Genomic DNA, 230686 nt, shown 5'->3' with positions numbered 1-230686 from the left:
AATTGAACTCCAGCATTTTGTGCCATCTTTGCCAATTTTTTGGTAAATTGCTGGCAATCCCCTGTTTCATCATTGGGTAATCGCAGCCCACCGGTGAGCTTGTGTTTGACAAATTCTAACGCAGGTTCCGCTTTAACTAATTCATTTGATGCTAATAGTTCGTACGGAACACCTTCTTGCTGTAAGACTGCAATGTCATTCGCTGCATTATCGAACTGCTCAGTAGTACGAAAAAGCTGTAAGGTACCACCCTGACGAGCTTCATATTCGATACCTGTATCTGCTCTTAATTGGCGAATACAATCGCGACTGTATTCGGCGATACGTACCATACGACTTTTATTCATTGCATAATGTTGAATATCGCAATTTTTTAACATCTGCCACATCCAGCGCAACTGAAATAACGTTCCATCTGGGCGTATCGCCAGAGGTGCATGTTTTTCAAACATCCATTTCACGGCTTTAAGGGGGATCCCGGGAGCTCCCCATGGGGTTGCATATCCAGGGGATACTTGCCCTGCATTTGCTGCACTTGTTTCTTCTGCAACATCATATTGTCTATCCACCACCAGCACTTCGTGCCCTTCTTGTGCTAAATACCATGCTGTTGTTACACCGATCACTCCTGCACCTAACACTAGAATTTTCATAGCTTCCCCACAAAATAAAAGTATGCATCATTTATTTTAGGATAATATTCTAGAAATTATTTGCCAATATGGTGAATTAACACTTTTAACAATACAGATAATAAATCCATTTTGATTCACATCTCATTTACATTACAGATGAATATTCTCATCGAAGATTTCAAGGTTATTTAATACCTCATTGATTTTCAATAAATTAATCCAATAAGATCAATTATTGATGATTTCTTTAACTAATAAATTCAGTATTTAATACTTTAATATTGAAACATTATGTCGCTAACCATTTTTAGCAACATTTAACAAAACTAATGATACTATTTTTTTATCTCTTTAAATTATGATTGTATAGATAATTTGACTGCTCCATCAAATTAGTCATCTTAATAATGAAATAAACTAACCAAATCATCTTATTAATCAATTAGAATTTAGGGTATCCCCATGATTAGAAAAAGAAAATTATTTACCTTATTTATTATTTTATTTTTATCTGCAGGGATGAGTCTTGCCGATGAACTTTGTAAATCATCTCTCGCTTTAAGAACACAAGTTTATGATAAAGGAGATATTATCTGTTTAAGCACTAAACCTATTTCTGTATGCCTCAGCCCTGCCATCGTCATAGACAGTTATCCAGTAAGGGTTGATTACCATTGTTTATTTAAAACTGACCACCCGCTTCCCGATGGTCTGGATTGGACTGATAGAGTGGATTTGGACCTATCACACAAGAAAGTGGATTATTCAGAGACGACACTTGCTGCTAAGTCCTGTGCGTGCCCCAATAATTGACAACTAGCCTCAAGCCGTTTTAAAGCTTAAAAAACAAAAAAACCAGCCGCAAAAATTATCAGCTGGTTTAATTGGTGATAGAGTCATTCGAGTTTAGCGGATGTGTGCTAAGTCGCTAGGCATATTACCTTGCATACTATGCCAAATAGTGCCACTTTCCTTACCATAATTTCTGACACATTCCATAATACGGTCATAAGCTTGTTCACGACACAAATTAGCCAGTTGCTGATAAAAGTTCAGCGCTAAACGCCTCGCATCTGGGTTAGAAAAATAATAACGGCCTACCCTTGTGTAGAGCCCCTTGAGGCCATTAATGATCAATCCATAGATGGGATTACCTGATGCAAAAGCCAGCCCACGGAACACGTTATAATCCAAATCACTAAAGGCATCTGAATTATCTTCAACTTTTTCCCTACCCGCTAAAACCTCCAATGACTGCTCAGGGTTGTTACGAAATGCAGTACGAATAAAAATTGCAGCGATATTGGTACGTACAGCCAAGAGATTATCAATTAGCTGTGGCACTCTATCGTGATCTAACCGAGCTAATGTCTCCAAAATATTTAGGCCAGACGTTTCCCAATAGTTATTCACTTTAGTTGGCTTACCATGCTGAATGGTTAGCCAGCCGTCACGAGCCAAACGTTGTAACACTTCACGTAAGGTTGTTCGTGTCACACCGATTAATTCCGAGAGCTCGCGCTCCGCGGGTAAAATTGAACCTGGTGGAAAGCGGTTGTTCCATATGCTCTCAATAATATACTCTTCCGCGAAACCAGCCGGACTTTGAGCTTTAATAACCATATTTTTATTATTCCAAACATTTAGACGGATATTGGGCAAATCATACCAGATTGTCATCACCTGATATAGTTAGACTAAAAATAAAGAGTGAAGCAAATCATATAATTTCCATATAATTCATACATTATCAATTAGCAAATAAGCTTAAAATCCGTAAAAGATAAGAGTAGTATGTATAGCACAATACACGACATCCGCATAAAAGAGGATAACGAACCATAATGGATTTTAGTTTAAAAACAGCTTTTTTGAAAAATTTTCTGGGAAACTCGCCTGATTGGTACAAATTAGCAATTATTATATTTTTAATAATTAACCCTATTATTTTCTATTTTATCAGTCCCTTCGTCGCAGGCTGGTTATTAGTTGTTGAATTTATATTCACATTAGCAATGGCTCTCAAATGTTACCCATTGCAACCCGGTGGCCTTCTCGCTATAGAAGCCGTAATTATCGGCATGACCACCCCTGCACAAATTTCACATGAAATTAGCAATAACCTTGAAGTTATCTTGTTACTGATTTTTATGGTAGCTGGTATCTATTTCATGAAACAATTGCTGCTGTTTGTATTCACTAAACTGTTGATAAACGTGCGTTCTAAACGCATTCTTTCCCTTGCTTTTTGTATGGCGAGTGCATTTTTATCTGCATTTTTAGATGCACTGACCGTTATTGCTGTCGTCATTAGTGTTTCAATTGGTTTTTATTCTATCTATCACCAATATGCCTCTAATCAACCTAGCAACACAGACTTGCAAAATGATGGTTTCATTAAAAGTGCAGAACAAAAACAAACCCTCGAACAATTTAGGGCTTTTTTGCGTAGTTTAATGATGCATGCCGGTATTGGTACCGCGCTAGGCGGTGTCATGACTATGGTTGGTGAGCCGCAAAATCTCATCATTGCTAAACATGTTGACTGGGATTTCATTACCTTTTATATCCGCATGGCTCCTGTCACTATACCTGTTTTTATTTGTGGCTTAGTCGTCTGTTTTGTTGTGGAAAAATTCAAGTTATTTGGCTACGGTGCTGAACTTCCAGACTCTGTGCGTCAGATTTTAACTGAGCACGATAAAAAACTGACGGCGAAACGCACCAAAAAAGATCTTGCGCAGTTGGTCGTTCAGGGCTTAATTGGTATTTGGCTCATTGTCGCCCTTGCTTTCCATTTAGCGGAAGTTGGCCTGATTGGCCTATCCGTCATCGTATTGACGACCGCATTTTGTGGTATCACAGAAGAGCATGCGCTGGGAAAAGCCTTTGAGGAAGCATTACCATTTACCGCATTACTTACCGTATTCTTTAGCATTGTTGCTGTTATCATTGACCAACAATTATTCACTCCATTTATTCAGTTTGTGTTGCAATCTTCTGAATCGTCACAATTATCATTGTTCTATCTGTTTAATGGCCTACTTTCTGCCGTGTCAGATAACGTATTCGTAGGGACGGTTTATATTACTGAAGCCTTAAAAGCGGCAAATGAAGGTTTAGTCTCAACGGAACAATATCAATTATTAGCAGTAGCAATTAATACAGGAACTAACCTACCTTCTGTTGCAACACCTAATGGGCAAGCCGCCTTCTTGTTTTTATTAACGTCTGCGTTATCACCTCTGATCCGCTTATCTTACGGCCGTATGGTGTGGATGGCTCTGCCATATACCTTCGTAATGACCATTGTTGGGCTATTAGGGGTTGAATTCTGGCTAGTTCCCATCACACATTGGATGGAAAGCATCGGGTTGATTACGTTCGCACAATAACTATACTTTAAACAATTAGCCGTGCAGCAATACGGCTAATTGTAATGTTAGGTAAAACCCTCTCTAAAATTGCATTATTTCACTTTAATTGCTTTTTTTATCGGGCCGATAGGGGCAAAATGTGCGCATTACTCAATTAGGATACTAAGTATGTTCAGATTTTTTAACTACTGTTCGCAAGGAAGAGGCGCTTGGCTACTCATGGCATTTATTGCCTTTATGCTCGAGTGTGCGGCTTTATATTTTCAGCATGTTATGAAACTACAACCCTGTGTTATGTGTATCTATGAACGTGTTGCATTACTTGGCATTATGGTTGCTGGCTTAATTGGAGCGATAGCACCACGGAACATAGTCATACGCTGGGTTGCTATTCTTATTTGGGTTTATTCTGCTTGGCGCGGTTTAGACCTTGCATGGGAGCATACCATGCTACAACTTTACCCTTCACCATTTGCATCATGTGATTTTTTCGTTAATTTCCCTGATTGGTTACCATTACAAGAGTGGGTACCAGCAGTATTCGACGCTACGGGTGACTGTGCCGTTAGGCAGTGGGCATTCTTAGGGCTTGATATGCCACAATGGTTAATTGGTATCTTCGCGGCGTATCTCTTAGTTGCAATCATTGTTATCATCAGCCAGTTCTTCCCAGCCAAAAAATAGCCTTTAAACCCCAAATGTTATATTCAACATTTGGGGTTCCTAAGTGATAAAATTAACCTATTGAATGACTCGCTCTAATTTCACAGGGATATTTTTATACGCAGGAATACCACATTGCGGGTCGAAATTATCCAACGAAATTAAATTATTAGCTTCAGGGAAATAAGTGGCAACACTACGGTCTGCCATATCATAAATCACCACAGTGAGGTTATCTAAACGCCGTTTTGTTGGTTTCTGCTCGCGGTCTAATGCGATGAGATTCACTTTATCTCCCGCTTGTAACTTCTGTTTTTGGGCTTCTGCACCACTGATGAAAACAACATCTCGTTGCCCAAACACACCGCGATATCGGTCATTTAATCCATAAATTGTTGTATTATATTGGTCATGGCTACGCAATGTTGCCAAAATGAGTTCACTGTTAACTGCTGAATTCGGGTCTTCAATAACGCCTTCTGTCGGTATAAAATTAGCTTTGCCTGACTGCGTTAACCAACGACGCTCAGAAGCCGCATTAGTCAGATGGAATCCCCCAGGGATTTTAATGCGTGCATTATAATCATCAAAACCAGGTAATACCGCTTCCATCGCGTCACGAATCAAATCGTAATTGCCGATAAAATCATCCCATTCAACTTTACTCTGCGGTATTGTCGCTTTAGCTATTCCTGCAATAATCGCACACTCAGATTTAAGATAAGGGCTACACGGTTTAAGTAAACCTTTTGAAGCGTGAACCATCGACATTGAGTCTTCTACGGTCACACATTGCACACCACTGCTTTGCCTGTCTATTTCACTGCGACCTAATACAGGTAATAAAAATGTCTGCTTAGCGGTTAATAAATGGGAGCGATTTAGTTTAGTTGCTGTGTGCACCGCTAAATCAAGCTTTTTCATACCTGCAAAACAAGCGTCTTTATCTGGCATGGCAACTGCTAAGTTTCCGCCCATGCAGATTAAAGCCTTCGCTTTTCCTTCAGAAATGGCTTGCATGCTCGCGACGGCTGCATGACCAAATTCGCTTGGTGGTTTAAAACCAAATCGTTGTTCAATTTTGTCTAAAAAGCTTTTTGACGGTTTTTCCGTAATACCAACGGTTCTATCACCTTGAACATTCGAATGACCACGCAAAGGGCAAATCCCCGCACCTTCCCGACCAATATTACCTTTCAGTAGTAATAAATTAACGAGTTGCTGAACATTTTGCGTACCATGCTCGTGCTGAGTGATCCCCATACCATAACAAATAATGGTACTTTTTGCCTCAATATAAAGATCCGCAATCTCTTCGATAGACTCACGCGGTAAGCCAGAAACCCTTAAAATATCTTTCCAACTCGTTGTCAGTAAGTCATTTTTTAAAGCTTCATAACCCTGTGTATGAGTTGATATAAATTCAGTATCAAGAATAGGCTCTTTTCCTGCATCTACTGCAGCTTGGTGTTTTTCAATCAATAACTTCATCACACCTTTAAGTAACGCAGTGTCTCCACCAACACGAACTTTATAATAGTGTCCTGCTAAAGGGGTAGACTCTAACGTTAGCATTTCTACCACGTCTTGCGGGTAGGTAAAACGTTCAAGACCTCGCTCTCTTAAAGGGTTTATGGCAATGATTTTAGCGCCACGTTTAGAAACTTCACGCAATGAGCTCAACATCCTCGGGTGGTTAGTCCCAGGGTTATGACCTATACAAATAACTAAATCCGCTTTATCAAAATCGTCTAGCAATACTGTCGCCTTGCCGACACCAATAGAGTCAGCAAGACCAACACTCGTTGGTTCATGGCACATATTTGAACAATCAGGGAAATTGTTTGTGCCATACTCACGAGCAAGTAGCTGATATAAGAATGCGGCTTCATTTGAAGTTCGACCTGATGTATAAAACTCAACAGTATTTGGGTCTGAATAACTTTGTAAACGCGTACCTATTTGTTGAAATGCATCTTCCCATTCGATAGGTTCATATTTATCTGTTTGTGAATTATATTTCATGGGGTGAGTTAAACGCCCTTCATCCTCTAAATGAAAGTCATCCCACTCAAGTAACTCTGTTACGGTATATTTAGAAAAAAATTCCGGCGTTGTTTTTTTAGATGTGGCTTCCCAAGCAATTGCTTTTGCACCATTTTCACAAATATCAAATGACGCCGTATGTACTGGGTCAGGCCATGCACAGCCAGGGCAATCAAAGCCGTCTACCTTATTCATTTCAAACATCGCAATTATGTCATGACCTACTTTCATTTGGCCACGTAATGCTTCTGCAACTGCTTTTACAGCCCCCCAACCGGCAGCGGGGCCATCATACTCTTCAATTTTCTTTTTCATTTGGCATTACTCTTTAATAAATGTAAATGTCTTTATATGTGCTTTTATAATTATCTAAAATATTCTTTGTTATTTAATATTAGTAATATCATCGTTAAATATCAATAATTAAAATAAGCACTTAAATAGATGCTCGTAATTAGACGACTTAAGAATAAGAAATGAAAATACAACTCAATAAATGAAAAGATAAATATTAAAACAAAACTAATTTAAATGAATACATATAGTTAATTAACCTCATATTAATGATTAATAAAAGGTTAATTAACTTCATAAAAAGAAGAGTTATATACAAGCACCCGATTGTATAATGTCAACAGCACAACGTTTACCATTCGCAAATTGGCATACAGCTGTTTGTGACCCATTTAATTCTAATGTGAGCGCTGGTAACCCACCCGCTGAAACACAGGCCTCTTGTGCCCCAGGGCCTAAATTGACCACTTGTTGAGCATATTGACTCGCAGAATGTTCCACAGAGTTATCTATGTTTGAGCTACCACACGCAGATAGCATGACAGATATAGCCCCAGTGAGTAACATTGTTAGTACTGGTTTAAAAAATTGATTAACCCTATGCCTCATTTCCTGCTTCTCCAAAGATGCCACCTGAACATTCTGCAATAACCGCTTAGTGCCCGCCGCTTTTTGAATATAGATTGATGACTAAGACACCAATAATAATTAATAGCATACCAATAATTGCAGGTAAATCGAGTTTTTGGTTGTAAATAAAAATTGCAGCAACGGAAACCAATACAATCCCTAAACCTGACCAAATTGCATAAGCAATACCTAATGGCATAACTTTTACCACCTGCGAAAGCCCCCAAAAAGAGACTGCATAACCGATAATAACAATCAACGATGGCCAAAAACGACTAAAACCATCAGACGCCTTCAGTGTTGTCGTTGCAATGACTTCGGCAATAATCGACATCAATAAAAAACCCAGCCCCTTCATTATATTTCCTTATTATTAGAATTAGTAATGATAAAATTTATTATTTTTTAGATTATTTACTCAGATAACGATAAAAAAGCTCTGTTTATCATTAAAATAACACAGAGCTTTCATCTCGACTTCATGATGAGAATGCGAGTTAGTGATTTGCGGCAACGTCTACTCTATCGTTAAGAGACTCACTATAGCGCTTGAATAAAAAGACACACAAAATGAATGCTATGACACCAATCGCACCGCCAATATAACCAATCTGGGTCATTCCCATATGAACAATAACTTGATTGCCTAACAGTGCGCCAGCACCAATGCCAATGTTAAAAATTCCAGAGAAAATTGACATAGCCAAGTCGGTGGCATCTGGAGATAAATCAATGACCTTAACTTGCATTCCTAAACCAATACACATCATGGCCATTCCCCAGAACACTGATAACATAATCAACGACCAAACATCTCTACCTAATGGCATCAATAATAATAAGCAAATCGTCATAAATGCGATTGCTGCAGGTAAGAATGATAATGAAAATTTGCTGCTGTAACGGCTAAATATTACGCTTCCAACAATACCCGCACCACCAAAAATCAGTAGTAATAACGTGGCAAAGTTTTGACTTTGTAAGGCAACTTCCCGAACAAAAGGCTCAATATAACTGTAAGCCGTAAAATGTGCGGTGACAGCCAAAACAGTTAATGCGAACATTCCAACGAGTGCTGGCCGTTGGAATAGCATCGGCACACTTTTTAACGAGCCTGAATGTTCACTTGGTAAGCGTGGTAAAAAGCGAATCAACACAACCATAGTGAACAATGCTATAACACCAATACCTAAAAATGTCGCTCGCCAACCTAAGAATTGCCCAACTACACGGCCAAGAGGAAGACCTAATACTGTTGCCAATGCCGTTCCCGTCGCTAATAACCCAAGCGCTTGAGCTTTTTTACCTGCAGGAGCAACCCGAATTGCTAAAGATGCCGTAATTGACCAAAATACCGCATGGGACAAAGCGACACCAATACGCCCTGCTATTAGAATATCAAAACTCCACGCAAACCCTGAAATGATGTGACTAACAATAAAGATAACAAATAAGAAAGCTAATAATTTGCGACGCTCTATTTTACTGGTTAATAGCATTAAAGGTAACGACATCAAAGCCACAACCCACGCGTAGATTGTTATCATTAATCCGGTATGTGCGACCGTCATGTCAAAGCTTTTTGCAATATCACTGAGTAATGCAACAGGCACAAACTCTGTTGTGTTAAAAACAAATGCAGCAACCGCTAATGCTATTACACGGATCCAAGCTGTTTTTCTAGAAACTTGCGTCATATTTCTCTTAGCCTTTACTTTCCCACAAATAATAGATGCCAACGGCTTAACCGTGTGTAAAAAATGCTGCGAAAGGATATTGGTATTTAGTACAGGATTGAGTCGTTACTAAGCAATCTATATTGCTAACGACACTTTTTTGTGAATTATATCACAATTTTTTATCACTCATAAAGGCTCCTATTTGCCTATTAGCAAGAAAAATATCATGCCAACTTATTTTTATTTCCCCAACTCTTACATTTAATTATGCGTTCAAATTTAATCCATTTATCTGAATATTTATTACATTCAGTTATCTGAAAACACATCCTATTACTTTCTATGCTACAATCTCACTATTATTTTTTATGCTCAAAGGATCGCTTTAATGAAAAACCATTTTCCAACTGAACCTAACGTTAATACTTTAGCGGATGAAGTGACTTGTCTTAAAAATTTACTGACACATATGCTAAAAGCTATCGGCCAAGCGGATGCAGGTAAAATATTAATTAAGATGCAGCGTGAAATTGCACAAATGGAAGACGAAAAGCAGGCAGAAACCTACAAAAATACGTTAGAACAGATAAAAACAGGGTATCGCCAATAGATTATTTAGCGATAAATGCTATTTTAAGGATATATCTACTATTAAGTGGTTTAAACTGCACAAATAACTAAGTTTTAATCGTGAAAATCATCTATCTTTATTCATGAATTAAACCATTCTTTATTCATTTAGCTCCCCCTTCAGAACCCTATGAAGGGGGCTTTTTTTCTACAGCTTATGTATTATTGCGTTTATAAATATCTTGGCAATGCTGAATGTATTCATCAACTGTTGTATCGTCGGTTTGCTTATCCCAACTTTTCTGCTCTTCAAAAGCCCACACTTGAAACGTTTGCCCAAAGTTAGCTCCAGACATGCCAACTTGCTTATATACCCGATGGTAAAAGCCTTGCTCAGAACGATAGATCTCAAATTTAAACGGAACTAACCTAGCGGGGTTTGTCGTTGTCAAAAAATCATTACCAAATAATAACGTTTTCTCAAGAATATCCATTCTATCCCCTTGTTTAATTTATAAAATACGTATGGTTTACACTATCCCTTCTAAGCATAGCGTGTTTAACGCAATTCCGTAATTTTACCTATAAAAATATATGATTTATATACTATTCATAGAGAAGATTGATTAATAACGGGAGATATTGACGAAATAATAAGCTTCACTATTAAAATGAAGCTTATTATCGCTGGTTTATGATTTGCTGTCGTACAACTGTTTTGCCATATCAATGCTGTCTGCATTCACATCTTTTATATGGTCACGTGTTAACCGATAAACAACGGGGCTTAACAGCAACAAGGCAATCAAATTAGGGATCGCCATCATGGCATTTAATGTATCTGCCAATAACCAAACAAAATCAAGTGATTGTGTTGCACCGATAGGTAAAGCAATCAACCATAACACTCTATATGGCTTTATCGCGCGCAACCCAAATAAATATTGCACACACTTTTCGCCATAAAAACTCCACCCCAGAATAGTGGTAAATGCAAATATGGCTAATGCGATAGCAACAATATAATTTCCACCTGGTATTGCCGTTTGGAATGATGATGCGGTTAATGTCGCTCCTGTTTCACTAGTCAACCACCCACCAGTTATAATGATAGTTAACCCCGTGACAGAACACACAATGATAGTGTCAATAAATGTCCCTAACATCGCAATAAGTCCTTGGCGAATAGGGTTTTGTGTTTTTGCAGCGGCATGGGCGATAGGTGCACTACCCAAACCAGCTTCATTGGAAAATACGCCTCGCGCAACTCCAAAGCGGATTGCGGCCCATACTGCCGCCCCCGCAAACCCACCTTGGGCAGCAACTGGGTTAAAGGCCGAAGTAACAACCAGAGAAAGTGCAGTAGGGATCTCAGTAAAATAAATGCCAAGTACAATGACACCCGCGCCAAAATAGGCAACGGTCATAAATGGGACAAGTTTTCCTGCAACATCAGAGATACGTCGCAGCCCACCAATCAACACCGCACCAACTAATAAAACTAAAACCCCGGCAGTCAACCATTTATGCACACCAAAGTTACTTTCTAGTACATCTGCCACTGAGTTCGCTTGTACTGTATTTCCAATGCCAAAACTGGCACATGCACCAAAAAAGGCAAACAATGTTCCCAACCAAATCCATTTAGGGCCTAATCCATTTTTAATGTAGTACATTGGGCCGCCAATATACTGGCCATATTTATCCACTTCACGAAAGCGAACGGCTAACACAGCCTCAGAATATTTTGTTGCCATTCCTACTAATGCCGTCATCCACATCCAGAATAATGCGCCTGGCCCGCCCATAACAACTGCCGTCGCTACCCCGGCAATATTCCCCGTACCGATAGTTGCCGATAACGCTGTCATTAATGCATTAAAAGGTGATATTTGTCCCTCACCCCGTGATTCGTTCTTTTGAAATAATAGCTTAAAACCCGTTCCAATTTTTCTGATCGGTAAAAATGCAAGCCGGATTTGCATATATATACCAACGCCTAAGATCCCAACAAGCATTGGTACTCCCCACACCACTCCATTTAGTTCACTTAACCACGTAGTTATCAAATCCATCCTACCCCCAATTAATTCATGTTAATTAACAAAACAACCAAACCCATAACAATTTCTTATCAATCTAATAAAGATTAAAAGTAAAATAAAAGCGAACAAAATTTCAGTAATTCATCATTTAAAATAGAAGATTGTGAGTAAGCTCACTTGTGATTTATCGATTGCAGTTATTAATACAATTAATTGCGAGTCGAAATTAAGATTGAGTCTGTTAGATATGAATAGGTATTTTGAGGGAATATATTTCACATATTATATAAATAAAAATGCCCAGTAATTAAACTATTACTGGGCAGATACTGAGATTGTTGTCTATATAAAGCTAACTTAGACTCATTATCTCGGCTACTACTTTAAGTATTCACCTGAGCGCAATGCTTCAATACGTTTGTCTAATGGTGGGTGTGATAAAAATAACTCACTAAATGCTTTCCCACGGCCATTAATACAAAATGCCATCAAACGGCCTTCTTCTTGTGGCTCATAGCTCGTTTTTAACCGTTGCAAAGCAGCTATCATCTTTTCACGACCAACTAATTTTGCCGAACCAGCATCCGCATGGAACTCACGATAACGAGAGAACCACATAGTGATGATGCTCGCCAAAATACCGAAGACGATTTCAAGCACCATAGAAACCGCGAAATAAACCATTGGGTTACCATTGCTACTTTCACTTTCGTTATCACTGTTGGACATAAAACCTGCCGCAACCTGTGCAATTATACGTGAGATAAAGATAACGAACGTATTCACGACACCTTGTAATAAAGTCATCGTCACCATGTCGCCATTGGCAATATGGCTAATTTCATGAGCAATAACCGCTTCCGCTTCATCACGGCTCATATTTTCTAATAACCCAGTACTCACCGCGACAAGTGAAGCATCACGACGGGCACCTGTTGCGAACGCGTTGATATCTGGTGCATGATAGATAGCCACTTGTGGCATTTGAATGCCAACTTGTTGTGCTTGGCGCTCAACGGTTGAGACTAACCATTGTTCCGTTTGGTTACGTGGAGTTTCGATAACTTCGCCACCGACTGATTTCAGCGCCATCCATTTAGACATTAATAGTGATATGAAAGCACCACCAAAGCCAAATAGACCGGCCATGATCATCAGGCCTTGAACACTACTACCACGGATCCCAGTTAAGCTTAGGATTATCCCAAACACAAACATAACCGCTAAGTTCGTGAGTAAGAATAAAGCAATTCTCATCATTTTTTATGTATTCCTTGGTAAAAACAAATATACGTAGAATTTACTTTATAAATAAGGTTTTTTCACACTTTTTCAAGTGCATTAACGCGAAAACCCTAAAAAACAACATAACTTTACATAGCTATGCTCAAAACTCATTATCATAATCTAAATAAATTATAACTTCTTACGATAAAAATTTAACCATTTATTTTTAAAGGTTCATTTAATAACCATTTAAATTTAAAGTTAATTTTAATTGAAACGATAAAGCTGTTTGGTCAATCACCAAAAGCAATTTAGTGTATTTATCTATCTTACCACTCATTTTATTCACCAAATGAATGAATATTCATTTTTACTTTCATTCTATTAAAAAATAATGCCACATTAAGTGGCACTATTTTGTTCTATCTCGATCTGTTGTTTTGTTCTAAGGCTAATTAGTTTTTTCTTTAGTCGATTTTGTTACTTTATCTTTTGCTGCTTTAGCCGATTCTTTATCTTTGGCTTTAGACGCCTTTTCTTTTACTGCTTTAGCTGGCTCTTTATCTGCGGCTTTAGACGCTTTTTCTTTTACTGCTTTTACTGACTCTTTATCTTTGGCTTTAGCCGCTTTTTCTTTTACTTCTTTAGCTGACTCTTTATCTACGGCTTTAGGCGCTTTTTCTTTTACTGCTTTAGCAGACTCTTTATCTTTGGCTTTAGATGCTTTTTCTTTCACGTTTTTAACTTCTTTATCCGCAGTTTTAGAGGCCTTTTCTTTTACTGTTTTAGCAGTGCCAGATGCTTTGTCACTGGCCTTGTCAGCTTTATCAGAAGCTATTTTGCTGGCTTTATCACTCGTGCTTTTTATTGAATCAGATACAGATGGTTTACTTGATTGCTTGGCAACACCAGTACCAATCACAGCACCAGCGGCTTTTGCTTTGTTGTTGATATCATTTTTTAGCTCGATAGTACATACTTGCTCTGAACGACTCGTTGAACCATCATTACAAATAAACTTACCATCTTCACAGCGATCAATTCCCCCTTTACTTCCAGAACAAGGGTAGTTTCTTGCATTCGCTGTGTTAATAGATGCAACTATCATTACACTCACTGCCATTAATCCTACAAATAATTTACGCATGGTATTGCCTCGTGACTAAGGGATCTATACCAAAAGTTTAGGATAAATTAAGTAAAGGTAAAGAAACCTATAGTTAATTTTTAATTTCAGTCAGTCATTTTAAAAATAAAGTAAATAAAGCATAAAGCTGTATCAATTTCGATACTATTTACTAAAAAGACTAAAATTAACAATAAACTAACATTTGGCTTTTATTGTGGGATATGTATTAAGATTGTATTGAAAAGACACAAAAATTAAGCCAGCTTGCGCTGGCTTAACCCGACAAATAATAAGAGGGATATTATTTATTATTTGATAATAGCTTAGTGTGCTGATTCGCTAAGTCGATCGCCATTTTCACCGTTTCATCAAGGTATGGGTCTGGTCCTTCATAATCTTTTGGCAGATCATCAATTGATTTCAATAGCGGCTTGCCTTCCCGTGTATTACGTTCGTTTATACGTTTCAGTTTTGTCGCTTCAATTTCAGAATCTTCTTTTTGACGTTCAGCATAGTTGAGTGAAATAAGATTCTTACTCTCTTTGTTTACTTTATAGCGTGCAATGTCTTCATCAATGTAATTGAATTCAGGGTCTTTGCTAATACGCGCCAAATGCTGCGTTTTTATTAACGATAAATCAGAAGAAACATCACCAACAGGCGTGTATTTTGCCGGTGGAATGCTATCCCATGGCAATGCGTTGTCCTCGAAACTTTCACCCGTTTCTGCGGGATCTTGGCCTGTTGGCATGACGACATCAGGGGTTACCCCTTCACGCTGTGTACTACCACCATTAACCCGATAAAACTTCTGAATAGTATACTGAACTGAACCTAATGAAGGCCATTCTGGCTTCAGCATTTGGTCGTAAACACGACTCAAACTACGGTGCTGCTGAACAGTTCCCTTACCAAATGTCGGCTCACCAACAATCATCGCCCTACCATAATCTTGCATTGCCGCAGCAAAAATCTCAGATGCAGATGCACTAAAACGGTCAACTAAAACAACGAGAGGACCTTTATAGTAAATAACGTCGTCGTCATCGATATCTTGACGAACTTGGCCATTGTTATCACGAACTTGGACAATCGGCCCTTGTGGAATGAACAAGCCAGATAAAGAAACCGCTTCAGTTAATGCTCCGCCACCATTACCGCGTAAATCAATAACCAATGCAGAAATATTATCTTTTGCCATGTTTTGCAGTTGAGCTTTAACATCATTCGTTAAACCAACGTAAAAACCTGGAATGTCTAAAACGGCAACTTTATCTCTACCTTGCTGTTTTATTGTCAGCTTGACTGCTCGGTCTTCTAGCCGGATCTGCTCCCGAACTATGGTGACTATATGAGGTTTCGCCCCTTTAGTATCAGAAACGACTTCCAACCGAACTTTACTTCCTTTCGGGCCTTTAATTAAAGCAACCACATCATCAAGTCGCCAGCCAACCACATCAACAATAGGTTTACCCGTTTGGCCTACACCGATAATTTTATCGCCGACTTTTAGTTCTTTGCTTTTAGCTGCTGGGCCCCCAGCAACCAACGAGTTGATAACTGTATTTTCATCATCTTGCTGTAAGACCGCACCAATTCCTTCTAATGATAAACTCATTTCTGAATTGAATTGTTCAGTATTACGAGGCGATAGATAACTTGTGTGTGGATCGATTTCACGAGCAAAAGAGTTAACTATCAATTGAAAAACATCTTCACTTTGCGCTTGTGTTAAACGTCGCAACGCAAAATTATAACGTTTCGTTAATTTCTCTTTGATTTCTTTATCATCTTTGCCTGATAGTTTTAAATTCAACCAGTCATAACGAACTTTTTGGTCCCATAGACGATCAAGTTCTTGCTTATCTTTAGGCCACGGTGATTTAGAACGGTCAACTTCAATAGAATCAGTCGCATTTAAATCGATAGGTTGCTCTAAACGAGCCAATGCATATTTAAATCGCTCGAAACGTCTTTCCTGAGACAGGTTATACAGGTCATAGAACGTATCTAACTTGCCATCCTCAAGCCATTGACCTACCTTGCCTTTATCTTTAGCGTACTGGTCAATATCGGATTGAAGTAAAACATTATGACCGAAATCTAACATATTGAGATAACGATCAAATATCTTCCCAGAAAATGCATTGTCTAAATCAAATTGGCGGTAATGTGAGCGAGTAAACCGAGATGTTACTCTTTCACTCACCGTACCGTGCTGTGCACTCTGTTTTAAGACAGGCAACTGAGCCGCAGTGACCGGAGTCACTGCTTGAGTATTAGCTATTGCACTGCCAAAAGTCGCTAGACTGACCACCAATGCAATTTTAAGAAGTTTGTTCATGACCTGATTGACCTCCGTATCAGAACTTTAAATGTTCCGCGCGTACAATCATTGCCAGCCCTGTTGGCAATTGAACCCTAACACCATCTTTCGCAATTTCTAAAACAGAGGCGTCCATCACACTGGTACCAACTTTTACTTTCAAAGTTTGGCCAATTTGGAGTGTGTTGATGTCTGTCACTGATTTCAGATTTTGCTCTGGTGCAGGTGTATTACGGCGAGGGGCTTTAGCTGATGTATTTTGCGAGCGTTCTTTATTGTCTGTTGGACGGCGGCGAGGCGCTTTTTGCTTAGTTGCGTCTTGTGTACGTGGTGTTTTATCACCCGTTTTTTGTGCAACTGGACGTTTTTGCGCTTTTTGTTCAGCACGCTGTGCTTGAACGCGAGCTTTCGCCTCGGCTAATTGTTGGCGCGCATGAGCAATATGTTCTGCATCTAATTCACCACAATCTTCACCGTTTAGGTCAACGCGTTTAGCGCCCTCTTTAACACCGTAGAGATAACGCCAGCTAGAAGTGTACATACGTAATGCAGAACGCAATTGCGTTTTGCTAATACCATCTTCTTCTTTTAAGCACCCTACGATATCTTGAAAAATTCCGACTTTTAACGGACGTGCTTCGCCTTCAGCGATAAAACAGCGAGGAAAACGCTCTGCTAGAAATGCGATAACTTCTTTACTACTATTCAACTTAGGTTGATTTTCCATGAAATTTCCTGATAACAACGATTTTGCCAACCTCACGGGCATGAACAAGCCGACATTATAATCGTGTTGCTGACAATTGCCACGTTACTATTAATTTAACTGACCATTATTTAGTGATATTTAGGCATAGAACACATTGCCAGGTGTTGACACAACTGGTTTACAAGGTATTGTAGCCCTTTTTCGTCTTCTTGGTCGAATTGGCTAATATTTGGGCTGTCGATATCTAAAACCCCGATAATTTGCCCATTAACTTCCAAAGGAAAGACAATTTCAGCGTTACTTGCTGCATCACAGGCAATATGACCTGGGAATGCATGAACATCTTCGATACGCTGAACTTGGTTATTGCTAAACGCTGTTCCACACACGCCTTTACCAAAAGGGATCCGAACACACGCAACTTTACCTTGGAAAGGACCCAGTACTAATTCTTGCCCATTACTGAGATAAAAACCAGCCCAGTTAACCCCTTCTAAACAGTCATATAATAATGCACTGGTATTTGCTAAGGTTGCAATTAAATCATATTCCCCTGCAAGTAGCGCAGAGAGATTGTCTGAAAGTTCGTGATAATACTTCTTTTTATCCATAATTATTTCTTGTAATAATCAAGCAATTAATCAAATATTTGTAAGCGCAGCCCTAAGGTTACCAATTTGTCACTTTGAGGTAAATTTTTTTACACTAGATTACATCGAGGTAACCACCTAAAATGAGTCAATATGAACTACATTAATCACACTGATTTGCTTTTTCAACGATGTAATCATTGCAATCAGAAGCTACTAACCCCTAAATTTAGCATACGGCAAGTCGTTGTTTGCCCTCGCTGCTTTAGTCAACTTAATGACGGGCGTTCTTGGTCACTCAATCGTTTATCAATACTGGCTATCACTTTATTGATGCTTGCCCCTATTGCATTTTGGCAACCACTTATTTCTATTCACTTATTAGGAAGCCAAATCAATGCAAATGTCATTGAAGGCATTCGCTTAATTAATCAACAAGGAGATCCATTTACGGCCAGTATAGTGGCATTTTGTGCAATTGCAGCCCCATTATTATTACCCATTTTAATTTTATTGTTATCTATTGGTCAGCATATTAATTTGAATCTCCGGCCTATTCTTTTAGTATTAAGTCACATCAAAGAATGGGTTATGTTAGATGTTTACCTTATCGCGCTAGGCATTGCTGCGATTAAAATGCAAGATTATGCGAGTGTTTTCATTGGACATGGTTTAATCGCTTTTATTACCATGTCTATTCTCAGTATATTAATCCTCATCCATATGAACTTAGATGAGTTATGGAACAAATTTTATCCGATTAATAATAAAAATGTACAAGACAACTCACTGACCTGTACAGCTTGCCATCATTGCGGCCCTGCAACTAGCAATGGAAAATGCCAACGCTGTCATCGTCCACTTCACTATCGCGAACCACATAGTTTGCAAAAAACCTGGGCCGCATTAATTGCTGCTATGGTGTTATTATTTCCTGCTAATTTAATGCCAATCTCTATTTTTTACCTCAATGGGCAACGTTTAGAGGACACCATTTATTCTGGTGTAGTGACTTTAATTGATTCAGGTAATTGGCCAATTGCAATTATTGTATTCATTGCAAGCATATTGGTTCCCTTTATTAAGATTATTATCATGATATTGCTACTGTTTTCTATCCATTTCAAAAGCAATACTGACCCTATTTTACGTATGAAATTACTTAGGTTTGTTTCATGGATTGGTCGTTGGTCCATGCTAGATTTATTCGTCATTGCCTTAATGATGACATTAGTTAATCGAGACCAATTGATGTCGTTTACGATGGGCCCTGCCGCACTGTATTTTGGTACAGCCGTTATTTTAACTATCTTGGCTGTTGAGTGGTTAGATAGCCGTTTAATTTGGGATTCTTATGGAAAATCAAAACCCGCAAAGTGAACCCTCTGAAGAAATATCAGAAGCTATATTACGTAAACGTAAGCAGATTTCACCGTTTTGGCTATTGCCCTTAGTCGCTATTTTCATTGCAGGCTGGCTTTTGTTTCAGCATTGGTCTGAACGGGGAACGAATATCACCATTGAATTTACATCTGCACCTGGAGTGGTAGCCAACCGTACGCCAATCCGATATCAAGGTGTCGAGGTGGGTATGGTGGAATCTGTCGCTATCAGTAAAAATATGAAAACCATTATTGTTACCGCTAGTGTGAGTAAAGACATGCGGCCAGCCTTGAATTCAGGGACTAAATTTTGGTTAGTGACCCCCAAGGCATCATTAGCAGGTGTTTCTGGTCTTGATGCGTTAGTTGGTGGGAACTACATTGGGATGTTACCAAGCACGGGAACAGAGCAATTCTCTTTTGTTGCACAGGATACACCACCGCAGCTAAACATAGATAAAGGTGAATTACTTATTCACCTTACTGCTCCGGATTTAGGCTCATTAAATGAAAACTCTCCGATTTATTACCGGAAAGTGCCTGTTGGATATATTTCTGACTATACCATTTTGCCAGATAACCAAGGTGTTTCTATCTCTGCTGTTGTCAAAAAACCGTATGCTAACTTAGTACGCAAAGAGAGTCAGTTTTGGAATGTATCTGGGTTACAAGGTAGCTTCGACCTTAAATCTGGAGCAAGTGTAAAAATGGAAAGCCTTTCTGCTGTGATAAATGGCGCCATTGCTTTTGACTCACCACAAAGCAGTCCTCAAGCAGAAGAAGGACAACAATTTGTTCTGCAAGATAATAAAAAAATAGCCAAAACCGCAGAGCAAGACGGCAAAGAACCCCTAATGCTAACGCTTTGGGCGCATGACACCTATGGTGTCGATAAAGGCCAACCCATTGTTTACAAAGGAATTCAAGTTGGCGAAGTGTTACAGCGTCACCTAGCAACTGAAAAAGTGAATTTTAGTATCCTAATCTATGATGAGTTCCAGCACCTTGTTCGTGAAGACAGTAAATTTGTTGCAAATAGCCGAGTGGATATCCAATTAGGCCTTAATGGATTACAATTCCAAGGCGCAACCCCCCAAGAATGGTTAGATGGCGGGATTCACCTGATAGCTGGACAAAGCCAAGATAAACTTCCCGAAACCTTTCCTTTATACCGTAGTGATGATAATGCAAAAGCCGGTATTTTAGGCGCTTTACCACCTACAACTATCACTCTCAATACTACGACACTACCAGACATTCAGGCGGGTTCTGTCGTTCTTTATCGCCAATTTGCAGTTGGCAAAATCATTGCCATTAAACCAACCAAATCCGGGTTTGCGATCAATGTAAATATTTCAAATGAATATCTTCATTTACTCACAGAAAATAGTGTATTTTGGGCTGAAGGCGGCGCAAAAGTTCAGCTTAATAGCAATGGTTTAACCGTTCAAGCTGCGCCTCTGAGCCGAGCGATTAGCGGTGCAATTAGCTTTGATAACCTAGATGGTGGCGTCGCCAATACTGCTCGACAACACACGCTTTACCCAAATGAAACCTCTGCGAAGGCAATAGGAAGCATTATTACGCTAACCACGTTTGATGCATCAAAACTTTCCGAAGGCATGCCAATCCGTTATTTAGGTATTAATATTGGTCAAATTGAATCATTAAAATTGTCATCTGACAAACGTGAAGTACAAGCAAAAGCAATTCTATACCCCGAATATGTCAGTACCTTTACCCGGTTAGGAAGTCGCTTCGCTGTGGTAACACCTGAATTATCCCCTGCGGGTTTAAATAATTTAGATAGCATATTGCAGCCTTATATCAGTGCTGAACCGGGACGTAGCAGTAAAAGCCGTTATCAATTTGAATTACAAACTGCCAATATTACAGACTCGCGTTATCTAGACGGTTTAACTATTTACCTTGATGCTATTGATGTAGGCGCAATCCAAATTGGTACACCTATTTTGTTTAGGGGCCTAGAAGTCGGTGTTGTTACAGGTCTCTATTTGGGAGAGCTTTCCGATCGCGTATATGTTGCGACACGTATTGGCAAGGAATACCAATATCTTATTCGCAATAATACCGAGTTTTGGCAGTCTTCCGGTTTTAACTTTTCATTTGGTTTAACCGGTGGCGTTGCCAAAAGCGGGACTTTCAAGCAATTTGTACGTGGCGGTATTTCCCTTGCTACACCGCCGTCAGTGCCTCTAGCCCCACAAGCTAGGCCTGAACAGCATTTCATCCTAAAATTAGAGCCCCCTAAAGATTACGTGGACTGGGGAACATCTATCCCGAAAAAATAATCACTATTAGGGTGCATATTAACCATATATAGCACCCTTTCCTCACAAGCACCTTAAAAATTATTTTGGAAATTAATTCCATTTATACTATGCTTAAATTCGTTGAGCTGATTATATATGGTTAAAATCGATGAATGAGGTGCTGTTATGTGTATTGTAAAATTGAAAATATCTTCCTATGAAATTAATGATGCGGTTATGGCTTCCCATAAAAGTGATACAGTAAGTATTCCATGTGATTCTGATACAGACTTTTGCATGCAACTTGATGGCTGGGACGAGCATACAAGTATTCCTGCCACTTTAGATGAAAAACCGGTTCTACTCTACCGTGATCGTTATGACAAAGAAAATCACCATTGGGTGATGAAACTTGCTTAATAGTTTTGTTAGTACTCTTAGGTTATTTACTAAGCATATAAATAGGTAGGAACCAATAAGCTGATATGAAATGAGAACTGACAAAATAATAGGCAAAAAAAGAGGCCTGGTAGATTCCGATTACCGGGCCTTGGGAAATGGCTCTGGCAGAGCCGTGCGCTAAAATTGCCATTGAGACGTTACAAAGTACACTCTAATACTAGCTTTCAATGCACGTTCTTACCATATTTATTATCAATATTTTTACATATTATTAACACAATTTATTTCTTAATTTTCTAAAATTGAACTATTTGTTTAATAGGTTATACCTATACATACAATCACTCAAACCTTTCAATTAATCAATGCATTGAATAATAACAATAATTTATTGTTTTCCACATCCCTTCTAGATTGAACATTTTAACTGAACGATAAATTTAATTACTCGCACACAATTTTGCAGCAGCTTCTTTTATAGGTAATATTCTTTCCTCAACTGTTTTGATGCTATCGGTAGGCTTAAGCAGCACATCAATAGGCTGTGCTTTAATTTCTTTTTTGATCATCAATTCAGTCGCTATGTCGTTTAATGGGTATTGCATTAGCGTGGCAGGGTTAATGACGACCAAAGCCCCATTATGACGGCACTCTAACATGACTTCCTCTCGAGTAAATGGCCAATCATCACCAAATTGTTTTTTACTCACGGATGTTAACGGTGCAGAAAAAGCAGTACTCACGGTTCCACCCAATAACAGTGAGCAAATAATGAGTTTAAATTTCATGGTAGTGACCTTATTAAACATTGAAGATATCTTACATATTATCAATTAAATATAAAAGTTTAGCTAGATTGGTTGGTAGCTTGCAAAAATTGCCACAGAAAGAATCGCCATCGTACCTAACAGTAACTCAACCCAACTGTTAATGATTAGGTAATTGATTCGCCCTTTTTGCTTAATAATAGGTACGATGTAATAACGATTGATAATCGCTAATAAAAGCATTCCTCCCACTAAAATGATCTTAAACCAAAGTAGTGATTGGTATTCTGACCCTGAATAATTTAATGGCCAGCCAGGTAAAAGTGTTATTGCACTAATGATCCCAGTAATGATCACCAGTACAACAGCGATATGGCCGAAGCGCGAAAAACGCATCATGGTATTCACAATTTGTTTGTCCATCCCTTCTGCCATTTCTTTTTTATTGCGCAAAAATTGGATGCAAATTAAAAATGGCCACAAACCGCCAAACCAATATGCAGAGCTAATGAGATGAATAAATTGATTAATACGATGGAATGTTCCGAGTAGGCCATCATGCATAGCCGCGTGCCCAATAAAGGCATGCAAACCAAGCAGGATCACTGAAAAAACTAATATTAGTTTCAATCGTAATTGAATTGATTTTATAAATAAGACCAATAGCAATAATACAGATGACAAAAGTTCCCAACGCCATACTTGGCCGAATGACGTCCCTAAAACCCCTTGCCATATCTGCCAATCAATACTATCTTCCCAACCATCACCCATCAGACCCGCTTGCGCAATCATCCAGCTGAAGGCTGTTAAGACAGTAACAATGGCACAAAAGAAAATGCCTTTATTCAAATAGCGGCTTAATAAATAATTAAATGAGCCGTGACTAAGTACCACTGCAAATATTGACATTCCACACATCAATATTGCAGCGATAAAATGAATAAAGCGAATAAGGGTATAAAAAGCTTCTAGTGACATATTATTTCACTGTAAAGCTATACGTTCCTTTTGTTTTGTGTCCGTCGACAGAAACGACGCTCCAATTAACATCATATTTCCCAGCAATGAGCTTGTCTTCCACAGGAACGACCACTTTTGTGTCGTTACTCGGGTCTAACGTTGCTTTACCGGTTTTCACTATTTTATTTTCAGGCCCGATAATACTGACCTTAGTGAAATTAACTTCGATACCTTCAGAAAAGCTTAATGAGATTGACTCTGGCGCTTGCTCCACTGCCGTACCTTCAGCAGGAAGCTGGTCTTTTAAATGTGCATGGGCAAATGCTTGTTGGAAAGACATGCCTAAAAATAGAACGGCGACAGCGCTAAGTTTGCGCCATGAAGATTTAATAGGGTTAATTGGCATAGTAACCTCTTAATTTGCAGGTGAATTTAGAATAATTGCCAATCATTATACGGAAAACAAACCATTTTACCGCTTAAAAATGGGTTTTATCGGCCTATCCTGTGAGTTTTCACACAAAATGAAAAGAAAAAGACTTATGAACATTGAATTACAGAATTCATGCCCATAAGCCTAGAGAGGTCTTTATGCATCAAGTAGGGAGAAAAACTAGATTTCTATCTACTTACTGGTGTGTAGATTAGACATGCGTTGCCGCAGACAGGTTTTTCAAATCTTTATCTAACAAGAATAGTGCTTTACCAGACTCACCCACCATATCCAGTTTATCCAGTACTGATTTAAATAATTTCTCTTCTTCATGTTGCTCTGCAACATACCATTGTAAGAAATTAAATGTAGAATAATCTTGTGTTGTCATTGCTAAATGAGCCAATTTATTAATTTCACGAGTAATTAATTGCTCATGTTCATAAGTTTGGGTGAATACATCACTAATTGATTTGAAATCAACGGGCGGCGCAGCAATTTGCCCTAACAGTGGCAACGCCCCAGTGTCACTAAGATAATCAAATAAACGCTGCATATGTTCCATTTCCTCTTGTGAGTGTGCTTTTAAGAACGCTGCAGCGCCTTCATAGCCTTTATCACTACACCAAGCACTCATTTGCAAATAGAGATTTGCAGAATAAAACTCAAGATTTAATTGCTCGTTTAATTTTTTGACCATATCTGTAGTTAACATATTTAAGCCTTATCGGTTAATCATTCATGCGTATATTATGCACAGTATTACAATAATTAAAACCCTAAAACAATCTTAAAACAAAAAAATCCAATTCACTGATAATTAATAACTTTTGTTAAAAACAATAATAATCAATCTCATTATCTTTCCCTGTTTTTCTATTAATAGCTAAATATATAAATAGATAAATTTAACTCTTATTTTTATTATTACAATTAATGTAATGAGATTTTTTCTCATTATCCAGTTACAATAATAAGGTATGAATTTAACCGTAGAGATCAAATATGAGTCACAACCTTGCTTTATTGCCTAAAGATGAAATGGATAAGGTCAATGTCGACCTTTTGGCTTCTGGTGTTGCATTTAAAGAACGCTATAACATTGCCATCATTGCTGAAGCTGTTGAGCGAGAACAACCTGAACACTTAAGGGACTATTTCAGAGAGCGATTAGTATACTACCGCCAACTGTCACAAAATTTTGCTCGTATGCCTTATGAACCACGTAATCGCTAGGCTCACGGATACACAGAAAAAATGACACAAAAAAGGGATAACCTTAATGGTTATCCCTTGATATTCAATAAAAAATTTATTTAGTTGTATTATATGTCACGGTATTATTTTGGCAGTCTACCGCAACTGAATAATGCAAATCGGATTTTGCACCTCGAACAACCAGCGGTACGGTGTAACCTGTTTCAGTTTTAGTGACTTCACCATCATTGACCCAAGCAACCGCTTTTTTGCCTAAAGCCGCTTTTTCATCTGTCCAATGAGGCAAACGATTATGCATAAAGTCACTTTTCACCTGTGCTGCAATTTGTGGTTCAGTTAACGTACCACAGCTGACGAAAGGCGCAGCTTTGCCTTCTTCATTATTTGCGCTTAACGCAAAAGAACTAAAAACCAGAGCACAAGCACCTAAAATTACAGCAATTTTTCGATTCGCTTCCATACCATCCTCCGATACCTATTACTAGGTAAAGATTTTTGATTAGTTTAGCGGCTTATTTCAGCCTACCAGATACCAGTTATCTTCTGGTTATTATCTAGTCTTCATTGATAAATAGAATGACTTAACTAATATTAATCTATCAGATTTATGCATGAATGTTAATAGTATGTTTATAAATTATTAATTTTCATCATCGAAACGAACGTGGATCTGTTCTTTACCTTGGTGCTTTTCTCTAATTTCATGAGCGACTATTGCAATCGCCTCACCACTACTCATACCTTCCGCCATCAATTGATGAATTTTTTCAACAGCTTCTTGCTGTTCTTCGTGATTAAGTGCTGGCATACCAGAAAACATGGTTTAAACCTCATGAATAAAAGACTAAAATCAATGATTAAGATTTTAACATTTCTTCGACTATTAAGATAAGAATATATGTTAATCTGTATTGATTCACTTGCGGAAATTTAAACTCATCATTATGGTTATCAAAAAAATCCAACTACCTTATAGCCCAAATGCAGCCATTGATTATTTTACCCCATTGGCACACCTGCCATGGGCGATGTTATTACATTCAGGTAATGCAAAACACTCACATAATCGCTTTGATATTATCGTTGCTGACCCGATTGCCACACTGACTACTTATCAGCTTAAAACAACTATTACAGAACAAAATCACGCCTCTCTCGTTTCTGAGTCAGACCCTTTTGAACTCCTTCAAGGATTGCTGGATAAATACCAACCGAAACGCCAGGAAGATAATGAGAGCCCCTTCAACGGGGGGGCTCTCGGCCTTTGGAGTTACGATTTAGGGCGCCGCATTGAAAAATTACCTGAAATTTCGACCACAGAGCTACAGTTTCCAGACATGGCAGTTGGCATCTACTTGTGGGCTCTCATTGTTGATCATCATGATAAAACCACTACATTAATTAGTTATGATGATGTTGATGCTCGGTTAGCTTGGCTAAACAACCAAAAAAGGCCACGTAAAAACAAATTTCAATTAACCTCTGCATGGCAATCCAATATGTCAGAAGAGGCATATCATCATAATATTGCGCGCATCCATGAATATTTACGTAATGGTGATTGCTACCAAATCAATTTAGCGCAAAGATTTAAAGCCAAGTATAAAGGGGATGAATGGAATGCATTTTTAGCACTACTTGATCGCAATGGTGCTCCCTTCTCTTCTTTTATACGTCTTCCCGAAAATGCGGTTATCAGTATTTCACCTGAACGCTTTATCTTTTTGCAAGATGGAGATATTCAAACCCGCCCAATCAAAGGAACGCTTCCGCGCTTAGACAATGAACAAGATGACCTTGCTCAAGTAGCAAAATTGTCTAATTCAGTAAAAGATCGCGCAGAGAACTTAATGATTGTCGACTTGCTGCGTAATGATATTGGCCGCGTCGCCAAACCGGGTACGGTCAGTGTTCCTGAGTTATTTGCTGTTGAAGCTTTCCCGGCAGTACATCATCTGGTTAGTACCGTTACGGCAAAGTTAGATAGCCAATACCGTGCAACTGATTTATTACGAGCGTGTTTTCCTGGCGGGTCAATAACCGGCGCACCGAAAGTCCGTGCAATGGAGATAATTGAAGAATTAGAACCCCATCGCCGACATGGCTATTGTGGAGCAATAGGCTATATTAGTTTCAATGGCAATATGGATAGCAATATTACTATTCGTACTTTACTGACATATAAAAAACAGGTTTATTGTTGGGCTGGCGGTGGTATTGTTGCCGATAGCCAAGCAGACAAAGAGTATCAAGAAACCTTTGATAAATTAAGCCTGATCTTACCTTTATTAGGAGCACTCAATAACGATGACTGAACTGAATAACTTTATCAATCGTTTTCAGTTTACTTTACCGGCTACCCGCCAATTTGAAGCTAAGGCGGGTAAATCGGCGGCTGTTCTTTTACCCATTATCAATAAACCAAACCCAACATTACTTCTCACCCAAAGGTCTCCTTTTTTACGCTCCCATGCAGGCCAAGTCGCCTTTCCTGGGGGGGCTAGTGACCCAGAGGATGGAACGCTTGTGAATACCGCTTTACGTGAAGCTTATGAAGAAGTCGCCATCCCACCGGAAAAAGTCACCGTACTGGGTCAGTTAAGCCCTTTACAAAGTTATGGTGGTTATGAAGTTACGCCAATTGTTGGGCTAGTACCAAATAATATTCAATATCAGGCTAACCCCAGTGAAGTCGCTGATATCTTTGAAGTTCCATTGTTTGATGCGCTTTCATTGCAACATCATAAATATGTCGATATTAAGCGTTCAGGACAGCATAACCGCATCTTTTTTTATTGGTATAAAGGCCATTTAGTTTGGGGATTAACCGCTTCGATTATTCACCAACTTGCCTTGCAGTTAGATTAATGGCTAACACAACTTTTCACCATACAATGCCACTATTGCAGTAAAATCTATTTAAGGTGACAAGATATCGCGTCATATATGACAAAATATACCTCTACCACATGTTGTTTTTTTAGCCATATCACAGACATTTTGTGCTATTTACAATCAATTACCCTTCAGCAACTACCTTATTTCAAAAAATACTTTAAACTTACTGGTTAACACTACTAAATAACAGTAAAGTAGCGCCTTTTAAAATAATGCACTACATTTTCATCTTTTTTTTAAGGAGTCCTGCGTGATAAGCGTTTTCGACATGTTTAAAGTGGGCATAGGCCCTTCAAGCTCTCATACCGTTGGTCCAATGAAAGCTGGGAAAGAATTTGTCGATGATTTAGTAAGCAAAAATTTATTACCTAACGTCACTCGTATTTCAGTGGATGTTTATGGATCATTATCGCTTACTGGAAAAGGGCACCATACTGATATCGCCATTATTATGGGGCTAGCAGGTAATTTGCCTGCCACTGTCGACATTGAATCCATCCCAACTTTTATCAAGAATGTAGAAGAAACAGAAAAGTTATCATTAGCAAATGGCCTTCAAGTCGTTGACTTCCCTAATGAGGGTGGCATGAATTTTCGTCAAGATAACCTGCCATTACACGAAAATGGCATGACCATTCATGCTTTTGCCGATAATGATGAAATTTACACCAAAACCTATTATTCCATTGGTGGTGGTTTCATTGTCGATGCAGAGCATTTTGGCGAATCAACGCTTGATAGCAAACCCGTCTCTTATCCATTTAATTCCGCGGAAGAGCTACTATTAAATTGCAAAAAATCCGGCCTTTCTATTTCTAGCTTAATGATGAAAAACGAGTTAGACCTTCATACCAAAGAAGAAATTGAAGCCTATTTTGCTGATGTATGGCATACCATGCAAGCCTGTATCGAGCGTGGTTTAAATACCGAAGGTGTTTTACCGGGCCCATTACGAGTACCTCGTCGCGCACCGGCACTTAACCGAATGGTGACTTCATCAAGTAAGCTATCTAATGACCCAATGAATGTGGTTGACCTGATCAATATGTATGCCTTAGCCGTAAATGAGGAAAATGCTGCAGGTGGTCGCGTTGTCACAGCCCCGACTAACGGTGCATGTGGTATCGTACCTGCCGTATTAGCTTACTATAATCATTGTATAGAACCTGTAACGCCTGAGTTATATATGCGCTATTTCTTAGCTTCCGGTGCTATTGGTATTTTATACAAAATGAATGCGTCCATATCAGGTGCTGAAGTTGGCTGCCAAGGTGAAGTCGGTGTGGCATGTTCGATGGCCGCGGCTGGCTTGGCCGAATTATTCGGTGGTAGCCCTGAGCAAGTGTGTATTGCTGCTGAAATCGGCATGGAGCACAATTTAGGTTTAACTTGTGACCCTGTCGCTGGCCAAGTACAAGTTCCTTGCATTGAACGAAATGCAATCGCATCTGTTAAAGCGGTAAATGCCACACGTATGGCTCTACGCAGAACAAGCGAACCACGAGTTTCACTTGATAAAGTCATTGAAACTATGTATGAAACAGGGAAAGACATGAATGCAAAATATCGTGAGACATCCCGAGGTGGGTTAGCCATCAAAGTACAATGTGACTAATTTTATTATCATTTAATCCTTAAGCACCCTTTTCTATTCTGTTATCACTTTAAACAGTATTTTGAGGGTGCTTTTTTAGCATGCATTAAAAAGTTTTTTCTAGTTTTGCTATGCTTCTTTTCCCATATAGTCCAATTCAACTAATCAATTACCCACAGTTTTTTCATTGAATTAACTTAATTTTCTTATACTCAACAAACCACATCAAAACAAAATTCATACTATTTTGTGCTAAAGACTGTTTTGACATGACGGAGAGACAACCGTTCCCCATTGAAATTTGGTTGTTTTTTACTCTAAAAATCAATATTACACTATTTTTTTGGCTATTTTTGTTACCGATAACAAAACAATATACCAATAAAATATAAATATTTGGTTTATTAATTTTTTCAAATAAAAATAAACCGCAACTAACTGCGATTTAATATCATTTTTTAGATGTATTCTTATTTTTCTGACGCGAAACAAGTTTTTAGGATAATACGAGATGATATGCTAATAATGTAATTGATACTAACAACACCATGAGTTAGCTCATGAATATTATGAGACGTTTGTAATTATTCAGCTAAAATTATCTTACAGGGGAAACTGATAAAAAGGAGTCTAACTTAAGTGTCCATTTTATCAACAGATGATATTTTGTTTTATCTATCTATGAGGGAAAAATAGTGAGTATAGCTATTATGATTGGTACACACGGAGTCGCTGCAGAGCAGCTTCTTCGAACAACCGAGATGTTAATAGGCGAACAAGAAAATGTGTCGTTTATTGATTTTATCCCTGGGGAAAACGCAGACACCCTATTTGATAAGTACACCCAAAAGCTAACTGATTTAGATACATCAAAGGGTGTCTTATTCCTTGTTGATACGTGGGGAGGCAGTCCATTTAACGCCGCTAGTCGCATTGTTAATGAAAATAGTAATTATGACATTATCACAGGCGTGAATGTTCCAATGTTAGTTGAAACCTTCATGTGCCGTGATGATGATCCATCTATGAATGAGCTAATCACTGTCGCACTTGAAACAGGACGCGGGGGAGTTCGTTCATTTAAATTCAAAGAAGCTGAAGTAGAAGTAGAACCCGCTCCTGTAGCAGCCAGTACCCCTGCCCCAGCACCAGTGAAAGCTGGCCCCGGCGAACATATGGTGATCGCACTTGCTCGTGTTGATGACAGATTAATTCACGGACAAGTCGCAACACGCTGGACGAAAGAAACTCAAGTTAAACGCATTATTGTGGTCAGTGATGACGTGGCTAAAGACCAAGTTCGCTCAACATTACTGAAACAAGTCGCACCACCAGGTGTCACCGCGCATGTTGTCGATGTGGCTAAATGTATTCGCGTTTATAACAACCCGAAATATGCCGGTGAGCGTGTTATGTTGCTTTTCACTAACCCAACTGATGTTAAACGTATCGTCGAAGAAGGCGTTGACGTGAAATCCGTGAATATTGGTGGCATGGCATACCATGATGGGAAAACCATGGTTACAAATGCCGTTTCTATCAACCAAGAAGACATTGATGCATTTAACTATTTGAACGACAAAAATATTGAACTTGAAGTCAGGAAAGTTTCATCAGATAGCAAAGTTTACATGATGGACTTGATTAATAAGCTCAAAAAATAATTTCTATCGCAATTTTTATATTGATTTTAATCCATTACTCAAAACAGATTTTAAAACTTTTGGTTACAGGAGATTAAACAATGGAACTTACCGTTGTTCAAATAGTAATGGTCTTTATCGTCGCGTGTATCGCGGGGATGGGATCAATCCTTGATGAATTCCAATTTCACCGTCCCCTCATTGCTTGTACGCTTATAGGTATCGTTCTGGGAGATATGAAAACGGGTATCATCATCGGTGGTACATTAGAAATGATCGCACTTGGGTGGATGAATATCGGTGCTGCTGTTGCACCTGATGCCGCTTTAGCCTCGATTATTTCAACTATCCTCGTCATTGCCGGTGGTCAAAGTATTGGTGCAGGTATTGCCATTGCCATCCCACTTGCAGCAGCTGGTCAAGTATTAACCATTATCGTTCGTACTGTGACAGTTGCATTCCAACATGCTGCCGATAAAGCCGCCCTCAATGGCAATTTAACGGCTATTGGCTTTATTCATATATCAGCATTACTACTGCAAGCGATGCGTATCGCAATACCCGCGTTGATTGTTGCCATTTCGGTTGGTACATCAGAAGTACAACAAATGTTGGATTCTATCCCACAAGTTGTTACTGATGGTCTTAATATTGCGGGTGGTATGATTGTCGTTGTCGGTTATGCGATGGTCATCAATATGATGCGCGCAGGCTACTTAATGCCATTCTTCTACTTAGGTTTTGTTACCGCGGCATTTACTGACTTCAACCTAGTTGCACTTGGGGTAATCGGTACTGTGATGGCTATTTTATATATCCAACTCAGTCCAAAATACAATAAATCACAAACTGTTGTTACCCAAGGAAATAGTAGCAATAACAACCTTGATAATGAGCTAGACTAGGAGGAACGTATAATGGTAGATATAACAAAACCGACAGCTAAAAAGCTTACACAAAGCGATATTCGCGGCGTATTTTTACGGTCTAACCTATTGCAAGGTTCTTGGAACTTTGAACGTATGCAAGCCCTAGGCTTCTGCTATTCAATGGTCCCGGTTATTCGTCGTCTTTATCCTGAAAATAATGATGATAGAAAACAAGCAATTAAACGTCATCTTGAGTTTTTCAATACCCATCCATATGTTGCAGCGCCTGTTCTGGGTGTCACAATGGCAATGGAAGAGCAACGTGCCAATGGTGCAGACATTGATGACGGTGCAATAAATGGTATCAAAGTCGGTCTAATGGGGCCATTAGCCGGTGTTGGTGACCCAATTTTCTGGGGAACTGTTCGCCCTGTATTTGCGGCTCTCGGTGCCGGTATCGCAATGACAGGTAGCTTACTTGGCCCTCTACTGTTCTTTGTTTTGTTTAACCTTGTACGTTTATTAACCCTTTACTATGGTGTTTCATATGGCTACAAAAAAGGGATTGATATTGTTCAAGATATTGGTGGCGGTTTCCTACAAAAGCTCACCGAAGGAGCATCCATTCTCGGTTTGTTTGTCATGGGGGCATTGGTAAACAAATGGACACATGTCAATATCCCACTTGAAGTTTCACGGATCAAAAACCCAACAACGGGCACTGAAGATATTACCACAGTCCAAATGATCCTTGATCAACTCATGCCTGGCTTAGTCCCGCTATTGCTAACCTTCGCCTGCATGTGGCTGTTGCGTCGTAAAGTCAACGCGTTGTGGATTATTATCGGCTTCTTTGGCTTGGGTATCCTTGGTGCTTGGCTGAACTTCTTAGCGCCATAATTTTCCATCATTATTTGAATTGGGAGGTTGCAGCCTCCCTTTTTTAATTTTAAGCTCTGCATTATGTTTACTTATCCAAGGGCTCACAAATGACCTTCAATGATGCCATTCTTGCTATAATCATTTTGATCATGCTTGTTTATGCGATTTATGATGAATTCATTCAGCATTTGTTAAAGGGTAAAACCTTATTAAAAATTAATCTAAAAAGAAAACATCGAGCAGATGCTATTATTTTTATTGTTCTAATTTGTATCGTTATTTATACAAATATTGTACGCCATGGTAATTTATTAACCACTTACTTATTATTGATTACTATTTTCATGTCAATTTATTTGGCATTTATAAGAACACCAAAGCTATTCTTTAAACAAACTGGTTTTTATTTTGCCAATGCCTTTATATTATATGACAGAATAAAAACAATGAATTTATCCGAAGACGGTATATTAATAATAGGTTTAGAAAAAAAGAAAATTAACATCCAAGTTTCACATCTTGATGATTTACAACGAATTTATGAATTCCTTATTAATCATAAGTAAATAGATTTTATATTGTCACTAAAAACAAGGTTAATTATTAATTTAATTAACCTTGTTTTTGCCAATAACCTTGTTGATAATAATTCTCACTACCGTTTAATATCCACAATTAATTAAGTGTTGCCTTTAATATAAATTATGGTATCTTTCTTTCCACGTCATTGGGGAGTAGCCTGTTCTGGTTTCATATATAATACCAGAAAGTCCGTATCAACATACTCGTTTGGTTTCAAACGTGGTGCGGACACCAAAATTCGGTTGGCAAGACCATAGACACATAAATAAGCCTTTTGGTTGGGGGTAATTTATGTGTATATGGAATCACCCAACCGAGGTTCTGTTATGAGTTTCTATGCTACCCTTATCTTAGCCCTTGCCCTGTCAATGGACGCCTTCGCCGTTGCTATTTGTAAAGGTGCAGTGCTTCATAAACCCCGCTTTAGAGAAATTCTCCGTACTGGTTTTATCTTTGGTTTTATTGAAGCCATTACACCCATTATTGGTTGGGGCATCGGTATTTTAGCCAGCCAATATGTTATCCGCTGGGATCATTGGATTGCATTTGGTTTATTATTTGTTTTAGGTGCTAGGATGATCTGGCAGAGCATTAAAACAAAAGATGAAGAATGCTGTTCTAAACCTTCTAGTCATAGCTCAACAAGCCTGATTTTTTCTGCAATAGCCACCAGCCTTGATGCGATGGCCATCGGCTTAGGCTTAGCATTCTTACAAGTAGATATCGTTCATACTGCAATGACTATTGGCTTAATGACAATGATCATGGCCACTATCGGTATGATGATTGGCCGTTATGTAGGCCCATTACTCGGAAAAAAAGCAGAAATTATCGGTGGATTGGTACTAATAGGTATTGGTTTTAATATCTTATTTGAGCACCTTGAATTATTTATGTATGCCCATTAATTTTTGTGCCCCCTATATGGGGGCAATAGCTCTACTCTGCATTAGATTGATAAACACGAATTAAAAAATCAGCCGTATATTCTTTCACCTCTGCTTTCTGTAAATCCTCTTTAACCTGTTCTGATGCACGCCAAGCAAATGGTGTCATCATCAATAATTCATAAGCTTCTTGCCCAGTCAGCGCCATCTTATAATTTAGTTGGCAACTATCTATTAACGAAAAATTTGGCAGATCTTCATCTTTCGCTGGGTGTAACTTAACCTCATCGTAGATTAACGCTTTTAATTCTTGCAGATGTTCCGCCGCAGGCGTAACGGTTATTAACATACCTTTAGAAACTAATACACGACTTAATTCTTGTGCCTTGCAGGGTGCGTAAATTCGTACAATTCCCCCCAAGCTGTTATCAGAAAATGGCAAGCGATGACTTGTACCAACGCAAAAACGAACGGATTTATAGCGTTTCGCCGCATAACGAATCGCAGCCTTCGAAACATCTAGGCCTAAAACTGTATATTTTTCAAAATGTTTTGCAAGTTCTCGTGAAAAATAGTCTGTGTAATACCCTTCTCCGCACCCAATATCCAGCAGGCTAGCACAAGATGATGGAATAAACTGAATAAGTTTTTCTGCCACCTTTCCACGCATAGGGTGGTAATGCCCTGCATCAAGAAATTGCCTACGCGCTTGCATCATTTCAGCATTATCACCGGGGTCTTTAGAACGTTTATGCTGTACAGGTAACAAGTTAACATAGCCTTCTTTTGCACAATCGAACTGATGATTTTCTGCACAACGATAACTGTTATTAGCAAGATTTAGTGGTGTAAAACAGAGAGGACATTGATAATTCATAGCAGTCACTGATTTAAAAATAAAGGGGAGTATACCATATTCAAATTAGTTTTCTTTCTGTTATATATCTTGCTTTTTAACTGTATTTTTTGTTCTATAAAAGTAATAAAAAAACATTAGCGGGTGTCTCATGATAAAAATTAGGTTAGCAACCCCCGATGAAGCCGAACTTCTTTGGTCTATACGTAACCAAGCCATTCGCCATGGTTGCACAACGAGTTTTGATGCAAAAACGATCCGTGCCTGGACCCCTGATGAAATGCCGGTAAGTTATATACACATTGTGAGGAATAACCCATTCTTTGTCGCGGTAAATAAAAATGATGAGCCCGTTGCAACTGGTTATCTTAATTTAGAGGCTAACAGTGTTGATGCCATATTTACCTTACCACAATACACTGGCTGTGGAGCTGCTAGCTTAATATTAGATGCCATTAAAGCTGAAGCCAAAAAGCGAAATATTAAAAAATTGGTATTAGATTCATCACCAAATGCTGAACGCTTTTATCAGAAACATGGTTTTACTTCGATTAAACATGCTAGCTACTACTCTTGTCTCGCACAAGTCGAGTTAGATTGTGTTCAAATGGAAATTGAAATATAACTTTCAATTTAATTGGAGTTAAAAGCCACTAAGCTATTCTGTGGCTTTATTCTATTTAATATTGACTGTATTTTAGGCTAACTGTATTTGTGAATGCAGTTTTGAATAACAACTAAAAATCAGCAAATTCGGCAATAGGCTTACGCCCATGGGACTCTAAAAAGTCCAATACACGACGTGGAGAAACATTTAAAATTTGTGATTGTGGAAAACTAATTGATTCCAACATTTCAACTACGCGATCAAAACGGCCGAGATACCCGGCAAAATGTGAGTCTGAACCTAATGCAACCCACCCGCCAGTTTCTTTAACTGCCTTAGCTATTTCTAAGCAATTCTGTTGACTACCCGCTCTTGAATGTAGGAATGAAGAGTTATTCATTTCCAAAGCAACATTACACTCTTTCGCGGCTTGCGCTACTGCTTTGATATCAATAGGATATTTAGGGTTGCCTGGATGGGTAATTATTTGCACTTTACCACTACGGATCGTGGCAATCATAGCTTCTGTATTATCAGCTAAACTTTGGGGCTCAAGAACCGGTTCATGAAAACCAGCTAAAATAATATCTAAATGACGAGCGATCTTTTCATTGCAGTCTGTCTCACCCAACTTGTTCTTTATATTTGCTTCAATACCGTACAATAAACCAACACCATCAACAATTCTCGGCAAGATAGGCATATTACCAAAATGCCACTCATGTGGAGCATCTTGCATTTCAGGCCCGTGGTCGGTAATCGCAAATAGTTTGACACCACGGCTTGCGGCCTCAGCGAAATATTCATTAACTGTACTATAAGCATGGGTGCTGGCAATAGTATGCGCATGTAAATCAACTTGATACATAAAATGATATCCTTCTATTTTTTCTACTTGGCTTCCGAGCCTACCTGCTCAGGAAAGATTCAACCAAGCTAACATATCAATTTAAAAGTTTCGATAGTCATTCACCTAAACAGCATTTTATCAACATATTGCAATATATTAGATAATATCCTAAAAAACTTTCAGGATAAAAAAACCCGCGATTATTGCGGGTTAAAATACACAGAATTAAAAATTAACTTAATCAACTAAGATACGTTTATTGGTCGCTCCCCACAAAATTGACATTTCGGTAAATAATGCACCACTGATATCCTCAACCTCTTCGGCAGTAATTTCAGCATTACCTTGTTTACCAAAAAATACAACTTCATCTCCTGGGCTAACGTTTTTTAAATCAGTAACATCAACCATGACTGTATTCATTGATGTTTTTCCTAAAACAGGAACTGTTTGGCCATTAATTAATGCATGTCCCGCATTGCTAAATACACGGCGATATCCATCCGCATAACCTACAGGGATATTTGCTAATACAGAATCACGTTTCAAGGTATACGTTCTATCATAACCCACCGTATTTCCTTTTGGATAATGATTCACAGAGGCAATGCTCGATTTCAGTGTCATCACGCGTTTATAGTCATTTGTCGCAACGGTATCGCCGTAGAAAATGCCACCGACACGTACCATATCCAACCATGATTCAGGTACCGTAATAGTTGCATAAGTATTCGCGACATGTAATGTAATGTCTTCACGCTTTAGCCCTGTCGTATTCAATACTTGTTGAGATTCTTTCTTGAATTTTTTGAGGTCCTTACGGATCTGAGTTTCATCCTCTTCTGGGTAATGAGACATAATACCGACGATTTTTAACTGAGGTAATTGTGAAATCAGCTTAGCTTCATTAAGGCCAGCAAGTGTACTCACCTCTAAACCGTTGCGCGACATCCCGGCTGAGTTCAGTGCCAGATGAATAGGAATCACTTTATTCTGCTTTTTCGCAATCGCATTCAAGCGCTGCGCCATTTCTAAATTACCGATTAACTCTTCCGTTTCATATTGTGTAGCCTGAGCCATTTCTTGCTCTGTCGCACTTCTCACTCTCATTAATCGGCCTTTAAAACCTAAATCTCTCACGGTCTTAAGCTCTTGATTATTTGTTACCCCAATGCATTGCACATTATTTTCAATCATTATTGGTGTAACTAAAGAAAGGTCATGCCCATATGCATCTCCTTTCAAAACGGCACACAGCGAAGATTTATCTCCTAGTAGGTTTTGTACTTTCTTAATATTAAAATCTAATGCGCTGCGAGATATTTCAATCCATGCGTTATTAACCACCACCGGTTGGTTTTGTGTCGCATATGTTTCTACCGGTGTTGTGATATTGTTTGGCTGTTGACAAGCTGTTGCAGCAACCAGTAAAGGGAGTAATGCCAGATACTTCAAACGAAAAGCCACGTGTTGTTCCTTATCTCTAGTGATTTTTACCAAGACATTATTTTTATAATTCTGGGTGGAAATAGATAAAATATGTATCGGTTTTAAATAATACCAACCTTCATACCCCTAACAAGTAATAATTCACTTTTTTTGCATAAAAAGACAAAATATCTTTTTCGAGTTAATTTTTCTTTTTTAGAAATAAAACATTTGGTTGAAATCATCGTAAATCAAATTATTTTTATTATTTAATAGGTTATGGCAATAATTTCACTAACATTTACTTTTGTTACACTTTTTATTTGGCGAATTAACATGCTTAAATGATAATAACTATCAATTAGGAATTTTTACTAAATATCACTCAATCCATAAGGCTATGTTATGAAGTACAAATTACTCACACTCATTATTCCAACACTACTTACTGCCAATGTTGCTAACTCCGCTGAAATGTACAATAAAGATGGTAATAAACTTGATGTATACGGACAAATTGATGTCCGCCATCATATTGCCAAAAGCCGTAGTGGCGAAGATGGTGACGACTCACGTGTCAGACTAGGGCTAAAAGGTGATTCGCAAATCACCGACCAGCTCATTGGCTTTGGGCGTTTTGAATGGGAAACAAAAACTAACCAATCGGAATCAACCGAAGAAAATAGCAATCGTTTAGCTTATGCAGGCTTAAAATTTGCAGATTACGGCTCCCTTGATTATGGCCGCAATTATGGTGTTATTTATGATACCAATGCTTGGACAGACGTATTACCACTCTGGGGAGCGGATACGATGGATCAAGAAGATAATTACATGCTAAGCCGTAACCGCAATTTACTCACTTATCGCAATAATAATGCTTTTGGTTACATTGACGGTTTAAGCTTCGCACTACAATATCAGGGTAAAAATGGTGAAAAAAACCTATCATCCGGAGATGAATTAACCGATAACGGCGATGGTTTTGGCTTATCGACTGCTTATGAGTTAGGTTATGGTATTTCCCTTGGCGGTGGTTACTCCTCATCTTCCCGCACACCAAAACAAAAAGATGCCACAACCAGTAGTGCAACGGGTAAACGCGCCGAAGCATGGAACGTAGGAGGGAAATTTGAATACGAAGACCTCTATCTCGCCGTCATGTATGGCCAAACACTTAATATGAGCCGTTTTGGTAATGATGATATGGAGTCAATAGCAAATAAAACTCAGAATCTTGAAGTGGTTGCCTTATATTCTTTTGACTTCGGTCTAACCCCCTCAATTGGCTATAACTATTCCAAAGGTAAAAACTTAGGCAACTTTGGGGATAAAGAATTAGTGAATTATATCGCTGTCGGCTCAGCTTATGACTTTAATAAAAATTTGAGTGCTGTTATCGATTATAAAATCAACTTGTTAAACGATAATGATTTTACTGACCATTACAAAGTGAATACCGATAATGTGCTTGGCTTAGGGTTAGTGTATCAATTCTAAAATTATTATCCCTAGCGTAAAGTAAAAGCATCCGTTATAGACGGATTGCTTTTACTTTATAATCCTGTTGCTCAATCATGCATTAAATATCTAACTGAATTTAATATATCAGTAAGCCCTACTTTCCCCTCATTAAAATTATCTCTCATCATTTTATAAAAGTTTTAAAATTCGTAATCAGGTAAAAATTTATTATTGCTACAGCATGGCTTCAAAAATACCACTTTAGGTGATATTTATTATCCCTCATCGATAAGTATATATTGACCTAATATCCATTTTATTACCGTTACGATAGACGTCATTGAAGCACAGATATAGTATTTACGAGTACTCTATTGAAGTGCTTTTTAGGTTACCTAAAAATCTAAGAGCATCTATTATAACCATTGTTACTTTTTTCATTCCAGTTCCACCTATAAGCATATAATCAATAAAGTGATCATCACTTAACCAAAGTAAAATGACCTACTCGTCACCAAAAAACAAAAAGGCACCAGTAACTAACTGATGCCTTTGGATTTATCGATAACTAAAAACTGTTATCAACAATAGCTATATTATTCCCACTCAATTGTTGCAGGCGGTTTACCGCTGATATCATAAACAACACGGGAAATGCCATCGACCTCATTAATAATACGGTTTGAAACTCGGCCTAGGAAATCATATGGTAAGTGCGCCCAATGCGCGGTCATAAAGTCGATAGTTTCTACTGCACGTAATGAAACCACCCAGTCGTATTTACGGCCATCACCCATGACGCCAACAGAGCGGACAGGTAAGAATACGGTAAACGCTTGGCTAACTTTATGATATAAATCCGCGTTGTGCAGTTCTTCAATAAAGATAGCATCTGCGCGACGTAATAAGTCACAGTACTCTTTCTTCACTTCACCTAATACGCGAACCCCTAAACCTGGGCCAGGGAATGGGTGGCGATACAGCATGTCGTACGGGAGGCCTAACTCGAGACCAATTTTACGGACTTCATCTTTAAACAATTCTTTTAATGGCTCAACCAAACCAAGTTTCATGTCATCCGGCAGACCACCGACGTTATGGTGAGACTTAATAACATGCGCTTTGCCAGTTGCTGATGCCGCTGACTCAATAACGTCTGGATAAATAGTTCCTTGAGCCAACCATTTGATATTAGGCAGCTTAGATGACTCTTCATCAAATACTTCGATAAATACATGACCAATTTTCTTACGTTTAGCTTCTGGATCGCTGATCCCAGCTAACGCATTTAAGAAGCGATCTTCTGCTTTAGCATGGATAATGTTCAGGTCAAATTTACCTGCAAACATTTCCATCACTTGGTCTGCTTCGTTTAAACGTAATAAACCGTTATCAACAAATACACAGGTTAAACGTTTACCAATTGCGCGGTTTAATAGCAACGCAGTAACCGATGAGTCAACACCACCCGATAGCGCGAGCAGTACATGGTCATCACCAATTTGCTCTTTTAAACGGGCTACCGTGTCTTCAATAATTGCAGCTGGCGTCCACAGTGCCTCACATTGGCAAATATCTTTCACAAAGCGCGTTAAAATATTTAGGCCTTGGTGAGTGTGAGTCACTTCTGGGTGGAATTGAACACCATAGAATTTTTTCTCTTCATTTGCCATGATGGCATATGGGCAGCTTGGCGTGCTGGCAATAGTTTTAAAATCCGCAGGAATAGCGGTAACTTTATCACCATGGCTCATCCAGACATCAAGTACTGGCTTGCCAGCTTCGTTCAGAGAGTCATGAATATCACGGAATAATTCACATTGCTCAGTGATTTCAACATTGGCATAACCGAACTCACGTTCACCAGAGACCTCAACTGCGCCACCCAGTTGCATTGACATGGTTTGCATGCCATAACAAATACCTAATACAGGAACACCTGCATTAAATACGTAATCAGGAGCACGTGGACTATCTGATTCAGTCGTACTTTCTGGCCCACCAGAAAGAATGATACCGTTTGGATTAAATTCTCGAATTTGTTCTTCTGTAACGTCCCACGCCCAGAGTTCACAGTAAACGCCAATTTCACGGATACGACGGGCGATCAGCTGTGTATATTGCGAGCCGAAATCAAGAATAAGAATGCGATGTTTATGGATATTTGTTGTCATTTGAGGAGAATTCCAAAAATTCAAGTCAAAAATAAGAATCGGTGACGCAATCGAACGAATGCGCCACCCTGAGAAATTTTATCGATTATTGCCCCAAACGATAGTTTGGAGATTCTTTCGTGATAGTAACATCATGGACGTGGCTTTCTTGGATACCGGCTCCACTGATACGAACAAATTCTGCTTTTGTTCTCAATGCATCAATAGTACCACAACCTGTCAGCCCCATACAGGAGCGTAAGCCACCCATTTGTTGATGAATGATTTCTTTTAATCGGCCTTTATACGCTACGCGGCCTTCAATACCTTCTGGCACTAATTTGTCTGCCGCATTATCTGATTGGAAGTAACGGTCTGACGAGCCTTTAGACATTGCACCAAGTGAGCCCATACCACGGTATGCTTTGTAAGTACGGCCTTGGAATAAAATAGTTTCTCCTGGAGACTCTTCAGTTCCTGCGAACATTGAGCCTACCATCACACACGCAGCACCTGCCGCGATAGCTTTAGAGATATCGCCAGAGAAACGAATACCACCGTCAGCGATAACTGGAATACCGGTCCCTTCAAGGGCTTCTGCCGCTTCAGCGATAGCAGTAATTTGCGGTACGCCCACGCCTGTTACGATACGAGTCGTACAAATTGAACCTGGGCCAATACCGACTTTAACGGCACTAACACCTGCATCAGCCAGTGCTTTCGCCCCTTCAGCTGTTGCGACGTTACCACCAATAATTTGTAAGTCAGGATATTTTTGACGAGTTTCACGAATACGTTGTAAAACGCCTTCAGAGTGCCCGTGTGATGAGTCGATAAGTAAAACGTCAACACCTGCTGCGACCAGTGCATCAACGCGCTCTTCATTACCGCCACCAGCACCTACTGCGGCACCAACACGTAAACGGCCTTGTTCATCTTTACACGCGTTTGGTTTACGTTCAGCTTTTTGGAAGTCTTTAACGGTGATCATGCCTAACAGGTGGAAATTATCGTCAATGACTAAGGCTTTTTCTACGCGTTTTTCGTGCATTTTTTGTAATACGATTTCGCGTGCTTCGCCTTCTTTCACGGTGACTAAACGTTCTTTTGGCGTCATCACCGCAGTAACAGGTTGGTCTAAGTCTGTGACGAAACGAACATCACGGCCTGTAATAATACCAACTAATGAGTTATCGTTTGCCACGACAGGATAACCTGCAAAGCCATTGCGCTCAGCCATCTCTTGGACTTCACGAATGGTGGTATCAGGTGTTACGGTGACAGGATCAGTAACCACACCACTTTCATGTTTTTTCACGCGACGAACTTCTTCAGCTTGGCGCTCAATAGACATATTTTTATGAATGAAGCCAATACCACCTTCTTGAGCAAGTGCGATAGCCAGATCAGATTCGGTGACGGTATCCATCGCTGCAGAGAGCATAGGAATGTTCAGGCGGATTTTTGCAGTCAGTTGAGTAGAGAGGTCTGCCGTATTTGGCAATACAGTTGAGTGTGCAGGGACGAGTAAAACATCGTCGAAAGTTAGAGCTTCTTTTTTAATGCGTAACATAGGCAATATCCCACCAGGCAGCGTTATGAAAGGGTTAAATATTGCCGCGGCATTATACACACCGTAATCGGTTGCTTCCAGCCTTTTTTTGAAAAAAAACTTGATAACTCCTATAGCTGCGTTAGTATCTATCGATTAAGTCATTGTTTTAAAATTTGATCTGGCTCACATGTCGACTTCACAAAATAACGCGATTTACTCTGTTAGCAAGCTTAACCAATCGGTTCGGGAACTTCTCGATAGCCAAATGGGGCGTATTTGGTTAACAGCTGAAATTTCTAATTTTTCGCAACCCAGTTCAGGTCATTGGTACTTAACCTTAAAAGATGACCGAGCGCAGGTGCGAGCGGCCATGTTCCGTGGACAAAATACACGGGTCACTTTCCGTCCTCAAAATGGCCAGCAAGTTCTAGTTCGAGCGACTGTCACCTTGTACGAACCGCGTGGTGACTATCAATTAATCCTTGAGAGCATGCAACCAGCCGGTGAAGGCTTACTGCAACAACGTTTTGAGCTATTAAAACAAACACTAAGTGCCCAAGGTTTGTTTGATATTATTCATAAAAAACCACTACCTAGCCCAGCTAAATCCGTCGGTATCATTACCTCGGCAACGGGTGCAGCCCTACATGATATTTTAAATATTTTACGTCGTCGCGACCCTTCCCTGCCTATCATTATCTACCCAACGGCCGTTCAAGGTGAGATGGCACCAGCACAAATTGCTCGGATGATTGAGCTAGCAAATTTGCGTCAAGAATGTGATGTGTTGATCGTCGGTCGCGGGGGCGGTTCACTTGAAGATTTATGGGCATTTAATGAAGAAATCGTTGCTAGAGCCATTTTTGCTAGTCAACTGCCTATAATTAGCGCTGTTGGTCATGAGACCGATGTGACGATTGCCGACTATGTGGCGGACGTAAGAGCACCCACCCCATCTGCAGCGGCCGAGCTTGTTAGCCGTAACCAGTTAGAAATGCTCCGTCAGCTAAAATCTGCGCAGCAACACCTTGAAATGGCAATGGATTATTACGTAGCAGGTCAACAACAAAGGTTTGCTCGTTTGCATCACCGTTTACAGCAACAACACCCACAATTACGTTTGGCACGGCAACATAATCAACTTAATTTATTGCAACAAAAATTGGCGCAGTCGATGACTCGACAACTACAAAATTCAACGGTTAAATTCGAAAAAGTTAATCGCCGTTTACTGCAAAATGATTTGCGCCCTCAATTGCAAAAACAGCAGCGACAGTTGCAGCAGACACAGTATCATTTGCAGAATATGGTCACGAGTTTGGTTAATAGTTACCGCCAACGTTTCGCAGTAGCTTGTTCAAAAATGGAAGCGGTTAGCCCATTAGCGACCCTGGCTCGTGGGTTTAGTATCAGTGAAACCGCTAAAGGCACCGTGTTGAAAAAAACCAGCCAAGTGAAAGTCGGCCAACCACTAAAAACTCGCCTTAATGATGGCTGGGTTGAAAGCCAAATCACCCATATTGAGAAGGTTAAAGCCAAAAGAGTATCGAAATAATTATTTTATCCACTTATCTCGATAAAAATAACGAGATAAGTGGTATTAAACTGATACGTTGATTAGAAACGCACCTGTCCGCCAATCATATAAGTGCGCCCTCTAGCTGTTGCATTATTTTTACCGCGTTCTTCCATAATAGCGGTAGAATTTGCACGATTTAGTGCATCCGAATAATTTTTATTCGTGATATTATTGACCGTCATCATCAATTTAAAGTTTTTATTAACTTCATAGTCTGTATATAAATCAATGATTGTAGGTTGTTTTTCATACTTATCTTTTAGTGCATTTCCATCGTTATCAACGATAGACTCTACACCAATTCGTTTTGAAGGGCCGGTCCATGTAATAGTTGTACCTACGGTTAATTTTTCATCCAATAAACGCACACCTGAATCCAAGGTCACATAATAATCAGGAAGCTCAGTGAAATCTCCCGCACTAAAATCAGCAACCTTAGCTATGGAGTTAGGTTGATCCCCAGTTTCTTTGGTATAGGATAATGTTGAATAAACTATACCTGCATCATAATTAGCCTGTAATTCATAGCCACGAAGATTAACATCATGAGGCTCATTGACATACATATAGCTTTTACGCATAAATTCTGGGAATTCTTTGTCCCATACATCATCATTCATTAAACACCAAGCCAGTTCAGCATTTGATCTTGGGCGACAAAGTAAATAAGGCTTACTCGTAATATAGTCTTTAATTTTTGTATGGAACCATAATGCCTTCATATTAAATTGGTCACCTTCAAAAATTAAATCCGGTTTAAAGCTATTAAAACCAACTTGCCATGTCTGTGATTTCTCTTCTTTTAAGAATGGGTTCATTGAATTACCACCTTCTTGAGAATAAAAAACTTCTTGCGTATTCGGCGCTCTCATTGAATGCGCATAACTGACAAATGGCTGGAATTCAGGAATAATTTCTGCTGATAATAAAACTCCGGGGTTAAAACCATTACCCCGTAAATTTAAAGTTGCAGCTTCCTGTGGAAAACAAAAATCTTGATCACCACATGCAGGTTTAAAACCTTTTAAGTGATAATTCATATAATTCAAATCAAAAATTGCTGTATAGATCCCATACTTGGCTTCCAATTGTGTATATGCGCTCGCAAGATCTAACGACCCACTTGGCGAGAATGGATTATAGTTCAACGTATCTTGGTCAATAACAGAACTAACCTCTCGCTCATACTTCGTTTTAGATAACTTAGAACCTATTTTCCATTCAAAATCAATATCACCATAGGAAAACCTGCTTGTATTAGAAAGATTAAGACCATCGCCAATATTTTTGGATTTACCTTGCCTTAATGCCCAACCTAATGAGTCACCTTCAAATTGTTGGTCATTTTTTCCATGACTCGCTAAAACCTCAACATCAATTAATTCATTTAGCGGCGTATATTTATATTTAATATAATAATCTTCACTATTAATCTTTCTTCGTGTGAGCTTATTTTGTAAGAAACGACCACTGAATTCTAATTCATGGCTGTCATTAGGTTTATATTTCAATTTAGCTAATTGCGATTGTGGCTTTTGTTTGAAAGTGGAGTCGGTGGCAAATTCATCACTATCAAACCCATCACCATTTTTATAACTGCCAGGAATATTATGGCCACTAACCGCAATTAAACCGCCAAAATAGCCATCATCTTGCAATAATGTCTTTCCTGCGACCGCTACCATGCCATTATAACCGAGACCATTATCTCCCCAGCTAGCTTTACTACGCAGCCCATATACATTATCTTTAAAAATCACATCATCAATACCGATAGTACGAAAATTTGCACTCCCTGCTAAAGCGTTAACACTATTGCCTCCATTTAATTGCCCTTTCTCTACTTCAACTTCAACAATAAAATTTGGGTCAATTAAAGCGCCAAAATCATTATTTGGCTGTTGTCCATGTGTATATTGACTTGGGGAAATTCCATAATAACTTTGCGTGACACCATCCACCATCATATTCACGCGACCAAAACCACTCAACCCGCGAATATTGATATTAACGGTACCTTGGCTGGCATCCATTTGAGTATAGGTTCCGGGCATAGTACGAATAATTTTATCCATCGATTGCAATTTATTTTCCGTACCCACCGCGCTATAAGCACCCGGTTTTTCCAATGCTTTGACTAATGGCGTTTGTTTCTGCGCACCTGAGACTTTTAATTGGCTAAAATTAACCACACCTTCTTTCTGCTTATTCTGCTGCTGCGTATTTTCAGCCAAAGCAATCCCTTGGGAGCTAGTGGCAATAATGCTAGCAACCATAATTATTGTTTTATTATTCATTAAACCATTCCTGTAAACGTACTGTGTGTCATACGCTCACACTGCTAGCACAGGCCAAATAAAGCCTGTGAAGAGACTCAGCAACAATGTCATTCATATTGTTGCTGGCCTGAAATCACCTAAATTTTATAGGTTAATTATTATTTTAAATGTGGAAAATATTTATCTTTATTTTCAAGCATGAGAATAAAACTATATTCTTGGGCGATATCATCTAGTGCATTAAAACGCCCTGATTTACCACCATGCCCCGCATTCATATTAGTTTCTAATAATAATAATGAATTGCCTTGTTTAATATCTCGTAATTTAGCTACCCATTTTGCAGGTTCCCAATATTGAACTTGAGAGTCATGTAACCCTGTCGTCACTAAAATATGTGGGTAATGTTGTGCTTTGATATTGTCATAAGGGCTATACGCTTTAATTCGCCAGTAATCTTCTTCATTTTCAGGGTTACCCCACTCATCGTATTCCCCGGTGGTCAGAGGGATTGATGGGTCTAACATTGTGGTTACCACATCAACAAATGGAACAGCGGAAACAACCCCCTCGTATAAATCAGGCGCCATATTCACAACCGCTCCCATTAATAAGCCACCCGCACTGCCCCCCATGGCATACACATGTCCTGCTTTACCATAACCTTCTGATAATAACCCTTTGGTTGCATCAATAAAGTCAGTAAAGGTATTCATCTTGTGGATTGTTTTGCCTTGTATGTACCAATTTTTACCTAAATCACCACCACCACGAATATGTGCAATCGCGTAAACAAAGCCACGATCCAATAAAGACAAACGAGATGAACTAAATGAAGGATCAATGCCATACCCATAAGCGCCATAACCATAGACTAACAATGGATTTTGGCCATGTTTGAATAGATCTTTACGGTAAACTAAAGAAACCGGGACTTTTACCCCATCTTGTGCAGTAACCCAAATACGCTCACTTTGGTAGTTTTGCTTATTAAAATCTTTAACTTCTTCTTGTTTTAACAGCTGCTTTTCTTGAGTCAGCATATTAATTTCATATACTGAAGACGGTGTGGTCATTGATGAGTAACCGTAGCGTAGTTTATCCGTATCTGGCTCAGGGTTATTTCCGATCCACGCCATGTATGTTGGGTCATCAAAGCTCACTTGGTTTTCTTTATTAGTTAACCAACTGATTTGGCGAATATTCACTAAACCATTTTGGCGTTCTTCCACAACTAACCAATTATTAAATAAAGCAAAACCTTCAAGATCAACCCCATCACGCGGTGCAATAAAGCTTACCCATGGTGCTGAAATATTGTCTGCAATATATAAACCAAATAATGGATGCTGGTGATTAGAACGAATATAGAATTTACCATTGAAATGGTCAGGATAGTACTCAACCCCCGTTTGACGTGGTTTTAAAATTTTAACGTCATTTTGTGGCTGATTGGCATCAATTAAACGGTACTCAGAGGTTTCAGTACTCGTGATCCCCATTAAAATAAAATCTTTTGAAGTCGATTTCGTTAAACTAACGTAAAAAGTATCATCCTTTTCTTCATACACCAGTTTATCTTGAGTTTGCTGTGTACCATATAGATGTTTAACCACTTGATAAGGTAGCAATGTTTGCTTGTCCTTATTCACATAGAATAGCGTTTGGTTGTCATTAGCCCAGACAATATTACCTGAAGTATTAGTTAATACATTTTCCTGCCACTTGCTCTCATCAATTTTGCGAAATGATACTGCAAATTCATTACGTCCTTGGCGATCTTCAGCAATCGCTAGCGTGGTATTATCCGGCGAAATCGCTAACGCTCCCATACGATAATATTCAGTGCCTTCGGCTCGTTCATTACCATCAACTAATACAACCCATTCATCTTGGCTATTTACAGGGCGTCTTTCAAAGATAGAATAATTTTTCCCCGCGACAACTCGTGAACGGTAGGTATAACCATTATAATCATAGGGAACTGACTCATCGTCCTGCTTCATACGTGAAAACAATTCATCGTAAATTTCTTTTTTTAACGATTCACCTTTTGCAAGTTGCTGCTGCGTATAATTATTCTCTTGCGTTAAATATTCGATGATTTCTGGAGACTCGCGTTGATCATCTCTTAACCAATAATAGTTATCTACACGGGCATCTCCGTGAGTGGTGATAGTATAAGGTTGTTTTTTGGCTATTGGTGCTGACATTCTATCCTCCGCAGCACTGGTTGCTGCATATAAACCAAGTAATGTAATAAAACAAAACTCAGTGAGTTTATTACGCATAATTTATCCAATCTATTTTTCATTAAGAGTAAAATCAATAGGTATCCTGACAGTTACCCGCCCATTGATTAAAATTTCAGCTGGGGGTTCAGGTAAAGGTGCTGCTCTCGATAGCACCTGCAATGCTTCTCTATCCAAAGATCGTGTTGCTGATGAACTTACTAGGTCGCTACCAAGCAAAAAACCTTGTGGGTCAACCGTAAATGTTACTGTTGATTGACCGACTCGCCCCCGCCTTACGGCGTCTTCAGGAAACCGCTTGTATTTATTTAGTTTCCCCAATACTTGTGCTTCCCATAGCCTTTTCGCGTTATCTACCGATTGTGACTGGCTATTAAATTCTGCGGCAATTTTTTGAGTTTGTAATGGCGCTGCAGCATCACTGGTGACAGGGGCATCATTGGCTTTTGAATCAGTCGCTTGTTTTTGTTCAACCGCCTGCTTTTCATGCTTTTGTTTTTTGACTTCAGCAGTTCGTTTTGTACTCACCGCTTTAGCGACTTGCACTTCAGCCTGCTCATTGATGGCTAATGGTGGGATAATTTTCTCTTCCGATGGGGCTTCATGAGCCTGGCTCGCCACCGATAACTCTTGTAGTTGGCCAATGTTAGCTTCTGTCAATTGTTCGGCTTGCGATTCAATCGAAATCTCCATCACCACTGATGGCGGAGGCAATAACTCATCCCATTGTTGATTGTGAGTTACCCATATATACAACCCAACAACCCCAATATGAAGAGCAATTGCCAATGCGAAGCCCCCACTTATCTTCGTTGTTCGCCTTAAATACTCATTTTCAAATGTTGTTATACTCATTTTTATCTTATGCACTGACGTATTTATGTATAAATGCAAATGATAATTAATAACAAATGAAAATGGAAATCATTTCTTACTGGAAATAAAGATTACTTCACAAAATTAACTTTTTTGAAATCATTAGCTTGCTATTACTTAGTCATCCTTTAGGCGTGTACCACACAAAATCAGCATGTAAATGGTCTATTTCTTCACCTCTTTCTGAAATAATTAATACTTTTACGGGTTCTTCGGGCGCTAGGTCTTGCACATGTAAAGGCACACCAATTGCTCTTGTTGCATGATAGCCACCTGCGAATAGAAGCGCGGGTGTAGGTGCATTTAATAACGACTCTGCCATACGGCGGTCACGCAACTGCTGTATAAAGGTCATTTTAGCCACTTGTTCCGCTGTCAGTTCCCCACCATGAGAACTTTCAATCGTTTTACTGATAAGTTCTTGAACAATGGGTTGAGCTGAATATTGCCCCGTTACTGATGACGGGTTAGCGTAGGCGGCAAGTACCTCTTTTTTATCTAGGTTTGCCGACAGTAGCGGATAAGGCGAGCTCAGCAAATGGCGGATTAAAGCCCCATATTGCTCCCAAGGCCAACCACTATTCCAATTTAAGGCGGACTGTAGCTTTTCGTCACGAATATAAGGGTTATTTTGCATCTGCGCCTGTACACGGTTCACACTATTTTGCTGCGACGGTGTCAACATTTCGAGTAGAACCGCACCTTGAGGCCGTATTTTGGGCATTTCTTGTGCAAGCCATTGCTCAATTTGGTGGTGATAATGGTTATCATGCTTTTCTCCGACAATGACGCGTGGAGATTGAGCAAGCTGCTCGATTAATTGCTGAGGTGTTAAAGACTTACCTGTTGCTAAGTCAATAATTTGGTTGCTTACTGTTAGTTGGCTATCTAATTGTACGATTGTCGGTTCAATTTTTTGTGTACAACCGATAAGGAAAAATAACCCAACCATTAAAGTGGCTATTTGAGAGGTCAATCTTATTGAAATCATTATGCTTTCCATCTTATGTCGTCAAGCTAATAAGATACAGATAATGATAATCATTTTCAATAAAAAGGCTCCTATAAAATCATAGAAGCCTTTAATACGTATTAATTAATATTAACCGTTAGAGTGGATTGGTTTGCGCTTCAACCACTGCTAATGCCACCATATTCACGATACGGCGTACCGACGCAATTGGTGTCAAGATATGTACCGGCTTCGCAACCCCCATCAATACCGGGCCGACCGTCACGCCATCAGAGCTTGTCACGCGCAGTAAGTTATAACTAATACGTGCAGCTTCCATATTTGGCATAATTAATAAATTTGCTGAACCTTTTAATGGGCTATCAGGCATCACATCTTTACGGATCGATTCAACTAATGCGGCATCCGCATGCATTTCACCATCAATTTCAAGATGAGGGTCACGTGCTTTGATCATCGAGAGCGTATCACGCATTTTTTGTGCTGATGCGCAGTCTGAAGAACCAAAGCTAGAACGCGATAACAGAGCCACTTTTGGCTCAATACCGAAGCGTCTTACCGTATCCGCTGCCATTAACGTGATTTCTGTTAACTCTTCCGGAGAAGGGTCTTCATTAACATAAGTGTCTGCGATAAACGTATTACCCGTTGGTAATAACAATGCATTCATTGCACCGGCAGCATGAACACCTTCGCGGAAACCAAATAAATCTTTAACAACTTCATAATGTTCACCATAGCTGCCCACGGTACCACAAATCATCCCGTCAGCTTCACCACGTAACACCATGATCCCACCAATTAAGGTTGGGTTATTAATCACTGCACGACGTGCCATTTCTTGTGAAACACCACGACGTTTCATGATTTGGTAGTATTCTTGCCAGTATTCTTTATAACGCGGGTCGTTTTCGTTATTGACCACTTCAAAATCTTTACCTAACTCAATGTGTAGGCCAAGTTTTTGAATACGCATTTCAATCACACTTGGACGCCCAACTAAGATTGGGAAAGCCAAACCTAAAGAAACCAGCTCTTGTGTGGCATGTAATACACGCTCTTCTTCCCCTTCAGCTAAAACAATACGTTTTTTGGCAGTCTTAGCTTGAGAGAAGATAGGTTTCATGAATAAATTTGTCTTATAAACAAACTGATTTAATTTTTCGATATAGACATCGAAGTCTTCAATTGGACGCGTTGCTACCCCTGAGTCCATTGCTGCTTTTGCCACAGCAGGTGCAATTTTAACAATCAAACGTGGGTCAAATGGCTTCGGAATAATGTATTCAGGGCCAAAGAATAAATCTTGGTTACCATAGGCTGAAGCCACTTCTTCACTTTGCTCTGCCAATGCAAGGTCTGCAATGGCATACACACAAGCCAGTTTCATTTCTTCATTAATCGTTGTTGCACCGACATCTAACGCACCACGGAAAATGAATGGGAAACACAACACGTTATTAACCTGATTTGGGTAATCAGAGCGGCCAGTACAGATGATGGCATCAGGACGAACTTCTTTCGCCAATGGTGGCAAAATTTCAGGCTCAGGATTTGCTAGCGCTAGGATCAGTGGATCTTGCGCCATGGTTTTCACCATTTCCGGCGTTAAAAGACGTGGACCTGAACAACCTAAGAAAATATCCGCATTAGGAATAGCATCCGCCAAAGTACGTTGGCCGTTATCTTCAATGGCATACGCAGCTTTGGTGACATCCATGCGTTCATCACGGCCTTTATAAATCACCCCTTTTGAATCACAGACGGTGATATGTTCACGTTTCAGCCCCAACGCGACTAATAAATTCATACAAGCGATTGATGCTGCGCCAGCGCCAGAAACCACAAGGCGGACATCACCAATTTCTTTTTTTACAATTCGTAATCCATTGATAACAGCAGCTGTACAAATGATAGCGGTTCCGTGTTGGTCATCATGGAACACAGGGATTTTCATCCGCTCACGGAGCTTTTGTTCAATATAAAAGCATTCTGGTGCTTTGATATCTTCTAAGTTAATACCACCAAAAGTCGGCTCAAGAGACGCAATGATATCAACTAATTTGTCTGGATCTGTTTCATCAACTTCAATATCAAAGACATCAACACCAGAAAACTTTTTAAATAGTACACCTTTTCCTTCCATGACTGGTTTACCAGCCAAGGCACCAATATTACCTAACCCAAGGACGGCAGTACCATTAGAGACAACCCCGACAAGGTTACCTTTAGCAGTGTAACGATAAGCTTTAAGTGGGTCATCTGCAATTTCAAGACATGGCACTGCAACACCTGGTGAGTATGCTAATGCGAGATCTCTCTGGGTTGTTAGTGGTTTAGTTGGGGTAACCGTAATTTTCCCAGGATGTGGAAACTCATGAAAATCAAGAGCACTTTGTTTTAATTTGTCATCCATCGTCAAGTCCTTTCAAAATAAGTAAGGTAAGAGCGATAACAGTATAAACACATCTCACTAGCAAATCATGATCATACCGGCAATTTCCAGAAAAATCTTTCAATTACAATAGAGTTAGGTCACTGTCCGAGTAAAACATAGTCACCTTGGTTATATTGTTCATAGCGCAACCCTGCTTTAATTTTAAAAAGCACGACTAAAAATAATTTATTATTAATTTTATTAGGTTAATATATATAAATAATTAATTGCATAATAACACAATGAAATCCCACCTTAAATATGTTCATCTGTTTAACTTTAATTTTACTAGTCGATATTATTTTTTCTATTTTAATGTATTATCAACAAGCACAATATTATTAGTATGGAACTATAAAATATTAAGCAAACGATTAATATCAATCTCACTTCTCCATACTGCTGATTATATAATTATTAAAACTCCAATTAAATATAATAAACGTACCGAAATTAAATTGTCTATTTTATAGGAAATACCTGAGTAGACGTTGGCATTTGAGACATAAAAAAGGAACCCTCTATGTCTAAATATACAGTAATGATTATTGACGATCACCCTATTATACGCTTGGGATTGCGGCAGCTCATAAATACCGACACACACTTTATTATCACAGCAGAGTGCGCTTGTTGTTATGAAGCTTTAAGCATGGCAAAGCAGTTAAAACCTAATTTAATTATTATAGATACCAATATTCAAGGTATTAAAACATTTGAAACTATACGATTACTTCGTAAACACTGCAATGATAGCTACTTATTAGTGTTATCTGCATCGACAATTAAAACAGATATATATGGTGCTATTGACGCAGGAGCACAAGGTTATTTATTAAAAAACAGTGAACTTGATATGCTATTCTACAGTATGAAGAAAGCCTCTAAAGGGCAATTGGTTTTTAGTGAAAAAATTTATCAACATCTTATTTCACGTCATCATTATAGTGACCCACTATCCGCATTGACAAAACGAGAGTCTGAAATTTTGCATGAAATGGCTGTGGGTTTAAAAAATCGTGAAATATCTAACTTACTTTTTATTTCAGAGGAAACCGTTAAAGTTCACATTCGAAATATTCTTAAAAAATTACGCGTTCGATCTCGCCTTGAGGCTAGCTTAATTTATATGCGTTCAAGATAATCTATTTTTAATATATTAATTATCGGGGCTAAATTACATTTAATGTAATTATAAGGTTATTATAGATTTCTCACATTTGGGCTAGATCCCAAGTGAGTTTTGCCGCATTATGTAAGGATTATCGCTAGTTTTTTGAGGAAAATCATATGCCCAATACACCTAACTCTCCTTATATTATGTACGGAATTAAAAACTGTGACACCATTAAAAAAGCACGCCGTTACTTAGAAGACAATGGAGTTAACTATCAATTTCATGATTATCGTGTTGATGGTATTAGCGATGAACTGCTTTCTATCTTTATGGAACATATTGATTGGGAATTGTTAGTCAATAAACGAGGAACAACTTGGCGAAAATTGACTGATGATGAAAAAAATGCAGTTATTGACGCAGATAGTGCTAAAAAAGTGCTAATTGCAGAGCCTGCCATGATCAAAAGACCCGTACTTGTTTCTCCAGATAACCGATACTTAGTTGGGTTTAACGCTAATGACTACCAAAACTTCATTCGATAATCAGGTGGATTTAATGGATTGTCCCGTTATTCAGCTTGCCAAAGAACTAATTGCACGCCCTTCTATCAGCCCCGATGACCAAGGCTGCCAAGCGATCCTTACCGAGCGCTTAAACCAACTTGGTTTTACCATTGAACCAATGCATTTTGGTAGCACATTAAATTTTTGGGCTCATCGAGGCACTCAAGGACCAACCCTCGCATTTGCAGGTCATACCGATGTTGTACCAGCAGGCAATAGCGAAAATTGGCAGACTCCTCCGTTTAACCCAACAATTATTAATCAACATCTGTATGGCCGTGGTGCAGCTGATATGAAAGGTTCTGTCGCAGCAATGGTTGTCGCAGCAGAGCGCTTTGTCGAAAAACACCCTCACCATCAAGGGCGCTTGGCCTTTTTAATCACATCAGATGAAGAAGCTGATGCATTAGATGGCACGGTTAAAGTTGTTGAAACATTAATGGCTCGTAATGAGCGTGTTGATTATTGTTTAGTCGGTGAACCATCAAGCCAATCTCATTTAGGTGACATCATAAAAAATGGACGTAGAGGCTCTATTACAGCAAATTTGACTATTTTAGGAACACAGGGGCATGTAGCTTATCCACATCTAGCAGACAACCCGGTGCACCGAGCAACCGCTTTTTTGCAAGAGCTCACTTCAACTATCTGGGATAACGGCAACGAATTCTTCCCTGCTACCACCATGCAAATTGCCAATATTCATGCGGGCACTGGGGCAAGTAATGTAATCCCCGGTGAGTTATTTGTTCAATTTAATTTTCGCTTCAGCACAGAATTAACCGACACACAAATACGTGACAGGGTCACAAGCATGTTAGACCGCCATGGCCTCGTATATAAAATAGAATGGTCATTATCTGGTCAGCCATTTTTGACTGAAAAACAAGAATTTGTCACTGCAACCTTGCAGGCAATCCATGAACTAACGGGTCTTAACGCAGAGCTATCTACCAGTGGTGGTACATCTGATGGTCGTTTTATCGCTCAAATGGGCACTCAAGTAATTGAGCTTGGCCCATTGAATGCCACTATACATAAAGTTGATGAATGCGTTAGTGTCAAAGACTTGCAACAACTGGCCTTAATTTATGAGCGAGTCATGGAGCTATTGTTATTATGATCACCATCGCAATGTTAACAGGCCGTTCCACGGACCATTTAGTGACACTTGGCGGCACTCATCGTCTACAATTTAATGCCACTAAGGCATTTTTAGCCATGCAACAAGCTGCAGTAAAAGCGGGCTTCAAGTTACAATCAGCAAGTGCATTTCGTGATTTTTCACGTCAACAGTTAATTTGGAATGAAAAATTCACCGGTCTCCGCCCTGTTCTTGATGCACAAAGCCAACCTTTAGATATTACAACGCTTTCAGAAGGTGAGCTGTGTGAAGCTATTTTACATTGGTCTGCATTACCCGGAGCAAGCCGTCATCATTGGGGAACCGAAATAGATGTTTATGACCCATTACGGATCCCAGCAGGGCAAACTTTACAATTAGAGCCTTGGGAATATGAAACTGGCGGCTATTTTGCTGAATTAAACCACTGGCTCACGGATAACATGGCGACATTTGATTTTTACCGTCCCTTCACGGCAAAAAATGCAGGGGTTGCCTATGAACCTTGGCATATTAGTTACTGGCCGTTATCCCATGAAGCTGAACAGCTGTTAACGCCAGAAGTCATTACGCAAGTTCTTGACCAAGAAGATATTCGTGGGAAAAATTGGTTAAGCACTAACTTAGATTATGTATTCGAACGCTATATTAGAGCTCCTGAATAATTTCTAAGCTAACAAAGCAATTTCTATAGCGCCAATGCCCCATAGATGATGCGACATCATTTATGGGGCTTCTTTATTTTGTTTGGAAATTTGTTCATCAACAACTGGAAGCCGATACATAAAAATAAGCAGCCAACACAACAGAGCCAATAAACCAATTTTTAACCATAAATAACTAACAACCCAGATTGATAGTGAAAAAGTGAGAACTATCAATATAATTGCTTTTGGTTTTGCCCCTTTCGGTAACCCTTTATGCTTTTGCCAGTGACGAATATACCCCCCAAACCAAGAGCGATATAATAACCAATGATGAAAACGTGGAGATGAACGAGAAAAGCACCATGCCGCCAATAATAAGAAAGGTGTGGTAGGCAAAACAGGAAGAACGACGCCAGCAAAAGCCAACGCAACGGCTAACCATCCAATAACAATGAGGAACAATTTTTTCAAAATTACCCCTCCTCCCGAATAAATAAATTAAATGGTAAAAACCGCATAAAATCTGTGGTAACTCATAATAATATCAATGGTATACTCTAATGGTAAACAAGCTTAATGAAAAGTCGCTTTTGCCTGTTGATGCGATTATTATTCTCTTGTTCTACGACGAAAAGAGCGCTAATAGCCCCAGTCATTGACTTGCAAAGCCTTAGAAAATGACAGGAGCCTAAACTTAAGACTATTAGGAAGCCCCATGAATCATTACTCTTTTTTTATGAAGGCCGGAAAGGTAATTGCTATCGTTACACCAAATGAGCAAGAGACCCAAAAGCTAATTGCTGCCGGATATGAAAAGCAATTTGAAGAGATTGAAGCCGTTTCAACAGAAAAAGCGCTTGAACGCTTTGCTAATATTCGCGGTGAAGAGGTTAAAAATATCTACGCACTTACAGGCTCTGATATTTTGCTTGGCATTGTTGGTGCATTTGCCATGGTATTTAAATAAACAATAAGCTCTGTAGGTATATTTTCTGTAGCTATCTCTGAAAAAACACACAGTTTCATATAAAGTGTAAATGGTACTCTAATGGTATAAATTTTAAATAATTTAAAATCAACATTTAGCTTTTACCCAATTTCATAGAGGTAATGTATGCAATGGTTAGCCGACTACTGGTGGATAATTTTACTCTTATTGGTAGGTATTATCTGGAATTCAGTCAAAGAAATGATGAAATTGGACCCCAAAAAGTTTTTAGATGACAAGCCAGAAATTCCCCCACATCAAGATAATAACCACCTTTGGGATGATGAAGACGATTGGCCTAAAGACAAGAAGAAATAACCTTTTGCTTTATTTCAGCTAAAAGCGCTGGTTGGTATTGTTTTACCTGCATACCAACCTCTTCTCTTACTCGTTGTAACCATTGCTTTTTCCCTGTCATACCAATATCCGTACAAATCTGTGCGATAGGCTCGCCTGACAGCAAGTGCCGTCTGAGCAGCGCAAGCCCGGCTGTTTCTTCCCTTAATAAACGCATAATCGCACTTTGGCTCGCAGAAATAGGCCGTTTAAACTCACTAAAACCGATCAGTTCTATCCAATCATCAGGGGTTAATTGCTGCTGCTCACTGGTTTCTAAAGCAAACTCAGACAGATCATTTCGCCAATAAATATCGCGTTTTAATTGTATTTCCCCTTGCTGGCAAAGTCGCCTTGCTCGATCTGATAGCGGTAATATCGCCATTGCCGTGAAACAGCCACTACTCGCTTCTTTGTGCGAACCTATTCGTATTAACCGAAAGCCCGCTTTTTGCCAAAATGCGACTAAGTCTGGTGTTAATCCAAAACTAACAGACAAAAAATCTAACCCTTGCTCTGTAGCAATTGCTTTCTGTTTTTCTAAAAGCGTTAAACCAATTTGGCGCCTACGGTGGTTCGCATCAACGGCAATACGCATCACTCGGCGAGATAGCCATTGTGCCGCAATAGGGAAATAACTATGAGCTGCTAAAGATTGGACAACTAAATTTCCTCTTGGTCGACGAAGCCCAGCCCATATTTGCCAGCTCAATGATTCGGTCAACTGTCCTTCATCTACCATCCATAATGCACCTAAATAAGCACAATTATGAGACTCAGTTTTTGCCACCATAAAATGTTGCTGTTGGGCATCCAATAGTCGTCGTAAATCTAATGGTGACGTTCGATAATGTGCACTCATCAATAAGCCATAAAACGCTTTTAATTGCTCATTATTTTCCGCTAAAGATGCCTGGGTTAACGCTTTATATTCAATATTTCCAGCAAAAACCGTTTGAGTGGCGGGTTCTTGCAGCAATAAAGCCTCATTGACCCATAATTCTAAGGGGTCATTAGCCGCATAGCGCATTGGGTTATCAAGTTGCAGTAAAGTGAAATGGGCTAAACTTGCACAGAATTTTAGCGTAAATCCACGCCCTGTTCCTTCATAGCCATCGACTGTCGTGGTTAATAAAACTCGAGGGAAATACCCCACTAGTTCTCGTAAAATATAATTAGGGATTGCAGAAGCTTCATCGATGATCAGCCAATCTGCGGTTATATTTTCATTGCTACGGCAGTATGCGAGTAAGCTATCTGGGGACCAAAAATTAATCTTTTTACCTGCATGCCGGCTTAAGACTTCCGTCGCCACTTTTGCAGGAGCACAACACCAACACTCTCCTGCAAAATGCTGTATTAACATCCCTGCTATTGCCGATTTACCGCGCCCCCTCGGCGCTATCAAACCCCAAATTCCATGTTCCGCTCTTAATAATCGGCTAATTATTTGCTGCTGCTGTTCTGTTGGCTGGCCTGTCGGTGCTTGCCATAATGGTTTGTTTTTTAGTAATGAAAAATCAGGCTCATTCCCTTGTTTATAAAATAAAATATCGGGAGATGTGTGGAAAGTTCGCTGCAAGTGATGTACAAAATTCGGTGTCGAAATAAGCCCCAATTGTTCATTCCAGCGCAAGCTGTCTAGATCGGTATTTGTCGCCCACTCTTTTTGAGGCGCCGTACATAAAACTAACAAGCTCCCTGCTTTTAATGTGCCAGCAAGCATGGCTAGTGCTTCACTATGAAACCCTTTACGTACATCAAAAATGCCATGTAAAAATTCACGACCCAATAATAGATGTGCATTTTCAGGGGAAACCCCTTGCGGTAAGTTTGATGAAATCGTTAACCAATCGCCATCAATAGCAACTTGAAGTTGTTTGAGTTGTTGTTCTACCCATGCATAGTCGCCAGAAAGAACCATAAGACGACGCATACCAACTATATGCAGTTGTTCTATAATGACAGGAAGTAATTTCACCATCGTAATACTATGATTTACCAATTAATAGTGACAAAATCCCAGCAGCAATTAAGGGCCCCACTGGTACACCACGGAATAAAGCAACACCAATGACGGTTCCAACCAGTAAGCCTGCTACCGTAGACGGTTGATGGGACATTAATGTGACGCCTCGGCTACCTAACCAAGAAACCGCGATCCCAATAACAATTGCCAGAATCGACTTCCAATTCAAAAATGAGCTTAATACCTCATTAGCCGTTATTTTACCACTCGCAATTGGCGCCATAACACCGATTGTTAAGATAAGTATCCCAATGGTTAAGCCATATTTTTCAATCCATGGAAAATAATTATTTAATGGTGTTATTCTGACCACCAATAAAAATAGCATCGCAAGGGTGACTGTCATATTATGACTAATGATACCTAACCCGGCTAAGACCAGTAAAATGATTAATGTTGGATCAACATGACTCATAGATTTGTCCCTGTAAAACGCACAATTATAATTTATTAGCAGCAACTAGGCTGATTTAAAAACATGTTATTGGCTCATCATCAAAGAAGCAAATATTAACGCCAACTCTTTTTATTTTTACGGCGACGATATTTTTAATTAATAAAAAATCTCACTATCTCCACACAATTAATTAACTAAAATGCGACATTTTAGCTGTTCTTTATTATCTATTTAATACTTTTTAAAAGATGTATTCTCAGCATATTTCACGGTAACAAGCTTAATTGTACAAAAATTAGCATGGCAATACAGATAATCCCCACCACCAGCAAAACTTAAGCTAAATATTCGGAATATTCATCACTGTTTATTTTTTTATTTCTGCGTTTTTCTTATATTTATCATGATAAAAACCAACTTATAGTGCCTTTTGCTGAAGATAGGTCTAAATATCTTTACAACCAGACAATCCATTTCAATTGCGTATAATAATCACAGATAATTAATACAGAAAAATCATAACTTAGCATTATTTATAATTTTAATGATTTAAATGGTTGTGCGACGCTCTGCATAAGCACAATTATTAGGATTAAGAATATGAACCAATCTTTATCGCCCTATTCAAACGCGCGTTTTATTGCTATTCGTTTAATCCCTGGCGAAGACGCACTTTTAACATTAAGACATAAAATTGAGCAACATGGCCTACAAGCTGCGTTCATTGCTAGCAGTGTCGGCAGCTTAACTGACGTTGCACTACGTTTTGCAGGCCAAGAAGAGACCTTTCACACAACAGGTAAATTTGAAATTATTTCATTAATTGGCACTTTAGATGCTAAAGGCGAACACCTGCATTTAGCTGTCTCTGATGAGCAAGGGCAAGTCCTCGGTGGTCATATGATGCCAGGTTGTACGGTCAGAACAACACTAGAGCTGATTATTGGGGAACTGGAAAAGGTAAATTTCATTCGTGAGCCTTGCCCGTTATCAGGTTATGAAGAACTTATCATCACTTCTCGCTAATTTTATTATTCCATTACTGTAAGGAATGACTTTGCCATGGGTAAAACGTCGATTATTTCTAGTCGTACACTGACTTTAATTGTTTTTTCTATTGCCATTAATATGGTTATTGGCCAATTAAGTTCAATGCTAAAACTGCCTATTTTTCTGGATTCTATAGGAACGTTAATTTGTGCGTTATTAGCAGGCCCTTGGGTTGCGTTATTAAGTGGTTTATTAACTAATTTATTATGGGGTTTACTCAGTGGGCCAATTGCCGCTGCATTTGCACCTGTTGCGATGATGATTGGACTCAGCGCTGGGTTATTAGCTCGCGCAGGTGGTTTTCGCACCTTACCAAGAGTGGTTTTATCCGGTGTAGTGATTACTTTTGCATTAATGATAGTTGCTGTTCCTATTCGTACATACTTATTTGCAGGAACAACCGGTAGCGGAGCAGACTTTTTTGTCGCGTATTTCCATGCTGTTGGCGATAACTTATTAGAATCAGTGGCAATTACGGTATTAGGCGCGAATATTGCGGACAAAGTTGCATCTGCCATTATTGCTTGGCTACTCGTTCGACAATTACCAGAACGTGTCCAACGTAATTATCCAAATATGGCGAAGGTCAGTTAAATGCATCCATTCACCTCGCTGACAATTTGGTTTTGGCTCAGTGTAAGTTCGCTTTTCTTACCTCTGAACTGGCTATTAATTGTGCTAGGTTGCAGTATTTTCGCTGCTTTATTGTTTTGGCGACCTGCACGTCATCGTTGGCGCATTGTTGCATGGATTATGCTCCCCATGGCGGCAGGGCTTTGGTTAATTCACGGGGGTTGGCTAGCTCAACAATTAACCGGGGATGCCTTAAAAAATAGCCGTCCTGAATTTGCACTAGCATTGTGGTTTAAGTTATTAACAATTATTAGCGCTTCTCAGCTTTGGTTGCAATATGTACCGACTGAACGCTTTATTCGTGCGTTGTTTGCTAGCCGTTTACCTGCTAGTTTTGCATATCTACTCGCGGGTCCGTTATTGCTTGCAGAACAATTTCGTCAGCAATTAAACACCATCCGTGAGGCACAATTGGCAAGAGGCGTCCCTCTTGACGGGCGCTTTTGGCAACGTGTTACATCATTACCGGCCCTATTATTTCCACTTGCCAGTAATACTCTTAGTGATCTGAGTATTCGTGGAGCCGCATTAGATATGCGTGGTTTTCGCTATTGCGCTAAACGCACGACATTGAACCCACCTACGGATAGTTCATTCCAAGCCCTACTTAGGTATGGGCTAGTTTTGTTAATTTTTATTGAAGGTGGTCTCTCTCTATGGTGGTGAATCTACAACAAATGCGCTTCATTCCACAAAGCGCGGAGCTGTCCTTATTAGGACCGATAGATCTTCAGCTTAATGCAGGCCAATGGCTATGTGTATTTGGCGGTAATGGCAGCGGGAAAAGCACACTAGCGCAAATACTTGCAGGTTGGCATAGTGACCTTATTCAAGGGAAAATAGAAGGAACCGCTGAGGTATTACAAGCCCCCTTGGCTGACAGCTCTGTGGTTCAGGTATCTATATCGCGCCAGCTTGTTCAGCAATCCCCTCAATTACAACTCTCAGGTTGCGCGTTTACCGTTGAACAGGAAATTGCGTTTGGACCTGAAAACCTTGGCTTATCACCCAGTGAAATTAGTCAACGAGTTGAACACGCGATTGCGCTCACGTTTTGTGAAGCTCTACGTACGCGCCATCCTGCGACATTATCGGGTGGCGAAGCACAACGCGTCGTGTTAGCAAGTGCATTAGCGATGCAACCTAAACTTCTCTTGCTCGATGAAGCCTTTAGTCGGCTAACACCCAGTGCAACACAACGTATTTTAGTGCAATTGCAACACTATACAGAACACACAAACTGCAGCATTATTTTTTTTGAACGCAATTTATTACCTGCCATCAGTTTCTGTGATTCATTCCTTTTGTTGAGTACTGGCAAAGCCTTTTTAGAATCTGGGAAAGTGGTTGCTATAGGCTGTTTGGATGATGTTTTTCTTGATGCTATTGAAACAATCAATATGCCAGAGGCTTGGCGTGCTATAGGTGAACTGGTCAAATTAGGGCATTGGCGAGACACAATTCCCCACAATGAAGCGCAATTGCTACAGATGTTTAAGGAGCGGCATGTTACAGCTTAAAAACCTGAGCTATCGTTGGCCAAGCTCTACTATTGATAATATACAATCTTTATCGCTATCTATTCACCCTGGTGAATGGGTCGCTTTAGTTGGGGATAATGGCGCAGGTAAATCAACATTATTACGCCTGCTCGCAGGGTTATTGCGCCCTACACAAGGTGATATTCAGCTTGATAGCCAGCCGCTTAACCTTCTTTCCTCACCACAAAGAGCCAACCATATCGGTATTTTATTCCAAGAAGCTGAGAAACAAATTTTTCATAGTTGTGTGCGTGATGAGATTGCTTTTGGTTTAAAACGCCAAAGATATCATAAACGTGATATTCACGCGCGAGTACAGCAAGCACTTGAAATTTGTCACTTAGTCGATGTAGCAGATAAACACCCTTTAGATTTACATGCAGGCCAACGCAGGATGGTTGCTGTTGCCTGTTTAGAGGCCGTTTCACCTAAGTTATTGCTGCTTGATGAACCAAGCCGTGACTTCGACGCTTTTTGGCTGCGTAAATTTGAACATTGGCTAACCTTGCAACGCGAAAAAGGGGTAACCGTCGTTTCTATTAGCCACGACCTTGATTTTGTTGCCCGCCATTTTCAACGCGTATTGCATTTATCAAATGGCCAACTCATCGCTGACGGTCAGCCAACGGAAATATTAAGCCATCCAGAGTTACAAGTCGAAAGCCCATTGCCCGCGCCTACGTTGACGTCACTTAGTCAACAACTACAAATAAAGACTACTGATACCGCTCTCTCATCATGGATTACACATTTTATTAGCCAACAATCACCCTCGATTAGCGACTAAAAAATAGCCTGCAATGCAGGCTAAAATCTCATTCAAATTATAGGAAATTGATTAATCTAGCTGTACGCCAATACGGCGTGCGACTTCTTCGTAAGCTTCGATTAAGCCACCAAGGCTCTGACGAAAACGGTCTTTATCCATTTTATTGAGCGTTTCTTTATCCCATAAACGGCTACCGTCTGGCGAAAACTCATCGCCTAATACCACTTGGCCTTTATACAAGCCAAACTCCAGTTTAAAATCGACTAAGATTAACCCTGCATCCGCAAAAATTTTACTGAGTACTTCATTGGCTTTGTAGCTTAGCTCACGCATTTTTGCCAAGTTTTCTTTGCTCACCCAACCAAAGGTTTCACAGTACGATTCATTCACCATTGGGTCGTGTTTGGCATCGTCCTTTAAAAATAAGTCAAATAGTGGCGGATTTAACACCATGCCTTCTTCAACACCTAAGCGTTTTACTAGTGAACCTGCGGCACGGTTACGGATCACACACTCAACAGGCACCATATCTAACTTTTTCACCAGGGCTTCTGTGTCAGACAATAATGCTTCCATTTGTGTTGGAATACCGGCTGCTTCTAATTTGCTCATAATGAAATGGTTAAATTTGTTATTTACCATACCTTTACGGTCAAACTGCTCGATACGCTCACCATCGAGTGCTGATGTATCATTACGGAACTCCAGAACCAGTAGATCAGGATCCTCTGTGGTATAGACTGTTTTTGCCTTACCACGATACAACTCAGCTTTCTTTTGCATCTTACACACTCCAGGGATGTGATTAAACTAAACAAAAATCAACCTGCACAGCAGATTCAGATAAGTAACAGAAGAACAAAAACCAATTAAATGGCCTATTCATTGTTAATTTTCTGCTCTGTTTCAGTCAGTTACTGAAATTCACCATGTGAAACGCTAACTAGCTGATATTCAATATTTTATAATTCACTGTTAATCATGATAATAAAATTCCCGAGCAGACGCAAACGATTACTTAACCATAAACACTGATTTTTTGTCCATTTGTTTTAGGTGAAAACATGAAAGATAAAATTAGCCTACCAGAGAAGGAAAATTCAAATTGATGAAATGCTATTTAATAACTAACTAAGTATATAGATTACGAGTAGCATGAAATAAACAAAATACAGAGCTGATAACCACCAGCCTATGCGTATGAAGCTTAATATCTTTACCCCAATACAAACCCATCCAATTTAAATAAAAAAACCGCAGCTTGTATTTAAGCTACGGTTTAATTAGTCATCTCAAAATGTTGAATTATTACTTTTTGGCAGGTGCTTTACTAAATGCTGCTTTCAGCGCTGCAACCATTTCATCATTTTGTTTTTGTGTTAAAGGTACACCTTTGGTGGTGATAAATTGCAGTGTACTACGGTTATTTAAGTCACCAACCTGCACTTTATAATCTGCTTCTGGCACAGTTGGGTCATCAATACCCAAAGCCTGCCATTCTGAGCTGCTTAAACCTTTGTAAGTTACCATCACAGAACCACTTGAGCGCGTACGGTCACCCACTTTCATACCAACACTTTCTAAGGTGTGAGGTAAACGTTCCCATACTGCATCAAATGGCGCACGAACCACAACTAAAGGTAAGCCAGTATCATCACTACCGGTTTGAACATCAATGATACCGTAGGCATTTTGGATACTATTTTTGTTTGAAGTATCACGTAACGTATATAAGTTATCGGTTAATTCATTCAATAACAGCTTGTTATAACGTTGAGTTTCGACAACATCGGTAATTGTCTCTCCCCCTTGACGTAAACCTAAGCTAGTTACCGTTAATGCCATCATACCGTTTTCTGGCTGCACTGTAACTTTATGGCGACTCTCAATCGGTACGTTTTCATCTGCGCGATCCCATTTCACCCAATCGGTTTCAATTGAGCGAGAGCCATCGTCTTTAGATGAAACTGGAATCCCTCTTTGCTCTAAGATCATCGTAACTTGTGACCAAAGTGCACTATTTTCAGGTGTATTTTCTAGCAACAAACGACTTGCTTGAGCGCTATCCTCTGTACGAGAACCCGCTAATTGCGAAATTGTCAGTACTGGTGGACGAATGTCTAACGCTTTTCCTATTGCCCCTGTTGATGTGGCTTTAGGGATATCATACTCACCATTTTGTTCTGGTAATGTAAGCCCCTGTGGCACATTCAACACTTTCAATGGCGCAGCATTGAGATATTCCTCATCACCACTGACCTGACGTTTATAGCGCTGATCGCTGGAGCAGGCTGCCAGTAACACAACAAGTGACAGGCCAGCAACCTTCATAACCTTCGATTTTTGCAATAATGTTGCCATTAAAATTCCCTAAATTTTACAGTAATCCAGCGAGTTTCAAGGCTTCCTCAACTTTTTGCTGGCCCGAGGTGGTTAACGGTGTCATTGGCAACCGTAATGTCCCATCTGCAATCAGACCTAAGCGATGACAGCCCCACTTCGCTGGAATTGGATTTGGTTCAACAAATAACTGAAGATGAAGCCCCATCAGTTTTTTATTTAATTCACGCGCCTCAGTATATTTGCCTGCAAGCGCTAAGTCACACATTTTTACCATCTGTGCGGCCGCAACGTTAGATGTGACCGAAATAACGCCTTTACCACCTAGTTGCATGAAATCAAGCGCCGTTGCGTCATCACCTGTTAACAGTACAAAATCATCATCAACCAGTTCTTTGATTTGATGAACCCTAGCTAAGTTCCCTGTTGCCTCTTTAATTGCAACAATATTCGCCAGTTTTGCTAAACGCCCCACAGTTTCAGGCAACATATCACAGCCAGTCCGTGATGGTACATTATAAAGAATCTGTGGCAAGCTCGTGTTTTCTGAAATTGCTTTAAAGTGTTGATATAACCCTTCCTGAGAAGGTCTATTATAATAAGGTGTTACCGTCAGGCAAGCAACTACACCACTGTTTTCAAACTCATTTGTCAGCGAAATAGCTTCAGCGGTAGCATTTGCACCGGCTCCTGCAATAATAGGAATACGGCCATCCGCTAATTCAAGTGTCGCTTTCACGACATCCACATGTTCTTTGTGCGTTAAGGTTGCTGATTCGCCAGTTGTACCAACAGAAACAATCGCAGTTGTTCCACTTTCAACATGATAATCCACCAACTTCTTCAAGCTCGCTTTATCTAAACGCCCTGCCGAATCCATTGGTGTAATAACTGCAACAATGCTTCCCGTTAAAAAATCTTTATAATTTGCGTTTCCATTAGCCATAGCGATACCCCCTTAATAATTGAACTACCATGTTACTTTTTCATTTCAAAGAAGAAAACCACCCAATAGCAAGAATTTAATGAATTTTGTTAATGCCGAGGACATTAACTTAAATAGAAGTAATAATTCACTGATATTTCTCGCAAGAGTCTATTTACCCCCTTGGCAGATTACCTTTTTTATGGTTTCCTTACCCTCATAGTCAGTCAGTTGTTAGCGCTAGAATTTTACTGCTATATTCTAATTAAATGTTTAACTGACATAATTAAAATACTAAGGAATAGACTTTGCCTAAGACTGAACAGCAATTTCTTGTCATTACTGCGCTGGGAACAGATCGTCCGGGCATTGTGAATACCATTACACGTCTCGTCAGCGAGTGTGATTGTAATATTGAAGATAGTCGCTTAGCGATGTTTGGCAAGGAATTCACCTTCATTATGATGCTCTCCGGCAGTTGGAATGCTATCACCCTTTTAGAAGCGACATTACCACCTAAAGGCGCCGAGCTCGACTTGCTTATCGTAATGAAAAGAACTCAGAGTGTGCAAACAACCTATTACCCATCGACAGTAACAGTGAATGTTGTTGTCGACGATGCACCTCGTATTGTCGAGCAATTCACAAATTTATTCACAACTTCGCAGTGTAATATCGCAGAGCTTGTTTCTAAAACACAACCAGCCAATAATGATATGCCCGCTCAACTGGAAATTCAGATTACTGCACACGATCCGTTGGACGATAATGGCATAATTATAAAAAATAAATTTCAACAACTATGTACAATGCTAAATGCTAAAGGCAACATAAGTATTGTTAACAACCCCAACATGCAAAGTTAACGGAGATATATGTAATGAACCCATTGAAAGCCGGTGATAAGGCGCCTCACTTTAGCCTTCCTGACCAAGATGGTGAGCTCATCAATCTTTCTGATTATCAGGGTCAGCGCGTATTAGTTTACTTTTATCCTAAAGCGATGACTCCTGGCTGTACTGTTCAAGCGTGTGGTCTACGTGATGAAATGGATACACTTAAAGCGAAAGGTGTCGAAGTATTAGGTATTAGCACAGACAAACCAGAGAAACTATCTCGTTTCGCTGAAAAAGAGATGTTGAACTTCACTTTGTTATCAGATGAAGACCACCAAGTATGTGAGCAATTTGGGGTTTGGGGTGAAAAACAATTCATGGGGAAAACCTATGATGGGATTCATCGCATTAGCTTCCTTATTGACCCTACTGGGAAAATAGAGTACGTCTTTGATAATTTTAAAACCAGTAACCACCACGAAATCGTGCTTGATTACATCAATACACACGCTTAATCGTTACTTCTTAGTGCTGTATGCCCTCATACAGCACTATTACTAACCTAGTTCGTTGACTCCGTTGGCTCTTCCGGCCAGACATGAATAACCGCTTTAATCAGTGTTGCTAAAGGTATTGCAAAAAACACGCCCCAAAAGCCCCATAACCCACCAAACACCACAACAGATAAAATAATCACTAGTGGATGTAAATTCACGGCTTCAGAAAACAATAAAGGCACCACAACGTTGCTATCCAAACCTTGAATAACTAAATAAAACAACATTAAGTACCAAAATTCACTACCAATACCGTACTGAAAGAGCGCAACAATAACCACGGGGATCGTGGCTGCGACCGCACCAATGTAAGGGATTAATACCGCTACCCCGACAAGAACCGACAGCAATACGGAATAGCGCAAGTCAAAGTAAGCAAAACATAAATATGTTGCCACCCCAACAATCACCATTTCAGTAACTTTTCCTCGCAAATAATTGGTGATTTGTTCATTCATTTCGACCCAAACTTTACCCACTAACAAACGATTTTTCGGTAACAGCTTGAGGAAGCTTTTGCTAATACGCTCTTTATCTTTTAAAAGAAAGAATGTCATCAACGGCACTAGAACTAAGTAAACTGCTAAAGTAAAAATACCTATTAATGAAGCAACTGACGCTTTAACCACAGAGTCTGCAATACCCGACATACGGCTACGCAGGTTATCTGCCATCATATCGATAATGCCTACATCCACTAGTGCTGGATATTGCTCTGGCAGTTTTTGTGCAAATTCATTGAAACGGTTAACCATATTTGGCAGATCGGCCATCAAATTAATCCCTTGCTGCCATGCGGTTGGTGCAATAATTAAAATAACCATTGCACTTATTCCGGCGAATAAGGTCAAAATAATACCGACAGCAACTGAACGGGATAACCCTATGCGTTGCAATAAATTGGTTGGCCATTCAAGCAAATAAGCTAAAGCAATTGCCGCCAGCAATGGAGCCAGTATACTGCTGAAAAAGAAGATGATCACAAACCCTGATACGAGTAATGTAAAAAGGGCTATGGCTTGTGGGTCAGCAAAACGCCGACGATACCACTGTAAAAACAATTCCAGCATTTATTGCTCCTAGGGAATAACACAAAGGACAGTTCCTAAAGTAACGAAAATTATACCGAAGAACAGATTTTACGATAGCTTTTGCTATCATGTGTTTTAAACTTTTCGTATTTTTAAGTGCCTTACTTAAAGCACACCCGAAATAAAGTCGGTACTTACCCTAAATTAAAATGTTGTATGGGATACTCACGTTTCATGAAGAAAAATTTAAAATATCCATTATTGGCTTTCATGATCGCTGCGCTAATGAACGGTGCAGTTTTACCTGCTTATAGTGCAATTGAAGATACCTTACCCGATATAGGAACCACAGCAGGAGGCACACTTAGCATCAACCAAGAAATTATTATGGGAGATGCTATTACACGCCAAATACGTGCCAGCACCCCTCTTATTTATGACCCATTGTTAACCCAATATGTTAACAAACTTGGCATGCGGTTAGTGAAAAATGCCGACTCAGTTAAAACACCGTTTAAGTTCTATTTAGTCAACAACCCCAATATTAACGCATACGCCTATTTTGGGGGTAATGTAGTGCTACACTCCGCATTGTTCCGATACAGCCAGAATGAAAGTCAACTAGCATCCGTCATGGCGCACGAAATATCCCACGTTACGCAAAGGCACCTTGCGCGAATGATGGAAGACCAAAAAAGCACCACTCCTCTCGCGATTGCAGGGACGATTGGTTCTTTGCTGTTAGTGATGGCGAATCCTCAAGCCGGTTTTGCCGCTTTAACAGGCACAATGGCAGGGGTTCAGCAAGGTATGATCAGCTTTACCCAAGCCAATGAACAAGAGGCTGACCGTATTGGTTTACAGACATTAAGGCGCTCTGGCTTTGACCCGCATGCGATGGCTGATTTTATGCAAACAATGTCAGACCAAACTCGCTATATGTCAAAGCCCCCTGAAATTCTATTAACGCACCCCTTGCCGGATAGCCGTTTAGCTGATGCCAGAAACCGATCGAACCAATACCCTAAAGTGAGTGTGCCATCATCACTGGACTTTATGTTAGCCCGAGTTCGTATTTTAGCTATGTATAGTACCGAGCAAAAACATGCTTTAGACCAAATCATTGAAAACTATGGTAAAGGTTCTGCACAAGAACAAATTGCAGCGCAATACGGTAAAGCGCTACTGCTTTCTCAAGACAAAAAGTACGCAGAAGCAGGAAAAATCCTGACAGAGCTATTAGCGAAACAACCCGATAACCCTTGGTTTATCGATAGCATGACTGATGTCGACATTGAACAACATCAAGTCTCTAGAGCAGTCTCTCGTTTACAGAATGCTTTGAAAAAATCACCGAAAAATACCGTATTTATTGTCAACCTAGCTAACGCATTAATTAATAATCATCAATATAAAGAAGCAACAACCTTGCTGAATAAATATACGTTTGATTACCCTGATGACCCGATTGGTTGGGATTTACTGGCAGAAGCGTCCGCAAAACAAGGTAAGCGTACCGAAGAACTTGCTGCCTACGCAGAAGGGATGGCGTTACGGGGTAACTATGACACTGCAATTAATTATCTCAGCGATGCTAGCCGTCAAAGCCGTTTAGGCAGTTACGAACAGCAGCGTTATGACGCTCGCATTGATGCGCTTAGAAAACTACAATTACGTGACAAAAATGCAAAACCGTAAGGAGTTATAATAATGACGGATTCGATGAAGATTTACCACAACCCACGCTGTTCTAAAAGCCGTGAAACCTTAGCCCTTTTAACTGATAAGGGTATCTCCCCCACGGTGGTCGAGTATTTAAAAACGCCCCCAACGGTCGCTGAAATCAAAAAACTCCTTAAAATGTTAGGCTTTAAAGATGCTCGTCAATTAATGCGCACCAAAGAAGAGTTGTATAAGGAATTGAATTTAAACGATGACAGCTTAACTCAGGATCAACTCATTAAAGCAATGCATGAAAATCCTAAATTGATTGAACGCCCTATCGTTGTTAATGGTGATAAAGCACGTTTAGGTCGTCCGCCTGAGCAGGTTTGTGAAATCTTATAAACTCTATTTTGGCAGCTATATGGCTGCCAACTCATTTAATCAACTAGAGTTTTAAAATATCTTTTACGAAAGGAATCGTTAATTTTCGCTGAGCGACAATTGATGCGTGGTCAAGTTTGTTTAAGATATCAAACAACGTTCCCATTTTTCTATCTAGACGTTTTAATACGAAACGACAAACATCTTCCGGTAATTCAAAACCACGAATACGAGCGCGTAATTGCAGTGCCCAAATCTTATCTTCGTCACTCAGTGGGTGCAGTTTATAAATTTGCCCCCAATCAAGGCGAGAGGCTAAATCGGGTAATTTCAGTTCGATTTGCCGAGGAGGCCTGTCCCCAGTAATTAATAGACAAGTGCGACCAATTTCCAAAATACGGTTATACAAATTGAAAATCGCCATTTCCCACTCTTCATCACCCGCGATGCACTGAATATTATCAATACAAACGAGTGATAAATGTTCCATACCGTCTAGTACTTCAGGAACAAAATACGCACGTTTATCCAAAGGAACATAACCGACTGCAATGCCTTGTTCAGACAGCTCTGCACAAGCTGCGTGCAGTAAATGGCTTTTCCCGCCGCCTTCACGCGACCAATAATAGATATAACTGCCATGGGGTTGATTAATAGCAGACTGAATAGCAGACAGCAACGCCCCATTTTCCCCTGCATAAAAGCTCGCAAAGGTTTCATCATCTGGCAGATATAGTGGTAATGAAAGCTGTGATGGTGTGTTCAGAAGCGCCTCTGGCTGTACAAATCAATTTTCATCTAGCAGTTTACCATAAAAAACACGGATAGATGAATAAGAACGGTGACCAAATGCCGTTCAAACAATTGAACGGCAATATGGAAAATTGTGTGGCTTATTTTTTATTGCTATCAAGCTCTTGGACTTCAGATGTCACAAACTGCTTTTCAGGCCTAACAAACGTTATAAAACGGAATAATAATGCCATAAAGATCCCAACTATTGTTGCTAGCGCCATACCTTTGAGTTCAGCTTGACCAATATGGATAACGGCTCCGCTCACACCAATAATTAAAATCACTGAGGTTAAAATCAAATTTTGTGGCTTGTTATAATCGACTTTTGAATCAATCAACACTCGAATACCTGATGCACCAATTACCCCGTACAATAAGAGTGAAACCCCGCCCATCACAGGAACTGGTACTAATTGGATAGCAGCCGCTAATTTACCAACACAAGATAATAAAATAGCAATAATTGCGGCTCCGCCAATTACCCAAGTGCTGTATACCTTGGTAATAGCCATGACCCCAATGTTTTCACCATAAGTCGTATTTGGTGTCGAGCCAAAGAAACCGGAAATCACCGTAGAAAACCCATTAGCAAACATTGAACGATGTAAACCTGGTGATTTCATTAAGTCACGTTCAACAATATTCGCAGTGACGACCAAGTGCCCTACGTGCTCAGCGATAACCACTAATGCAGCGGGCAAAATAGTTAAAATAGCAAACCATTCGAAGCGTGGAGTATAAAATGTAGGAATAGCAAACCACGGCGCTTCAATAACCGGGGTAAAGTCCACAATACCCATAAAATAGGACAATGCATAACCCGCTAAAAAGCCAATCAAAATTGGAATAATAGATAAAAACCCACGGAAAACGACCGCGCAGAGAATAGTGACTGACAACGTGGTCAGGGAAATAATTAACGTGTTCGAATCAACCACTGCGCCATCTTTAGGTAATAGCCCAGCCATACCTGCAGCCGTTTGAGCTAATTCTAAACCAATTACGGCTACGATTGCCCCCATTGCTGCTGGGGGGAACATGACGTTTATCCACCCTCTTCCTGCAACTTTAACAATCAGTGCAACAATACAGAACAGCACGCCACAGATAATGAAGCCGCCAAGTGCCAGCTCATAACCTAATGGTAATAAAATCAGCACTGGGGAAATAAATGCAAAACTTGAGCCTAAATAAGCAGGAATTTGCCCTTTACAAATAAACAGATACAGCAGCGTTCCGATCCCATTAAACAGCAAAATTGTAGCGGGGTTTACACCAAACAGAATCGGTACGATAACGGTTGCGCCAAACATAGCAAATAGGTGTTGAAGGCTCAGTGGTATAGTTTGTAATAATGGTGGTCTTTCTTCAACACTGATGGTGCGACGTGTCATGTGGCTTTATCCTCTTTTAGCGAAATGGCTAATCACTGAATAAGCAGTGAGTCTCTACAATTAATCAAAAAAAAGCCGACTTCTCAGTCGGCTTATCATTATTTAGTACCAAATATCTTGTCGCCCGCATCACCGAGACCCGGAACGATATATCCCTCTTCATTTAAATACTCATCAATTGAAGCGGTATATAATTCAACATCTGGATGCGCAGCTTCCAACGCTTTTAAACCTTCAGGCGCTGCAACAAGAACTAAGATTTTAATCGAGGTACAACCCGCATTTTTTAATAAATCAATGGTAGCAATCATTGAGCCACCCGTCGCTAACATTGGGTCGACCACTAATGCCATACGTTCTTCAATGTTAGAGGCGAGTTTTTGGAAATAAGGGACAGGCTGCAGTGTTTCTTCATCACGATAAACACCTACCACACTGATACGTGCACTTGGAATGCTATCTAATACACCGTTCATCATACCAATACCCGCACGAAGAATTGGTACTACAGTGATTTTCTTACCTTTAATTTGTTCTATTTCTACAGGACCACACCAACCATCGATAGTCACTTTTTCAGTTTCAAGGTCAGCAGTTGCTTCATAAGTCAGTAGGCTACCAACCTCTGAGGCCAGTTCACGAAAGCGCTTTGTGCTTATATCATGATCTCGCATCAGGCCGAGTTTATGTTTAACGAGAGGGTGTTTTACCTCAACGATCTTCATGGGTTTCTCCTACTATTTAAGACGGCGGCGGACAAAAAAATCGCCGGATTATACCTCTTTTAGCTTTGGTTGCCACTAGATAACGCTTGATTTTGGTCAAAACAACAACGATTAACGCCATTTTTTAAAAATTATACCTCATCTCAGTTAAGTTGAAATTGGCAAAACCGCAAATTTGATTTAAATAAATACATTTCTTATTTTGCTATACAACTTCTATAACGTTCTACCATTCTTCGATTATACGTACCCAAAAATTTCCAACACAAAGCTATCGCAAACGTTTGCCTAGCCTGTTAGAATAATGTCAATGATGTTATTTTTCTCAAAAATGTAATTGCCTTGGGGGCCGTAGTGACTGATAAAACCTCTCTCAGCTATAAAGATGCCGGTGTTGATATTGATGCGGGTAACGCCTTGGTTGAACGTATTAAAGGTGTCGTAAAAGAAACCCGCCGCCCAGAAGTCATGGGAGGTCTTGGGGGATTCGGTGCATTATGTTCCCTACCGCAGAAATACCGTGAGCCTGTTTTAGTTTCAGGCACTGACGGTGTCGGTACCAAATTACGCTTAGCAATGGATTTAAAACGTCATGACTCCATTGGGATTGACCTTGTGGCTATGTGTGTCAATGACTTGATTGTTCAAGGCGCAGAGCCTCTGTTCTTCCTTGATTATTACGCGACCGGTAAACTAGATGTCGATACCGCGGCGAGTGTGATTACGGGTATTGCAGAAGGTTGTAAACAGTCAGGTTGTGCGTTAGTAGGTGGTGAAACCGCGGAAATGCCGGGAATGTACCATGGTGAAGACTACGATGTGGCTGGTTTCTGTGTGGGTGTTGTTGAACGCTCAGAAATCATCGATGGTAGCAAAGTGAGTGCTGGAGACGCCTTAATTGCTTTAGCCTCTAGCGGCCCGCATTCAAATGGTTACTCGCTGGTTCGCAAGATCCTCGAAGTGAGCCAAACCAACCCAGAAGAAACTCAATTAGATGGGAAGCCTTTAGCTGACCACTTATTAGAACCAACACGCATTTACGTTAAAAATGTATTAGAGCTGATCGCAAACAGCGATATCCATGCAATTGCCCACATTACTGGTGGTGGTTTCTGGGAAAATATTCCTCGCGTACTGCCTGACAACACACAAGCAATTATTGACGGTAGCAGCTGGCAATGGCCTGCTGTCTTTAACTGGCTGCAGCAAGCTGGTGATGTGAGCACTCATGAAATGTACCGTACCTTCAACTGTGGTGTGGGGATTATTATTGCTCTACCACAACAGGAAGTTGAAAATGCACTTGTTCTGTTGAACAAGCTTGGCGAAAACGCATGGCAAATCGGTACAATTGGCGCATTACCAGCGGGTGAAGAGCAGGTTGTGATCCGCTAATGAAAAAAATTGTTGTCCTCATTTCTGGCAGCGGTAGTAATTTGCAATCATTAATTGATAGCTGCCGCACTGGGGCAATTGGCGCTCACATTGTTGCTGTCATTAGCAACCAAGCCAATGCTTATGGGCTTGTTCGGGCACAACAGGCTGGAATACCAGCCTGTTTTTTAGATGCCAAACAGTATACTGACCGCCAAGCATATGATGCTGCATTACTCGCACAAGTCGACCAATATCAGCCTGATTTAGTCGTATTAGCGGGTTTTATGCGTATCTTATCAGCCCAATTCGTCAACCACTTTGCGGGTAAATTACTCAATATCCATCCTTCTTTGTTACCGAAATACCCCGGTTTACACACGCATCGTAAAGCGCTAGAAAATGGGGATAAAGAACATGGCACATCCGTTCATTTCGTTACCGAAGAACTGGATGGCGGGCCAGTTATTTTGCAAGCTAAAGTGCCTATCTTTGAACAGGATAACGAAGACGATATTATCGAGCGGGTAAAAGCCCAAGAACATACGATTTACCCATTAGTTGTTGAGTGGTTCATTAGTGGCCGATTAACAATGCAAAAAGGTAACGCTGTGTTAGATAACCGAATTTTACCGCAACAAGGTTACGCTAACGAATAATATTCGTGATGAGCAACACGTCATTTCAAGGGTGGGTATCCACCCTTTTTCTTCGCATTCACATAAAAACACGATCGCAAGCTATTACATAAAAACATTAGCGTTGGGTAAAATGAATTATTTTTCAACAAGGTGATAATCTCTCTGTGCTGTGTCATTATTTTATCGCAAATAAATGTTATCCTTATACTCGAAGAACAAAACCATTTTCCTAACTAAATAGAGGTATTTTTATGACAACCGGGCAAGTTCATCCGTTTAGGTTGCGCCCACTTGAACGTGAAGATTTAGCATTTATTCACCAGCTTGATAACAATGCCAGTGTTATGCGTTATTGGTTTGAAGAACCTTATGAAGCTTTCGTTGAATTAAGCGATCTTTACGATAAACATATTCATGACCAGTCTGAACGCCGCTTTATCGTTGAAAATGACAGTGAGAAAGTTGGCTTAGTCGAATTGGTAGAAATTGATTATGTTCACCGACGCTCTGAGTTTCAAATTATCATTGCACCGAGCCATCAAGGCCATGGCTATGCGAGTCGCGCTGCGAAATTAGCAATGGACTACGCGTTTTCCGTACTAAACTTATATAAACTTTATCTTATTGTTGATAAAGAAAATGTTAAAGCTATCCATATTTATAATAAACTAGGCTTCCATACTGAAGGCGAACTGATCGACGAATTCTTTGTCAATGGTCGCTATCACACCGCTATCCGTATGTGTATTTTTCAGCAACAATATTTTACGATGAAGCAACAATCTGCTAATCCAGAAAGTGTTATTACCCAAGATAAAGCAATTAAACAACACATTTAGCTAACTGACTGGTATCATAGCCATAAAGTAACAAGAGTCTAATACGGAGTTAGAATGTCCCAAGAACGTCTCTATCATGAAAAAGAGTTAAGCTGGCTGTCTTTTAACGAGCGTGTTTTACAAGAAGCAGCCGACAAGCGTAACCCTCTTATTGAGCGAATGCGTTTTTTGGGAATTTATTCCAATAATCTAGACGAGTTTTATAAAGTCCGCTTCGCCGACGTTAAACGCCGTATTTTAATTAATGAAGAACGCGGCTCGGCAAGCGGTGCTCGCCACTTGTTAAAGAGAATTCAGTCAAGAGTTGCCAAACAAGAACAAGAATTCGACATTCTCTATAATGACTTATTATTGGAAATGGCGCGCAATCAAATATTCTTGATTAACGAACGTCAAATTTCGCCTCGCCAACAGATATGGTTACGTCAGTATTTCCGCCAGAATCTGCGCCAGCATATTACGCCAATATTAATTAATCCTGATACCAATCTCGTTGAATTTCTAAAAGATGACTACACTTATCTTGCAGTTGAAATCATCAATGGCAATCAGACTCAATATGCACTATTGGAAATTCCATCCGATAAAGTCCCGCGATTTGTTAACCTGCCTCCAGAAATGCCAAAGCGTCGCAAGTCAATGATCCTAATTGATAATATCCTTCGCTATACGCTCGATGAAATTTTCAAAGGTTTTTTTGATTACGATAAGCTCAATGCCTATTCGATGAAAATGACGCGTGATGCAGAGTACGACATCGCAACAGAGATGGAATCGAGCTTGCTCGAAATAATGTCATCTACATTAAAACAACGTTTAACCGCAGAACCCGTCCGTTTTGTCTATCAGCGTGATATGCCTGACGAAATGGTTGCTCTTTTACGTGAAAAACTGGGGCTATCCAGCGATGACTCCGTGATTGCCGGTGGCCGCTACCACAATTTTAAAGACTTTATTAATTTCCCTAATGAAGGAAATAAAAACCTATTAAACAAGCCATTACCAAGGCTGCGTCACCGCTGGTTTGATAACTTCCGTAACGGTTTCGATGCCATTCGCGAGCGCGATGTACTGTTATATTATCCCTACTATACCTTTGAACATACTTTAGAATTATTGCGCCAAGCGTCTTTTGACCCGAATGTATTATCGATTAAAATTAATATTTACCGTGTCGCGAAAGACTCACGCATTATCGATTCTGTCATTCATGCCGCTCATAATGGAAAAAAAGTCACAGTGGTCGTTGAGTTACAAGCACGATTTGATGAGGCCGCTAATATTCATTGGGCAAAACGATTAACTGAAGCGGGCGTGCATGTTATTTTCTCCGCGCCCGGGCTTAAAATCCATGCAAAATTATTTATTATCTCACGCATGGAAGAAGGCCAAATCGTGCGTTATGCCCATATCGGTACGGGAAATTTTAACGAAAAAACCGCTCGGCTTTATACTGATTACTCCCTACTCACTGCAAATGAACTGATCACCAACGAAGTTCGTCGGGTATTTAGTTTTATTGAAAATCCTTATCGCCCAGTGACTTTCGATAATCTAATGGTGTCACCACAAAATACACGTATTCGTTTGATGGCCTTAATTGACCAAGAAATCGAAAATGCGCTCGCTGAACGGCCCAGTGGCATTACATTAAAAATTAACAACTTAGTCGACAAAGAATTGACTGACAAACTGTACGATGCCTCCAATGCAGGTGTCAAAATTCGTTTATTAGTCAGAGGGATGTGCTCTTTAGTCGCCGGCCAAGTCGGCTACAGTGAAAATATTCAGGTAACCAGTATTGTTGACCGCTTTCTTGAACATGACCGTGTTTATGTTTTCACCAATGCGGGGGACGAAAAAGTCTTTATTTCTTCTGCTGACTGGATGACCCGCAACATTGATTACCGCATTGAAGTCGCCGTTAGCTTAGTCGACCCGCATTTAAAACAACGGGTATTGGATATTTTAGAGTTGCAATTTAGCGATACTGTTAAAGCACGTTATGTTGACAAAGATTTAAGTAATCATTATGTTCCCCGCGGAAATAAACGTAAAATTCAGGCCCAGCTTGCTGTGTATGATTATTTAAAATCAATCGAAACACCGGATACAAGAGCTTAAAAATATGCCAATAACCAACGCCTCAACACCGAGACCACAAGAAATTGCGGCTATAGATTTAGGCTCAAACAGTTTTCACATGGTCATTGCTCGCATTGTTAATGGTGCATTGCAAGTTCTCACACGGTTAAAAAAACGTGTTCACCTAGCTGATGGTCTAAGTGATACCAATGAATTAAGTGAAGAAGCCATGGAACGTGGGCTTGCCTGCCTCGCGTTGTTTGCCGAACGGTTACAAGGCTTTCCCCCTGAAAACGTATGCATTGTTGGCACTCATTCATTACGTGTAGCAACGAATGTAAAACTGTTTTTGCAGCGCGCTAAAGAAATCATGCCTTACCCTATTGAAATCATTTCAGGTCAAGAAGAGGCACGGTTAATTTTTATGGGCGTTGAGCACACTCAACCCGAAAAAGGCCGTAAATTAGTACTCGATATCGGTGGTGGTTCGACAGAGTTAGTTATTGGTGAAAAATTTGAGCCGCTTTTGATTGAAAGCCGCCGTATGGGCTGTGTTAGCTTTGCCCGTACTTACTTTCCAAATGAAGAAATTACCCCTGAATATTTCAATCGAGCCTACCTAGGGGCTTGCTTAAAATTAGAAAGCACCGCGATTTTATTTAAGAAACAAACTTGGGACGTTGCGATGGGCGCCTCGGGCACCATCAAAGCTGCCCATAGTGTGATACAAGAATTAGGCTATAAAGACGGTATTATTACACGGGAACGTCTTATCGAAATCAAGCAAATGGCGTTGAAATATAAGTCATTTAGCACCCTGAATATATTAGGCCTATCGAATGAACGTAAACACGTATTTGTTCCTGGCTTAGCGATTTTACTTGCCGTATTTGATTCATTAGAAATTAAAGAGTTACGTTTATCTGACGGTGCATTGCGTGAAGGTGTTTTATATGAAATGGAAGGCCGTTTCCGCCACCAAGATATCCGCCAGCGTACTGCTTTAAGCCTTGCTGAGCATTATAATATCGATAGAGAGCAAGCTAAACGCGTATTAAAAACCATGGAAGAACTCTATTTCCAGTGGGGACAACAAAACCCCAAGCAACTTAACCCACAACTGGAATCCATTTTAATATGGGCAGTTATGCTCCATGAGGTTGGGTTAAGTATTAATCATAGTGGTATGCACCGCCATTCTGCTTATATTTTGCAAAATACCAACTTACCGGGCTTCAACCAAGAACAGCAACTATTACTGGCAACATTAGTACGTAATCATCGTAGGGCTATTAAGTATGACGATATCCCTAAATTTAATTTATTTAAAAGAAAACAATTTATGCCGCTTATTCAAATTTTGCGGCTAGCCATTTTGTTAAATAATCAACGCCAATCTACCACAATCCCCTCTTCGTTACGGATAGAAACGGATGATGGGCACTGGACTCTCTATTTACCATCTGAATATCTCGTGCAAAATACATTGATGATATTGGATTTAGAAAAAGAAAGTGGCTATTGGGAAGATGTCCCCGGTTGGTCGTTAACTATTTGTGCAGAAAATGAGTGATTTGCGGCCATTATTGTAGTGATTTATGCTTATTCTTCATCACTGATGACTTTGAAATCACCGCTTATTTGACTCAACTATTTGATATATTATTTAAATAGGCGACAATAATGATAATAAATTTCGTCCGCTCGCAGACGAATTCATAAAAAGCGCTTTTGCGCTGCTATTGCTTTAAGGATTAAAATGTCACAACCTGCTTTTTCAATCGATGCGGTGCCAACAGTCAACCCGCACTCTCAAAAACTGGCACATATTCGCCAGCAAATCCTGACGCTATTTTTAGATGACGAAGAGTTCGTCCATGCGCTTGTTGAAAATGATCAACACGTCAGTATTGATGACAAAGCAATTAGTGAAAAAATTAGTCTTGTAAAAGAATTGCTACTTGATTTACACACTGCGGATATCGCCGATATCTTAGAAATGCTCCCTTATGATGAGCGTCTCGCGTTATGGCGTCTTGTTGATAATAACGAACGTGGTGAAGTCTTAGTTGAGGCCTCCGTATCTGTTTGGGATAGCCTAATTAAGGATATGTCTGACAGAGAACTGCTTCGCGCCGTTGCTAATTTGCATGTTGACGAACAAGCTTATATTGCTGAGCATTTACCTCGTGACACCATGCGCCGGCTCCTCACCTATTTAGAACCTAGCCTACGTAGCCGCATTCGCGAAGTTTTACAATATGCGAAAGATAGCGTCGGGCAAATGATGGATTTTGAATTCGTCACCGTACGCCCAAATGTGACGCTAAAAACGGTTCAACGTTATTTACGCCAACGAGGCAAGATCCCAGAAGCCACCGATAAAATTTTTGTTGTCGATAACAATAATTATCTGCAAGGTGAATTACCACTAACCACTATTTTGACGCAATCCCCTGAAAAAATAGTGGCCGATGTCATGAAAACTGACACTGTGACCTTCTTGCCCGATGAAAAAGGCGAAGACGCCGCTAGTGCGTTCGAACGTTATGACTTAATCTCTGCTGCGGTTGTTGATAACAGCGGCCTTCTGATGGGCCGCCTGACGGTTGAAGATATCGTTGATAACATCAGTGAAGAAAACGATAACAGTATTCGTCGTATGGGGGGGTTAAGCCCTGAAGAAGACGTTTTCGCCCCTGTTGGCCAAGCCGTTAAAACCCGTTGGACATGGTTAGCCATTAACCTATGTACCGCTTTTGTCGCTTCTCGTGTTATTGGCGTCTTTGAAGATACCATTTCCCAATTAGTCGCGTTAGCCACATTAATGCCAATTGTAGCAGGAATTGGGGGAAATACGGGAAACCAAACCATCACCATGATTGTTCGTGCCATTGCCCTGCACCAGATACAAAATAATAGTTTCTCTTTCTTAATGTTAAGGGAGCTTGGCGTCGCCTTTATTAATGGCGTTGTTTGGGGCGGAATTATGGGTGTCGTTACCTATTTCCTGTATGGCGATATCGCTATGGGCGCAGTAATGACATTAGCGATGATTTTGAACCTACTGATGGCAGCGATTATGGGGGTGCTTATTCCACTCATTATGCTGAAAATGGGCAAAGACCCTGCTATCGGCTCTAGCGTGATGATTACCGCTATCACCGATACAGGTGGGTTCTTTATTTTCCTTGGCTTAGCCACGCTATTCCTCGTTTAAATTTACTTTGCACGCGTCCTGTTTCTTGGTGGGCGTGTGCATTTTACAAAACACTCCCTGCGCTAACAAAATCCCATCAAAATCCCAAGATTTCGCAAGTAAGCTTATTATTTATCTATTAGTTAAATGCTTTTATAGTTATTTAGTTTATCGAGATTAATAAAGTTAATTATAGCGAAAAATAATTAGGTAATATTTGTTTACTATATTTCAGGAAGAATTTATTAAATTAAATATAATTAACACTGTAACTGACTAATTTAAATATACGATATTCTGCAAAATTCATATTATTAACATCATATAAGGTTATTTATCATCACACCAAATCAATAATCCAGATAAACAAAACTAATTGGAATGTTATTCTTGTTTTTAGGGTTGAGGTTTACAGAATATAGAATTTCCTGCTATAAATATACGCATGCAAAAAAGATACTGTGTATTAAACTAAGTTATACCCATCCAACGTTTTATACCTCTTATCTGCACCAATAAAAATGATTAGCTCATTATTATGAGCCAATGCTTATTATTTTGAATTTATGCAATTTAGTATTTCAGGTAGTTAGAAGGAAACTATAATGACACCGCAAACAGCCAGCCAGCCCTCTGCGAGGCCTTTGGGCAAAGAAGACTATAAAACATTAGGCTTATCCTCTTTAGGGGGTACCCTTGAGTTTTACGACTTCGTTATCTTTGTTTTTTACGCAAAAATTATTTCCCAACTATTTTTTCCAGGGGATAACGAATTTCTCGCGCTAATGGCAACACTGGGCCTATTTGCAGCAGGTTATCTTGCTCGTCCTCTTGGTGGCATTATTATGGCTCACTTTGGAGATAAAATTGGCCGCAAGAAAATGTTTACCTTAAGTATTTTCTTAATGGCATTCCCAACATTTGTGATTGGTTTTTTACCGACTTTTGAAACCATTGGTGCTGCAGCCCCATTACTGCTGCTGTTAATGCGTATTATGCAAGGTGCCGCGATTGGTGGTGAAATGCCAGGAGCATGGGTATTTATTGCAGAGCATACACCAAAGCAACGCTATGGCTTAGGTGTTGGTACACTGACTTCTGGGATCACTGGCGGTATTTTATTAGGCTCTATCGTCGCTATTATTATTGAACGCTCTTATACCACAACTGAAATTCATGATTTCGCATGGCGTATTCCATTTATTCTTGGTGGTATTTTTGGGTTTATTTCTGTGTATTTACGCCGTTTTTTACAAGAAACCCCAATATTCAAAGAACTGGCCGCTAAAAAAGCTTTGTCACAAGAATTACCCGTCAAAACTGTGATTAAATCTCATAAGCAAGCCTGTATGATCACGGCAGCACTGACGTGGTCATTATCAACCGCTATCGTTGTCACTATTTTGATGACGCCAGATGTGGTGTTAAAAGGGATCTATAACATTGACCGAAATATTGCATTGCAAGCTAACTGTGCCGCAACATTAACCTTAACATTAGGCTGTATCTTCTGGGGTTGGTTAGGTGATAAAACAGGAACACGTACCTCAATGACTTTATCCTGGGGTGGATTGGCCGTAACGGCAATTTACTTCTATTCGTCATTATCCAGTGATATTGCGGCGAGTACATTGATTTTTAACTATGGCTTGATGGGCTTCTTTGTTGGCGCGATTGCAACGACACCAATTATCAGTACACGCGCATTTCCACCTGAAATTCGCTATTCTGGCCTGTCATTCGCTTACAATGTGGCTTATGCAATTTTTGGTGGTTTAACACCAATATTAACTGGTGCTTGGTTGCAGCAGTCTCACATGGCACCTGCCTATTATGTTGCTGGCGTCTCATTATTAGCGGTTGCTGTAGCCTTTATTCCTCTATCTTGGAAGGGTTGGACAGTCAATTCTGAATCCTCAAACGAAAAATCTGCGGTTCTAAACGCTTCTAGCTTATAACATTTCTTGCACCCTATTTATTAGGGTGCAATTCTTATTGAGAAAAATTAATTTCCCCCACGCCCTCCTTTACACACACCGCAGCATACAAGTACAGAAATTGACACTTATTCATATTTCCTCCATTTTTCTTTGTACCTATCACGTTAAACTACTAATATGTCTAACTGACTCTTTTTTGTTAGTTTTTTAGTATACAGCCTGACGGATCTCATCCACTTTTTTGAGTTAAGCGAATTACCCAAAATGAATAAACAAAAACAACGTAAACCTTTTATTCGCTCTGCCATTCTTATTGCCATTATTGCGGCAGCTGGCGCTTCTTGGTATTTTTATCATCAAGAAAAACAATCAGATACACAATCTACTGACGCCGTAGCAAAACCAAACTCACAGCGAAGTGCAATGGGCCGCCCACCACGTGTTTTAGCCCCTGTACAATTTGCCGTCGCAGAACAAAAAGTCGTTCCGCGCTTTTTATCGGGATTAGGCACAGTCCAAGCCGCGAATGTTGTCACTGTAACCAGCCGTGTTGAAGGCCAGTTAATGCAGCTGTATTTTACCGAAGGGCAATACGTCAATAAGGGAGATTTATTGGCACAGATTGACCCTCGCCCATTTGAAGTTCAGCTATCACAAGCAGAGGGGCAATTGGCAAAAGACAAAGCAACATTAGCAAATGCACAATTAGATTTAGCTCGTTATCAAAAGCTTGCTGGTACTAAAGTGATTTCGCAACAAGAGTTAGATAACCAAAAAGCGGCGGTATTACAGGCGCAAGGCAGTATTAAAGTCGACCAAGCGGCTGTTGATAATGCCAAACTGCAATTAACCTACAGTAAAATTACTGCGCCTATCTCAGGACGCGTGGGTTTAAAACAAGTGGATGTTGGAAACTTTATCTCTTCCGGAACCTCAACTCCTCTTGTCGTCATCACGCAAACTCAACCTGCAGATGTCCTTTTTGCGTTACCTGAGGGCGATATTCCCGCGATCCAGCAGGCACAATCCTCTGGTGAGAAAGTATTGATTGAAGCTTGGGATAGAAACAATATCGCGCTAATCGCAAGTGGTGAGCTACTCAGTACTGATAACCAAATTGATGCTGCGACCGGCACGCTGAAAATAAAAGCGCGCTTTACCAATGAAGAAGAAAAACTTTTTCCTAATCAATTTGTTAACGTAAAAATGCAAGTTGAAACGCTGCAAAATGCCGTGGTGATCCCAACCGCTGCACTGCAAATGGGCAATGAAGGCCATTATGTTTGGATACTGAGTGATGATAATAAAGTCAGTAAACACAATGTAACCGTGGGTATGCAAGATAGCCAACAAGTGGTTATTGAAAGTGGGCTCGCGGCAAATACCAAAGTCATCACGGATGGTGTTGATAAACTCACCGATGGCACAACAGTCGAAGTTGTTACCCCTGAAGGCATCGCTAAAAAAGAGCCCCGCAAAGGTAAACCTAATAGCGCGGAGAAAGCGTAATGCGGCCTGAAATGTTAAAAGGCGGTGGGCCTTCTCGTTTATTTATTTTGCGCCCTGTAGCAACCACATTATTCATGGTGGCTATATTACTCGCAGGGATCATCGGTTATCGCTTCTTACCTGTTTCTGCCCTGCCTGAAGTCGATTACCCAACGATTCAAGTTGTTACCCTTTACCCAGGCGCCAGCCCTGATGTGATGACCTCGGCAGTGACAGCACCACTGGAAACCCAGTTCGGTCAAATGTCAGGGCTTAAACAGATGTCATCGCAAAGTTCAGGAGGGGCATCCGTTATCACGCTGATGTTCCAATTAACCTTGCCTCTAGAGGTTGCCGAACAAGAAGTTCAAGCAGCGATTAATTCTGCCAGTAGCTTACTACCTTCGGATTTACCCTATCCTCCAATTTATAATAAGGTAAACCCTGCTGATCCACCTGTACTCACCTTAGCGGTCACCTCTGATGCAATGCCGTTAACGCAAGTACAGGATATTATTGAAACGCGAATTGCCCAGAAGATATCCCAAGTAAATGGAGTGGGCTTAGTGACGTTAGCCGGCGGCCAACGTCCTGCTGTTCGTGTGAATATCAACCCACAAGCCATGGCTGCTAAAGGGCTAGATAGCGAAACAATTCGCCTTGCCATTAATAATGCGAACGTTAACTCCGCAAAAGGGAGTTTCGATGGCCCTACGCGCGCGGTAACGCTGTCTGCTAACGACCAAATGAAGTCACTTGACGACTATCGTCAACTTATTGTGGCCTTCCAAAATGGTGCGCCGGTACGTTTAGGTGATATTGCAACCATTGCACAAGGTGCTGAAAATGCCTATTTAGGTGCATGGGCGAATAATGAGCAAGCGATTGTGATCAATGTTCAGCGACAGCCCGGCGCTAACGTGATTGAAACCACTGATACCATTCGTACGCTATTGCCCGAATTGATTGAAAGCTTACCTAAATCGGTTAATGTCGAAATTTTAACCGATAGAACCAGTACCATTCGTGCATCCGTTAATGATGTCCAATTTGAATTAATGCTAGCCATCGCCCTCGTAGTGATGGTGATTTACTTATTTTTACGCAATGGAATTGCCACCTTAATACCGGGTATTGCCGTACCGTTGTCACTTGTTGGCACCTTTGCAGTGATGTATTTCTGTGGTTTTTCTGTCAATAACCTCACCCTAATGGCTTTAACCATCGCCACCGGTTTTGTGGTCGATGATGCGATAGTGGTGATTGAAAATATTTCTCGCTACTTGGAGCAAGGCGATAAGCCGCTGGTCGCCGCACTCAAAGGGGCTGGTGAAATCGGATTTACCATTATTTCCCTCACCTTTTCCTTGGTTGCAGTATTAATCCCACTGTTATTTATGGGGGATATTGTCGGCCGGTTATTCCGCGAGTTTGCCATTACCCTAGCCGTGGCTATTTTGATCTCTGCTGTCGTCTCATTGACGCTAACGCCAATGATGTGTGCGCGTTTATTAAAACCGGAGTCGCAGCATAAACATAACCGTTTTGAACTAGCGTGTGAGCGCTTCTTTGACCGTATGGTTGCTGGATACGCAATTTGGTTAAAACGTATTCTTAACCACCAATGGTTAACCCTTTCTGTGGCGCTAGGTACCATGGTGCTGACTGTTTTACTGTATCTGTGGATCCCAAAAGGGTTTTTCCCTTTGCAAGACAGTGGAATTATTCAGGGCTCAATTGAAAGCCGCCAATCTATTTCATTTGCAGCCATGGCGCAAAAGCAGCAAGAAGTCGCGTCAAAATTATTAGCAGATCCTGCAGTCGACAATGTCACCACCTATGTGGGTGTTGATGGCAGCAACCCGACATTAAACAATGCGCGTCTCCAAATTACATTAAAGCCTCTTGATGAGCGTGAAGACAGAGTGATGGCGATTATTGATCGTCTCCAGCAATCCGTTGATAACATTGCTGGAGTGAATCTCTATCTGCAACCCATGCAAGATCTCACCATCGATACGCAAGTAGCGCGCACACAGTATCAATTTACTTTACAGGCTGGTTCATTAGAAGAATTAACCACTTGGGTTCCACGCTTGTTAGATGCCCTAGAACAACAACCTGAACTCACCGATGTCAGTAGTGATTGGCAAAATAAAGGGTTAGTTGCCTATGTGAATGTTAATCGTGATACGGCAAGCCGTTTTGGTATCACGATGTCGGCTATTGATAACGCCTTATATAATGCGTTTGGGCAGCGAATGATTTCGACTATCTATACGCAGTCAAATCAATATCGTGTGATATTAGAACATGACACACAAACCCGTGATGGTATGGATGCGCTGAATGATATCCGTCTAAAAGGGACTGATGGTGCCATTGTACCACTGAGTACTTTAGTGAACATTCAAGAAGGTAATGGGCCATTAGCCATTAATCACCTAGACCAATTTCCCGCGGTGACTTTTTCGTTTAATGTAGCGGATGGCGCTTCTCTAGAGTCAGCTGTCAATGCAGTGAAATTGGCCGAATCTCAAATTGCGATGCCAAAATCTATTACAACGCAATTCCAAGGAGCGACTTTAGCCTTTGAAGCGGCACTGAGCAGTACTATTTGGTTAATTGCAGCTGCCATTGTGGCGATGTATATCGTATTGGGCATTTTATATGAGAGTTTTATCCACCCGATTACGATTTTATCTACCCTACCGACAGCCGGGGTTGGTGCATTACTTGCTTTAATGATGGCAGGGAAAGACCTTGATGTCATCGCGGTCATCGGCATCATCTTACTAATTGGCATTGTGAAAAAGAATGCCATTATGATGATTGACTTTGCCCTTGCCGCGGAGCGTGAACAGGGAATGTCCCCTTATGATGCCATCTATCAAGCTTGCTTGCTGCGTTTTCGCCCAATTCTAATGACCACCATGGCAGCCTTGCTGGGTGCTTTACCATTGATGCTGAGTACTGGTGTAGGTGCAGAATTACGTCAACCATTAGGGATTTGTATGGTTGGTGGCTTAATTATGAGCCAAATCCTCACTTTATTTACCACACCGGTTATTTACTTATTGTTCGACCGTCTTTCTCATTACTTTAAAGACCGTCGCCAAGCGAAGAAGGCACAGGTGTCATAATGAAGCGCTTTTTTGCTCTGTTTATTAGCCGACCGGTAGCAACGACGCTTATCAGCGTTGCGATTACTTTGTGTGGTGCCCTGAGCTTTCTGTTTTTACCCGTTTCTCCGTTGCCTCAAGTGGACTACCCTGTGATTAACGTGACAGCGTCACTTCCAGGGGCATCACCCGAAACTATGGCGTCCTCCGTTGCGACGCCACTTGAACGCTCTTTAGGCAGTATTGCTGGGATCAGTGAAATGACCTCAAGCAGTGCGCTTGGGCGAACCACCATTACACTAGAGTTCAATCTCGACAAAGACATTAATAACGCTGCACGCGAAGTTCAAGCCGCAATTAATGCCGCACAGAACCTGCTACCCAGCGGTATGCCAAGCCGTCCACGTTATTACAAGTCAAACCCGTCTGATGCGCCAATTATGATTTTGACCATGACCTCAGACACCCTAAATACTGGCGAAATTTATGATATTGCTTCGACGCGTTTAGCCCAACGAATTGCCCAAATTGAAGGGGTTAGCGAAGTTTCTGTGGGGGGAGGCTCGCTCCCTGCCGTACGCGTTGAACTCAACCCAACCGCCCTATTTAACCAAGGGGTTTCCCTTGATGCCGTGCGCTCAGCCATCAGCAATGCTAACGTTCGCCAACCGCAAGGCTATATCAATGATGACGAAAAACGTTATCAGGTACAGACCAATGATGAACTAAAAAAAGCCGCAGATTATCGACCCATTATTGTTCATTATAGCCAAGGTAATGCCGTTAAACTCAGCGATGTCGCCAATGTTAAAGATTCCATTGAAAACGTGCGTGCGGCAGGTATGGCAGACGGTAAACCGGCTATTTTGATTGTCATTCGTCGTGAAGCGGGTGCCAATATCATTGAAACGGTTAACCGTATTCGTGATGAATTACCCGAATTCAATGATATGATCCCCGCCGCCATTGAGTTAAAAGTAGCACAAGATAGGACACCGACCATCCGCGCGTCTTTAGCGGAAGTCGAGCGCGCCCTACTGATTGCCGTTGCCTTGGTGATCCTCGTGGTGTTGCTATTCTTACGTTCAGGTCGCGCTACTTTGATCCCTGCTGTTGCCGTCCCCGTCTCATTGATTGGAACTTTTACGGCCATGTATTTATGTGGCTTTAGTTTAAATAACTTGTCATTGATGGCATTAACGGTTGCGACTGGCTTTGTGGTCGATGATGCGATTGTGGTATTAGAAAATATCTCACGTCATATCGAAAATGGCACAAAACCGTTTATTGCCGCGGTTAAAGGCGTGCATGAAGTCGGCTTTACTGTCGTTTCCATGAGCATTTCCTTAGTGGCTGTTTTTATTCCCCTATTGCTAATGGATGGGCTAGTCGGGCGCTTATTTCGCGAATTTGCTATTACCCTTGCAACCGCTATCGGTATTTCATTGGTGATTTCGCTAACGCTCACCCCCATGATGTGTGCTTATTTACTGAAGAAACGTCCTCGCAACGTCAAAGCCAAACATCGTGTGTTTGGACGTGTGTTACTGCGTTTGCAAGAAAGCTATGGTGTCGCTTTAAATTGGGTGCTCGGACATCGCCGGAGTGTTCTCGCGGTGCTATTTGCCACAATCGGCTTAAATGTTTACCTGTATATCACTGTTCCGAAAACTTTCTTTCCTGAACAAGATACTGGCCGAGTGCTGGGCTTTGTGCGCGCAGACCAAAGCATTTCATTTCAGTCAATGAAAGAAAAAATGACCCGTTTTATGCAGCAAGTTAAAGCCGACCCAGCGACGGATAATGTCACCGGTTTTACTGGCGGTAGCCGAGTAAACAGCGGTTTTATGTATATCTCATTAAAACCACTGGGTGAACGTACTGAAAGTTCAGCTGAAGTCATTAATCGGTTACGCATGAAATTAGCCAATGAGCCTGGGGCTAACCTGTTTATGATGCCAGTACAAGATATTCGTGTGGGAGGTCGACAGGCCAATGCCAGTTACCAGTTTACCCTGCTTGCAGATGAACTTTCAGCATTGCGTGACTGGGAACCCGCTATTCGTAAAGCACTCGGTGAATTGCCACAGCTAACAGATGTGAACTCGGATAAGGAAGACAAAGGCGCGGAAATGGCGATCACCTACGATAGGGACTTAATGGCCCAGCTAGGTATCGATGTCCGTGAAGCTAACAGTCTGCTTAACAACGCATTTGGCCAACGCCAAGTTTCCACTATTTATGAGGCGATGAACCAATATAAAGTCGTGATGGAAGTTGCTCCTGAATATACGCAAGATGTCAGTGCTCTCGACAAAATGTTTGTCATCAACAAAGATGGAGACGCTATCCCACTGTCTTATTTTGCACGTTGGCAACCCGCAAATGCACCGCTAAGTGTGAATCACCAAGGGCTATCTGCTTCATCCACTATCGCGTTTAATGTTGCGGACGGCTATACCTTAAATGATGCCATTGTCGAAATTGAAAAAACCATGACTGCACTTGGCGTACCATCGACGGTGAGAGGCACTTTTGCAGGAACGGCACAAATATTCCAAGAAACCTTACAGTCACAATTGTTTTTAATTTTAGCCGCCATTGTGACCGTTTATTTGGTTCTGGGTATATTATATGAAAGTTATATTCACCCACTGACTATTTTATCAACCCTACCCTCTGCAGGTGTCGGGGCATTATTAGCTCTTGAATTATTTGATACGCCATTTAGTTTAATCGCCTTAATTGGCATCATGCTATTAATTGGGATCGTCAAGAAGAACGCGATTATTATGGTGGATTTTGCCATTCAAGCCCAGAGAACGGCGGGTTTAACCGCCCGAGAAGCCATCTTTCGTGCCAGTTTATTACGTTTTCGCCCTATTTTGATGACAACACTCGCGGCTATTTTTGGTGCATTACCGTTAATGTTGGGTAGTGGTGATGGCGCAGAACTCCGTCAACCTCTCGGGATCACCATTGTCGGTGGCTTAATAATGAGCCAATTGCTAACCTTATTTACCACCCCTGTTGTGTATTTAAGTTTTGATAGCTTGAGACAACGTTGGCAGCGCAAGAAATCAGTAACGCAGCAAATTGCGGAGGATACCCATGAAGCTTAGGTTGAATAGCGTGAGTACTCGGCTTTTTCTGGCTATTTTTGCGACATGCTTGTTGTTAGTGCTGATTATGCACCAAGGCGTACGCATGAGTTTCCAGCACGGCTTTATTGATTATATTAAAGAAAATGATCAACAACGCGTTGAGCTGGTTTCTTCTGCCCTTGCGGAACAATATGAAGAAATGGGCAATTGGCGGTTTTTGATTGGCAATGATCGCATTTTCTTTCGCATTTTGCGTTCTGTAGAACATCAACAACATCGTGGCCCGATGCGCCAACGCTGGCGAACCATTTTTTGGGTTTATGATACGCAAGACCGACTCATTTTCGGGCAAGACTCGCCCTTGCCGAGTAAAGTTCTTCGTGAACCTATTGTTACTAGCAATGGCGATACCGTCGGCTGGCTCGTTGCCAGTTATGAAACAGGAATTAGCAGCGCCCTTGACCGCCGTTTTGATACCAAGCAAATGTATACCAGTTGGATCATCGCTGGGCTGTCTTTGTTTGTGGCTCTGATTGCCACATTGTTCCTTGCTCGTAGCTTTTTAAAACCGATTAAGCGGTTACTCGAGGGCACTAACCGGCTCGCCAATGGTGACTTTGCCACACGAGTTCCTGAATCTGGCCGCGATGAACTAGGGCAACTGGCTAAAGATTTTAACCATCTGGCCTCGACTCTCGAAAAAAACGAACAAATGCGTCGTGACTATATGGCGGATATTTCCCATGAACTCCGCACACCATTATCAGTTCTGCGAGGCGAATTAGAAGCAGTGCAAGATGGCGTCCGGCAAGCCACTCCCGAAACAATCAATTCTCTACTCAATGAAACCCAAACTTTAATTAAGCTAGTTAATGACCTCCACCAGCTCTCATTATCGGATAGAGGTTCATTGGTCTACCGTATGCAACTTACCGATATTATCCCTTTAATTGAAATGGCAATAGGCCAAGCCCGCTGGCGGTTAGAAGACCAACAACTTTCAGTTGAACGGAAATTTATTGCAGAAGGCTACGTGTTTGCAGACCCAGATCGCATCACCCAGTTGTTCTATAATTTAATGGAAAACAGCTTACGCTATACGGATCCACAAGGTAAAATTGCCATCCAAATCACACAAGACCAAGACCAGCTCTGTATAATTTGGCAAGATAGCGCCCCGGGGCTTACAGCTGAGCAATGCCAACATTTATTTGAGCGTTTTTATCGCGCTGAAGGCTCACGTAATCGCGCCAGTGGTGGTTCCGGTTTAGGACTGGCCATTTGCTATAATATTGTTGAGGCTCATCATGGTACAATTTCTGCAGCACCGTCATCATTAGGAGGTGTCAAAATTACCATCAATTTGCCGATTCAATTAAAAGATAAAGGGTTATGATCATGGCTGAACAGAGCAATACCCCTATTTTGGTTGTGGAGGATGAACCCAAACTAGGCCAACTGCTGTTTGATTACTTACAAGCTGCAAACTACCAACCTGCGTTAATTGCACGTGGCGACGAAGTCATTGAGTATGTGAAACAACACCAACCTGCGCTCATTTTATTAGATTTAATGTTACCGGGTCTGGACGGTATTTCAGTGTGTCGTGAACTGCGAAAATTCAGTGATGTTCCCATTATTATGGTGACGGCAAAAACTGAAGAGATTGATCGTTTGTTAGGGTTAGAAATCGGCGCTGATGACTATATTTGTAAACCATTTAGCCCACGAGAAGTTGTGGCTCGAGTCAAAACGATTTTACGTCGTTGCCAACCAAACATAACGACTAGCAATAATCAAACCAAACTTATTATCGATGAAAATGCCTTCCAAGTACGCTATGGCTCTCAGCTACTTGAACTCACACCTGCTGAGTTTCGGTTGCTTAAATTTATGTCTGATAATGCAGGTATGGTATTTTCTCGCGACCAGTTACTGGATATCTTGTATGACGACCACCGCGTGGTAACAGACCGCACAATTGATAGCCACGTCAAAAATTTACGCCGTAAATTAGAGTCCCTCGATAACGAAAAAACTTTTATTCGTTCAATCTATGGCCTTGGCTACCGTTGGGATGAATGCTAAGTAATCAATAGACATACTATTCTTGTGGGATATTTGGTTTTTTAAGCAAATAGGAGTAAAATCCCCATCCCTTAAAAACACTCTCTCATATGAATGAGTGCTGACTTGACATCAGATAGAGAATAACCATGTTTACACCAGAGCTTTTATCCCCTGCCGGTTCGTTGAAAAATATGCGCTACGCTTTTGCGTATGGCGCAGACGCCGTTTATGCAGGCCAGCCTCGTTACAGCTTACGCGTACGAAATAACGAATTTAATCACGAAAACTTAGCCAAAGGCATTCAAGAAGCCCATGAGCTGGGTAAAAAGTTTTATGTGGTCGTGAATATTGCCCCTCATAATGCGAAATTAAAAACCTTTATTCGTGATTTAACCCCCGTCATTGAAATGGGACCAGATGCACTGATTATGTCTGATCCTGGCCTTATTATGATGGTTCGTGAAGCGTTTCCTGAGATGGATATTCATTTATCTGTGCAGGCCAATGCGGTTAACTGGGCATCGGTGAAGTTCTGGAAACAAATGGGCTTAACACGCGTGATCTTATCGCGCGAATTATCCCTCGACGAAATTGCTGAAATTCGCCAACAAGTACCGGAAATTGAGCTTGAAGTTTTTGTCCATGGTGCCCTTTGCATGGCCTATTCCGGCCGTTGTTTACTTTCCGGTTATATTAATAAACGCGACCCTAATCAAGGGACTTGCACTAATGCTTGCCGCTGGGAATATAACGTACAAGAAGGTAAAGAAGACGATGTGGGTAACATTGTCCATATTCATGAGCCCATCCCAGTACAAAATGTGACGCCAACCTTAGGTGCGGGTGCGCCAACAGATAAAGTCTTTATGATAGAAGAAGCCAAACGACCTGGCGAGTATATGACCGCCTTTGAAGATGAACATGGCACTTATATCATGAACTCAAAGGATTTACGCGCAATCGAGCACGTAGAAAATTTAACAAAAATGGGTGTTCACTCATTAAAAATTGAAGGCCGTACAAAATCGTTTTATTACTGTGCTCGTACTGCGCAAGTCTATAGACGTGCAATTGACGATGCTGTCGCTGGAAAACCCTTTGACCCAACGTTACTCTCCACTTTAGAAGGATTAGCGCACCGTGGTTATACTGAAGGCTTCTTACGTCGCCACACCCACGATGCCTATCAAACCTATGAATATGGCTACTCTGTTTCTGAAACTCAGCAATTTGTGGGTGAATTTACCGGCAAACGTGTCAATGGTATGGCAGAGGTTGATGTAAAAAATAAATTTAGCGTTGGAGATAGCTTAGAGATGATGACACCTGCGGGTAATATTGTCTTTACCTTAGACGCCTTAACAAACCGCAAAGGTGAAACGATTGATGTTGCACCAGGCAACGGCCATGTGGTTTATCTGCCAATCCCTGAAGATGTTGATGTCAATTTTGGTTTGTTGATCCGTAACCTAGCAGGAACAACCACCCGAGCACCTCATCAAGCTCAGCCAGCAGAGCAAATTGCAGGCTAATCACCACTTAGTTATTTTTAAATAGCTTGTTCACTATAAGCCAAAACATCATCGTTTAATACTTTGATATTTTGGCTTTTTTTAATATATAAAACGATATTATTTCACTTTATATGCTTTTTTCTTATATGATAATCATTCGCGTTATTGACATTTCCATTAAAAAATGCGCTGAATATCCAATTTTATGCAACAGATCACATCAATTGGTTATTCAATATCGTATAGTCACTCTCGAAAACGAAGAACTAGAAAGTCATAAAATAAGACTAGGAACCACCTCCTTGGCTGGCTCAATCTCCCTTGAGCTAGCCATTTCTTTTATCTGCTACTTTATTTCATTTCTCTTGTTAACTCTATTTCTGTAAAAAAACTAAAAAAAGCTCATCAATATTTTATTAATCCATTTATACTCATTTTAACGAATATTTGACATACGTTAAGCCAAATGGATGGGTATTTATGAATCAATATCAGTCAGCCATGGTTATTCTTAATGGTAAACAAGCAAATCACATTGAGCTGCGAAAAGCCATTACTCACCTGCGTAAAGAAGGCCATAAAATTCAAGTCCGTATTCCTTGGGAGCTGGATGATACGCATTATTTTATTTCTCAGGCGATAAAACACGGTGTTGATACCATTATTGCCGCCGGAGGTGATGGCACAGTGAATGCGGTTGCCAGCACCCTGATGAAGTTCCCTAGCGAGTCTCGTCCTGCTTTAGGGGTCCTTCCGATGGGTACAGCAAATGATTTTGCCACTAGCGCGAATATCCCAATGGATATTGAATCTGCCCTAGCACTCTCATTAAAAGGCAAGGCTGTGCCTATTGATATTGCGCAAGTCAATGAGCAATATTATTTCCTCAATATGGCCACTGGCGGCTTTGGGACACGTATTACCACCGAAACACCAGAAGCACTAAAGTCAGCATTAGGGGGAGCGGCTTACGTGATAAATGGCTTACTGCGTCCTGACACACTAAAAACGGACATTTGCCATATTGAAGGGGAAAATTTTAGTTGGGAGGGAGAAACGTTAGTCATTGCTGTCGGAAACGGCCGACAAGCAGGTGGAGGTCAGCAATTGACACCACAAGCACTCATTAATGACGGTGCATTAAATTTACTGATTATTCCTGCAAGGGATGTGATACCCGCATTTTTATCGAATTTATTTTCAGCTGATAAAAACGAACACTTAGTTGAAAAGCAATTATCGTGGGTAAAAATTTCATCTCCTCACGATATGATCTTAAACCTTGATGGTGAGCCACTCTCGGGAGATACCTTTACGTTCTCAGTGCAGCCAAACGCCATTCAGTGCCGGTTACCTCCTCAATGCAACTTATTAACCTAAAACATAATATGAAAGCCCAAGTATTTGGGCTTTCAATCTTTTAAGGTTACCACCATGCATGGAAGTGATGCACAGGACCAATTCCCTTTCCAACCTCTAAGCTATCTGCTTGTTCTAACGCAGCTTGTAAATACGCTTTAGCCTGCGTAACCGCTTCTTGCCAATCAGCGCAACGAGGCCGCAATGCAGCTAAAGCTGCTGACAAAGTACACCCTGTACCATGGGTATTTTTAGTATTTATACGAACTGACGTAAAACGCCATTCACCTTCTGGTGTGATTAACCAATCTGGGCTTTCAGCATCACTTAGATGACCACCTTTCATCAATACCGCTTGGCAACCTTTCTCAAGCAATTTATACCCTTGAGTCAGCATTTGGCTTTCTGTTTGTGCGACTTTTTCGTCTAACAATACCGCGGCTTCGGGTAGATTTGGTGTAATAATAGAAACGAGGGGTAATAACTGTTGACGTAGCGCATCAACCGCATCTGGTAATAGCAACGGGTCGCCACTTTTAGCCACCATTACAGTGTCCAATACCACATACGGAATAGGATATTGTTTCAGCGCATTCGCCACAACTGCGACATTACTTTGGTTAAACAGCATACCGATTTTTGCGCTATCAATTCGCACATCACTGAGAACCGAGTCTAATTGTGCCGCTACAAATTCAGGGGGTAAGTCTTGAACAGATTGCACTCCTCGGGTATTTTGAGCCACCAATGCTGTCATCACACTCGTACCATAAGCCTCTAATGCAGAGAACGTTTTTAAATCTGCCTGAATACCCGCCCCACCCGATGGGTCTGTTCCGGCTATGGTTAACGCATTGATCCTCATGTGTGATTCCCCTTTTCGTCGGCTAAAGCAATTGAATAGATTGATAAGCAAGGTTTACTGACATCATTTTAAACCAAACAATAAAACCGCCTTAATTGTCTCATAACATTTAACAAATACCAGCGGTTAGTGAATGAATTTTAATGAGTTAGATAAAAAGAGAGGATATCTCACACAGGAAAAATTGACATGATTTATAAGTACACATTAGGCAAATGAATATAACCAACGCCTCGTTGTCGTAATAGTTGAGCGAATGCCTCCACTTCTGTTTGGGTTGCCGCAGGCCAGCTAGCTGCTTCATTTTTTACGCCATGTTGTTGAAAGGCGTTAATCTTTATCCGTGTGTTTGTAGGCAATTGATTTAGGAAATCAGCAAGTTTATCAATATGCTCTAAGTAATCTGTTTGCTGAGGAATATACAATAAACGCAATTCATACAATTTCCCCACTTGCGCCAAATATTGAATTGATTGAAAAACACGCTGGTTATCTTTTCCTGTTAGCCTTAAAGCACACTCATCACTCCATGATTTCAGGTCAATCATCACGCCATCCGTATACTCAATCACTTTATTCCAACCCGCAGAAGCCAGATGCCCATTACTGTCAATAAAGCAGGTTAAATGCTTGAGCTCCGGTGTAGCCTTAATTGCTTTAAATAATTCAATAATAAAAGGTAATTGTGTTGTTGCTTCCCCACCACTGATCGTTACTCCATTCAGGAAAACAACATTTTTTTTCAAGTCATTGATGGCGTCATTAACACTTAATGGCACCGTCATCGGGCTTGAATTTTTAGTGCAAGTTTGTAAACAGGTATCACAAAGCTGGCAGGCATCGCTATCCCAGATAACCTGACCATCTACAAACGATAACCCATTGTGAGGACAGGTAAAAACACAGTCCCCACAATGGTCACAAAGCGCCATGGTATATGGATTATGGCAATTCAAACACCGTAAATTGCAACCTTGCAAAAAGATAACATGCCGATTACCCGGCCCATCTACACAGGAAAAAGGAATAACCTTATTCAGCGTAGCGCATCGATTGCTCATGACTAATTACTCGTTGCTGACGGGCTGTAATTTTACAGTTCTTAGTCGCTTCCTCCCCTAACCAGGTAGTGTTACTTCTAGAACCTTGTTCTTTGTATTTTTCGATATCCGACAGACGTACCATGTAGCCAGTAACACGGACTAAATCATTACTCGCCACGTTTGCAGTAAACTCACGCATTCCACAGTTAAATGCCCCTTTGCATAATTGCATTAGTGCTTGCGGGTTTTGTTTAATCGTTTCATCGATGGTTAAAATGTCACTGATCCCAGATAAATAGTGTTTGTGATGAGGAGCTACGGCTTGGATATGCGAAACAGGATCCGGCTCTTCACCGTATGGAATGCGAGCCCCCGGTGTAGTTCCTATATCCGAACTGATCCCAGATTGAGCATGGAGCATGGCTCGGTTTTTATAACCATATTTAACAGGTGTGGTTTCGACAAAGTCTGCCAACTGTTCACTGATTTGATAAGACAGTGGTAAGGCGGGTGAATTTGCTTGATATGCGCCTTTCGCTCCGTCTTTTTCCATGAGGATATTCACGGCTTCGGCTAAACCATAAATACCAAACATCGGGGCAAAGCGTTCTGGTTCTATTAACCCTTCTTGAACAAGAAAACTGGTTTGGAAGAAGTTTGATTCCTCAAATAAAAATGCGCTACGTGTTTCAATGAGTTCCATTTGTAACTCACAATACTTTTTCAATTGCACATTTAAAAAATCAGCTGAATTTTGACTGCGTAACGCAACCTCACGCAAATTAATACGGACTAAAGTGCTTCCTCCGCCTGCAACAGGCAATGCATTATAACAGCTAACAATGCCGTAACCTTGTTCATCAAATTCAGCACGATGAATGATATCATTCGCAATATGCGGTTTGCTGCATTCACAAATATTTTCAATCGCTTGTAAGAAAAGTGATTCAGGTGTGCGCTGTGGGTGATAAACAAATGTCAGGTTAGGTGCTACTTGTTTCAGTTCTGCATCAATACGTAAAATCAAACGGCAAATCACGTTGTCATCCGGCCCAATATTGGCATGCATAAAGGCATCAGGTAGAGTTCGGTCTAATTGTATCCAAAATCTTTTTAATTTTGTATACAATTGTTCTTCTGTCAATTCACCTACATATGGCATGAGTACTTTATCTAAGTACCCTAAAAATACAGGGAAATTGGTTACCGACGGAACGTGATGATACAAAATCATCAGATGATTAAGCGCATCATCAAAGTCCTCTGCAGGGGCTAATTCTAAGTATGTTGAACCTTGATTGAGGTATTTTACATAGTCAGGCAACACATAGCGCGGCTTATATGGTGCATTTCCTTCATACATATCACAAATAACACGTTCACTTAACGCCTCTGCGAGGGGTTCGCTCACCGCAAGATAGGGAATGTGGCTATCCGCTTCTACCGCTAAAAAATTGGCTTTTTGTTTTGGTGATAATATTTTATCTGTGGCGATAGCCAAGCATTTAGCTTGGTATTCAGTCAGTGGTTCTTGGCGTTTCATCATGGTGATGTTCCTTTTTTAGTTAGAAGCTAATGTTGCTTACAGCAATGTATCTGCCATAAACTTTCAAAAATTAGCTCCTAGCCGTGTTGACATGCAGCAACTTATAACCGCCGCCTATGTCCTCCATTTCATCCCATTGAGACAAGTCATTATTTGACGTGCGTCATACTTTTTGGATTTGTTTGCACGCTATTTTTCATAAATGTCTGCTCTATCAACATTATTAGTCCTTATCACCTAAATAATACGAAATATCTCTTTATTACAGAAAGTTAGCCACAGCTATAATGAGTGATACATTAGTTTTTCTTATCTTTTTTTAACTCAATTCAGCTCATTTATTTTCATCAAGTAATCACATTATCTAATTTAAAAATGGAGTATTTTGTCAATTATTGGTTTTTAGGAGAATTAACCTATTCAATAACCAATTTGATGAGCTAATATCCCTTTCTACTGTCGGTTATCCCCCTTAAAAATAGGCAAAATTAAACAGTTCTAATATGACCAGCGAGTTATTATCCTTAACTATGTAATTAATACTGTTATATTCTGTACATCTTAATTAAAATAATTGAGCTCAAAATTATAATAATAATGCTAATCTGATAATCATTAGCGAGCTAATCATCATTTTTATATCTGCGATACAGAACTGGATTTACAATGAGAGTTTATAAAAACATACAGTTGGCTGTAGGTGCTTCGCTACTCATGAGCGCCTCAATCTGCATATCATCGCCTGCCGTTGCGCAAGAACAATCGGCAAATTTATGGGATAAATTTAAAAATAATGTCAGTACCACATGGGACTCTGACAAATATGAGTTATATGTTCCAGCGGTGACTTGGCACAACCGTGCAATGTACGACAAGAAAAAAACGGATGAGTATAACGAGCGACCTTGGGGTTTTGGCCTTGGTAAATATCGTTATGATGAAGACAATGACTGGCATGCTATCTATGCAATGGCATTTAAAGATTCACATAATGATTGGGAGCCAATTGGTGGTTATGCATTCCAAAAAATGTGGATCCCAGGGGACATTGATGGTTTTCGCATGGGAGCAGGTTTCACTCTGAGTGTCACTGCCCGTAGGGATATGTACTATATTCCAATCCCAGCACCGCTCCCGCTAGTATCAGTGGAATATGACAAGCTTTCGCTGCAAGCCACTTATATTCCAGGGACTTATAATAACGGTAACGTATTATTTGCTTGGCTACGTTGGCAATGGTGACCTAACGACTTCATCGCAGTATAAAAAGACCGGTCGGGTATTCCCACCGGTCTTTTTATTATAAGAAAAAACCAAATCTAACTTAATTGTTGGCTTTTGGCTAGGTCTTGTTTTTTAGCCCCTGAGAATTGGTATCCAACCCATAGAACTGCTATCCATAATGGCATAATTAATACTGAAATGCGCAAACCGTCCATTGTTAGGATGATCCCTAAAATCAGCAGTAAAAATGCTAAGCACAGATAGTTCCCAAATGGATACCAAATGCTTTTAAATTTCGTTTCAACACCTTGTTTGTTCATTGCTGCTCTGAACTTCAAATTTGAAACACAAATCATAATCCAGTTTAGAACTAACGTTGTCACGACCAATGACATTAACAATTCGAAAGCTTTACCTTCCATCACAAAGTTAATTAAAATCCCGCCAGAAGTCGCAATACCTGAAACCAATAAAGCCATGACGGGAACGCCACCTTTATTCACTTTCGCAAGAAATTTAGGTGCGTTACTTTGTTGTGCCAAGCCATATAACATACGGCTTGTCGCGTAAGCCCCACTGTTATACACCGACAACGCAGCGATTAGAATGACAACGTTCAATGAATTAGCAACCAGTAAGTCCCCTAATTCATGGAAAATTAATACAAATGGGCTTGTTTTGCCATCAAGGTCAACCCAAGGATATAATGCGAGTAATACCGCTAACGAGCCAATATAAAAAATTAAGATACGGTATACAACTTGGTTAATCGCTTTTGGAATGCTTTTATCTGGGTCTTCTGCCTCTGCGGCGGTAATACCGACAAGCTCTAATCCCCCAAATGAAAACATAATAATTGCCAAAGCCATTATTAGCCCATTAAAGCCATTAGCAAAGAAACCACCATATTCCCATAAGTTACTGACTTTCGCTTGTGGGCCGCCATGACCGCTGAGCAGTAAGTAGCAACCAAAAATAATCATAGCAACCACTGCAATGACTTTGATTAATGCAAACCAGAATTCCGTTTCCCCATAAGAGCGCACATTGACCAAGTTAACCGCATTCACAGCAATAAAAAATACCGCAGCAGAAACCCATATCGGGAGCTCAGGCCACCAATGTTGCATATATTTACCTGCGGCGGTGAGTTCTGTCATCCCAACAAGGATAAACATGACCCAGTAGTTCCACCCTGAGAGAAAACCCGCAAAGCCACCCCAATACTTAAATGCAAAATGACTAAACGAACCCGCGACAGGTTCCTGAACAATCATTTCTCCCAACTGGCGCATAATAAGAAAAGCAATAACCCCACACAGTGCGTAGCCAAGTAAAACCGATGGCCCTGCCATTTGTATGGTTGTTGCTATTCCAAGGAATAACCCTGTACCAACAGCGCCTCCCAAAGCAATCAATTGGATATGCCTGTTTTTTAATCCCCGCTTTAGCGTCTGTTGCTGTTGCGCCATAACTTTACCCTTTCGTCCTCTTACTTGCTTTTTATCGTCCAAAATAATGATAATGACACAAGTTTATTTGAATTTTCTTATTAACACTACATTCTTCTGGCGCTGTTTTTACCATATCTTACGGCCCAAAAGCAGGTGCTATTAGTTATTTTTTTTCATCACATAACAAAATGATACAGCGGGATAGCTACCCCAACTCAATATCATGGATTGTGCATTAAAAAGCAAATTCAAAATGGTAACAAGTCAGTTACACGACAAATACCAAAAATAAAGTTTTCTCCTCCCTGATCACACAGGTTGTCCATCGCTAAGAGATAGAAAAAAAGACACGCTAAAACAGCACTTACAGCAATAATTAATTTACGACCAAACACCGACAATTCCTTCATATTTCTATGATGATTTTATTTTTCAAATGATTACAATATTAAGGTACTGCCATTTTATGATAGATATCATTTATGGCATTGCACGTAATGCGTTTATAGAATAAATGGTACTCTAATTTAGAGCGTCAAATTTGAGGAAAATATGCAATTAACCTCTTTTTACAAAAATTCCGCTCATTTTAGGTGCTATTGGCCAGTAACTTATTCTGATTGTGCTTTTTTTACCCTAAAAATGGGAAATACCGCACAAGCAGCCTTTGTCATCATGAAATGAAGTTGTGTATACTTCTGCTACCGTAAAACTAGAAAACATTTGAGATGCCACAAGATAACCACTTAGCACTTGTTTATGCTTTGAGTAAATGGATAGAAGAACACTTAGGGCGCGTGATCCACTTAGAAGAGCTCGCGGCTTATTCAGGCTATTCACTTTGGCATATGCAAAAAATCTTTAAAGAAGTCACAGGGATTTCACTGGGTAAATATATCCGTCAACGCCGTCTTGCTGGTGCGGTTAACTTACTGCGCAATAGCAGTAAATCTATTTTCGATATCGCTCTGGATTTTGGTTTTGGGTCACAATCCCACTTTACCTATATGTTCCGTAAAGAATATGGCATTACGCCATTTGATTTTAGACAGAATGACCAAATTCAATTAGATGTGAAGCAACCGCTTCATTTGATTCATAATTATGTGTGAGAATATTTTAGCCGCATTAATCTATTGATTCACATGCTAATGCTATAAAACATTGTCATTTCAAGCTTCGACTATTGAACAGAGTTCCTGCCTTGTATTCTGTTCAATTTCAAATCAAATACCCATTATTCTATTGTGAATAAAATTATAACTATTTGTATAATTTACATTCTGAATAATTGGAGTAAGGTATTGGCAGAAAGCACGCATTTTAGGAGGCATTGGATGTCAATCAAACTGGTCGCCATTGATTTAGATGGCACATTACTTAACTCCCAACACCAAATATCTCCCGCAGTAAAAGAGGCTGTCACTCAAGCCAAACAAAAAGGTGTACATATTATTTTAGCCTCAGGTAGGCCATTTTCGGGGATCTCCCCTTACCTACGGGAATTAGGTTTAAATACCGCAGATAACTATTGTATCAGTAATAATGGTAGTGTCATTCACCAAGCCAATGATGGCAGTCATCTGGCAGAGAATTTGTTAGATTTCGCTGACTTCCAATATTTTGAGGAACTGGCTAGAAATGTCGGGGTTCACATGCATGCTCTTGCGGATAACAGCATGTTCACGGCAAACCGCCATATTAGTCACTATACAGTTGCAGATGCTTATTTAACTCACACTCCGCTTATCTATTGCCCCGTTAATGAAATGGACTCTTCTTTGGAATTTACTAAATTTATGATGATTGACCATCCAGAGAAATTAGATATTGGTATCAGTTATCTTCCAGAGAATGTCTTCGATAATTACGCTTTAACCCGAACAAGCCCGTATTTCCTAGAGGTATCAAATAAAACCTCAAGTAAAGGCGCGGCATTGCAATGTATCTGTGAAAAACTGGGTATTACACCTGACAAAGTCATGAGTATTGGTGACCAAAATAATGATATCCAAATGCTACAATACGCCAGTGTTTCTGTCGCAATGGGCAATGCTTTAGAGCCAATTCGCCAAATGGTTAAATTTGTGACCACAACTAATGATGAAGATGGCGTTGCCGTCGCCATTAATAAATTTATTAATGTATAAGCCCGCAAAAATTCACTTCAGTATATTTTCTGTTGCAGCGCTTATCTGGGACGCGCTGCACCTTTTAACCGCGTATTGGTTTTTGCCTCGTCGCTAAAAAGCAAATCACCGACCCCATTGTCACCATTAACACACCTTGCCAAAAACTTAACGTTAATGCCGTGCTTAATAACATAGACGCGAATGCAGTTGATATAACTGGGGTAAAATAAGAGAGTGTCCCTAAAAAAGCCACATTGCCCTTGATAACCGCAAATGTCCATAATGCATTCGCACCGCCAGTCGCAATTGAGGCCACCACTAATAATAACAGGCTTTCTTTATTGATAATAAACGGTGTTGGAGTACTGAAAAAATACAATATCCATAACCCAATAGAGGTCATGATAAAGAATAGTACCATACCATTGTAACCTCCAGAAATACGCTTAGTGACATTGCTGTAAAACGACCAAACAATAGCCCCAATAAAGGCTAAAAAATAACACAGTGGATTACTTTGAATATTTGCCCAAATACTTTGCACCGACAATGGTTGATTTCCTGAAATTACCCAGATCAACCCCATAAATGCTAAAACTAAACCTAATCCTAATAATAAAGTGAAACGTTGACGGTTAAAAAATACAGCCAGTGCGATAGTAAAACTTGGCCACAAATAATTCACCATACCAAGTTCAATAGCTTGCTGCCGGCTATTGGCTAAGCCTAACGCTAATACAAAACAGATTTCATAGCTAACAAACAGTACCGTTCCCCAAAGCAAGTAGCGTTTGGGATACTTCGTTATTTTAGGCACCCCCATGGCAAGTACTAACACAAGGGAACCGACTGTATAAACTAATGCTGCACCACCAACAGGCCCAAAATTTTCACTTACACTGCGGATCAGTCCTACCATTGTGCTCCACAACAAGATTGAAATAACTCCATACAGCGTTGCGGCGTACTGATTCAATTTCATAACTCTCTCGGCTATTTAAATTAGAAAATGATATATATTGTGATAATACATTTATTTCACCATCTTAAAAAACCTTATAGCTCAAAGAATTATAAAACAAGCGTTTATTCTTATTAAACCTTGATAATATTTCATAAAAAAATTCTCAGGCTTTCACCTAAGAATTTTATGCTTTACGTTTTTTATATTAGCGAGATGTTTCTTTCTCAACCCACTTATCGACTTCTTCTTTTTCCCATATCCCCTCCTCAAACTGTTTCTTTAATTCAGGGTGCTGATTAATATCAAAAGTCGGTATTTTACCTGCAACCAATTGCTGGTTATAATCTTTAGCGAGTTTGAAAGCGATACCCGATAATAAAAGGATCGCGATTAGATTTGTTATTGCCATTAACCCCATGGATAAATCAGCAAGTTTCCAAATAAATGGCATTTCAGCAAGTGCACCAAACATCACCATCCCTAATGCAGCTAAACGGAAAATAAATAAACCCGCTGTATGGTTATTCTCTAGAAAAATCATATTGCTTTCAGCGTATGCATAATTAGCGATGATTGACGTAAACGCAAAAAAGAAGATAGCAATCGCAATAAAAGTACTTCCCCAGCTACCAACGGCAGAAGATAGCGCAAGTTGTGTCAACTCAATGCCATTAATGTTATTCATCCCACTTTCTAGAACACCAGATGACAAAATAATAATTGCGGTCGCACTACAAATAACAATGGTATCCATAAAAACACCAAGCATCTGCACATATCCTTGAGATGCAGGATGAGGTGGATAAGGCGCTGCGGATGCCGCTGCATTTGGTGCTGACCCCATCCCTGCCTCGTTAGAGAATAGCCCTCGCTGAATACCTTGTGTCATAGCCTGAGCAACACCATAACCAACAGCACCACCCGCTGCCTCTTGCAAACCAAATGCATTTCGGATTATCAGCATAAAAACTTCAGGTAATCGTTCAATATGGTGCCCAACAACCCAAAATGCCAATAACAAATAGGCTAACGCCATAACAGGAACAACTAATTCAGCAACCCTCGCAATGGATTTCAATCCACCAAAAATAATAATCCCACTTAATAAAACTAAGCCAATGCCAACATAAATTGGATTGAAATCAAAGGCGACTGCGGTTGCTTGAGCAATAGAATTAGCTTGTACTGCATTAAATACTAAACCAAAGGCAATAATCAGAAATATTGAAAACAACACCCCCATCCAGCGTTGGTTTAAGCCTTTTTGCATATAATATGAAGGCCCACCGCGATAATTTCCTTTATCATCTTTGGTTTTGTATAACTGTGCTAAAGTACATTCAATAAAAGATGTTGCCATTCCGAGTATAGCAACGACCCACATCCAAAAAATAGCACCGGGTCCGCCAGCTGTTAGCGCAATTGCGACCCCGGTTAAGTTTCCTGTACCGACCCTAGCGGCTAAACTTGTACATAGTGCCTGAAAAGATGAAATACCTGCGCTATCAGATTGTTTACTGTTTTTTAAGACACTAAACATATGGCCAAAATGCCTAATTTGAATAAACCCTGATCGAAGCGTAAAATACAGGCCTGCCCCCAGTAATAAATAAATAAGTAACGAACCCCAAATAATATTAGTTAGTGAGTTTATAAATTCTATCAAATTACACTCCTTTTTTATTAGAACGATTAATATTGAATTAATCGAAAATCAACCCTCACATTTAAAACATAACTCCAAAAAAAGGAGTTTAGCTTACCAAAGCCAAATCATCTTAATATGATTATCAGAAATTATATTTTTTTCTCTTTAATGTAAATTAATTTCCGATTCGTCTACCGTTAACTACATTACGTTTTAATTAAAACGAGTTAGATGTTCACAAACAAATACATATAACACCTTGAAAAACCTAACCAAGAAAAAATCCTTTATAATTAAGCAAGAAACAAATCAAATGATTGATTTGCAGTATTTATTTTAACCAGTAAGTTACTTGAATAAATAAAAAATCGTTATTCATTTCATCGCTTCAATCTTAATTAACTTATTTCTCAACAAAAATATTTATAATATTTTTTTTGTTTAATTCAATTATTACTTGGAATATCTAGTCAATGAATGAGGTTAATTTATAATCAAAAAGCCTATCACGTTACAATCGTCACAATTAGATAGTTGCTTATACTTTCACTTAACAATAAACTGAGCCTAATTAAATTTTATAGACAAGAGGTTAACGTATGGAAATTAATATCAAGTTATCTGATGACCCACTTTCTCAGCTCCCTGAAAAATCATATGAATCCTTCATTGCTGAGCTAAAAGCACGTGTTTTAGAAGTCTACCCTGGCAGCTATCTTTTGATTACTCATGATAATGGCCCAACAACCTTTCAAACTAAAGGCTTTCATGATGATAACGAAGCACATATTGTCTTACATGAACTTGTCGAAGATGTCTTAAAACATGGCCATTGGTTAAAACAGTAATCTCCTTGTTAGGTTACATGAACAAAACCAGCTATGAGTCTACCTGACCTCTAGCTGGTTATTTTTTATTTCTCCCATATTTCGATAACACGCCTCTAATATGGGTTCAAACTCTGATCAAGATCATACTTAATCTTAACTTTCACCAAAACAAGTTAAAATCGCTTTACCTCACACCGTTATATGATACTGTATATAACGTAATTTTCATTTACATTGCTTTTGCTAATTATAGCGGCCAGTATTTATACTGGCTCTTTTTTATGAAATCATGCTAAAACCCTCTTTGTCATCCCCCATTTTAGGCCTAATCTGCTATAGTATTTTTCTAGTACCAGATAGAGTTATTATTCATTGTGTGCAAAATAGAGGTATGACTATGAAGCGTTTGTTACTGGCTTTTTGCCTGGCTCCAGCCCTTGTTATGGCTGATAATGCCCCATTAAATATTAGTGAAATAGCCAAAGATTATTGTGAGATCACTGGTCAAGCACTAAGTGAAGCATACAGCACTGACAAAACTAGCAGTGAATTAACCCAATCAACCATTGCTAAATTGAAAAGTGAAAATGTCGACCTCAAGCAATTAGCTACTGTAGAGTCAGACCTCCGCGAAAATCTAACATCAGCGATTGACGCCGTACGTAGCAATAAATCTAAGTTTGCTAATGAAGCTGACTTCAATAAATCATTAAATGACTCCATTTCAGCTTGTAAGATTCAAACTGAACTGCTTTTGAATAAATCTTAATCATTTGATTTTAAAAAAAAGAAAAAGCGCTCAAACTAAAATTTGAGCGCTTTGTTATTAATTGGTTTGTTTTTTAATACACAACTGTTCAATCGAAAATTGTAATTCAGGAGTTTCACTAATAATCAATTGCCCATGCTCAGAAAAACGCCCTTCTTTAATGCTGACATTTGCAACAAATGGTAGCGAGCTATCTTGGGTCGATAAGCGGTATAAGCCGCAAACCCGATAACTTTCTCCTTCCTTAAACTCACTTTTTTGTACTATATCCACATCACTGAACTCAATCGCTGATGCGTTTCCTAGCTTTTTTTCCACCATGCTTTGCGCTTCATTTTTAACATCTGAGTCACCAATACTGGTATAAGAATGGTATGCAAATACGCCTAAAGCCAATAGCAATACAATTAATAATTTTGTTTTTATACGTTTCAACGCATCACCCTTTCTATTTTATGATAACTCAACCTAGTATAAATGTATTATATCAATTTGAGTAAACAATTTGAGCTTTTGCCTTACGCATTTACGTTTGTCCTAACCAGTTGACACTACTTTATAAAAATTAGTTTTTTAAATTGAAAACATTACCAATGTCCTTCCTGTTATTATTGATTCAATCTATATCTATTAAATTAACATTAATAAAAAAAACATTTTTTATTTATTTATTTAGTTTTATACTGGCCTATATACTACCTGACTGATTTAATATATTTTTATGAAAGAAAAAATCGTTAAAAACCTTGTTAGCCTAACTCATGGTACCAACAATGATGTTAAAATAGCGGCGATAAATGCATTAGGCGATTATATTTGTTCTATTGAACAAGAAGATGCTATCGATAGACTATTAGCTTTATGTGAGGATTATAATAAAGATATTGCTGTAGCATCAATTGTATCAATTAGCAAACTAGCTAAATTCTTCCATGAAACCCAACAAAACAAAACCAATTAAAAAAATAACGATTTAACGTAAAATTCATTTATTTAACAAATGATTTGCATTATGAGAAAATAAAGGAAGAAACATGACTGAATTATGGTTTATTCATTTAGATAAGTAAATTCAATTGAATTAATTAATTCCAATGGCAGAATAATAATCAATAAATATCTAAAGGAGATATAACATGAATATATTAAAACCATTAATTCTCAGTGCAAGTTTAATCGCGATTAGTTTTTCAACATTCGCTTACCCAGGAGATGGTAATGGTTCATGGCACCGCGGAGGGTACCAAAACCAACAGCAATATAATGATAGGCCTTGCGATAATTACCGCCACTCTAATCATGCAAATCGTCACCGTGGTATGATGCAGTATTCAACATCAATTCAAACTACTCAACCAGATGAAACACTGAAAAAAATTGCTGCAGATGCTCCTAAAGGAGAAAATGGTAAACAATATATGGTTAAAGTTGCGGTTGTAGAAATTACACCTAACTTTCCAGTACAAGGCCAATAATTTTTACCAAGGGTAGAATAAACTACCCTTTTTTGTTTATATGACTTCAATGGTTATACCCCCCAATAATTGATCCCCCTTACTTTGCTATCTTGGCATGACATGTTTCTTTTCTTATTTACCGTAGATAAATTTGCAATAGTTCAGAAACCAACCAGATGAATAAGTAATCATAAAAAGTAAATAATTATTTACTTTGGAACTATTTTGAGTAATCTAATACTTTCAAAGATAATAATTTCAGGGAATAACTATGGATCGCCGTTCGTTTCTTAAATCCACATCACTAGTTGCAGGTGGAATTGCACTTAACTCACTTTTTAATCAAGCCATTGCGCAAACAAACAACATAAATATACCAAGTGAAAAACAACCTCTCTTGCTGAATTTTAATGAAAATTCATTAGGGATGTCACCGAGTGCAAAAGAGGCCATTATCAAAGCGTTACCTAATGCATTTCGTTATCCGGATGACGCCCGTGCTGAATTACAGCATAACATTGGTGAGCTCTACAGTTTATCTAATAAGCACATTAGTATGGGTAATGGATCATCTGAAACGATTCAAGCTGTTGTCGCTATGTTGGCAAATAAAGCAAACAAACTCGGTAAAAAAATTCAACTAGTCACCCCTGACCCGACATTCAATTATGCAGAACTTTATTCTCTGCCATTGGGTATTACGATAACGAAAATTCCTTTAAAAACTGATTTATCATTTGATCTAGAAGGAATGGAAAAAGCTGCTAATGATTTTGACGGTTTATCAATGGTCTATATTTGTAACCCAAATAATCCGACAGCAATGATCACGCCTTATAGCCAGTTGGTAAAATGGATGAGTAAAGAGTCTGACAACTCATTTTTTATCGTTGATGAAGCTTACGCCGAATTTGCTGAAGACCCAAACTTTACGAGTGCTATTGAATTAGTCAAAAAAGGCCAAAATAACCTGATTGTCACACGTACTTTCTCAAAAATTTTCGCCTTAGCAGGTTTAAGAGTTGGCTATGGCGTTGCGACTCCCGAAATTATTGCTGCTGTAGACGAATTTTTATCTATTGATAATACCAATACAGCGGGAGCAGTCGCTGCAATAGCGTCTCTAAAGGATAAATCATTTATTGAATACAGCCTAAAATCTAACAATATTTCGAGAAAAATCGTAGAAAAAGCATTAAATGAGATTGGGTTAGAATATGCCCCATCACAGGCTAATTTTATTTTCCATAAAGTTAAAGGTGATGTAAAAACCTATCAACAACGTATGGCTGAAGCTCATGTTATGGTTGGCCGTGAATTCCCACCAGCCATTGGCTGGAGTAGACTCACACTAGGAACCCCCGAAGAAATGCAGCAATTTGTTGTGATATTAAAGCAGTTTCATGAAAAAGGATGGGTATAAATTAAGTTCCCCCCCAAAAGAGCAGTTCAAGCTGCTCTTTTTACATTAAAATGGCCCCTTAAAGATAAAAAAGGCGCCTGCAAAAATAAGAATAAAACCAATCAAATGGTTAATGGTAAAACTTTCACCTAAATATAATACCGAAAAAAGAACAAAAACACAGAGTGTTATCACCTCTTGCATTGTTTTTAATTCAGCCGCACTGTAATACTGATGCCCTAACCGATTAGCTGGCACTGCAAAACAGTATTCAACCAATGCAATTAACCAGCTAAAGAAAATAACAACATACAACGGCTTTGTTGTGAACTTTAAATGGCCGTACCAAGCAAACATCATAAATACATTTGAAATAATAAGTAAGAATACTGGATAAAATTTAGTTAACATACTGATTCAATAGACAAACAATAAATAACCGATATTATGAGGTTAGAATTAACACACGACAATGTGCTCCCATAAATACCCCTGCGCTTCATATCATAAATTTAAACGTATTTAGCAATCATTACGAGGTAATAATGAATATTAAATATGAATTAATGACACAACCAGATTGTCCTGCTGTTGCTCAATTATTGCAATCTAATTCTGAATCTCAACAAGGTGGATTACTCGGTGAATACCCTCAAGCCAAAGTCAATGCAATGTTTGCAGGAAGTCTGACTACAGTTGTAGCTCGAGATGGAAATAAAATTATCGCTGTCGTATTTAGCTTTGACCCTAATTCCTCATCCCTACCCCCTATAGCACATTTGATCATTAAACAGCATGCAGAAATTGTACAAGGCAACTGGTTCTATGGTCCTGTTTGTATCGATAGTGATTATCGAGGGAGAAATATTCTCAAATCACTTTTTGATAAAATTTGTTCGTACAACCAAGGAAAGCCTATTGCCTTTATTAATGCAGACAATCTCAGATCGCTTATGGCGCATCAAAAAATAGGCATGAGCAATGCCACTAACTTTGAATTTAATGGCGTCACATATCATCTAATGGTAGGGAGCTAATTGTGTACTAATTGGTACATTTTCATTTTAATTTGCTTATTTTTTGCTACACTGTGACAAATTATTGTATACAGGAGTCATTTTATGACAGATTTCATTAGTGCAAATCAAAAAGCATGGGATAAACAAGCTGAATCACAACTTGCTTGGTCAACCCCCGTTGATTCCAAAACTATCAATGATGCCAAACAGGGAAAATGGCAAGTTCATTTAACACCAACTCCTGTTGATGATACTTGGTTAGGGAATGTAAAAGATAAAAAAATTCTTTGCTTAGCTTCTGCGGGGGGGCAGCAAGCTCCGGTACTCGCGGCAGCAGGAGCAAATGTGACTGTTTTTGATTTTTCTCAGAAACAGCTTGATCAAGACAAAATGGTGGCAGAAAGAGATAATTTAACCTTAGAGATTGTTCAAGGTGACATGCGATCATTACACATGTTTGCTAATGAAACATTTGATATTATATTTCATCCTATTTCTAATCTGTATATTCCGGATGTTAACCCTGTCTGGCAAGAATGCTACCGTGTTTTAAAACCAAATGGACGGCTGTTATCCAGTTTTTTTAATCCTGTTGTTTTTATTGGGGAACGAGATAAGCAATATGACGAACAAGATATAATAAAACCAAGTTACACTATGCCTTACTCCGAACTATCTACTTTATCAGCAAAGCAAATAGCACAAAAGCAGGCAAAGCAAGAAGCTTTTGTATTTGGTCATTCACTGACAGATCTCATTGGTGGGCAAATAAAGGTAGGTTTTCATATCACAGGCTTTAAAGAGGACTGGCAACCTAATCCACGCTTTGTCGTTGATAATTATCTACCCACATTCCTAGCGACGATGGCAGTTAAATCAAATTAATATTAGTGACGCTCGTTTTGCTAGCAACTCAACGAGCTATCATTAATTTAGCTTCTTTTACAATATCTATCCCACACAGCTTCAAATTGTTCTGCGGGAATAATATCATCTGTTTTTTCTACAAAAGGAATGGATATCATTACTTTTCCAGCTCTATTTTTATGAAGCCTAACGATAAATCTTTTATAGCCATGGGGTAACTCATTTTCAAAACCAAAGACTTCACCGCAATAATAGCCCGTTTCATCCCCTTCTTCATTTTTCGTCAATACATAATATTGAACATTTTTATAATTTGCAGCCGAAGGGTAAGCAAGAAAATCTTCGACAGAACTTTTCACTCGGCTTTCGGTATCTAACTCAGCATCAAGTTTAACTTCAGTCATAATTCCTGCAATATACGCACAGCCAGTAACTAACAGTAATACCAGGGTTCTTAATAACATTTTAATGGTACAGCTCAATAGAAAACATTGCTTATCATTATAGTTAATACTTAAATTTTTACGACTATAGCCAACCATGTTTAAGCCGTCAGCATATCGAGAGAGTTTAGTTTTATGATGTTTTATAGCTAATTATTTTACTCTATGTTATTTATTGAGTGAGTTGCCATATATAAACTAATATTGCCGCTGTTATTATCCAAATAGCGGTTGCCATACTTAAACTTCCCCAAGCGGTCATTTTCGTTGCTAATAAATATACCGTTAGTAAATACATTGCATAAGGAATGAGAGACCAGAGCCCAAACAGTGCAGTTTTTCTGAGAGCTTCTGTTCCTTGTTCTTGAACGACGATAACATGAGCAATTAATGCAAATGTAGGAAATAACGGAACTAAACCTGCAATATAGTAAATTTTACTACGTGAAAATAGTGCAATAATCAATACGGCTAAAGCACCTAAAAGGCATTTAAAGAATAAAGAAAGCATACCGCACTCTAGACTCAAATTTTAAACGTTGACTATTATTATCACAAATCACTCGTAAATTAACTCTCTTGTAGGTAGCAATCTACAACAATTATTTCCTCTTATTCCCTCGTTATCAGTAAAAGTTGCCTAATCCCTTTCAATTTTATGAGCTAAGTCAAATTGTTGAATATAAAGTATCCAGAATTAGTGCCGATACATTTACTTAGTCCCTACGCCTGATGCTTTCGCGTGACTACATATAACTTTTTAGCTATCGGACAGCTTCGATTTGCTCATGGTTAATAACGTTATGTTTAGAAGTCGTTCTTAGTATGCGTACAAACATACTACTCGATGGTATGAAAGGAAATAATCAATGATGTCTGGTAATTTAAAAAAAATTAATTTTAGTTCGGCTAAATTCTCTTTTTCTGGTTTTAAGACAACAACCCTAGTCTGGTTTATTTCAGGCCTGCTTATCGCCCTTCTTCTTTCAACCTGTTGGTTTTTCTTTAGTTCTTTAAAACAATATCAAGAAACATTAAACAAGCTCGATACTATCTATAACGAACAAACACAGTTGAATAATACATGGCAGTCTTTATTACAGGCACGAAATACTTTAAATCGTGCTAGCTCTCGCCATTTGTTGATTATCAATAAGATGAAAACTTCAAATACTGACATAGATAGCCTTATCGAGTTTTATCATAAAAAAATGGCAGAAACAGGTAATTATTGGGATGCATTCACTGCCACCTCACTCTACAAAAACAGCGATAAATTTGCTGAGTTAGAAAAATCATATAAAGCGTTATATGCTGCATTGAATGAACTTTCAGTCTTTCTAGTTCAAGGAAAAACATATGACTTTTTAAACCAGCCGACTCAAGGATTTCAGGATACATTTGAGAAAAACTACGTAAGTTATCATCAACAATTAAATAGTAGTTATCATGATATTGCTCTTGCAAGTGAGCAACTGTATAAACAAAGTTTGATTGGTTTAATCATTACTATCTCAATAGTTATCCTCTTAGCTCTATTTATTCGATTTATTCTACAACTTTTCTTTATTCGCCCACTAAACCAAGTTATTGATGGTATTGAAAAAGTTAGCCAAGGCGTTTTATATCACAGCTTTGATAATAAAGGGTTATATGAGATCAAGTTACTTAAACAGCATGTGTCTAATATGCAAAGTAAATTGATTGATATCGTCAAAAATATTTATGACAACACTCACCATATAAAAGTTGAACTTGGTGACATCACTCAAATGAATCACGACCTTTCTATTCGAGCAGATCAACAGGCCGCAGCCATTGTTGAAACAGCAGCCAGTGTCGAAGAGCTCGATTCCTCTTTTAAATTAAATACGGCCCACACTAACCAATCGTGTCAATTGATGTCCGAGACGAGTGTAACGATTGATAAAAGTAATGAACTTATTTCTGATGTTGTAGAAAACATGGATGATATTGTCGATTTTTCCAAAGAAATCAGTAAAATCACCTCCACCATCGATAACATTGCTTTTCAAACTAATTTATTAGCATTGAATGCCGCTGTAGAAGCTGCCAGAGTGGGTGAACATGGCAAAGGCTTTGCGGTTGTCGCAAATGAAGTACGCGAATTATCAATTAGTTGTACTCAGGCATCCAAAGAAATTAAGCTATTAATTAATAATTCAAACGATAAAATTAATCACTGTTTCCAATTAGCTGCGGATGCAAATGATAATATCGTTTCAATTGCACAAGACACATCTAATATCAATGAAATGATCCAAAGTGTTGCCCTTGCTTCGAATGAGCAAACCCATGAGGTAAGCCAAATACACTTAGCAATTAATGAGTTAGATAATACCACACAAGCGAATGCAGCAATGACTCGCGAATTGCAATCATCCTTAAAAGCGTTAGAATCTCAATCAGATTTATTAGAAGATATTATTTCTATTTTTCACACTGAACCGAAAACTGACCATGAAGTTGACAGTGATATTCACCACGAAGTGAAAAAAGTAAAACAATTTGTCTAATCATGTATTATTTTGTATGCAGTTTATTTAGGAGGTTGGCTTTCGATGGTCGCCTCCGATAATTTTCTCATGTCCCTCTCATTCCTCCAATTTTTGTTACTATGTTTTATCGCCATTTAATAACTTTTTACAGTTTATCTGATATAACTGATTACGATTACTTCTATTAAACATGAGTTCATGATGACAATAAAAATTACTGTTCTTGTAGATAATAATACCCTGATTGATAGTTATTTTTGCGGTGAACCCGGTGTTTGCTACTATATCGAAGCTGATAATAAAAAAATATTATTCGATACAGGCTATTCAGATATATTTATTGATAATGCACATATCTTAAATATTGACCTTGCTGATATCACTGATCTGGTTCTTTCTCACGGCCACAATGATCACACATGGGGCTTAGGTCACTTAATTCAACATTTTGACCGCCGTAACATTGAAATACAAGAAGCTAAGCACCTGATATACCATCCAGATGCCTTAATTCCAAAAAAATTTCAATCTAAAGTCATCGGGGCGAATACACCTAAAGAGTTTTTAGCTTCTTATTTTCATTGTATTGAAACGACTAAGCCATATTATCTTTCTGAAAATATTATATTTTTAGGCCAAATTCCTAGAGCCAATAGCTTTGAAGGAAAAGAACCCATTGGTACTACCCTCGACTTCAACCATAATATCGTTGACGACTATGTCTTTGATGACTCTGCACTTGCCATTAAAACATCGGAAGGCCTAATTGTGATAACGGGTTGCTCTCATTCTGGAATTTGCAATATTACTGAATATGCAAAGCATGTAACTGGCATCAATAACATTGTGACTGTGATAGGCGGGTTTCATTTGCAGCAAGCCTCAGAAGAAGTTTTAGAACAAACAGGTAATTACTTTCGCCAGCAAGATTTAAAATTTATACACCCATGTCACTGTACCGATCTTAACGCCAAAATACATTTAGCGAAATTTGCGCCCGTACAAGAAGTTGGCACAGGGTTGCAGTTAACTTACTCAAGTTAATATAAAACCAGTTAACAAAAATAGAATAAGGTAAAACCTAGTGTTACATTAGGTTTTACCTACACCAGTAATATTAAGCCCTTACAAAAACAATCAAAATTTAGGTTCTTGAACCCAAATCTTCATCCGTATTACTGCCTTTAATCATTCTTGTCATTTCTTCGCAACGGATAATTTTCCCATCTTCTATTTGAAAACAAGCAAATACCTCAAATTCACTTATTGAACCATCTTTTTTAGTCGCTTTTGCCAGATGCTGAGTATGAACACAGCCATCCCCTTCTGCGATCGATTTTATAGTAATAACGATTGATTCAGTGGCTTCTTTCAATACCTGCAAATGGGCAATAAACTCATTAAAATTAATTTGTTTTCCATCAACAACTTGGATATATTTATCTGAAAAATATTGCTTAGCCACAGACAACGAACCTATATCCTCGCCCAATACCACATTTAATGCTTGTGTTACCCACTGCGCGTTAGTCATATTTTATCCCTTATTATAAAAACAGCTTTCATAATTGTTATGGGAGTATTATTTTGTATTTCAAGTCAAAAACCAATTTATTATCTTTTTAATTTTATTCTTATACTATATTTCAATAATTTCTTATTTGTCCGTAATTTAATCTACAAAATACCACTTAATTTACCATTTTTATGATTACTCTGATTTGGATTAAGCACTAATCACTGGTATTATCTAATGGTCTATCTAAGCAATAGACACCTTATAACAATAACTATAAATATACATTTCCATTAGATACCCCTGCATGCAGGGGCTTTTTTTATTAAATAATTTCATTCCCCAAAAAACCATTATTGATAACCTGTGACTTTTTCCTCATTTTACGACTCTCCTAATTGCTAACATCATACTCCAATCCCATACTTTTTAAGCATTGTGAAAATATCTTAGCTAACCACCTAAAGAGGTTAATCATGAAGTTACTTTTGTTAGGATGCATACTTACTGCTTCTTTTTCTTTGCAAGCAATTGCCGCTACTGAAATGCCGATCCGGCTAGTTATCCACGGTGGTGCAGGTACTATTACGAAAAACACAATCACGCCTGAACAAGAAAAAGCATACCAAGATAAACTAAATGAAGCGCTAAAAGCAGGTTATAACGTATTGAATAAAGGAGGTTCTAGCCTTGATGCAGTACAAGCTTCCATTAATGTAATGGAAGATTCGCCTTTATTTAATGCAGGCAAAGGTGCGGTATTCACTCACGATGGAAAAAATGAAATGGATGCCTCAATTATGGATGGTAGTAACCTGAAAGCAGGCGCCGTTGCTGGTGTTACCAATATCAAAAACCCAATCAATGCCGCCTATGCTGTTATGACAAAAAGCCCTCACGTGATGATGGTTTCTAAAGGTGCTGAGCAATTTGCTGCAGAGCAAGGCATTGAAATTGTTGATCCATCTTATTTCCGTACTGATTTTCGCTGGGAACAATTGCAAAAAGCGAAAGAAAAAGAAAAAATCGTATTAGATCATGATGGGAAAACAGCTGCACTATTTGTAGACCCTATGTTATACGATTATAAATATGGCACTGTTGGAGCTGTTGCTTTAGACAAACAAGGTAATCTTGCAGCTGGTACATCAACAGGGGGTATGACAAACAAACGGTATGGTCGCGTTGGCGACTCCCCTATTATTGGTGCAGGAAATTATGCAGATAATAATACCGTAGCTGTTTCCGCAACAGGCTCTGGAGAAATGTTTATTCGTACAGCAACGGCTCATAATATTGCAGCACAGGTAAAATATAATAAAGCCAGCCTTTCTGATGCATCTCGTAATGCACTCGATGACGTTAAAGCTATCGGAGGCAGTGGCGGTGTAATTGTATTGGATAAATCTGGCAATTACGCAATGGAATTTAATTCAGAAGGTATGTACCGTGGAACTATAGGTGATGACGGTATCCCCCATGTATCTATTTATAAAGAATAAACTTTAAATAAACAACAATCCCTCAGACTTAATTAATAAGTATTGAGGGATTTTTATTTCTATTATGACAATATTAAGATGAATGTCAGTTACAATCTTTAACTATTTGTAAAAGAAATAAACATGCAACTAGAGTAGGTTAATTAATAATTATAACTTTTATAAAAGGTATTTTTATGCGATTTAATCTAACTCAAGTAAATATATTAGAAGAAAACACAAAAGTTATAGGGTTACATATAACTTTACTCGGTGATGATAGTTCTGTTTATACACTTAAAATGGATATAAAAGGTTTAGATACCATGAATATGAGCTTAAGAGATATAGAAAAGTATGCCATTAAACAACTTAAACATAACTTTGAACATTGTTCTAATGGTTAAATTTTACGATTACTTCTAGGCAATAATAAAATTTATTGCCATATAAATAAAATTTTTACTCTTCATCAGGATTTTTAAGCACTTTATATATTTCTTCTTTTAATCGTAGTTTCTGTTTTTTTAACTCAACCACCTCATCGCCATACCCTCTTCGGTCTGAATGTTCCAATCTTGCAATTTCATGGTCTAACTGATTATGTTTTTCAAAAAGAGCACGAAAATGTGGGTTTGATTGGCGAAGTTGAGAAATTAAATCGCGATACTCTGGAAACATAAGTTATTTCTCCTGCGTTAGTTTTATCAGCACATAATCTAGTCATTTTCACCTAAATCAAGAATAATATCATCCACCTTATATCAAATTTACAACCGACTTCAACTAAATTCCATGTCATTTTGAGTTAAGCATCATCACTATGTTAGCTTAAGCAAGTTATTAATACTTTATTTATGGGTTCATTAAGTTATCAATAAAAGACAGCATCATAATGACTCTATTACACAATGCGTTAATGTTAATATAGCGTTTCTACCTCTCATGAAATTTAAGCCAATGAGTAAGGTACACTCGAAAATTTAAGATATCTATTTAGAACTCGGGAAAATAAATGCAAATTAAAAATACCGGCGAAATTGAGCAAGAGATTCAGGTATACCTTGTGAATTCTTTCACACAAAATAATACTGGTGGTAACCCTGCTGGTGTTGTTCTCAACCCGCCAGCACTTAGCACCTCACAAAAAACAGCTATTGCGCAACAAGTCGGTTTTTCAGAAACAGCATTTGTCTATACTGGCGAAGAAACTGATTTTGAAGTAGATTTCTACACCGCTGAAGGTGAAGTCGATTTTTGTGGTCATGCCACATTAGCGGTGTTTTTCACTTTAGCGTCACTTAAGCTGATTTCCTCTGGGTGTTACACCCAAAAAACCAAGGCCGGTATTCTAAGTGTGTCTGTTAGCCCGAACAATATCGTTATGGAGCAAGCGCTACCCACCCTGCGAGATGGACCTAATATCAATGAAGTTGCAGCAGCCCTTGGCATAACGAGTGACATTATCACTGAAACAAGCTTACCTATCATGATAATTTCAACTGGGTTACCCGACATTATTATTCCCGTAAAAACAGGTTATTTAGATTTACTACAGCCTAACTATGAAACAATAGCGAAACTAAGCCGTGAATTCAATACGATCGGCTTCCATGTATTTGAGTTAAGTAACACTCTTCCTATCACAGCGCATTGTCGAAATTTCGCACCGCTCTATGGAATAAATGAGGAATCGGCAACAGGCAGCGCTAGCGGAGCGCTTGGCTGCTATTTGGTCAATTATGTCTTACCAAATGAAACTCAATTTCTATTTGAGCAAGGTCGTGCCATGGGATGCACCTCATCGATTCAAGTAAATATTCACTCACAAGCGAAAAAGATTACTCAAGTGAAAGTTGGCGGCCAAGCCACCATGATGGGAACTCGATTAATACATATTTAACTAGAAACACAATATGTTAGGCCATAAATTATGATTTAATTATTCAATAAAACAATGAGGCTAGCACATGCAAGATTGGAACCCTGATTTGTATCTGCAATTTAAACAGGAAAGAACTCGCCCATCATATGACTTAATCAGCCATATTCATGCCGATAACGCATGTAATTTAACCGATTTAGGTTGTGGTCCAGGTAATTCAACTCAAATACTTCGTGAAATGTACCCATTAGCAAGAATAATTGGGGTCGATAACTCTCCGGCCATGCTAGTTGAAGCGAAAAAGAACCTTCCTGACTGCCAGTTTATAAATGCAAACATTGAAACCTGGGTTCCTGAAATCAAACAGGACCTTATATTTGCTAATGCTTCGCTACAATGGTTACCTGATCACAACCTATTATTTCCTCATCTAGTTAACCAATTAAAAAGTAACGGTATTTTAGCCATTCAGATGCCAAACAATTGGAATGAACCCACACATGCTTTAATGCGCAAGGTGGCCAATGAGCAAACTATTTCTGCTGTCAATAGAACAGCACTTTTATCAATAGCTGAATATTATGATTTGCTTTCAACAACCCATTGTTCTGTTGATATATGGCAAACAACTTATTATCACGTCATGCCATCGATTGATTCAATCATTGATTGGTTAAGCGCAACAGGATTAAGACCTTACCTTGAAAACCTAGGTAAAAAACAAACCAAACAATTTCTCGCTCGTTACCATGAATTATTAACAGAAGCTTACCCAACACAAGACAATGGTCATGTTTTAATGCCATTTCCTCGATTGTTTATCATCGCAAGAAAGCTTAACTAATTAGTATGGAAACTTTTCCCACGGATGGGATAGTCTAGCAATATAATGCTATGCTGTTAATCTATAACTATCTTCTATTAACTCCTTAAGTTCATCATCAGTAAGGCGCCCGGGCAACTTTATTGTAATCCAATGCTCTTTATTCATGTGATACGCTGGATAAATATCATCTTTTAACCGCAATGAACCAATGAGTTCAGGAGGCGCTTTAAGGTTGATAATATTAATTACCTCCTCATTTTTATTTATTTCTAATTTTTTAGATGAAATACACATAATAATTGCAAACCATTTTGCGTTATTTTTTCGCCTAAAAACAATATATTCAGGATACTTCATCCATGGACTTTCAGGCTCCACGCCATAATTATACTGAATATAATCAATCAATTCACTTCTGTTCATTTTATCATTCCATCTCATCAATGATGATTAAATAAAATTACTTACCTACAGAATTATACGCCTTCTCGCTCACTCTGTAACAATATCTTTATTAATGCGGTTATGCTCAAAGGAGCTTTCTTTTACTATAATTCTTATGGCAACATGAATATCAGCAGTGAATCTTCTAGAGGAACTATCGCACCGATATTTATTTTTCAAACGATAAATTAACAAAGAATAGTTACTAAATAGAAATCACTTTAATGCTCCCAAGCAACCACAACACCATTGTAGTGAATAATGTGCTTAATTACTGACATCGATTATCCCAAATCTTCTGAAAATCCGGCTCAGGGATCATTTCCCCCTCGAAATCAAATAAAGGAATAGAAAACACGCACTGGCCTTCATGATTAGCAGCAACTTCAACAATAAACCGTTTATACTTATATGGTAAATCATCTTTAAATGTAAACACTTCACCACATACATCCCCAACAACCTTATGACCCATCATTGAACCATGTGAATAGAATTTAACATTCCTCATATCAGCAGCTTTCGGTTGGTGCATAAAATCCACTACTGTTTGTTTAGCGCCATCAATAAGGGTTGGTTTTTTACTAAAGTTTATTGAAACACCTATGATAAAGGCTAATAATATCAACAATAAAACACATAGAACTCGCAAAATTTTGGTGTACACAACAAGTTACCACTCCTGAAATTAATTACTTGTAATGTATTCCTAATATACGTTTAGGGCAATCATAACCCTCATTTAGCGTGTGATTTGCTTAAGTCCTTTGAAGAAAACCATATCTGTTTTGCGCTTACATGACCCCTTTTCTGTTAAAACTCGCTATTATCATTCGATATTGTATCTATCATGGCAAATAAAATCTGATACAAAAATTACAACTGATAAAACATCAATTATGTGTATTTAATCAATCTCGAATATATATTTATCCATTGTTTTATAAGAAAATTAATATTTGAGAGTGCTATTTTTACATTTAGTTAAATACACACCAATTTAATTAACATAGATAATGATTATTTAAATAATATAACAATAAATACTAAAAACAATCTTTACCTTTGGAAATATGAATAGCTATACTGTTTTATTTTTCAGCAGTAAATAAATAATAAACGCATGGTTCCATATTGAAACGAGACATGAAAATTTCACCCTTCACAATTAATTTACTCAAGTATATAAAACCACTGCCGATACTCTAAATAATCACGACTAGATTTAATATAGATCCGTTATTACTCATAGTAAAATCAGTACATAATAAAATTCCCTGGACTGATTTATTATTATCCAATCAATTAATTTGTAACAAAACATTTCAATTGGTAATATTTTATTACTAATATGATACAGCATTGTAAATAAGGATATTTATATATGTATAAATTAAATAGAAATATAGAATAAAAAAATAGAATAAATAAAATACTAAACAATAAGCATAATTTAATCATTAAAATTAATATTCAATGTATCATATAAAAATGAAATCGCAAATACTCTTTATGCGAGTAAATGCAATTGTCAATTCATTTATCTCGCAATATTGGAAAAATAGCAAAAACTGATTTAATTGCTATTTATCAATATGTTGTTACAAGCTGAAAATTATAATCAAACGATTGACTTTTCTCTTTCAATCGATTACGCCTATGAAAAATATATCATTAAGCGTTTTAAACGATTGTACTTAATATTATTATTTGATTAATTTTTATCTCAGAAAATTCTTACTCACTATAGGGGTTAATATGGATCGTGCTATTTTAAATAGCAAAGTAAACATCTTAATTGGAAATTATTTAAGGCAGAAACGTATCGAAAATGATCTGACAGGAGAAGATATAAGCAAATTACTTCATGTCAGTCAACAACAGGTTTCACGCTACGAAAATGGTGTTAATACTATATCATTCAGTCTAATTTTAATGTTTTTAATACAATTAAACATTAGCGTAGAATCCTTCTTCGTTTCTTTATTAAAAGAATTGGAGAGCGAAGGTGAAATTATTGATTTGGGTTTAAATTTATATTCAAATTCATTACCCAACAGAAAACAATATCTTTATTTATAATAACATTCATTATCAACAAAAATACTGCACCAACACCAATATGCTAGAAAAAGAAATAATAAAGAAAGAAATCACACAAAGGAATAAGAACCTTGGTGAATATATAAAAATTATAAGAGTGAAAAATAAAATATCAACTCATGAAATGGCAATTAATTTGGATATTACAGAAAGTCATTATATAGAGTATGAGCATGGAGGCACCTCAATTTATGCAGATCATTTAATAACCATATCTAAAATTTTTAATATAAATATAAATGTATTCTTAAATGTATATATGAAAAACTAGATATTACCACCTGTGTTAAAAGGCTTGGCTGCTGCTAGCCTTTTAACCTTTTCCCCCTGATTTGTCTACATGCTTAAACTTGAAACTAAGCCATCGAGTTGGGCAAAAACCTATGTTATGACCGAAGAATTTTTCTAAATGCACAAACGGGAGTTTTAAGCTCTCGTTTTTCATCTCATAATACCAAGACTATGTAATGCACTACCCTTAGGGTTTATTAACAATTTATTGAATTGACAATGATTATTATTCAGTGCTAATTATGATTATAATCACTAAGTTTGAACATTTTTCTTTACGCAAGATTAGTAAGTTAACCAAATACCCTGTAGGGCGTAACATGAATAATTACTGCTTTTTTATCAAGTCGGAAAAAACCTAAATCAAGCGAACAAGAAATACAAAAGCTGCTGGCTATATACAGCAATTTGAAGAGGTTGAAGCCCCTTCAAGCAAGAAAACACTTGAACGTTTTGCCGATACTCGCAGTGAAGAAGTTAAAAATATCTATGCCTTTGCTGGTGCTGATATCCTTTTAGGCATCGTTGGCGCTGTCGCAATGGTGTTTAAATAGCGTAGGCTGAAGATTACAAAAGTAGATGCTGAGAATATATGCATTCAATTTCCTCATAGCGTGTTTGCTTCTATCCTGATAAGTTTACTAGGTTGTTAGTCCGTATCTGATTCATTATATCCACACGAATTTTCAAGCAAATCGTGGTGAACAAATAACTACAAATATAATAACAACAAACTTTAAAAATGCGCTAAATAAGTCCGGTTCTGATTGTGGAGAAAAAACGCCAACTTTATTCTATGAGCGACGCTCTTTATCAGAAGGCTATATCTCGAATAGAGAATTGATACATTAAACTCAAATCAATCCTCTCCATGATATCGACTCGTTCTTATTGGAAAACCTAACCACTTAAAATAGATAAAAAGGAATGTCTTAATGTTGTCTAAAGTCACTCGATTATTCCCATTATGGGCTCTACTCTTATCCATATTTGCTTATTATACACCAAACTCATTTACAGGGATCTCCCCGTTTATTAGCTACTTACTGATGCTAATTATGTTTACTATGGGAGTAACACTTAGAATTAGCGATTTTAAACGCGTCGTGACAAGACCCGCCCCAGTGATTATTTGTACCTTTATTCATTACTTGATTATGCCCCTAGCAGCTTGGCTTTTGGCTAAAGCTTTTGATATGCCAGCTGATCTTGCCGTTGGAATGATATTAGTGGGTAGCGTGGCGAGTGGAACGGCTTCAAACGTGATGATCTATTTAGCGCGCGGGGATGTGGCATTATCTGTTACGATTTCATCGGTATCTACCTTGGTTGGCGTATTTGCAACACCTTTATTGACTCTGTTATATGCAGATACATCAATTAGTGTAAATGTCATGGGTATGTTGCTGTCTATCTTACAAATCGTAATTATCCCTATCATTGCAGGGTTAGTCATTCATCATCTTTTCAGTGAAATAGTGAAAAAAATTGAACCATTTTTACCTTCTTTATCAATGATTTGTATATTAGCAATAATCAGTGCTGTCGTTGCAGGTAGCCAAAGCCATATTGCTTCTGTTGGATTTATGGTCGCTATTGCTGTTGTATTACATAATGGAATCGGTTTAATTGGTGGCTATTGGGGCGGGCGTTTATTTGGTTTTGATGAGTCAACTTGCCGAACTTTGGCAATTGAAGTTGGCATGCAAAACTCAGGGTTAGCAGCAACTTTAGGAGCGCAATACTTTGGTGCTATGGCTGCTCTTCCAGGCGCATTGTTTTCTGTTTGGCATAACTTATCGGGCTCTTTACTCGCCGGATATTGGCAAGGAAAACCAACTAAATAGATACTGTTTGAATACTTAATATCCCCATTAAAAAATTGAGCTACCCAATAATTTGGGTAGTTCCAGTAAAAAGACCATTCCTTGTCATATAGAGGACTAAAGATTTAATATAATGAAAGGTACTCCGCAATAATTTGCCCTTGATGCATTAAAATAATGTGATCAGCAAAGCGAGCCGTAAGGTTTAAATCGCGTAATACACAACACACATTTATTTTTCGTGTATTGACTAGATGCCGTAACAAACGAAAAAGATGTTGTTGGTGGTGAATATCGAGTACTGATGTCGGTTTATTCAAAAATAACCATTTAGATACAGGTTCATCTCCCCAAAGCTGAGCCAATAATATTGCCAACACCCTGCCCACCAGTGCTAAAAACTAACCATCTTGCCATTAATTATTCTCTTTAAGTTGCTTAACTAATAAACGAAAAGCTTCAAGTTGTTCCTGTAATAATTGACGGTGTTCATCACGCCCTAAGAAAATTTTAAACATGGCATCTCCTGATTGATTAAAAAATAAAATCGAGGCGGTATCCATTCCCATAAACTTTCGTTCAATTAGTGCAATATATGTACAATTTTCAGCTTTGATATGCCCTGCCATGCCTTTTTTGCCACGTAAATTAAAATAACCATGGCGATGAAAACCTGAAGGCAACTCACCTGAAAATTCTAGAATAACATCCTGAGTATGAACTAGCGTGGTGACATTACCCCATGTGTGGACAGCATCCCAAATCAAGTCAAAATGTTTTCCTATCGTCAAAGCCATATCGGGCAAATGTCTTACTACATCCAATAAGGTGGTATCATATTGTTTTGCAATAGTTTCTAATGTTCCATCGGGCTCTGTTTTCAAAAAATCAGCTAACGCTACATTACTCATTAAATGTTCCTTTACGATATTTTTTCTTGCGTGAATTGGATAGAATTAAGATTCACGATAATCTCTTGAAGTGATTGAAGAATATTACTTGCCCAAAAACGGCCTTCATTCGTTAGTCTTAAATCAGTCGAAGTATCTTGTGTTAATCCTGACTGATACCACTGCTGTAAGAGTGGAGACAGCATTTGTGCATGAGGGGTAAATTGTTCAAGTACAACTCGCGCTGTTTCAATACCAGCCTGTAAGCGATGGCGCCATTGATACTGCGGATCGGTCGTCTGCATCATCATCATGAGCGGTTTTCTTTTCGCATTAATTGCTTCATAATACGAGGTCAGATTCCTCTCCCCCATCCATGAATATCCATTGATAGAGCCCCCGGCACCAGAGCCAAACGCCAAGCAATCAGCCCCTTGTTTAATCAACAAATTATATAAATTGCGCTCCCGTGTTGTCCGCGCCCAGTGGCTATTACTGATGCAGTGCCAGCCTTGTTTATCCATAAATTCGCAGCCTTGTAAATACAAGTCACGACGCTTGGCAGGATCAGGAACTGTGACTCGATTATTTTCAACCGCTTTACCAAGTGGCGTACTTGGGATCAAATTAAGTGCATAAAGGTCGACACCATCTAGGCCAATCTCACTTGCAATTCTCAGGTCTTCACCCCAAAACTCGGTTGTCTGCTCAGGTAAACCAAATAACAAATCACAAACCACCGCCGCTCTATCTCGATGGCACAATTTTTCCATAAATTTCCGAGCTTCCTCACCATTTGATGTCCGGGCCATTTTTTTACGAATTTTGCTATTAAATGACTGAATACCAATTGAAAAACGATTTGCTCCTGCATCTAAGCATGCATCAATACGTGCATCATCAAAATTAAGAACTCTCCCTTCAATGGTTATTTCACAATCAGGAGCTAATGGTAAACGAAGGCGTAACACATTAATAATACGCGCTAAATCATTAGCAGAAAGTGCAGAGGGTGTTCCACCGCCAAAATAAACAGCATGGATCGGGGCAGACTGGTGTAATACGTTGTCGGCTTCCGTTTCAATCTCCCGGATCAAATACTCTGTATAAATATGGCTTTCAGAGGCATCATAGCGATTTTGGTAGAAACCACAGAAAGTACAATGTGTTGCACAAAAAGGAATATGTAGGTATACCAATCGCTTACGTGGTTCGAACGTCGAATTGATTAATTTCTGCCATGTGTCTTGTCGTTTATCAGCACTAATTGGTACCGCCCCGCGCCAAGGCATTGTTGCATGCCTATCTTTAAATGGTTGATGGCCTTCTAATGCAAAATAAGGCGATAAATCAATATCATATTTCATATTATCACTCACTATCGGTTTCATCTGGCCAAATATTGTGGTGTAAAATCTCAACGGCATCCGCAATTCGAGGCCCCATACCTAAAATGAGTGCCTGATCGATACTCACAATGCGTTTATTTTTCCAAGCAGAAGTTCGGGTAAGTCCGGGAACTTGTTCTAGCTGGTTAAGGCCCTTTTCTACCATCTGGCTGGTTACAATGATCACTTCAGGGTTTGCCGCAATCAAACCTTCTGCGCTATAACTTCTGTATTGTGTGTGTTGCGCAAGATTGTTCGCACCAGCCAGTGTCAAAATGATATCGGCAACGCTACCTTTCCCTGCAATTTGTGGCGCACTACTACCCGCGGAAAGAATAAATAGCACATTGATTTTTTTGCCTTTCTTTTCATTTATTTGAGCAATATTATCCAATCGGCTACGTAACTGATTAACCAACGCATTCCCCTGTTCCGGTTTATGTAACACCTCCGATAAGGTATGAATATTGAGATACATTTGTTCAACCGTAGCTGGTATTCGAGGTAACGTTAATACACTAACTTTTTGCAGTTTTAGCTGATCAAAAACCAATTGAGGGCTTGCATCTTGCCAAGTGACAAACAACGTTGGATGCAAAGATAAAATTCCTTCGGCACTTAACTGTTTCCAATAACCAATATGAGGTAATTTTGCTGTTTCCACTGGCCAACTTGTTGTTTCATCAACACCAATCACTTGGTTTCCAGCGCCTAAAGCGTAAACTAACTCTGTGAGAGAGCCTCCTGCCACAACAATTCTTTCACTCGCAGCACTCACTATTGAAAAACTGAGTACAAATAGTGCAGCTATCATTTTTTTCATTTTTAGAATTTCCATACAAAGCCTGTTGCAGCGCTAAAACCAGAAGCAGGGATTGATTCGTGGGCAGTTTGGTATTTTTTATTGGTTAAGTTATTTAACGATAAGTTAATTTGGTACTGATCGTCTGAGCCAAATTCTGTATTAAACGCAAGGTTAAGAGTGGCCCAGCCTGCTGTGCTCGTTGGCTTTTCACCCGTTTTATCCTGTGCTTTTGCAGCAGCTCGAAGATATAAATCTGAGGTTAAGTTCACTTGGTCTAGAATCAATTGATGTTTAGCTCCAAAGCGCCCACTAACATTAGGCTCTCCGGTATCCCAAGTTTTTATATTCACACCATCAAATTGACGACGTAAATAATTCCCTGTGGCATAAGGAGTGATATCCCATCCTTGGTATTCGACGGTCATTTCTAGCCCGTATGTTTTCGCACGATTGATATTGTCATAATAGTGATATCCTGTTCGTGAAGAATTACTGTTTCCACTGCATATTGACTGCCCTGAACATGTGACTAAAGCGATATAATCCTTCGCTTCAGAATAATATAAAGCGCTATCGATATACCATTGATTACCGTTATAACGCGCACCGATTTCATAGTTGTTAGAACGCTCTGCTTTTAGTCCCTCATTTCCATAATTGATACTTCCCCCCGCTGAGGTTTGCATAAATAATTGGCTCAATGTTGGAAATACATAACCTTGAGCGAATGCGATACGCAGCTCTGTATTCTCAAACCCTGAATACCGTAAGCTTGTTGATGTAATAAATTGATTATCATGCGTTTTTGAGCTTTTAAGGTTATGATAAGTGTTCCCCGTTGTTGAGTGATTTGTATTTTCAAAACCACTTAACAACTCCGAACTTAACCAATATTGCCGCGCCCCTAATGTCCACTTCCAATCATCTGCAAAAGCATATTGATTTTGAGCGAATATCGACCAGTTTGTTTGCTCTGTTCGATTATGTGAATCACTGGTTTTTGTATAATTGACGGCAGGAGGGAACTGCGTTGAGCTTTGGGACTCTGTTGAACTTTTTGAAGACTGCTTTACACGGTCGCGCTGAAGCTGAGCTCCCACAACCAGTTGATTATTCGCGGGTAGTGTAATATCTGTTTGTAGTGTGATCCCTTGAGTATATTGTTTGTCATTCGATTGAGTCTGATTAGCTACTCGTAAATCGCCAATCATTGGGCTCCCTGTTGGTGTCACAACCGCCAGCTTATTTTCAAAATCACGCTCAATAGTTTGTTCATAAGCATCTAAATGAATATTTTTAATATATTCACCATCCGCTTGATAATCATAAAAAAGACCAATTTTTTCACGAGTTAAATCAGGAATTTTGACACTGAAGTGTTCATAGCTTGGGTCTTCATGCCATGTTTGTGTCGACAATTTATATCTATCAAGGGAAAGACCAAATTTATGTTTACCTTCGGTGTAACCTAACCACATACCTTGGCTATTATTGCGATGGTTCGTATTTTTTAGGCGCCCCTCGGGAGTATCTCTGTCACCTTGATCGGAGTAACTTCCGTTGAGCCGATAATCAAACTTACCTATGCTCCCCCATGCCGCTGCTGACTCTTCCCACCCTGTCGTTGCGGAGTTATATACCGCCTTAACAGTGCCTCCCAATGGCTTATTGCCACCTTTTTTGGTTATGAAATTAACGATACCACCAATAGCTTGAGAGCCGTAAAGTACTGAATAGGGGCCTTTCACCACTTCAATGCGTTCCAATGCGGATTCATCAATAAGCAGCCCAGCACCATAATCTTGCCCTGCCCGTTGATAAGTGACTTCTTGCCCATCAATTAAGATCAATACTCGAGAAGATGCTTCCCCACGAATGCGAATTTGTTTACGTCCCGCTAAGGCATTATCGGTAATTTCAACACCTGGAATATCGCGTAAATCATCTGCTAGCGCTATGTTTGTCGAACTATCAAGCTGTTGCTTATCAATGACTTGCATTGTTACTGGGCTATTCCATAAACTACTTTCACTTCGAGTTGATGTGACAACCATCGTTTCACTGGCATCAATATGGGCACGCGGTGGAGGCGTTGATGCAGAGAAGGCTCCTTGACTAACAAAAAGCGCTAATGAGCTGAGTAAAAATGTTCCATTAATATCCGTACGCATAGTTAACCTTTATGATAATAATAATCAGTATCATTACCATTTATAATTTAGGGACTAATTAATGGTCAATTAATAAATTGCAAATAGCATGCAACTTTGATTTAAATCAAAAAAGCATAACGAAAATTATAAGTCCACCCTCCAGCAATCCGCTGCTGCAGTGCGCCGAACTTATTCACCCATAAAACTGGAAGGGGAAATATTGCTCAAGGTTGCCCCTGTTCCTGAAAGAAAGGTCGTCAAATTCTCGCTGGAGCTTATTAAGTTCATAGAGGTTATGATTATCACAAGCTGTAATTTCTTAAGCTTTATGACAAAATTCGGGATGGCAATTGCGAATAATTATTTATGTAAATAATAAAATTAAAGCACTAAACTGTACCATCAATATCTTCAATGCTACATCGCACACATTTGAGGACTAGAATATGAGTACCTTTTACCAATTAACGGCTAGAAGTCTTAGTGGCCAGCTTGTCTCTATGGCAGACTACGCAGGTAAGGTGGTTCTAGTCGTTAATACAGCCAGTCATTGCGGTTTTACACCACAATACGGTGGACTTGAATCTCTCTACAAGAAATACGCCGCCCAAGGTTTGGTGGTGCTTGGTTTCCCCTGCAATCAGTTTGGGAAACAGGAACCTGGCAACGCTGATGAAATCGCACGGACCTGCTATATTAACTATGGTGTGAGTTTCCCGATGTTCGAGAAAATAGAAGTCAATGGAGCCGCTACACATCCAGTGTTTCGCTATCTTAAGAACGAACTGCCCGGTTTGCTAGGTAAGAGAATTAAGTGGAATTTTACTAAGTTTTTGATTGGTCGTGACGGCACCCCGCTCAAGCGCTTTGCACCCAATACTACCCCTGAAAAAATGGAAACGGCAATCTTTGCAGCACTTTCGAAAGAACAATCATAATTAAATATCTACATCACAGGAGATTGATTATATCTGTTATCTTGAAATAGCGAGAAACGGAATCCTTTTCTACCTGTAGTCTTCCCAAGAGTTTTCTTTGACGCCAAACTCAATATTCGCTTCCAATCCTTTTATCTTCTTGATTATAAGTGGGATAAATTGTGATATACATCGCGAATAATAAATTTTCTATCGCCGATATTTTCCTTTTCCAAACAACTCAATAGGCTTTGAATTTAGAATTCAAAATACCTCAAAATATTATTAACCATCATGATAATTTAAAATCGAGTCCCGCTTACCTGAATGCAATTACGAAACAAAACGAAGCAATGAAAGCAGTCATAGGTAGTTAATCTGGTATACCAAATTCTACAAATACTACTCAATGCATAGCATTTGTAGAATTAAATAAAAACAATCTCGAAGTATTCTAATGAGGGAAAACACCGAAGTTATAAGCACTGTAGATAAAGTAAGGATTAACCAATAATCCAAAGTAAGGAGTTTTTGACAGGCATACCACTTGAAGTTACCTTATTGTTATAGAAAACAAAAACCACACAGCACAACCTCATGGATTTCTTTGCGCTTTGTACTTAACCTTTGTAGCCTCAGAATACCCCCTTTAAAACAGGATAGACAGTATGCATAAAAACAAAGCTATATTAGTATGTTTTGTTATCGCTTTAGTAACAGCTTGTTCACCAAACACTAAACCCCAAACTAAGTCAGATACTTGCGAGATAAAAATGGATACTCCCGAAGGTAACTTACCTGGGAAAATAGAGCAGTCCAGTGGAAATAGTCCCGAATGTAAAGCGATTGAAAGAGCAATAGATAAAGCTATCTAACATACGAATTAGACAGAAGCTAGCAAGCGGAGTTTTCATTACAGAAAAGCCCCAATCATGGGGCTCATTAAAGATTTACGACTATTTATTGATAATAGTTACTCGCTTCACATCAACTTCTAATGAAGCCCACTCTTTATCAATTTCACCATCTAAACGAACTTTTGTTTCAGGCGTCACAACCTGTCCACGCCAGCGTCTATCATCAATATCTACAGCGATTGAGCCAGTACTATCTTTAAATTCGTAAAGCTCTTTACCAATCTGTTTAACAATATGACCTTCAAGTGAAACCCATGCATCATCAGGAAGCTCTTTCGCTTGAACGACAGTTGTCACTGCTTGAGCCGTTGCAACAAACCCACCTTTTGGACCAACAGAACCATCATTCGAAACAAATCCACCTGCATGGTTGTTAGCTAACACGCCAAATGAAGCTGCTGATAATACGAGCGCAATAATTGCCTTATTCATAATAATTCCTTTTGTCTGTTAATTTTTTATAGTTTATCGATTAAATCTTAACAGAACCTTAAGGCAAATAATTAACACTTTAGATCGGTTATTGCATATAACTACACATATAACCCTGACCAATCGTGACGATAAATCTTATGTTTATTTTAACTATAAAAAAGACCGCCTAAGCGATCTTTTATGGATAACTGATATAGCGCAGACGAATCGTTTAAATTAGGGGTGCTCAAATATCCAAGCACTGTGCGCTTGGTTCTCTCAATAAAACTTACATCATCTTTATAGAAAATAGTCAGATTCAGCGCAAAACCAGAAATTAACGAAAATAATTAGATGGTAATAATAAATATTCCACTTGTGATATGAGCTGACTCTTAAAAAAGAAAACCCGCCATTGCTGACGGGTCATAAATTATAACTCTATGATTTTATATCTTTATTTTCAATAGCTATAACTCGAGGTTTTTCTTCATCTGGGATTTCGTATTCAATGTCCAAAGTGAGTAAACCACTAGATAACTCAGCGCTTTCAATCTTTACATTCTTACCGAGATTAAATTCAAGCGAAAATTTATTTTGAGTGATTCCTTGATGGATCCATTTCTCTGAGTCATTAACTAATTCAGCTGATTGCTCACCTTGAACATACAATTTCCCACCTTTTAAGGATACGCTTAAATCATCTTCCTTATAACCTGGAACACTAATAGTTAATTGATAACTCGTTTCATTTATTTGTTTTAAATTATACGGATGTTCTGAAGTTAAAGGCCTATTACCTGTAAGTTGACTAAACAGACGATCCATTTGGTCAAATCTGTTAGAAAGTAAGCTATCCGATAATGTTGGGAATAATGAAAAAGATCTAATGTTAGACATAATTTCTCCTTCAATATTTTATATATCAAATTAAACACATACTACTCATGCACCATTAATTATGCACTTAGTGTAGAATAATGTTTTATCTTGGTGCACTTCTTATATAGTGTCTCTAACTAGAATTTCAAGCTTGTAATTACATTTCTTTACAAATTAATGGTCATAGAATAAAAGACACATCATTGCTGACAGGTCTACACCGTAATCCTAAGGTACTAATCGATATCTTCGAGAGATATAAAGGTAACAGATGAGCAACATATCGACGGTTACAATAGATAATGCCATAAGCGATTAGAAGCTCGTTAATGATACCATCAAATTTATGGGAGAGAATGTCGGGGGAGCCCTAGTTGCTTTCGCTTCCACTTTGCTTTATCACCTTGTAATCCTCTAAACTCAGCGAGCCACTTCCGAACCTTTATGACTTTTTTATTATTTCTGCCACGTGTTTCTTATGCCAAAAATTAACAAATTAAAACGCAAGCGCTCAGCTATCGACTGAATAGGGAGAGCTTCAACACGCTTTATCTGAAAGGTTATATAAAACAAGGCATCGATACTAAGACTTTATTGGGGCATAAGAGCCAAGCGATGACCGATAAATATCATGATGACAGAGGAAAGAATTGGCAGGTTTTAGCTATAAAATAACGCTTATTTTGTAGTCTATTTTGCAGAAGAGTTTTGCAGAAGAATTTTTCTAGGCAAAATAAACGGGAGTTTTTAGGCTCCCGTTACTAATTACACCACGTAATAAATTACATGTGTTTAATGATTGCGTCACCGAACTCGCTACATTTCAGTAATTTAGCGCCTTCTAATTGACGTTCGAAGTCATAGGTTACAGTCTTAGCTTCGATTGCGCCTTCCATACCTTTAACGATTAAGTCAGCCGCTTCAGTCCAGCCCATATGGCGCAGCAGTATATAGATGCATTAATCATAACCATCTGATATTTATGATATTACCATCAATGCTTTATCTTTTTCATGATAAAAATAGAGGATTTTAAGTCATTGATAATATAAATGATTAATTTAGTTTTGATAACTGCTATTTTTCAATAATTGAATATAAATCAATCAATTTTAACACGCTTAAATCCTATCCTTCCACTTAGTTTTTTATAGAGAAGATAAACCAACCAATTAGTGTTTTTAAATTTTAAGCTGAATATAGCTAAGGTTAACCCCATCACAGTAATCGTCTTTTCTAATTGCTCAAACTTTCTTTACTCTATATAAGACAACTAAACCTGACGGTCCGGTCTGAGCGAAAAGCGGACGCCCGCATAGCGGAACAGGCGTCCGATATTTTGAAGTGGGTAGATTACTTAACCCGCTTCCCCGTCTCGTCAATGACCTTCTCGCCATCCTCTTTGGTAAACGCTCCTTTCTGACCTTCCGGTAGAATATCCAACACTATTTCTGAAGGGCGGCAAAGACGAGTGCCAAGCGGCGTAACGACTACTGGCCGATTAATCAGGATCGGATGTTGAAGCATAAAATCAATCAACTGCTCATCACTAAATTTCTCTTCATCAAGACCCAGATGTTCATAAGGGTCAATATTCTTACGCAGTAATTCACGCACCGTAATTCCCATATCTGAAATAAGTTTAATCAGCTCATCACGGGTCGGTGGCGTATCGAGATAATAAATTATCGTTGGTTCGTTGCCGCTGTTACGGATCATCTCTAGCGTGTTGCGAGAAGTACCGCAGGCAGGGTTGTGATAGATGGTAATGTTGCTCATATCTGTATCTCATTACAAAGTGATGGAGAGCCGCAACGCCAGCGCGGCCAAAGTGACCAACAGCACCGGAAGAGTCATGATAATGCCGGTGCGGAAGTAATATCCCCAGGTAATCGTTATATTTTTCTGGGCAAGCACATGCAGCCAAAGCAGGGTTGCCAAACTGCCAATCGGGGTGATTTTCGGGCCTAAGTCGCAGCCGATCACGTTGGCATAAATCATCGCCTCTTTGACGACGCCAGTCGCCGTACTACCATCAATCGACAGCGCGCCAATCAGCACTGTCGGCATATTGTTCATCATCGACGACAGGAGCGCGGTCAGGAAACCGGTGCCAAACGTTGCTGCCCATAATCCCTTTTCTGCCAGCAGGTTTAATACACCAGACAGATACTCCGTTAACCCTGCATTGCGGAGCCCATAAACCACCAGGTACATGCCCAGCGAGAAAATAACGATCTGCCATGGCGCACCGCGCAGGACTTTTCCGGTGTTGATGGCATGACCTCTTTTCGCCACTATAAACAGTACTGCTGCGCCAGTAGTCGCTATCGCGCTGACCGGGATCCCCATAGGCTCCAAAACAAAGAAACCTACAAGCAGCAATAACAGGACAATCCAGCCCACCCTGAACGTTGCCGGATCTTTTATCACACTGGCAGGAGTCTTCAGTAGCGAAACGTCATACGTCGCCGGAATGTCCCTGCGGAAAAAGAGATGCAGCATGACCAGCGTGGCCGCAATCGCTGCAACATCTACGGGGATCATAATGGAGGCATACTGAGTAAAGCCCAGATCGAAAAAGTCCGCCGAGACGATATTCACCAAGTTAGAAACAATGAGCGGTAGGCTGGCCGTATCTGCTATAAATCCTGCGGCCATCACAAAGGCTAGTGTTGTGCTCTTGCTGAATCCCATTGCAAGCAACATTGCAATCACAATTGGTGTCAGGATCAGCGCGGCGCCGTCATTGGCGAACAAAGCAGCGACAGCGGCACCGAGCAACACTATCCAGGTAAACAGCAGGCGACCACGCCCGTTACCCAAGCGGGAGACGTGCAGTGCGGTCCACTCAAAGAAGCCGGCCTCATCGAGCAGCAGGCTGATGATAATGACCGCAATAAATGCCGCTGTCGCGTTCCAGACGATATTCCAGACAATGGGAATATCAGTGATATGAATGACACCAGTTACCAGCGCCAGCATAGCCCCGATACTCGCACTCCAGCCAATGCTCAAGCCTCTGGGTTGCCAGATCACTAGTATCAGCGTCAGTAAAAATATACTCCCTGCCAAAAGCATCTCAGACTCCTTTATATATGATTATGTACATGTGTTTTCTTTTCTTAACAGGAGGTGCAGGCTGATTTATCCAGCCATTCACGCACATCCTCTCGCATACACTGCCAGGACGTTGTGATTGTCTCAGCTGCCCATGCCGGTATGTGGGGTGACAGACGATAGTGGATCCATTTGCCTTCACGACGATCTAGAACCAACCCAGCCTCACGAAGAATAGCCATATGTCGCGAGACTTTGGGCTGCGATTCGGAAATGGTTGCGCAGATATCACAGACGCATAGTTCTCCCGACTCCTGGAGAATCATGACGATGGCGAGCCGGGTTTCATCCGACAGGATTTTGAAAAGCTGAACAGGTTGTAGCATTTTTCACTCCGTTTCCTTTAGAATATACATATGGTAAATCATATGTGTTAAATTTGAAATCATCTGATATCTCCGGAGTAGAAAAATGGAACATTTTCCAGCTCTAAATAGTGAATACTTTGATCAACACATCGCCGAGCGCCTGCACATACACGAGCCGCCGCGGATTCTGATCCTATATGGCTCAGTTAGAGAGCGCTCCTACAGCCGCTTTGCTGCGGAAGAAGCTGGTCGTCTGCTGACAGCGATGGGCGCAAAGGTAAAACTCTTTAACCCCTCAGGTTTACCCCTGCCGGATGATGCGCCAGATACGCATCCTAAAGTCACCGAGCTGCGCGGTCTGGTCAGATGGTGTGACGGGATGGTGTGGTGTTCTCCGGAACGGCACGGTGCTATGAGCGCAGTTATGAAGGCGCAGATTGACTGGATACCCTTAAGTGAAGGCGCGGTTCGTCCTTCGCAGGGCAAAACACTTGCGGTAATGCAGGTCTGCGGCGGTTCACAGTCCTTCAATGCTGTGAACCAGATGCGTATTCTGGGTCGCTGGATGCGGATGTTTACGATCCCCAACCAGTCCTCTGTAGCCAAGGCATGGCAAGAGTTCGACGATAACGGACGAATGAAACCTTCTTCATGGTATGACCGCATCGCCGATGTAGCCGAGGAGCTGTTTAAAGTCACGCTGCTGCTTAAGGGACAAACCGATTATCTTGCAGATCGTTACAGCGAGCGAAAGGAGAGCCATCAGGAGCTTTCATCCCGTGTAAATCAGGACAAAATATAACTTATGTTTTTCGTGAATCCATACTGACTGAGCTTAATAACGTCCGCTATTGGCACAGAGCAGCCAATCATATTGAATCTAGCTCTGTGTCCCAGCTGTGTCAGGCCAAAAAGCACAGTCCATATTGCTTGTATTTCACAGCTCTTCTCCCTGCTTTTTTTACTTATTCAGCAATACATTTAAAACGTTCAACCTATTTATTAGCTTTTAACCACCGGCAATTCATCAAAATTTGTCGTGTAAGCAGGTGACAACATTTCTCTTTTCATTTTGTATCCGCTATCACCGCCCTTACTTGCAAACCACACTTTACCCTTCCCGCTCTTATTAATGGCGTCTAATGTTTTCATTAACTCATCGCTATTACGAAATGGCTTTTGTGTTGAAAACATATCAAGCTGAGCAATATCTGAATCAGTAAAATCAGATAGTATGATGCCTGCTTTATAATACCGGTAACCGTCACGCCAAATAGTATTTAACCCGCGCATTGCTGCATTGATAATATCTCTGGTGTCACTGCTGGGGTATTCGAGTTTTATATTAATGCTATTTGCGTAATCTTCACCTGATACGTGACGGCTAGTTTGAATAAATAATCCGATAATTTTGCAACGTTGCTTCTCTTCCCTTAATTTTTCTGCTGCACGTTCTGCATAATCACACACAACCTTACGCATTGTTTCTATATCTAAAACTTTCTGGCCAAATGAACGAGAGCACAGTATTTGCTGCTTAATTTTTCGGACTTCTTCTAATTCAGTACATGGCTCACCATTGAGTTCTCTCAATGTCCTTTCTAAGGTAACCCCAAACGTTTTACGGATAGTTGCTACTGGTGCATTCGCTAAATCCAGAGCGGTATTTATACCCATAATTCTTAATTTTGCCGATATTCTACGGCCAATACCCCACACCTCTTCGATTGGGATAAGAGATAATAATTTTCGCTGCCGTTGCTTGCAGGAGAGTTCAACAACTCCACCTGTTTTTCTCCATGTTTTTGCCGCATGGTTGGCTAATTTCGCTAAAGTTTTTGTAGGAGCAATACCGATGCCTACAGGGAGGTGAGTATTTTGAAGGATAGTTGATTGGATTTTACTGCCGTATTCCTCAAGATTAAAGGTATTATTCATACCTGCAAAATCAAGAAAGGCCTCATCGATTGAATAGATTTCTAGGCGGGATGCGAATGTTGACAATAGTGACATGACTCTATTACTCATATCCGCATAAAGTACGTAGTTAGAACTAAATATATTGATGTTGTTTTGCCTATAAAAACTGTGGCGCTCGTAATATAGTTCACCCATCTTTACGCCAAGTTTTTTCGCTTCTGATGAACGTGCAATTACGCAGCCATCATTATTACTCAAAACAATTACTGGCTTCCCTGCCAGATCTGGCCTAAAGACTTTCTCACAACTTGCATAAAAACTATTTACATCAACCAGCGCAAACATTATTGAGCCCGATGAATAATATAAGTAACGACACCAAATATTTGAAAATCCTGCTCATCGTTGATAATAATCGGTGAATAAGTGGGATTCATTGGAAGTAACATAGGTGGGTTGAGGTGTAGTTTCTTGACCGTAAACTCGCCCTCGAAGCTAGCTATAACGATATCTCCCTCTTTTGCTGTGACCGCGCTGTCAACAATAACAACATCACCATCATTAATATTCGCATCAATCATTGAATTGCCTTCGACCCTGAGCATATATGTGCTTTCAGGGTGCTTAATGAGGGCGCTATTTAAATTTATGCGGTCTTCAACATAGTCCGCAGCGGGTGATGGAAAACCTGCTGGCACTCGGTCAAGAAAGATAGGGAAGCTTGCTAGTAAATCATCTGTTTCAATTAGTCTTAATTTCATACGACACCAATAATACTGTATGCATACACAGTATTATTTGATCATTTTATGCGTATGTAAAGCCCTATTTTTTACATGCCTCTACATCGTACTAGTTAGTAAGATTTATATTTTTCCGACTGATCTTGATATAATCCTCCCTGTGGCTCACATATCATACGACCTCATAATCGGAGGTTACATGAACAAAAATCAACTACTTTTACTTGCACTAAACTGTATCAACGAAAATAGAGAGCCATCTCACACGGAGCAGTCAAAGATTTACGTTTTTTATAGAACTGAAGTAGATTGCAAAGGCATTTCAATTAACGAGTTTATGCTTAACCAGAATTGGCAACTCGCTGATGAACAAAAGATTCAAAAAGTGATAAGATTTATTGAAATATATCTTCATCTGTCATTAAAAAAAGCTAAAGATAGAAAAAATGTCGAACAAAACTCTCGGTGAATTTATTAAGCACTTACGTTTATCTCAAAGCATATCAACATCGGAAATTGCAAAAAATCTCACTATTTCCGAGGTCGACTATATAAAGTGTGAAAATGGCGAAATATCTGTCTATGTAGACGACTTGATGATTATCGCAGATATATTGTCCGTTGAAGAATCAACTCTAATAGAAAAATATAAAGAATAGGCCAAAACAAATTGGCCTTGCGATTTATTCATCTCTTTTCTACGCATATCCGTGCATTATTACAACAATACATCATTTTCGCCAAGGCCATACTGTTCACGTTCTGCAGCTTCCTGCTCCGCCCTTTCCGCTTCCTCTGCTGCACGTTTAGCTTCCTCTTGTGCTAATCGCTCTGCTTCTAGCTTAGCGAGTCTCTCAGCTTCAGCTTGCTTTTGATTATAGATAGAGTTGGATGGCATGTTTACACGCACGTCAATCCAGTGACCATTCGGAATATCGCAATAGTCGTAATCTTCACGCTCTTCGTTATTTTCATCAAGAAACTCCGGGTAAGTCATTAAGCGCTGTGCTTCTAGCATCTGATGGAGAGTGTGTTTTCTATAACGTGTCTCAATGACTATGTCACCATCTGGTAAAACGTCAAAATCAGCCCACACCAACGGGAGATTATTGATACCATTTGGAACGACTAAGCCGCCATGTATCCCGCCCCAAGATGCATCCGAGTGCATACCCAGTGTACCTTTCAGCTTATAACGTCCGGTGCCGAGTTTTTCGAGTGTTACGCCCTCACTTTCATCATTGGTTTCAATATGGTCAGCAAATACTTTAATAATAGGTGATGCCGCTTTTAAGTTGCCGTTAGAGTCTTTTGTGGTGTTTCTATTATGATATAACTCCATTACGGGCCACAGGGATTGATCTCTGCTTAAAAGGCCAGAGCTAATGGTTGCTCTTGTGCCATCGAAATTTGCGCTAAGTGTGAAGAATGTATCTCCAGTTTTAAAGATTGCTATCGGACTATATCTAGTTGCAATTCTAGTAGCGACACTGTCATTTCGAAGTATTTGTGTCTTAGCTTCATTCTTAATAAAATCTAATACTTTCTGTTCTGTGTCTAATGCCGATGTTGCTCCAGATGTTCCACCCCAACCATAATCACCAACTTGCATGAGTGTACCAGAGGCATCAGGAAGCGCGTGTGTTCGCCATGGAGTATTTGGACGCTTAGTGTTGAGAGTAACATAATCACTTCCAGCATTCATTTGCACATAACATTCTATTGATGGATTTTTAGCTTGAACTGTTCCACCTGCCGTGATTACTCCAGTGGCCGTTATTAATCCATTTACTGTACCACCAGCCTTATTAAACTTCCCATCTAGCAGCCTATCTCTTTCTTTCTCCGTTCTCAGTTGCATTTCAGTGCCGTCAGGTAACACCACTTTAATCACACCGGATTCGGTCATGAGTCGGTTCAATATCATCATCAGTTGATAGCTTTCAGTAACCATCGCTGTTGCTTTGTTAACGCCGTCTGATACTGAACCAATCATCGTGATTGAAATAACGTATTTCACATCTGTTAGCACCACTGGAACGGGAAAGCTTAACGTCATTTGTGTATCGCTTTCCACCGAGCGAATGCTGTTTTGATATATCGTATTGCCCGACTGGATAAGAATAATTTGCCCCACAGAGACTTTCGTCACGCTGTTTTTCCATAACGTGTTTTTACCTGTGATTTTCGGGTCGTTAGCCTTTGTTGAGATAGTGCCAATTTCATAAATCATGGTGTTTCCTTGAATTTTGAACGTAAAAAAACCGCAATTAAGCGGCTTATTTGTGATTGAGTGTTTTTAGAAGCTAAAAGTAATCATTAAAATCGATGCAATAGGAACTGGAATACACGACTTGGTTATACATATAGTTGGCGTAACTTGGGTAAAAATCGATGGTCCACATCCGGTTTGCGATTAGCTTGTTATTTTCAACTCTAAACCCTGATAAATAACAGTTAACGTTTACCCTTTCATTTTCTAACCATGTATTGGGCATATCCATGCTGAACATCGGTTTTTCAAATGAGCTTGTGGCGACATTTCCACTCATTTTGATGGTGTGCCCATTATTAAAGAATGGAATGTAATCTGAGTTGAAAACCACTTTACCCTGTTTGTTCCAAATCGTTAATCCATCGGTGGGTTGTAGATTTAAGCCGTACGAAAAAACGACGACATACACCCAACCCGCTCCCCAAGATATAATTCGGTTGTTAGGCCGGTCATAGCGAAGTACTTGGCTTGTGCTTTCTGGTCTCAGGAAAACTAATGCCGAACTACGATTAGGTATATCGTTCGGTAAGCTCCAGTACCCTCGATTGTTATTGACGTCGATATAAATCTTCTTACGATAAACACAATAAGCCACTTCATTTTCTTGGGTGATACTTCGAAAGTTATCAATTGCTGCAGACGCCCCTGCGTTCAAAAATAAACCATAAGTATCAGGTGGATTATCTTTTAGCGTGCCGTATAAGAAAAAATGCGACTCACCATCACTTCCCGGCAACCAACCATCAGGGCCACCGAACTCATCATAATAGCAGTGGAAAGTATCTCCTGAGGTCCAATAGCTACCGACTCTTACCATTTGTACCGAACCATAGGCTAGAAAATGACAAAGTGCTGAGGGAATAATCACCACGTTATACCGAGAGAGCCCGGGCACATTAACGGACTTGTTTCTGTTGTCTTTTTGCGGATATCTGGGGTGGGTGGTAATTTTAGTGATGAACGTGAGAGGGTAATTATCTTTTGTTAATTCAATGGACTTTCCTCCATCTTTAGGGTTAATAAATAAGCCCAGATCACTCATGGTTTCCTCCCAACTTTAACCGCCCATCGCCCTGATTGGTCATAAATCATCAGTCCCGTTGCATCTAAAATGACACGCCCAGCATCGCCACTCACTTTAAAATCGCCATAAACTTCCAATTTATTAAACTCCGCGCTACCTGTTTCCGCATCAAGCCGATACCCAGCCTTTCCTTTTTCATAGCGTTTTGACTTAATTTCTACACCAACCAGAAGCTTTTCAATTGTGGCCTTGTTAATAAACGCTTCATTGATGAACACCTGACCATTTTCTACAAAGAAAACAGGCTCCAACTTGCCGCTGGATGGATTGAAAATACCGAAGGTATCCGCACTGAAACCAATTTGTGTAACCACTTTTCCATTCTGAACAGTTGCGCCCATGAGAAACTTAGCGTCATAGTATTGGCCGTTCCAGTTAATACCCGTCTTAATTGTGTAGATAGCAGAGCCATTTCCTTTGTGATCGAAAACGGTTTGCCCACGCAATTCAATTGCTGCCTGATGGTTGCATTCACATCATTAAACTGCGTTTCTAGCTTTTCAATAGACTGTGCAAATGATTGGAATTTGTTAGCTGTAACAGTATCGAGTCGAGTAATAGACGCTTTTATTCTTAATTGCTCAACCGATTGGTTGCCATATTCTGCTGTCAGCTGCATCCCCATTTCTGCTAGTGAGCTTTCAGCATTGGCAATTGTGCGTGACAATTGATTAATTAACGCTTCCTTATCATTAAATCGGGATTCTGCTGTTTCAATATGCTTCGTCTGTGTCTCATCGATTTTAGCAATCGCCTCTGACTGATCCGTAATACGGGCATCCATCGGTCCTAATTTGTCATCAACTTGTTTAATCTCAGCTTTAACCTGTGAAATATCTTTCGCTGTTGACTCCTCAAGTGTTGATAATGACTCTTGTACTTTTAGAACAACCGATGAGGTTTGCTCGTAGTCGGTTTTAACTTGCTGCTGCCAACGCGCTAGCGCCTCCTGGTCTGATACTCTCACTTGTTCAAGTCGGAATATTTCAGATTTACGCGTGCCCTCTTCTTCGAATAAGCGCCATGAGACTTGATTTAACATCATTGTGTTGTTAAGTGTCGCTTCGGCTGCTTGCTCAAGTTGCAGTTGAACATTTCCTTGATTGAAGTCGATTTGCTCCTGCATTTGCTGGCCGGCTTCGGTGGTGAGGAAATTATTTCCTAACTCTTCGAGCATATCCTGCGGCGCTCCGCTAGCTTTTCCTACGGCTTCAACAAACGGTGACTTGCCATAGCTGTTAACCGTACGAACATAAAACCAATAATCAGTGCCGGCCTTTAAATTCTCCTTAGTCCAGAATTGTCCCTGACCTTGGCGATTAGCTTTGGTTGTCACTTCGGTGTCATTCGTGCTGGCCAGTTTTTTGTCGCTGAACCAAAACTCAAATGTATAGCCATGCTGTGCGGTTTCGCCACCGTGCGGAATGCAAGTCAGAGAGAACATACCGCCAACCATTTCAACGCTAACCGGTTTAGGTGGGGCTTGGATATCAAAATCAACAATCGCGGGGGCAGACATTGCACCAGCCGCATTAATAGAACGGACTTCGGCACGATATGATCCACGCACCAAACCTGACAATTCAACTCTATCTTGCGGCACTTGAATTGACTGTATAACTTTGCCATTTTCAATAATGTTTACTGTGTTATAGCGAACATCTGCAGCCGCTGATTGCCAACTCAAATAACCCTGAACGACTTCACCGATATTTGTGGCCACAAAAGCAAGGTTAAGCGGTGGTGCCACGCCGCCAGTGGGTAAAACAGTGAATGGAGGCCGAACAAAAGGTTTACCAATTATATCCTCATAGATATAAGCTCCGTCTTCCTCGAGGAGAATATCAACGCCCTCTTGCGGGTGAAATTTCCACTCAGCCACACGACACTCAAAGTTCTGTACGCCAATATGTGGTAAGTTCAGCAAGCAAACATCCCCTGGTCGATACGCATAACCATCCATGTCCATTTTTAATTGAATGCGACGACCTGCGCGTTTTTTGCGTAGATATAAATTAGAAAGGCGTGCTGCTTGGTATGGGCTAGTGACAAAGCGGTAATCGATATTTTCTTTAATCTCTAACCCATCTTCCTCAATCCATTCATCAACAATGACTGGTTCAAAATCAGTTTTAACATATTGCTGCTCGGCATCGACGAAGGTACCGTAAATCGCATTAGTTGCATCACGTAGCGCAAGTTCAGGTGTGATGTTAACGGTGTCGATGATTTGATTCGGTTCAATGCGTAATACTGCAGGGCCATTATAAGCCTGCATTAAAATACCATGCTTGCCTGCAACATAAGTCGGCTCAGCAGCAATGCACCGGTGCATGTGATCAAGTAGTGATGATGGTGATTCAGAAAGCTCATAAGCGCCATTGATAGTATAGCGGGGTTCCGTATTCCCTTCTGGGGTTACAACTGGTTCATAGCTTAAATCTGCTGCCGTTTTAAATTCATCAAAATTTAGTTCTAAATCAGGCACATTGAGATAACTGCGATAGTAATCAAGCGCAATCAATACTCCGTTGTCAGTCCAAGCATCTTTACCAATGCGCGGATCGAAAACCTCTTTGCCCCACATTTCAACTTTGACATTAGGCACACCATAAGGGAATTTTTCCGCATCGTATTTCAGTGTTAACCGCAACCACGCTAAATTTTCGCCGATCATGTCATCTTTCCATGATGGCGCATGCTTCAATAAATACGGGTCACTTGTGGTGCGGCCGTTATGAAACTCGTAACTGACCTTGTCGCCAAAGGTTTCTATCAAATCATCATTTAACCAAATGCGGCCAATTTTATGAATCGGGTGGGCCGCAAGTGCAATGGCCATAAATAAACGTTCGCCATCTGTTTGATCGCCCTTTTCCTCTTCGGCAAAGAAGAGAAGACCTGAACACACTGTTTTACCAACAACCACAGTCTCTGGCGCCACCGCTGAACGTAACATTTGCTTGCGTTCAGATTGATCCCGATAACGCATTGATGGCATTTTTTCTTGGAAAATAAATGTGCTAGCCGCCTGAACCGCAATACCAGCCACAATTAAAGCGGTACCTAACCCGCCTGTTGCCATAACCCCCGTAATCATTAAACCCGCGGAGACGATATTAGAGACAACTTTACCCATTACTCAACTCTCCACGCTTTAATAGGTTTATGATTAACTGGTCGCGCGCCATTCTCAGTGACAGCCCATATTTTATTAGCCCACAGCACACCAAGAGTTTTGCCGTCGTCACCATCAAACATAACAAGGTCACCACGTATCACTTTATCGGGTTCTATTTCTTGAAAGAAACCCGATAGACCTGTTTCCAAATCCCCGAACTCAGATTTTAAAACTCGCATAGCCCCTGATTTGGTTTTGTATCTGCCTCGAGCCTTTTCTGCGATATCGACACCACACACCGCAATTGCGCAGTCAGCAGCAAACAAGCAGCAATCATGCTCACCCCAAACAAACGGCTTTTGCATAGCTTGGCGCAAGGTTTCAGGAAGTTGAGTTGTCCAATTTGGGTGTCGCATTTGCTGATCTCCGGGCATAAAAAAACCCGCCGAAGCGGGTTAATATAAATGTAGTTTATTAGTCAGCGAATTTAATCACTTCGTACATAACACCAGTGGTTACATCTTGGTATTGTCCTGAAATATACGCTATATGATAAAGGGTGTAGCCTGTATAACCACCATAGCTATTTTTGCCATTCACTTCTACTGGGACAACCATTGCCACTAGTTTTTTAGATGATTGATACCCCTTTCTAGGGTCATGAAAAATATATTTAGCAGAATCAGGATCTTTTAAGTTTGCCGAAATAAATTTTTCTATGTCAGATTTATAGCTACTAGGTAGCTGTTCAAATTTTGCAGTGGCTACTTCTTCTTTTGTCATTTGGGTAACGCATCCCATTAAAGCAAAAGAAAATAGTGTCATCACAAAAAACTTAAAGATACTGTTCATTTTTCCCCTAATTTAATGTTATTTGTATATGAATGTCGGTGCATCTTTCTTGCTACCCCAGTATATAGCACGCTCAGCCATTTGTGCCACATACCGAAATATACGATCGCCTTTATGCCGTTTTGTCCACGACTCATCCGTAAATCTATCAGGTAACCCCTGAGACCATCGCTCAAAACGATTAGATACTGTAACTGCAACTTCGTTATTATTACCGGTAGTAACACCAATATTGGAAATTTGCCCAGCAAAAATGATCTCTGCTAATGCTGGCTTACCATCAAAGTCTAAAGCCACCAGCATCAAGCTAACATTGCGTCCGCGACTTCTTTCATTCATAACATCTGCAATAAGGAGAGAATCAAAACCAGAAAGCGATAGTATTAATTGCTGTGGACTGGTTGAGTTGTTTTCGGTAACTGGCTCTATATTCCCCAAAGAGCCAACACCTTGATACATTTCCCCCGCAATAATTAAATTGCCAAGCCCAGTATGCGCTCTAGTCACGCCTGATTTGAGATCCAGTTTGGCTGCAATAACCAGTTCGAAACCATTATTAATGACCTTTACCATTGCATTTGAAAAAGGATGATACAACATCAGTATAAAGCCTCCTCAAATGTGATAGTGACATTGGAAAATACACCAGGGCGGTACTGAAAATTCCCTTGGTCATTGCTTGTTAATTTAAAAATACCGAACGGCCTCACGGATTCTATTTTCTCATTAACTTGTGGTGACAACCTTAGCGTAGGTGAGATGGGAATAATTGCATTCCCATCTTTATCACTTAACACATTTTCAGTAACCATCTTGAGCTCATTACTCACTGTAATGTAATCCCCTTTGCGCACTACAACTGAATTCTTTAACCATCCCTTTGTTTGTAGTGATTTTCCCGTTTGGTTTCCTATACTAACAAGTGGCGAACCCTTACCTTGTAATCCCTGTCTGATCCAATTGCTAATTCTCACTCGCCCGCTTTCACCGTCCAGTTGTGCCATTAAAACTTCTAATTCTCTGGATATAGCCTCAGTGAGATTATTGAAAGTCAAAGTGCAGCGCCAGCGGCTTCCTGAAAACCTCACCGTTTGGCTACTCCCTGTAAATACCGAGGTAAATGTTTTACTATTGCTCATTAGCTGCCAGCTCATTGAGGAAGGTACAACATTCTCAGGCCATTCAAGTACCATTTTTACCTCCCAAGGCTTTTTCTTAATGTGCCATTATTTTGAAAGTCCCGCTGAATCTTAGTTAACGCATCCTGTGAACCTTGTTTTGCTCCCATTTCTGCCGCCTGCTGAATAGCCTCTTGCAAAGCCTGATCACCATTTCCTGTTAAATGAAAGGTTTGTTGAATGATAATATTTGGTGTTTGCTGCTGTGTATCTAAACCAAGCACCCTTACGCCCAAAGAACCATCACGACCACGGGTTAAAGGCATAATTGCTTCAGGGCCAGCTTCTCCCATCAATCCCATTTTAGGTGCACCACCCTTTGCAAACGGAAATAATGTCGGTGATTTCACGATAGTGTTACTATATGCACTTAACCCCGGTGAATTGTATGTACCACCTTTGGCATTTGGTGTGGCCTTAAATCCCATAGCATCACCAAATGAAGTTCCCGAAAAACCAGCTTTAAGTGCATTAAAGATCATCATCTGAAAAATCATTTTTGTAATTTCTTTCACAATAGATTGTGCAAAATCTGCAAAATTTAATTTTCCAGTGGCTACGAAATTAGCTAGCATTCCTGACATATCACTTAATGCGTTATTACTGATAGAGCGCATCTGGTCATAGATACTTCCGGCTGATTCACCAAAATCCTGCATTCCTCTTATCATTCCGGCGCTGGCGTTTCTATTCATTGCTAATTTATCTCGCGAAGACTGCCTGACAATATCTAATTGCCTTTGTTCTTCTTGAGATAAAAAGAGCGTTTGATCTGCATAAAGTTGAGTGGTTTTATCAGAAACTTCTTTATCTAGCTGATAACGACGCTGACGAAACTCATCTCTTACTCGTTGCTCTTCAAGCATTAGATCATACGCTGATTGACTCATTGTTATTTGCAACATCTGATTTGTTGCATCTTGACGAATTCTTGAGGTTTTTTGCATTACCTCGAAATTTTGGTCATCAAATTTATTCCTTAATTCTTTGTATTTTAGTTCCTTTTCTAACGATGCATTTTTTACTAACTGTGTTCGAATTTCATCTGAGTGAGATTGAATACTCTTTTGTCTAGCATTTAAATGCTGCCCTTGCAGCCCAATTAACTCTTGTTCAAAAGATGCTAACTTACGTTCCGAAGCTGTTAGGCCTTCGGTTTCCTCCAGTTGAGCACGTAACGCAGCACCTTGTTGTAAAAGCTGATTTATCCGTTGCTTACCTTCGTCTATGGCTGTGCTTTTACCAGATTTTACAGGTGTGGAAAATAACTTATCCAATCCTTTCAAAGCTTGCTGGTATTCAGTTGCTGAAATGGTTCCCTTATCGAGCATTTCTTTAAACTGATTTTGCCGATCAGTTCGTACTTTTTGCTGATCAATTCCAGCGTTAAATGCCGCATTAAAGTTACTCTGAAGCTTTACGTTTTCCGTTAATTGCTTCTGTTGTTCTAATAATTGCTGTGTTCTTTCTTCTTGCTCTTTTTTTAATCTATCTGCTAATAAACTTTTAGTCGCAATATACATTCCCATGAATGGATCTTTACCACCCATATCAATATTGCGCACAGTCATTTGCAGCCCTGCATAAGCTACATTAAGGTCTTTTATTCTCTTTTCATGCTCAGCGGCGAAAGTACTGGATTTGGTGTTATATTCAATTTCGGCAATAGCCGCAGCAAGCATAGCTGCATTGGCCGCTTCTCTTTTTTTTCCTTCTCGCTCAAGTCTAGCAACTCGCTCTATTGCTTGATTATCAATCTCCCTACCAGCATCAATTATCCGTTGCATTCCTTCAACAGGCTGTGCACCTAATGCAACTAAACCAGAAATGAACTGATCAACATTTCCACCTGACTTTTCGAGTTGCGTCCCTACCTCAGCAATTTGGTGCAATAAATCACCAGAAAAACCCGCTGAAGCAGCGGCAGTAACTGACTTATAGGCATCTGCGGTACCGCCTAGTTCATTGGCAAGGTTGCGCAGATCATAAGCCGTTGTTGTTAACCCTAACCCACCTTTTTGCAATGCAGCATTAAAGGCTTTCTGGCGTTCTTCGGCCTGCTGGTACTGCGAATAGAGATAAGTGAAAGCTCCCGCTGATGCCATAATTCCAATGCCAACAGCGCCCCCCATCATCCCCCATGCGCTTTTAAACAAACTTGCACTATTAGCCGCAGCGCGTTGTGAGAACGTCAGTTCCTTGCTGGCTTCGGATAATTGATTGGTTGCCGTGGTAAGGTTTTTCTTGCCATCAATCTCACTTTTATTTGCTGAAATAACCTCAATGGATGCGCTTTGCATCCGTTTTTTGGCTTCAGCCTCAGCAATATTAGCTTCTCGGATAATTCGCGCATTCTTGGCATGTTCTTCTGCATAACTGACAGAAATACCGTGTTGTTTATTAACTTCGACTTGACGTTCTAAATATTCATCGAGTGAGAAAGCTTGCTCCCGCCTAGCAATAGCTTCATCTCGCATTTTTGCGGCAAGATTGATTTTTTCTTGAGCACTTTTTCTATCGGCTTGCGCACCTTCAATCTGTGCACGCGATAAATTCATGGCCTCACGAGCAGCCTCTTGCGCGACACGTTGTTGCTCTGCTAAAGAAAACTTAACGTTGTTCACATTTTCTAAAGAGCGTTCAAGCGCAGGAATGAAACCGCCAATTAAACTACTGGTAGCCACATTAGAGCCAGCGGAAACATTGGTTAATGCCGTACGTAGTTGAGCAAACCCCATTTGAGAATGGCGCGCTAGCTGACCAGAAGCGGATAGATCCGCCCCTGCTTTTCGTGCATTAGCCGAAACTTCCAATAATTTAGTGGCTGTCTGCCCTGCATCTTTAGAGGCAGCTTGTGCAAACTTTTTCGATTCTTTACTGGCAGAATCATAGGCATCAAACACTTGGGATTTAAAAGAGGCTGCGTTGAGGTGTAACGCAACCGCTAAACTTGCAACGTCAGCCATTTATCGCCCTCATAACATCATGACACTGCGATTCAATATCAGTGCGAACACTCGCTATTGATGCAGTAGTTTGTTGGTTTTCGGTGGTATTTTCTTGCTCAGGCATAAAAAATGCCTGCCAATGAGTGATAATATTGGCAGGCAATTGAGCAATTTTTCTCGGGTCAGGCTCACCCCATCGGTCAGCCAATTGGAAAATAAACTTAAGATAGGGTGAGTTGGTTAGTTTTTTTGCGCTTCCTCTACGGACCCATAACTAAATTTTTGCACGAATGACATTGCTGATAACAGGGTCGGTGTGTCGTGTGCCTGAATAAGCTCATCCGCTGTGGGTAGCTCATCACTCGAAAGAGGCTGTCCATCTTTATCACAAATGGCCTTTAAGATAAGTTTGGCACCCGCTTTACTCGCATCAGAACTGAATCCCGTTTTCTGAGCTTCTTGTAAATCATGCTCATACTCATCAAGTTCAGCGATAGTCAAACGACGAATAAAAACCGTTACCCCTAAAATAGGATGTTCTTCAACATGTGGGGATGCTTTCAACAGTGAGGCTTTCAATGACATTATTTTGTTCCTCCTGACGCTACCACACCCCAAGTCAGGTTGTTTTGCTTACCTTTGACTGAGATCTGGATAACTTCACTTGCTGGCGCACTAATGTCTGCCATTTCCCAACCTGATAATGCTAAGATCATTGTCGCGGTACGTTTATTTGGAAGTTCAATGAAGAACTGCACCGTTTCACTCGCCTGTGCCGCATTCAAAAAAGCCGCAAAATCTGCATTTTCAGGATCATCGATAAATCCCAGTGTTTTTTCAGGTCCTTCTGGCATATCAGAAATAAACTGCTTATTTTTATCCTTTAGCGTGGTGCAATCCACAAAGCTACCCGTTAGACCTGTGGCACCAATGGCTTTACAGTTTTCTAGCGGCTTCAAAGCAGTTGGTAAATCACCCACTTTACCCCATTTAACGATGGTCCCTGCGGGAAGCATGGCGTATTCTGGCGAAGATTTATCAGCCATATTTTTTACTCCAAATAAATGAATTAACGATATTTTTCGATGCTGGCGCGTATTTCAGCGGCTAGCGTGTTTAAAATAAATTGGCGGTTATAGTCCAATGCTGGACGGATGAAGGGATTAGGGATTTGTTTTACGGTGCCAAACTCTTGTGCTTTGGCTTTCATTGCGTGAGCTTTGCTTGGCCCTACACGAACGGTCATGACAGAGAACGTTTTTTGGTCTTTCATGCGGCTCGTTGTGCGGATCTTGATACTGTCGCGCATGTGCTCTGATTCGCTGGTTGCATCATAGCCTGCGTGTTGTTTCATATCCTCCAGCACAGGTGCCATCGCTTCACGTCCAGCTTGCCGTAGCACTTTTGTTGTTATGTCCTCCCCTAAACGGTTTAACTCATACTCCAATTCTTTAAGGCCTTTTATCTCAACAGTTACCCTCATTCAGCCCCCTCTGGATAAGTGATAATAAAATCACGCATCACACGCCAAATAACCCGTTTATCCGTCTGCTCTTCTCGGTTCTGCATGAAATTACCTCGCTGAACTGTTTGAACGGGATAACGACCAATATGGCCATGGGTGATGTTTTCCCAAGCATTGAGCACTACTTTTTCAAGCTTTAATGCTTTTGAATAGTCATTAGGGATCTGAAAGGTAATTTGAAATCGCGCTTGAACAAGAGATGTTTTAGCTAGGCCAGTTATCATTTTAGGGTCACTTATTTTCTGATAAGTCACCCCCTCAAGCACATTTGAAGGTAGCGCGACAGGGTAAGCATTCAATCCCGTTAGTCGCTCTAAGTCTGCCTTGATATCAGTTTCTATCATGTCGACTGTCGACCTCCGCTGTAATAATTAAACGGTCTGGCTGGTTTCTATCTAATGCGCGTACCGTGAAATTGCGCTTTTGATAAGCAATTATCCATCCCTCATCAATATCGCTGCGAGTCCGAATGGTGAAATGGTAGGTTTCAATAACTTGTTGCTGATCTGCAGTTCGAATTTTGCGATTAGACATCGCCTCCACTTTGGCCCATACGTCAGTGACTTTTACTAACTCTGTTTTAGGCTCACCAAAATCGTTCCTGACTTCTTCTGGGCGTGATAACGCAATACGTTTATTAAGTTCACCGGCTAACATTACTTAGCCCTCATGGGTGATATTCGATAATCGCTTAACAACTCGTAAAAACCTTGAGGGATTTTTTTTAGTTCCCTCGTGTCATACCAAAAACCAACCGCCAGCATCAATGCCAGCTTAATGACTGGCGTTATTGTTATGCCATTTGGATCATTATCGGGAACGCTGTCATTATGTAACGCTCTATTTAAATAATTAGCTGCTTTTTCTTTAGCGGCTGATAAATAACCCAATAAAATGGCATCTTCATCTTCGGTATCAATACGGCATTGCAGACGTAGCTCCTCTATAGTTGGCAAAGACATTATTCCTCCGTTATATATTATTAAAGTGATGCGACTATCTTCGCATCTAAGAGGTATAAAAAAGGCGGCAACTAAGCCGCCATGGATAACATTGTAATTATTTAGCTGCTGGCGCTTTCAGCAGCTTCACAGCATTGCTATCCGTCATCATTGAACCAACACGCTTAGTGGTATAGAAATGCACAAATGGCTTGTTGGTGTACGGGTCACGCAACATGCGGACGCCAATACGGTCAAGAATGGTGTAACAACGCTTAAAGTTACCAAATGCAACAGGTGCTGAGTCTGCAACAACATCAGAAAACTGCTCATTTTCTGCGATGCCATAACCCAGTAATGCGGAAGGTTGACCTAATTGCAAGCCCGGTTGCCACAAGTAATTACCCTGAGAATCTTTCAGCGTACGAACTTGGAACAAGGTATTGTTGTTCATCATGAACTTAGAGCCCAAGCGGTAAGCTTTACGCATGGTGTAAATCAGTTTCATGATTTCATCAGCGGTAATTTCTGTCGGTTTTTTCAGTAACAGATGCTGCAATTTGCCCCAATCGCGATCTTTATCAGCTTGTTCGTCACTGCCATAGACTAATAGGCCTTTTGGCTTTTTGATACCATCACCATGAGTGAAAGCCGCCTCTTCTTGCTCAGCAAATTCAATCGTCAGCTCACCCGTAATGAATTGCTCAACATTAAAGAACGCATCATCAAGCATGGTTTGTGTTGCTGCGGGATTTCCGTAAATTTCCCCCCACACTGGCTCAATAGAGGCAAGTTTTGAGGTTGTAGTTTCAGGGCGTTTATCCACCTCACCAACCCAACCACTATTTGTACCACCTTGATTCACCAAGCGTTTAAAGTGAGGCGTACCCACTGTAATAACATTACACTCCTGACGCATAACCACTTCATCGCGCAGAGCAGTAATGATGCTGCGATCTAATTCTTCTGGCACTGCGAAGCCACCGTCTGGATCAGAGCCCGTTTGCATAGCCTTACGCTCTAAATCAGCAAGACCATCTTCTTTCCCTTTACGAACAAACTGTTCAAAGGCGGCTTTGTGTTCAGTCACCTCTTTTGTCGCGCTTACACTACCATCAGGGCGCTTAATTTCAGCCAGTTCAGCTTCTAAGCTAGTTTTTAATTCATCCAGCTCCGATAACTTGCCGTTTAACGTGTCAACTTGGCCCGCAAGTTTACTTTTTTCTGCTTCAATCGCATCGATGCGCTTGTCATTTTTTTGGGTGAACTCTTCGAATTTACCTTTAAGTTCCTGCGCAACTTCACTAACGTCTTTATGATCTACAGCCATAATAGTACCTTTATTTATCAAAAATGGATTTCAATGTGTTGATAGCCTCTTGCTCAGCATCACGCAGAGAAAGTGCATCGTAGCCTTTAGCCATAAAGGCCTTAGCTTGTGTTCGCGAAAGCCCAACATCGCGCAGGACTCGCTCAATACTTTTTTGTGTGGGTAATTCGCCTCGAGCAAATGCCGACTTCACATCACTGACTCTGGCTTCATCATTTGAGGGAAATGTCACTAAACTGACCTCCCACAAATCGATTTCCTTCAATAGAAAGGCATCTTTATTGCGGTCATACTCCCAATCTTTGAGGATGTATCCAATAGAAAGGCCGGATAGTGATCCGGCCTTCATGTGTGCATGCGCGCGCTTAGATAAGGGGTCGTCATCAATGAGTAATCGCCCTTTGACATAGAGCCCCGTGCTGTCTTCCCGCATTTCGGTATAAATACCAATCGGCTCAGACATTTTGTGCTGCCAAAGCATGGCGGGTAATGACTCTTTTTCTTTCCACTGATTCAGTGAGTTAAGAAAAGCACCCGGCATCACAATATCCGCATAACTATCTTTCACGCCGAAAACTGAGCCATAGCCTTCAAACTCTCCCGAGTCGGTGACTGACTTAATTTTTAGTGGTACATCAAGCCGTTGTTTTGTCATTATCGACATGCGTTTCCCCCTCCTGTTTTGAGGATTCTGGCTTTGTGGTCATGTTCATTGGTGTAAGGTAAATATCACCACCCTCACGTGGGTTTAGCTCTTCCAATTCACGACACTCATTTGGCGAATAAATCCCCCAGTTGATACCCGTTGCATAAGATTCAAATCGCGACTTCATATCACCACGTAGCAGTGCGCCTGTATTAAATTTGGCATAAAAAACACCCTGCTTACTTGATTTAACAAGCCCAGCATTAATGCGCTGTTCGATACGTGTAAGATAAGGAACTAAAGAGTAATTGATAAACCCGATCCCAAGGTTTTCAATATTATTGAACGTGGCCCTATCCGTATTTTGGACCATATGAAGCGGTACACGGAAGATACGACAGATTTCTTCAAGCTGAAATTTTCTCGTTTCAAGAAATTGTGCATCTTCAGCAGACAAGCTAATTTGCTGCCACTTCAATCCCATTTCTAGGATCATAGGTTTATGAGCATTAACTAATCCCTGATGTCTGCCCGCAAAATCTTCCCTTAACCGTTCATAAGCATCATCCTTTAAATATTGGTCTGTTTGTAAAACACCACTGGTTACAGCACCATTACCAAACAATCTCGCGCCATGCTCTTCAGTCGCCAAGCCAAGGCCAACAGCTTGTTTTGCATAAGCGATAGGACTGAGTCCGGTTAATCCATCTAGTGTGAAAATGCGTACATGCCAAATTTCAGACTGTGTTAATGTTTCACTCTTACCATTTGGAAATGCGACGTTATATTCTGGCTCCCAATTACTGTTTAATTTTGGGGTAACTGAACCGGGGTTAAGAGGGAGTAATTCAACCACTTCGCCTAGCGCGTAGACCTTGTAAGCATAAAAATTACCCCGTAAACACAAGCAAGCGATCAGCAACTCCCAAAACTCTTGAGATGTCATATAGTTATTGGGTTTTACTGATATTAGCTTATGGACTCTTTCTCGTATTGCCCGCTGATTTCCTTTTTCTAGCTGCTCATATAAGGAACACGGCAACATCCCAACAGATTCCGCTAAAACTCGAACACAACTAAATACCGCGGTTAATTGCATCGCTAACTGCGGACTTACCCGTCTACCTGAATAGGTATCATAAGAAAGCCCAATTAACTCGCTGAGTTCATGTGAAGTCATCCCCTCATTCGATTTCCGAAATAGACCAGGAAAAAACATAATTACTCCTTATCATCTTTCGGTTGGCTCATGGATTTTGAAACCAGATATGACCAAAACAAACATAGTCCACCCGCTGTTATATACCCCGCCGCGGGGTAAACTTGCCAAGCACCAAACGACAATAAACAGGCACCAGCAATCCCAACCAATAAGGCTGTAATTGTTAAAAATTTCATTGAGTTTCCTTAGAGGGATCTTAAACCTCTTGACGATAAAACAGATGAGAGCGTTTCTTCCTGTTCGTTCAGCATAGCCCGACCAACAGCCATAATAAGTGCTACAGCCCCGTCAATTTTATTTTCATTTTGCTCTTTTATAGGCCTAACGACATCATCGTTACCCGGTAAATATTTACCCACCACATTCCCCATACACCATGTCATAATGGGGTTGCCGTCATGATGAAAACGCCCTGAAGCAATCGCGGCTTCAAGTTCTTTCATTGGATCAGACATATTCGTGTAGTTTTGAACAATGGTGATAGGGTTTAATCCCTCATCAGCCAGTTGGTGAGATAAGTTTGTTGCGCCGTGAGGGTCGATCGGGCTTTCTTCAATCGGGTTATTCAAGTTATCTGCCTTGGCATCTTCTAAAATAACGCGATAATCAATTTCGGCACCGTCTGTTAACTTCAGATGCTTAGTTTCAACCCACTTTCTAAAGCGTTCTGCAGTTCGTTGATTCTCAATATCTGAGCTAAAAACAGCATCATAAGGCACATAAAAGCTCGGAGAAATGCAGTAATAGTGCCGCTTGCCGTCAATTTCACGAGTAAACAGTTTAACCCGTGAGTTCATATCCAACTTTCTGGCCAAGTCGAGCGATTGAACACAAGATTGCCCTTCAAACATTTCTAATGTCAGGGTTTTATCTTCACATTCGCGCCAGCTCAACATATTGAAATACGCTGAGCGTGCTGAAACCCAGATATTTAAATGCTTTGTTTTGAAGATGCTGGCAAGTCGAGGGTTATTTTTTGCTCTGTTTTGCTGACTAATTAAAAACTCACTGTAGACTGAAACCCCCATATTCGGGTTGGCTTTCTTCAGCGTGTTAGGATCTGTCCAATCGTCGCCATCATCTACGGTATAAATGACACCAAACAATTCATCATTCGGTACCGTACCATTCAACATTTCAATCACTTCGCGGCGCTTATCGTAACAAGGCCCCTCAATGTTATAACCTGCTGTAGTGATAGCCCACATCAACGGCTGTCGCCTTGCCCCCATCCCCGTTAACATCGTTGTATAGAGCGAATCCGTATCATGTTCGTGATACTCATCGACAATAGCGCAATGTGGCGATTGACCATCCCCCGGATCACCTATGAGCGGCTCAAACCTCGCACCATCTTCAGGACGGTTCATGTTCTTGGCGTTCACTTCAATACCAAATGCTTCTGTGAGTAACGGTGTTCGCTTGCACATCAATTTTGCAGGCCTGAACACTTCCCACGCTTGCTTTTCGGTTGTTGCACCTGAATAAACCTCAGCACCAAATTCGTTATCACACGTAAAACAGTATAATGCGACACCTGCAGAAATAGCCGATTTCCCATTTTTACGGGGGATCTCAGTATAAACCTCACGGAAACGCCTGAGTTTTGTGCCCTTTTGCACCCAGCCAAACGCACAACAAACAATAAAAAGTTGCCACGGTTCGAGTGTAATAGGCATGCGCTTAAACGCCCACTCTCCCTTTGTGTGGGGTAATAACTGAATGAATTTAGCGGCTTGTTCTGCCAAGTCTTTATCAAATCGATAGCGGAATTTACGCCCTTTCTCTTGGGCCATATCATCAATGTGTCGTTGGCAAGCATCAATGACATACTGACACGCTACAACCTTGCCGCGAACCACATCACGCGCATATTGATTTGCCGCATTGACGTTTGGGTAAGATTTACGGCTCATGATGAAATAATCCTCATAAAGGGGTTATCTTGTTTCTTTTGCCCTGCCATGCCAATTAACCGCTGGCGACTGCTCGGATCTAAACCCAACATTGCGCCAGTACGATCCATTTCGCTTTCCTGCTCTTTTTTTGTCGTTAAGTCAGGGTTTTTTATTGGGCCACCCGTCGCACCTATTAAGCGAGTTCCATCTCGCATGATGGCAATAACTGCATTGCGCCAAATATGGTAAGCAACACACCAGCGCTCAAGCACAGCAAGGTCGGTAATGCATAAAATACCCTGTCCGCAGAGTTCTTTTATCGTCAGATCCCACATAACAATGGCTAGCTCTAATTCGTTCTCAGTGAACCAATCAGGTGGTGCCACACCTTTTAGTGGCGTGAATACTGGTTCATCTTTATTTAATGCACGTTTCCCCGGATTGCCGGCCAATTCTTTTCTGGCCGTAGGCTTCGGGCGACGACCAGATTTGCCCGGAGTGCCAGCCATAATAGAACCTCCAATAAAGCATTAATAATCATCAATGCCCGGTAAATAGATTTGTGCTTCAGAAACAATTCGCTCTCTTGCTGCAAGTAACAACTGCTTACGCCCACCAGATCCCCAATTAGCCATCGCTCTCGCACAACCACTTACATTTTTAGTTTCAGTGTTAATGATATAATCCAATTTATTCAATCTCGATAACACATCGAGGCCTTTACGAGCGGCATCACGGAAAGTGTTATAAACCAAAATTTCAAATTCGGGTTTTAGCCAAGCGGCATATCGAATAACAACAAGCTCTAAAGCCCAAGTACCTTGATTTAATCCGCCTTTTATTACTTTGACCGATGCACTTTTTGTTGCATCGCTCAAAGCTTGAACAAATCGTTTCACTTGGCGGCTTTTTAGAAAGACACCAGGCCGCTGTGATTCTGTTGCTTTTCCGTCAGCAACTGCCGCGGCATGCAAATCATTGAGGTTATAACGCCCCTCACTATCAACTCTAACTGATACTCCATTGATACTTACTTTGAGGTGATTCATGGTGTGGATCCTTATAGAAAATCGAACCTGTTCACACAGAAATACCGCCCACAGAAACACCATTACGGGATTTCTCAGGCTCGACTTTCTGTAAGGCTCTGTGGTTTTTAATTTGTGCGCTGTGAATGCGCAGATACAAAAAGCCCCGCAATTGCGAGGCCAGTGATTTTCGATACATAAATTAGGCTAAACAGTCAGCCAGTTTTAATTTCATTTTTCGCGGTTATAAAAATTCACTTGAAGCGGCAGTCCTAGAGGGCGAGAGGGGTAGAGATTTTACCCGCCCCTCCCCATAGATGATAATTATTATCACTAATATAAATATTCATATATAACAGCTACTTGCGTAATCTCTCTGTTGCTGTCTTCCTTTTATGGCAAGGCCAGCAGAGTGATTGCAAGTTACCATCATCATCAGTACCACCATGTGCTTTAGGTATGATGTGGTCGACAGTCTTGGCTTCTACAGCCCGAGGTAAGCAGTTTTGACAAAGATATTTATCACGCTGAAGGATTCGAGGTCGTATCTTATCCCACTTAGAACCGTAACCTCGCTCATGTCGGCTCTTGCCGGGCTGGTGGCTCTCCCACCCTGTACTCATATGTTCTTGGCAGTAACCACTACGGTCAGTCGTTGTCTTGGTACATCCGCGCTTTCGGCAAGCACGAGGGATACGTGGCGGCATCGGTAACTCCTACAGTCGCTTGTTGTGGTGCGGCATTCAGCAATCTATCAACCATCATCTGCTGCTCTTTGATATCAGAATCAATAGTTGCTCTTTGCTTTTCCACTTCAGGTGGTAACTCTTTATCACCAAACATTGTGATAGCCGTCTTTATTAAATGAAGAGCAATGAGTTTGAGCACCTCATTGAATCCCTTAGATTCACTGTTGCAAACCGATTGTCTTGGCTGTGAGTTGCTCATAATTGCCATCCAGACTTAGCTGATTGAATATCGGCATGAACTCGCTCTAGGGAAGCTGCAAATGCTCTATCTGAATCAGCTATGGTCTGTTGTATTGATGTCATAGATGATTGCAATAGGCTAAATTTAGTTTCCAACCCTTTGATTCTACGCTGTTCGTCTGTTTCTGTTTTAGTTGTAGCCGTTAAAAATCCGTCTTCAGCGCCCTCCTTTGCTGCCTGTCGCATAGCACTATCTATTGCTATGCCTTTTATCTTTAAGCTCGGAATGGGTGCCGGTGTTATATAAGAGCTATCAATAAATACCTGACCATTTGTAATAAAGAACTTATCAGCGCTAAATCCAACACTTGCTGGCTGCTTCAGTCCCGTGCTAATCATCAGCCCTTCAATACGTTTTAATTGTGCTTCCAGCTTATCTAAGTCAGTGCTATCAACTGATATCTTTATAGATAGGGTGGCTATTTCTTTTTTATCTGACATGTCTGTCTCCATAAATGAAAAAGCCACCAGTGATTAGCTGATGGCTATGGATATTTTATTTAAGTATACTCACATCGCTTCACAATAAATTTCTTTACTTACTTTTTTCAAATCAATTAAGGGTATCAAAATGCAAAGAAAAATAATTGTTGCCGCACTCGTAGCGTTCGTTGCTCCAGTGATTGCAAATGCTTCATGCGACAGTGTTGTTGAAGAGATTACACAAAAGATTATTAATAATGGTGTGCCTGAAGAGGGTTTTACCATTACTGTCGTTTCCAATGAAGAAGCTGCATCACAGCAAGGTACTGTTGTTGGTAACTGTTCAAATGAAACACAGCAAATTATTTATACAAAAAAATAATTGCTGCTATGCAGAGGGCTTTATTCAAAGCCCTCTCACTTTTTATTCGAGTTGTAGAACGCCGTGTTCGATTGAATCTGAATAAGCCACTAGACCTTCATAAACAACATTATCACCATCAAAGGCTTTGCCCACTTCAATAGTGTAAGACAGTTACCCTTCCTCCCGCGCTAACTCATGAAGAGACTTGATTTTTTCTGGTATTAATACGATTTTGCTCATCAATAAATACTCCGATTTGGATTAAGCAATAAGTAGTGATAATATCCTGCCGCTGGTTAAGGATGACTGGTCCTACAACAATAATGATAAAGATGCATTTCCATTAGATATGCCCTTCTATAGAGGGGCTTTTTTTATTTGCATACGCGTTTTTCAATATTCTTTTCCGTATTTCGTAACAATTTATACCTAGATTATTTAACCTATGTTGGTACCATTCGCACACCCATTTGACATTTGGGTATTCATAAACAAAAAATTGGTTCTATTAATCGAATATTTCGCCCCGCGCCAACGAGGGGCTTTTTTTATTCTTTCGGAATGCTTTTATCCAACTCTTCACGGAATTGAGATGGTTTATCGAAGCCTTGTGTTGCCATGTTATTTCTCCATTAAAAAGCCCCGCAATTGCTAGGCTGACATATTTAGTTAAGATTTTTTACACTTATTCATCAGTCAATGTATTAATCTTAAAAATAGACATATATAACAATAAACCTACTAGGCAGTGTATATAGTTAGCCCATATTCCACTAGGCGGTGGTATGGGCTATTTTTTTACCCTTTTCCCTTCAATTTTCCGTGCTGCTTTCCTACATAATAAAACCACCAATAACTAGTTGATAGCTATTAATATTTAACTTATGTACAACTAGTTGCAATTAACCAAGTAAAGAGTGCTAATTATGAATGAATATCACATGACAGGGATTGTAATTGAATTTATGTTAATCATGTGCACATACTATTGCTTCAAAGATATAAAAGAAGCATCCCCATCGGGAGCAGCATTTAGAACGCTAATTGGTGTCGTTCTTTTTCTTGCCTCAGCATATGGTGCAATGCTACTTTTTATTACTCTTATTATTTGACCTCAATAACTCATGTTGTTTTATTGTCTAAAATATCCACTTATAGAGATAAATCAGACCTTCAATTACTCCCCATCCAAGCGCTGCGCATACGAAACCAAGTAAAAGGAATGCTCCTGATCCAGGTAAGCTATTAAACATAATTACCACCTTGTTATTTACTATGCCTAGCCGCTTCAATCTCTCTAATGGCTTTTTTATCTAAATTACATTGCTCGATAACTGTTAGTAGCGACTCATTTATCAATAGAGAGTCACCCCAAGGAAATGTCTCAGGGATGTATTCAGGTAAACAATCATTGAGTAGATGAGCTGGAATGGACACTGATGGCGTTTGAACGTATTCTATTCGCGTGTTTGTGCAACTCGACAGTAGCATTACGAGGAGCATCAATAGCAGCACACTTATCATCCACAATAACGGTTTTGATAATGGTTTTAACCGTTTTAGAAGCCACTGCCGCCGCGTCACGTTCCCTAAGGTTATTTCGTGAGATTTCATTAAACGTTACCGAAAGTTCTAAAACGGTGGATAATATGAATTGACTTGTAGCCGCTTCATTTTCTAATCGCTCAATATCTTTTTTTACCAAAATATTGCTGTCATAAAGCGTTACAGCCCACCAGCTCACAGCAAATAGCGCTAAAAATAACCAGAATGAATTATCTATTTTCATAAATTCACCTGCTTACCTCGGTAGTGATCTAGGGCTTTTTGACATCGTTTTTCTAAACTTACCTTGTCAATACCGCAGGTATCATCTCTGAGTACATATACTCCAGTTGCCAAGTAGATAGGGAATCCGATAATGAAAGCGGATATGCATAAGCGAACTCGCCAAGGCATACGGCTTTTTCTACTTCTCGTCTTGTCATTAACCCTTTCCATTTGACGCCCCCAGCATATATCCAGCGTTTAAGTTCATTACATGCGCCAGCTTGGTCACCAGCGTTAAGCTTTTTAAGTAGCGTAGAACGTGAGAATGCCCCTGTTCCGACGTTATAAGTGAAAGAGTAAAGTGCAGCCCTTGTGTAATCAGGGATATTAACCTTAATTAAAGGGTTCACAGCCTTAGCGACAATTGCCAAGTCTTTTTCTAACAGCGCATAACACTCGGCTTTTGTATAGGTTTTTGTGGGGATAATGTCGGGGCCCGTGTGCCCATAACATACAGTAAGAACTCCCACTACATCACGGTAAGGCTTGGACTCATACCCTTCAAACTCTGCAATCATCGCAACAGTTAAGGTCACCAGCCCACCAGCTGCAGCGGCCATTTTTATTTTATTTGGTATTTTTGCCACTGTTAGCCTCTCTTAATTTGAATTCTTTCCGTTTGTAGTACCAATTCACTAAGAAGGTAGCGACAGTACAAATAATCCCGATGAGCACCGCCCATTGGTCTAAAGATAACGCCCCTGCCGCAGTGGTTATTACTCCTAATGCATAAGAAAAGGGGCTTGAGTATTTTTCGTGCATACGCATATCCACCCCCTGCGGAGTGTTCCAATGTTTAGTTAATAGAAAGCCACCAGTAATAGCAGCTAAATTTAGATTCATGAATTTAATCAGTATTTGAGATAAGTTAGAGGTTCAGCCCTATGTGACTTACCGAAGGGATGGCTGATTAACTTCGGAGTGAGGATTTTATGTCTAAATTTATTGTTAATGGCGTTTATGATTTATCTCATGCTTATGTAGTAGACCCAATTCCCAATGTTAAATATTTGGTAAATGTAAGCTTAAACGTCAATGGTATGAATGCAATGATTGGTATTGATGCTGTTTCTAACGATTTAAAAAATAAAACAATAGATGAAATTGGAAGATTAGCCTATCAGCAATTTTTAGCTAGCACGAGATGTGACTAATAGTCTTAGTTCGTTCATTGCCACTGCGTTGGTTTCTTGTATGTAGTTAACAGCTTGATTGGCACTTTCAAGCTGTTTTTCTAATGCTGTTACTCGTTCATCTAAACTACGATCCGCTTTTACCTTAGAAATACGGGTAATTCGTGCTTTTTTGATATTTCGACTCATAACTACCTCTCTTAAATAGAAAAAGGCCACGCAATGCGCAGCCCTTGATTGATTCTCACCTACTGAATTAATACCTTCTGTTATATGCCTTCTGGTCTATTATTGCTCTCTGGCTATCCTTAACACTGTTTAATGTGCTATCAGCATAAGGGTCATCTTTAGGTCTTTCCTTGCTAAAATCTTGCTCAGAAGATACGCACGCAGAAAGCATTACCGCAAAAACGATTATCAATAGCCTCATTTAATACCTCACATTAATATTTGTGTAAGATTTTAGACTAATTGAGGGCGGTAAGTTCAGTTCCCCAATTAAACATTATTGAAACGATAAGACAGTTATAGGTATTGTGGAGGGATGCACTAAGAGTATATGGTGTTCAGGTTCCCCAAGGCGTGTACGCTTCTATCCTGATAAGTACAGATACCCCATGCGAGTTAACCAATCAGCCTTGCCATTCTCCACAATGAAAATCCTACTTACTTTAAAATCACTATGCGCAAGATAGATGCCGATAAATAGAGTTTCCATTGTGTAAATCGAGTTGCTTTTGTATATTTACCTTAAGTAACGTTAGTGATATAAATTAATCTGCAAACATTTAGAGAGCTTTTTTTCTGGTTTTTCCCAATGGTATGTATACCGCCACCTCTTGCTGTAGGTGGTTTTTTTTACTTGCTGAGCGTGGGTGATATACAATAACTATTCCACAGTTTGTCAATTTGCGATTTATCAAAAACTTCCCCAACGCCATCTATCGCTGGTATTGATATATTAATTTCCCCATCAGGCTTTATATATACTTTAACCACAAAGCGCTTAAATTCAACTTCACTGACAAAGTCATAGTGTCGTGATACATAGCCACAAACATAACCAACCTCTCCACCATTATGAGATATTTTATTGAAGTGGTATTCCATGTCTTTAAAAGACTCTAATTTAGGGCTATTCAAATATCCAAGCACAGTGCGCTTTGTTCTTTCAATAACACTCACATCATCTTTATAGGAAAGAGTTAGCCCTAGCACAAAGCCAGCACCTAGTAAAAATAACGCAATAATAAAATTAAATATTTTACTCATAACAAAAACAGTCTCTTAAATAGAAAACCCGCCATTACTGGCGGGTCTACACCGTAATCCTAATTTACCTAGTATGGGACGCCACGATTAAGTGAAATACGGTGTATCTCCTATATCGGGATGATATTTATTCTTTTCAAGTACCCGCATTATATCCCAAAACCTACTTGAAATTTTACCATCAATATCTATATTTTACTTGCTGGTTGTATTTATGTTTAACAAACAAAGTGAGGCAATTAAATGAAGAAAACACTGTTTGCTACTGCAATTGCAATGTCTTTGATATCTGCATCAGCTTTCGCTGCAACAGATGCAAAACCTGTATCTAAATGGACGTGCGAAGATTTTTTAGCAATCGATGATGCATTTTATCCAACAGCAATTGGTGCTGCTGAGATTATCACCCAGAAAGGTAAGGTAGAAGACCCTACTTTAGATATTAGTGGTATCGAAACATCCACTCCGTTAATCGTTGAAGCTTGCGAAAAAGCTCCCAAAGAATCATTTATTCAAAAAGTCGAAGCTCATTTGAAAAAAATGTAATCTAAAGACCCCATCTGCTTAGGTGGGGTTTTCTTTTATTATGCATAACTACACATGTAACTCTGACAGGTGGGAACAGCAAGTCTTATGTTTATTTTGGGTATAAAAAAACTCCGCTTCGCGAGGCTTCCAATTTTTGTAAGGTTATACCCTACTTCTTCTCGTGAATATTAATAATAACCTTAGCATTTTCTATTACCTCATCCAGCGAGCTTTCAAATCTAGATAAATTATCATCAATATTTGTGTGATAAGCAGTGCTATGTTTTAGTTCGTTTGTAATACAAATTATATTTACTAAGCTACTTTCAAATGCCTCATGATTTCCAGATGAATCAAGCATAAGCTGTATTTTATTCCAGTAGTGATGAACTAGCTTATCCACACCTCTCGCTTCTTCTAACTTATATCGCTCATTTTCAGTATCGCCACATAGCTTCATTTCTTTGGCATGCTTAATTAAGTTAACTAAAAGGGTTATATTTGTAATGAAATCAGCCACCGAAACCCTGAATAAATTTACAAGATCTTTATTTACTGAAAGTTCATGCTGATATTTGGCTAATTGAAAATTTTTTCTTATAGCATACCAAGCGATAAATGAAGGGATCATAGCCGCGATAATTGAGCTAACAACTGTTTCCCAAGGAAAAGAAGTGCTCACAATAACAGTAGGAATTTTGTCTACAGCCACCGTGGTTATGCCATTAACTGACTCTACTATTTCCTTAGCATCCAATGAGTAAGGTATTCCTTTCCATTCCATTCAAAAACTCCATTACATAACCAATTCTAATAAGACATGCCACTATATTACATGAGACGCCACACCGACGAAACTCAATGCTACATTGTATGTAACTTCAATCACATTTATAAAATCAATTTTAGATTAAAAATATTTATCATTTATTATAGTAACTTTATATTCAATAAGGACCGTCGTTATGACAGAAAGACTTATTCAATACGCCTATTATGACCCTAACTGGTCTCATAGCCATCAAGCAATTTCATTATTAGACAGAACTCAGCGAAAAACCCCTGAAGACTATGAGCATGAAATGAGAGGTCATTTATTCTGCCCTTCTTGCTACACGCCTATATCTATTCGCCCAATCAATACTGAAGTGACCTCAAATGGAAGAAGAAGAGCCTTTTTCCACCTCCCTAGTCATAGTGAAACATATTGCCCACTAAGGAGTATAAGTGCTCCTGGTCGGCGATATGAAAGTGAAACTGAAGCTCAACAAGCAATACAGAATCATCAATTAGCAGTAATTAGTGGATTTATGAATGATGAGCCTGAAAATCAAGATATTGAGAATCCTGAATATACTGGCCCAAATGAAAATATTGATGGGCCTGTAATTCAAGCTCCAATAGGAAGACACAGAGGGGAGAATTATGCTCTTCCAAGTCAAATTAGTACTGTAGCAGGATTATGTAGAAACTTTGACGAGAATTATTATAAATACATATACATAGCTAATAGCGGTCAAGTTATACCTAAATTATTCAGAGATCTACTTATCGATGTTAATGATATTGAAGGTGAAATTACTACCCCAACGTTTTACTGGGGAAAAATTTTAAGGATCGATAGATTTTCAAACACTGCACATATATATTTCAGAGTAAACACTCAAAACTCAATTAGTGATGTTCGTATAAAAGTTAAACTGGACGGGCTTGATAGAAAAAACATCACCACTGAACAACTGGGTCGAATTGTTATTTTCTATGGACCAATGAAAGAAGTCGGTTCTGGTTACTGGTCAGATGATGTTAAATGGGGTGAATATGCTTTATTGCCAGAGCGGTATGAATATCTTCTAAGTACCCCATGAGATAGCTTTGAAACCTCATTTCGTTAGTGAGGTTTCATTCTATAAGTTCGGTTACAACGTATTCACTCTTATCACAATAGCATCGAATTTGCGTAGCGCACTAATACTTTTTTACTATCTATCACTTTTACTTTATTAATAACATCAGAATCCATTTCTAGGGCTACACCCAACATAGCCAGACAGCCATCAACAAAGCCCTCAGCGACTTGCATCATTTGCCGAATTCGCCCTTCGCTCATTTTCCATTCCTTGGCAATACTGCGCTTAGATACACCGTAAAGGTAATGCAATACTATCAAATTTAATTCTTCTTCTTTTCGAACTTGTCTCAGCTTAGCTATAACACTGTCGATGGTTATTCCATCGTCATCGCTGCATGATTCCCTTGACGGCTCTTTATTTACGATTAAACCTTTAAAACCTGCTGCAATATGAGAATAATCAACCCCCGGATTATCACTCGCCCAACCAGCCCATTTTTGTAAAACTAACTGAATATCTCTCATGCAAAAAGTCTCCTGCGTTCCGCATAACGCATTAACCGAAAACACCCAGACCAATAGACCGATCTAGAAATCGAAACAACAAAACCAACTGGCTTCCATGCTCGCGCTCCCACCCATTTGGATCTTTATGCAACTCGCTGTGGTGAATACGACACAATGGAATAGTGAACAAATCATGGGCCTTAGTGCCCATTCCACTCTGACCATGGCCTATTAGATGATGTGCATCATGCGCGATAGAGTTACAGACACAACATGGCTGTGATTTTACCCACTGCAGGTATTTATCATTAGTCCAGCGCTGCAGCTTCGGCTTTAACATCAAGCTAGCTGGTGGCTCGGGATCTACAGTTAATTTTAATACCTGTTTTATTTCTTCAACATCATTAAACTCGTCGCTGAGGAATGATGAAGAAAGAGAGATAGGCCCTATTGATTTATCGCTTAGTGAATTCGGTACTGGGATAATGAGCATGCGACCATTAAAATTTGATAGCTCGCTCACTCCTGGTCTAAATATCACAGCACCAAGCTCAGGAACGGGAATTGGAGTTAATATCCATGATTTGCTCATTTCGATATCATTTCATTCCAAATTGTTATTGCTGATGGCTTATCATTTACTGCTGGGCCTTTCGCCCCACAGCCGTGGCAATAAACGTAAAACCAAGTGCGATATTCAAGCGTTTGTATATGCAAATCTTCACTACCGCATTTGCATTGATTGATTTCTGGCATTTTGTTTTTCACTGTCTAACCTCCGCCAGTAATGTATTGAATTTTAATATCAATGGGTTATGCGTTTTCATTAACTCTTTAACATCACACTTAACATGCCGATTTGTTTTTGCTCTATATCTCTTGCTTTTATTGTCTAGTTCGACTGTTTTCTCATATGCATCTTGCTGAAGCACATAAATACTAAAAGCTCCTTCTTTTCTTCCTGTTTTATTTATCGCTTTAGCTCTGAGCAAAAAATCTACCGTGATTTTTGTATGATTATTAGATGATGCATATATACTTCTGATTTTCTTGGTTGTTATTTCGTTACCTGCTTTGAATTCGCTCGCGATTCTTAGATACAAAGGAGTCATACCACCTCCCCTAAGATTGCTTTGCCTATCTCCATCAAACGATTTTTTGAGACGTGTGTCCCAATTGCCTTTGGCTCTACAAATGGACGCCAGATAAGAAGAATTGAGCCTTTACTATTGCCCTTTTTCTCTTTTCCAGTATTGGGATCAACAAAATTAATACGGCCATCGATAATAGTTCGAACTTCATCAACGCTTTTTAGCGCCAATGAGTACCAAGATGTTGATTTATCCGCTGGCAATAACATCACTATTGGTTGGTTTTGCTTTGTGCATTGTTCCGCAGCTTTAACGATCCACGGTTTTATCTTACTGTAAGGCGGGTTACACCATATGGCGCCACGACTTACCCAATCACTTTGTAATGCATTCTGTTCTATAGTTAAGAAATATGAGCACAAAGCATTTTGCTCACTTGCAGCAGCATCTAACCAAAAACCAAACTCAAGCGTTAAAGCTTCAAATAACCACTGAGGTGTTTGCCAGCAATCTTTATCTTCTGGAGCAGTATTACTTGAATAAACAGCCATTAGATAACGCCTCGCTGCTGGTGGGATTTAACATACTCGCGCATATGCTTATAACGCTGCTGAACTTGAAAATGGTCAGCATGATGGTTTAAGTGGCGAAACTTCCTGCAAGTCACTAAATCACAACGGGATTGATTCCATCTGTTACGAAGCTTGCAAATAGTGCGCCATTTACGTAGCTGTTTGAACATGGCAATCATGCCTAGAACGTCAACACAATAGATTGTTTTAGTTTCACTACGCATCATGCTGTCACCTCTTTCGCTGCTTGCTCTGCTGCTTGTTGCCAAATACCTGCCCATGCCTTGCGGCCTACAAAGTCCGTCATGCGACGAACGCCTGATTTCCCAGCCAGTTCACTTGCAATTTCCTCAATACGATTTTGAGGTTTTGAACGGGAACCAATAATTCTTGTGAATGCTTCATCACGCTCAACAGCATCGACCTTAACTTTTTGCTCACCAGCAAGGCGCAATGTGAGGTCATCCCACTGGTTGCGTAGTGTTCTTGGGCACTGAACGTTTTTCTTCCAGAAATCATCTTGAATAACGCGTTTGTAGAATTGGCAAATTTCTTTGTGGCTATGCCCGTCAACGCTGACCATCAAGCGAACTTCGTTAGCCCAATCAGTAAGATTTGGGGCTTTAGGTTCTTTCAGGCCAAGTTCTTTGAATACCTCGCACTTGCGCTCAAATAACCATTCCGCGCATTTGAGGTCATTGGCTGAGCCCCATTTTTGAAAGTTAGTGCTGTAAATCACCGCCTCTGGGTAACGATTTAAAAAATCAATTTTTGACTGGTCGCTGGATTCGCAAGAATTCTGCGACAAAGAGTTAGTTACTAATGGATCATGTTTTGAAGTTACTGACGGATCGCCCCCAGATTCTGGCGGGTCAAAACGATTATTTTTGCTTGATTCTGACGGGACAGATTTTGATGCAACAGATTTTGATGCGTCAGAATTTGACGTATCAGAAACTGGCGGTTGAGAAAGTGCGGCCATTGCCGCTGAAGCTAATTTATCAACGTTCAATTGATAGATATTACTTGCGTTACGATTACCTTTACGGCGCTTTTCGCTTGATAACCAACCGGCTTTTTCTAAGTTTTTAATAGCGGTACGTACAGTACTTTCACCCGCACCTATTTGACGAGCAATTGTCGGTACCGATGGCCAACAGACACCATCATCATTTGAAAAGTCGGCGAGACGGGCCATTATCGCAACAGAGGTTATTTTCAAACCTGCACTTGCGCAGCCATCCCATACATAACTTGATAGTTTTACGCTCATGCTGTTACCTACTTAACTTCTGTGTAATATTTTTTGAATTGTTCGAGGGGCTCAAAACAGGGGTGCTCATAGTCATCGAGCATGAAAACAACCCGTTGCCTTGGTTTGTCCCACTCAACAACATGGACAATACGGCCTCGCTTATCTCGGAAGTAACGATTAAGGTTTTTATGCTTTTCATTGCTCACTAACCTCTCTCCCACTGCGGAAATAGTATTTAGCCCAGCTATCTCTTAGGACTTTGCTATCTACCAATTGTTGTTCGGTCTGGTAGTTGCCCGACTCGTCAGCTGAGGTTATGATCTCTACATATTGAAACGGACCACATTTCGATACAGGCAAGCATCTAAATTGCTTTTTTGATTGAAATTGGTTTACACTGCTCATGCTAGTTACTCCACACAAGTTGTTATTAGCACCCGACGCCTCGGACCGCATATCTGGGGCGTCAACCTTTCTTATGTAATTTGATGAGCGCATTGATAGCTCCTCTAGTGCTTGCGATTGCCCTATCCAACATTGTCATAATTTGTTTTTCTTCATGCCTATCAACAACACCGTCTTCCAATGCTTTACCAATGAATACAACTAACTCGCCGCGAGTTGTTGATGCTCGAGTTTGTAATTTGAATAATTCGGGTTCGTCTAAATCCTCTGGGCTTATCTTTTCCACCAGCAATAAATTTCTTCTGTTTGCGTAATATCCAGCAAGAAATGATGTGTTAGATAAATCCTCCATTGCCTCAAGCTCTTCACGCTCAAAAAAACGACAGCCGTTTTTCTCGTACAAGTTGTTATTGAACGTGGTTTCTGTCATACCCAATGCACCTGCCATCGCTGAACGTCCACCGGGGTACGCCTTACACATCTCTTTCACGACTTCTTTTAATGTTTGTTTGCACATATCTACAATTCCGTTGTTTTGTTGGTAGTTAACACAGCTACTTTCCTCTGATAAATTCCATAACAACTTTTAATTGTTATGGATATAAATCAGGACGTAATTTGCTTCTAGAAACCCCTGATGCCTGTTCAACAACAAGGACTTTGTCTGCTGGAACCCTTTTGTTTCTATTTAGCCAATTCCAGATTTGTTGCTGCTTGACTGGCTTATTCAGAAGCTCGCTAATACGTTTTGCTAGCTGCGTTTGCCCACCCGCCGCAATAATTGCTGTTTGCAATCCAGCAACGCATGATTCATTGGTTACATGCCCCATAACTCCCCCAAAGTTGTAAATAACAACTTTATCTTAATCTATGACAACAACTTTGACAACTTTTAGATGTTGGAAATATCAACACTTAAAGTTGTAAAATACAATTTCGAGGGAGGGAAATGTATGTCAATAGCTAAACGGTTGTTAGAAGCAAGAGTTAAAGCAGGAATGAGCCAAGCGGATCTTGCAGAGAAAGTTGGTGTCAGTCAGCAGTCAATTCAAAAAATTGAGGCGGGACAAACAAATGCCCCAAGAAGAATTGCAGATATCGCCAAAGCAGTTAATGTTTCAGCCCATTGGTTGCAGTTTGGGGCTAGGGACGAAAATGGAAAAAAAACAGACTATGAGGTAAAGGAATGGGAAGAGGTTCCAACTTATAGTGATGCTGACTTTGTGGATATCCCCGTGCTTGATATTGAATTAGCTGCTGGTTGTGGCGCAAATGCCGAAGTTATTGAGTCTGAAGAATATACATACCCATTCCGCAGAGATGAATTGCGTAAATATGGTGTCAGTGCAAGTAATGCGCGAATTGTAAAAATAGTTGGAAATAGCTTATTCCCTGTGTTGAATGGAGGCGATCTTGTCGCCATTGATATTAGCAATAAAAAAATAAAAGATGGCGACCTTTACGCTATAAGGGATGGCGTGTTATTGCGAGTTAAAATTTTGATTTATCGGCCTGATGGCGGTTTGGTAATACGTAGCTTCAATAGGGATGAGTATCCCGATGAGCAACTACCAAGAAATGAAGCTGTAACTAGAGTCCATGTTATTGGGAGGGTTTTCTGGTCTTCTAGAAGCTGGTAGAGCATATAATAATTTCTTTCCCCCTGCCGATATCTAAGATTATCACCCGCCACCTTTTGTAACTAAATCACCTCCAGTTACAAGGGTGGTCTTTTCTACTCGACTAAACCCCATTAAGCATAATTAGAGAAGTTATTTTCTCCTGCCTTATCTTTTCACTACGCAAAAAAACAACATAAGGTTGTTGACAAATTCATTCAATACAACTAAATTACAACTTAAGGATGTCTGAGAAGTAAACTGTTCACAACAACTTTGACAACTTAAGGGAAAGTTCATGCAAACCAATTCAAATGAACCAATCGTTACTTTTAGCGTAGCTATGTCGCAAGAAGATGCTGCGGCATGGATTATGGAAAAAGCCGCTGAACTTCAAAAGCTAGCGGCACTTAAAGCTAAGCAAGTCGACCTGCAGCGCCAATTGGAAAAGCTCGATGAGCAAATTTTCGACCAATCTGAACGCTGCCAAGTCATTATTAGTGCTTAACTGAATTCAATTGTGTGGAGTTCTAGCTATGTCGAATAAAGCAGATAAAACAACAGGAAATATTATTGAGTTGAAAATCAATGGCGCCACGGTTTGTTATTTGAGAACGGATGGCTCGGTAGCTGCGGATTACTTGTCATTTATCGTAAAAACCACTGAAGTCTTAATGCTGGATAGAAATTCGCTAGAACTAGAGGCTAATGCGTTCGGGAAAACTATCCAACATGGTTATAGTGCATTCCCAACAGTTAATGCTTCTTCCCTTGAGGCGATTGAATCTCGGACTTTTCAAGGGTCTCAAGATGTTTTTGGAGGTCAGAAATGATCCCCCTAACAACATCAGGACTTAAGGCGAAGAAATTAGTTTCTTGAGCCTGGTCTAAGGACTGCATTGGCGAGGATAGATACTGTAGTTTCATAACTAAAGCGTCATATCCTCTCAAGGGTCCGATTTGGTAGCCAGATATAGGAAATACAGGGATATCATCTTTCTTAGACATTTTTAATCCTTATTGTTATTGCGGAATAACAATAATACCACAGCCGCCTGATGTGGATAAGTTAGTTCAGGCAACCTTATTAACTGTGTGGAGTGCTTAGTATGGGAATGCTTATTCTTACTCGAAAACCAACCGAAGTTGTGGTTATTGGTGATGATATTAAAGTTACAATTTTAGGAGTAAAGGGTAACCAAGTGCGGATTGGTATTGATGCCCCAAAAGATATTAGTGTCCATCGTGAAGAAATTTATAAACTAATTTTTGCTGATAATAATAAGTCCGAGTGATAGTTATTTATTGTATTTAAATTAAAACCAAATCAATAAATAAAAAAATACCGCCAATAAATTCAGCGGTAAATAATTAACACACAGGGATCAGCTCATTCTATAGGAATATAAGTAACTGTAGAATTACTTAAGCTTAGTCCAAAGATATAAATAAACAAGAAATTAGCAAAAAAAATCGACATATAATATGCCGGCAAATAATAGCAAGTATCGCGTGTTACTTAATAAGTATAGTCAAAAATTAAAAGTCTGTATGCGGCAGAATGTGGAGGTAATTATGCAAATGCTAACTTTGGAGGAATGGGCGAGCGAACGTTATAGAAGTCGCCCTCCTCGCCTGGGGACATTACAACGCTATGCTAGGAATGGCTTGTTCTATCCACCAGCACAAAAAGAAGGTGGTATTTGGCGCGTGAGAGAAGATGCCGACTTAGTCGGTAATTTGACATCACCGGTTATCAATAAGAGTGATAACCCAAAATTACAAAGGATTTTAAACGATGGCTGCCCGACCACGTAAAAATAACGTCAACATCCCTAATCTCTACCCACTATTTAGCAGAAAAGCTAACAAGGTTTATTGGCGTTATCGTCACCCTATAACTGGAAAATATCATGCCCTCGGTGACAATGAGGCTGAAGCTCGTGAAATTGCGATTGAAGCTAATAACCGGTTAGCTGAACAACGTAGCCGTCAAGTCATGGCGATCAGCGATAGAGTAGCAAGAATTAAAGGTAAAGAGATCACCGTAAATACTTGGCTGGATCGCTACTGGGTAATACAAGAGGAACGCCTTGCTGACGGTGATATAAAACAAAATACATATAAGCAAAAAAGAAAACCTGTGGACCTAATGCGCCACTCTCTCGCAATGAAGCCTTTACCTGCAGTTGATGCGAGAGATATCGCATCAATACTTGATGAATATAAATCTAATGGCCAACATCGCATGGCTCAGGTTATTCGATCTGTATTAATCGATGTGTTCAAAGAGGCGCAGCATGCTGGTGAAGTCCCACCAGGATATAACCCTGCACTCGCAACTAAACAACCAAAAAGACGAATTACCCGCCAGCGCCTTAATTTAGATGAGTGGCAAAAAATATTTGAAGTAGCAGATAAGCAACATAAGTATTTAGGCAATGCGATGTTATTAGCCGTAATTACCGGGCAGCGACTTGGCGATATTTCAGCAATGAAATTTAGTGATATTTGGGATGACCATTTGCATGTAACGCAAGAAAAAACAGGAAGTAAACTGGCTATTCCACTAGCATTAAGATCTGATGCATTAAACATGTCGCTGAGGGATGTTATTTCTAGATGTAGAGACCGTGTTCTCAGCCCATATCTAATCCATTATTTCCGTACAACTTCTCAAGCAAATCGAGGTGACCAAGTCACTGCAAATACAATAACAACAAATTTCAAGAAGGCACGAAATAAAACTGATATTGATTGGGGTGAAGGAACACCAGCTTCATTTCATGAACAACGATCTTTATCAGAAAGGCTCTATCGAGAACAAGGAATTAACACTAAAGATTTACTGGGCCATAAATCGCAAAAAATGACCGATAAATATAATGATGACCGGGGTAAAGATTGGGTAAAAGTAGTTATTTGATAGTCTATATTGGGATAGGTTTTGATAATTCGTTTTGATAACTTTTTGATAACCATTTCAAATGTGACAATAAAAAACGGGAACTATTAAGCTCCCGTTATTAATTACACAATATAATAAATTACATGTGTTTAATGATTGCGTCACCGAATTCGCTACATTTCAGTAATTTAGCGCCTTCTAATTGACGTTCGAAGTCATAGGTTACAGTCTTAGCTTCGATTGCGCCTTCCATACCTTTAACGATTAAGTCAGCCGCTTCAGTCCAGCCCATGTGGCGCAGCATCATCTCAGCAGAAAGGATGATAGAGCCTGGGTTAACTTTATCTTGGCCTGCATATTTTGGTGCAGTACCGTGAGTTGCTTCGAATAATGCGCACTCAGAACCAATATTTGCACCAGGAGCGATACCAATACCACCGACCTGCGCTGCTAATGCATCAGAAATGTAGTCACCATTTAGGTTCATACAAGCGATAACATCGTATTCTGCTGGGCGTAGCAGGATTTGTTGTAAGAAAGCATCTGCGATAACATCTTTAACGATAATATCTTTGCCAGTTTTAGGGTTTTTAATTTTAACCCATGGGCCGCCATCTAATAATTCGCCGCCAAATTCCTCTTGTGCTAATTGGTATCCCCAATCTTTAAATGCACCTTCAGTGAATTTCATAATGTTACCTTTATGAACTAAAGTCACTGAATCACGGCCGTTATCAATAGCATATTCAATAGCAGCACGAACTAAACGTTTTGTGCCCTCTTCTGAACAAGGCTTAATACCAATACCACAGTCTTGTGGGAAACGGATTTTAGTCACACCCATTTCATCTTTCAGGAATTTAATAACTTTATCTGCTTCTGCACTACCCGCTTTCCACTCGATACCCGCATAGATATCTTCAGAGTTTTCACGGAAAATAACCATATCAGTCAGTTCAGGTTGTTTAACTGGGCTTGGAGTGCCTTTGTAGTAGCGAACAGGACGTAAACAGATATACAGGTCAAGTTGTTGACGCAATGCAACGTTCAGAGAACGAATACCACCACCAACAGGAGTTGTTAAAGGGCCTTTAATTGAAACACGGTAATCACGGATTAAATCGAGAGTTTCTTCTGGTAACCAAACATCTTTACCATAAATTTGTGTAGATTTTTCACCGGTGTAAACTTCCATCCAAGAAATTTTGCGCTCACCGTTGTAGGCTTTTTTCACTGCCGCATCAACCACTTTCAACATTGCTGGTGTGACATCGATACCAATGCCGTCACCTTCGATAAAAGGGATAATTGGGTTGTTCGGAACGTTTAGTTTGCCTTTTGCATCAATGGTAATTTTAGCGCCTTCTGCCGGAACTACTACTTTGCTTTCCATTAACCTCTCCTTTCACTTGCGTATTTTGCTTGTTAATTTTTTGTAAGAGACGTGTCAATACTACTTCAATCTGCGTCGAACGCCAATGATTACTCATCTAAGCTTCAATGCCGATCGCATTTAACGTACTGTTTTACCTTGTAAGTTAATCGAATATCTATTTATAAATACTGTTAAATCAATAAATTAATTTAAGCATTCCATTATTAGAAATAAATCAAACCGCGATGAAAAGTTGTCAATAACCCATTTGAGGGAACGACACAACTTTTGTTAAAATACTTCCCTCACAAAAAATAATATTAGCAAGTTAACTCAAATTAAAAATACGTTTTGCTCACACTATCACCATCCAAACAAATCCATATGTACTTATTTTTAAATGGAAAATTGTTTTTATTGATTTAAATGCTTTTAAAGTTGTTAATTAAATATTACATCGCCATGAAAAATACGTTCTAGGATCAAACCGTTAAATCTCCTACACTAGATGAAATAAGTCGCCGCAAATTAAAACCAATAAATTCTCATTGAATGACCATGAACAGACCGAACAAAAAATCAGTTCCGAAGAAAAATCGTTACTCGCCACCCTCGACTGCTTTAAAGCATAACGCTAAGCGTGTTTCGGTAAGACAGCAAATATCAACTAAAATCATTTTATTTAACAAACCCTTTGATGTTCTTCCTCAATTTACTGATGAACAAGGTCGCGACACACTAAAAAAATATATTCCAATCAACGATGTATACGCCGCAGGACGTCTTGATAGGGACAGTGAAGGGCTATTAATTTTAACCAATGATGGAAAACTACAGGCACGTTTAACTCAACCACAGAAAAAAACAGGGAAAATATACTATGCTCAGGTAGAAGGTATTCCCGATGAAGATGCACTACTAAAATTTCGGCAAGGGTTAATATTAAATGATGGTCCAACACTCCCTGCGGGAATCGAGTTAGTTGGCGAACCTGAATGGCTATGGCAAAGAACTCCGCCAATACGGGAACGCAAAAATATCCCAACTAGCTGGTTAAAAATTACATTATATGAAGGACGTAATCGGCAAGTCCGTCGTATGACGGCAAATATAGGTTTTCCAACGCTTAGGCTAATTCGTTATCAAATTGGTGAATTTAATTTGGGAAATCTTTCAGTTGGCGAATGGAAGGAGGTAACTGTTGTTTAAACCTAATGTGACTGTAGCAACTGTTGTGCATGCTCAAGGCAAATTTTTAGTCGTGGAAGAGTGGATAAATGATAAACCCACTTGGAATCAACCAGCTGGGCATTTAGAAGCTGATGAAACTATTTTGCAAGCCGCCGAACGTGAATTACTAGAAGAAACTGGAATCAAAGCCACACCAACACAATTAATTAAAATTCATCAATGGATTGCCCCAGATAAAACTCAGTTTATCCGTTTTTTATTTGCCGTAGAACTTGAATCCATTTGTGAGACACAGCCACAAGACAGTGATATTAGCAAATGCCATTGGCTGACTGCCCAAGAAATTCTAAATAGCAACTGCCTGCGTTCACCATTAGTGGCGGAAAGTTTGCGCTGTTTTCTCACAGGAAAGCATTATCCTCTCGATATTTTAACCGCTTACGGCGACCATTATCTTTAAGTACTTAACTTCTGCTTGGTGAAGATTTCACCAAGCAATAATATTCCCTGCTAACTCTGGTGTAATGCGGGAACAACATGCTAAAGTATGGGGCTTGATTTTTCCGCAGTGAGATATTTCCATGTCAAATAATAGTACCATGTCAGATAACAGCCAAAAAAAAGTCATCGTCGGGATGTCCGGTGGTGTTGACTCCTCTGTATCCGCTTACTTGCTACAGCAACAAGGGTATCAGGTTGCTGGTCTGTTTATGAAGAACTGGGAAGAAGATGACGACACAGAATATTGTTCAGCTGCTACTGACCTTGCCGATGCACAAGCTGTGTGTGACAAACTGGGTATTGAACTTCATACCATTAATTTCGCTGCTGAATATTGGGACAATGTTTTCGAACATTTCTTAACTGAATACAAAGCAGGCCGCACACCGAACCCAGATATTCTCTGCAACAAAGAAATCAAGTTTAAAGCTTTCTTAGAATTTGCGGCTGAAGATTTAGGCGCAGATTACATTGCTACTGGTCACTATGTGCGCCGCCGTGATATCAATGGTAAAAGCCAATTATTACGTGGTTTAGATAACAACAAAGACCAAAGCTATTTTTTATATACTCTGAGCCACGAACAAGTAGCTAAAAGCCTTTTCCCCGTTGGTGAACTCGAAAAACCTGAAGTACGCCGTATTGCGGAAGAAATTGGCTTAGTTACTGCAAAGAAAAAAGACTCCACGGGGATCTGTTTCATTGGTGAGCGTAAGTTTCGCGACTTTTTAGGCCGCTACTTACCCGCTCAGCCTGGCCCTATCATCACTGTTGATGGCGAAACAATTGGTCAACATGAAGGTTTGATGTACCACACTTTAGGGCAACGAAAAGGTCTCGGTATCGGTGGTACAAAAGAGGGCTCCGAAGAACCTTGGTATGTTGTCGATAAAGACGTCGAAAACAACATTCTTATCGTAGCTCAAGGCCATGAACACCCTCGTTTGATGTCTGTTGGGTTAATTGCTCAGCAATTACATTGGGTTGACCGGAAAACCATGACTGAGCCACTACGTTGCGTAGTAAAAACACGTTATCGTCAAGCAGATATCCCTTGTACGATTACCCCATTAAGTGATGATCGCATTGAAGTTACTTTTGACTACCCAGTCGCGGCTGTCACTCCAGGTCAATCCGCTGTATTTTATATCGATGAAGTTTGTCTCGGTGGCGGTATTATTGAAGCCCGTATTCAGGAGTAAATGTGGCAAAAAACTATTATGACATTACGCTTGCTTTAGCGGGTATCTGCCAAGCAAGCGCGATGGTTCAAAAACTCGCACATGAAGGTGTTTGTCTTGAGAAAGACACTGAAACCATGGTCAATAGCCTCACCAATATGAATCCAAAATCCACTTTGGATGTATTTGGTAATGATGCCGAAAATTTAAAGACGGGCCTCAGTGCCATGTTAGGTATGCTGACTGGCGGTAACAGTGGTTTATCGGCTGAAATGACGCGATATATGTTAAGCATTATGACGCTTGAACGTCGCCTCAATAAAAACCAAGAAGCGATGAACCAGCTGGGCCAACGTATTGAGCAATTTGAACGCCAAGCGGGTTATTTTGAACCACTTTCTGAAGGCGTGTTTAACGCACTTGCGGGTATTTATGTAGATGTAGTCAGCCCAGCTGGACCGCGAATTCAGGTCACTGGTTCCCCTGACATCCTAAAAAACACACTCGTTCAAGCAAAAGTTAGAGCCACCTTGCTCGCTGGCATTCGTTGCGCAGTGCTTTGGCAACAAGTTGGTGGAAGTCGCATTCAACTCATGTTCTCTCGCAATCGTCTGGCTAATCAGGCGAAAGATATTTTGTCTCACCTTTAAATCTGGAGTTGCTACCAATGGAATTATCCTCACTGACCGCTGTATCCCCGATTGACGGCCGTTACGGTGATAAAGTCAGCACGTTACGCACTATTTTTAGTGAGTTTGGTTTACTGAAATTTCGCGTACAAGTTGAAGTTCGCTGGCTACAAAAACTGGCTGCAACCGCTCAAGTCAAAGAAGTTCCTGCATTTGCCCCTGACGCAATCGCTTACTTGGATGAAATTGTCGCGAACTTCTGTGAAAAAGACGCAATGCGTATCAAAGAAATTGAACGCACAACTAACCATGATGTGAAAGCTGTAGAATACTTTCTAAAAGAAAAGGTAGCGGACATCCCTGCTCTTCATGCAGTTTCTGAATTTATTCACTTTGCTTGTACTTCAGAAGATATCAATAACCTCTCTCACGCATTAATGCTGAAAACCGCTCGTGAAGAAGTCTTGCTGCCACAATGGCGTCAAATCATTGATAAAATCAAAACAATGGCTCATGAGTACCGCAATTTACCGTTACTTTCACGTACTCACGGTCAACCTGCAACCCCGTCCACCATTGGTAAAGAGTTTGCGAACGTTGCTTATCGTTTAGAGCGCCAATTCCGCCAGCTACAACAAGTTGAAATTCTGGGTAAAATCAATGGCGCAGTCGGTAACTATAATGCACATATGGTCGCTTATCCTGAAGTTAACTGGCACGAATTCAGCGAAACCTTCGTTACCTCTTTAGGCATTCAATGGAACCCATTCACTACGCAAATTGAACCTCATGACTATATTGCTGAGCTATTCGATTGCGTCGCTCGCTTTAACACTATCGTGTTAGACTTCGACCGTGATATTTGGGGCTACATCGCATTAAATCACTTCAAACAAAAAACAATCGCAGGTGAAATTGGTTCCTCTACCATGCCACACAAAGTCAACCCGATTGATTTCGAAAACTCTGAAGGTAATTTAGGCTTAGCCAATGCCGTCTTAGGTCATTTAGCTAGCAAACTCCCTGTTTCTCGCTGGCAGCGCGACTTAACTGACTCGACAGTATTACGTAATCTCGGTGTCGGCTTAGGTTATGCATTGATTGCTTATCAATCAACCATGAAAGGTTTGAATAAATTAGAAGTGAATGAACAACATTTACTGGATGAATTAGACCAAAACTGGGAAGTATTGGCTGAGCCAATTCAAACTGTAATGCGCCGTTATGGTATTGAAAAACCGTATGAAAAGCTCAAAGAATTGACCCGCGGTAAACGTGTTACCGCTGAAGGTATGAAACAATTTATTGATAGTTTAGACCTGCCAGAGCACGAAAAAGCACGTTTGAAAGAAATGACGCCAGCTAACTACATTGGTTACGCTGTCACTTTTATCGACGAGCTAAAATAGCTTCCATGTTTTCAAAAAAGGCGGCTTATAAGTCGCCTTTTTTAATTATCATTTTGAATTCCCTGCTCTATCTATCATACTAAGCTATTTAAAGCTAAATATAGATAAATTATATTTCCGCTTCGTTTGATTTATATTTACTTAATCCCTTATCGTTATTCAGAACTCTTTTTACCATAGCGTATCTAGTGCTACTATCTGATAAGTTATAGCTATCTCTTTTCAATATGAGGGTTTCCGATGCGTATTCTTATTGTCGAAGACAATGCGTTACTTCGTCACCATTTAACCGTCCAGCTTAAAGAGCTTGGCCATCAGGTTGATTCAGCTGAAGACGCAAAAGAAGCTGATTACTTTTTGCACGAAAGCTGTCCAGATATCGCAGTTGTTGATTTGGGCTTACCTGATGAAGACGGGCTTTCTATGATCAAACGCTGGCGTAGCGAGCACGTCAATATTCCACTATTAGTATTAACTGCTCGGGAAAGTTGGCAAGAAAAAGTACAAGCGCTAAACAGTGGTGCTGATGACTACGTGACTAAACCTTTCCAGTTAGAAGAACTGGTCGCCCGTATGCAAGCTTTGATGCGCAGAAATAGTGGTCTTGCTTCACAAGTACTCGAATTAGGCAATTTCGTGATTGACCTATCACGCAAAGAATTTACCGTTAATGGCGAAACCGTCAAATTAACCGCTTTTGAATACACTATCATTGAAACGCTACTACGCAACAATGGGAAAGTGGTTAGCAAAGACTCGTTAATGCGCCAGCTTTATCCAGATGCCGAGCTCAGAGAAAGTCATACCATTGATGTTTTAATGGGTCGTTTACGCAAAAAAATCCAACAATTTCATAGTGATGATGTAATTGTCACAGTACGTGGTCAAGGCTACCGTTTTGATGTGAATGGCTAATATGAAGCTACGTAAATTTAAGTTCAAACCCCTTTCGCTACGAGCACGTTTTCTCTGTGCAACATCCGCGGTGATCTTGGCACTCACCTTATCCTACGGCATCGTCGCGATTTTGGGGTATTTGATTAGTTTCGATAAAACCACTTACACCCTATTACGTAGCCAAAGTAACTTAATTTATAGCCTAGCTCAATGGCAAAACCATAAAATTGACATTCGCGTCCCCCCAAATTTCACGTTAAACAACCCGACTTTGGTCATTATTTATGATGAGCAAGGGCTCGTGTTATGGCGCCAACGTGATGTACCTAGCGTTGAACGGCTGATCCGTAATGACTGGCTTAAAAAAGAAGGATTATATGAAATTGATACAGACATTCGCGAAACTCGTCAACTCCTAGATGACAACCCCGAATTCAATACAAAATTAGATGACATGGATAACGACGACGAACCGCTTACTCACTCCGTGTCCGTCAACCAATATGCAGCTAGTGAAAACCTACCTCCGCTCACCATTGTCGTTGTTGATACACTACCACAAGACTTACAAAATACGGGTTTAGTTTGGGAATGGTTCGGTTATGTGTTACTGGCTAACCTAATCTTAGTTATCCCACTATTATGGTTAGCGGCCTATTGGAGCCTACGGCCAATTAAATCATTAGTATCACAACTAAGTAGCCTAGAAAAAGGTGAACGAGATACACTGGATGAGAACCCTCCGTATGAGCTTCGTGGGCTAGTACGTAATCTTAATATTTTATTAACGAATGAACGTAAACGTTACAGCAAATACCGCACGACACTTTCTGATTTAACACACAGTTTAAAGACGCCTTTAGCCGTTTTACAGTCAACACTGCGGCTTCTTCGTTCAGGTAAGCAAATGAATATTGAGCAGGCTGAACCCATCATGCTCGAACAAATTGGCCGTATATCTCAACAGGTTGGTTATTATTTGCACCGCGCATCAACGCAAGGTGATGAAAATATGATGCTGCGCGAAATTTCATCTGTTCCATCAATATTAGACAGCCTTGCGAGTGCCCTCCATAAAGTTTACCAACACAAAGGTGTTTCTATTACGGTTAATGTTTCTCCTGAAACAACTTGGCTGGGTCAACCAAATGACTTTATGGAAGTGATGGGGAATATCATGGAAAACGCGTGTAAATATTGCCTTGAATTCGTCGAAGTTAGTGCTATTGCCGGAACTGATAGCTTAACATTGGTTGTTGATGATGATGGCCCAGGCGTGCCCGAAAGCAAACGTAGTTTGATTTTCCTTCGTGGGCAACGTGCAGACACCCTTCGCCCCGGTCAAGGTTTAGGTTTGTCCATTGCAGTGGATATTATCGACCAATACGAGGGAGATATCACAATTAGTGACAGCCCGCTTGGTGGTGCTCGTTTATCCGTCACATTTAGGCAGCAATCTATGATTGAAGATAGTTAATCTGTGATATGCGTCCACTTGTCCCCTATTTTACAAACCATTTCCGGTATACTATTTATGAAGTGTTTTATAAATAGTAATTTAGGGTAATGTACTTGGTTCACTCTCAAGATAAACCTTTAATACCCGTTTCTCAGAAAGTTTATTTAACAGCATACCATTACACACATATAGGTCATTTTGCGGTATTAGGACCGGGTATATTGTAATAAACTGATTAGCAATACTTAGCAGCTCCAAGGGACAATAAGATGGATTACAAACTAAATCTCGACTGGCAGAGTTTCCTCGACAGTCACTGGCAGAAGCGCCCACTGCTTATCAAAAAAGGGTTTGCAAATTTTATTGATCCTATCTCGCCTGATGAACTTGCAGGTTTGGCGATGGAAGATGAGGTTGATAGCCGTTTGGTTAGCCATAAAGAAGGGGTTTGGCAGGTTGGTCACGGACCATTTGAAAGCTATGACCACCTTGGCGAAGAGAATTGGTCTATTTTAGTTCAAGCAGTTGACCACTGGCATCATCCAAGTTCTGCATTAATGAAACCATTTCGCGTGCTTTCGGACTGGCGGATGGACGACTTAATGATTTCCTACTCAGTCCCCGGCGGTGGTGTAGGTCCTCACCTAGACCAATACGATGTGTTTATTATTCAAGGTGAAGGCCGTCGTCATTGGCGAGTGGGTGAAAAAATCCCAATGAAACAACATTGCCCGCACCCTGACTTACTACAAGTTCAACCTTTTGACGCCATCATCGACGAAGAAATGGAACCCGGCGATATTTTATATATTCCACCTGGGTTTCCACATGAAGGTTACGCCATTGAGCCTTCATTAAATTACTCAGTTGGTTTCCGTGCCCCAAATACTCGTGAGCTGCTCAGTAGTTTTGCCGATCACCTAATTTCTAATGACTTAGGCAGTTATCGTTATAGCGATCCTGATTTATCATTCCGAGATAACCCTGCTGAGATCTTGCAAGGTGAACAAATTAAACTGCGCGAAATGATGGAATCACTGATTAATGACCCTGAGCTATTTCGTAAATGGCTAGGTGAGTTTATCTCACAATCACGTCATGAATTAGACATTGCTCCACCTGAACCACCTTATGAGCAAGAAGAAATTTATGATTTACTGAAAACTCAGCAAGAAACCTTATACAAATTAAATGGTCTCAGAGCATTGCGCGTTGGCGACCAATTTTTTGTTAATGGAGAATGCTTAGAAACCGAGTGTTATGAGGCTGCTGATAGCTTATGTCGTTATGATGCCGTTAATAGCCAAATTTTAGCTGATGCCATTGATGACGTTAATTTTATCGCACTGCTTACCGCACTCGTCAATAATGGTTATTGGTATTTTGATGATTAATCAATACCTTTAATGTTAAATTTGTATTTTGTGTAAGGGCTCATTAATTATGGGTCTTTTATTAAAAATAATATTCTCAGTATAATATGACAAGACTCTCCTCCCTATTGATGAAAACCGCTAATTGCCAATTAACCCCCCTTATTAATAACTAACTTATTTATTTTTTATATATTTTATTTCTCCAATTACATACTCATATTATGATCCTTACGTGCCCGTAAGCACGCAAAGATAAAGCACATTCTTTAATTCAATCCTAAACTGTTTTTACTTCACTATTATCATTCTCACGCAGCATTAATTACCCTTTTAAAGATGATAACAATATGAACTTAGAAACACTTTTAGCTTTATCATTGTTTTCCTTTGTGACATCCATAACGCCAGGTCCAAATAATATTATGTTACTTGCTTCAGGCATTAATTTTGGATTTAGCAAGACATTACCGCATTCATTTGGGGTATCAATTGGTTTTCTTATTATGCTGTTTGCTGTCGGGCTAGGAGTCGGGGCATTGTTCCAATCATCCCCTATAACTTATTCAGTATTAAAATATTTTGGAATTATTTATTTGTTCTGGCTTGCATGGAAAACGACTATTAGCCATTCAGTTGCACAATCAAATAACCAGGAAATTAAGCCGCTAACTTTCTTAGAAGCAGCATTATTTCAATGGATAAACCCTAAAGCATGGATGATGGCTATTTCAGGAATAGCGATGTATACCAATATAAACGCCCCCTATTTATCAATGGTACAGGTTGCCGTTATATTTGCGGCCATCAACTGGCCATGTGTTGCTATTTGGGCGATGTTTGGCAGTAAATTAAGAGAAAAGCTAAAACAACCTAAGACATTAAAACGCTTTAATTTAGTCATGGGTGTTTTACTGGCGCTTAGTGGCGTTTCTGTATTATTTCAATAGCAAATTTACGCGTGCTTATTGTTATAAGCACGCTTGTTTATCATGAAATATCATGATTGCCTTGCGTGAATAGCCGTTAATTCCGCAATACGCATGATCACACTAACTGCCTGCTCCATACCCTCTTGTGTTATAAATTCATGTTTACTATGGAAGTTATAGCCACCTGTGAAAATATTTGGGCACGGTAAACCACGATGTGAAAGCTGCGCACCGTCAGTACCACCCCGGACGGGTTGGATAATTGGCTCAATACCACAATCAAGCATTGCTTGCTTTGCTAATTCAATAACATGTGGGTACTTCATGACCTCTTTATGCATATTATAATAGGTATCATCAAGTGTCAGTTCGATATAGCAGCTTGGATGTAACCCTTCACCAACTTTTTCAGCAATTCGAATGATATTTTTCTTCCTAGCTTCAAAGCCCGCTAAGTCAAAATCACGAATAATATAATTCAATTCTGCCTTTTCTACTGTCCCTTTTAACGATGTTAAATGATAAAAGCCTTCATAACCTTCGGTGTTTTCAGGTGTTTCATCAGGTGGTAACATCGAATGAATACGGTTCGCTAGCCCTAATGCATTCACCATTACGCCTTTAGCTGTACTGGGATGCGTGTTATTGCCAACAATTTTAATAGAAACGTTGGCTGCATTAAAATTTTCATACTCTAACTCACCAACACCACCACCATCGACGGTATAGGCCCACAATGCATCAAATTGTTTAAAATCGATATGACGAGCCCCACGCCCTATCTCTTCATCAGGGGTAAATGCAAGACAGATTTTACCATGAGGAATGTTCTTACCCTTTAAACGTACTAGAGCTGTAATTATTTCTGCGATACCCGCTTTATCATCGGCACCGAGTAAGGTTTTGCCATCGGTCATGATGAGGGTTTTGCCAATCATTTCATGCAGCACTGGAAACATCACTGGGGATAGCACTTCATCACCTATACCTAACGCGATATCTCCCCCTCGATAATTTTCGAGGACTTGTGGACTCACATTTTTACCTGAAAAATCAGGTGCTGTGTCTAAATGTGAAATAAACCCAATAGTAGGAACATCCCAATCAACGTTTGACGGTAAATAAGCCATCACACAACCTTGATCGCTAAGCGTTATTTTTTCAAAACCTAATTCATTCAGCTCGTTAACTAATGCACGAGCAAACTTTAGCTGTCCTGCGCTGCTAGGCACTGTTTTGGCGTTTAGTTTTGATTGTGTATCGAAAGCGGTATATTCAAAAAACCGCTCTAAGAGTTTGTCCATACCCTTCCCCCTAAAATATCAATGTCCATATTATGGGAAAGATCACAGATTCAATTATTGTTTCAAATCAGCTTTCCTGTTAATGCTCTCTATTTTTTGCAGGAAATCGTTAGTGAAATTTATTTTTTAGCGTAATTTTTGTAAGCTACCTATTACACTGGCAATCAATACCTATAATAAATAAGGGTAATAATCAAATTGTATTAATTAGTAGGTTATTATTTATTTGTTACCTAATTACCTCTCATTTGGTTAAATATCACTCACCCACTACACGAATCATCAATCATTAAATTGAAATAGTATGCTATATATGAAGTCTTATTATTTTATTTATTAGCTAATTAATAAACAAAACGAAATTTTACTCGTTAACAGGAAAATTCATGTCAAAAACATGTTTAATTTATGGTGTTAGTAAAGGCTTAGGTAAAGCATTGGTCGAAGGATTTCCTGAAAAAGCAGACCATATTTATGGAGTGTCTCGCTCAAAGCCTCCTTTTGAACACATTAACTTTACGTGGATCCCTGCTGATTTAAATGATATTCATAGCGCGAATGCCATTAAGCAGATTATTCAGGATCAACCTATTCATACCTTAATTTATAATGTGGGTATTTGGGAGAAACTGGCTTTTAGTGAAGAATACCAATTTGAATCGACTGATGACATTGAGCTGCTCAATATGATTCAAACCAATATCAGTGCTTGTTTATTAAATTTAAAAGCACTATTACCCAATTTACGTTTAGCGAAAAATAGCAAGATTATATTGATCGGTTCCACATGGGGCCTAGATAACCATAATGGCAAAGAAGTCGCCTTTTCCGCCACGAAATATGCCCTCAGAGGCATAGCACAGTCATTAAGAGAAACACTGCGTGAAGATAAAATAGCAATATCAGTCATAAACTTAGGTTATCTAGCAACTGAATACCCATTAACGGTTCCTGCCGACGAAGTCATTGAAAAAAGTAATGGACAGCTAATCCCATTACAAGATGTTGTCAATGCCGTACGCTTTATCACCAGTACGAGCAATGCAACCTGCGTCAAAGAGATTACGATGCCGGCCATGATGGATACAAATGTCTAACCTATAAGAGAAAACAATACGTTTCCCCTTATATTATTATGTATTGAAAGCTTATTGCGCTATATTTTTAACCTGTAACTCTGTAATAAGCTTATTGATATATTCAACAACGACTTTGCTGGCTAAACCATAGTGTTTCTCATCAAACTCACTTTCCACTTGGCTAGGCTCTAAATTAAGTTCGACCGTATGTGCCCCATGTAATTTAGCCTCATGAACAAAACCTGCCGCAGGGTATACATGACCAGATGTCCCAATTGAAATAAAAATAGTCGCAGATTCAAGGGATTGATAAATATAATCCATTCCAATTGGCATTTCACCAAACCAAACAATGTGGGGTCTGAGCGGCTGAGGAAACTGGCAACAATGACAGCGGTCATCGGCAGATAAATCCCCTTTCCATTCCAATACTTGATTTGACCAGTTGCAGCGAACTTTTAATAGTTCACCATGCATATGGATAACTCGCTGACTTCCCGCTCTTTCATGCAAGTTGTCTATATTTTGCGTAATTAACAAAAAGCGGTCACCAAAAAGCTCTTCAAGCTGAGCAAGTGCATAGTGAGCGGCGTTAGGCTTAATATTTTCTTGCTGTAACTGCCGACGCCGTTCATTATAAAAACGTTGTACTAATTCAGGGTTACGTTCGAAACCTTCAGGTGTTGCCACATCTTCAACGCGATGCTCTTCCCATAATCCATCCGCAGAACGGAATGTTTGGATCCCAGATTCAGCTGAAATACCCGCTCCTGTTAAAACGACAATATTGACCTTTTTCATGTTATCCAATCTATTATCTATATAAAAAGACCGATTGCGAAGTCGCTGGCGGCGTATACATTTATTCTTGCGAGCTTTTTTTAACCTATAACGAAATCGCAACATCAAAGCTTCCTTTCATCTATATAACCAATAAATTTATATCATATTAAATATTAACTGCTTTTTACCATGTCATTATGACATGAATTTAGAAATGCTGATTGTGTGAAATTATTAAAATAATCAAGCTCCAAGTGCTTATTTTATTGGCAGACTAACTATTTCCTTACCATAACTGATGACATTATCTAAATGTTAACATACTAAAACGCATCATCTTGCTGAATGCAAATAAAAATATCGAAGGTATCGATTTTGTCACTTTTTATTCATAAAAATGACATCTTTATTTCATAAATACGCCACAAAACATCCACAATGGCAAAACAATAAAAAAACCTTTCATCTTCACTCTCGCTACCGCTAAAATACGCCTCGCAGATTTTACTGTGTTATTAACTCACCACTACAAGGGATTTCATGGAAAAGTTTTTTGAAAGAGCAATGTATGCTTCACGTTGGATTTTAGCGCCTATCTATTTTGGGCTTTCACTGACACTATTGGCTTTAACCATTAAGTTCTTTCAAGAGCTATACCATATTTTGCCAAATATCCTTTCAATTCCTGAAGCAGACTTAATTTTGACGCTATTATCATTGATTGATATGGCATTAGTCGGTGGTTTATTGGTGATGGTAATGTTTTCAGGTTATGAGAACTTTGTCTCCCAAATGGATATCCCTGACAGCAGTGAAAAACTAGGCTGGCTAGGTAAAATGGACGCATCATCATTAAAAAATAAAGTCGCGGCCTCCATTGTGGCAATTTCCTCTATTCACCTATTAAAAATCTTCATGGACTTAAAAAGCGTCTCAAATGACAAACTGATGTGGTATGTCATCATCCATTTAACCTTTGTATTATCTGCATTTGTGATGGGCTATCTAGATAAAATGACCAAGAAATAAACGGTAAAATTTATACTTAAAGTGCCTAATTTAAACATCTAGGCACTTATCTATTCACTAATTTCATCTTTATCTCCCTCGTCGATTTCTGCTTTGTGTTACCATCAATAGCCTAAAAGACTAGTACCAAGGAACTCTACATGAGCCAACATTTTGTCGGTAAATATGAAGCTGAAATTAAATTTCAATTATCGGATCCCGACACCTTCTTACACAAAATAAGAGCCGATTTAGCTGAGCCATTTACGGAAAATAATACAGAGACAGATTATTTCTATGAAAACCTACATTCACCGCTGGCTGACAAGAACGTCAGTATGTGCGTACGTGAAATGGTGCCATCAGGCATAAAGTTGTGGATAGTCAAAGGCCCTGGAGCTTCTGAATGCAAAGCCATTAATATTGATGACTGCAACCATGTGCAAAACATGTTAACGACATTGGGATATCATTGCTACTTAACCACAACTAAAATAAGAAGCATTTATTTTCTGAATGATATCCACATCACAATTGATCACTTGAGTGGGATCGGCTGGTTTGCTGAGTTTGCCATTATGACTGATGAGCAGGACTTACTGGATAGTTTATATCAAACGTTGATGACGACCGCCAAACAGTATGGTTTTACAGAAGCGATGGTAGAAACTCGTAGTTATAAACAAATGTTTTTAACAGCACAGTGATTATATAAAGAGCCAATAAATTTTTGGATTTATACCCTAAAAATCATTGGCTCTCTAACCCTAATAACTATTGCCCACTGAGAATACGCGCAGGGTCTAACTTACTCGCTCGGCGAGCAGGATACCAACTGGCTAGTAAGCTTAATACAATGGTTGTAATTAAAACATAAACCACATCCATGACATGCAATTCAGAAGGTAAAAAGTCAATAAAATAGACATCACCCGATAAAATTGGATGACCAACAATAGCCTCTATAACCTTAATCATTGGTGTTAAATTTAAAGATATGACGACCCCAAGTACAGCACCAATCAGAGAACCAACCAGCCCCCCCAACAAACCATACCATAAGAAAATAGCACGAATCTGCCTATCTTTTGCCCCTAAGGTGCGCAATACCGCGATATCACTACTTTTGTCTTTAACCGCCATAACAAGAGTAGAAACAATATTAAAACACGCGACGCCAATCACCAATATCATAGCTAAGTACATGATACTTCTAACCATTTGGATATCATTGTACATATAACCATAATCACCTATCCAACTTTTTACAATAACATGATGCATAGTTTTCAAGCCTGCATCATAAACGACTTGATCGGCAATAAATGGGTCTGTGGCTTTGATTTCAAACCCCGTCACACCATCACCATAGTCGAGATATTCTTGTGCATCTGCGAGAGGAACGAGTGCTAGTTGGTGATCAAGCAGGCCACTAAGCTTAAAAATACCTGTTACTTGTACACGAATACGCTTAGGCTGCTGAATTTTTAAGCTGGCATCGGTATTTGGGATCATGATTGTCACCCAATCCCCAACTTTCACATTTAATGCATCAGCCACACCTTGGCCTAAAATAATCGATTGTTTGCCCGCTTCAAAATGCTGCCAAGCATTATTAAGAATGAATTGTGGTAATGCACTGACTTGTGGCTGAGTTTCTCGTGAAACCCCCATCACTTGGATTGCTTTTAAATTTGCACCACGCTCAAGTAACCCTGTAAAGTTAATGTAAGGGCTAACGCCTTCAACCCCTGGCGTTTTCCGGATAACTTGTTCAGCAAATTCCAAATCCTTATAGGGTGGTTTAACAGCATAAATTTGCCCATGGGGAACAACAGATAACACACGGTTATTTAATTCGCGTTCAAAGCCATTCATCGCGCTCAAACCAATAATTAACACCGCAACCCCAAGAACAATACCCAACGTTGAAACTATCGAAACTAACGAAACCATCCCTGTTCGGCGGCGACCACGGCTGAAACGCAGCGCTGTGAGTAGTGAAAGAGGCAACTTAGACATTACCGCGCCCCCAAGGTAATATCCTGCTGCAAATGCCCATCACGCATTTCCAATTGGCGAGATAACCGGCGAGCCAGTGTCATATCATGGGTGACCACTAAAAATGCAGTCCGCTGTGTTCGGTTTAATTCCCCCAACAATTCAAAAATGGCATCTGCATTACGTAAATCAAGGTTACCGGTAGGCTCATCCGCTAAAACCAGTGCAGGCTCATTCACTAACGCCCTTGCAATAGCAACACGCTGGCGCTCTCCTCCTGATAATTCAGAAGGACGATGCCCAGCTCGATGCGCTAGCCCAACCGCTTCTAGCATTTCAGTGGCTTTCAAAAATGCAGTTTCTTTCGCAATACCACCAATTAATAAAGGCATCGCCACATTTTCAAGGGCGGTAAAATCCGGTAAAAGGTGATGAAATTGATAAATAAAACCTAAATCTTTATTACGAATAGCAGCTCGCTCATCTGAAGATAATTGATTAATATGCTGGCCACGAAAGATAACATTCCCTTCTGAAGGAGTATCTAACCCACCCAGTAAATGTAATAAGGTACTTTTACCCGAACCAGAACTTCCCACGATAGCCATCATTTCCCCCAGCCCCATGGAAAAACTGACATTTTTCAACACTTGCGTCGACAATGTCCCTTCTTGATATGTTTTACTTAAATTTTCACAGACCAGAAGTGGTTGTTTATTCATAACGTAACGCCTCAGCAGGTTGAACCGCTGCTGCACGCCAGGAAGGATAAAGCGTTGCCAGCAGAGAAATCAGTATTGCACTAAGTGCAATAATTAAAATACCAGAGTAATCAAGCACAATCGGTAAAGAGACACCTTTTGGTAATAAACCAATCAGCGGCATAATGACATTCAGTTGGCTAGAAAGTATCGTACCTAATATTGTGCCAATGAGTGAACCAATCACTCCCGCTCCAGCGCCTTGGATCATAAAAATCATTAAAATTCGCCAACGTTTGAGGCCAAGGGTTTTTAAAATAGCGACTTCACCTTGTTTTTCCATCACTAACAATGATAGTGAAGTAATAATGTTGAATGCCGCCACCGCAATAATTAAACTGAGCAATAACCCCATCATATTTTTTTCCATGCGAACGGCTTGGAAAAACTCCCCTTTACGCTCTCGCCAATCTTTCCATACTAAGCCATTCGGCAACGCTTGCTGACTTAGAACATCAACCTTTAGGGGCTCATCCAAATATAAACGCCACCCAGTAATATGCCCTGTAGGATAACGTAACATGCGTGCGGCATCTTGTTGTGCTACGACAAGTTCACTTGTATCCGCTTCCCCATTTGTTTGGAAAATACCCGCCACAGTAAATAGGCGCTGGCTAGGAATGCGCCCCATTGGTGTTAGTTGACTCACCCCAGGTATAATTAAGCGGACTTCATCACCACGTTTTACCCCGAGCGTTTCTGCAAGTTTATTCCCCAGAAAAACATTATAACTGCCTTCTTTAAGGTCACTGCGTTGCCCAACAACCAGTTTATCCAATAACAGAGAAGGTTCTTCAGGTTCAATCCCCCCCATGACGCCAACGCCAACATTGGTTCGGCTTTGTAATACCACGTCAGATTGCACAATAGGTGCGATATGGCTGACACCGTTTAAATGCTGTAGACCAGTTATTGGATACTTTGCTGGGTCTATATTTCCAGAGGCAGATGTTAAAATTGCCTGCGGCATATAAGCAAGTATGCTATCTTGTAAAGATCGCTCGAACCCATTCATCACTGAAGTGACGGTTATCAATGCCGCCACCCCCAGTGTGATACCAATAGCAGATAAACTGGAAACGAAACGCCCAAATTTATCCGCAGCACGCCCACGTAAATAACGTAGGCCTATAAATAATGAGACAGATTGGTGCATGAAATCTATGATGCCCCTGTTGCCAAAGCGAAGTGTTCAGCGATAATAAAGGGTACGATTGATGAATGGAACCACTCGATGGTTTTTTTTCTGTTTTGAATGCCTTTTTGTCTGACTTTCAGACGAATTACGAGTTAAAACTGATTGTTTTGTTATGAATTTTGTAGTTTAACTATCCGTTGATTAGCTTAACTATTTTTCGTACAAAAATTGGCTATGTTTGTGCTAGCTCTTGTTTAACTGCTAACTAACCGCTGTGAGATACCGAAGATTTCTATGTTGTCAAAATTTCGTTATGAACTCCCTAGTCGTAGTGGCGATGTTCGCCATTTAGGTTGCCTTATCGGGGCGGCTGGTGCACTTGAATGTGGAGAAATAATACAACGTCATCAAGGGCCTGTTATCATCGTGACACGTGATATGCAAAATGCATTACGTTTAAGAGATGAAATTCAACAGTTTACAAAACACCCTATAGAGACACTTTCTGACTGGGAAACATTGCCATATGACAATTTCTCTCCCCATCAGGAAATTATTTCTCATCGTTTATCGACACTATACCGCTTATCCAGTTTACAAAAAGGCGCGTTAATTCTTCCCGTTAATACACTGATGCAAAAAGTCTGCCCTGCTGACTTTTTAACCAGCCATGCCTTAGTGATGGCAAAAGGTGACAAACTTTCCCGAGATAACTTACGTAATGAACTCGATAACGCCGGTTATCGCCATGTAGAACAAGTTTTAGAACATGGTGAATATGCCACACGTGGCGCTTTACTCGATTTATTTCCTATGGGAAGTTCATTGCCATTTCGTATTGATTTCTTCGATGATGAAATTGATAGCTTGCGAACTTTTGACGTTGACTCGCAAAGAACACTCGAAGAAGTAGAACAAATTAATTTACTGCCAGCTCATGAATTTCCGACCGATAAAGACGCTATTGAACGTTTCCGCAGCCAATGGCGCGAGCGCTTTGAAGTTCGCCGAGATCCAGAACATATTTACCAGCAGGTCAGTAAGAATACCTTACCGGCAGGTATAGAGTATTGGCAACCTTTATTCTTCGCGCAGCCACTGCCATCGTTATTTGAGTATTTACCGCCATCAAGTTTAATTGTTTCACAGAACTTACAAGAAGCGGCTGAACGCTTTCAGGTTGATACTCAGCAGCGGTATGAAAGCCGTGGTGTCGACCCAATGCGCCCACTGCTCCCACCTTCAGAGCTATGGCTAACTGTTGAACAACTTAATCAATCGTTAAAAAAATGGCCTCGTATTCAATTATCGCCCGAGTCTCTGCCCAAAAAAGCGGCAAATACCAATTTAGACTACCTGCCATTACCGGATATCAGCACACAAGGGCAAAGTAAAACACCGCTCGAAAAATTGCGGCAGTTTACTGAACAGTTTGATGGAACTATCGTCTTTTCTGTAGAAAGTGAAGGCCGGCGTGAAACTGTTACCGAGCTCTTAGCACGTTTAAAAATTCGGCCTGATATTATTCAAAGCTATACTCACCCTACTGACAGCCGATTTGCCATCACGATTGGGGCCGCTGAACACGGCTTTATTCAATCCGATATCCATAGGGCATTAATTTGCGAAAGTGATTTACTTGGGGAGCGTGTTGTTCGCCGCCGAACAGATAATCGCCGCACCATTAATACCGACACCCTCATTCGTAACTTAGCTGAATTACGCCCTGGGCAACCTGTTGTACATATTGAGCATGGTGTGGGTCGTTACCAAGGTCTAATTACTTTGGAAGCGGGTGGTATTAAAGCTGAATATTTAATTTTAACCTACGCAGGTGATGATAAGCTGTATGTTCCGGTTTCTTCACTCCATTTAATTAGCCGTTATGCCGGTGGTGCAGATGAAAATGCCCCGTTGCATAAATTAGGTAGTGATAGCTGGGGGCGTGCCCGTCAGAAAGCCGCAGAAAAAGTACGCGATGTCGCGGCTGAACTTCTTGATATTTATGCTCAACGTGCTGCTAAAGCCGGTTTTGCATTCAAACATGATAAACAACAATACCAAGAATTTTGCCAAGGCTTTCCTTTCGAAACGACACCTGACCAAGAAGTTGCCATCAATGCCGTTCTCAGCGATATGTGCCAACCCTTAGCCATGGACCGACTGGTTTGTGGCGATGTAGGCTTTGGTAAAACCGAAGTGGCAATGCGAGCCGCATTCCTAGCGATTAATAATAACAAGCAAGTTGCCGTTTTGGTGCCTACGACACTACTTGCCCAACAGCATTACGATAATTTTAAAGATAGGTTTGCTAACTGGCCTGTGCGTATCGAAATGTTATCACGCTTTAAAACAGCGAAAGAGCAACAACAAATTATTGCACAAACTGCTGAAGGTAAAGTTGATATTCTAATTGGTACCCATAAGTTACTGCAAAGTGACTTAGTATGGAAAGATTTAGGCTTACTCGTCGTCGATGAAGAGCACCGCTTTGGTGTCCGCCATAAAGAACGCATCAAAGCCATGCGTGCAGACGTTGATATCTTAACACTAACAGCCACACCGATCCCTCGTACTCTTAACATGGCCATGAGTGGCATGCGTGATTTATCGATTATCGCCACACCACCAGCGCGCCGTTTGGCTGTGAAAACCTTTGTGCGTCAATACGATGACTTAGTTGTCCGCGAAGCAATTTTACGGGAAACCTTACGTGGCGGCCAAGTTTATTACCTTTACAATGATGTTGAAAATATTGAAAAGGCAAAGGCACGCCTTGAAGAATTAGTCCCTGAGGCACGCTTTGTTGTTGGCCATGGTCAAATGCGTGAACGTGAATTAGAGCGCGTTATGACGGATTTCCATCATCAACGTTTTAATGTATTGATATGCACTACAATTATTGAAACGGGTATTGATATACCAACAGCGAATACTATTATTATTGAGCGTGCTGACCATTTCGGGTTAGCTCAACTCCATCAACTGCGTGGCCGAGTAGGACGTTCTCACCACCAAGCTTATGCATACTTGCTCACACCACATCCAAAAGCGATGACCTCTGATGCTCATAAACGCCTTGAAGCCATTTCTTCACTGGAGGATTTAGGTGCGGGGTTTGCTCTAGCAACTCACGATTTGGAAATTCGCGGTGCAGGTGAATTACTTGGTGAAGATCAAAGTGGCCAAATGACCACGATTGGTTTTACCCTCTATATGGAACTGCTAGAAAGTGCTGTTGATGCGCTAAAAGAGGGGCGCGAGCCTTCATTGGAAGATTTAACTAGCCAACAAACCGAAGTTGAATTACGCATGCCTGTTCTGCTGCCAGACGACTATATTCACGATGTGAACATTCGCTTATCTTTCTATAAACGAATAGCCAGTGCTAAAAATAGTCAGGAGCTCGACGAATTGCGTACAGAGCTAATCGACCGCTTTGGCAGCTTACCTGACGCAGGTAAATTCCTGTTAGCTAACGCAGCTATTCGATTACAAGCGCAATCCCTTGGTATTAAACGTATTGAAGCCCATGAAAAAGGTGGTTTTATTGAATTTGGTGATAAAAATAAAGTCGATCCAAGTTTCTTAATCAGCTTATTACAAAACCAGCCACAAACTTATCGGTTAGATGGCCCTGTTCGACTAAAATTTTTCCACGATTTAACAGAACGAGCCTCTCGACTAGAATTTATTAAGCAGTTACTTATCGGATTTGAAGAACACCAAATTATCTAGGTTTAAAGCTATAAAATGATAAAAGGCTACTTTCGTGTAGCCTTTTATCTCTATAATTTTTATATAATTATTATTCCATAAAGCCAAATGTATTTTTGTTCGGTTGCAGTTCTAAGATTGTTGATGAGTTTCTGGTGATTGGCAATTCATTTTGTTGCAAACAATAAAATGGTAATAATTCTTTTATATCACTGCGCATGGTTTCACACACTGAATTAGATGATGTTAGCACTAAGCGCCCTTTGTCATCCAAAGGAATAAACATTGATGGTTCATAGGATGTTCTAACTTTCCCAATGCTTTTATCAATTTGGTAAACGACGTCATATCCAACAATAACTAATTCCATTTTTTGTGTGTTAACACAGGTTTGATTTTGCATATCAAACAGAGATGGAAAGCCTTTCCCTTGTAATGCTTCAATCATGAAAATCATTTTGCATTCGCTTTGTGCAGGATGAAACCGAGAAAGGGATTGTTGGTTAAACGTGCCTAAGACTCCTGTTACTGTACAATTTTGGTACTCAACAAGGCGATTAGCTTTGATCGGCTCGACAGATAACACTGTCGCCAATTTCGTTTCAGGTTCTTGGTTGAATAAAATCACGAGCAATACAATAACGAATGCCACTACAGTTGCTAATAACAACTTAAATTTTAGCTTCATTGTATTAACCCTTATTAAAATATGCCGCATCTATTGTAACCACAATCTAAAATAATTCGATAATTACGTACTATTTGTATTGTTTTTTGGAATTATCTTAATTTATCATCAAAACAAATATTTATTATAACTGTATTAGAAACCATAAGTTTCACCATTAGTGCAACTTCACATATCACCTCAATTGAATGCGTTATTTTATAATTAACAATCAATAAGATAGATGGAGTGATTTCCATGATAACTTTTCGTTATATAAATACATTTATACTTAAATTATTTTAAACTTAAGGTAAGCTAAATTATATTGACTCAATATATATTAATTTGTAGGTTTTAATTTCATTTAAATACAATATATAAGTAATAGTGGCAATATAATCGATATTTAATCTCTTAAATTTGATCTAAATAGTTTTTCCAAGTAATATTTAACATAAATAAACCTTGACAGATTCAGTTAATATACTTTATTAGCATACCTATTTATCATTATAAAATACAAAAAACATGCACCTGTTATAGAAATACACAGGTGCATGGCGATCATCAAACCAAATTAAACCAGTAACTACTCGTAGATTAATGCAGTTTTAACTTTGGTCGAATAATTCTGTTAATACTGCCAACAAGCATCATTAGCCCTGTCTTAATGTAACCATGTAATGCAATTTGGTGCATACGATATAAAGAAATGTATACAAAACGCGCAATTCGCCCTTCTACCATCATATCCCCACGCATTAAATTCCCCATTAAGCTACCAACTGTACTAAATCGAGATAGTGAAACTAATGAGCCATGGTCTTTATATACATACTCTTTTAAAGGTTTGCCTTTCATTAAAGCAACAATATTGTCATAACAAAGGCTGGCCATTTGGTGGGCTGACTGTGCTCTTGGAGGAACAAAGCCCCCTTCTGGCTTAGCACAAGATGCGCAATCGCCAATAGCAAAAATCATATCATCACGAGACGTTTGCAATGTCGGCTTTACTACCAATTGGTTAATACGGTTTGTTTCTAATCCAGCGATATCTTTCATGAAATCAGGTGCTTTAATCCCCGCTGCCCAAACCATTAGGTCTGCATGAATTTTACCATCTTCTTTCGTATTCAAACCATCTGCATCAGCACTGGTTACCATAGTTTTCGTCAATACATTTACACCTAGCTTATTAAGTTCTTGGTGTGCGGCACTTGAAATTCGCGGAGGTAAAGCGGGTAGGATACGCTCGCCTGCTTCAACTAATGTGACATTCAGTGCATCTGTGTCTAACCCTTTAAAACCATAACTGGTTAATTGCTCAACCGCATTATAGAGTTCAGCAGATAACTCAACCCCCGTAGCTCCCCCCCCAACAATGGCAATATTAACGCTCTCTTCTGCGTTATCGCGTACTGAATAACGTAAAAATAGATTTAACATTTCATCGTGAAAACGGTGCGCTTGGTGTGGGTTATCTAGGAAAATACAATGTTCTTTAACACCCGGTGTACCAAAATCATTCGAAGTACTACCTAATGCCATGACTAAAATATCGTACTCAAGCTCACGCAAAGGAACTAATAATTCACCATGCTTATCATAAAGTTCACCGAGAACGACTGTTTTATTTTCACGGTCAATATTCGTTAGTGAACCCAGTTGGAAATTGAACGCATTATGGCGAGCATGAGCCAGATAGCTTATCGCATCGACGCCATCATCTAACGAACCTGTCGCAACTTCATGCAATAGCGGTTTCCATAAATGACTCGGGTTGCGGTCAACCAACGTAATTTGTGCACGTTTCTTACGGCCCAACTTACGGCCTAAACGTGTTGCCAGTTCTAATCCACCAGCACCGCCGCCTACAACGATGATTTTGGGTTGAGATAAGGTCATAAATCCCTCGAAACAAAATATATTAATGTTATTTAAGGCTTCTCATCTAGAAAAGCCTTATATAACAATAAGTAGCCACAGCTCCTTCCATACCAACTAGAATATCATGAGTGGTCTATTGGTAATACCAAATATTGATTCACATCAATTTAGTTGATTATTATGACTACGATCACATTCGTCAAATCATTTTTTCCACCAAATGAATCGAGTCAGCTTTTTGGTATTTATATCAATCAATTGTTTAATTCCACAGACAGAATAGTGATAATGAGAATCATTATTCTATCATTTTTTATTTGTTGCGCATAATCAATTACCCTCTTCTCATTTTCAACATACCTCTAAATAAAGCACAAAAAAAACTCCAAAGATGATAAACACCCTCAGAGTTTTTCATGAAATATTAAATTTTATTATTTAATTTTCTTTATACGCACATCAGTTGGAACTGAAACTGGCGAGTTATCTTTAAAGTATTGCATTAATGCTTCGTTGTCTGGAAGGCTATAAACACGGTCTTTACCTTGATTAAAGGCAGAGAAGCGGCTACCACCAGTTGCTAAGAATTCATTTGCAGCAACACGATAGCTTTTATTCATATCTAACGGCTTACCGTTTAATTTCATTGATTTTTGAATAACTTTGTCACCCACTGGGCGGCTGTCATCCCACTCGTAGTAAAAACCTTTAGAAACAGGCATAACTTGCGGACGAGCACGATCCCATTGTTGCTCAAGTGCTTGCTTGATTTGAGCACCTGTCAGTGACTGTGTGACAACCACATTAGAGAACGGTTGCACCGTGAAAATGTCACCATAAGTCAATTCCCCTGCTTTCATGTCAGCGCGAATACCGCCACTGTTCATAAATGCAATTTGTGCACCGCCTGCTTCTTTACTGGAGGCTGCATATAATTGACCATCTGCAATAATCTTACCTAAGGTAGAATCCCCTGCTGGTAATAATTTTTTATCCACATTAGCCGTCAAAGACCCCATCACTTGCTGTGAAATAGGTAAGGCAATTTTTTCGTATTTTTGTACGAAGGTGGTTAACTCAGGGTTTTTCTCATAACGGCTGGTTTCAACGGGGATATTTTTTGCATTGATGCTAACAATATCTTTCGTATTTCTATCAATCTCAATATTTAATTGAGACAATAAAGTCCCATTAGATTGAGCAGAAATTACTGTCATTCCATTGATTTCACAATTATACGCTTGGTGCGTATGGCCACTAACAACAAAGTCTACATTAGTATCTAACTGTTTAACGATATCAACAATTGGGCCTTTGATATTATCACAACGGTTAATATCTTTAACTTTAGTGTCAACTTGTTGTGTGGCACCTTCATGGATCAAAACACCGATACTATTAATACCCTGTGCTTTTAATAACTTAACTTGGTTATTGATAGTTTCAACTTCATTTTTGAATTCTAACCCTGCCGTTCCACTTGGCGTTACGATAGCAGGTGTGCCTTCTAACGTTAAACCAATAAATGCCATTGGAATGCCATCAAACTCTTTAATAAAGTAAGATGGGAACAGAGTTTCACCTGTTTCTTTAACAATAACGTTGGCCGCTAAGTAGTTGAAGTCTGCACCCGCAAAAGAATCTTTACCCACACAACCTGCGGTTGGGTGACAGCCACCGTTTTGTTTTCTCAGCAGCTCTTCTTTACCTTTATCAAACTCATGGTTACCAACTGCGCTGGTTTCCATACCAATCGCGCTTAGCGCTTCAATTGTGGGTTCGTCATAGAACATTGATGACAGTAACGGGCTAGCCCCTACTAAGTCACCAGCGCCAACCACGATAGTTTTATCGTTTTGTGCTCTTAATTGATTAACCAGTGTTGCAATTGACTCAATTCCGCCTAATTTACCATCACCCGGAGCTTGTAAAGCACCATGGAAATCATTAATACCTATGACTTGTACTTTTACGGTATCTGTATTTTTGGGAGCACAACCCGCCAAGAGTGCACCAGAAATAAGCAGTGTGAGTAATCCAATTTTATGTTTCATTTATCCTACCTTTTTTTAATCTTTTTCAACTATCGACTACATTTTAAAACGGTAAGTCGTTGTCATTGATCCAGATAACGAGTGTGCACGACGTGAGTGCCCATCATATAGTTTTGGCGTTGTATAGTCGTTTTCTTGCTGGTGGTGCCAACCCAGACCACCACTTAATGACACGGATAGATTCTCAGTTGGTTTCCAATAGCTAAACAGACCAAATTGACCTTGTTTTAATCTTTCACCTTCATATTTAAATTCTGAATAGTTGGTACGGGCACCAACAGACAGTTCTTTACTGATACGATATTCAGCCGCCATTGCAATCATGGTTTCGCCATCACGTACGTAGTCGATATCTGCATAAGCTGGAGAGTTAAAACGGCCACGCGTGTTACCAATCGGGTTACGCGCAAATTGTCCGACACCGTTCGCTTTTTTCGCTTGGGTATAAGTTAAGCCTGTGCTTAGTGTCCAAGGCGATTCAGGAATACGCCATTCCGCCGTTCCTGCATAGTGCCATGCACGCTTGTCAAAATTACGCTTACCTTTTTGTTTATCGGTCTCAGTACGTTTACCATCACTACCGTATTCATGGTTATAGATTTGTGTACCTAGTGTCACATCTGAAGTCAGTTTATATTTTGCTTCTAAACCTTGCTGACGGAATAAATCATCGGCTTGACCATAGAAATAGTAAACTTTCAATGGGTTAGTATTGTAGTTAATTCCACCCGTGATGACATGATTAACATTGTGTCGAACGCCGTTAGCATCAGTAAAATACATGGCATCAATGTTTGGGCTATCACGACGCATAACTTTTTTATCGAGATATAATAAATCCAAACTCCAATCACTGATCGCAGTATTCGTGTAGTAACCGCTATAGCTGTTCAATGATAAGCGCTGTGAATTCGTGAAAATACCCGTATTTTTCAGTGTAAACCAACCTGCTTTGGCATTAAATTTTACCGGCTCAAGGTCCAGTTTCACTTTTGCATAACGTTGACCAATTTTGTTGTACCCTTTCGCATGGCCATCATCATTATATAAAATTGCACGGGAGGCGAAGTCTTTACTTGCACCTAACTTGATACCACCATAATAGGAAGCATCAAAACCAATGACATCAGCAAAATAACCTGACTTGAAATCCGCTTGAAAGTTTTGACCCCAAGCATTCGCAACTTGTTTTCTATAACGGTTTTCGTCTTTATCAAAACGGTTTTCTGTTTTTAAGTATTTCCACATGTTACGGGTTGACAGTTCTAGCTCCGAATCTGCAATGAATGAATTTTCCTTGATAGAATCTTCCCAGTTACTGGCATTTGCCATTGCTACAGCTAAATAGCAAGGAGAAAGCATTAATAACGCAATATTTTTAACTTTCATTGGAGTTAACCTAGTTAATGATTATTTGAATTAATTTTATGCTGTGCCATGTTTCCATGAACAACAAAACACCATTTTTATTTTTAGCTTAATAAAATAATTTCACTTAAAGACAAACAGATACATCCATTTCAAACACATAAGTCATTTTTTAAAAAAATTTAATACAGTATTCGTCTGCATTTGTGTTTACTTATTTCTATGAATAGAGGTATCCCTTATAGGGATCACATAAATATATTATTTAATCGATAATGACATACTACTCACATTACGCGTTTATTTAACTTAAAATTCAAGCAATGACGCTACACTTACCCATTAAAAAATAATTACCACTCTATTCCTTATCTATTTTTTATGACAAAAGATGCCCCTGAGAAATAATCATCTCAAATAAATTTGAATATTTAACTTAAAATACAACTACTAAATTGCTGTTTTTTAAAATTGATTACTTATCACTCTAAATTGTCATAAATCTTTCATAATACGAATGCTATCGTAATTTTATGTCAATTAAAACGATCGCTGTCACAACATGTTACATCGGTTGCATTAAACTACCTAACAACAGTGATATTGGTCACATTTTGTCTTAAGGGGATCTTAATGTGTAAATCTTTCATTTGGATAGGATTCAATAAGTAATTCATTTATATCTGGTTAAAACACAGATTTAAATGGATATTTGTAATCCGCTTGATACATATAAAGACTCATGAATAAAATATAACCTAATAAAATTTCACATATAAATACATATTGCTGATAGGTGTATAACCAATCCATGAATGTTTTATTTAATTCCTCATAGAAGAAAGCATTATTCCCTACCGTTTAATTTCAATTAAGTAACATTTGAGTAAATGATAATCATGATTTAGTGATTAGACGCCTTTAACTCATCTAATGTTTCATTTATTTAAATTTATCTTAACTTTTGAAGGTAATCGATTTCATGATTAAAAGTATCATAATCATATTTAATAATTCCAACCAAATAAAAAACAGACCATAATCAAAATTTATAGCTGTTTATTTTAAATAAACTCAAAATTCAATTAGCAACAAATATAATAATCAATATTTTCATTTTTTTATTTCAAAAAACAATTTTCAAGATGATTATTTCAATAAAAGATTCTCTAATTATTTTTAATAGTGAAATAAGTATTGATTCATTTTTCTCTAATACAATTTAAAATAACATTAAGATTAACTGTGCAAATATCAATAAAGTTACGGGTAACTTTTACTGCGAGCAATAATTTTATTATTTTATTTATGCATAATCATAGGCTTTTTGATGTCTATTGATACAAAAAGGCCAGTAAATGAAATACTGGCCCTTTAGATATCATTGAAATTATTAGCGATGTTCTTGCCAACGTGAATGCAAGTCAACCAGTTGACGATGACTTTCTTTCCAACGCCCAACGGCTTGTAATTCTGTTAAGCTATATTGTCGACCACTATGATATAGCTTAGAAGCTTGGCTATCATGTTGTTTTGGTAAATTATCTAAAACACTGACAGCACCTTCACGATTATTACAGACTAAAATCATGTCACACCCAGCATTCAATGAAGCCTGTGCTCTCTCGGGATAACTTCCCATAACCGCCGCACCTTCCATCGATAAATCATCAGAGAAGATAACCCCCTGAAACCCAAGTTGTTCTCTCAATACTGATTTTAACCAAAATGGCGATCCACTCGCCGGACGGTCATCAGCTTGAGTATAAATAACATGGGCAGGCATAACCGCATCGAGTAGCTCTCGTTGAATAAAATCTTTAAATATCAACATGTCTTTACCACGGATCTTCTCTAAAGTGCGGTCATCGCGTGGTGTTTCTTTGTGTGAGTCAGCTTTCACAGCGCCATGACCAGGAAAGTGTTTTCCTGTTGTTTTCATTCCCGCACTGCGCATGCCTTTAATAAAACGCTCCGCCATAACCATCGCAATTTCAGGATCTTCGTGGAATGAGCGTTCGCCTATCGCAATACTTTGATGGCCAAGATCCAGAACAGGTGCGAAACTAATATCAATATCCATGGCTATCATCTCTGATGCCATTAACCAGCCCGCCTCTTCAGCAAGCTTGGCGCCATCCATTTCACTATTGAGCGCGGCAAATGCCTGAGCAGAAGGCAATGCGGTGAAACCATCACGAAAACGCTGTACTCGACCACCTTCTTGGTCAACGGCTATCAATAACCGGTGTCTTGATGCGTCACGAATTTGGCGAACAAGCTCTCGTAATTGCGCTGCATCATGAAAGTTACGGGTAAATAATATTAAGCCGCCCACGGATGGGTGTGCTAATATTTCGCGCTCTTCATTGTCCAATTCATAACCCTGAACATCTAGCATTATAGGGCCCATAACATGCCTCACTTATTAAACAAATTATCTCAATTCGATACTGTTTTCTGATAGCTTTCAGCCATCAACCTAATAAACCAAAATATTGTCTTAATGACTGTGAGTGTAACAAAAAGTCAGATGACTGGCTTTCATTCCACTGCACTTCATACCACATTAATGTCATATATTTTACCCAAGGTGCCCATGATTGACAGCTTTTCGCCAATTGCTGTTTGTCACGATAAGCACCGTGAATATCACAATATTGCGTTAAGAAAAAATCTCGCTGAATGTCAGTCAGACCATTAAATTGAAAATAGGTTTCTAAAGAAAAAGCGATATCTGTATTGGCTGCATATTCCCAATCCAATAGCATTAATTGCCCTGTTGATGTACGAACAATATTTTTTGCATGAATATCCATATGGGCAGGAGCCAGCTTCAGCGTTTTGGGAAATGCATCAGAGGTAAAATGACGATGTAATTTTTTCCAGCGAGGCGAAAACCTTTTTTTATCAATTAAATAGCCATAATGTGATATTGCATCGCGTAGTTGTAAATGATACCCCAGCAGTGGAGTGCGATGTAATTGTGTGACTATATTTGCAAGCTCGCACTGAAAACTAGGTAACAGAAAAGTATTATTATCAGGGTGTTGCCCTTCACACCACCCTAATAATAACCATTGCGCATTTCGGCCAATCACTTTAGGTGTAAATGAATAAGCGCGTAATTGCTGCAATATCCGCGCTTCTTTCTTTCGGTCAACATACAAAGCAGTTTGTGCATTTCCATCAGCGCGCGCGATAAACTTTATTTCACTACCAGATAAGGAACATTGCAACAAAAAGCTTCCACCTGATAGCCCTGTTAGCGAAGATATTTTCCAATCATGGACAGAGATTGTTGGAAAACACAACGCTAACAGCCGAAAAAGCGACTGCGGGTTACTCAATATTGTGCTTTCCAGTCCAAATAATTTCACCTGTTTGCACTTCCATCAATTGCATTTCAAGGCTTCTTTCTTTGTTGGAGCCTGACATCACGCTGTAGATCACATACTCCGCTTGAACATAGCGGCCTAACCCTATCGCTTTGCTACGGGTTACTAAGCTGTCTTCTTGTGATAAACCGAGTGTTTTACGTGCAGAACTCACCACACTGGCAGGAACAACTTTAAAGCGATTCGTGTTTTCAACCGCGGTTGTCATAACTGATGTCACAGCCTGCACAGGCAGTGAGCCATTCGTATTATTTTTCACTGAGTCAACTAACAATACTTTGCCACTTTCTACCCCATCCGCACTCACCATTTGATTAACTAAAGGCGTAATGGAAGCTGACCAATCTATAGTTTGTTGTTTTGGTGGAGTTGGCACAACATCAACGGGTGGCGGAGTCACTTCCGGTTGTTTTTCAGGCTCGACGGGCACTATCGGGGGTTGTGTACCTGGTTGTTGAGGTGGATATGAAGGGCAGCCAGCCAAAATTAATGTCGCGGCAGCAACCATTAAAATGCGTTTCATTATTATTCTCCGGCCTTTGGCGATAAAAATACATGAACACGTACATTTGTTGCACGTGGAGAGGAAGTCACGGCACGAACTTTCGCAACAGAATTCGCCGCAATTTGCTGATGCATAATATTTGAAGTGTCTACTTTTAACCCTTGCTTATCATACCAATATAAACGATAAGCAATATTGACCACTTCAGATTGCGAATTACTCATATTGATCGTGGCGATAGTTTGGTGATTTTCATTACCTATCACTGGGTTTTCGACAATGACCCCTTGTGCAAGTACTGCTGGCTCCATAATGATGCGCTGTTGCTCATTAAAAACCAGTCCTTGTGTCTTTTTAAATACGCAACCACTTAGCAACACGGTTACCAAAGCAAGTAATGCAATACGGTTCATCGTCGACCCCTATACCTTATTATTTCGCCAATAGAGGGCCTAATGGGCGACCACCCACTAGATGCATGTGGATATGAAACACTTCTTGGCCTGAATGTTCATTACAGTTCATGATTAAACGGTAACCATTCTCTGCAATACCTTCTTCTTTGGCAATTTTAGCCGCTACAGTAAACAAACGGCCTAACGCTAGTTCGTCATCCGCAGTAACATCATTCACAGTCGGAATTAATTTATTAGGGATGATAAGAATATGTGATGGTGCTTGTGGTGAAATGTCACGAAATGCCGTGACAAGTTCGTCTTGGTAAACCACATCTGCCGGGATCTCGCGACGGATAATTTTACTGAAAATCGTTTCTTCTGCCATTTCAATTTCCTTAGTCATTTAATCGTTCTTGTGAACTAATTTATACGTTATTTGTACCAACATTTAAATGAAACAAACGATTGAAGTTTTGCGTCGTAATTTCAGCAAGCTGCTCAACACTAACGCCCTTCAGCACGGCCATGTACTCAATAACATCCCGAACGTACGCGGGCTGGTTTTCCCTTCCACGATGAGGAACTGGTGCCAAGTATGGCGAGTCGGTTTCGACTAAAATGCGATCTAAAGGAACAACTCGGGCAGCTTCTCTAATTTGTTCCGCATTGCGAAATGTGACGATCCCTGAAAATGAGATATACATGCCCAAATCGAGTAGTTCCACTGCCGTATCTTTATCTTCAGTAAAGCAGTGTAATACCCCGCCACAATCCATCACGTTTTCTTCGCGTAAAATAGATAACGTATCTTCTCGTGCCGCACGAGTATGTACAATAACCGGTTTATTCACTTCACGACCGATACGAATGTGCTGACGAAAAGACTCTTGTTGTAGTGCAGCATTTTCTTGCTGGTAATAGTAATCCAGCCCAGTTTCTCCTAGCGCAACGACTTCGTTTCCTGCCGCTAATTGTGCTAGTCGTGCAAAATCATATCCCTCGTCTAAATTAAGGGGATGAATACCACATGAAAAAGCGATATTGTCACGCAGGCCAATCATTTTCTTCATGCTTTCAAAACCGTGCAACGTCGTTGCAACCGCTAACATGAAGCGAACATCACGAGCCGAGGCCTTTGCGATAACATCATCGACATTCGTGTGTAACTTTTCATAATCTAAACAGTCGAGATGACAGTGTGAATCAACAACAAACATATTTAACTCTTTTTAAAATGTAGGGACAGCCAATGAAGCTTCCCATTGTAATAATTGATTTGTCAGAATCAGTTCCTGATTCAATGCAGGAACTGTCAGTAATTGATGACGGCAATATAACCACTTATCATACATATTTATTAACTGAGTACGATTCATAGCACCGGCTAATTGTAGGACTTGAGACTGCTGATCTTGGTTGATGCAAAAAGCCCCCGCACCTTGTTGAATTTTAATGGCATCCGCAAATAAGCTGAGTAGCCAATTTAAGGCATCAGGCACCTCATCGATATTCAAACTAGGCAGCAAACTCAACATATCACCCGTTTGCAATGCATGGCTTAAACTATGACATAGTGCATTACGTTTTTGCCAACGTTGTTCGTCCAATAAAGCTAGCGCAGAAACCGGTGCACCTTGGCATATTTTTAATGCCGTTATCGCATTTTCAGTAGCAATACCTGGTTTTTGCTTTTGCAGCCAATAGAGTGCTATTTGTAAATCGGGTGCAGGTAAGAAATGACTTAGACAACGGCTGCGAATAGTTGCAAGCAAATCCTCTTGTTTATCACTTCCTAATAAAAAATAAGTGTCTTTTGCTGGCTCTTCCAATGTTTTCAATAACGCATTAGCTGCCGCATCTGTCAATGCCTCAACTTGTGGAATATACACCACTTTATTACCACTTTGTTGGGCATGGCGACTCAAGGTTTCAATTAATTTCCTAACCGCATCGACACTAACAGTCGACTTTCCTTTCTCTACCTCAAGAATATGATAATCAGGATGATTGCCTGCAAGCATCAAACGGCAACTGTGGCATTGTCCACAGCTTTTTAGCCCGTCTCTTTCTTGGCAAATAAGCCAACGACTAATTCCATAGCATAGCGCTTGCGCACCATTTCCCGGCATTGAATGAAGCAGTAACGCGTGGTGGCCTCGACCGCTTTGGTACGCAGTAATAATTTGTCGGTAAGGTTCATTTAACCAAGGATACCAATTCATGGGATTAATACCTTATGTGGTTTATCAAGCACGCGCTAACCATTCGGTCAGCGTTTGGCGAATATCATGCTGTACTTGCTCGATGTTTTGGCTTGCATCAATAGTGAGTATCGTTTCATCACCCGCGGCCAACTCAAGATAACGGCGGCGTGTTCTTTCGAAAAAGGCTAGCGACTCTTTTTCAATTCTATCTAATTCACCTCGAGACCTTGCTCGCTGCAAACCTAATTCAGGTGGTAAATCAAGGTATAACGTTAATGAAGGTTTGAAATCGCCCAACACTAAGTCACGTAAAGATTGCATCAAATGACGGTCAATTTCACGTCCACCACCCTGATACGCTTGGGAAGATAAATCATGACGGTCACCGACCACCCATTTGCCCGCCGCTAATGCAGGACGAATCACTGTTTCAACCAGTTGTACACGGGCAGCATAAAGCATGAGCAACTCAGCCTTATCAGTGACCTTATCACCCGCAATGCCTTGCTTTACTAGCTCGCGTAATTTTTCTGCCAGTGGGGTGCCCCCAGGCTCACGAGTGAATACAATATCTGTGATCCCGGCTTGGTTCAACGTATCGACAACCGTGTTGATTGCTGTCGTTTTACCAGCGCCTTCAAGACCTTCAATAACAATAAATTGGTTTCTCATTTTTATCAGTTTTGCTGTTCAAATTGGCGGTAAACTTTAACGGCACGATTGTGGTCGTTTAAATTACGACTAAAAGTATGCCCACCTTTACCATCTGCGACAAAGAATATGTAATCCGTTTTAGCTGGATGTGCTGCAGCTTTTAACGATGCAAGGCTTGGCATTGCAATCGGTGTGGGTGGCAAGCCATCAATCTTATAAGTATTGTACGGAGTATAATTATCTAAATCACTACGATAAATTTTACCGCGATACTTGTCGCCTAACCCATAGATGACGGTTGGGTCGGTTTGCAAACGCATATTTTTCTTTAGGCGGTTAACAAACACAGAAGCAACTTGGGCCCTTTCACTATCAACACCGGTTTCTTTTTCAATAATCGAAGCCATAATAAGCATTTCATAGGCATTTTTATAGGGTAAATCCCTATCTCGCCCTTTCCACTCTTCATCAAGGCTGTTTTGCATACGTTTATAAGCACGTTTCAGGATTTCAGCATCTGTTGTTCCCGCTGTGTATAAATAGGTATCAGGATACAACCATCCTTCTAAAGTACCTTCCTCGTTAAACCCAATAAGCGCATGCAGTTCTGTCGGGGTTAAGTTGGTGGTTTTATGCTCTAAATAAGGCGCATCTCGTAAAATATTACCCCAATCACTTAAGCGATTACCTTCAATAAAACGGATTGAAAACTGTGCTTCTTTACCACTCACAATTAATTGTAGGAGCTGTTCAACATTCATCCCCGGTTGCAGGCGGTAAGTTCCCGCTTTTAGCTGAGCCAGTTCAGGACGTAGTTTGAGCAACCATTGGAATTCATTCCCTTTTTCAAGAATTTTATCTTCAATAAGTAACCCTTCAAATGCAACACGCCCCGTTCCTGCAGGCACTGTGAAGATTTTTTCTTGTGTGATGCTGATAGGCATTTTGGCATAGTTCAATACTTGACGGTATTGCCAATAGACCGCGACTGCAACAATAGCAGCCAAGGTCACGGCGATAAGAATGATTTTTTTGGCTAATTTCATTTATTGACCATTTCAATGCGTGTGTTGGTAATAATTAATTCATTTATAAAAACTAAATTTTGCAACGCAAAAATAAATACTCAAACAACTCACGGGACGCAAATTGCAATGGTGGACACTGTTGACTCATTTGAATACTTTGTACCGGTAAAACTGGCATCAATGCATTACAAATAATCACTTCATCACAATGAGTTAACACGTTAGCAAAGCGTTCGACCTGCTGAAGATGGTACTGGCTATCCTCTAGTAGTGATATGATCTTTTGTCTCATTAATCCATTTACCCCACTATGAGATAAAATTGGGGTGTATACTGTTTGCCCAACTCGCCAGAAAACATTTGCACTACAACATTCAACAATAATACCGTTGGTGTCTAGCACAATAGCTTCATCTGCATCAAATTCATCAATCTCTTGCTTAATAAGGACTTGTTCTAGACGGTTGAGGTGTTTCATTCCTGCTAGCAATGGGTTACGAGCTAACGGAATTTGGCTAAAAACGAGGCGTGCCCCTTTACACTGTAGTTGAACATAATTATTCGGAAAGGGGGAAACGCTGACTATCACCGTCGGCGAGGTAAAGCCTTTAGCGCTATATCCTCTACCGCCTTCACCACGACTTAGGATGACTTTAATCACAAACTCATCTTGAGTTTGCTCTGCACAAATCTGCTTTAGATGCTCCGCTAAGCTTTCCCAATCTGGCTGTGCAATTTTTAATCTTTGGCTATCATGCTGTAACCGGGCAATGTGCTCATTTAACATTTTAGCTTGCTGATTAACGCCATGTATGGTCGTAAAGCAGCCGTCCCCAAAAGAGACTGCGCGATCGGTAACACTTATTTGCTGGCAAAGTTGCCCATTAACCCAATATGACATTGATAATACTTATAATAAAAGCTGATAAATCAGACAGTAATCAAGTGGGATTATCATAAACTAAAGCGAAGAACTGTGCAAAGAACTGGACAAAATAAAGCCCCAGCCACATTAAGTGACTAGGGCTAATTAATAACGGTAATAGATTAATTATTCGCCGTGATAACGACGGAAAATTAATGAACCGTTGGTGCCACCAAAACCAAATGAGTTACACAGAGCGAACTCCATGTTCTCAACTTTACGTGCTTCACCAGGAACAAAGTCCAGTTTGCACGCTTCATCTGGGTTATCCAGATTAATGGTTGGCGGTACAATTTGATCGCACAATGACAAAATGGTAAAAATTGACTCAATAGCACCCGCAGCACCCAGTAAGTGACCTGTCATTGATTTGGTTGAGCTAACTAATACCTCTGTGCCTTCACCAAATACATTAACAACCGCTTGTGCTTCTGCCAAATCACCGGCAGGAGTTGAAGTACCGTGAGCATTGATATACCCCACGTCACTGGCTTTAATGCCTGCATCTTTCAGTGCATTTTCCATCGCAAGTGCAGCACCCGCACCATTTTCAGGTGGTGATGTCATATGATAAGCATCACTGCTCATCCCAAACCCTGCAATTTCAGCATAAATTTTTGCACCGCGCGCTTTCGCATGTTCATATTCTTCAAGAATAATGATACCTGCGCCATCTCCCAGAACAAAACCATCACGGTCTTTATCCCATGGGCGACTTGCCGCTTGCGGGTCATCGTTGCGAGTCGATAATGCACGCGCTGCACCAAAACCGGCCACACCGAGTGGTGTCGTCGCTTTTTCAGCACCGCCTGCAACCATTACATCGGCGTCACCGTAAGCAATCATACGTGCTGCATGGCCAATATTATGCACACCTGATGTACAGGCTGTTGCAATTGAAATACTTGGGCCACGGAAACCGTACATAATGCTTAAATGACCAGCCACCATATTAATGATGGTCGATGGTACGAAGAATGGGCTTACCTTGCGAGGTCCACCGTGCAGTAATGACTCACAGTTGTCCTGAATTAAGCCTAACCCACCAATACCAGAACCAATCGCTGCACCAATTCGAGTAGCATTGGCTTCTGTTACTTCCAATCCAGCATCTTTAAAGGCTTGAAAGCCCGCGGCGATACCATATTGGATAAATGGGTCCATTTTCTTAGCATCTTTACGGGAGATGCCAAATTCTTCGTAATTGAAATCTTTTACTAAGCCAGCAAATTTAGTTGCGTGGTTAGTAGTATCAAAATGATCGATTAGGCTGATACCACTCTGTCCGTCACAAACAGCTTTCCATGATGACTCAACTGTGTTGCCGACAGGAGATAACATGCCCAGTCCGGTTACGACTACACGACGCTTAGACACGTATTTCCTCCAAGGAGGGAAAAGTTACAAAAGGAACATAGGCGATCGAGTGATCGCCTAGATAAGTTTTTCGTACAATTATTTAGATGCGTTCTCGACGTAGTCAATCGCAGCCTGTACTGTTGTGATCTTTTCAGCTTCTTCGTCAGGGATTTCGCAATCGAACTCTTCTTCCAGAGCCATAACCAGCTCAACTGTGTCAAGAGAATCAGCGCCCAAGTCATCAACAAATGAAGCTGTATTTACAACTTCTTCCTCTTTAACACCCAGTTGTTCAACGATGATTTTCTTAACGCGTTCTTCGATAGTGCTCATACTATTAAAATTCCTATCAAAACTCGCTTTCGCGATGGTTTTCGTAGTTTATGAAATACAGGAAAAGATACAACCCAATCCCGGCTGTTGGAACTATTATTTTGCATTATTTAGCGTTAGATAACACTAATAGTGCAAATAGTTCCATCATTTCTTTAGATCATGTACATGCCACCATTGACATGCAATGTTTCACCTGTGATGTAAGCAGCTTCATCAGAAGCTAAAAACGCTACAGCACTGGCAATTTCTTGTGCATCACCCAGTCTATCCGCAGGAACCTGAGATAAAATGCCTGCACGCTGTTCATCTGTCAATGCTTTAGTCATATCAGTTTCGATAAAACCAGGTGCAACGACGTTGACAGTGATACCACGAGAAGCGACTTCACGAGCCAATGATTTACTAAAACCAATTAACCCTGCTTTCGCTGCTGCATAGTTAGTTTGCCCCGCATTTCCCATCACACCGACAACGGATGCAATTGAAATAATACGTCCACAACGTTTTTTCATCATGGCACGCAAAACGGATTTAGACAAACGGTAAACGGATGAAAGATTGGTGTCAATAATATCTTGCCATTCATCTTCTTTCATACGCATCAATAGGTTATCACGAGTGATACCAGCATTATTAATCAAAATATCAATTTCACCAAATTCTTCACGGATTTTGGTCAAAGTTTCTTCGATTGATGCTGCATCAGTCACGTTTAACGCTAAACCTTTACCTTTACCATCAAGATAAGCGGTAATGGCTTCTGCGCCTTTTTCGCTGGTTGCTGTTCCGATAACGGTAGCACCACGAGCAATTAATGTTAAAGCAATAGCTTTACCAATTCCACGACTCGCGCCTGTTACCAGTGCAATTTTTCCTTCAAAGCTCATGTCGTCCTCAGCTATTTTCTAAAGCAGTGCTTAATGATACAGGATCATTGACTGCGACGGCAGTTAAATTAGAGACAATTCGCTTGGTAAGACCAGTCAATACTTTTCCTGGACCTACTTCAATAAGATGTTCAACACCTTGATCTGCCATTAATTCTACTGTTTCCGTCCAGCGTACTGGATTATACAGTTGACGGACTAAAGCATCACGAATATTTTGTGCCGATTTCTCAATTTTAACATCAACATTGTTAATAACTGGATAGTCTGGCTCACAAAAATCAATTTTTTCTAACGCTTCGGCTAATTTATCAGCAGCTGGCTTCATTAATGCACAATGAGACGGGACGCTAACAGATAATGGCAACGCACGTTTAGCCCCCGCTTCTTTACATGCGATACCCGCACGTTCAACTGCGGCTTTTTCACCCGCAATCACGACTTGGCCCGGTGAATTAAAATTAACCGGTGAAACAACTTGGCCTTGAGAAACCTCTTGGCAAGCTTTTTCAATTGATTCGTTATCCAAACCAATAATGGCATACATCGCACCAGTGCCTTCAGGAACGGCTTCTTGCATGAGTTTTCCGCGCAATTCAACCAGTTTAATCGCTTGTTTAAAGTCGATAACACCCGCGCAAACTAAAGCAGAATATTCACCAAGGCTGTGACCCGCCATGATCGCAGGCATCGCGCCATTTTTGACTTTCCAAACACGGAAAATAGCCACAGAAGCTGCTAATAAAGCAGGCTGTGTTTGCCATGTTTTGTTTAATTCTTCTTCTGGCCCATTTTGTACTAACGCCCAGAGATCGTAACCCAATGCTTCCGATGCTTCAGCGAATGTTTGCTCAACAAGCTGATTTTCTTCAGCCAATGCTGCTAACATCCCTAAAGACTGAGAACCCTGTCCGGGAAATACCATAGCAAATTGTGTCATGTCTATTTTCTCAGTTAATTAAAAACGAACCAATGCAGAGCCCCAAGTGAAACCGCCACCGAAGGCTTCTAAAAGCACAAGTTGACCACGCTGAATACGACCATCACGCACCGCTTCATCCAACGCTGTAGGAACTGATGCTGCTGAAGTATTACCGTGACGGTCTAATGTGACAACGACTTTATCCATTGTCATATCTAATTTTTTCGCCGTCGCAGAGATAATTCTTAAATTTGCTTGATGTGGGACCAACCAATCAAGTTCTTCTTTGGCTATACCGCTTTGTGCCAGTGTCTCATCAACAATATGTGCTAATTCGCGCACTGCAACTTTAAAGACTTCATTACCTGTCATGGTCAAATAGGCAGGGTCTTCAGAGCAACGGCTACGATTAGGTAATGTGAGTAAATCCCCATAACGGCCATCGGCATGTAAATGCGTCGAAATAATACCCGGCTCTTCAGATTCGCCGATAACAACAGCCCCTGCCGCATCACCAAATAAAATAATCGTGCCACGATCTGCTGGGTCTAATGTTTTAGATAAAGCATCAGCACCAATAACTAATGCTTTTTTGGTCATACCTGTTTTGACGAATTGATCAGCAATACTAATCGCATAGGTAAAACCTGCACATGCTGCTGCGACATCAAATGCCACACAATCTTGAATACCTAGCATCTGTTGAATTTGGCAAGCAGCGCTAGGAAAAGCGTGAGTTGCTGATGTGGTTGCAACGATAATCAAACCAATGTCAGTTGCATCGACTTGCGCCATGTCTAACGCATTTTTGGCAGCTTGAAAACCCATCACTGAGACACTTTCATCTTCGTTGGCAATTCTTCTTTCATGTATGCCAGTGCGTGTCACAATCCACTCATCAGAAGTATCAACCATTTTTTCCAGATCAGCATTGGTACGTACTTGTGCTGGTAAGTAGCTGCCTGTTCCTAAGATTTTACTGTACATAGCCATAGGTTATTGATCACTCCTGGGTAAAACAATATTTAGTCGCGCTGTTATTCTTTCTGGGACTTGTTTTTCAACAGCTTGTACTGCGCGGTCAATAGCCGCTTTGAAAGCGCCTTCATTCGCTGCACCATGACTCTTGATGACAATACCTTTTAATCCTAACAGAGTCGCACCGTTATACTGGTCGGGGTTCATGTCCCCAAAACGTTTCATTAAACGTTTTTTTAACCATTTTTTCGCCAGTTGCATAAACCAACTGCTTTTTTTATGTTGATCACCGGTCGATTTTATCAATGAAAGGATGACGCGTATTACGCCTTCCATCGTCTTCAATGAGACATTACCTGCGAAGCCGTCACACACTAACACATCGGTTTTACCTGTCAGTAATTCGTTACCTTCTACATAACCAATGTAATTAATTGATGATGTTTCTTTTAATACTGAGGCGGCTTCGCGGATATTATCTAGACCTTTACTCTCTTCTTCGCCAATATTCAGTAACGCGACTCTCGGTTTAGAAATGTTAACCACTTCTTCTGCCATCACGGAACCCATTACGGCAAATTGGACTAGCATATCACTACTACAGTTAACATTAGCGCCTAAATCTAGCACAACTGTTTGGCTTTTTTGCTGATTAGGTAAGATGGTCATTAGCGCTGGGCGCTCAATCCCCTCTATAGACTTTAGCATTAATTTTGCTAGCCCCATCAGCGCACCCGTATTCCCCGCACTCACGCACGCTTGTGCCTGCCCTGTCTTCACTAACTCTAAGGCCACTCGCATCGAGGTTCCTTTGCTTTGTCTTATCGCATTTGATGGTTTTGCATCGTTTGCGATAATACCGTCCGCAGGAATAATTTCGACACGCGAAATTTGCTCAGCACTTTGGTGTGCAAGCAAAGGTTGAATGGCTTCGGGTTGACCGACAAGCAGTAATTTGAGTGCTGGATTAGATGCCAGTGCCTGCAATGCAGCAGGCACCGTGACGCGGGGACCAACATCCCCGCCCATAGCATCTAACGCAATGGTTAGATTAGCCAAGGTAACAACAAATTACTTGTTGATAACCTTACGGCCACGGTAGTAACCATCTGCAGTCACATGGTGACGCAGGTGAGTTTCACCGGAAGTTTTATCTACAGAAACTAGGGTAGCAGTCAGTGCATCATGTGAACGACGCATACCGCGTTTTGAACGAGTTGGTTTATTCTGTTGTACGGCCATTGACCTTACTCCTTAAGTACTTTTCTTTAAACTGGCTAATACGGCAAATGGATTTGGTTTTTCTGCCTCGGGAGGCAGTTCACCATACACCATGTCCGCTTCGGACACTTCACAGTGTTCAGAATCATGAACCGGAACAACTGGTAAGGATAGAATTATTTCATCTTCTATCATTCCCAGCAAATCTATTTCACCAAATTCATCAATTTGAATCGGTTCGTAGAGCTCCGGTAATGCTTCGGCCTTTTCGTCATTGACGACAGGACTAAAACAATACGATACGTAGGCATGATGCTTGAAATTTTTTCCGCAACGTTGGCATTGGAGGGTGAGATCCACATCGGATTTCCCTTCGATAACCGTGAGACGTTGTTTATCAATATTAAATGATAATTCGGTTTCTACATCACTGTCTACACTGACTACTGATTCTGCAAGACGTGCAACTTGCTCAGGTGTATAACTCCCGACATAGTCGAGGTTTTTCTGAGCTGCACGCTGCGCATCGATAGTCAGGGGTAATTTTACCTTTTGCATAAGGCGCGCATATTAACTTTGTAATGAGCTATAGTCAAAGAAAAAGGCGGGGTAAACTCGCCTTTTCACCAAAAAACCGTAGGTTTTACGTTTTATAGTTTAAAATGAGTTAACCCTTTTGGCTACGAGTTTCGAGAAAAATCATGAAATCAATTATTTTGGCGTCAACTTCAACCTACCGACAAGCCCTACTAAAAAAACTGGGATTACCTTTTTTAGCAGTGGCCCCCAATATTGATGAGTCCCCCATTTTGAATGAGTCGGCTCAGGCTTTAGTTATGCGTTTATCTCATGCAAAGGCTAACGCACTCTCAGCTCAATACTCTCAGCACTTGATTATTGGCTCTGATCAAGTTTGTGTTATTGATAATAAAATTATGGGGAAACCGCATAATTTTGATAACGCTTTTCAGCAGCTTAAATCCGCGTCAGGTAATAAGGTCACTTTTTATACTGGACTATGCCTGCTTGATACTGAAACAGATAAATTTAATGTGCAGTGTGAATTGTTTCACGTTCATTTCAGGCAACTATCTGATGCAGAAATAACGAATTACCTACTTAAAGATGAACCTTATCAATGCGCAGGGAGCTTTAAATCAGAAGGACTAGGAATTAGTTTATTTGAGCGTTTAGAAGGGCGTGACCCCAATACGTTAGTTGGGCTTCCGCTTATTTTATTACTCGAAATGTTACGTCCACACCAAGTTAGCCCATTATTTGATAATTAATCCTTTATACTGGCAGGGAAAACCTGCCAGTTAATCAAATGACTTACTTTTCTGCTTTACGGCTACGTAATATTTTTAGGCAGTGATTCAATTGGTTATCTAAAGGGGCTTGCAAACGCATCTCTTCACCCGTTTTAGGGTGCGTAAATTTCAATGCACTCGCATGCAAAAATAAGCGATTTAAATCTGTCCCTACCAGTTGGCTATCAAATTGCTTGTCACCGTACCGGTCATCAAATGCAATAGGATGCCCTGCATAAAGTGTATGAACACGTATTTGATGTGTCCGCCCCGTGACAGGGCTCGCTTTTACCAAAGTTGCATTATCAAACCGTTCTTCCACTTTAAAACGCGTCTCTGACGGTTTTCCTTCACTGCTCACTTTAACGACTCGCTCGCCACTTTGTAGAATGTTTTTAAGTAAAGGGGCTTGAATAACTTTCATGTGCGACTGCCAGTTGCCTCTTACGAGTGCTAAATAATCCTTTTGCATTTGTTTCAAACGCAATTGTTCGTGTAACGCTCGAAGTGCTGAGCGCTTTTTAGCCACCAATAAAATACCTGATGTGTCTCTATCAAGACGATGAACTAACTCAAGGAAACGCGCATCTGGACGTAACGCTCTTAAACCTTCAATAACACCAAAGCTTAAACCACTCCCACCATGAACAGCAGTTCCCGATGGTTTATTCAGCACTAAGAGAACGTCATCTTCAAATAAAATGCAATTCGCTAATGCAGCGACTTTATCCAGTTTGGCCGAAACCGGTGCGGTTTCACGCTCAGCAACCCTAACGGGAGGAACGCGCACTTGGTCCCCTTCGACTAATTTATATTCAGGCTTTATCCGCCCCTTGTTAACACGCACTTCCCCTTTGCGGATAATGCGATAAATCATACTCTTTGGCACACCTTTAAGTTTAGTGAGCAAAAAGTTATCGATACGTTGCCCAGCTTCGTCATCGCTGATGTCAATAAATTGAACTTGATTTTGTGTATTCATTCGGGAATGCGTTAACTCTAATTGATTAAAATATGCGCTTATTTGCTTTCCCTATCATACCGACTCCACAAAATTTTTTATGTTTTTTTTTAATTTGGTTATTTTCTGCATGATTTATCCTATTTCTAAATAAAATTTCCATATAACTTCCGTATCGACTTGCTATAATAGCTATGGCAATGGAATAATATGAAGTTGCTGAGATGTTTAAAAAACGAAAGTTAACGTTTTATAGGATTTCTTATTTGATGGCGTAACAATGCAGCAATGGCGTAAGACATTTAGCAACATCAAATAAATTAGCGAGCAACGAATTTTGGCTTATTGGGTTAGGAACTTCCGTTTTCTTTAATAACTTACGGCATCCTGATTAAGAACGCTGAATTTTTAATCTAAAAATCAGGTTCACCGAATATTGCGCGTCTCTATACGAACGACTGCCGCGAGGCAGACGGTTTTGTAAAAATCACGAGGCCATCGGTTTACAGTAGCTCTTTCTTTCGCTGCTCTTTATTTAAAAGAAAATAATGAGTAAGTAATAACATGAAAAGAATGCTAATAAACGCAACTCAACAGGAAGAGTTGCGTGTTGCCCTTGTTGACGGGCAACGTCTCTATGATTTGGATATTGAAAGTCCTGGTCATGAGCAAAAAAAGGCCAATATCTACAAAGGTAAAATCACTCGTATCGAACCTAGTCTTGAAGCTGCTTTTGTAGACTACGGCGCTGAAAGACACGGTTTCCTTCCTATCAAAGAAATCGCTCGTGAATACTTCCCAAGCAACTATCACTCTCAAGGCCGTCCTAACATCAAAGATGTGTTAAAAGAAGGCCAAGAAGTTATCGTCCAAGTGGATAAAGAAGAGCGTGGCAATAAAGGTGCTGCATTAACTACCTTCATTAGCTTGGCAGGAAGTTACCTCGTTTTAATGCCAAATAACCCACGTGCGGGGGGTATTTCACGTCGCATCGAAGGGGAAGACCGAACTGAACTAAAAGAAGCACTGTCTTCTTTACAAATTCCAGACGGCATGGGCTTAATCGTTCGTACCGCTGGTGTGGGTAAATCTGCAGAATCACTGCAACAAGATTTGCTCTACCGTTTACGTCACTGGGAAGCGATTCAAAAAGCCGCTGAAAATCGCCCTGCACCGTTCTTGATTCACCAAGAAAGTAACGTTATTGTCCGTGCCTTCCGCGATTATCTGCGCCCAGATATCGGCGAAATTCTGATCGACAACCCAAAAGTTGTCGAAATGGCACGCAACCATATCGAAGCTATCGGCCGTGGTGATTTTGCAAGCAAAATCAAACACTACAGTGGTGATGTTCCACTCTTTAGCCACTACCAAATTGAATCACAAATCGAATCTGCGTTCCAACGTGAAGTTCGCTTGCCATCAGGCGGTGCATTAGTAATTGATACCACTGAAGCATTGACCGCTATCGATATCAACTCTTCACGTTCAACACGTGGTGGCGATATCGAAGAAACTGCGTTCAACACTAACTTAGAAGCGGCTGATGAAATTGCACGCCAATTGCGTCTTCGCGACTTGGGTGGTTTGATTGTTATCGACTTTATCGATATGACACCCGTTAGGCATCAACGTGAAGTTGAAAACCGCCTACGTGAAGCGGTACGTCAAGACCGTGCACGCATTCAAATTGCACGCATCTCACGCTTTGGGTTATTGGAGATGTCACGTCAACGTTTGAGCCCTTCTTTAGGTGAGTCAAGCCACCATGTGTGTCCTCGCTGTTCAGGAACCGGAACCATTCGTGACAACGAATCACTTTCTCTGTCCGTTCTTCGTCTTATTGAAGAAGAAGCACTGAAAGAAAATACCCATGAAGTGCATGCCATTGTCCCCGTACAAATCGCCTCTTACCTGCTGAACGAAAAACGCAAAGCGGTCAGTGATATCGAACAACGTCAAAGCCATGTCCGTGTTGTTGTTGTTCCTAATGACCAAATGCAAACGCCTCACTTCCATGTGATCCGCATTCGTAAAGGTGAAGAAGTCAATACGTTAAGCTATAACTTAGCGCAATATCACGAAACAGAGACGTTAAATCAGATTGATGAAACGACATCTGAACGTAAAACACCTGAGCAACCTGCAATTTCTGCTTTTGCACTGCAAGAGCCTGTAGACATGTCTACAGTGAAACCAAAAGAAACTGTAACAAAAGCACCTATTAAATCAGCGGCGGCTGAACCTGCATCCCCTAGTTTGTTCAGCAAAATTGCGGCATTCTTTAAAGGCCTGTTTGGCGAAGAAGAAAAAGTGGTTGAGAAACCAGCGCCGAAAAACCGCAATAATAATGATCGCCGCCGGAATAATGATCGTCGCAACAATAACCGTCGTAATAATAATCGTCGTGACCGCGATGATACTGACAATCGTGATAACCGTGATAATCGCGACAACCGTAATGATCGCAATAATCGTAATGCATCAGCGGATGAAACGAATAATCGCAATAAAGGTCGCAACAATAAGAATACGAACACGCAAGACGAGCAAACAACTGACAATGCGAATCGTGATAATCAGCAACAACGTCGTGAACAACGCGCTGAACGTCGCCGTCGTCAAGATGAAAAACGTCAACAGCAAGTTGCTAAATCACAACAAGATGTTCAGCAAGACAATGTAGAGAATGCGGCTGAAAAGGAAGAAGAACAACGTCCTGTTGCCCCACGTCGTCAGCGTCGTCAATTAACACAAAAAATCCGTGTTACTGATAACGAGCAGATTGCTGCACCTGTTGAAACGGCACCTGAAATAGCCTCTGAGCCTGTGGCTGCATTACCTGCACCAACTGCACCTATGAGCCCAATTGAAGGTGAAGTACAAACTGAAGAGCGCCAAGAATCAGTAGCTCAAGTTGATGGCGAAGAAAAGCAAGACACCATCATTCCACGACGCTCACGTCGTTCACCACGTCACTTACGTGTCAGTGGTCAACGTCGCCGTCGTTATCGTGATGAGCGCCATTTAACTAAATCACCAATGCCATTAATCGCTGCCGTTGCCTCACCTGAGCTGGCATCTGGCAAAGTATTTATTCATTACCCAATTGCCCAGCCTCAACAAGAAAGCATGGCAATCATCACTAATGAAGAAATGCTTGAACAACAAAGTATTAATGATGCTCCTGTAGCAGAAACGACAAATGTTACCCCGTCACAAAGTAGCGTGGCCGTCACTCCTGTCGTGGCTGAGGAAGTTAAGCAAGAGTCGCATGACACTCCAGTGGAAACCGTTAATACTGAAGAGACATCTTTAGTTAACGAAGCAACCGCTGTCGAACACATGGTTGAATCAGCACCAATTGCCATCGATGAAACTAACGGTACGCAGGAAGTTGAAACCGTCGAAACAGTAAAAGAGACTGTAGAAATAGCGGCTGAGATTATTGAACCGCAAGTTGAAATAGCTCAAACAGAAACGGTTGAAAGCGTTACTATCGTAGACGAACAAACGGCGCCTGTTATTGTCAATGAAGAGGTTAATGACGTCGTTGAAGAAACGCAGCTTCCTCAAGTTACTATCACAGCTTCAACTGAGGTAGTCAGTGTCGAGGAAGTTATCGAACCTGTTGCCGTAGCTGAACCGGCAACGGTAGCAAGCAGCCCAGCTGTCAGCTTACATAAACGTCATGCTTATTCTCCAATGACAAAAGCACCAGCCCCTACAGTTGCTGCTGCGCCATTTGAGATAACAGAATTCCAGCGTGAAGCCTCTACCTTTGAAGGTAAAGGTGGCGCAGGTGGTCATGTTGCTTCAAACGTCGCAACCTCTGAAATGGCAAAACCTGCTGATTTCTAACAACTCGCTAGCTGTAAACATAAAAGCCTTGATAGGAAACTATCAAGGCTTTTTTATTACAATACAATTCATGAATAATAAATTTTTTAATTAAAAAAACTCATCATCTCGCCAGTTTTTTACATTGAGCTCTCAATGAATTTGTGTTTGTATTGCTGTGTTTATACACAGTTATTTTATAAAGAAAAGGGAAATATATGTTAAAAGTCATTGCGGAAGATTTTATTCAAAGCGAAGCGATTGAGATTGTTATGCCGCTATACCGTGAATTGGTCGCTGCAACTAAACAAGAACCATTGTGTATCAGTTATGACCTTTACGTTGACCAAAAAGATCCTGGGCACTTTATTTTTATCGAGGAGTGGCCGAATCAAGAAGCGCTCGATATTCACTGTGCCAGCGAACATTTCAAACGCCTAGTTCCTCTAATCAACAGCTATAAGCGTTCGGATCCTATTATCAAACTGATGAATGGTGCTTTTGAATAAGCACATTAGCTAAACGTGCCCCCAAGCATATAACTAGAACCCATACACAACACTACAGGCCGAATTCTGATATCGACAAAACCTACATAATCCTCTAAATATTTCGCCCTGTCGCTAGGCGGCGA

The 230686-nt window shown here is 39.9% G+C and carries 231 protein-coding genes, 6 pseudogenes and 1 riboswitch (1 of these 238 cut by a window edge); of the genes and pseudogenes, 98 read left to right on the top strand and 139 right to left on the bottom strand.

The annotated features are described in order from the left end of the window. Positions 1–653, bottom strand: the 5' portion of a protein-coding gene (locus PSE72_RS01170) for a D-amino acid dehydrogenase (protein ID WP_115167182.1). 649 nt of this gene lie to the left of the window's left edge; only the first 653 of its 1302 coding nucleotides appear in the window; the start codon lies at positions 651–653; its stop codon lies off the left edge, out of view. 444 nt (positions 654–1097) lie between these two features. Between PSE72_RS01170 and PSE72_RS01165 the strand changes: the two genes are divergently transcribed. After that, on the top strand, positions 1098–1448 hold the full coding sequence (locus PSE72_RS01165) for a hypothetical protein (RefSeq protein WP_115167181.1): 351 nt from the start codon (positions 1098–1100) through the stop codon (positions 1446–1448). A 93-nt stretch (positions 1449–1541) separates the two neighbouring features. On the opposite strand, the gene fadR is transcribed toward PSE72_RS01165, so the two are convergent. Then, complete coding sequence (gene fadR, locus PSE72_RS01160) at positions 1542–2258, bottom strand: fatty acid metabolism transcriptional regulator FadR (RefSeq protein WP_004911211.1); 717 nt, start codon at positions 2256–2258, stop codon at positions 1542–1544. A gap of 221 nt (positions 2259–2479) precedes the next feature. Here fadR and nhaB point away from each other — a divergent pair, with 221 nt between their 5' ends. Together nhaB and dsbB are read left to right on the top strand one after the other, a co-directional pair. Beyond that, a complete protein-coding gene (gene nhaB, locus PSE72_RS01155) occupies positions 2480–4030 on the top strand; it encodes a sodium/proton antiporter NhaB (RefSeq protein WP_004911213.1) in 1551 nt (516 codons plus the stop codon). 150 nt (positions 4031–4180) lie between these two features. After that, positions 4181–4696, top strand: a complete 516-nt coding sequence (gene dsbB / locus PSE72_RS01150) for a disulfide bond formation protein DsbB (protein ID WP_115167180.1) — start codon at positions 4181–4183, stop codon at positions 4694–4696. Between the two features lie 57 nt (positions 4697–4753). Here dsbB and PSE72_RS01145 read toward each other — a convergent pair whose 3' ends face one another. From PSE72_RS01145 to PSE72_RS01130, 4 genes are all read right to left on the bottom strand, one after another. After that, on the bottom strand, positions 4754–7036 hold the full coding sequence (locus PSE72_RS01145) for an FdhF/YdeP family oxidoreductase (RefSeq protein WP_115167179.1): 2283 nt from the start codon (positions 7034–7036) through the stop codon (positions 4754–4756). 288 nt (positions 7037–7324) lie between these two features. Continuing rightward, the gene (locus PSE72_RS01140) at positions 7325–7624 is read right to left on the bottom strand and encodes a DUF333 domain-containing protein (protein WP_004911219.1); all 300 of its coding nucleotides are present in this window, start codon (positions 7622–7624) and stop codon (positions 7325–7327) included. 46 nt (positions 7625–7670) lie between these two features. Further along, the gene (locus PSE72_RS01135; protein ID WP_115167178.1) at positions 7671–8003 is read right to left on the bottom strand and encodes a DMT family transporter; all 333 of its coding nucleotides are present in this window, start codon (positions 8001–8003) and stop codon (positions 7671–7673) included. Positions 8004–8142: 139 nt separating this feature from the next. After that, positions 8143–9342, bottom strand: a complete 1200-nt coding sequence (locus PSE72_RS01130) for a sugar transporter (protein WP_115167177.1) — start codon at positions 9340–9342, stop codon at positions 8143–8145. A 370-nt stretch (positions 9343–9712) separates the two neighbouring features. On the opposite strand from PSE72_RS01130, the gene PSE72_RS01125 reads away from it, so the two are divergent. Then, on the top strand, positions 9713–9934 hold the full coding sequence (locus PSE72_RS01125) for a DUF2594 family protein (RefSeq protein WP_102138673.1): 222 nt from the start codon (positions 9713–9715) through the stop codon (positions 9932–9934). Between the two features lie 175 nt (positions 9935–10109). Here PSE72_RS01125 and PSE72_RS01120 read toward each other — a convergent pair whose 3' ends face one another. The 7 genes from PSE72_RS01120 to PSE72_RS01090 all read right to left on the bottom strand — a co-directional run bounded on the left by PSE72_RS01120 (position 10110) and on the right by PSE72_RS01090 (position 17941). Next, on the bottom strand, positions 10110–10388 hold the full coding sequence (locus PSE72_RS01120) for a hypothetical protein (protein ID WP_004911225.1): 279 nt from the start codon (positions 10386–10388) through the stop codon (positions 10110–10112). A 198-nt stretch (positions 10389–10586) separates the two neighbouring features. Continuing rightward, positions 10587–11969, bottom strand: a complete 1383-nt coding sequence (locus PSE72_RS01115) for an alanine/glycine:cation symporter family protein (RefSeq protein ID WP_198641096.1) — start codon at positions 11967–11969, stop codon at positions 10587–10589. A 348-nt stretch (positions 11970–12317) separates the two neighbouring features. After that, positions 12318–13199 carry a protease HtpX gene (gene htpX, locus PSE72_RS01110; protein WP_004911228.1) on the bottom strand — a complete coding sequence of 294 codons (882 nt, stop codon included), beginning with the start codon at positions 13197–13199 and terminating at the stop codon, positions 12318–12320. Positions 13200–13617: 418 nt separating this feature from the next. Continuing rightward, a complete protein-coding gene (locus tag PSE72_RS01105; RefSeq protein WP_115167176.1) occupies positions 13618–14313 on the bottom strand; it encodes a cell envelope biogenesis protein TolA in 696 nt (231 codons plus the stop codon). Between the two features lie 283 nt (positions 14314–14596). Next, complete coding sequence (prc, locus tag PSE72_RS01100; RefSeq protein WP_115167175.1) at positions 14597–16639, bottom strand: carboxy terminal-processing peptidase; 2043 nt, start codon at positions 16637–16639, stop codon at positions 14597–14599. Between the two features lie 19 nt (positions 16640–16658). Next, positions 16659–17348, bottom strand: coding sequence for an RNA chaperone ProQ (gene proQ / locus PSE72_RS01095; RefSeq protein ID WP_004911233.1), 690 nt, complete (start codon positions 17346–17348; stop codon positions 16659–16661). A 110-nt stretch (positions 17349–17458) separates the two neighbouring features. Continuing rightward, the gene (locus PSE72_RS01090) at positions 17459–17941 is read right to left on the bottom strand and encodes a GAF domain-containing protein (RefSeq protein WP_115167174.1); all 483 of its coding nucleotides are present in this window, start codon (positions 17939–17941) and stop codon (positions 17459–17461) included. Between the two features lie 132 nt (positions 17942–18073). Between PSE72_RS01090 and yebS the strand changes: the two genes are divergently transcribed. From yebS to PSE72_RS01075, 3 genes are all read left to right on the top strand, one after another. After that, positions 18074–19300: a membrane integrity lipid transport subunit YebS gene (gene yebS, locus PSE72_RS01085; protein ID WP_115167173.1), complete on the top strand. Its 1227-nt coding sequence runs from the start codon at positions 18074–18076 to the stop codon at positions 19298–19300. Then, positions 19275–21614 carry a PqiB family protein gene (locus tag PSE72_RS01080; protein ID WP_115167172.1) on the top strand — a complete coding sequence of 780 codons (2340 nt, stop codon included), beginning with the start codon at positions 19275–19277 and terminating at the stop codon, positions 21612–21614. The genes yebS and PSE72_RS01080 overlap by 26 nt, the downstream gene beginning before the upstream one ends. A 147-nt stretch (positions 21615–21761) precedes the next feature. Further along, positions 21762–21995 carry a DUF1480 family protein gene (locus PSE72_RS01075; RefSeq protein ID WP_004253902.1) on the top strand — a complete coding sequence of 78 codons (234 nt, stop codon included), beginning with the start codon at positions 21762–21764 and terminating at the stop codon, positions 21993–21995. 422 nt (positions 21996–22417) lie between these two features. Here PSE72_RS01075 and PSE72_RS01070 read toward each other — a convergent pair whose 3' ends face one another. From PSE72_RS01070 to ftnA, 4 genes are all read right to left on the bottom strand, one after another. Further along, positions 22418–22765: a YebY family protein gene (locus PSE72_RS01070; RefSeq protein ID WP_115167171.1), complete on the bottom strand. Its 348-nt coding sequence runs from the start codon at positions 22763–22765 to the stop codon at positions 22418–22420. Between the two features lie 63 nt (positions 22766–22828). Next, a complete protein-coding gene (copD, locus tag PSE72_RS01065; RefSeq protein ID WP_115167170.1) occupies positions 22829–23725 on the bottom strand; it encodes a copper homeostasis membrane protein CopD in 897 nt (298 codons plus the stop codon). A gap of 1 nt (position 23726) precedes the next feature. Further along, complete coding sequence (copC, locus tag PSE72_RS01060; RefSeq protein WP_109912503.1) at positions 23727–24113, bottom strand: copper homeostasis periplasmic binding protein CopC; 387 nt, start codon at positions 24111–24113, stop codon at positions 23727–23729. A 238-nt stretch (positions 24114–24351) separates the two neighbouring features. After that, entirely contained in the window at positions 24352–24855 is a 504-nt protein-coding gene (ftnA, locus tag PSE72_RS01055; protein ID WP_004911254.1) for a non-heme ferritin, read from the bottom strand. A 290-nt stretch (positions 24856–25145) separates the two neighbouring features. On the opposite strand from ftnA, the gene PSE72_RS01050 reads away from it, so the two are divergent. Continuing rightward, positions 25146–25376, top strand: coding sequence for a DNA polymerase III subunit theta (locus tag PSE72_RS01050; RefSeq protein WP_004911258.1), 231 nt, complete (start codon positions 25146–25148; stop codon positions 25374–25376). A gap of 76 nt (positions 25377–25452) precedes the next feature. On the opposite strand, the gene yebF is transcribed toward PSE72_RS01050, so the two are convergent. Further along, the gene (gene yebF / locus PSE72_RS01045) at positions 25453–25818 is read right to left on the bottom strand and encodes a protein YebF (protein WP_272690866.1); all 366 of its coding nucleotides are present in this window, start codon (positions 25816–25818) and stop codon (positions 25453–25455) included. Between the two features lie 180 nt (positions 25819–25998). Beyond that, positions 25999–26178: a YoaH family protein gene (locus tag PSE72_RS01040; protein WP_004911263.1), complete on the bottom strand. Its 180-nt coding sequence runs from the start codon at positions 26176–26178 to the stop codon at positions 25999–26001. 124 nt (positions 26179–26302) lie between these two features. On the opposite strand from PSE72_RS01040, the gene pabB reads away from it, so the two are divergent. From pabB to mntP, 8 genes are all read left to right on the top strand, one after another. Next, complete coding sequence (gene pabB, locus PSE72_RS01035) at positions 26303–27673, top strand: aminodeoxychorismate synthase component 1 (RefSeq protein ID WP_198641091.1); 1371 nt, start codon at positions 26303–26305, stop codon at positions 27671–27673. Continuing rightward, positions 27666–28226 carry a CoA pyrophosphatase gene (locus tag PSE72_RS01030; protein ID WP_109912500.1) on the top strand — a complete coding sequence of 187 codons (561 nt, stop codon included), beginning with the start codon at positions 27666–27668 and terminating at the stop codon, positions 28224–28226. Before pabB ends, PSE72_RS01030 begins: the two co-directional genes overlap by 8 nt. A 280-nt stretch (positions 28227–28506) precedes the next feature. Further along, positions 28507–29871, top strand: a complete 1365-nt coding sequence (locus tag PSE72_RS01025; RefSeq protein ID WP_115167165.1) for an L-serine ammonia-lyase — start codon at positions 28507–28509, stop codon at positions 29869–29871. Between the two features lie 674 nt (positions 29872–30545). Continuing rightward, entirely contained in the window at positions 30546–31514 is a 969-nt protein-coding gene (gene manX, locus PSE72_RS01020) for a PTS mannose transporter subunit IIAB (RefSeq protein WP_204163271.1), read from the top strand. A gap of 80 nt (positions 31515–31594) precedes the next feature. After that, positions 31595–32398, top strand: coding sequence for a PTS mannose/fructose/sorbose transporter subunit IIC (locus tag PSE72_RS01015; protein WP_004253851.1), 804 nt, complete (start codon positions 31595–31597; stop codon positions 32396–32398). A gap of 12 nt (positions 32399–32410) precedes the next feature. After that, positions 32411–33262 (top strand): PTS mannose transporter subunit IID, encoded by an 852-nt coding sequence (locus tag PSE72_RS01010; RefSeq protein ID WP_102138691.1) that lies wholly within the window; start codon positions 32411–32413, stop codon positions 33260–33262. Between the two features lie 89 nt (positions 33263–33351). Continuing rightward, on the top strand, positions 33352–33810 hold the full coding sequence (locus PSE72_RS01005) for a DUF986 family protein (RefSeq protein ID WP_115167164.1): 459 nt from the start codon (positions 33352–33354) through the stop codon (positions 33808–33810). Between the two features lie 151 nt (positions 33811–33961). Further along, positions 33962–34106, top strand: a riboswitch (yybP-ykoY riboswitch). 46 nt (positions 34107–34152) lie between these two features. After that, a complete protein-coding gene (gene mntP, locus PSE72_RS01000; protein WP_004911288.1) occupies positions 34153–34734 on the top strand; it encodes a manganese efflux pump MntP in 582 nt (193 codons plus the stop codon). A 31-nt stretch (positions 34735–34765) separates the two neighbouring features. Here the strand turns inward: mntP and rlmA are convergent, their stop codons facing one another. Further along, positions 34766–35590 carry a 23S rRNA (guanine(745)-N(1))-methyltransferase gene (gene rlmA, locus PSE72_RS00995; RefSeq protein WP_115167163.1) on the bottom strand — a complete coding sequence of 275 codons (825 nt, stop codon included), beginning with the start codon at positions 35588–35590 and terminating at the stop codon, positions 34766–34768. Between the two features lie 133 nt (positions 35591–35723). On the opposite strand from rlmA, the gene PSE72_RS00990 reads away from it, so the two are divergent. Beyond that, the gene (locus tag PSE72_RS00990) at positions 35724–36194 is read left to right on the top strand and encodes a GNAT family N-acetyltransferase (protein WP_198641315.1); all 471 of its coding nucleotides are present in this window, start codon (positions 35724–35726) and stop codon (positions 36192–36194) included. 112 nt (positions 36195–36306) lie between these two features. Here the strand turns inward: PSE72_RS00990 and PSE72_RS00985 are convergent, their stop codons facing one another. After that, complete coding sequence (locus PSE72_RS00985) at positions 36307–37044, bottom strand: phosphatase (protein WP_198641090.1); 738 nt, start codon at positions 37042–37044, stop codon at positions 36307–36309. Between the two features lie 219 nt (positions 37045–37263). Further along, the gene (gene alr / locus PSE72_RS00980; protein WP_109912497.1) at positions 37264–38493 is read right to left on the bottom strand and encodes an alanine racemase; all 1230 of its coding nucleotides are present in this window, start codon (positions 38491–38493) and stop codon (positions 37264–37266) included. Between the two features lie 366 nt (positions 38494–38859). Here alr and PSE72_RS00975 point away from each other — a divergent pair, with 366 nt between their 5' ends. Next, positions 38860–39954, top strand: a complete 1095-nt coding sequence (locus PSE72_RS00975; RefSeq protein ID WP_115167160.1) for a porin — start codon at positions 38860–38862, stop codon at positions 39952–39954. 560 nt (positions 39955–40514) lie between these two features. Here the strand turns inward: PSE72_RS00975 and guaA are convergent. Next, entirely contained in the window at positions 40515–42092 is a 1578-nt protein-coding gene (gene guaA, locus PSE72_RS00970) for a glutamine-hydrolyzing GMP synthase (RefSeq protein ID WP_110731973.1), read from the bottom strand. A gap of 85 nt (positions 42093–42177) precedes the next feature. Next, positions 42178–43644, bottom strand: coding sequence for an IMP dehydrogenase (gene guaB, locus PSE72_RS00965; RefSeq protein WP_115168278.1), 1467 nt, complete (start codon positions 43642–43644; stop codon positions 42178–42180). Positions 43645–43813: 169 nt separating this feature from the next. On the opposite strand from guaB, the gene xseA reads away from it, so the two are divergent. Next, on the top strand, positions 43814–45181 hold the full coding sequence (gene xseA / locus PSE72_RS00960) for an exodeoxyribonuclease VII large subunit (RefSeq protein ID WP_115167159.1): 1368 nt from the start codon (positions 43814–43816) through the stop codon (positions 45179–45181). Between the two features lie 62 nt (positions 45182–45243). Here the strand turns inward: xseA and PSE72_RS00955 are convergent, their stop codons facing one another. The 5 genes from PSE72_RS00955 to maeB all read right to left on the bottom strand — a co-directional run bounded on the left by PSE72_RS00955 (position 45244) and on the right by maeB (position 54001). Beyond that, a complete protein-coding gene (locus tag PSE72_RS00955; protein ID WP_198641088.1) occupies positions 45244–47502 on the bottom strand; it encodes a TonB-dependent receptor domain-containing protein in 2259 nt (752 codons plus the stop codon). A gap of 140 nt (positions 47503–47642) precedes the next feature. After that, on the bottom strand, positions 47643–49775 hold the full coding sequence (locus PSE72_RS00950; protein WP_198641087.1) for a S9 family peptidase: 2133 nt from the start codon (positions 49773–49775) through the stop codon (positions 47643–47645). Between the two features lie 12 nt (positions 49776–49787). Continuing rightward, complete coding sequence (locus PSE72_RS00945) at positions 49788–50591, bottom strand: cell envelope integrity protein TolA (RefSeq protein WP_115167157.1); 804 nt, start codon at positions 50589–50591, stop codon at positions 49788–49790. Between the two features lie 142 nt (positions 50592–50733). Further along, positions 50734–51603, bottom strand: a complete 870-nt coding sequence (locus tag PSE72_RS00940) for a ChaN family lipoprotein (RefSeq protein ID WP_004911323.1) — start codon at positions 51601–51603, stop codon at positions 50734–50736. Positions 51604–51721: 118 nt separating this feature from the next. Then, entirely contained in the window at positions 51722–54001 is a 2280-nt protein-coding gene (maeB, locus tag PSE72_RS00935; protein ID WP_109912445.1) for an NADP-dependent oxaloacetate-decarboxylating malate dehydrogenase, read from the bottom strand. Positions 54002–54545: 544 nt separating this feature from the next. Between maeB and PSE72_RS00930 the strand changes: the two genes are divergently transcribed. The 4 genes from PSE72_RS00930 (at position 54546) to PSE72_RS00915 (ending at position 57493) form a co-directional block, all read left to right on the top strand. After that, positions 54546–55166, top strand: a complete 621-nt coding sequence (locus PSE72_RS00930) for a LuxR C-terminal-related transcriptional regulator (protein WP_004911325.1) — start codon at positions 54546–54548, stop codon at positions 55164–55166. A gap of 146 nt (positions 55167–55312) precedes the next feature. Continuing rightward, positions 55313–55684: an ArsC family reductase gene (locus tag PSE72_RS00925; protein ID WP_004911327.1), complete on the top strand. Its 372-nt coding sequence runs from the start codon at positions 55313–55315 to the stop codon at positions 55682–55684. Between the two features lie 13 nt (positions 55685–55697). Further along, entirely contained in the window at positions 55698–56828 is a 1131-nt protein-coding gene (dapE, locus tag PSE72_RS00920; RefSeq protein ID WP_115167156.1) for a succinyl-diaminopimelate desuccinylase, read from the top strand. Next, on the top strand, positions 56825–57493 hold the full coding sequence (locus PSE72_RS00915) for a M15 family metallopeptidase (protein WP_115167155.1): 669 nt from the start codon (positions 56825–56827) through the stop codon (positions 57491–57493). Before dapE ends, PSE72_RS00915 begins: the two co-directional genes overlap by 4 nt. 60 nt (positions 57494–57553) lie before the next feature. Here PSE72_RS00915 and PSE72_RS00910 read toward each other — a convergent pair whose 3' ends face one another. Continuing rightward, entirely contained in the window at positions 57554–57946 is a 393-nt protein-coding gene (locus PSE72_RS00910; protein ID WP_004911334.1) for a DUF454 family protein, read from the bottom strand. Positions 57947–58190: 244 nt separating this feature from the next. Here PSE72_RS00910 and PSE72_RS00905 point away from each other — a divergent pair, with 244 nt between their 5' ends. Together PSE72_RS00905 and PSE72_RS00900 are read left to right on the top strand one after the other, a co-directional pair. Then, positions 58191–58442, top strand: coding sequence for a hypothetical protein (locus tag PSE72_RS00905; RefSeq protein WP_004911337.1), 252 nt, complete (start codon positions 58191–58193; stop codon positions 58440–58442). A 147-nt stretch (positions 58443–58589) separates the two neighbouring features. Beyond that, complete coding sequence (locus PSE72_RS00900) at positions 58590–58781, top strand: YpfN family protein (protein WP_109912443.1); 192 nt, start codon at positions 58590–58592, stop codon at positions 58779–58781. Here the strand turns inward: PSE72_RS00900 and PSE72_RS00895 are convergent. Continuing rightward, the gene (locus PSE72_RS00895; RefSeq protein ID WP_217007709.1) at positions 58762–60783 is read right to left on the bottom strand and encodes a tRNA(Met) cytidine acetyltransferase TmcA; all 2022 of its coding nucleotides are present in this window, start codon (positions 60781–60783) and stop codon (positions 58762–58764) included. The two genes, PSE72_RS00900 and PSE72_RS00895, sit on opposite strands and share 20 nt — an antisense overlap. A gap of 7 nt (positions 60784–60790) precedes the next feature. After that, on the bottom strand, positions 60791–61243 hold the full coding sequence (locus PSE72_RS00890) for a DUF441 domain-containing protein (protein WP_004911348.1): 453 nt from the start codon (positions 61241–61243) through the stop codon (positions 60791–60793). Positions 61244–61825: 582 nt separating this feature from the next. Between PSE72_RS00890 and PSE72_RS00885 the strand changes: the two genes are divergently transcribed. The 5 genes and pseudogenes from PSE72_RS00885 to PSE72_RS00865 form a co-directional block, all read left to right on the top strand. Then, positions 61826–62251: a PPC domain-containing DNA-binding protein gene (locus PSE72_RS00885; protein WP_115167153.1), complete on the top strand. Its 426-nt coding sequence runs from the start codon at positions 61826–61828 to the stop codon at positions 62249–62251. Between the two features lie 36 nt (positions 62252–62287). After that, complete coding sequence (locus PSE72_RS00880) at positions 62288–62869, top strand: hypothetical protein (RefSeq protein ID WP_004911353.1); 582 nt, start codon at positions 62288–62290, stop codon at positions 62867–62869. Beyond that, complete coding sequence (locus PSE72_RS00875; RefSeq protein ID WP_217007708.1) at positions 62870–63574, top strand: energy-coupling factor transporter transmembrane component T; 705 nt, start codon at positions 62870–62872, stop codon at positions 63572–63574. Further along, entirely contained in the window at positions 63565–64428 is an 864-nt protein-coding gene (locus PSE72_RS00870) for an energy-coupling factor ABC transporter ATP-binding protein (protein WP_115167152.1), read from the top strand. Before PSE72_RS00875 ends, PSE72_RS00870 begins: the two co-directional genes overlap by 10 nt. Beyond that, positions 64415–65056, top strand: a pseudogene (locus PSE72_RS00865) (energy-coupling factor ABC transporter ATP-binding protein); the annotation flags it as partial. The gene PSE72_RS00870 and the pseudogene PSE72_RS00865, both read left to right, overlap by 14 nt. A gap of 231 nt (positions 65057–65287) precedes the next feature. On the opposite strand, the gene purC reads toward PSE72_RS00865, so the two are convergent. The 3 genes from purC to dapA all read right to left on the bottom strand — a co-directional run bounded on the left by purC (position 65288) and on the right by dapA (position 68504). After that, on the bottom strand, positions 65288–66001 hold the full coding sequence (purC, locus tag PSE72_RS00860; protein ID WP_004911363.1) for a phosphoribosylaminoimidazolesuccinocarboxamide synthase: 714 nt from the start codon (positions 65999–66001) through the stop codon (positions 65288–65290). 525 nt (positions 66002–66526) lie between these two features. Then, complete coding sequence (gene bamC / locus PSE72_RS00855) at positions 66527–67579, bottom strand: outer membrane protein assembly factor BamC (protein ID WP_004911365.1); 1053 nt, start codon at positions 67577–67579, stop codon at positions 66527–66529. Positions 67580–67595: 16 nt separating this feature from the next. Beyond that, positions 67596–68504, bottom strand: coding sequence for a 4-hydroxy-tetrahydrodipicolinate synthase (dapA, locus tag PSE72_RS00850; RefSeq protein WP_004911368.1), 909 nt, complete (start codon positions 68502–68504; stop codon positions 67596–67598). Positions 68505–68791: 287 nt separating this feature from the next. On the opposite strand from dapA, the gene PSE72_RS00845 reads away from it, so the two are divergent. Both PSE72_RS00845 and bcp read left to right on the top strand, forming a co-directional pair. Further along, positions 68792–69349 carry a glycine cleavage system transcriptional repressor gene (locus PSE72_RS00845; RefSeq protein ID WP_004253549.1) on the top strand — a complete coding sequence of 186 codons (558 nt, stop codon included), beginning with the start codon at positions 68792–68794 and terminating at the stop codon, positions 69347–69349. A gap of 14 nt (positions 69350–69363) precedes the next feature. Continuing rightward, positions 69364–69834: a thioredoxin-dependent thiol peroxidase gene (gene bcp, locus PSE72_RS00840; RefSeq protein WP_115167150.1), complete on the top strand. Its 471-nt coding sequence runs from the start codon at positions 69364–69366 to the stop codon at positions 69832–69834. A 47-nt stretch (positions 69835–69881) separates the two neighbouring features. Here the strand turns inward: bcp and PSE72_RS00835 are convergent, their stop codons facing one another. Beyond that, complete coding sequence (locus PSE72_RS00835; RefSeq protein WP_004911372.1) at positions 69882–70946, bottom strand: AI-2E family transporter; 1065 nt, start codon at positions 70944–70946, stop codon at positions 69882–69884. A 195-nt stretch (positions 70947–71141) separates the two neighbouring features. Between PSE72_RS00835 and PSE72_RS00830 the strand changes: the two genes are divergently transcribed. Continuing rightward, complete coding sequence (locus PSE72_RS00830) at positions 71142–72605, top strand: beta-barrel assembly-enhancing protease (RefSeq protein WP_115167149.1); 1464 nt, start codon at positions 71142–71144, stop codon at positions 72603–72605. 12 nt (positions 72606–72617) lie between these two features. Then, positions 72618–72974: an arsenate reductase (glutaredoxin) gene (gene arsC / locus PSE72_RS00825; RefSeq protein ID WP_115167148.1), complete on the top strand. Its 357-nt coding sequence runs from the start codon at positions 72618–72620 to the stop codon at positions 72972–72974. 43 nt (positions 72975–73017) lie between these two features. Here the strand turns inward: arsC (PSE72_RS00825) and hda are convergent, their stop codons facing one another. From hda to upp, 3 genes are all read right to left on the bottom strand, one after another. Continuing rightward, positions 73018–73719 carry a DnaA inactivator Hda gene (gene hda, locus PSE72_RS00820; RefSeq protein ID WP_036957653.1) on the bottom strand — a complete coding sequence of 234 codons (702 nt, stop codon included), beginning with the start codon at positions 73717–73719 and terminating at the stop codon, positions 73018–73020. A gap of 127 nt (positions 73720–73846) precedes the next feature. Next, entirely contained in the window at positions 73847–75142 is a 1296-nt protein-coding gene (uraA, locus tag PSE72_RS00815) for a uracil permease (protein ID WP_004253542.1), read from the bottom strand. Between the two features lie 98 nt (positions 75143–75240). After that, positions 75241–75867 (bottom strand): uracil phosphoribosyltransferase, encoded by a 627-nt coding sequence (gene upp / locus PSE72_RS00810; protein WP_004253541.1) that lies wholly within the window; start codon positions 75865–75867, stop codon positions 75241–75243. Between the two features lie 354 nt (positions 75868–76221). Between upp and purM the strand changes: the two genes are divergently transcribed. The 14 genes and pseudogenes from purM to yegS all read left to right on the top strand — a co-directional run bounded on the left by purM (position 76222) and on the right by yegS (position 98623). Continuing rightward, positions 76222–77262 carry a phosphoribosylformylglycinamidine cyclo-ligase gene (gene purM / locus PSE72_RS00805; RefSeq protein ID WP_115167147.1) on the top strand — a complete coding sequence of 347 codons (1041 nt, stop codon included), beginning with the start codon at positions 76222–76224 and terminating at the stop codon, positions 77260–77262. Then, a complete protein-coding gene (gene purN / locus PSE72_RS00800) occupies positions 77262–77900 on the top strand; it encodes a phosphoribosylglycinamide formyltransferase (RefSeq protein WP_115167146.1) in 639 nt (212 codons plus the stop codon). The genes purM and purN overlap by 1 nt, the downstream gene beginning before the upstream one ends. Before the next feature lie 233 nt (positions 77901–78133). Further along, entirely contained in the window at positions 78134–78721 is a 588-nt protein-coding gene (gene speG / locus PSE72_RS00795) for a spermidine N1-acetyltransferase (protein ID WP_004911388.1), read from the top strand. A gap of 54 nt (positions 78722–78775) precedes the next feature. Continuing rightward, the gene (gene ppk1 / locus PSE72_RS00790; protein WP_115167145.1) at positions 78776–80845 is read left to right on the top strand and encodes a polyphosphate kinase 1; all 2070 of its coding nucleotides are present in this window, start codon (positions 78776–78778) and stop codon (positions 80843–80845) included. A gap of 4 nt (positions 80846–80849) precedes the next feature. After that, positions 80850–82379, top strand: coding sequence for an exopolyphosphatase (locus PSE72_RS00785; RefSeq protein WP_109912433.1), 1530 nt, complete (start codon positions 80850–80852; stop codon positions 82377–82379). Positions 82380–82739: 360 nt separating this feature from the next. Beyond that, a pseudogene (gene mgtE / locus PSE72_RS00780) lies at positions 82740–84026 on the top strand (magnesium transporter); the annotation flags it as partial. A gap of 584 nt (positions 84027–84610) precedes the next feature. Beyond that, positions 84611–85963, top strand: coding sequence for an MFS transporter (locus PSE72_RS00775; RefSeq protein WP_004911396.1), 1353 nt, complete (start codon positions 84611–84613; stop codon positions 85961–85963). 246 nt (positions 85964–86209) lie between these two features. After that, a complete protein-coding gene (locus tag PSE72_RS00770; protein WP_115167143.1) occupies positions 86210–87454 on the top strand; it encodes an MdtA/MuxA family multidrug efflux RND transporter periplasmic adaptor subunit in 1245 nt (414 codons plus the stop codon). After that, positions 87454–90576, top strand: coding sequence for an MdtB/MuxB family multidrug efflux RND transporter permease subunit (locus PSE72_RS00765; RefSeq protein WP_004911400.1), 3123 nt, complete (start codon positions 87454–87456; stop codon positions 90574–90576). Before PSE72_RS00770 ends, PSE72_RS00765 begins: the two co-directional genes overlap by 1 nt. After that, positions 90576–93677, top strand: a complete 3102-nt coding sequence (mdtC, locus tag PSE72_RS00760; protein WP_115167142.1) for a multidrug efflux RND transporter permease subunit MdtC — start codon at positions 90576–90578, stop codon at positions 93675–93677. The genes PSE72_RS00765 and mdtC overlap by 1 nt, the downstream gene beginning before the upstream one ends. Beyond that, positions 93667–95055, top strand: coding sequence for a two-component system sensor histidine kinase BaeS (gene baeS, locus PSE72_RS00755; RefSeq protein ID WP_115167141.1), 1389 nt, complete (start codon positions 93667–93669; stop codon positions 95053–95055). Before mdtC ends, baeS begins: the two co-directional genes overlap by 11 nt. After that, on the top strand, positions 95052–95747 hold the full coding sequence (baeR, locus tag PSE72_RS00750; RefSeq protein WP_115167140.1) for a two-component system response regulator BaeR: 696 nt from the start codon (positions 95052–95054) through the stop codon (positions 95745–95747). The genes baeS and baeR overlap by 4 nt, the downstream gene beginning before the upstream one ends. 128 nt (positions 95748–95875) lie before the next feature. Beyond that, a complete protein-coding gene (gene trhP, locus PSE72_RS00745) occupies positions 95876–97261 on the top strand; it encodes a prephenate-dependent tRNA uridine(34) hydroxylase TrhP (RefSeq protein WP_115167139.1) in 1386 nt (461 codons plus the stop codon). 462 nt (positions 97262–97723) lie between these two features. After that, positions 97724–98623, top strand: coding sequence for a lipid kinase YegS (yegS, locus tag PSE72_RS00740; RefSeq protein ID WP_004911418.1), 900 nt, complete (start codon positions 97724–97726; stop codon positions 98621–98623). Between the two features lie 46 nt (positions 98624–98669). Here the strand turns inward: yegS and thiD are convergent, their stop codons facing one another. The 3 genes from thiD to PSE72_RS00725 all read right to left on the bottom strand — a co-directional run bounded on the left by thiD (position 98670) and on the right by PSE72_RS00725 (position 102056). Next, positions 98670–99467 (bottom strand): bifunctional hydroxymethylpyrimidine kinase/phosphomethylpyrimidine kinase, encoded by a 798-nt coding sequence (gene thiD / locus PSE72_RS00735; protein WP_115167137.1) that lies wholly within the window; start codon positions 99465–99467, stop codon positions 98670–98672. Positions 99468–99661: 194 nt separating this feature from the next. Next, positions 99662–100528, bottom strand: coding sequence for a YjjW family glycine radical enzyme activase (locus PSE72_RS00730; RefSeq protein WP_272690865.1), 867 nt, complete (start codon positions 100526–100528; stop codon positions 99662–99664). Continuing rightward, positions 100500–102056, bottom strand: coding sequence for a YjjI family glycine radical enzyme (locus PSE72_RS00725; RefSeq protein ID WP_115167135.1), 1557 nt, complete (start codon positions 102054–102056; stop codon positions 100500–100502). Before PSE72_RS00725 ends, PSE72_RS00730 begins: the two co-directional genes overlap by 29 nt. A gap of 666 nt (positions 102057–102722) precedes the next feature. On the opposite strand from PSE72_RS00725, the gene pagP reads away from it, so the two are divergent. After that, positions 102723–103298 (top strand): lipid IV(A) palmitoyltransferase PagP, encoded by a 576-nt coding sequence (gene pagP, locus PSE72_RS00720; protein ID WP_109912424.1) that lies wholly within the window; start codon positions 102723–102725, stop codon positions 103296–103298. Between the two features lie 77 nt (positions 103299–103375). Here pagP and PSE72_RS00715 read toward each other — a convergent pair whose 3' ends face one another. Further along, a complete protein-coding gene (locus tag PSE72_RS00715) occupies positions 103376–104752 on the bottom strand; it encodes an amino acid permease (protein WP_109912423.1) in 1377 nt (458 codons plus the stop codon). 230 nt (positions 104753–104982) lie between these two features. Then, positions 104983–105129, bottom strand: coding sequence for a PhoP/PhoQ regulator MgrB (mgrB, locus tag PSE72_RS00710; RefSeq protein WP_004911439.1), 147 nt, complete (start codon positions 105127–105129; stop codon positions 104983–104985). Between the two features lie 333 nt (positions 105130–105462). On the opposite strand from mgrB, the gene PSE72_RS00705 reads away from it, so the two are divergent. Both PSE72_RS00705 and yidA read left to right on the top strand, forming a co-directional pair. Continuing rightward, positions 105463–105846, top strand: coding sequence for a helix-turn-helix domain-containing protein (locus PSE72_RS00705; RefSeq protein WP_272690864.1), 384 nt, complete (start codon positions 105463–105465; stop codon positions 105844–105846). A gap of 225 nt (positions 105847–106071) precedes the next feature. Next, positions 106072–106884, top strand: coding sequence for a sugar-phosphatase (gene yidA, locus PSE72_RS00700; protein WP_109912421.1), 813 nt, complete (start codon positions 106072–106074; stop codon positions 106882–106884). Between the two features lie 64 nt (positions 106885–106948). Here the strand turns inward: yidA and yddG are convergent, their stop codons facing one another. Continuing rightward, positions 106949–107848 carry an aromatic amino acid DMT transporter YddG gene (gene yddG, locus PSE72_RS00695; protein ID WP_109912420.1) on the bottom strand — a complete coding sequence of 300 codons (900 nt, stop codon included), beginning with the start codon at positions 107846–107848 and terminating at the stop codon, positions 106949–106951. 187 nt (positions 107849–108035) lie between these two features. Beyond that, a complete protein-coding gene (locus tag PSE72_RS00690) occupies positions 108036–109496 on the bottom strand; it encodes an alanine/glycine:cation symporter family protein (protein WP_110731981.1) in 1461 nt (486 codons plus the stop codon). Positions 109497–110077: 581 nt separating this feature from the next. Between PSE72_RS00690 and PSE72_RS00685 the strand changes: the two genes are divergently transcribed. Beyond that, a complete protein-coding gene (locus PSE72_RS00685) occupies positions 110078–110326 on the top strand; it encodes a DinI-like family protein (protein ID WP_004253462.1) in 249 nt (82 codons plus the stop codon). A 379-nt stretch (positions 110327–110705) separates the two neighbouring features. After that, complete coding sequence (locus PSE72_RS00680) at positions 110706–111077, top strand: hypothetical protein (protein ID WP_109912418.1); 372 nt, start codon at positions 110706–110708, stop codon at positions 111075–111077. Between the two features lie 57 nt (positions 111078–111134). Here PSE72_RS00680 and PSE72_RS00675 read toward each other — a convergent pair whose 3' ends face one another. Then, a complete protein-coding gene (locus tag PSE72_RS00675) occupies positions 111135–111512 on the bottom strand; it encodes a hypothetical protein (RefSeq protein ID WP_115167134.1) in 378 nt (125 codons plus the stop codon). Between the two features lie 286 nt (positions 111513–111798). Between PSE72_RS00675 and PSE72_RS00670 the strand changes: the two genes are divergently transcribed. The 3 genes from PSE72_RS00670 to PSE72_RS00660 all read left to right on the top strand — a co-directional run bounded on the left by PSE72_RS00670 (position 111799) and on the right by PSE72_RS00660 (position 113957). Then, complete coding sequence (locus PSE72_RS00670; RefSeq protein ID WP_004911467.1) at positions 111799–112038, top strand: HEAT repeat domain-containing protein; 240 nt, start codon at positions 111799–111801, stop codon at positions 112036–112038. Positions 112039–112213: 175 nt separating this feature from the next. After that, positions 112214–112552 carry a hypothetical protein gene (locus tag PSE72_RS00665; protein ID WP_004911469.1) on the top strand — a complete coding sequence of 113 codons (339 nt, stop codon included), beginning with the start codon at positions 112214–112216 and terminating at the stop codon, positions 112550–112552. Between the two features lie 253 nt (positions 112553–112805). Further along, positions 112806–113957 carry a pyridoxal phosphate-dependent aminotransferase gene (locus tag PSE72_RS00660; RefSeq protein WP_115167133.1) on the top strand — a complete coding sequence of 384 codons (1152 nt, stop codon included), beginning with the start codon at positions 112806–112808 and terminating at the stop codon, positions 113955–113957. Positions 113958–114002: 45 nt separating this feature from the next. Here PSE72_RS00660 and PSE72_RS00655 read toward each other — a convergent pair whose 3' ends face one another. Beyond that, positions 114003–114347, bottom strand: coding sequence for a DMT family protein (locus PSE72_RS00655; RefSeq protein WP_115167132.1), 345 nt, complete (start codon positions 114345–114347; stop codon positions 114003–114005). Between the two features lie 134 nt (positions 114348–114481). On the opposite strand from PSE72_RS00655, the gene PSE72_RS00650 reads away from it, so the two are divergent. Together PSE72_RS00650 and PSE72_RS00645 are read left to right on the top strand one after the other, a co-directional pair. Continuing rightward, positions 114482–114973 (top strand): N-acetyltransferase, encoded by a 492-nt coding sequence (locus PSE72_RS00650; RefSeq protein ID WP_115167131.1) that lies wholly within the window; start codon positions 114482–114484, stop codon positions 114971–114973. 84 nt (positions 114974–115057) lie between these two features. Beyond that, positions 115058–115840 carry a class I SAM-dependent methyltransferase gene (locus PSE72_RS00645; protein ID WP_115167130.1) on the top strand — a complete coding sequence of 261 codons (783 nt, stop codon included), beginning with the start codon at positions 115058–115060 and terminating at the stop codon, positions 115838–115840. Positions 115841–115887: 47 nt separating this feature from the next. Here the strand turns inward: PSE72_RS00645 and PSE72_RS00640 are convergent, their stop codons facing one another. Together PSE72_RS00640 and PSE72_RS00635 are read right to left on the bottom strand one after the other, a co-directional pair. Continuing rightward, a complete protein-coding gene (locus tag PSE72_RS00640) occupies positions 115888–116364 on the bottom strand; it encodes a hypothetical protein (RefSeq protein ID WP_238562889.1) in 477 nt (158 codons plus the stop codon). Between the two features lie 73 nt (positions 116365–116437). Next, on the bottom strand, positions 116438–116776 hold the full coding sequence (locus PSE72_RS00635) for a GlpM family protein (RefSeq protein WP_004911490.1): 339 nt from the start codon (positions 116774–116776) through the stop codon (positions 116438–116440). Positions 116777–117134: 358 nt separating this feature from the next. Between PSE72_RS00635 and PSE72_RS00630 the strand changes: the two genes are divergently transcribed. Both PSE72_RS00630 and PSE72_RS00625 read left to right on the top strand, forming a co-directional pair. Beyond that, positions 117135–118802 carry a methyl-accepting chemotaxis protein gene (locus PSE72_RS00630; RefSeq protein WP_272690863.1) on the top strand — a complete coding sequence of 556 codons (1668 nt, stop codon included), beginning with the start codon at positions 117135–117137 and terminating at the stop codon, positions 118800–118802. Between the two features lie 183 nt (positions 118803–118985). Beyond that, positions 118986–119828, top strand: a complete 843-nt coding sequence (locus PSE72_RS00625; RefSeq protein ID WP_115167129.1) for an MBL fold metallo-hydrolase — start codon at positions 118986–118988, stop codon at positions 119826–119828. A 100-nt stretch (positions 119829–119928) separates the two neighbouring features. Here PSE72_RS00625 and PSE72_RS00620 read toward each other — a convergent pair whose 3' ends face one another. Next, the gene (locus tag PSE72_RS00620; protein ID WP_198641076.1) at positions 119929–120318 is read right to left on the bottom strand and encodes a nuclear transport factor 2 family protein; all 390 of its coding nucleotides are present in this window, start codon (positions 120316–120318) and stop codon (positions 119929–119931) included. Positions 120319–120776: 458 nt separating this feature from the next. Here PSE72_RS00620 and PSE72_RS00615 point away from each other — a divergent pair, with 458 nt between their 5' ends. Then, entirely contained in the window at positions 120777–121802 is a 1026-nt protein-coding gene (locus PSE72_RS00615; RefSeq protein ID WP_115167127.1) for an isoaspartyl peptidase/L-asparaginase family protein, read from the top strand. Positions 121803–121978: 176 nt separating this feature from the next. Next, positions 121979–122188, top strand: coding sequence for a hypothetical protein (locus PSE72_RS00610; RefSeq protein WP_115167126.1), 210 nt, complete (start codon positions 121979–121981; stop codon positions 122186–122188). A 55-nt stretch (positions 122189–122243) separates the two neighbouring features. Here the strand turns inward: PSE72_RS00610 and PSE72_RS00605 are convergent, their stop codons facing one another. Then, on the bottom strand, positions 122244–122462 hold the full coding sequence (locus PSE72_RS00605) for a YdcH family protein (protein WP_004911507.1): 219 nt from the start codon (positions 122460–122462) through the stop codon (positions 122244–122246). A 334-nt stretch (positions 122463–122796) separates the two neighbouring features. Here PSE72_RS00605 and PSE72_RS00600 point away from each other — a divergent pair, with 334 nt between their 5' ends. Both PSE72_RS00600 and tam read left to right on the top strand, forming a co-directional pair. Then, on the top strand, positions 122797–123684 hold the full coding sequence (locus tag PSE72_RS00600; protein WP_115167125.1) for a PhzF family phenazine biosynthesis protein: 888 nt from the start codon (positions 122797–122799) through the stop codon (positions 123682–123684). Between the two features lie 67 nt (positions 123685–123751). Further along, positions 123752–124510 (top strand): trans-aconitate 2-methyltransferase, encoded by a 759-nt coding sequence (gene tam / locus PSE72_RS00595; protein ID WP_217007707.1) that lies wholly within the window; start codon positions 123752–123754, stop codon positions 124508–124510. Between the two features lie 48 nt (positions 124511–124558). Here tam and PSE72_RS00590 read toward each other — a convergent pair whose 3' ends face one another. Next, entirely contained in the window at positions 124559–124915 is a 357-nt protein-coding gene (locus tag PSE72_RS00590; protein ID WP_198641074.1) for an MmcQ/YjbR family DNA-binding protein, read from the bottom strand. 292 nt (positions 124916–125207) lie between these two features. Beyond that, a complete protein-coding gene (locus tag PSE72_RS00585; RefSeq protein WP_115167124.1) occupies positions 125208–125603 on the bottom strand; it encodes a hypothetical protein in 396 nt (131 codons plus the stop codon). 1091 nt (positions 125604–126694) lie between these two features. On the opposite strand from PSE72_RS00585, the gene PSE72_RS00580 reads away from it, so the two are divergent. The 3 genes from PSE72_RS00580 (at position 126695) to panS (ending at position 129177) form a co-directional block, all read left to right on the top strand. Beyond that, positions 126695–127018, top strand: a complete 324-nt coding sequence (locus tag PSE72_RS00580) for a helix-turn-helix domain-containing protein (RefSeq protein WP_004911517.1) — start codon at positions 126695–126697, stop codon at positions 127016–127018. A gap of 40 nt (positions 127019–127058) precedes the next feature. Then, complete coding sequence (locus tag PSE72_RS19860; RefSeq protein WP_004911521.1) at positions 127059–127310, top strand: helix-turn-helix domain-containing protein; 252 nt, start codon at positions 127059–127061, stop codon at positions 127308–127310. A 955-nt stretch (positions 127311–128265) separates the two neighbouring features. Then, positions 128266–129177: a ketopantoate/pantoate/pantothenate transporter PanS gene (gene panS / locus PSE72_RS00575; protein ID WP_110731983.1), complete on the top strand. Its 912-nt coding sequence runs from the start codon at positions 128266–128268 to the stop codon at positions 129175–129177. Between the two features lie 125 nt (positions 129178–129302). Here panS and hmuV read toward each other — a convergent pair. From hmuV to PSE72_RS00550, 5 genes and pseudogenes are all read right to left on the bottom strand, one after another. After that, a pseudogene (gene hmuV / locus PSE72_RS00570) lies at positions 129303–129533 on the bottom strand (heme ABC transporter ATP-binding protein); the annotation flags it as partial. A gap of 39 nt (positions 129534–129572) precedes the next feature. After that, on the bottom strand, positions 129573–130067 hold the full coding sequence (gene hutX / locus PSE72_RS00565) for a heme utilization cystosolic carrier protein HutX (RefSeq protein ID WP_115167122.1): 495 nt from the start codon (positions 130065–130067) through the stop codon (positions 129573–129575). 11 nt (positions 130068–130078) lie between these two features. Then, a complete protein-coding gene (gene hutW, locus PSE72_RS00560; protein ID WP_115168276.1) occupies positions 130079–131413 on the bottom strand; it encodes a heme anaerobic degradation radical SAM methyltransferase ChuW/HutW in 1335 nt (444 codons plus the stop codon). A 4-nt stretch (positions 131414–131417) separates the two neighbouring features. Continuing rightward, positions 131418–132272: a heme/hemin ABC transporter substrate-binding protein gene (locus PSE72_RS00555; RefSeq protein WP_115167121.1), complete on the bottom strand. Its 855-nt coding sequence runs from the start codon at positions 132270–132272 to the stop codon at positions 131418–131420. Next, the gene (locus PSE72_RS00550; RefSeq protein WP_115167120.1) at positions 132260–134410 is read right to left on the bottom strand and encodes a TonB-dependent receptor; all 2151 of its coding nucleotides are present in this window, start codon (positions 134408–134410) and stop codon (positions 132260–132262) included. The genes PSE72_RS00555 and PSE72_RS00550 overlap by 13 nt, the downstream gene beginning before the upstream one ends. 428 nt (positions 134411–134838) lie before the next feature. Between PSE72_RS00550 and PSE72_RS00545 the strand changes: the two genes are divergently transcribed. Further along, a complete protein-coding gene (locus tag PSE72_RS00545) occupies positions 134839–135330 on the top strand; it encodes a glutathione peroxidase (protein ID WP_109913092.1) in 492 nt (163 codons plus the stop codon). A 647-nt stretch (positions 135331–135977) separates the two neighbouring features. Continuing rightward, positions 135978–136184, top strand: coding sequence for a thiamine biosynthesis protein ApbE (locus PSE72_RS00540; RefSeq protein WP_115167119.1), 207 nt, complete (start codon positions 135978–135980; stop codon positions 136182–136184). Positions 136185–136265: 81 nt separating this feature from the next. Here the strand turns inward: PSE72_RS00540 and PSE72_RS00535 are convergent, their stop codons facing one another. After that, on the bottom strand, positions 136266–136658 hold the full coding sequence (locus tag PSE72_RS00535; RefSeq protein ID WP_004911541.1) for a YgiW/YdeI family stress tolerance OB fold protein: 393 nt from the start codon (positions 136656–136658) through the stop codon (positions 136266–136268). A gap of 423 nt (positions 136659–137081) precedes the next feature. Continuing rightward, positions 137082–137540, bottom strand: a complete 459-nt coding sequence (locus tag PSE72_RS00530; RefSeq protein WP_115167118.1) for an Hsp20 family protein — start codon at positions 137538–137540, stop codon at positions 137082–137084. 521 nt (positions 137541–138061) lie between these two features. On the opposite strand from PSE72_RS00530, the pseudogene PSE72_RS19905 reads away from it, so the two are divergent. Further along, a pseudogene (locus tag PSE72_RS19905) lies at positions 138062–138197 on the top strand (integrase); the annotation flags it as partial. Between the two features lie 107 nt (positions 138198–138304). Here PSE72_RS19905 and PSE72_RS00525 read toward each other — a convergent pair. The 4 genes and pseudogenes from PSE72_RS00525 to PSE72_RS00510 all read right to left on the bottom strand — a co-directional run. Next, positions 138305–138472, bottom strand: a pseudogene (locus PSE72_RS00525) (isocitrate/isopropylmalate family dehydrogenase); the annotation flags it as partial. 403 nt (positions 138473–138875) lie between these two features. Next, positions 138876–139301, bottom strand: a complete 426-nt coding sequence (arsC, locus tag PSE72_RS00520) for a glutaredoxin-dependent arsenate reductase (RefSeq protein WP_004911718.1) — start codon at positions 139299–139301, stop codon at positions 138876–138878. 12 nt (positions 139302–139313) lie between these two features. Further along, on the bottom strand, positions 139314–140603 hold the full coding sequence (locus tag PSE72_RS00515; RefSeq protein ID WP_272690862.1) for an arsenic transporter: 1290 nt from the start codon (positions 140601–140603) through the stop codon (positions 139314–139316). A gap of 44 nt (positions 140604–140647) precedes the next feature. After that, positions 140648–140968 carry a transcriptional regulator gene (locus PSE72_RS00510; protein WP_004911727.1) on the bottom strand — a complete coding sequence of 107 codons (321 nt, stop codon included), beginning with the start codon at positions 140966–140968 and terminating at the stop codon, positions 140648–140650. An 85-nt stretch (positions 140969–141053) separates the two neighbouring features. On the opposite strand from PSE72_RS00510, the gene arsH reads away from it, so the two are divergent. After that, positions 141054–141752 carry an arsenical resistance protein ArsH gene (gene arsH, locus PSE72_RS00505; RefSeq protein WP_272690861.1) on the top strand — a complete coding sequence of 233 codons (699 nt, stop codon included), beginning with the start codon at positions 141054–141056 and terminating at the stop codon, positions 141750–141752. Positions 141753–141952: 200 nt separating this feature from the next. On the opposite strand, the gene umuC is transcribed toward arsH, so the two are convergent. Both umuC and umuD read right to left on the bottom strand, forming a co-directional pair. Beyond that, entirely contained in the window at positions 141953–143215 is a 1263-nt protein-coding gene (gene umuC, locus PSE72_RS00500; RefSeq protein ID WP_272690860.1) for a translesion error-prone DNA polymerase V subunit UmuC, read from the bottom strand. Beyond that, positions 143215–143631: a translesion error-prone DNA polymerase V autoproteolytic subunit gene (gene umuD, locus PSE72_RS00495; protein ID WP_196719466.1), complete on the bottom strand. Its 417-nt coding sequence runs from the start codon at positions 143629–143631 to the stop codon at positions 143215–143217. Before umuD ends, umuC begins: the two co-directional genes overlap by 1 nt. A gap of 181 nt (positions 143632–143812) precedes the next feature. On the opposite strand from umuD, the gene PSE72_RS00490 reads away from it, so the two are divergent. Then, positions 143813–144082 carry a hypothetical protein gene (locus PSE72_RS00490; protein WP_115167114.1) on the top strand — a complete coding sequence of 90 codons (270 nt, stop codon included), beginning with the start codon at positions 143813–143815 and terminating at the stop codon, positions 144080–144082. Between the two features lie 249 nt (positions 144083–144331). On the opposite strand, the gene PSE72_RS00485 is transcribed toward PSE72_RS00490, so the two are convergent. The 26 genes and pseudogenes from PSE72_RS00485 to PSE72_RS00360 all read right to left on the bottom strand — a co-directional run bounded on the left by PSE72_RS00485 (position 144332) and on the right by PSE72_RS00360 (position 165091). Further along, entirely contained in the window at positions 144332–145846 is a 1515-nt protein-coding gene (locus tag PSE72_RS00485) for a phage tail fiber protein (RefSeq protein ID WP_115167112.1), read from the bottom strand. A 73-nt stretch (positions 145847–145919) separates the two neighbouring features. Then, positions 145920–146930, bottom strand: coding sequence for a DUF6453 family protein (locus PSE72_RS00480; protein WP_196723615.1), 1011 nt, complete (start codon positions 146928–146930; stop codon positions 145920–145922). Next, the gene (locus PSE72_RS19900) at positions 146927–147418 is read right to left on the bottom strand and encodes a DUF1983 domain-containing protein (protein ID WP_442958880.1); all 492 of its coding nucleotides are present in this window, start codon (positions 147416–147418) and stop codon (positions 146927–146929) included. The genes PSE72_RS00480 and PSE72_RS19900 overlap by 4 nt, the downstream gene beginning before the upstream one ends. A gap of 728 nt (positions 147419–148146) precedes the next feature. Then, positions 148147–148491 (bottom strand): annotated as a pseudogene (locus PSE72_RS19895) (phage tail tip protein J-related protein); the annotation flags it as partial. Positions 148492–150110: 1619 nt separating this feature from the next. Next, on the bottom strand, positions 150111–150509 hold the full coding sequence (locus PSE72_RS00465; protein ID WP_196723617.1) for a DUF6950 family protein: 399 nt from the start codon (positions 150507–150509) through the stop codon (positions 150111–150113). 58 nt (positions 150510–150567) lie between these two features. After that, entirely contained in the window at positions 150568–150945 is a 378-nt protein-coding gene (locus PSE72_RS00460) for a hypothetical protein (protein WP_196723618.1), read from the bottom strand. 18 nt (positions 150946–150963) lie between these two features. After that, on the bottom strand, positions 150964–151545 hold the full coding sequence (locus tag PSE72_RS00455; RefSeq protein WP_196723619.1) for a hypothetical protein: 582 nt from the start codon (positions 151543–151545) through the stop codon (positions 150964–150966). Further along, positions 151545–152138, bottom strand: a complete 594-nt coding sequence (locus PSE72_RS00450; protein ID WP_196723620.1) for a hypothetical protein — start codon at positions 152136–152138, stop codon at positions 151545–151547. Before PSE72_RS00450 ends, PSE72_RS00455 begins: the two co-directional genes overlap by 1 nt. Positions 152139–152140: 2 nt before the next feature. Continuing rightward, positions 152141–155089: a phage tail tape measure protein gene (locus PSE72_RS00445; RefSeq protein WP_196723621.1), complete on the bottom strand. Its 2949-nt coding sequence runs from the start codon at positions 155087–155089 to the stop codon at positions 152141–152143. Continuing rightward, positions 155082–155279: a hypothetical protein gene (locus PSE72_RS00440; RefSeq protein ID WP_272657097.1), complete on the bottom strand. Its 198-nt coding sequence runs from the start codon at positions 155277–155279 to the stop codon at positions 155082–155084. The genes PSE72_RS00445 and PSE72_RS00440 overlap by 8 nt, the downstream gene beginning before the upstream one ends. A 32-nt stretch (positions 155280–155311) precedes the next feature. After that, on the bottom strand, positions 155312–155656 hold the full coding sequence (locus PSE72_RS00435) for a phage tail protein (protein WP_196723622.1): 345 nt from the start codon (positions 155654–155656) through the stop codon (positions 155312–155314). Further along, positions 155656–156117, bottom strand: a complete 462-nt coding sequence (locus PSE72_RS00430; protein ID WP_272690857.1) for a phage tail protein — start codon at positions 156115–156117, stop codon at positions 155656–155658. Before PSE72_RS00430 ends, PSE72_RS00435 begins: the two co-directional genes overlap by 1 nt. Positions 156118–156140: 23 nt before the next feature. Further along, entirely contained in the window at positions 156141–156554 is a 414-nt protein-coding gene (locus PSE72_RS00425) for an HK97-gp10 family putative phage morphogenesis protein (RefSeq protein ID WP_196723624.1), read from the bottom strand. Continuing rightward, complete coding sequence (locus tag PSE72_RS00420; protein WP_187710567.1) at positions 156551–156940, bottom strand: hypothetical protein; 390 nt, start codon at positions 156938–156940, stop codon at positions 156551–156553. Before PSE72_RS00420 ends, PSE72_RS00425 begins: the two co-directional genes overlap by 4 nt. Continuing rightward, the gene (locus tag PSE72_RS00415) at positions 156927–157253 is read right to left on the bottom strand and encodes a phage head closure protein (RefSeq protein ID WP_238562737.1); all 327 of its coding nucleotides are present in this window, start codon (positions 157251–157253) and stop codon (positions 156927–156929) included. Before PSE72_RS00415 ends, PSE72_RS00420 begins: the two co-directional genes overlap by 14 nt. Then, positions 157253–157558, bottom strand: coding sequence for a head-tail connector protein (locus tag PSE72_RS00410; protein WP_196723626.1), 306 nt, complete (start codon positions 157556–157558; stop codon positions 157253–157255). Before PSE72_RS00410 ends, PSE72_RS00415 begins: the two co-directional genes overlap by 1 nt. A 97-nt stretch (positions 157559–157655) precedes the next feature. Then, a complete protein-coding gene (locus tag PSE72_RS00405; protein WP_272690856.1) occupies positions 157656–158867 on the bottom strand; it encodes a phage major capsid protein in 1212 nt (403 codons plus the stop codon). 10 nt (positions 158868–158877) lie between these two features. Continuing rightward, positions 158878–159525, bottom strand: coding sequence for an HK97 family phage prohead protease (locus PSE72_RS00400; RefSeq protein ID WP_196723644.1), 648 nt, complete (start codon positions 159523–159525; stop codon positions 158878–158880). Then, positions 159503–160732, bottom strand: coding sequence for a phage portal protein (locus PSE72_RS00395; protein ID WP_196723628.1), 1230 nt, complete (start codon positions 160730–160732; stop codon positions 159503–159505). Before PSE72_RS00395 ends, PSE72_RS00400 begins: the two co-directional genes overlap by 23 nt. 2 nt (positions 160733–160734) lie before the next feature. Next, entirely contained in the window at positions 160735–160911 is a 177-nt protein-coding gene (locus PSE72_RS00390) for an ABC transporter ATP-binding protein (protein ID WP_162598872.1), read from the bottom strand. A 9-nt stretch (positions 160912–160920) separates the two neighbouring features. Then, a complete protein-coding gene (locus PSE72_RS00385; protein ID WP_272571722.1) occupies positions 160921–162651 on the bottom strand; it encodes a terminase large subunit in 1731 nt (576 codons plus the stop codon). Further along, positions 162648–163142, bottom strand: coding sequence for a phage terminase small subunit P27 family (locus tag PSE72_RS00380; protein WP_004911637.1), 495 nt, complete (start codon positions 163140–163142; stop codon positions 162648–162650). The genes PSE72_RS00385 and PSE72_RS00380 overlap by 4 nt, the downstream gene beginning before the upstream one ends. A gap of 21 nt (positions 163143–163163) precedes the next feature. Then, on the bottom strand, positions 163164–163682 hold the full coding sequence (locus PSE72_RS00375; protein ID WP_272690855.1) for a KilA-N domain-containing protein: 519 nt from the start codon (positions 163680–163682) through the stop codon (positions 163164–163166). A gap of 338 nt (positions 163683–164020) precedes the next feature. Further along, on the bottom strand, positions 164021–164368 hold the full coding sequence (locus PSE72_RS00370) for an HNH endonuclease (RefSeq protein ID WP_109913118.1): 348 nt from the start codon (positions 164366–164368) through the stop codon (positions 164021–164023). Beyond that, positions 164310–164609, bottom strand: a complete 300-nt coding sequence (locus PSE72_RS00365) for a hypothetical protein (protein ID WP_238562740.1) — start codon at positions 164607–164609, stop codon at positions 164310–164312. The genes PSE72_RS00370 and PSE72_RS00365 overlap by 59 nt, the downstream gene beginning before the upstream one ends. Further along, positions 164606–165091: a hypothetical protein gene (locus PSE72_RS00360; RefSeq protein WP_164560852.1), complete on the bottom strand. Its 486-nt coding sequence runs from the start codon at positions 165089–165091 to the stop codon at positions 164606–164608. Before PSE72_RS00360 ends, PSE72_RS00365 begins: the two co-directional genes overlap by 4 nt. A gap of 130 nt (positions 165092–165221) precedes the next feature. Between PSE72_RS00360 and PSE72_RS00355 the strand changes: the two genes are divergently transcribed. Beyond that, positions 165222–165455 (top strand): DUF1161 domain-containing protein, encoded by a 234-nt coding sequence (locus tag PSE72_RS00355; protein WP_109913318.1) that lies wholly within the window; start codon positions 165222–165224, stop codon positions 165453–165455. 1248 nt (positions 165456–166703) lie between these two features. On the opposite strand, the gene lysC is transcribed toward PSE72_RS00355, so the two are convergent. Genes lysC through PSE72_RS00340 form a run of 4 tightly spaced genes read right to left on the bottom strand, consistent with a single transcriptional unit; the run spans position 166704 to position 168035 of the window. Then, entirely contained in the window at positions 166704–166928 is a 225-nt protein-coding gene (lysC, locus tag PSE72_RS19890) for an Rz1-like lysis system protein LysC (protein ID WP_442958879.1), read from the bottom strand. Then, on the bottom strand, positions 166846–167226 hold the full coding sequence (locus PSE72_RS00350) for a hypothetical protein (RefSeq protein ID WP_272690854.1): 381 nt from the start codon (positions 167224–167226) through the stop codon (positions 166846–166848). The genes lysC and PSE72_RS00350 overlap by 83 nt, the downstream gene beginning before the upstream one ends. A gap of 58 nt (positions 167227–167284) precedes the next feature. After that, the gene (locus tag PSE72_RS00345; protein ID WP_272518522.1) at positions 167285–167854 is read right to left on the bottom strand and encodes a lysozyme; all 570 of its coding nucleotides are present in this window, start codon (positions 167852–167854) and stop codon (positions 167285–167287) included. Next, complete coding sequence (locus PSE72_RS00340; RefSeq protein ID WP_109913315.1) at positions 167835–168035, bottom strand: phage holin family protein; 201 nt, start codon at positions 168033–168035, stop codon at positions 167835–167837. Before PSE72_RS00340 ends, PSE72_RS00345 begins: the two co-directional genes overlap by 20 nt. Before the next feature lie 164 nt (positions 168036–168199). Here PSE72_RS00340 and PSE72_RS00335 point away from each other — a divergent pair, with 164 nt between their 5' ends. After that, on the top strand, positions 168200–168421 hold the full coding sequence (locus PSE72_RS00335) for a hypothetical protein (protein ID WP_109913314.1): 222 nt from the start codon (positions 168200–168202) through the stop codon (positions 168419–168421). Here PSE72_RS00335 and PSE72_RS00330 read toward each other — a convergent pair. Both PSE72_RS00330 and PSE72_RS00325 read right to left on the bottom strand, forming a co-directional pair. Next, positions 168398–168589, bottom strand: coding sequence for a hypothetical protein (locus PSE72_RS00330; RefSeq protein ID WP_117162340.1), 192 nt, complete (start codon positions 168587–168589; stop codon positions 168398–168400). The genes PSE72_RS00335 and PSE72_RS00330 overlap by 24 nt on opposite strands. 669 nt (positions 168590–169258) lie before the next feature. Next, positions 169259–169672 carry a hypothetical protein gene (locus tag PSE72_RS00325; RefSeq protein ID WP_117162341.1) on the bottom strand — a complete coding sequence of 138 codons (414 nt, stop codon included), beginning with the start codon at positions 169670–169672 and terminating at the stop codon, positions 169259–169261. A gap of 243 nt (positions 169673–169915) precedes the next feature. Here PSE72_RS00325 and hdeA point away from each other — a divergent pair, with 243 nt between their 5' ends. Further along, entirely contained in the window at positions 169916–170218 is a 303-nt protein-coding gene (gene hdeA, locus PSE72_RS00320) for an acid-activated periplasmic chaperone HdeA (protein WP_006662224.1), read from the top strand. 151 nt (positions 170219–170369) lie between these two features. On the opposite strand, the gene PSE72_RS00315 is transcribed toward hdeA, so the two are convergent. After that, positions 170370–170984, bottom strand: coding sequence for a hypothetical protein (locus PSE72_RS00315; RefSeq protein ID WP_213942580.1), 615 nt, complete (start codon positions 170982–170984; stop codon positions 170370–170372). Positions 170985–171165: 181 nt separating this feature from the next. Here PSE72_RS00315 and PSE72_RS00310 point away from each other — a divergent pair, with 181 nt between their 5' ends. After that, positions 171166–172068, top strand: a complete 903-nt coding sequence (locus PSE72_RS00310; RefSeq protein ID WP_272663090.1) for a hypothetical protein — start codon at positions 171166–171168, stop codon at positions 172066–172068. A gap of 71 nt (positions 172069–172139) precedes the next feature. Here PSE72_RS00310 and PSE72_RS00305 read toward each other — a convergent pair whose 3' ends face one another. The 9 genes from PSE72_RS00305 to PSE72_RS00265 all read right to left on the bottom strand — a co-directional run bounded on the left by PSE72_RS00305 (position 172140) and on the right by PSE72_RS00265 (position 176712). Next, positions 172140–172577 (bottom strand): antiterminator Q family protein, encoded by a 438-nt coding sequence (locus PSE72_RS00305; protein WP_004911675.1) that lies wholly within the window; start codon positions 172575–172577, stop codon positions 172140–172142. Between the two features lie 31 nt (positions 172578–172608). Next, positions 172609–173151, bottom strand: coding sequence for a DUF968 domain-containing protein (locus PSE72_RS19885; protein ID WP_213942583.1), 543 nt, complete (start codon positions 173149–173151; stop codon positions 172609–172611). A gap of 172 nt (positions 173152–173323) precedes the next feature. After that, the gene (locus PSE72_RS00295; protein WP_209102740.1) at positions 173324–173671 is read right to left on the bottom strand and encodes a hypothetical protein; all 348 of its coding nucleotides are present in this window, start codon (positions 173669–173671) and stop codon (positions 173324–173326) included. After that, positions 173668–174201 (bottom strand): phage N-6-adenine-methyltransferase, encoded by a 534-nt coding sequence (locus PSE72_RS00290; protein ID WP_209102742.1) that lies wholly within the window; start codon positions 174199–174201, stop codon positions 173668–173670. Before PSE72_RS00290 ends, PSE72_RS00295 begins: the two co-directional genes overlap by 4 nt. Then, positions 174201–174449 (bottom strand): hypothetical protein, encoded by a 249-nt coding sequence (locus PSE72_RS00285; RefSeq protein ID WP_228367627.1) that lies wholly within the window; start codon positions 174447–174449, stop codon positions 174201–174203. Before PSE72_RS00285 ends, PSE72_RS00290 begins: the two co-directional genes overlap by 1 nt. Then, positions 174446–175495 (bottom strand): helix-turn-helix domain-containing protein, encoded by a 1050-nt coding sequence (locus tag PSE72_RS00280; RefSeq protein WP_209102743.1) that lies wholly within the window; start codon positions 175493–175495, stop codon positions 174446–174448. Before PSE72_RS00280 ends, PSE72_RS00285 begins: the two co-directional genes overlap by 4 nt. 8 nt (positions 175496–175503) lie before the next feature. Continuing rightward, positions 175504–175683, bottom strand: a complete 180-nt coding sequence (locus tag PSE72_RS00275) for a DUF4222 domain-containing protein (protein WP_071548505.1) — start codon at positions 175681–175683, stop codon at positions 175504–175506. A gap of 260 nt (positions 175684–175943) precedes the next feature. After that, positions 175944–176399 (bottom strand): YmfL family putative regulatory protein, encoded by a 456-nt coding sequence (locus PSE72_RS00270; RefSeq protein ID WP_109913327.1) that lies wholly within the window; start codon positions 176397–176399, stop codon positions 175944–175946. 76 nt (positions 176400–176475) lie between these two features. Continuing rightward, the gene (locus PSE72_RS00265; RefSeq protein WP_172767067.1) at positions 176476–176712 is read right to left on the bottom strand and encodes a transcriptional regulator; all 237 of its coding nucleotides are present in this window, start codon (positions 176710–176712) and stop codon (positions 176476–176478) included. Between the two features lie 123 nt (positions 176713–176835). Between PSE72_RS00265 and PSE72_RS00260 the strand changes: the two genes are divergently transcribed. The 3 genes from PSE72_RS00260 (at position 176836) to PSE72_RS00250 (ending at position 178334) form a co-directional block, all read left to right on the top strand. Next, a complete protein-coding gene (locus PSE72_RS00260) occupies positions 176836–177522 on the top strand; it encodes an XRE family transcriptional regulator (RefSeq protein ID WP_267690410.1) in 687 nt (228 codons plus the stop codon). A gap of 277 nt (positions 177523–177799) precedes the next feature. Beyond that, positions 177800–178009, top strand: coding sequence for a hypothetical protein (locus PSE72_RS00255; protein WP_219248247.1), 210 nt, complete (start codon positions 177800–177802; stop codon positions 178007–178009). Positions 178010–178037: 28 nt separating this feature from the next. Beyond that, entirely contained in the window at positions 178038–178334 is a 297-nt protein-coding gene (locus tag PSE72_RS00250) for a hypothetical protein (protein ID WP_272690853.1), read from the top strand. On the opposite strand, the gene PSE72_RS00245 is transcribed toward PSE72_RS00250, so the two are convergent. Beyond that, entirely contained in the window at positions 178258–178428 is a 171-nt protein-coding gene (locus PSE72_RS00245; RefSeq protein ID WP_238706854.1) for a hypothetical protein, read from the bottom strand. The two genes, PSE72_RS00250 and PSE72_RS00245, sit on opposite strands and share 77 nt — an antisense overlap. Before the next feature lie 188 nt (positions 178429–178616). Here PSE72_RS00245 and csrA point away from each other — a divergent pair, with 188 nt between their 5' ends. From csrA to PSE72_RS00230, 3 genes are all read left to right on the top strand, one after another. Then, positions 178617–178796 carry a carbon storage regulator CsrA gene (gene csrA / locus PSE72_RS00240; RefSeq protein WP_004911707.1) on the top strand — a complete coding sequence of 60 codons (180 nt, stop codon included), beginning with the start codon at positions 178617–178619 and terminating at the stop codon, positions 178794–178796. 280 nt (positions 178797–179076) lie between these two features. Next, entirely contained in the window at positions 179077–179319 is a 243-nt protein-coding gene (locus tag PSE72_RS00235) for an excisionase (protein WP_004911710.1), read from the top strand. After that, entirely contained in the window at positions 179300–180427 is a 1128-nt protein-coding gene (locus tag PSE72_RS00230; RefSeq protein ID WP_272690852.1) for a site-specific integrase, read from the top strand. The genes PSE72_RS00235 and PSE72_RS00230 overlap by 20 nt, the downstream gene beginning before the upstream one ends. Before the next feature lie 121 nt (positions 180428–180548). Here the strand turns inward: PSE72_RS00230 and icd are convergent, their stop codons facing one another. Continuing rightward, positions 180549–181802: an NADP-dependent isocitrate dehydrogenase gene (gene icd, locus PSE72_RS00225; RefSeq protein ID WP_004911741.1), complete on the bottom strand. Its 1254-nt coding sequence runs from the start codon at positions 181800–181802 to the stop codon at positions 180549–180551. Positions 181803–182336: 534 nt separating this feature from the next. Here icd and rluE point away from each other — a divergent pair. The 9 genes from rluE (at position 182337) to PSE72_RS00180 (ending at position 191374) form a co-directional block, all read left to right on the top strand. Continuing rightward, positions 182337–182993 carry a 23S rRNA pseudouridine(2457) synthase RluE gene (gene rluE / locus PSE72_RS00220; protein WP_004911743.1) on the top strand — a complete coding sequence of 219 codons (657 nt, stop codon included), beginning with the start codon at positions 182337–182339 and terminating at the stop codon, positions 182991–182993. Next, entirely contained in the window at positions 182986–183435 is a 450-nt protein-coding gene (locus tag PSE72_RS00215; RefSeq protein ID WP_115167078.1) for an NUDIX hydrolase, read from the top strand. The genes rluE and PSE72_RS00215 overlap by 8 nt, the downstream gene beginning before the upstream one ends. A 139-nt stretch (positions 183436–183574) precedes the next feature. Next, positions 183575–184678 (top strand): tRNA 2-thiouridine(34) synthase MnmA, encoded by a 1104-nt coding sequence (gene mnmA / locus PSE72_RS00210; protein ID WP_115168275.1) that lies wholly within the window; start codon positions 183575–183577, stop codon positions 184676–184678. A gap of 2 nt (positions 184679–184680) precedes the next feature. Then, positions 184681–185307 carry a high frequency lysogenization protein HflD gene (gene hflD, locus PSE72_RS00205; RefSeq protein ID WP_004911750.1) on the top strand — a complete coding sequence of 209 codons (627 nt, stop codon included), beginning with the start codon at positions 184681–184683 and terminating at the stop codon, positions 185305–185307. Between the two features lie 17 nt (positions 185308–185324). Beyond that, positions 185325–186695 (top strand): adenylosuccinate lyase, encoded by a 1371-nt coding sequence (purB, locus tag PSE72_RS00200; RefSeq protein ID WP_115167077.1) that lies wholly within the window; start codon positions 185325–185327, stop codon positions 186693–186695. A gap of 240 nt (positions 186696–186935) precedes the next feature. After that, on the top strand, positions 186936–187610 hold the full coding sequence (phoP, locus tag PSE72_RS00195) for a two-component system response regulator PhoP (protein ID WP_004911754.1): 675 nt from the start codon (positions 186936–186938) through the stop codon (positions 187608–187610). A 1-nt stretch (position 187611) separates the two neighbouring features. Beyond that, on the top strand, positions 187612–189069 hold the full coding sequence (gene phoQ / locus PSE72_RS00190; protein WP_181937042.1) for a two-component system sensor histidine kinase PhoQ: 1458 nt from the start codon (positions 187612–187614) through the stop codon (positions 189067–189069). A 251-nt stretch (positions 189070–189320) separates the two neighbouring features. Next, positions 189321–190445, top strand: coding sequence for a ribosomal protein uL16 3-hydroxylase (locus PSE72_RS00185; RefSeq protein ID WP_115167076.1), 1125 nt, complete (start codon positions 189321–189323; stop codon positions 190443–190445). 329 nt (positions 190446–190774) lie between these two features. Then, the gene (locus PSE72_RS00180; RefSeq protein WP_115167075.1) at positions 190775–191374 is read left to right on the top strand and encodes a LysE family translocator; all 600 of its coding nucleotides are present in this window, start codon (positions 190775–190777) and stop codon (positions 191372–191374) included. Positions 191375–191424: 50 nt separating this feature from the next. On the opposite strand, the gene pepT is transcribed toward PSE72_RS00180, so the two are convergent. Then, entirely contained in the window at positions 191425–192660 is a 1236-nt protein-coding gene (gene pepT / locus PSE72_RS00175) for a peptidase T (protein WP_115167074.1), read from the bottom strand. Between the two features lie 386 nt (positions 192661–193046). Here pepT and PSE72_RS00170 point away from each other — a divergent pair, with 386 nt between their 5' ends. Beyond that, positions 193047–193757, top strand: a complete 711-nt coding sequence (locus PSE72_RS00170) for an SDR family oxidoreductase (protein WP_110731988.1) — start codon at positions 193047–193049, stop codon at positions 193755–193757. Positions 193758–193808: 51 nt separating this feature from the next. Here PSE72_RS00170 and cobB read toward each other — a convergent pair whose 3' ends face one another. Beyond that, a complete protein-coding gene (gene cobB, locus PSE72_RS00165; RefSeq protein ID WP_115168274.1) occupies positions 193809–194642 on the bottom strand; it encodes a Sir2 family NAD+-dependent deacetylase in 834 nt (277 codons plus the stop codon). 420 nt (positions 194643–195062) lie between these two features. On the opposite strand from cobB, the gene PSE72_RS00160 reads away from it, so the two are divergent. Both PSE72_RS00160 and PSE72_RS00155 read left to right on the top strand, forming a co-directional pair. Continuing rightward, the gene (locus PSE72_RS00160; RefSeq protein WP_004911769.1) at positions 195063–195551 is read left to right on the top strand and encodes a TIGR00645 family protein; all 489 of its coding nucleotides are present in this window, start codon (positions 195063–195065) and stop codon (positions 195549–195551) included. A 140-nt stretch (positions 195552–195691) separates the two neighbouring features. Beyond that, a complete protein-coding gene (locus PSE72_RS00155) occupies positions 195692–196237 on the top strand; it encodes a class IV adenylate cyclase (protein ID WP_115167073.1) in 546 nt (181 codons plus the stop codon). Positions 196238–196304: 67 nt separating this feature from the next. Here the strand turns inward: PSE72_RS00155 and lolE are convergent, their stop codons facing one another. Genes lolE through lolC form a run of 3 tightly spaced genes read right to left on the bottom strand, consistent with a single transcriptional unit; the run spans position 196305 to position 199448 of the window. Beyond that, a complete protein-coding gene (gene lolE / locus PSE72_RS00150) occupies positions 196305–197552 on the bottom strand; it encodes a lipoprotein-releasing ABC transporter permease subunit LolE (RefSeq protein ID WP_115167072.1) in 1248 nt (415 codons plus the stop codon). Then, positions 197552–198253 carry a lipoprotein-releasing ABC transporter ATP-binding protein LolD gene (gene lolD / locus PSE72_RS00145; RefSeq protein ID WP_115167071.1) on the bottom strand — a complete coding sequence of 234 codons (702 nt, stop codon included), beginning with the start codon at positions 198251–198253 and terminating at the stop codon, positions 197552–197554. The genes lolE and lolD overlap by 1 nt, the downstream gene beginning before the upstream one ends. Beyond that, positions 198246–199448, bottom strand: coding sequence for a lipoprotein-releasing ABC transporter permease subunit LolC (lolC, locus tag PSE72_RS00140; RefSeq protein WP_115167070.1), 1203 nt, complete (start codon positions 199446–199448; stop codon positions 198246–198248). Before lolC ends, lolD begins: the two co-directional genes overlap by 8 nt. Positions 199449–199724: 276 nt before the next feature. Between lolC and mfd the strand changes: the two genes are divergently transcribed. Beyond that, positions 199725–203168, top strand: a complete 3444-nt coding sequence (gene mfd / locus PSE72_RS00135) for a transcription-repair coupling factor (RefSeq protein ID WP_198641061.1) — start codon at positions 199725–199727, stop codon at positions 203166–203168. 70 nt (positions 203169–203238) lie between these two features. Here the strand turns inward: mfd and umoD are convergent, their stop codons facing one another. The 22 genes from umoD to yceD all read right to left on the bottom strand — a co-directional run bounded on the left by umoD (position 203239) and on the right by yceD (position 224499). After that, positions 203239–203835 (bottom strand): UmoD family flagellar biogenesis regulator, encoded by a 597-nt coding sequence (umoD, locus tag PSE72_RS00130; RefSeq protein ID WP_198641060.1) that lies wholly within the window; start codon positions 203833–203835, stop codon positions 203239–203241. Between the two features lie 582 nt (positions 203836–204417). Continuing rightward, the gene (locus PSE72_RS00125; protein ID WP_004911786.1) at positions 204418–205722 is read right to left on the bottom strand and encodes an NAD(P)/FAD-dependent oxidoreductase; all 1305 of its coding nucleotides are present in this window, start codon (positions 205720–205722) and stop codon (positions 204418–204420) included. Between the two features lie 416 nt (positions 205723–206138). Beyond that, positions 206139–207758: a bifunctional metallophosphatase/5'-nucleotidase gene (locus PSE72_RS00120; protein WP_110731989.1), complete on the bottom strand. Its 1620-nt coding sequence runs from the start codon at positions 207756–207758 to the stop codon at positions 206139–206141. 36 nt (positions 207759–207794) lie between these two features. After that, on the bottom strand, positions 207795–209147 hold the full coding sequence (locus PSE72_RS00115; RefSeq protein ID WP_115167067.1) for an OprD family outer membrane porin: 1353 nt from the start codon (positions 209145–209147) through the stop codon (positions 207795–207797). Positions 209148–210519: 1372 nt separating this feature from the next. Continuing rightward, entirely contained in the window at positions 210520–211539 is a 1020-nt protein-coding gene (gene nagZ, locus PSE72_RS00110) for a beta-N-acetylhexosaminidase (protein WP_004911794.1), read from the bottom strand. 64 nt (positions 211540–211603) lie between these two features. Continuing rightward, positions 211604–212506, bottom strand: coding sequence for a phosphotransferase (locus PSE72_RS00105; RefSeq protein WP_238563174.1), 903 nt, complete (start codon positions 212504–212506; stop codon positions 211604–211606). Beyond that, on the bottom strand, positions 212469–213047 hold the full coding sequence (gene lpoB / locus PSE72_RS00100; RefSeq protein WP_004911798.1) for a penicillin-binding protein activator LpoB: 579 nt from the start codon (positions 213045–213047) through the stop codon (positions 212469–212471). Before lpoB ends, PSE72_RS00105 begins: the two co-directional genes overlap by 38 nt. A 2-nt stretch (positions 213048–213049) precedes the next feature. Continuing rightward, a complete protein-coding gene (locus PSE72_RS00095; protein ID WP_004911800.1) occupies positions 213050–213442 on the bottom strand; it encodes a YcfL family protein in 393 nt (130 codons plus the stop codon). A gap of 19 nt (positions 213443–213461) precedes the next feature. Then, the gene (gene hinT, locus PSE72_RS00090) at positions 213462–213812 is read right to left on the bottom strand and encodes a purine nucleoside phosphoramidase (RefSeq protein ID WP_004911802.1); all 351 of its coding nucleotides are present in this window, start codon (positions 213810–213812) and stop codon (positions 213462–213464) included. A 40-nt stretch (positions 213813–213852) separates the two neighbouring features. Further along, positions 213853–214644 carry a metal-dependent hydrolase gene (locus PSE72_RS00085; RefSeq protein ID WP_109911601.1) on the bottom strand — a complete coding sequence of 264 codons (792 nt, stop codon included), beginning with the start codon at positions 214642–214644 and terminating at the stop codon, positions 213853–213855. Between the two features lie 12 nt (positions 214645–214656). Then, positions 214657–215649 carry a DNA polymerase III subunit delta' gene (holB, locus tag PSE72_RS00080; RefSeq protein ID WP_004911812.1) on the bottom strand — a complete coding sequence of 331 codons (993 nt, stop codon included), beginning with the start codon at positions 215647–215649 and terminating at the stop codon, positions 214657–214659. Positions 215650–215673: 24 nt separating this feature from the next. Continuing rightward, positions 215674–216303 carry a dTMP kinase gene (tmk, locus tag PSE72_RS00075; protein ID WP_115167065.1) on the bottom strand — a complete coding sequence of 210 codons (630 nt, stop codon included), beginning with the start codon at positions 216301–216303 and terminating at the stop codon, positions 215674–215676. A gap of 5 nt (positions 216304–216308) precedes the next feature. Continuing rightward, positions 216309–217331, bottom strand: coding sequence for an endolytic transglycosylase MltG (gene mltG, locus PSE72_RS00070; RefSeq protein ID WP_115167064.1), 1023 nt, complete (start codon positions 217329–217331; stop codon positions 216309–216311). Positions 217332–217383: 52 nt separating this feature from the next. Beyond that, complete coding sequence (gene pabC, locus PSE72_RS00065; protein WP_115167063.1) at positions 217384–218214, bottom strand: aminodeoxychorismate lyase; 831 nt, start codon at positions 218212–218214, stop codon at positions 217384–217386. A 150-nt stretch (positions 218215–218364) separates the two neighbouring features. Continuing rightward, positions 218365–219615 (bottom strand): beta-ketoacyl-ACP synthase II, encoded by a 1251-nt coding sequence (fabF, locus tag PSE72_RS00060; protein WP_004911823.1) that lies wholly within the window; start codon positions 219613–219615, stop codon positions 218365–218367. Positions 219616–219693: 78 nt separating this feature from the next. Beyond that, entirely contained in the window at positions 219694–219930 is a 237-nt protein-coding gene (acpP, locus tag PSE72_RS00055) for an acyl carrier protein (protein ID WP_004253236.1), read from the bottom strand. A gap of 155 nt (positions 219931–220085) precedes the next feature. Beyond that, complete coding sequence (fabG, locus tag PSE72_RS00050) at positions 220086–220820, bottom strand: 3-oxoacyl-ACP reductase FabG (protein ID WP_004253233.1); 735 nt, start codon at positions 220818–220820, stop codon at positions 220086–220088. Between the two features lie 7 nt (positions 220821–220827). After that, positions 220828–221760, bottom strand: a complete 933-nt coding sequence (gene fabD / locus PSE72_RS00045; protein WP_115167062.1) for an ACP S-malonyltransferase — start codon at positions 221758–221760, stop codon at positions 220828–220830. Between the two features lie 18 nt (positions 221761–221778). Next, entirely contained in the window at positions 221779–222729 is a 951-nt protein-coding gene (locus PSE72_RS00040) for a beta-ketoacyl-ACP synthase III (RefSeq protein WP_272690870.1), read from the bottom strand. Between the two features lie 9 nt (positions 222730–222738). Next, entirely contained in the window at positions 222739–223779 is a 1041-nt protein-coding gene (gene plsX, locus PSE72_RS00035) for a phosphate acyltransferase PlsX (protein WP_004911832.1), read from the bottom strand. A 12-nt stretch (positions 223780–223791) separates the two neighbouring features. Further along, positions 223792–223962: a 50S ribosomal protein L32 gene (gene rpmF / locus PSE72_RS00030; protein ID WP_004253223.1), complete on the bottom strand. Its 171-nt coding sequence runs from the start codon at positions 223960–223962 to the stop codon at positions 223792–223794. 12 nt (positions 223963–223974) lie between these two features. Then, the gene (gene yceD, locus PSE72_RS00025; protein WP_004911841.1) at positions 223975–224499 is read right to left on the bottom strand and encodes a 23S rRNA accumulation protein YceD; all 525 of its coding nucleotides are present in this window, start codon (positions 224497–224499) and stop codon (positions 223975–223977) included. A 143-nt stretch (positions 224500–224642) separates the two neighbouring features. On the opposite strand from yceD, the gene PSE72_RS00020 reads away from it, so the two are divergent. Then, positions 224643–225230: a Maf family protein gene (locus tag PSE72_RS00020; protein ID WP_004911844.1), complete on the top strand. Its 588-nt coding sequence runs from the start codon at positions 224643–224645 to the stop codon at positions 225228–225230. A gap of 43 nt (positions 225231–225273) precedes the next feature. Here PSE72_RS00020 and rluC read toward each other — a convergent pair whose 3' ends face one another. Beyond that, positions 225274–226233, bottom strand: coding sequence for a 23S rRNA pseudouridine(955/2504/2580) synthase RluC (rluC, locus tag PSE72_RS00015; RefSeq protein WP_115167061.1), 960 nt, complete (start codon positions 226231–226233; stop codon positions 225274–225276). A gap of 543 nt (positions 226234–226776) precedes the next feature. On the opposite strand from rluC, the gene rne reads away from it, so the two are divergent. Both rne and PSE72_RS00005 read left to right on the top strand, forming a co-directional pair. Continuing rightward, entirely contained in the window at positions 226777–230073 is a 3297-nt protein-coding gene (gene rne / locus PSE72_RS00010) for a ribonuclease E (RefSeq protein WP_198641056.1), read from the top strand. A gap of 197 nt (positions 230074–230270) precedes the next feature. After that, on the top strand, positions 230271–230561 hold the full coding sequence (locus PSE72_RS00005) for a putative quinol monooxygenase (RefSeq protein ID WP_004253191.1): 291 nt from the start codon (positions 230271–230273) through the stop codon (positions 230559–230561). Positions 230562–230686: the final 125 nt, after the last annotated feature.

The organism is Providencia sp. PROV116 (assembly GCF_028482485.1).
GTDB lineage: Bacteria > Pseudomonadota > Gammaproteobacteria > Enterobacterales > Enterobacteriaceae > Providencia > Providencia rettgeri.
The sequence above is the reverse complement of the archived record's forward strand: the minus strand, read 5'-3'. Positions and strand labels throughout refer to the sequence as shown.

Coding starts and splice junctions, on each gene's coding strand:
- PSE72_RS00870 (WP_115167152.1), top strand. CDS start 63,565: ATGGTGGTGAATCTACAACAAATGCGCTTCATTCCACAAAGCGCGGAG.
- PSE72_RS00325 (WP_117162341.1), bottom strand. CDS start 169,672: ATGAGTAAAATATTTAATTTTATTATTGCGTTATTTTTACTAGGTGCT.
- ppk1 (WP_115167145.1), top strand. CDS start 78,776: ATGTCCCAAGAACGTCTCTATCATGAAAAAGAGTTAAGCTGGCTGTCT.
- PSE72_RS00340 (WP_109913315.1), bottom strand. CDS start 168,035: ATGCGTATGCACGAAAAATACTCAAGCCCCTTTTCTTATGCATTAGGA.
- PSE72_RS01075 (WP_004253902.1), top strand. CDS start 21,762: ATGTGTATTGTAAAATTGAAAATATCTTCCTATGAAATTAATGATGCG.
- dapE (WP_115167156.1), top strand. CDS start 55,698: ATGGATTGTCCCGTTATTCAGCTTGCCAAAGAACTAATTGCACGCCCT.
- PSE72_RS00410 (WP_196723626.1), bottom strand. CDS start 157,558: ATGTCTTTGCCAACTATAGAGGAGCTACGTCTGCAATGCCGTATTGAT.
- PSE72_RS01120 (WP_004911225.1), bottom strand. CDS start 10,388: ATGGATATTCTTGAGAAAACGTTATTATTTGGTAATGATTTTTTGACA.
- fabD (WP_115167062.1), bottom strand. CDS start 221,760: ATGACACAATTTGCTATGGTATTTCCCGGACAGGGTTCTCAGTCTTTA.
- guaB (WP_115168278.1), bottom strand. CDS start 43,644: ATGTTACGCATTAAAAAAGAAGCTCTAACTTTCGACGATGTTTTACTC.
- PSE72_RS00385 (WP_272571722.1), bottom strand. CDS start 162,651: ATGAGCCGTAAATCTTACCCAAACGTCAATGCGGCAAATCAATATGCG.
- PSE72_RS00375 (WP_272690855.1), bottom strand. CDS start 163,682: ATGAATCACCTCAAAGTAAGTATCAATGGAGTATCAGTTAGAGTTGAT.
- PSE72_RS00890 (WP_004911348.1), bottom strand. CDS start 61,243: ATGAGTCATGTTGATCCAACATTAATCATTTTACTGGTCTTAGCCGGG.
- pagP (WP_109912424.1), top strand. CDS start 102,723: ATGAGAGTTTATAAAAACATACAGTTGGCTGTAGGTGCTTCGCTACTC.
- PSE72_RS00230 (WP_272690852.1), top strand. CDS start 179,300: ATGGCTGCCCGACCACGTAAAAATAACGTCAACATCCCTAATCTCTAC.
- PSE72_RS00365 (WP_238562740.1), bottom strand. CDS start 164,609: ATGAGCAACTCACAGCCAAGACAATCGGTTTGCAACAGTGAATCTAAG.
- PSE72_RS00765 (WP_004911400.1), top strand. CDS start 87,454: ATGCGGCCTGAAATGTTAAAAGGCGGTGGGCCTTCTCGTTTATTTATT.
- yceD (WP_004911841.1), bottom strand. CDS start 224,499: ATGCAAAAGGTAAAATTACCCCTGACTATCGATGCGCAGCGTGCAGCT.
- proQ (WP_004911233.1), bottom strand. CDS start 17,348: ATGGAAAATCAACCTAAGTTGAATAGTAGTAAAGAAGTTATCGCATTT.
- PSE72_RS00490 (WP_115167114.1), top strand. CDS start 143,813: ATGAACAAAAATCAACTACTTTTACTTGCACTAAACTGTATCAACGAA.
- PSE72_RS00235 (WP_004911710.1), top strand. CDS start 179,077: ATGCAAATGCTAACTTTGGAGGAATGGGCGAGCGAACGTTATAGAAGT.
- PSE72_RS01140 (WP_004911219.1), bottom strand. CDS start 7,624: ATGAGGCATAGGGTTAATCAATTTTTTAAACCAGTACTAACAATGTTA.
- dsbB (WP_115167180.1), top strand. CDS start 4,181: ATGTTCAGATTTTTTAACTACTGTTCGCAAGGAAGAGGCGCTTGGCTA.
- PSE72_RS00350 (WP_272690854.1), bottom strand. CDS start 167,226: ATGAAAATAGATAATTCATTCTGGTTATTTTTAGCGCTATTTGCTGTG.
- PSE72_RS00260 (WP_267690410.1), top strand. CDS start 176,836: ATGTCAATAGCTAAACGGTTGTTAGAAGCAAGAGTTAAAGCAGGAATG.
- PSE72_RS00955 (WP_198641088.1), bottom strand. CDS start 47,502: ATGAATAATAAAACAATAATTATGGTTGCTAGCATTATTGCCACTAGC.
- lolD (WP_115167071.1), bottom strand. CDS start 198,253: ATGAATAAACAACCACTTCTGGTCTGTGAAAATTTAAGTAAAACATAT.
- umuD (WP_196719466.1), bottom strand. CDS start 143,631: ATGAAATTAAGACTAATTGAAACAGATGATTTACTAGCAAGCTTCCCT.
- guaA (WP_110731973.1), bottom strand. CDS start 42,092: ATGACAACAAATATCCATAAACATCGCATTCTTATTCTTGATTTCGGC.
- PSE72_RS00270 (WP_109913327.1), bottom strand. CDS start 176,399: ATGTGCAAACAAACATTAAAAGAAGTCGTGAAAGAGATGTGTAAGGCG.
- PSE72_RS00480 (WP_196723615.1), bottom strand. CDS start 146,930: ATGAGTGATCTGGGCTTATTTATTAACCCTAAAGATGGAGGAAAGTCC.
- copC (WP_109912503.1), bottom strand. CDS start 24,113: ATGCCAATTAACCCTATTAAATCTTCATGGCGCAAACTTAGCGCTGTC.
- PSE72_RS00605 (WP_004911507.1), bottom strand. CDS start 122,462: ATGTTTCCAGAGTATCGCGATTTAATTTCTCAACTTCGCCAATCAAAC.
- PSE72_RS00930 (WP_004911325.1), top strand. CDS start 54,546: ATGTCTAAATATACAGTAATGATTATTGACGATCACCCTATTATACGC.
- htpX (WP_004911228.1), bottom strand. CDS start 13,199: ATGATGAGAATTGCTTTATTCTTACTCACGAACTTAGCGGTTATGTTT.
- arsC (WP_115167148.1), top strand. CDS start 72,618: ATGACGGATTCGATGAAGATTTACCACAACCCACGCTGTTCTAAAAGC.
- PSE72_RS00485 (WP_115167112.1), bottom strand. CDS start 145,846: ATGATTTATGAAATTGGCACTATCTCAACAAAGGCTAACGACCCGAAA.
- pabC (WP_115167063.1), bottom strand. CDS start 218,214: ATGTCATATTGGGTTAATGGGCAACTTTGCCAGCAAATAAGTGTTACC.
- nagZ (WP_004911794.1), bottom strand. CDS start 211,539: ATGGGCCCTATAATGCTAGATGTTCAGGGTTATGAATTGGACAATGAA.
- PSE72_RS00715 (WP_109912423.1), bottom strand. CDS start 104,752: ATGGCGCAACAGCAACAGACGCTAAAGCGGGGATTAAAAAACAGGCAT.
- yidA (WP_109912421.1), top strand. CDS start 106,072: ATGTCAATCAAACTGGTCGCCATTGATTTAGATGGCACATTACTTAAC.
- PSE72_RS00615 (WP_115167127.1), top strand. CDS start 120,777: ATGAAGTTACTTTTGTTAGGATGCATACTTACTGCTTCTTTTTCTTTG.
- lolE (WP_115167072.1), bottom strand. CDS start 197,552: ATGTCTAAGTTGCCTCTTTCACTACTCACAGCGCTGCGTTTCAGCCGT.
- PSE72_RS00555 (WP_115167121.1), bottom strand. CDS start 132,272: ATGGAAATTCTAAAAATGAAAAAAATGATAGCTGCACTATTTGTACTC.
- PSE72_RS00415 (WP_238562737.1), bottom strand. CDS start 157,253: ATGTTAGCCGGTGAACTTAATAAACGTATTGCGTTATCACGCCCAGAA.
- PSE72_RS00670 (WP_004911467.1), top strand. CDS start 111,799: ATGAAAGAAAAAATCGTTAAAAACCTTGTTAGCCTAACTCATGGTACC.
- PSE72_RS19885 (WP_213942583.1), bottom strand. CDS start 173,151: ATGAGCAAATCATGGATATTAACTCCAATTCCCGTTCCTGAGCTTGGT.
- PSE72_RS01115 (WP_198641096.1), bottom strand. CDS start 11,969: ATGGATTTGATAACTACGTGGTTAAGTGAACTAAATGGAGTGGTGTGG.
- csrA (WP_004911707.1), top strand. CDS start 178,617: ATGCTTATTCTTACTCGAAAACCAACCGAAGTTGTGGTTATTGGTGAT.
- yddG (WP_109912420.1), bottom strand. CDS start 107,848: ATGAAATTGAATCAGTACGCCGCAACGCTGTATGGAGTTATTTCAATC.
- PSE72_RS00360 (WP_164560852.1), bottom strand. CDS start 165,091: ATGTCAGATAAAAAAGAAATAGCCACCCTATCTATAAAGATATCAGTT.
- yebF (WP_272690866.1), bottom strand. CDS start 25,818: ATGGAAGCGAATCGAAAAATTGCTGTAATTTTAGGTGCTTGTGCTCTG.
- PSE72_RS00455 (WP_196723619.1), bottom strand. CDS start 151,545: ATGTTGTATCATCCTTTTTCAAATGCAATGGTAAAGGTCATTAATAAT.
- PSE72_RS01165 (WP_115167181.1), top strand. CDS start 1,098: ATGATTAGAAAAAGAAAATTATTTACCTTATTTATTATTTTATTTTTA.
- PSE72_RS00250 (WP_272690853.1), top strand. CDS start 178,038: ATGTCGAATAAAGCAGATAAAACAACAGGAAATATTATTGAGTTGAAA.
- PSE72_RS00085 (WP_109911601.1), bottom strand. CDS start 214,644: ATGTTTGTTGTTGATTCACACTGTCATCTCGACTGTTTAGATTATGAA.
- PSE72_RS00355 (WP_109913318.1), top strand. CDS start 165,222: ATGCAAAGAAAAATAATTGTTGCCGCACTCGTAGCGTTCGTTGCTCCA.
- PSE72_RS01090 (WP_115167174.1), bottom strand. CDS start 17,941: ATGGATAAAAAGAAGTATTATCACGAACTTTCAGACAATCTCTCTGCG.
- PSE72_RS00430 (WP_272690857.1), bottom strand. CDS start 156,117: ATGGCTGATAAATCTTCGCCAGAATACGCCATGCTTCCCGCAGGGACC.
- PSE72_RS00460 (WP_196723618.1), bottom strand. CDS start 150,945: ATGAACAGTATCTTTAAGTTTTTTGTGATGACACTATTTTCTTTTGCT.
- PSE72_RS00640 (WP_238562889.1), bottom strand. CDS start 116,364: ATGGTTGGCTATAGTCGTAAAAATTTAAGTATTAACTATAATGATAAG.
- bamC (WP_004911365.1), bottom strand. CDS start 67,579: ATGGCAACATTATTGCAAAAATCGAAGGTTATGAAGGTTGCTGGCCTG.
- PSE72_RS01005 (WP_115167164.1), top strand. CDS start 33,352: ATGACCTTCAATGATGCCATTCTTGCTATAATCATTTTGATCATGCTT.
- mdtC (WP_115167142.1), top strand. CDS start 90,576: ATGAAGCGCTTTTTTGCTCTGTTTATTAGCCGACCGGTAGCAACGACG.
- PSE72_RS00285 (WP_228367627.1), bottom strand. CDS start 174,449: ATGATGCGTAGTGAAACTAAAACAATCTATTGTGTTGACGTTCTAGGC.
- umoD (WP_198641060.1), bottom strand. CDS start 203,835: ATGAAGCTAAAATTTAAGTTGTTATTAGCAACTGTAGTGGCATTCGTT.
- hinT (WP_004911802.1), bottom strand. CDS start 213,812: ATGGCAGAAGAAACGATTTTCAGTAAAATTATCCGTCGCGAGATCCCG.
- umuC (WP_272690860.1), bottom strand. CDS start 143,215: ATGTTTGCGCTGGTTGATGTAAATAGTTTTTATGCAAGTTGTGAGAAA.
- xseA (WP_115167159.1), top strand. CDS start 43,814: ATGTCGACTTCACAAAATAACGCGATTTACTCTGTTAGCAAGCTTAAC.
- rne (WP_198641056.1), top strand. CDS start 226,777: ATGAAAAGAATGCTAATAAACGCAACTCAACAGGAAGAGTTGCGTGTT.
- PSE72_RS01105 (WP_115167176.1), bottom strand. CDS start 14,313: ATGCGTAAATTATTTGTAGGATTAATGGCAGTGAGTGTAATGATAGTT.
- PSE72_RS00095 (WP_004911800.1), bottom strand. CDS start 213,442: ATGAACCGTATTGCATTACTTGCTTTGGTAACCGTGTTGCTAAGTGGT.
- purC (WP_004911363.1), bottom strand. CDS start 66,001: ATGCAAAAGAAAGCTGAGTTGTATCGTGGTAAGGCAAAAACAGTCTAT.
- PSE72_RS00155 (WP_115167073.1), top strand. CDS start 195,692: ATGAGCCAACATTTTGTCGGTAAATATGAAGCTGAAATTAAATTTCAA.
- PSE72_RS00405 (WP_272690856.1), bottom strand. CDS start 158,867: ATGGCTGTAGATCATAAAGACGTTAGTGAAGTTGCGCAGGAACTTAAA.
- PSE72_RS00420 (WP_187710567.1), bottom strand. CDS start 156,940: ATGATAGAAACTGATATCAAGGCAGACTTAGAGCGACTAACGGGATTG.
- PSE72_RS00160 (WP_004911769.1), top strand. CDS start 195,063: ATGGAAAAGTTTTTTGAAAGAGCAATGTATGCTTCACGTTGGATTTTA.
- PSE72_RS00725 (WP_115167135.1), bottom strand. CDS start 102,056: ATGATGAAACGCCAAGAACCACTGACTGAATACCAAGCTAAATGCTTG.
- PSE72_RS00255 (WP_219248247.1), top strand. CDS start 177,800: ATGCAAACCAATTCAAATGAACCAATCGTTACTTTTAGCGTAGCTATG.
- PSE72_RS00020 (WP_004911844.1), top strand. CDS start 224,643: ATGAAATCAATTATTTTGGCGTCAACTTCAACCTACCGACAAGCCCTA.
- uraA (WP_004253542.1), bottom strand. CDS start 75,142: ATGACACGTCGCACCATCAGTGTTGAAGAAAGACCACCATTATTACAA.
- PSE72_RS00120 (WP_110731989.1), bottom strand. CDS start 207,758: ATGAAACATAAAATTGGATTACTCACACTGCTTATTTCTGGTGCACTC.
- PSE72_RS00290 (WP_209102742.1), bottom strand. CDS start 174,201: ATGGCTGTTTATTCAAGTAATACTGCTCCAGAAGATAAAGATTGCTGG.
- PSE72_RS00645 (WP_115167130.1), top strand. CDS start 115,058: ATGACAGATTTCATTAGTGCAAATCAAAAAGCATGGGATAAACAAGCT.
- PSE72_RS00170 (WP_110731988.1), top strand. CDS start 193,047: ATGTCAAAAACATGTTTAATTTATGGTGTTAGTAAAGGCTTAGGTAAA.
- PSE72_RS00425 (WP_196723624.1), bottom strand. CDS start 156,554: ATGAGGGTAACTGTTGAGATAAAAGGCCTTAAAGAATTGGAGTATGAG.
- PSE72_RS00885 (WP_115167153.1), top strand. CDS start 61,826: ATGAACCAATCTTTATCGCCCTATTCAAACGCGCGTTTTATTGCTATT.
- PSE72_RS00915 (WP_115167155.1), top strand. CDS start 56,825: ATGATCACCATCGCAATGTTAACAGGCCGTTCCACGGACCATTTAGTG.
- PSE72_RS01010 (WP_102138691.1), top strand. CDS start 32,411: ATGGTAGATATAACAAAACCGACAGCTAAAAAGCTTACACAAAGCGAT.
- baeR (WP_115167140.1), top strand. CDS start 95,052: ATGATCATGGCTGAACAGAGCAATACCCCTATTTTGGTTGTGGAGGAT.
- PSE72_RS01130 (WP_115167177.1), bottom strand. CDS start 9,342: ATGACGCAAGTTTCTAGAAAAACAGCTTGGATCCGTGTAATAGCATTA.
- PSE72_RS00040 (WP_272690870.1), bottom strand. CDS start 222,729: ATGTACAGTAAAATCTTAGGAACAGGCAGCTACTTACCAGCACAAGTA.
- lpoB (WP_004911798.1), bottom strand. CDS start 213,047: ATGAAACGCATTTTAATGGTTGCTGCCGCGACATTAATTTTGGCTGGC.
- mntP (WP_004911288.1), top strand. CDS start 34,153: ATGAGTTTCTATGCTACCCTTATCTTAGCCCTTGCCCTGTCAATGGAC.
- PSE72_RS00370 (WP_109913118.1), bottom strand. CDS start 164,368: ATGCCGCCACGTATCCCTCGTGCTTGCCGAAAGCGCGGATGTACCAAG.
- PSE72_RS00730 (WP_272690865.1), bottom strand. CDS start 100,528: ATGAGCAATCGATGCGCTACGCTGAATAAGGTTATTCCTTTTTCCTGT.
- hutW (WP_115168276.1), bottom strand. CDS start 131,413: ATGAAATATGATATTGATTTATCGCCTTATTTTGCATTAGAAGGCCAT.
- trhP (WP_115167139.1), top strand. CDS start 95,876: ATGTTTACACCAGAGCTTTTATCCCCTGCCGGTTCGTTGAAAAATATG.
- rluE (WP_004911743.1), top strand. CDS start 182,337: ATGACCATGAACAGACCGAACAAAAAATCAGTTCCGAAGAAAAATCGT.
- acpP (WP_004253236.1), bottom strand. CDS start 219,930: ATGAGCACTATCGAAGAACGCGTTAAGAAAATCATCGTTGAACAACTG.
- PSE72_RS00540 (WP_115167119.1), top strand. CDS start 135,978: ATGCATAAAAACAAAGCTATATTAGTATGTTTTGTTATCGCTTTAGTA.
- lysC (WP_442958879.1), bottom strand. CDS start 166,928: ATGCTACTGTCGAGTTGCACAAACACGCGAATAGAATACGTTCAAACG.
- panS (WP_110731983.1), top strand. CDS start 128,266: ATGTTGTCTAAAGTCACTCGATTATTCCCATTATGGGCTCTACTCTTA.
- PSE72_RS00880 (WP_004911353.1), top strand. CDS start 62,288: ATGGGTAAAACGTCGATTATTTCTAGTCGTACACTGACTTTAATTGTT.
- PSE72_RS00655 (WP_115167132.1), bottom strand. CDS start 114,347: ATGTTAACTAAATTTTATCCAGTATTCTTACTTATTATTTCAAATGTA.
- PSE72_RS00510 (WP_004911727.1), bottom strand. CDS start 140,968: ATGCTACAACCTGTTCAGCTTTTCAAAATCCTGTCGGATGAAACCCGG.
- PSE72_RS00590 (WP_198641074.1), bottom strand. CDS start 124,915: ATGAACAGAAGTGAATTGATTGATTATATTCAGTATAATTATGGCGTG.
- bcp (WP_115167150.1), top strand. CDS start 69,364: ATGAACCCATTGAAAGCCGGTGATAAGGCGCCTCACTTTAGCCTTCCT.
- PSE72_RS00985 (WP_198641090.1), bottom strand. CDS start 37,044: ATGTATCAAGTTGATTTACATGCGCATACTATTGCCAGCACCCATGCT.
- PSE72_RS01015 (WP_004253851.1), top strand. CDS start 31,595: ATGGAACTTACCGTTGTTCAAATAGTAATGGTCTTTATCGTCGCGTGT.
- tmk (WP_115167065.1), bottom strand. CDS start 216,303: ATGAGAAACCAATTTATTGTTATTGAAGGTCTTGAAGGCGCTGGTAAA.
- yebS (WP_115167173.1), top strand. CDS start 18,074: ATGAACTACATTAATCACACTGATTTGCTTTTTCAACGATGTAATCAT.
- PSE72_RS00925 (WP_004911327.1), top strand. CDS start 55,313: ATGCCCAATACACCTAACTCTCCTTATATTATGTACGGAATTAAAAAC.
- PSE72_RS00185 (WP_115167076.1), top strand. CDS start 189,321: ATGGATTACAAACTAAATCTCGACTGGCAGAGTTTCCTCGACAGTCAC.
- PSE72_RS00245 (WP_238706854.1), bottom strand. CDS start 178,428: ATGAAACTACAGTATCTATCCTCGCCAATGCAGTCCTTAGACCAGGCT.
- PSE72_RS00940 (WP_004911323.1), bottom strand. CDS start 51,603: ATGATTTCAATAAGATTGACCTCTCAAATAGCCACTTTAATGGTTGGG.
- PSE72_RS00580 (WP_004911517.1), top strand. CDS start 126,695: ATGGATCGTGCTATTTTAAATAGCAAAGTAAACATCTTAATTGGAAAT.
- PSE72_RS01145 (WP_115167179.1), bottom strand. CDS start 7,036: ATGAAAAAGAAAATTGAAGAGTATGATGGCCCCGCTGCCGGTTGGGGG.
- PSE72_RS01080 (WP_115167172.1), top strand. CDS start 19,275: ATGGAAAATCAAAACCCGCAAAGTGAACCCTCTGAAGAAATATCAGAA.
- PSE72_RS00390 (WP_162598872.1), bottom strand. CDS start 160,911: ATGAAATTTTTAACAATTACAGCCTTATTGGTTGGGATTGCTGGTGCC.
- ftnA (WP_004911254.1), bottom strand. CDS start 24,855: ATGTTAACTACAGATATGGTCAAAAAATTAAACGAGCAATTAAATCTT.
- thiD (WP_115167137.1), bottom strand. CDS start 99,467: ATGAGGATCAATGCGTTAACCATAGCCGGAACAGACCCATCGGGTGGG.
- pabB (WP_198641091.1), top strand. CDS start 26,303: ATGGTTATCAAAAAAATCCAACTACCTTATAGCCCAAATGCAGCCATT.
- PSE72_RS00660 (WP_115167133.1), top strand. CDS start 112,806: ATGGATCGCCGTTCGTTTCTTAAATCCACATCACTAGTTGCAGGTGGA.
- PSE72_RS00630 (WP_272690863.1), top strand. CDS start 117,135: ATGATGTCTGGTAATTTAAAAAAAATTAATTTTAGTTCGGCTAAATTC.
- PSE72_RS00680 (WP_109912418.1), top strand. CDS start 110,706: ATGAAGCGTTTGTTACTGGCTTTTTGCCTGGCTCCAGCCCTTGTTATG.
- fabG (WP_004253233.1), bottom strand. CDS start 220,820: ATGAGCTTTGAAGGAAAAATTGCACTGGTAACAGGCGCGAGTCGTGGA.
- PSE72_RS00395 (WP_196723628.1), bottom strand. CDS start 160,732: ATGTTTTTTCCTGGTCTATTTCGGAAATCGAATGAGGGGATGACTTCA.
- phoQ (WP_181937042.1), top strand. CDS start 187,612: ATGAAGCTACGTAAATTTAAGTTCAAACCCCTTTCGCTACGAGCACGT.
- mltG (WP_115167064.1), bottom strand. CDS start 217,331: ATGAAATTAGCCAAAAAAATCATTCTTATCGCCGTGACCTTGGCTGCT.
- rpmF (WP_004253223.1), bottom strand. CDS start 223,962: ATGGCCGTACAACAGAATAAACCAACTCGTTCAAAACGCGGTATGCGT.
- speG (WP_004911388.1), top strand. CDS start 78,134: ATGACAACCGGGCAAGTTCATCCGTTTAGGTTGCGCCCACTTGAACGT.
- rluC (WP_115167061.1), bottom strand. CDS start 226,233: ATGAATACACAAAATCAAGTTCAATTTATTGACATCAGCGATGACGAA.
- PSE72_RS00905 (WP_004911337.1), top strand. CDS start 58,191: ATGAATCATTACTCTTTTTTTATGAAGGCCGGAAAGGTAATTGCTATC.
- mnmA (WP_115168275.1), top strand. CDS start 183,575: ATGTCAGATAACAGCCAAAAAAAAGTCATCGTCGGGATGTCCGGTGGT.
- PSE72_RS00895 (WP_217007709.1), bottom strand. CDS start 60,783: ATGGTGAAATTACTTCCTGTCATTATAGAACAACTGCATATAGTTGGT.
- PSE72_RS00545 (WP_109913092.1), top strand. CDS start 134,839: ATGAGTACCTTTTACCAATTAACGGCTAGAAGTCTTAGTGGCCAGCTT.
- PSE72_RS00875 (WP_217007708.1), top strand. CDS start 62,870: ATGCATCCATTCACCTCGCTGACAATTTGGTTTTGGCTCAGTGTAAGT.
- PSE72_RS00380 (WP_004911637.1), bottom strand. CDS start 163,142: ATGGCTGGCACTCCGGGCAAATCTGGTCGTCGCCCGAAGCCTACGGCC.
- mfd (WP_198641061.1), top strand. CDS start 199,725: ATGTTGTCAAAATTTCGTTATGAACTCCCTAGTCGTAGTGGCGATGTT.
- PSE72_RS00310 (WP_272663090.1), top strand. CDS start 171,166: ATGACAGAAAGACTTATTCAATACGCCTATTATGACCCTAACTGGTCT.
- PSE72_RS00610 (WP_115167126.1), top strand. CDS start 121,979: ATGCGATTTAATCTAACTCAAGTAAATATATTAGAAGAAAACACAAAA.
- maeB (WP_109912445.1), bottom strand. CDS start 54,001: ATGGATGACAAATTAAAACAAAGTGCTCTTGATTTTCATGAGTTTCCA.
- PSE72_RS00665 (WP_004911469.1), top strand. CDS start 112,214: ATGAATATATTAAAACCATTAATTCTCAGTGCAAGTTTAATCGCGATT.
- icd (WP_004911741.1), bottom strand. CDS start 181,802: ATGGAAAGCAAAGTAGTAGTTCCGGCAGAAGGCGCTAAAATTACCATT.
- PSE72_RS00335 (WP_109913314.1), top strand. CDS start 168,200: ATGTCTAAATTTATTGTTAATGGCGTTTATGATTTATCTCATGCTTAT.
- PSE72_RS00685 (WP_004253462.1), top strand. CDS start 110,078: ATGGAAATTAATATCAAGTTATCTGATGACCCACTTTCTCAGCTCCCT.
- purN (WP_115167146.1), top strand. CDS start 77,262: ATGAAAAAAATTGTTGTCCTCATTTCTGGCAGCGGTAGTAATTTGCAA.
- PSE72_RS00775 (WP_004911396.1), top strand. CDS start 84,611: ATGACACCGCAAACAGCCAGCCAGCCCTCTGCGAGGCCTTTGGGCAAA.
- baeS (WP_115167141.1), top strand. CDS start 93,667: ATGAAGCTTAGGTTGAATAGCGTGAGTACTCGGCTTTTTCTGGCTATT.
- PSE72_RS00435 (WP_196723622.1), bottom strand. CDS start 155,656: ATGTCATTGAAAGCCTCACTGTTGAAAGCATCCCCACATGTTGAAGAA.
- dapA (WP_004911368.1), bottom strand. CDS start 68,504: ATGGCTAATGGAAACGCAAATTATAAAGATTTTTTAACGGGAAGCATT.
- PSE72_RS00950 (WP_198641087.1), bottom strand. CDS start 49,775: ATGCGTAATAAACTCACTGAGTTTTGTTTTATTACATTACTTGGTTTA.
- PSE72_RS00650 (WP_115167131.1), top strand. CDS start 114,482: ATGAATATTAAATATGAATTAATGACACAACCAGATTGTCCTGCTGTT.
- PSE72_RS00125 (WP_004911786.1), bottom strand. CDS start 205,722: ATGACCTTATCTCAACCCAAAATCATCGTTGTAGGCGGCGGTGCTGGT.
- purB (WP_115167077.1), top strand. CDS start 185,325: ATGGAATTATCCTCACTGACCGCTGTATCCCCGATTGACGGCCGTTAC.
- prc (WP_115167175.1), bottom strand. CDS start 16,639: ATGAACAAACTTCTTAAAATTGCATTGGTGGTCAGTCTAGCGACTTTT.
- PSE72_RS00180 (WP_115167075.1), top strand. CDS start 190,775: ATGAACTTAGAAACACTTTTAGCTTTATCATTGTTTTCCTTTGTGACA.
- PSE72_RS00835 (WP_004911372.1), bottom strand. CDS start 70,946: ATGCTGGAATTGTTTTTACAGTGGTATCGTCGGCGTTTTGCTGACCCA.
- PSE72_RS00305 (WP_004911675.1), bottom strand. CDS start 172,577: ATGAGAGATATTCAGTTAGTTTTACAAAAATGGGCTGGTTGGGCGAGT.
- PSE72_RS00530 (WP_115167118.1), bottom strand. CDS start 137,540: ATGTCTAACATTAGATCTTTTTCATTATTCCCAACATTATCGGATAGC.
- pepT (WP_115167074.1), bottom strand. CDS start 192,660: ATGGACAAACTCTTAGAGCGGTTTTTTGAATATACCGCTTTCGATACA.
- PSE72_RS00330 (WP_117162340.1), bottom strand. CDS start 168,589: ATGAGTCGAAATATCAAAAAAGCACGAATTACCCGTATTTCTAAGGTA.
- tam (WP_217007707.1), top strand. CDS start 123,752: ATGCAAGATTGGAACCCTGATTTGTATCTGCAATTTAAACAGGAAAGA.
- PSE72_RS00295 (WP_209102740.1), bottom strand. CDS start 173,671: ATGACTCCTTTGTATCTAAGAATCGCGAGCGAATTCAAAGCAGGTAAC.
- PSE72_RS00705 (WP_272690864.1), top strand. CDS start 105,463: ATGCCACAAGATAACCACTTAGCACTTGTTTATGCTTTGAGTAAATGG.
- PSE72_RS19860 (WP_004911521.1), top strand. CDS start 127,059: ATGCTAGAAAAAGAAATAATAAAGAAAGAAATCACACAAAGGAATAAG.
- PSE72_RS00465 (WP_196723617.1), bottom strand. CDS start 150,509: ATGCGACACCCAAATTGGACAACTCAACTTCCTGAAACCTTGCGCCAA.
- arsH (WP_272690861.1), top strand. CDS start 141,054: ATGGAACATTTTCCAGCTCTAAATAGTGAATACTTTGATCAACACATC.
- hutX (WP_115167122.1), bottom strand. CDS start 130,067: ATGAGTAATGTAGCGTTAGCTGATTTTTTGAAAACAGAGCCCGATGGA.
- PSE72_RS01070 (WP_115167171.1), bottom strand. CDS start 22,765: ATGAAATTTAAACTCATTATTTGCTCACTGTTATTGGGTGGAACCGTG.
- upp (WP_004253541.1), bottom strand. CDS start 75,867: ATGAAGATCGTTGAGGTAAAACACCCTCTCGTTAAACATAAACTCGGC.
- PSE72_RS00115 (WP_115167067.1), bottom strand. CDS start 209,147: ATGAAAGTTAAAAATATTGCGTTATTAATGCTTTCTCCTTGCTATTTA.
- PSE72_RS01050 (WP_004911258.1), top strand. CDS start 25,146: ATGAGTCACAACCTTGCTTTATTGCCTAAAGATGAAATGGATAAGGTC.
- PSE72_RS01040 (WP_004911263.1), bottom strand. CDS start 26,178: ATGTTTTCTGGTATGCCAGCACTTAATCACGAAGAACAGCAAGAAGCT.
- arsC (WP_004911718.1), bottom strand. CDS start 139,301: ATGAGCAACATTACCATCTATCACAACCCTGCCTGCGGTACTTCTCGC.
- PSE72_RS01125 (WP_102138673.1), top strand. CDS start 9,713: ATGAAAAACCATTTTCCAACTGAACCTAACGTTAATACTTTAGCGGAT.
- rlmA (WP_115167163.1), bottom strand. CDS start 35,590: ATGAATTATCAATGTCCTCTCTGTTTTACACCACTAAATCTTGCTAAT.
- PSE72_RS00625 (WP_115167129.1), top strand. CDS start 118,986: ATGACAATAAAAATTACTGTTCTTGTAGATAATAATACCCTGATTGAT.
- PSE72_RS00635 (WP_004911490.1), bottom strand. CDS start 116,776: ATGCTTTCTTTATTCTTTAAATGCCTTTTAGGTGCTTTAGCCGTATTG.
- PSE72_RS00280 (WP_209102743.1), bottom strand. CDS start 175,495: ATGAGCGTAAAACTATCAAGTTATGTATGGGATGGCTGCGCAAGTGCA.
- PSE72_RS00945 (WP_115167157.1), bottom strand. CDS start 50,591: ATGAGTATAACAACATTTGAAAATGAGTATTTAAGGCGAACAACGAAG.
- PSE72_RS00900 (WP_109912443.1), top strand. CDS start 58,590: ATGCAATGGTTAGCCGACTACTGGTGGATAATTTTACTCTTATTGGTA.
- lolC (WP_115167070.1), bottom strand. CDS start 199,448: ATGCACCAATCTGTCTCATTATTTATAGGCCTACGTTATTTACGTGGG.
- fadR (WP_004911211.1), bottom strand. CDS start 2,258: ATGGTTATTAAAGCTCAAAGTCCGGCTGGTTTCGCGGAAGAGTATATT.
- PSE72_RS00550 (WP_115167120.1), bottom strand. CDS start 134,410: ATGCGTACGGATATTAATGGAACATTTTTACTCAGCTCATTAGCGCTT.
- nhaB (WP_004911213.1), top strand. CDS start 2,480: ATGGATTTTAGTTTAAAAACAGCTTTTTTGAAAAATTTTCTGGGAAAC.
- yegS (WP_004911418.1), top strand. CDS start 97,724: ATGAATCAATATCAGTCAGCCATGGTTATTCTTAATGGTAAACAAGCA.
- hdeA (WP_006662224.1), top strand. CDS start 169,916: ATGAAGAAAACACTGTTTGCTACTGCAATTGCAATGTCTTTGATATCT.
- PSE72_RS00975 (WP_115167160.1), top strand. CDS start 38,860: ATGAAGTACAAATTACTCACACTCATTATTCCAACACTACTTACTGCC.
- PSE72_RS00770 (WP_115167143.1), top strand. CDS start 86,210: ATGAATAAACAAAAACAACGTAAACCTTTTATTCGCTCTGCCATTCTT.
- copD (WP_115167170.1), bottom strand. CDS start 23,725: ATGTCACTAGAAGCTTTTTATACCCTTATTCGCTTTATTCATTTTATC.
- PSE72_RS00445 (WP_196723621.1), bottom strand. CDS start 155,089: ATGGCTGACGTTGCAAGTTTAGCGGTTGCGTTACACCTCAACGCAGCC.
- PSE72_RS00315 (WP_213942580.1), bottom strand. CDS start 170,984: ATGGAATGGAAAGGAATACCTTACTCATTGGATGCTAAGGAAATAGTA.
- PSE72_RS00265 (WP_172767067.1), bottom strand. CDS start 176,712: ATGGGGCATGTAACCAATGAATCATGCGTTGCTGGATTGCAAACAGCA.
- PSE72_RS00450 (WP_196723620.1), bottom strand. CDS start 152,138: ATGGTACTTGAATGGCCTGAGAATGTTGTACCTTCCTCAATGAGCTGG.
- phoP (WP_004911754.1), top strand. CDS start 186,936: ATGCGTATTCTTATTGTCGAAGACAATGCGTTACTTCGTCACCATTTA.
- PSE72_RS00535 (WP_004911541.1), bottom strand. CDS start 136,658: ATGAATAAGGCAATTATTGCGCTCGTATTATCAGCAGCTTCATTTGGC.
- PSE72_RS00620 (WP_198641076.1), bottom strand. CDS start 120,318: ATGACTAACGCGCAGTGGGTAACACAAGCATTAAATGTGGTATTGGGC.
- PSE72_RS00515 (WP_272690862.1), bottom strand. CDS start 140,603: ATGCTTTTGGCAGGGAGTATATTTTTACTGACGCTGATACTAGTGATC.
- PSE72_RS00785 (WP_109912433.1), top strand. CDS start 80,850: ATGCCAATAACCAACGCCTCAACACCGAGACCACAAGAAATTGCGGCT.
- PSE72_RS00600 (WP_115167125.1), top strand. CDS start 122,797: ATGCAAATTAAAAATACCGGCGAAATTGAGCAAGAGATTCAGGTATAC.
- PSE72_RS01030 (WP_109912500.1), top strand. CDS start 27,666: ATGACTGAACTGAATAACTTTATCAATCGTTTTCAGTTTACTTTACCG.
- PSE72_RS00830 (WP_115167149.1), top strand. CDS start 71,142: ATGAAGAAAAATTTAAAATATCCATTATTGGCTTTCATGATCGCTGCG.
- PSE72_RS01135 (WP_115167178.1), bottom strand. CDS start 8,003: ATGAAGGGGCTGGGTTTTTTATTGATGTCGATTATTGCCGAAGTCATT.
- PSE72_RS00005 (WP_004253191.1), top strand. CDS start 230,271: ATGTTAAAAGTCATTGCGGAAGATTTTATTCAAAGCGAAGCGATTGAG.
- holB (WP_004911812.1), bottom strand. CDS start 215,649: ATGAATTGGTATCCTTGGTTAAATGAACCTTACCGACAAATTATTACT.